The following is a 230,686-nucleotide window of genomic DNA, read 5'->3' as shown; positions in this document are numbered from 1 at the left end:
TCGCCGGTATATGGGTACGTTTGATGCAACGGGATGGCAAACCGGGATATATGCGCCACATGCCGCGCACGATGGAGTATCTTAAAGCCGTATTAAAAAATGATCGGCTTTCCCCCTTGCGGGACTGGTTAATCAAGGCTGATATCGGCATTCTCTAAAGCATCCTACCGAAAACGGTGGAGTGGTCTGCGGATCATCTCATGCTTGAACAAATGACGTCTCAAACCGAACAGGCAACATGACAATTCGCAATGCAATGGTTCTGGCAGCAGGTCTTGGCACCCGGTTGCGTCCTATCACTGACACCACCCCCAAACCACTGGTGGCGATCGGTGGTAAACCGATGATCGATTATGCCCTGGACGCCCTGACACAGGCTGGCATCGATACCATTGCCATCAATGTGCATCACCATGCCGGGCAAATGGAACAGCATCTGGCACACTATGATCGTGCAAATATCCTGATTTCGGATGAACGCGACAGGTTGATGGATTCGGGTGGTGGATTGGCCAAAGGATTGAAATTGTTGCCAGCTGGCCCGGTCATGGTGATGAACGCCGATCTATTCTGGCTCGAACGCCCTGACCTCGAACAGACGGCGCTCGAAAAATTAGCCGGATTCTTTGACAGCAGTCGGATGGATATGGCCATGCTTTGCGTCACGCTGGAGCATACAACGGGCCACAATGGCAAAAAGGACTTTAACCTCAACGACGACGGTCGACTGGCACGTTACCGTGATGGAGATGACAATCCTGTCGTCTACGCGGGCGCCATCGCCATGGATTCGCGGTTGCTTGCCGATGCGCCTGACGAACCCTTTAATCTGAATATCTATTTCGACCGGGCGATCGCAGCAGGCCGCCTGTTTGGCACCATGCTGGACGGTGAATGGATAACGGTTGGTACGCCAGATGCTATTGAAGCTGCAGAAACGACGATCCGCCGTTTTAACCGCGAGGTTGCGGCATGAGCGGTTCCGCTCACCATCAGCGCATCGTTACCATCGCCGCTGGTAGCCCGTTTCTGAAGACGCTTGCGGAAACCCTGTGCAATGGCCAACTGACGCCGGATTACCGTTACGATCCAACCGATCCCCTGTCGCTGGCACGGGTGACGATTTACGTGCCAACCCGCCGTTCGGCCCGTAACCTGCGCTCCGAATTTGTGGATCTTCTCGGCGGTAAATCAGCCATTCTTCCGGTTATTCGCCCACTGGGTGAAACGGATGACGATAGCGGCTTTTTTGATGCCGAAACACCTGCGCTTCTTGATCTTGCTCCACCAATTTCAGGCACGGCAAGACTTCTGGAACTGGCTCGTTTGATCCTAGCCTGGCGAAACAGCCTGCCTGATGCTATCCGCGCCGTGCATTCCGATTCGCCACTTGTCGCACCCGCCAGCCCTGCCGATGCCATTTGGCTTGCCCGGTCACTGGCCGAGGTGATTGATGCCATGGACACCGAGGAACTGGATTGGGAACGGCTGGGCGAACTGGACACCAGCGAACATGCGCAGTGGTGGCAGCTGACAGCCGACTTTCTCAGAATTGCCAGTCAGTTCTGGCCAGCCCGGCTGAACGAGCTAAACCGTTCTTCGTCTGGACGGCACATGAATTCAGTTCTGCGTGCCGAAGCACACCGCCTTTCAAAACTTACCGATAGCGGCCCGGTTATTGTTGCCGGTTCCACAGGCTCTATTCCGGCAGCGGCTGATCTGATCGTGTCCGTGTCCCGACTGCCGCAAGGTGTTGTCGTACTTCCGGGTCTTGACACCACCATGCCCGAAGAGAACTGGCAGGCGATTGCCACCGAACCGGACGATCCTTCCAGCCGTACACATCCACAATATGGATTGTTTGTTCTGTTGCAAAAGCTTGGCGTGCTGCGTCGTGACGTGGAAGCCCTTTCAACGCCAACGCCAGCACTTCAGAAACGGGCTGCCGTGTTTTCTGCCGCCATGGCACCTGCGCAGGTCACCGACGACTGGGGTCGTTGGCGGGATGAAAATCCTCACTCAATTTTCGAAGAGGCGTTTGAAAACGCCTGTCTTATTGAAACGGCAAATGAACGCGAAGAAGCCACGGCAATTGCGATCGCGTTACGTCTCGCGCTGGAAAAACCCGGTCGCCAAGGCGGTCAGTCTCAGGCAGCACTCATTACCCCCGACCGCGCACTTGCCCGTAGGGTGGCAACCGAACTTGCGCGATTTGGCATTGAAGCGGACGATTCCGCCGGTACCCCACTGACAGCGACACCACAATCAACCATCCTGCAGTTGGCACTGGAGGCCATTTTGCGGCCGGGTGATCCTGTCGCGATAGTCTCGCTTCTCAAACATCCACTTGCACGGTTCGGTGCGACGGTTGAAGAACACGATCGGGGCATGACCGGCCTGGAGCTTCTGGCTTTGCGTGGCGGTACCGAGGAAGTCGACATTGCCACAATCAGCGGCCTGCTTGCCGATCAGCTTCTGCAGCACAGCACAGACCGCCATCCGCCGAAATGGCGCAGCGCCTTGCCGGAGGAGATTACGACAGAAGCAGCGCTGCTGGCAGAAAAAATCCTGCCAGCCATAGAACCGCTGACCTCTACCTTCCTGTCCGAAGGCAAAAATGGCAGGCCGCGGACGGATCGTCTGCCCCTGTCACAATGGGCGGAAAGAACGGGCCGCGTGCTGGAAGCGATCTGCGTTGATGATAACGGAGATTTGGCGGCCCTGTGGTCTGGCGAGGCCGGTGACAAACTTGCTAACCTGTTGGGCGAGTTGATGGAAAGCGGCGACATTCTGGATGCTGACGGTCCGCAATGGATTGATATTGTCATGGCGCTGGTGGCGGGAGAATCGACCAAGCCGCGCGCCATGAGCCATCCTCGCGTGTTTATTTTCGGTGCACTGGAAGCCCGTTTGCAGACCATGGATACAATGATCCTTGGCGGCCTGAATGAGGGTGTCTGGCCAGGCCAGACCACCAACAATCCCTTCCTGTCACGCAGTATGAAAACCGCCATTGGGCTGGAACCACCGGAGCGCCGTATTGGTCAGTTAGCGCATGATTTCGACATGGCCAATGGAACACGCGACATATTCTATACCCGCTCGCTGCGGCAAGGCTCGGCACCATCTGTGGCTTCCCGCTGGCTGCAGCGCCTGCTGGCGCTGGGTGGGCCTAATTTCGCAAAACAACTGAAAAAGCGTGGCGAACCCTACCGGCAATGGGCAGCCATGCTGGATAGCGGACTGTCGCAAGATCCGGCCAGACGCCCTTCACCGATTGCGCCGGCCGAACTGCAACCGAAAAGCTATTCTTTCAGTGAAGTGGGCAAACTACGACGTGACCCCTACTCCATTTACGCACGCCGTATTCTGAGACTTGATCCGGTCGATGAGTTTAACCGAGATCCCGGCGCCGCTGATCGCGGAACGTTGTACCACCGCATTATCGAGCGCTATACAGCTGCCGAACATGTTCCTGGCACACCGGCTTCATATGAGGCCATGCACCAGATTCTAAACGCATGTTTTGATGCGGAAAATCTACCTGCACATATTGATGTCGTGTGGCGGCAGCGGTTTGCAGCCGTCGCCAACTCTTTCATCGAATGGGAAAAGGCACGCCATCATGACATCCGGCGTACTTTCACCGAGGTTCCCGCAGGTATGGAAATGCCATTTGCCGGTATTCGCCTAACCGGCATCGCCGACCGGATCGATCTGAAAAAAAATGGTTTGGCCGACATCGTCGACTACAAGACCGGACTGTCGCCTTCCGTACAACAGGCACGCGCCCTGCTTGACCCGCAATTGGCGCTGGAAGCCGCTGCACTGCGAGGCGGTGCGTTTCGCAATGTTGGCAATCAGGAGCCGGAAAACCTCGTTTACGTGCGCCTGAGACCCGGCGAACGTTTCCTTTCCGAACAGGTCAACAACGAACACTCGACCCGCTCTACCAAAAAGCAGCCGAAGTCGGCACTGGAACTTGCCATCGAATCGGTTGAGCAGCTTGAAAAATTCGTAGGACTTCTGCAACGCGGCGAACGTGGTTTCGCCTCACGCCTCATTCCCGAGCAGCAGCAGACCTATGGCGGCGAATACGACCATCTGGCCCGGGTTTCCGAGTGGTCTACCGCAGAGGCGGGAGACGGCGATGGCGAGTGACACCATGCATTACGAGACAGACATCGATAACCCGGCCAATGACGATCCGAAAAGCTGGATCGACTGGACAGTCAGCCAGCAGACACGTGCATCGGATCCCCTCGGTTCGGCGTGGGTGTCTGCAAATGCCGGTTCCGGTAAAACCCACGTTCTGACACAACGTGTTATACGCCTGCTATTGGCTGGCTGCCGCCCATCGGCGATCCTTTGTCTGACTTATACAAAGGCAGCGGCGTCTGAAATGTCGAGCCGTGTGTTTGACCGGCTGGCGGAATGGGCAACGCTGCCGGATGAGGATCTGGCGCGCCGCATCGCGACAATTGAAGGAAAGCAGCCAGATCGGTTGAAGCTTGCCGAGGCAAGACGGTTGTTTGCACGCGCCCTGGAGACACCGGGCGGTCTTAAAATCCAGACCATTCACGCCTTTTGCGAAGCGCTTCTGCACCAATTTCCGCTGGAAGCAAATGTCGCCGGACACTTCTCGGTGCTTGACGATCGTGCCGCCTCTACGCTTCTTGCAGAGGCGCGACGGACATTGTTGACGAGTGTTTCCAGTGATCGCGACAGCGGGCTTTCACAGGCTTTGGCTTACGTTCTGGATATTGGTGATGAGACCGGGCTGGAAAGTCTGTTGAGCGCCATTGTCGCCAGCCGCAACCCTATTCACGCCTTTCTGGCACTGGCCCGCAAAAGCGGTGGCGTCGATACGGCACTGCGACGTGAGTTTGCCATTCCTGACGACATGAGCGAACAGGATGCCGCGAGCGCGTACTGGCCCCTGCCTTATCTCAGTGGTGCATTGCTGGACGCGTATCTGACGCTTGCCGACGAGGTTGGCGGTGCGCGTGCCGAAGTGGTTGCCTATCAGCTGCGGCTGGCGATCAAGGAAAGCGACCCCGTCAAACGAATGGATTTCGTCGAGGCGGCCATTCTGACCGAAAAAGGCACGCCAAAAACCGATGCCTTCTTGTTCAACAAGGCGATGTCGAAAGCAGCACCGGAACTGGGTGACGCTTTTGCCGCGGCAAAGGACCATGTGGCGGCCTGCCGCAATACGTACCGCACCCTGCGCATGCTATCTGCAACCCGCGCTGCACTTGTGTTGGCAGAAAGGCTGATTGCCGAATTTGAGGATCTGAAGAAGCAACGTAGCCAGTTGGACTTTGAAGATCTGATCGAACGTGCTGCAACACTTCTCAACCGCGATACAGCCGGCGCCTGGGTTCACTACAAGCTGGACCAGGGCATTGACCACATTCTGGTCGATGAGGCGCAGGACACCAGCCCGGTGCAGTGGTCCATCATCCAGTCTCTGGCAGCCGATTTTTTCAACGGTCGCACGGCGCGTGAAACACGCCGCACAATGTTTGCGGTGGGCGATGAAAAACAATCGATCTATTCCTTCCAGGGAGCCCGGCCCGAGCGATTTGCGCAGGAGCGCCGCGACACACATCGACGCGTGACCGCGGTGGAGCAGATATTCCATCCGGTGCGCCTACCCCTTTCCTTCCGCTCCACCGAAGACGTGTTGTCGGCTGTCGATCAGGTGTTTTCCAATGAGGAAAATGCCAAAGGCCTGAGCTTTACGGGGGAGCCGGTGGAACATCGCTCCAACCGCATAGGACAGGCTGGTACTGTCGAAGTGTGGGAGATGATTGCCGCCGAGCAAGCCGACACCGAAGACGATTGGACGGCACCGTTCGATTCGCTGCCAGAAAGTGCACCGCCTGCAGTTCTAGCCCGTCGAATTGCCGCGCGGATCGGTGAGATGATTGGCAATCAGACCATCACTGAGAAAGGCGTGACCCGGCCGATTGAAGCGGGTGACATTCTCGTTCTGGTCCGCAAACGCCACGCCTTCGTTAACGCACTGACCCGCGAACTGAAAAAACGACGCGACATTCCTGTTGCCGGTGCCGACCGCCTACGGCTGACCGACCACATTGCCATTCAGGATCTACTGGCGCTGGGGCGTTTTGTGCTTTTGCCGCAGGATGACCTTTCACTGTCTGCACTTCTGAAAAGCCCGCTGTTCAACCTGTCGGAAGACGATATTTTTACCTTAGCAGCCAAGCGTGAGGACAATGAAAGCGTTTGGCAGCACCTGCAGCGGTTATGCAGTGGTGAAAGCCGCTCGCCGTATCAAGCAGCAATGGAACGTCTGCAGGGCTTTATAACGCTTTCCAAAACCGCAACGGTGCATGACTTCTTTGCCGCCATTCTTGCGCTCTATGAAGGACGCAGACTGTTCCTTGCGCGGCTTGGCAATGAGGCAAGTGACGTTCTGGACGAGTTTCTGTCGTTTGCACTCGACCATGAACGGGCCGGCCTTCCGGGTCTGCAATCTTTTATCTCCGTGCTGGAAACCGATTCACCGGAAGTCAAACGTGAGCAGGACAAGGAGCGTAATGAAGTACGCATCATGACCGTGCACGCGTCAAAAGGTCTGGAGGCACCAGTCGTTTTTCTGGTGGATGGCGCATCAAAGGCTTTCAACCACAGTCATCTGCCGAAACTTCGTTTCATCGAAGCCCCTGAAAACTCCTTCCCGGTCTGGCTACCCGGCAAAGGTTTCAGCAATACGCTGACCGAAGCCGACGAAGCGCGGCTGAAAATGTCGGCGGAAGAGGAATATCGTCGCTTGCTGTATGTGGCGATGACCCGCGCTGCCGATCATTTGATTGTCTGCGGATATCGCGGGCCGAAAGAAAATCCGGATTGCTGGCATGCAATGATTTCAGCAAGCCTTGCTTCGGATGAAACACGCTGCCAGTCCGTCACGCTGAAAAGCGGTGCCGAGGAATGGGGTGGTCTTTTATGGCGGGCAACCCTAGTCGGCGCATCTGCTGAAATAAAAGACACGCCAGGGGTTCAACATCATGACAGTCCCGTGCTGCCGGCAGCACTTGGCGAGCCGTTGCCACCACAGATCTATCTGCCGCGACCTCTCAGCCCCTCCGGTGCCGGTACAATCATCGATGATGGTGCGGATGATCTGATCGTTACATCGCGATTGTTTGCGACGGAAAAGACGTCGTCTTCGGGCATAGCACTTCAACGTGGGCGTTTGATCCACCGTATGATGCAGATGCTGCCGGATTTTGCGGAAGAGGAACGCCGTGATGCTGCCTTGCGTTATGTGGAGCGTGCCGCCCGCTTCTGGCCCCAGCGGGAACGCGACAGTCTGATTGAGACCACGCTTTCTGTCTTTGCCAATCCGGAGTTGAAAGCTGCTTTCTCAGCCAATAGCCGGGCGGAAGTCTCTATCATGGGAACGCTCACCCTTGGCAGAACCGACTATGCAGTCTCCGGCCGTATCGACAGGTTGGCGGTGGATGGAGATCACGTTATCCTCATCGACTACAAGACCAACCGTGTTCCGCCAAAGGGCAATTTTGACACGCCTCATTCCCACAAGGCGCAGCTTGCCATTTATAAACGCATTCTTGAGCCGCTCTATCCAGGTAAAACCTTCATCTGCGCGTTGGTTTATACGGAAACGGGAAAGCTTGTTACGCTGGATGAGAAAGAACTCGCACTGGCCCTTGCCGCAATCAAGACAAAGTGAGATACCGGGAAAACCGCACACAGGGCATTGAAATTCCGCCCGCGCCGCATCACATGCTTGCCAACAAGCTTCACTGAAAGGAGAGCCGCGATGGCTACCGTTAAAGTCGATACCGCCAACTTCCAGTCGGAAGTTCTCGAATCCTCTGAACCTGTCGTTGTTGATTTTTGGGCGGAATGGTGCGGCCCGTGCAAAATGATTGCACCAAGCCTTGAAGAGATTTCCAATGAACTGGCTGGCAAGGTCAAGGTTGCCAAGCTGAACATCGATGAAAACCCCGAGCTTGCTGCTCAGTTCGGCGTTCGCTCTATCCCGACACTTGCCGTTTTCAAGGGTGGCGAAGTGGCTGACATCAAGGTAGGCGCTGCCCCCAAGAGCGCGCTCTCTGCGTGGATTGCTGGCGCAGCCTGATTTTTCCATCAGAATACAGATTAAAAGCCCGGTCATGCCGGGCTTTTTTTATCGCTGCTCGCGAGTGAGACTTTGCCATCTATGCCTGCCTGCCACTATGTTGATGACGATTGTAGTAATCATCATGGCACCCGAAAGCAGGAAAACCAGCTGCATGCCCTGCCCTATGGCCTCACCTGTGGCATCTGCTAAATTTTTGGTGCCGACACCGGCGCTGAAAACCGCTCCCATAATCGATGCACCGGTAATCAAACCGATATTGCGTGACAGGGTCAGGACACCAGATGCTGTACCACGCTGTTCTCTCGGCACATCTACCAAAGCTGCAGTGTTATTGGCCGCCTGGAACAATTGATATCCCGGCGTCAGCAGAATGACGGATGCAATATATCCAACCAGCCCAATCGTGTTAGGCAGAAAAGCCAGAAGAAAAGCGCCGACAGCCAACAAGATCAGCCCGAGGGACAACACTCTCCTGCATCCCCAGACATCAACAAGACGACCCGATGGTACACCGCTGATGATCGACAGGAGCGGCCCAATCGCCATGACAAAGCCGATCTGATTGATCTGCAACTCCAGCCTGAGGCCGAGATAAAATGGGCCGACAACCAGTGTCGTCATCATGACGGCGGTGACCAGAAGATTGATGACAAAACTGGCAACCAAGGCAGTGTTGAACACCGATCGCATGCTGGCAGCTGCTGTTTGTTTTCTCGCCGCGTCATCAGGCAGGATCACAACTGCCAGCAGCAAGGCGATTGCGGCGAAAGGGATTTGTAGCCAGAAAATACCCTGCCATCCCGCCACTGGGATTAAAAGGCCACCAAGCGAGGGGCCAAGAGCGGTACCAACAGCGGAAACGGTTCCGAGCAGTCCCATGGCCTGTCCAATACGCGATTGGCTTGCCATTTGGCGCATCATCGCCATAGAGAGCGTCAACAGAAAAGCTGCACCGATACCTTGAAGTGCTCGTGCAGCAATCAGCCACCAGAGATTTTGCGCGACTGCACTGGCAAATGAGGTAAGGCAAAATAAGCCAAGGCCGGTTTGTAACATCGGCTTTAAACCGAACCGGTCACCGAGCCTGCCAGCGATGACGACCGATACTGTCATGGCAGCAAGATATATGACCACGACCGCTTGCACTTCTGCAAACGGTGCCGAAAACGCTTCAGCCAGTGCTGGCAAGGCAATGTTGACAATGCTGGTGGCGAGTGATGCCAGCAACATCGATAATGAGAGGGTAAAAACTACCCCCTTCGTCATTCGCTGTTGTTCACTTACTTTCGTTTGCTGCATGTCTTTGCCTCTTGTTTGAATAACGAACGAGGAGCATGCTGCCACTTCAAGCCAACTTGAGGTCAAGTATGAAGTTTCTGGATATTGGCGAAGTTTCGGCGCGTAGCGGGTTCAAACCGTCGGCACTTCGATATTACGAAGAAGCCGGGTTGATCACCTCGGTGTCACGCAAAGGTTTGCGCCGACAGTTTCCGCCCGAGGTCCTGCTGCAACTCAAATTGATTGCGATGGCCAAGTCAGCAGGCTTCTCGCTGCAAGACATTGCCGGGATGTTTGGCCAGAATGGATTGCCGCAGATATCGCGCGATATTTTCCATCAAAAGGCGGATCAGATCGAAGCACAAATCCGCGAACTGACTGCGTTGCGTGACACATTGCGCCACGTCGCCGAGTGCCCTGCCCCGTCGCATATGCAATGCAAGTCATTTCGGCAGCTTCTTAATGGTGGTCTGACCGCAAAGCCTGCCTGAACGATGTCAGTCTGGAAGTGTGCCGTTGGCAGAAAGCGCGTTGCCAGCCAGATAGAGCGATCCACCAATCAGAATGCGTGGAGCCGGTGCGTCGAGCATCAGCCTGCCGTGAATCTCCTGCAGCGCTTCCTCGATTGACGAGGATGGCTCTGCCGTCAATCCGGCGTCAAAGGCAGCATGGGCCAGAACGACGGGATCAATTGCAGCATCGGTTCCGCCAATCGGCACGGTAAAGACATATTCGGCGATATCGGCAAATGCCTTGAAGTAGCCAACCGGATCCTTTGTGTTGATCATACCGGCGATGATGAACAGCGGGCGCGGTTGCTTTTCCTCGAAACCGGCCATTGCTTCGGCAATGACTTCACCGGCACCGGGATTATGCCCGCCATCGACCCATAATTCAGCACCCTTTGGCGCCAGTTGGAACAGTTTGCCATCCATCAGTCTTTGCAAACGACCCGGCCATTCCACTGACTGCATGGCTTTTTCCATCATGCGTTCACTGACTTCAAAGCCTGCAGCCTTGACGGCGCGAATGGCAGCAGCGGCATTGGCAAGTTGGTGGCGGCCCGGCAGGCGCGGCATCGGAAGATCGGACAGGCCAAATTCGTCCTGGTAGATCATACGGCCAAATTCCTCGTGGGCACCGTAATCCTGTCCGAAGACAGTGGTGGGACAGGACAGCCGCTCGGCCGTACCGACCAGAACCTCGAGAGCCGCATCAAACTGCTGATGGCCGATGACGACAGGAAAGCCCTTTTTCATAATACCGGCCTTTTCGGCCGCAATCAGTTCCACCCTGTCACCGAGATAGGGCTGGTGATCCAGCGAAATCGGCATGATGACGGAGACAGCCGGGCTGTTGATGACATTGGTGGCATCAAACCTGCCGCCAAGTCCCACTTCGATAATCGCAACGTCTGCCGGATGTTCCGAAAACAACAGGAACGTCACCGCCGTCAGAATTTCAAAAACTGTGATTTTTTGTCCGCCATTGGCATCAGCCACGCGGCGCAATGCGTCGGCAAATACGGCATCTTCCACGAAACGACCACGGCCACCGGAAACGCCGAGGCGGTACCGTTCGTGCCAGCGCACCAGATGCGGCGAGGTGTGGACATGAACAGAAAGACCGGCTGCTTCGAGAAGCGCGCGGCTGAACGCCGTGACAGAGCCTTTGCCATTAGTGCCGGCCACATGAATGACAGGCGGCAAGCGGCGATGTGGATTGCCGAGCTTCTCAAGAAGAGCGGTAATACGCTCCAGCGAAAGGTCAAAGCCCTTCGGATGAAGCTGCATCAGCTTTTCAATTTCCAGTTCGGCTTCACTCATGGGCAAGTGCGTCATGTCGTTCATTCGCCCCTCAGGCGTCTAAAGCGTGTGTCTAAAGGACAAAGCCTGTTCCGCACACATCCGGAAAATACAAATGCGCAGCCTGACGAAAATGCAGGCTGCGCATGGATCATGAAAAAGCGCAATCAGGCAGAAACGGCATCAACCACGGTAACCTGCTTTTTTTCAGGCGCCGCGATGTTCGATTTCGTCATGATCTTGAGAAGGTTTGCCAGCGTATCGGGAATCTCATGGCGATCCACCACCATGTCGACCATGCCGTGATCCAGCAGGTATTCCGCCGTCTGGAAGCCTTCCGGCAGCTTTTCACGAATTGTCTGCTCGATAACGCGCTTGCCGGCAAAGCAGATTTCGGCACCTGGCTCGGCAATGTGAACATCGCCCAGCATTGCATAAGACGCGGTCACACCACCCGTGGTCGGGTTAGTGAGCACGACAATATACGGCATGCCTGCTTCTTTGAGCATGTTGACGGCAACAGTGGTGCGCGGCAGCTGCATGAGAGACAGAATGCCCTCCTGCATACGAGCGCCACCGGAAGCCGGGAACATCACGAGCGGGCACCGTTCGGAAATGGCGCGCTCAAATGCCTTGACGATGGCCTCACCGGCCGCAATACCCAGCGAACCGCCCATGAACTGGAATTCATGCACGACGGCCACAATCTTCAGGCCCTTCAGCAAACCAACGCCGGCCAGAATGGTATCTTCCTGGTCGGTCTTGATGCGGCTGTCACGCAGGCGATCGGTGTATTTCTTTGAATCGCGGAACTTCAGCGGATCCTGCGCGACCTTTGGCTGCTGCAGTGCTTCGTAAACGCCGTCATCAAACAGATCAGCAAGTCGGGCCTTGCCCGGCATCTTCATATGATAGCCGGAAGCAGGAATAACCCACTTGTTGTCTTCCAGATCCTTATGGAAAACCATCTCGCCCGTTTCTGGGCACTTGATCCAGAGGTTCTCCGGCACATCGCGGCGACCCAGCATGGAATTGATGCGCGGCCGAACGTAATTGGTGATCCAGTTCACTTGAAAACTCCTGACTTTTTCTGCTGTCCGTACCGAATACTACTCGGCAGCAGCAAGGCGTGATGCTCTGACGCCCGTGGAAAGTCCCTTTACCAGTGTCGTGACGGCATGAACAGTGTCCGCTGACGCCTTACCGTCCTTTGTCAGACTTCCGGCAATCTGCGCGACAATCGCAGTACCGACCACCACACCATCGGCAACTGCGCCTATGGCCTTGGCATGTTCGGCTGTCTTGACACCGAAACCGACACAAACCGGCAGGTTCGTGTGCGCCTTGATACGCCCGACGGCACCGGAGATCAACGATGGATCCGGCAGCGCCGAACCGGTGATACCGTTCATCGAAACGTAGTAAACAAAACCGGACGTGTTGTTGAGAACCGCAGGCAGACGCTTCTCATCCGTGGTCGGTGTTGCGAGACGAATGAAATTGAGACCTTTCTGCAATGCTGGAATGCAGAGTTCGTCATCCATTTCGGGTGGAAGATCAACAATGATCAAGCCGTCGATACCGGAGGCCAAGGCATCATCGATGAACTTTTCGACCCCATAGATGTAGATAGGGTTATAGTAGCCCATCAGGACAATTGGGGTATCGTTATCAACTTTGCGGAATTCACGGGCCAGATCAATCGTGGTTTTCAGCGACTGGCCGTTCTTCAGCGCGCGCTGACCAGCCAACTGAATGGCCGGACCGTCAGCCATTGGATCAGAAAACGGCATGCCGAGTTCGATCACGTCTGAACCGGCTTCCGGCAGTGCCTTCATGATGCCGAGCGATGTTTCGAAGTCAGGATCGCCACCCATGAAATATGTAATGAGCGCCGGGCGATTTTCTGCACGCAGATCCGCGAAACGTTTTTCCATACGAGCAGTCATGATTACGCACCCATTCCCAGAAGTTTCGCCACAGTGAAGATATCCTTGTCGCCGCGACCGGACAGATTCATGAGAATGATTTCGTCCTTGCCCATTGTCGGCGCGCGCTTGATAACTTCGGCCAGAGCATGGCTTGGCTCCAGTGCGGGAATGATGCCTTCAAGACGTGTTAGTGTCTGGAATGCTTCCAGAGCTTCATGGTCCATGATCGGAACGTATTCAACGCGACCAATATCGTTCAGCCAGGAATGCTCAGGCCCGATGCCCGGATAGTCGAGACCCGCAGACACGGAGTGACCTTCCTTGATCTGGCCATCCTCATCCTGAAGCAGATAGGTACGGTTGCCATGCAAAACACCGGGAGAACCGGCCGTGATGGATGCGCAGTGATCATCACCTGACAGACCCTTGCCGCCAGCCTCGACACCGACAATCTTCACACTTTCATCATCCAGGAACGGATGGAAAATACCGATAGCGTTGGAACCGCCGCCAACAGCTGCAATAACCATATCCGGCAGACGGCCTTCGGCCTCCATCATCTGCTGTTTGGCTTCTTCACCAATCACGGCCTGAAAGTCGCGCACCATCTCCGGATACGGATGAGGGCCAGCAGCGGTACCGATCAAGTAGTAGGTGTCGTCGACATTGGTAACCCAGTCGCGCAGCGCCTCATTCATGGCGTCCTTCAATGTGCCGTGGCCAGCCGTGACCGGCTTAACTTCAGCACCGAGGAGTTTCATGCGGAACACGTTTGGAGCCTGACGCTCAACATCTGTTGCACCCATGTAGACAACACAAGGCAGGCCAAACCGTGCGGCCACAGTGGCAGAAGCCACGCCGTGCTGGCCGGCACCGGTTTCAGCGATAATACGGGTCTTGCCCATGCGTTTGGCAAGCAGGATCTGGCCAAGGCAGTTGTTGATCTTGTGCGAACCAGTGTGGTTCAGCTCTTCGCGTTTGAAATAAATCTTAGCACCGCCAAGTTCCTCGGTCAGGCGTTCCGCGAAATAAAGCGGGCTCGGACGGCCGGTATAGTGAGCGCCGAGATGCTTCAATTCCGCCTGGAATTCAGGGTCGTTCTTGGCCTTGTCCCATTCCGCCTGAAGGTCGAGGATCAGAGGCATCAGGGTTTCGGCAACAAAGCGCCCCCCGTAAATGCCGAAGCGCCCATCCTGGTCGGGACCGGCACGAAACGAATTCGGTTTTGGCGTCTCGTTCACTTTCAAACTCCCTGCGGTTTGTTTCCGGCTGTCTCGATGGCATCAAAAAGCGCATCGATCAGTCCGAGATCCTTCACGCCCGGCGCACTTTCCACGCCCGACGATAAATCTATTCCCCTCGCCCCGGTGCGTGACAGCGCCTCTGCGACATTATCTTTATTCAATCCACCGGAAAGCATGTAATCGATATCTGCGTCAAGGCCAGCCAGCAACGACCAGTCAAAGCTTACACCATTGCCACCCGGCAGATCCGAACCCTTTGGAGGCTTGGCATCAAACAGGAAACGATCTGCTATTCCTATATAGGGTTCGACCCTGATAAGATCATCAGCTTCACGGATGGAAAGTGCCTTCATGACAGGCAATCCGTAGATCGCCTTGACATTCAAAACCCGCTCAGGGGTTTCTGTGCCATGAAGCTGCAGAATATCCGGCTTGAGAAGCGCGATGATCTCGTCCAGATCATCATTGTCGGCATTGACGGTAACAGCAACGATTTTTGCCCGTCCCCGCGCCGCATCCGCCAGTTTTCCAGCAATATCAGGCTCAATATTGCGGGGGCTTTTTTCAAAGAAAATGAAGCCAATATGGCTTGCACCACGGGCAACGGCTTTTTCCACCGCTTCCGAGGTCTTCAATCCGCATATCTTGATATCAGGTTTCATAGCCGCGACGTGACATGATTTTATCCAAGAGTCGAGCCAAAACGCGGCACCCCGATGAGAGAATATGTTTCACGTGAATCCAAGTTGTAGTGTTACCTGTTATACGCGCGACAAAATGGGCCAAATGATGGAGAAGATCCCGGCGCTGCGCCGGCATGACTGTCTGCGCAATGGCATCTAACTGAAATCCAATGCATGCAGCTGTGAACCATGTCGCTTCAGCCAGGCCTTAGATTCTTCCATATGTGGGCACAGGGCTTTGCACAGTGCCCAGAATTTTGGTCCGTGGTTCATTTCACGCAAATGCGCCACCTCATGGGCGGCTAGATAATCAATGACACTGTCCGGGGCCATGACGATACGCCATGAAAAACTGAGATTGCCTTCGTAGGAGCACGATCCCCAACGGCTGCGCGTATCTTTCATGGTCAGGGAGCGCACCGGCCGGCCCACGGTTTTTGCATGCATGGCCACCAGCCGCTCAAGATCAGCGCGGGCTTCCTTTTTAAGGTAGGCCGAAATGCGTCGACCCGTATGTTCGGGCAGGCCACTGACCCGCAATATCGCCTCCCCTTCCGGATTACGCAGAACCTGTGTTACCCCGCGCAACGTTCCCGTATGTTCGATACGGTGGGAAATGCCGCGAATGCTGATGGTACCGCCGTGGCGCAGATGTTGCTCCGGGCCAAGTTTTTCGAGCCTGTTTTTCAACCAACCGTGATGCCGATCAAGAAAATCATCAACCTCGCGATGGTGTAGACCATAGGGAATGGTGAGTTTCAGACCCTTTCCGCCTGGTTCGATACGCAGGGTAATACGGGTGGCGCGCAGGTTTTCCTTGATAACCAAAGGCAAGCTTCTGCCGGCCACTGCATGCATACGCTGAAGCGGGGCGTTGGATTTTGCTGGTGTTCGAGATTTTTTCAACAAGGAAAACATGCTGTTTCATAACCGATTCGAGGCCATTCACGCCAAGGAAAACTGCATCCTGTCAATCCTGCGGGTATCTCGCGGACTGTGAAACAAACAAAAGCCCGAAGATACCTTCGGGCTTCTGTGTAACTTCCAGCATGTCGTGCGATAAAAACATCGCAGAACGCACCGTCATTTCAGATCTTAGACGTCAGCGACGAAAGTCTGCTTCTGCGTGCCGAGGCCTTCGATGCCGAGCTCAACAATGTCACCTGCCTTGAGGAAGCGTGGTGGCTTCATGCCAAGGCCAACGCCTGGAGGTGTGCCGGTGGAGATAACATCGCCCGGGTGTAGCGACATGAACTGGCTGAGGTAGGAAACAACATTAGCGACGCCATAAACCATGGTCTTGCTGGAGCCGTTCTGTACAGTTTCGCCGTTGACCTTCAACCACATGCCAAGGTTCTGTGGATCAGTGATCTCTTCCTTCGTAACCAGCCACGGGCCGATCGGGCCGAAGGTGTCGCAGGACTTGCCCTTCGTCCACTGTCCCTGACGCTCCGTCTGGAACGCACGCTCGGATACGTCGTGGCTGACGCAGTAACCGGCAACGTAGTCCAGTGCGTCGGCTTCGGAAACGTATTTCGCTGTCTTGCCGATAACCACACCCAGCTCAACTTCCCAGTCGGTCTTTTCAGAGCCGCGTGGAATAACGACATTGTCGTTAGGACCAACGATAGCGGATGTTGCCTTCATGAAGATAACTGGCTCAGAAGGAACGGCTGCGCCGGTTTCAGCAGCGTGGTCCGAGAAGTTCAGGCCAATGCAGATGAATTTGCCGGTGCCAGCAACGCAGGCGCCAATACGGCTGTCATCGAGAACTGGCAGGCTGGACAGGTCCAGTGCAGCAATCTTTTTCAGGCCTTCAGGCGAAATCGCCTCGCCGCCAATATCCTTTACATGAGCGGAAAGATCACGGACCTTACCGTCGTTGTCAAGAATGGCTGGTTTTTCCTGCCCCGCTGGGCCAACACGCATCAATTTCATAGGGATCCTCCCGGTTGTCAGACAAGATAGATCATATATGAACGATCTATTTATCCTTGTCACCCCTTGACCGCATATGGACCTGAAAAATAGCATGCGGAATGCTGACATCTTTTTACCAATGAAAGGCGCAAAGATGACCAAAGCGAATTCCCGCCAATCTGAATATGCCGTTGATCCGTTGTTTTTGGAACGCTGGTCACCTCGAGCCTTCACCGGTGAGACAATGCCGGCGGATGATCTTCTGACTATTCTGGATGCAGCCCACTGGGCACCATCTGCTTCAAATTTCCAGCCATGGCGTTTCATCTACGCCCATAATGGCAGCGAACAGTGGCAGACACTGTTCGATTTGCTGATGGACGGTAACAAACGTTGGGTCGACAAAGCATCTGTGCTGCTGTTTGTCGTATCTCGCACCTACAATGTTTCACGCGAAGGCGAGAAGAAGCCATCGGCGACCCATTCCTTCGATGCTGGTGCTGCTTGGTTTTCAATGGCCATGCAGTCGCAGTTGCTCGGTTACCATGCCCATGGCATGGGTGGCATTTACCGTGACAAGGCAGTTGAGGCTTTGGATATTCCCGACGGGTATCAGGTTGAGGCAGCAGTTGCGATCGGCAAGATAGCCGACAAGGACACCCTGCCCGATGATCTGAGAGAACGTGAAGTGCCAAGCGGCAGGCTACCACTGGCAGACGTCGCCTTTGAAGGCAAATTTACCGGCAAGATTGATTAAGGGCGTTGAAGTTTTCGGCCGCGTGGCACCAACAGGCTGTCTTGCCGCAAAGACATCTTTAATTGACGCGACAGCACAAAATAAAAATCCCCGAGGTTCAGCTCGGGGATTAAAAGTTTCACGTGAATCCTCAACCATTCACCGTCTGGGACGGTGCCTGATCAGATATCGAGGTTGGCAACGCTCAAGGCGTTTTCCTGGATAAAGTCGCGGCGCGGCTCAACTTCATCGCCCATCAGGCGCGAGAACAAGCCATCCGCATCGGTCGCATCATTGACCTTGACCTGCAGCAGCGAGCGAACATTTGGATCCAGCGTGGTTTCCCAAAGCTGCTCGGCATTCATTTCGCCAAGACCTTTATAACGCTGCATGGACAGACCCTTTCGGCCCGATGCAAAGATCGCATCCAGCAATTCACGCGGGCCGGAAAGGGTGATGTTGCCTTCCTTGCGGGTCAGGACCGGTGGAACACGGTAGATGTCTGCCAAGCGAACGGACAACTGGTCAATGTAACGTGCATCAGCCGAACCGATCAGGTTCATATCGAGCCACGCTACTTCCTTGACGCCACGCACCATACGTTCGAAACGGAAACCGCCCTCGTCTGTCACGTGGCCACTCCAGCCGCGTTCGGTTTCTTCAGCAATCATATCCAGGCGTCGTGCCACTTCGGCGGCGATTTCTTCGCCACGGCTCTTGTCAGCAGCAAGCTCGACATTAAGCAGGCCAGCAATTGCCGCCTGCTCGACAACACCGCGGTTATAACGCGAATGAAGACCATCAATCAGCGAACGCAGCTTGGACGTGTCAACAATTATCTCACGCAAATCCTGGCCGGCGCGTACTTCGCCTGAACCCAATGTCAATGTCGCGTCTTCGAGACCCATGGTCACCAGATAATCTTCCAGCGCCTTTTCGTCCTTCAGATATTGCACAGACTTGCCACGCGTTACCTTATAAAGCGGCGGCTGCGCGATATAGAGATGACCGCGCTCAATCAGTTCCGGCATCTGACGGAAGAAGAATGTCAGCAGCAGTGTACGAATATGGGCCCCGTCCACGTCAGCATCGGTCATGATGATGATCTTGTGGTAGCGCAGTTTATCCGGATTAAACTCGTCCTTACCGATCGACGTACCGAGCGCGGTAATCAACGTACCGATTTCCTGGCTGGACAACATCTTGTCGAAGCGGGCGCGCTCTACGTTGAGGATTTTACCACGCAGCGGCAAAATGGCCTGCGATTCACGCGAACGCCCCTGCTTGGCGGAACCACCAGCCGAGTCACCCTCGACGAGGAAAAGTTCAGACTTGGCAGGGTCACGTTCAGAGCAGTCAGCAAGCTTGCCAGGTAGAGACGCGATATCCAGTGCGCCTTTACGGCGGGTAAGTTCGCGAGCCTTGCGTGCAGCTTCACGGGCAACAGCAGCTTCAACCACCTTGCCAACCAGAACCTTGGCTTCTGTCGGATGTTCTTCCAACCAGGTCGAAAGAGCTTCGTTGACCAAACCTTCAACAACCGGCCGCACTTCCGATGAAACCAGCTTGTCCTTGGTCTGCGACGAGAACTTTGGATCAGGAACCTTAACAGACAGAACTGCAGTCAGACCTTCACGGCAATCGTCACCGGTCAGGCTGACCTTTTCCTTCTTGGTGATACCCGACGTATCCGCATAGGAGGTGATCTGACGTGTCAGCGCACCACGGAAACCGGCCATATGCGTGCCGCCATCGCGCTGTGGAATGTTGTTGGTGAAGCAAAGAACATTTTCATGGTAGCTGTCGTTCCACCACATGGACACTTCAACAGTGATCCCGTCTTTTTCGCTTTTGATAAAGATCGGCTTGTCGACCAGAGATTTCTTGGAACGGTCAAGGTAGCGCACATAGGCTTCCAGACCGCCCTCATAAAGCATCTCTTCCTGCTTGATTTCCGGGCGACGCTTGTCGGTTAGCAGAATGCGCACACCCGAGTTAAGGAATGCGAGCTCCCGCAGACGGTGTTCAAGCGTGCCATAATCAAATTCGATATGGGTGAAGGTTTCGGTGCTTGGCTGGAAGGTAACTTCCGTGCCGGAACGACCTTCATAATCACCAATTACTTTTAGCGGCGCATCAGCCACGCCGTGGGTGAAAGCGATTTCATGCAGCTTACCATTGCGGCGGATACGCAGCTTAAGCCAAACGGACAGCGCGTTCACCACCGACACACCCACGCCGTGCAGACCACCAGATACCTTGTAGGAGTTCTGGTCGAACTTACCACCTGCGTGCAGCTGGGTCATGATAACTTCTGCGGCAGAGACCCCCTCACCGGTGTGAATGTCTGTTGGAATGCCACGGCCGTTGTCGGTCACAGTGACCGAGCCATCAGCATTGAGCGTAACAGTTACGATATCGGCGTGGCCGGCCAGCGCTTCGTCAATTGCGTTATCGACAACTTCGTACACCATGTGGTGCAGGCCGGAGCCATCATCGGTATCACCAATATACATGCCAGGGCGCTTGCGTACTGCATCGAGACCCTTGAGAACCTTGATCGAATCGGCGCCATATTCAGGGGTTGCGCCAACTTCGCCAGACGGTGTTTCGGTCATGAATTGTCTTTCCAAATTTGTCGGTGGCAGAAGGGGTCTCTGCGAATCACCAGATTCCTGACCCGCGACTATAGAAATTTTAGGGCAACATCCAAAGTCCGGGAACTGTTCTAACCCCCATAATTCAGGGGATAGAGGCATTTATCCGGTCGTCCGGCTGCGTTGCAGAACATCTGACAGTTCATTTAGCACGGATGATGGCAAATGGCGAATATCCTTCGCAAGCGCGTTGGCAAAGGCGGTGTATTCCGGTGGCATTCCTGCTGTGTCAATAACCACCCTTGGATCGGATACACCTGCCAGAGAAAACAGCTCCTCGGCCTCGTCCCAGATAATGTTGAAATAACCGGCAACCCGCTGGAGAAAATCGAAGCTGGGTTTGCCACGCTTTCCATGTTCCAGTGCCGAGAGATAGGCCGGCGATACACCGATGGCATAGGCCATCTGCTTTTGCGTCACACCCTTGCGTTCTCTCAAGAGCCGCACAGCTTCGGCAAAGGGTGTCATGATCGATCTCCCCTCGCCCGCGATAACCTGACATAAAGCGCGCCATCACCACCGTGATTACGCGAAGCATCCTCATAAGACGATATCAGGTAACGAAACTCCGGTTTGGAAAACCACATTGGCACTGCTCGTTTCAGGGCACCATCGCTGCCGAGCGACCTGCCTTTGCCGGTGATGACCAATACATGCCGCATACCCCGTTCATGGGCACGGATCAGAAAATCCAGCAGAATGGAATGCGCTTCGCTTTGGACCATGCCGTGCAAATCAATACGGCCTTCAAGTGGCAGATGGCCGCGGGTCAGTTTTCGTTTGACCGGTTTCTCAAGCGGATGGTGAATGCGACCAGCCTTAGCCTTAATACCGGGATCAAGCGGCACTTCCTCAACAATCATTTTCGGGAATTGCGCTTTGGGCTTCTCCGGTTCTGCTGCAACGGGCGCTGCTTCCGTTACATCTTCAAACTCGAGGTCTTCAAGACGACCGGACACAGGCCGGGTCGTTCTGGCGACCTTGCCCCACAAAATGCGTTCGTCCCGGTTCAGCTTTCGACCACCCTTCATGGCCGGTACCTTTGGGCGGCATGGTTGGGTAGCAGAATATAAAAATCAGCGTTGTTGCGGATCGTGCCTGCCTGCTCTCCGGCGAGATAACCGGAGCCCGTGAAAATATCACCGCGTGCCGGACCGATAATCGCCGAACCGGTATCAAGCGCCAGCATCAATCTGGCGAAAGGTTTTCCCTCGTCGAGATGTGTCAGCTCCGCAGCGTGAATAAAAAATGGGTAGCCAAATGTGTGAATGGAGCGATCGACAGCCAGCGAGCGGCCGGCGATCAGTGGAACCTTTGCAGCCGCCACCGGCCCCAGAGTTTCATCCGAAACATCCGCGACCTTGAAAAAGATATAAGAAGGATTGTGCCACAGCACTTCGTCCACCAAGGCAGGATTTTCGCCGAGCCATCTACGAATGGACTGCATGGAGACAGTGGCCGGATCGATGCAGCCACGATCGATCAACAACCGACCGATGCCTGAAAACGGATGACCAGCTTTTGCCGCATAGGTGATGCGGGTCACACTTCCATCGGGAAATTTCAGCCTTGCGGCACCCTGAACATGGGCAAAGAACACATCAACCTTCGATTTGGCCCAGGCAATTTCCAGGTTCCTACCCTGTAGGTAACCCTGATCAATCACTTTGCGTTCCGGATAGAAATCGACACCGTTGTCGCCAGAAAGTCCAAATGCATAGGATGCATCGATATGAGCTGGGCGATTTTGCGCGTCCAGATCAATCAAATCAGTGGGGCGATTGTAGAAGGGATATTTCCAGACATCGTCAGGGACGGCAGATACTTCGACTTCCGGTTCATAAAAACCGGTTACGAAACCTTGCTCTGTTTCCTGAGGAAGAATGGCAAATGGCGAACAGTGTTGTTCAAAAAACTCCCGGGCATCCGCTGCACTGGATGGCTGAAATGTTTCTGCCGCTTCAAGAAGCGGCAGCAAATCATGACTCGACAGTCCAAGGGAACCGGTACGATAGGGTTTTATGGAGCGCAGATGCCGAAGACAGGCCCGCATAGCATCCACCAGCTGGCGTGGGTCATCGCCACGCCAGCCAGGCAGATCCAAAAAATTCAGTTCTCGTAACGAGAAATTCTGGCCTTCGGCGCTCATTGTTCGGATTCTGTAGCAACCAGTTTCCAGTTTGGATCTTTTGACCGCACATCGCGGGCAAAGGTCCAGATATCATTAACCTCGGAAACACCCTCGGCATCGCCGTCTACCAGTTCACCATCCTTATTATAGGTGGCAGAAATCAGCTGGCTGGCTATGCGCACTGTGATCTGTTCTTCTTCATCACGAATGCTGGCCTGAAGAATATCCGCCTTTTCGATACCGACAAAAGTGGACTTCACCACTTCTCCCTGTGCCTCACGTTCCGTAATGGCTGAATTGAAACCATCATAAACTTCTCGTGACAACAGGTTTTTGAGGGTCTTACGATCGCCATCAGCAAAGGCCATGACGATCATTTCGTAGGCCATACGGGCACCGTTGAGGAATTCCTTAGGTCGGAAGGACGGATCACTCTTGAGAAGTTCACGAAGTGATTCGTTCAGTTCTGTGCCCGGTTTTGCAAAAGAATCGATTTCAGCAAAACGCTCATCCTCATCCCTTCCATCGCGCTTGGGCAGGGTAACAACCTTGCCGTCATCGCTACCGGGACCCCTCGCAGCGTCCTTTGCGCTATAGGGATCAAAGGGCGGTTTTTCATTTCCTGTGCGGCGACCAAGGACGCTGCGCAACTGAAGAAAAATCAGTACAGCCGCAACAAGAAAGAATAATGTTATGAAATCGCTTGAACCCATGTTTAGCCAAAACCACCATTTAAATCCACATCATGAAACATCATATAGTCTGAACTGTCACTCATTCAAATAGACAGATGCAATCGCCGGTATGGGCGTCATACCGTTGGCAACGAGATAACTCACACGCAAGGCGAGAATAATGCGTTTTCCACTCCTATCCTTCTTCGTCATACTGATGCCGATCTTGGAAATTGCTGGCTTCATTGTTGTGGGCAAGGCAATAGGTGTTTGGGCAACGCTGGCACTTGTCATTCTCAGCGCTTTCGCAGGTCTGATAATTTTGCGAGCGATAGGACTTGGCATGTTCCGCAAACTTTCGGCCAGCCGTCAAAGCGGCGTAGCGCCTGCCGAAGAGATCGTCCAGGGCGTTATGCTTGGCCTAGCCGGTGTCCTCCTGTTCCTACCCGGTTTCATTACCGATGTGATCGGTCTACTGCTGTTACTGCCTTTTGTCCGCAAAGCGATCTGGTCGAAATTCGCAGCCAATATTGTTGTGGCCAGCAATTTCAGCCAAAGTCGCCAGTGGAGTGGTGGTGCCCGAAGCCAGTCTTCGCGCCCTGATGTTGTTGATCTAGATGACACTGACTTTCACCGGCAAGACCCGAATGAAAACAGTCCTTGGCGAAAAGGACCTGATATCGACCATCTTGATGGACCCGGAAACAACGGTCCCCGTGGCTGAAGGCTTGTAAGCCCTGTTTTGAAATGATAGATGGCCAAACACATTCAATCCGCGAGGAAACAGCATGACCACCGAAAATGGCGCGCAGGGCGGAGCCAGCCCCTCCCTGAATATTCTGACCCAGTACATCAAGGATCTGTCGTTCGAAAATCCCGGCGCTCCCCGTTCCTTGCAGGCGCGTGAGGGTGCTCCCTCGATCAACATCAATGTCAACGTTAATGCGAACCCGATCACCGGTTCTGACTTCGACGTTGTTTTGACGCTGAACGCTGAAGCCAAGGATGGCGACAAGGTTCTGTTTGCTGCGGAACTGGTTTACGGCGGCGTTTTCCGCATCACTGGTTTCCCACAGGAACATATGCTGCCGGTTCTCTTCATCGAGTGCCCACGCCTTCTGTTCCCGTTTGCACGCCAGATCATTGCTGACGTGACGCGCAATGGTGGCTTCCCGCCACTGATGATCGACCCGATCGACTTTGCGCAGATGTTTGCACAGCGCGTTGCTGAAGAGCAGGCCCGCTCCAAGGTTCAGGTTACCAACTGATAGTTGGTTCGCTTGTATGAAACTAAAAAGCCCGCAGCGAATACCCCGCAGCGGGCTTTTTGTTTGTTTAAAGAAAAATCTTTCTCTTTTATCTGAGGTCTCGTCTCGGAGACCACCGACAACTGATTTAGTTGTAACGTCCCCAAATCGCTTTTTCGCCCATTGAGGCAACCAGCTTCGCATGCGCTTCGGCTTCAAGTTGGGACAGTCGTGATGGCAATGCGTGTGGTCGCGACAATGGTGCGTCAACATAGCTGTCATCGCTGACATCTATCTGCTCTGCCACTTTCTGCGCCGAGCCGAAACCAAGCGCTGTCTGGCGTCCGCCAATCATCTCGATATAAACTTCAGCCAGAAGTTCGGAGTCGAGGAGCGCGCCGTGTTTTTCGCGGCGAGAGTTATCTATGCCATAACGGCGGCAAAGAGCATCAAGAGAGTTTGGCCCCATCGGATGTTTGCGGCGGGCCATCGCCAACGTATCCAGCACCATATCAGGTGCCACAGGCTCTATTCCCAGACGCGCAAATTCCGCATTGATGAAACCCATATCGAAAGTCGCGTTGTGGGCAACCCACTTCGCGCCTTCAAAGAACTCCCGTATCTGGTCAACGACCTCCGGAAATTTTGGCTTATCAACCAAAGATTCGTCGGTAATGCCATGCACCGCCAAAGCGTCTGGGTGAACCTTGCGTCCCTGCGGATTGATATACAGATGAATTGTACGACCCGTAGGAAAGTGATTGATAAGCTCGATGCCACCAATTTCAATGATGCGATCATTCTTTGATTCAAGTCCGGTCGTTTCCGTATCGAAAATAATCTCACGCATCTGCATTATCCTTGTTCATCTGCCCACGCAGATTGTGAATGATCTCATCAACCTGTTGTCTGGCCGCATCCATACCGTTTCCGGTATTAATTATAAAATCCGCTTTCGCTCGTTTTACCGCATCCGGTGTCTGGCGTGACAGGATCATTGCAAATTTTTCTGCCGTCATGTCAGGGCGTTTCAAAACCCGTTCTTTCTGAATTTCAGGATCGCAACTGACGACAACTATCTTGTCGACCCTTTTGTCTGCTCCCGTTTCAAACAGCAAAGGTATATCGAGAATGACGATGTCGTGCCCCAAGGCTTTCTGGTTTGCCAGAAAGTCCTTTTCCATTTCGCGCACAAGCGGATGAACAATGCCTTCAAGCTTTTTAAAATTAGCCGGATTCCTCTTGAGTTCTTTCGACAGTTTTTGACGGTCGACTGTTCCATTTGACGTGACGCCAGGAAAGGCATCTTCAATGGTAGCAACTGCCTTGCCTGAATAGAGACTATGCACATTCCGATCAGAGTCATTAACCGGGATTCCAGCATCGGCAAACATGGCAGCTGTCGTCGACTTGCCCATGCCTATCGACCCGGTCAGCCCGATCACAATCATGCATATTTCTCCATGTCGGCGATGATCAGGGACCGCAAGGTTTCATCGACCTTGGGGCGAACCCCAAACCATTTCTCAAAACCAGGTGCTGCCTGATGCAGTAACATGCCAAGACCGTCAACAATCGCAAAACCCTGTCGCTCGGCAATTTTCAGGATCGGTGTTTTGAGCGGCACATACACGATGTCAGTTACCACTGCGTCGGTTGCCAATGGCGAGAAGTCGAAATCTGGTATTTCACTTCCATCCATTCCAAGCGAGGTGGTGTTCACAAAAAGCCCTGCACCCGACATGGTTTCCTGTAAAGCACTTATGGAGTGCGCATGCACTTTCTCACCAAAGCGATCTGAAAGTTCCTGAGCGCGTTCTACCGTTCTGTTGAGAACATGGATTTCGCTCAGGCCGCGATTGCGCAATGCCTGAATGATCGCGCGGCTTGCACCACCTGCTCCCAGAACAACAGCCTTGCCTGCCTTGTCCCAGCCGGGATGACGTTCATCGAGATTGGCGATAAAACCGTGACCGTCAGTATTGGTGGCACACAGTTTTCCGTCCTCCATCCAGATGGTATTGGCGGCGCCCAGCTCTTGTGCCAACTCGTCCGGCTTGTCAGCATGTTGAAATGCACTTTCCTTATGCGGGATTGTGACATTGCCGCCGACAAAGCCGCCCTCCTCGCCACACTTGATCTGCGCAAGAAAATCCTTGAACGCATCTGGATGAACTTCTACGGCATTATAAGATCCTTCGATGCCGAACTGTTTCAGCCAGTATCCATGGATCAATGGCGAGCGAGAGTGCTTGATTGGGTAGCCGGCAACAAAAGCCTTCATGGTTAATGTTTCACGTGAATCACGCATTTATCACCCCAAATTTTCTTAACGCTTCCAAAAGCGGCAGCAGCGGCAAGCCAAGGACGGTAAAATAATCGCCTTCAATTGAAGTGAATAGCTGGATTCCCTCTCCTTCAAGTTGATAGGCTCCGACGCTGGTCAAGGCTTTTTTGCCGACCTTCCGCAGGTGTCCGTCGACGAAAGCGTCACTCAATTCCCGAACAGTCATATCGGCATGGGTTACCGTCTGCCAGAGCACGTCACCGTGACGCACCATGACCGCGGCCGAGTTCAAACGATGTGTCTGCCCCGAGAGCGACATCAGATGCTGATGCGCCTCAGCCATATCTTTCGGTTTGTGGTAGATTCTTGAACCCAGCGACATTGTCTGGTCACAGCCAATAATAATGGCCTGAGGATGAAGGTCGGAGACGGCCAGTGCTTTTGCCTTGGCAAGTTCAAGCGCTGTTTCATCCGGCGTGCTACCGGCCGCCTGCAAGGGCTCTTCAATCAGACGCTCGTCGATATCAGCGGCTTGCGCAGTAAACTCCAGGCCGGCATTTCTCATCAAGGCCTGGCGGGATGAACTGGAAGAAGCCAGAATCAAGGCCGGTTTCATATCTCTCTCCAACACTTATATCAGCGGCGGTTAAGCAGCGTGTCGCGGCTTAGCGTAGCTGTGGACGCATGGCAATGATCGCGGCGGCCGTTTCTTCGATCGATCTGCGCGTCACATCTATCACCGGCCAATTGTTATGGGCACACAGCGAACGCGCATATTTCAGCTCTTCCATAATTGTCGCCCTGTCAGTGTATCCGCCAGGGTCAAAACCGCTTGTTGAACCGAGTTCGCGATTTTCCCGAATTTGGGAAATGCGATCTGATGTGGCGATCAATCCGACGATCAAAGGTTTGCTGGCTGCATAAAGACTTTCCGGCAAGGGAACACCGGGAACAACAGGTATGTTGGCAGCCTTTATACCTCTATTGGCCAGATAGATGCTGGTGGGGGTTTTGGAGGTACGGCTGATGCCGACGATAACCACATCAGCCTCATCATAGTTCTCCGACATCTGGCCATCGTCATGATCCATGGCAAAGGTCAATGCTTCAATGCGGCCAAAATAGTCGGCATTCAGAGCATATTGTGCACCGACCTGCTGTTTTGATTTTTTTCCGAGATAGGTCTGAAAGGTCGTCAGGATCGGTTCGAGCACATTCACGCAAGGAATATCCATGGCCTGGCAACGCTGCGACAGGAACTCGCAAAGGTTCTCGTCCACCATTGTGTAAAGGAGAATGCCGGGTTCGTTATCGATTGCGTCGAGGATCTGGCCAAGCTGCTTCTGGTTTCTGACCATTGGATAGACATGCACAATTGGTGTTGCGGCATGGAACTGCGCGGAGGCAGCACGGCCTGCAGATCTGAGAGTCTCTCCTGTTGAGTCAGAAATCAGATGCAGATGAAAGAAACTTTTCTGGTTCTCCACGTTGTTTTTGCCTGCCTGTTGATAAGTGGGGATGACTTCATCCTAGTGGCGAGCGACCGATCCGGGAACGGGAAAAGTGTCGAGTTTTCCACAAAAAGCACTTCAGGGGACTTCGTTGAGAGGAGCTTGTGGATAGGTGGGAAAAAATGCCGCAGTCCAAATCCATGCACCAGTTATCCACAATTTCAAACCAATTTTTCAGCGTTCAAGTCAATGATTTTTCAATATTTTTTGAATTATTCACAGTACCAAGCTGTTTGGTTGAAACTGTGTCCGCTCAATTGCTGTCTGTCATGTTTTTGTGGGTGAGGCTTGAGGTGTTTTTAATTCCTGATACTCACTGACTCTAAGAATAAGAAGATTCTAAGAATCTCTATTTTTATATTTTGGAAAGGTGTGAATTCATGGCTGTACGCCGTCTGCTGAAAGTGCTTGATGGAGAAACACTCACTCCTCCACCAATCTGGCTTATGAGACAGGCTGGTCGTTACCTTCCCGAATATAGACAAACGCGTCAGCAAGCCGGAAGTTTCCTGGACCTCTGTTATAATCCGCAATTGGCCACCGAAGTTACCTTGCAGCCTATTCGCCGCTTTGGTCTGGATGCTGCAATCCTGTTCTCAGACATTCTGGTTATTCCAGATGCTTTGAAGCGCAATGTTACCTTCAGCGAGGGCAAGGGTCCGGCGATGGACCCGATTGAGGTTTCAGACATTGCATCCTTTTCCAAGGTCGATGTTCTTCCGCATCTCTGTCCCGTGTTTGAAACCGTAAAGCGGTTGCGCGCGGAACTGCCGCAGGAAACCACGCTGATTGGCTTCTGTGGAGCTCCCTGGACAGTTGCGACCTATATGATTGCCGGCCACGGAACACCCGATCAGGCACCCGCACGTCTGTTCGGTTATAATCACCCTCAAGCGATGGAAGAACTGCTGGCTACTCTCGCTGACATATCCGCTGATTATCTTGTGGCGCAGATCGACGCCGGCGCAGATGCCGTTCAAATTTTCGACTCCTGGGCTGGTGTGCTTGGTGAGAGTGAGTTTGAAAATTTTGCGGTGAAGCCGGTTCAGCGCATCATTGCATCCGTTCGTAGCCGTCGCCCCGGTGCCAAGATCATCGCTTTTGCCAAAGGTGCGGGAATACTGTTGAAGGATTACCGTCAAAAGACCGGCGCAGATGCCATTGGGCTCGATTGGTCTGTTCCGCTTTCCTTTGCACAGGAGTTGCAGAAGGACGGCCCCGTACAGGGCAATCTGGACCCTATGCGTATGGTCGCCGGTGGCAAGGCACTGGATGAGGGCATCGATGCCATTCTGCAGGCACTGGGCAACGGTCCACTGATTTTCAATCTTGGCCATGGTATCACGCCACAAGCCGATCCTGAGAATGTGACCAAGCTGGTGAACCGCGTGCGTGGTTTTAAACGATGAGTGGCGAGCTGCAGACTTCGGAATCTGCTGGACGGAAAACCCGGCTGCGCGTTGCTATGGCGCTCTGCGCTTTTGCCTGCTTCGGTGGCCTGCTCTACTGGATAGGTCCTGATCAGGCCTATCTCTGGGTAAAGGCGCTGCATATCATCGCTGTCATTTCGTGGATGGCGGGGCTGCTTTATATGCCGCGGCTGTTCATTTACCACACAGATGCACCGGTTGGTTCCGTGCAATCCGAAACCTTCAAGGTGATGGAACGGCGTCTTCTCAAACTGATCATGAACCCTGCCATGATGATTTCATGGGTGTTGGGGCTCTACCTCGCCTGGAGCGTTTATGGCTTTTCGGGTGGATGGCTCCATACCAAAATTCTCGCAGTGGTGTTTCTAACCGGTGCGCATGTGTATTTCAGCCGTGCAGTTCGGGTTTTTGCGCGTGATGAAAACAAACACAGCGCCCGACACTGGCGGTTGTTAAACGAGGTTCCAACCGTCTTGATGATCATCATCGTCATACTTGTGGTTGTGAAACCGTTTTGATCGGTTCATATTTTTATAAATTTCGCGGAATTGTTGCTTTTCTCTTGCAGGCTTCCAATTCAGTCGCTATTTTCCCGCTACTCATCTTCGCGGCATGTGTCTTGTTCAGTCGTATGCGGGTCATTCACCCAGTACCGAATTTTTCAGCACGCCCCTCCCCTATCATTTCTTAATATCTGAAACGGTCTTCTCTTCATGGCTGAAATGAAGCTTCAAGAACTAAAAAGCAAATCTCCAACCGATTTGCTGACATTTGCGGAATCGCTCGAGGTCGAAAACGCCAGCACCATGCGCAAGCAGGAGCTAATGTTTGCTATCCTCAAGGTTCTCGCCAGCCAGGATATCGAGATTATCGGTGAAGGTGTGGTGGAAGTTCTGCAGGACGGCTTCGGCTTTCTGCGTTCCGCCAATGCCAACTATCTGCCTGGTCCTGATGATATCTACATATCTCCCTCGCAGATCCGCCGCTTCTCGCTGAAGACTGGCGATACGGTTGAAGGACCAATCCGTGGGCCGAAGGAAGGCGAACGGTATTTTGCGCTTCTGAAGGTCAACTCGATCAACTTCGACGACCCTGAAAAGATTCGCCACAAGGTTCACTTCGATAACCTGACACCGCTCTATCCGAATGAGCGTTTCAAAATGGAACTTGATGTTCCAACCTCGAAGGATTTGTCGTCTCGCGTTATCGATCTGGTTGCCCCACTCGGCAAAGGCCAGCGTGGTCTGATCGTTGCACCGCCACGTACCGGTAAAACGGTTCTGCTGCAGAACATCGCACATTCGATCACTGCTAACCATCCGGAATGCTATCTCATCGTTCTGCTGATCGATGAGCGTCCTGAAGAAGTGACGGACATGCAGCGTTCTGTGAAGGGTGAAGTTGTTTCCTCTACCTTCGACGAACCAGCAGTTCGCCACGTTCAGGTCGCTGAAATGGTCATTGAGAAGGCGAAGCGCCTTGTCGAGCATGGTCGTGACGTTGTTATCCTGCTCGATTCGATCACCCGCCTCGGCCGTGCTTACAACACCGTTGTTCCTTCTTCTGGTAAGGTTCTGACCGGTGGTGTCGATGCGAACGCCCTACAGCGTCCTAAGCGCTTCTTCGGTGCTGCCCGTAACATCGAAGAAGGCGGCTCGTTGACAATCATCGCAACGGCGCTGATCGATACAGGTAGCCGTATGGATGAAGTTATCTTTGAAGAATTCAAGGGTACCGGTAACTCGGAAATCGTGCTTGACCGCAAGGTTGCTGACAAGCGCATCTTCCCAGCGCTGGATATTCTCAAGTCCGGTACACGTAAGGAAGACCTGCTCGTGCCACGCCAAGATCTTCAGAAGATATTTGTTCTACGCCGTATCCTTGCTCCGATGGGAACGATGGACGCCATCGAATTCCTTATCGACAAGTTGAAGCAAACCAAGAACAACGGTGATTTCTTCGACTCAATGAACACCTAACGGTTAGCCGGATTCAATAATAAAATGGCCGTGTGGTGTAATGCCAGCACGGCCATTTTTTATTGAAGATAATAATTGTATGTTCGGGCCTAAGTGGGACCAAGTGACAGCGATGACAAAAACCTCAGACACGATTTACGCATTGTCCAGTGGCGCGCTGCCTGCTGGTGTCGCGGTCATCAGACTCAGCGGACCACAGGCATTTCCTATGTTGCAAAGTCTGATCAAAGGTCCTTTGCCGGATTCCAGAAAAGCAAGTTTAAGAACGATTCGTAACCGTAATGGTCTAGCGATTGATCAGGCGCTGGTGCTTCCATTTCCAGCTCCACACTCCTTTACCGGTGAAGATTGCGTGGAATTGCAAGTCCACGGCAGCCGGGCTGTGGTGAACGCTGTATTTGAGGAGTTGGCGGGGCATGAAGGGGGAAGGCCGGCGGAAGCTGGAGAATTTTCCCAACGTGCTTTCGAGAATGGGAAGATGGATCTTGTCGAGGTTGAAGGTCTCGCAGATCTATTACATGCGGAAACGGAGATGCAGCGTCGTCTTGCCGTTGAGCAAAGTTCTGGCAAACTCTCTGCTCTTTATGATGGCTGGGCCGACAGGTTGACGCGAGCGCGTGCGTTCATCGAGGCCGAACTCGATTTTGCCGATGAAGAAGATGTGCCAGATTCTGTTGCCAATCACGTGTGGATACAGATGAAGGCGTTGCTGGATGAGGTTAACAATCATCTGGCCGCCGCATCGTCAGCAGAAATCATCCGAGACGGCCTTAAGATTGCACTGGTTGGCTTACCTAATGTCGGCAAGTCCAGCCTGCTGAACGCTCTCAGCGGTCGTGACGTGGCGATTGTTACCGATATCGCTGGCACGACCAGAGATGTCTTGAACGTTGATCTCAACCTTGGCGGCTATCTGGTCACCGTCTCCGATACCGCAGGCATCAGAGAGACGTCAGATGCCGTAGAGCAGGAAGGCGTGAAAAGAGCGGTTGCCAAGGCCGAAATGGCAGACCTTGTTCTTCATCTTGTTGATACCGATTCGATTCCGGAACAAACTAGCATTACCATCAGTAGTCGTAACCATGTATTGGTTCGCAGCAAAAGTGACCAGCGTGGTCCCTCGCCTTTGCCATCTGCATTTGCGCTGGAACTGTCCGTCGAGAGCGGCCAAGGTCTAGAGAAACTCAAATCATTTATTAGAGATTATATTGAGAACCGCCTTGGTTCTGCATCGATGTTGGCGCCGGTCCGCCAGAGACATCAGAAACGTCTTGAAGAGACCCGAAATTATGTTAGTGATGCGCTGCAATCCGAAGGTCAGGATTTGGCCATAAGATCGGAATATCTTCGTCTCGCTGCAAGTTCTCTTGGTAGAATAACCGGACGAGTAGATGTCGAAGATTTATTGAGTGTGATTTTCTCCGAATTCTGCATTGGCAAATGATTCACGTGAAACATTCGGGCTAGTGAGTGCCCTCTCCGTTTCCGCAGAGTAATACAAGGGCATTGAGATGCGCTACGATGTAATTGTTATCGGTGGTGGACACGCGGGCTGCGAAGCGGCGGCGGCAGCGGCACGTCATGGCGCCAAGACAGCTTTGATTACTCACAAAGCTGATACCATCGGCGTCATGTCCTGTAATCCTGCGATTGGTGGTTTGGGAAAAGGTCACCTTGTTCGCGAGATTGACGCTCTCGATGGTTTGATGGGCCGTGTTGCAGATGCGGGCGGAATTCAGTTCCGTATGCTCAATCGTAAAAAAGGCCCTGCTGTCCGTGGTCCTCGTACTCAGGCTGACCGCAAGCTTTACCGCCTCGCTATGGCTAAGGAAATTGCCTCAATCGATAATCTCACAGTTATCGAAGGTGATGCCTATGATATTGAAATTGAAGATAAAATCGTCAAAAAGGTAATAATGGCGGATGGGCGTATATTTCCTTGCGCATCTGTTGTTCTGACCAGCGGCACCTTTCTCCGTGGCCTCATTCATATCGGGTCCGAAAAGATTCCCGCGGGTCGTGTTGGTGAAAAGCCGTCTGTTGGATTGTCCGATACACTGGCGCGGTTGGGACTGAAACTAGGTCGTTTGAAAACTGGCACACCAGCGCGTTTGAATGGCAAGACGATTGATTGGGATTCGGTCGAGCGCCAGTCCGCAGACGAAGATCCGTTCCCCTTCTCCTTCATGACGGATGCTATTGTTAATCCGCAAATTGATTGTGGTGTGACCCGTACCACCGAATACGGTCATAAGATCATCCGCGACAATATCCATCTCTCCGCGATGTATTCAGGACAGATTGAAGGTGTTGGGCCGCGTTATTGCCCTTCCATCGAAGATAAGATCGTTCGCTTTGGAGACCGTGACGGTCACCAGATATTCCTGGAGCCCGAGGGACTGGATGACGACACGATTTACCCGAACGGTATTTCGACGTCGTTACCTGCATCCGTTCAGGAAGCTTTCATTCATAGTATTCCCGGATTGGAAAAAGTCGAAATTCTCCAACCAGGTTATGCAATTGAATATGACTACGTCGACCCTCGAGAGCTCTACCCTTCTCTGCAGGTCAAGAAGGTGCAAGGTCTGTTTCTTGCGGGACAAATCAATGGCACGACTGGTTACGAAGAAGCGGGTGCTCAAGGCCTGGTTGCCGGTCTTAATGCATCGCTTTATGCCTCCGGTTCTGAGGCGCTGCATTTCAGCCGAACAGAATCCTATATCGGTGTGATGATTGACGATCTGACGTCGAAGGGCGTCAGTGAACCGTATCGCATGTTTACATCACGTGCGGAATATCGGCTTTCTCTACGGGTTGATAATGCCGATTTGCGTCTGACCCCTATTGGTTTGAAAGCGGGAATTATAGGTTCTGCTCGTACTGGGCGCTTTTCTGAATTCACGGATGCGATCGAGAAGGGTCGCGCTCTGCTGCAGTCAATTCAAATCAGCCCCAACGAAGGGGCCAAAATTGGCTTGAAGTTGAATCAGGATGGGCAGCGCCGTTCTGCCTATGAGTTGCTGTCCTATCCTGATATTTCGCTCGATCAGCTCCGTGGACATTGGAACGACTTGAGCGCGATCAACAATAAGGTTGGCGAGGTGCTGGAGATTGAAGCTGGCTATGCTGTTTATATGCAGCGTCAGAGCGCTGATATTATCGAAATTCGTCGTGATGAGGATCGTAAGATACCAGACGATTTTGATTACAGCTTGCTTTCCGGCCTGTCGAATGAGTTGAAACAGAAACTTATTGCTGCAAAACCTCTGAATATCGCACAGGCATCCCGTGTAGACGGCATGACACCGGCCGCTGTATCGCTTATTCTGGCGTTGGTAAAAAAGCACAACGTAGCGATTCAACCGCAGGTACAATCGCACTCATAACGAGTCTTTACATGCAGATAAACGGCCAAAGTGTTTCACGTGAAACACATGAACGACTCACACATTATGTTGACCTGTTTAAAAAGTGGAATAAAACAACAAATCTCGCAGCGCCCTCCACCATATCAGAAATCTGGAGCCGGCACATTGCGGATAGTGCGCAGATCTTTCAGCTAAGCCCACAGCCGCAGACGTGGGTCGATTTGGGCAGTGGCGGTGGACTTCCTGGTGTTGTCACAGCCATTTTCCTGGCTGAACTCAATGATGGTTGGGTTCATCTGGTTGAAAGCAACAATAAGAAAGCAGCTTTCTTGCGTGTTGCTCTGGCTGAAACCGGTGCTCGGGGCAGTATTCACCCCATTCGTATTGAAAAAGCGCCTGAAATCATTCCGCACTGCGATGTGATTTCAGCCCGCGCGCTCGCTGATCTCGATCTTTTGCTCGAATATATGCATCCTTGGGCTAGAGATTCCGAGAAAGTGAAGGCTTTTTTTAATAAAGGCCGGGATTACCAAAGTGAGATCACGAAAGCCCGTGGTCGTTGGCAGTTTGATCTGATAAAACATTCCAGTGTTGTTGAGGCAGATTCCGTTGTTCTGGAAATCAGCCGTCTTACATCTCAATAATGATGTATTCTCTGGGTGTGCGGCATTATGTTTGAAAAAAACCGAATTATCACCATTGCAAATCAGAAAGGCGGCGTTGGTAAAACAACGACAGCCATCAATCTTGCAACGGCACTCGCGGCAATTGGGGAACGTGTTCTTATCGTTGACCTCGATCCGCAGGGTAATGCCAGTACTGGCTTGGGTATCGATCGCCGCGACCGCAAACTTTCGTCTTATGACTTGCTGATTGGTAGCAATACGATTGGTGAGACTGTCGTCCCCACAGCTGTTCCTAATCTTGATATTGTGCCATCCACAATGGACTTGCTGGGCTTCGAAATGGAAGCCGCGAATCTGCCCAACCGTGCTTTTCGATTGAAGGCCGCCCTGTCGAGCGAACAGGCGAAAACCTATTCCTATATTCTGTTGGACTGCCCGCCATCCTTCAATCTACTGACCATGAATGCCATGGCGGCCGCACATTCGGTATTGGTGCCACTTCAGTGCGAGTTCTTTGCGTTGGAAGGGTTGAGCCAGTTGCTCGATACCGTCAATCAGGTTCGGCAGACTGTCAATCCTACTCTCGATATCCAGGGTATCGTGTTGACGATGTTTGATGCCAGAAACAATCTGGCCCAGCAGGTTGTTAACGATGTGCGTACGCACCTTGGGGAAAAAGTCTATCATACGCTTATTCCTCGCAATGTTCGGGTTTCGGAAGCGCCATCTCATGGTAAGCCTGCAATTCTCTACGATCTGAAATGCGCGGGTAGTCAGGCCTATCTCCAGCTTGCGTCGGAAGTTATCCAGCGTGAGCGGTTGCGTAAGGCAGCGTGACGGACAAGTTTATAGTACGGAGTGACATGCATGAGTGACGATATTTCAAAACGTCGGCTTGGCCGCGGTTTGGCAGCCCTGATCGGTGAGATGGATCAGCCCCTGCCCTCGGGAGATACGCAGCGTACGGTCAATCCTGATCGAAATGTTCCCATCGAATTCATAGCCCGCAGCGCGCGTAACCCGCGCCGACATTTCGATGAAAGCGAACTGCAGGATTTGGCTGCTTCTATTCGTCAACATGGCATCGTGCAGCCGGTTGTGGTGCGTACTGTTGAACCCAGCCGTTATGAGATCATCGCTGGTGAACGTCGCTGGCGTGCTGCGCAGCTGGCGGGCTTTACAGAAATCCCAGTTATTATTCGTGACGTGGACGATCGAACAGCGCTTGAATTGGCGATTGTTGAAAACGTCCAGCGCTCAGACCTTAATCCGCTTGAAGAAGCTCTGGGTTACGATCAGCTTATTGCTGAGCACGGTTATACACAAAACGATCTTGGCGAAATTATCGGTAAAAGCCGAAGCCATGTTGCCAACAGCCTGCGCTTGTTGAAACTACCGGATCCCGTTCGAGACATGTTGGCGCAGGGTTCCCTGTCTGCCGGTCACGCACGTGCGCTGGTTTCGACCTCTGATCCATCGGGCCTGGCAAAAACGATCGTGTCAAAGGGTTTGTCCGTTCGTGATGCTGAGCGTTTGGCGCAAAATGACATCAAGGGACAGACTGAACCTCAGCGGCAGTCGGTACCGGAAACCAAGGATTCAGATACTCTGGCTTTGGAGCGTTCACTGACGGATGCACTTGGGTTGGATGTAAAGATCAATCACAAATCGTCCGGTGGCCAGATCCGTATCAGCTATAAAACGTTGGAGCAACTCGAAGCTGTCTGCAAGCTTCTGGAACGCGCCTGATATTGTTTCCAAAATGAAATGATTTTACTGCAAATCCGCATCGACGTTGGTGCGGGTTTATATGGTTACTGACGTCTTAATAAGATATGCTAAGCGGCGACACTCGTTTAAGTCTTTGTTTTCACGGTATTTTGATCAGAGCGAACGCCGAATTAAAAATCAATTGCACGGCCGTTGATTTCATAATCGCCAAATCGCACCGGCTCAGCGCCGCCTCGCCCGCCGGTCTCCGCCGGCAGCTCCAGTTCCTGTTGCGCTTTTCTGCGCTCTTCTGCTTCCTGCAGGGCTCGTTTGGCGGCTGGCGACAATTTACGTGTTGAGAGGTTCTTTTCGTTCTCGTCGAACAAGTTGTCGTTATCTGCATTCTGCATGGTTTCGCGCCTTTGGCAGTCTGATATTGAAAAGCGGATTATCATAACCAAATTACACGAGGAACAATCGAACGGCAAATGGCCGTATCGAACACATCGTAAAATGGAGACAACGGATGAATCTTGCGCGCACTGCCATGCTTCTTGCCTTCATGACAGCCTTGTTCATGGGGGTCGGCTTTCTGATTGGCGGACAGGGCGGCATGATGATCGCACTTGTCATCGCGGCGGGTATGAACCTGTTTTCCTACTGGAACTCGGACAAGATGGTGTTGTCGGCTTATCACGCCCAGGAGGTTGATGAGCGCAACGCGCCAGAGTTTTTTACGATGATCCGCGATCTATCGCAGAATGCCGGCCTGCCAATGCCGAAGGTCTATATCTACGAGAGCGAGCAACCAAACGCCTTTGCTACGGGCCGCAATCCTGAAAACGCAGCTGTGGCCGCCTCTACAGGCCTTCTGCAAAGGTTGAGCCCGCAAGAGGTTGCAGGGGTCATGGCCCACGAGCTTGCCCATATCCAAAACCGTGACACTTTAACCATGACGATTACGGCAACCCTTGCCGGTGCTATTTCCATGCTTGGAAACTTTGCGTTTCTGTTTGGTGGCAATCGCAACAACAACAATCCGCTCGGTTTCATTGGCGTGCTGGTTGCTATGATTGTTGCGCCACTGGCGGCCATGCTTGTTCAGATGGCGATCAGCCGGACGCGCGAATATTCCGCTGACCGTCGTGGTGCCGAGATTTGTGGCAATCCCTTATGGCTGGCCTCAGCGCTTCAGAAAATCTCTGGCGCTGCACAGCGTCTGCACAATGAGGATGCCGAACGCAACCCGGCGACTGCGCATATGTTCATCATCAACCCGCTATCCGGTGAGAGAATGGACAACCTGTTTTCCACGCATCCGAATACAGAAAATCGTGTCGCTGCGCTGCAGACAATGGCAAGCGAATTTTCCCAGCCATCGACGCCAGCAGCCACAAGTGCTAATGCCGAGCGTAAGACACGTTCTGTACCCTCCACCGGCTGGGGACGGGGCGGAAACAATGAACGCAAAGGACCATGGTCTTGACGGCAGAACACGCCAAAAAAACACCTCACCGCAACAAACGGCGTGACAATCCAAGAGCAGGTAGCGATCAGGACGGTGGACAGCAGTTTGACACCAAGCCGGGCCTAGAAACCCGCAATGCTGCTGTCAAAATCCTGTCTGCTGTCATCGATAAGAAGACATCGCTTGATGGCATGCTGGATGCTGAAACAGGCAATCCGGCCTATAGGGCGCTCAATGCTGCTGACCGTGGCCTGGTGCGTGCCATCATCAATACAGCCCTTCGTCACCTGCCGCGTATTGATGCGGCGATATCCATGTTGCTGGATAATCCTTTGCCATCAGGCGCGCGGTCGCTGCATCACGTTCTGGTGGTTGGTGTGACGCAAATGCTTTACCTTGATGTGCCCGACCATTCTGCTGTCGATCTTGCCGTAGAGCAAGCCCATCGCGACCCTCGTAACCGACGTTTCGTAAAACTGGTCAACGCCCTTCTGCGTCGTCTCGGCCGGGAAAAGGAGGAGATCAAGGAACGGATCTCTACTGTGCCGGTGCTGCCTGAATGGTTCTTTGGCCGGTTGGTCTCTGCCTATGGTCGCGACAAAGCCGAGCAGATTGCGCAGGCACAGCTTTGGCCTTCGACCATCGACGTTACGGTGAAATCCAATCCTGAAATCTGGGCAGAGAAATTTGGCGGTCACGTACTGGCTACGGGATCTGTACGTCTTGGCGCCTTTGACGGGCAGATCCCTGATCTTGAGGGCTTCACGCAGGGTGAGTGGTGGGTGCAGGACGCAGCTGCCAGCCTTCCAGTCAGGTTGATGGGAGACATCAAAGGCAAAAGGGTTGTTGACCTGTGCGCGGCTCCTGGTGGCAAGACAGCACAGCTTGTTTTGGCTGGAGCCGACGTGACGGCTCTCGATCAATCGGGCAACCGTTTGAAGCGACTTCGCGGCAATCTGGAGCGTCTCGGCTTTGCAGCCAATACGGTTGAAAGCAACCTGTTGACGTTCACCACAGATGAACCTTTTGATGTGGTGCTGCTTGACGCGCCCTGCTCTTCAACAGGAACCCTGCGTAAACATCCTGATGTTCTATGGACAAAGGGACCGGAAGACATTGAAAAGCTCGCCGGGCTCCAGGAGAGAATGCTGCGCCACGCCATTTCACTGGTGAAGCCAGGTGGCATTCTGGTGTTTTCCAATTGCTCGCTTGACCCTCTTGAGGGTGAGCACATGATTTCCCGCGTGCTGCAAGACAGCACCGATGTGGAACGTGTGCCTGTGGACAAAAAAAATTGGCCAGGTTTGGAAGCTGCGGTCAATGGCGAGGGCGATTTGCGCACAACGCCTGATATGCTTGGCGGAACCGATGGTTTTTTTGCCACCGTGCTGCGTAGAAAATAAGCAAAGCCCGCCGGATTTCCTCCTCTGAAAAATTGACGTCGGATTTTTTTCTTGAAATTCCGTGTCTTAAAAAGATTATGCAATCAATCACGAATCATGTGATTGATTGCTAAATTATTTGTTTCGTGTGCAAATCCTTAAAATCAGGCATGAGACCGTATAGACGGGAAAAACGGTTTGGCAGGGTCTAACTCCAACGGTTACGGAAGTGCAGGGTTTTTTATGAAAACCCTCTACCGTCGTGCGCGTATACGGGTTGCCGGCTTGCGTATGGTCCTGATACCCGGGGTGTCTGCGCCTGATGGGCTGGTTGCAGCACCGACAGATTTACGCGCCGTTGATCCGTTCGTCGCGGAAGAATTGCTGAACGGTCGTATCGTTCTGGCTGGCCGGATCTACGAACTGGATGGCGTCTCGGTTTTTGCGGATGAATTGCCAAGTCAGGCCTTTGCAGAGAGCCTCTATTCCTTTGAATGGTTGCGGCATATTCGTGCTCACCGTACAAATGAATGCTGCGCAAAGGCCCGCCAACTGGTGGCCGAATGGATGGCGCTGCACGGGCGAAAAGCGCGTGGTCTGGCGTGGGAGCCGGACATTGCCGCCAGACGGTTGATTGCGCTCCTGTCGCATTCTCCTGTTGTACTGAATGACGCCGAGAGTGGTTTCTATCGCCGCTTCATGAAGACACTGGGTTTTCACGTGCGTTATCTCGGCATGATCGCCCGCTTTGCGCCCGATGGTGAAACTCGCCTGCGAATACATATTGCACTGGCTATCGCCTCAATCTGTATGTCTGGCAAACAATCCTGGGTGTCGCGTCAGGCCAGAAGATTAAGTCGTGAAATGGAACGTCAGATCCTTCCGGATGGTGGCCATGTTTCACGCAATCCGCGGGTTCTTCTCGATCTGCTGCTGGATCTGCTGCCGCTGCGTCACAGCTATATTAATCTCGGACACACTGTTCCGTCCGGGCTTGTTTCCGCAATTGACCGAATATTTCCGGCACTGCGGTTTTTCAGGCATCAAGATGGTGATCTGGGTCTGTTTAACGGCGCCACGAGCACGCTGGCCAACGAACTGGCGGCTGTACTGCGGTATGACGACACGGCTGGGCTAACGACGCGTGAACTGCCTGACATGGCCTATCAGCGCTTGGTAGCCGGAGACACAACTGTGCTGATTGACACTGGCCGGGCTTTGTCTGTTGAGCTGTCATCAACCGCCCATGCCGGTTGCCTGTCTTTTGAAATGTCTGCAGGGCGTTATCGCTTTATCGTCAATTCGGGTTCTCCGGAAAATGGCAGTGTCGAACTGAAAGAACTGGCACGCTCCACGGCGGCCCATTCAACTGTGACCTTGGCCGATACGTCGTCATGCCGATTTTCCCGCTCAGCATTTCTCGGACCAATCATGGTGCAAGGTACCCGCGAGGTGACGGTCAACCGCACGACTGGGCCTAATAAAAACGACATCGTTTCCGCAACGCATGACGGTTATGTTGCCGATTTTGGTTACCTGCATGAGCGCGAAGTGGACATGAACGAGGCTGGAACACGTATCCGGGGTCGTGACATCGTCTCTGTGGGGGGCAAGAACAACAAACATATTCCTGAAAGCCTGCTGGCTGTTGCGCGCTTCCATGTTCATCCCCTGATCGAACTTAGCCAGTTCAATGATGAAACTGTAGTTCTGACTGCACCTGATGGTACCCGCTGGCAGTTCTCAGTTCCCGGCCGAGCGCTTGCCATTACCGATGATATCTTCATGGCAAATGTGTCCGGCCCACGCCGCTCGCAACAGATTGAAGTAGCTTTCGAGGTTCCCGAAGTACGCGAAATACGCTGGTTTTTAGACCGTAAGGCCTGAATGACTGCCTGATTCGTGTTTATTCCCGTGGGAAGGTGTGCTAACGCGACCCCAACCGCCGGTCTCTGCTTCCGGCTGATTTTCCTGCCTATACGGAGTAAGCCGATGGCTGTTGTTTCCAAGAAAATCCCCGCCCCGGATAAAGTCAAAATTCGCACGGCACTTTTGTCCGTATCCGACAAGACCGGCATCATTGAACTTGCCACCACACTGGCTTCAATGGGTGTGAAACTTCTGTCGACAGGTGGAACCGCGAAGGCTATTGCCGATGCTGGCTTACCGGTTACCGACGTTTCTGACGTCACGAAGTTTCCGGAAATCATGGATGGCCGCGTCAAGACCCTGCACCCGAATGTGCATGGCGGTCTTCTGGCGATCCGTGATGATGCCGATCACGTCGCTGCCATGGCAAATCACGGTATCGAAGGCATCGATCTTTCCGTCATCAATCTCTACCCGTTCGAGGAAGTTCGCGCCAAGGGCGGTGATTACCCGACAACGGTTGAGAATATCGATATTGGTGGCCCGGCCATGATCCGCGCTTCCGCCAAGAACCATGCCTATGTGACAGTTATCACTGATCCGTCCGACTACGACGTTTTGCTGGATGCACTGAAGGCTGATGACGGCCAGACAACCTACGCGCTGCGCCAGAAATTTGCTGCCAAGGCCTATGCTCGCACAGCTGCCTATGACGCGATGATATCCAACTGGTTCGCGGATGCGCTGGGAATTGAAGCACCTGATTACCGCGCAATTGGTGGCGTCCTGAAAGAAAAGATGCGTTATGGTGAAAACCCACATCAGAGCGCGGGCTTCTACCTGACCGGGGAGAAGCGTCCCGGCGTTGCCACAGCAACGCTGTTGCAGGGCAAGCAGCTTTCCTACAACAACATCAATGACACGGATGCTGCCTTCGAGCTGGTGGGTGAGTTTCCGGCCTCCAACGGTCCGGCCTGTGCCATTATCAAGCACGCCAATCCATGTGGCGTTGCAACCGGTGAAACCATGCTTGAGGCCTATAAAAAGGCCCTCGCCTGCGATTCTGTATCGGCATTTGGTGGCGTGATTGCGCTTAACCAGACGCTGGATGTGCAGACGGCCGAAGAAATCGTCAAGCTGTTCACGGAAGTCATCATTGCTCCCGACGTAACGGAAGAAGCAAAGGCCATCGTAGCGCGCAAGCCAAACCTTCGCCTACTGTCGGCCGGTGGTCTGCCAGATCCGCGTTCGCGTGGCCTCGCAGCCAAGACCGTCTCCGGTGGCCTTTTGGTTCAGAGCCGCGATAATGGCATGGTTGAAGACCTCGACCTCAAGGTTGTGACAAAACGTGCGCCGACTGCCCAGGAGTTGGAAGACATGAAGTTTGCGTTCAAGGTCGCAAAACACGTGAAATCCAACGCGGTTATCTACGCCAAGGATGGTCAGACAGCGGGTATTGGCGCAGGCCAGATGAGCCGCGTGGATTCCGCACGTATTGCAGCCCTGAAGGCTGAAGACGCCGCCAAGGCGCTTGGCCTTGCCGAACCACTGACAAAGGGTTCTGCGGTTGCTTCTGAAGCGTTTTATCCGTTTGCAGATGGTTTGCTGGCCGCGATTGCTGCCGGCGCTACAGCCGTCATCCAGCCGGGTGGTTCTATGCGTGACCAGGAAGTGATCGACGCTGCCAACGAACATAACGTTGCGATGGTCTTCACTGGCATGCGCCACTTCCGTCACTAAGCATAGCGCCGCGGCTTCTCCCTGCCTTTATTGGGAGAGGTCCCAGTACAGCAATAATCAAAAGGCCCAGAGAGATCCGGGCCTTTTTCCATTTCGTGGCGATTTCAATGTTTCACGCCTATCACGTCACAGCTCCAACCTGCCACGGTACAAACTCGTTATCACCATAGTCGTAGATTTCGCTGACTGTCTTGTCGCCAGAGGCAACAGCGAGAATCCGCTCGAAAATCCGTTCCCCTGCTTCCTCAATGCTTTCGACACCGGTGACGATTTCACCGCAGTTCAGATCCATGTCTTCCTGCATGTGTTCGAACATTTCAGTGTTGGTCGCGATTTTAATGCAAGGTGAGGGCTTGAAGCCGGATACGGATCCACGTCCTGTAGTGAAACAGATGACGTTGCAGCCGCCGGCAACCTGGCCGGTTACAGCGACGGGGTCATAACCGGGTGTGTCCATAAACACGAAACCTGGTTCGGTAACGGTTTCTGCAAATTCATACACCGCCTTCAACGGCATCGAGCCACCCTTGGCCACGGCACCCAGAGATTTCTCAAGAATGGTGGTCAAGCCGCCGAGCTTGTTGCCGTGCGACGGGTTGTTATTCAGTTCGTCTCCGTTACGGGCGGTATAGTCGCGCCACCAATCAATGCGCTCAAGCAGCTTTTCGGCAACCGCTGGCGTTACGGCACGGCGTGTCAGAAGATGTTCTGCACCATAGATTTCCGGCGTTTCCGAAAGCACCGTGGTGCCACCATTGCGCACGATCAGATCGGATGCGTAACCAAGGGCCGGGTTTGCAGAAATGCCTGAATAACCGTCCGAACCACCACATTCCAGTGCCAGTTTCAGTTTGGACAGTGGCTGCGGGGTGCGCTTGGCCTGATTGACGAGTGGCAGCATGTCCTTGATCTGGGCAATCGCAGCTTCGATAGTCTTGCGGGTGCCGCCATGCTGCTGGATGGTCATGGTACGCAGACGCTCACCCTCCTCCATCCGGTAATGTTCGAGAATGGGGGCAATCTGGTTTGTTTCACAGCCGAGGCCGATCAGCAGAATGCCGCCAAAATTGGGATGACGTGCATAACCCTGAATGGTGCGGATCAGCAGTCGGTACCCTTCCGACTTGGTGTTGAGAGCACACCCCCCACCATGGGTCAGCGCAACGACACCGTCGACGTTGTCAAAACCGTCCAGACCGCCCTGCTTGTTGAAGTAGTCGGCAATGTAGCGGGAGACGGTGGCGGAACAGTTCACGGACGCGATGACGCCGATGTAATTGCGGGTACCAGCGCCACCAAGGCCACGATCGTAGCCCATGAATGTGCGGCGTTCGGCTTCCGGCAGCATGCCGGTTTCCTCGATATCGACGCTGAACTGGTGCGCATGCTCGGAGGGTACCATGGCAAGGTTGTGCAGGTGTACATGACGACCGGGCTCAATGTCCTGGGTGGCAATACCGATCACCTGACCGTATTTACGGACTTCTTCGCCAGACTTGATGGTCTTCAGCGCAACCTTGTGTCCGCGGCCGATCAGGTCGAGTGCGACAAGATCTCCCCTGCCGGTCGGGTTTCCTGCAGGAATGGATCTGCGGGCCACAGCAACGTTATCGTTGATATTCAGCAGGATTGTTGGCTCGGAATTTAATGCTTTATCATGCACTGTCACGGGGATTCTCCTCCTCCCGGTCTATGTCTGCGCAAAAGCGCTACTCAATTCTCGATCCAGCGCTGCTTTGAGCTTTCGAGATGGCTATGCATCGCAGCTTGTGCAAGCAGTGGATCGCGCATTTCAAGGGCTGCCAGAATGGCTTCATGCTCATTTAGGGCACGTGTCCATGTTTCACGGTCCTCAAAGCGGACGCGGAACTGGGCGGAAATAGGACTGTGGCGTTCATCAAAAAGCTCAGCCACCATACGGGCCAACACGCTGTTTTGCGATTGTTCAGCAATGGTAATGTGAAACAGTCTATCCTGATCGAGCGGCTTCTTGCCGAGATCGATTTCCTTTTTCATGCCGTCCAGTAACTGGCGAAGCGTGACAAGTGCTTCCGGCGTAATGCGGCTTGCGGCCAAAACAATTGTTGCACCCTCAATGGCGGCACGCGCCTGCATCAGTTCGGTCGGGCTGTCGCCCATCGACTTGGTTTGCCATGTGGTGGTGGCGGGCTCCGCAGACACATAGACGCCGGACCCCATACGAATTTCAACGCTGCCATCGATTTCAAGTGCAATCAGTGCTTCGCGTAGGGACGGCCGTGAAACACCCAGTTTCTGGGCCAGTTCCCGCTCCGCTGGCAGGCGCGATCCGGGCTGAAATTCACCCTGATCGATCAACTCACGGATCTGATCGGCAATCTGCTGGTAAAGGCGGCGTGTTTCCATCTGTCTGGTCAGGCCAATCATCTCGTTGGGTATAAGCATTTTAAGTTCGCGGAATTTGGCCTTACCGTATCGATAAGTGTGACAATAGGCAAGAATAAGTTTAATATGTTGAATTATATAGATTTATCACGGTTCTGAATTTTCTGCTATCAGGCCGGTTTCGAAGTTTTGAGATAATTGGCTTGACCAATAAAAAAATGCGGCCTAACCATTGCGTCCAATTGAAGGCAACCGGGTGGAGCGTGGTTGCGCATGGAGGATCTCAGATGTCACAAGGCGAACTCAATATCGCAGGCGGAAATATGCCCGGCGATAGCTTTGCCGGTGCTGCCGAAACCCTGCTGCGCCTCGAAAATATCACCAAGGAATTCCCCGGTGTCCGGGCCTTGTCGGGCGTACATTTTGATCTCGTGCGCGGTGAAGTGCATGCGGTCTGTGGTGAAAACGGCGCCGGAAAATCAACATTGATGAAAATTGTCAGCGGCGTTTATCAGCCGACTGAAGGTACAATTATCCACAAGGGTAACAAGGTTCAGTATTCCTCGCCGCTCGAATCCGAAGCGGCCGGCATTGCCATCATCCATCAGGAACTGAACCTCATTCCGCACCTCAGTGTGGCGGAAAACATTTATCTGGCGCGTGAGCCACGCCGTGGTTTCTGGGTTGATCGCAAAAAACTACGCGCCGATGCCAAGCGCTGTCTTGATCGTCTGGGTGTCGATATTGATCCCGACCAGACGGTGCGCGGTCTTTCCGTTGCGCAATGCCAGATGGTGGAAATTGCCAAGGCCCTGTCTCTGGACGCCGAAGTGCTGATCATGGACGAGCCAACTTCGTCGCTGACCGAGCAGGAAACCACCCTGCTGTTCAAGGTCATTCATGACCTGAAACGGGCCGGTGTCGGCATCGTCTATATTTCTCACCGTCTGGATGAGATGGCGCAGATCGTTGATCGTGTCACCATCTTGCGTGACGGCCGGTACATCTCCACCGCCAAATTTGCAGACACGACGGTCGATCAAATTGTTGCCCAAATGGTTGGCCGGTCTTTGGAGGAAAAATTCCCTGAGCGCACATCCGCGCCGACCGACGACGTTATCTTTGCTGTCAAGGGACTGACTCGCAAGGGCGTGTTCGAGGATGTCAGTTTTGAGTTGAAGCGCGGTGAAATTCTCGGCTTTGCTGGACTGATGGGCGCCGGTCGTACCGAAGTCGCGCGTGCGATTTTTGGTGCTGATCCGCTCGATTCCGGCGAGATCACCTTTGAAAGCCGCGTTCTTGATATTCGCTCCCCACAGGATGCTATCCGCGAAGGGATCGCCTATCTCTCCGAAGACCGCAAAAGTGATGGTCTTGCGGTGAAAATGTCGGTGGCAGCCAATACGACGCTTGCCAACATGGAAGCAGTTTCCAGCAAGTTTGGCGTGATTGATTTTGCCAAGCATAATGAGATTGCCCGCAAATATGTCGATCTTCTCAACGTCAAGACGCCGTCGATCGAGCAGACCGTTCGTTTGCTGTCCGGTGGTAACCAGCAGAAAATCATCATCGGTAAATGGTTGTTCCGCGAATCCCGCATCCTGTTCTTTGATGAACCGACCCGCGGTATCGACGTGGGTGCGAAGTTTGCCATTTACAAAATCATGGACGAATTGGCCGCACAGGGCATTGGCGTCATCCTCATCAGTTCCGAATTGCCGGAAGTGCTGGGTCTGACCGATCGTATTGCCGTCTTCCATGAAGGCAGGATCACCGGTGTCTTGAAGACGGCCGAAACGAACCAGGAAGAAATCATGCGATACGCATCCGGCTATGTACCGGCGGCGCAGTGAGGAATGCAATGAGCAGCAATAATCCTGAACAAAAGAACATGTCTTTGAGCGACCGCCAGAAGGATATCATCCAGAAGTTTGCGGCGCTCGGCAGCCTTGTTGCGTTGACCATCGTGTTTTCGCTCACCAGCAGTGCTTTCTTCACCGTTAGCAATGCCATGACCATCGCCTTGCAGGTCACGTCGATCGCTCTTCTCGGTATTGGCGCAACTTGCGTCATCATCACCGGCGGTATCGACCTTTCCGTTGGATCTGTACTGGCGCTCGCCGGCGTTGTTGCCGCACTTGCGGTGAAGGAACTTGGTATTCCCGTGCCGTTCGCGATGCTTCTCGGCATTCTGACTGGTTCAGTCTGTGGGTACATCAATGGCCTTTTGGTCACGCGCTTCAAACTGCCGCCGTTCATTGCAACGCTTGGTATGATGTTGATCGCGCGCGGCGTGGCCCTGCAGATTACCGGTGCCCGTGCAGTGTCCGGCCTCGGTGAATCCTTTGGCGTTCTCGGTAACGGCGCGCTGTTCCGTGTCGTCAACATCGGCGAAGACGGCTTCCCGAATGTTGTATTCCCAGGCATTCCCTACCCGGTCATCCTGATGGTCGTCATCGGTATTGCGGTATCTCTGATGCTCAACCGCTCAGTACTTGGCCGCCACATCTATGCTGTTGGCTCAAACGCGGAAGCTGCGCGCCTGTCCGGCGTCAATGTCAGCCGGGTCACAAACTTTACCTACATTCTTTCAGGTACGCTTGCCGGCCTGACAGGCTGCGTTCTGATGTCCCGTCTTGTTACCGCACAGCCGAATGAAGGCGTGATGTACGAACTGGACGCGATTGCCAGCGCAGTGATCGGCGGTACGTCGCTGATCGGTGGCGTTGGTACAATTTCGGGCACAGGCATTGGTGCCTTTGTCATCGGTATTCTGCGCAATGGTCTTAACATGAACGGTGTTTCGGCCTTCACGCAGCAAATTATCATCGGCCTCGTCATTCTGGTGACCGTGTGGATCGACCAGTTGCGTAACCGCCGCTGAGAAGGGCGCGGACCCTTTCCGTAAACAACAAGGGGGACGAGGAGTTCTCCCGAAAAGGCCAGAGTGCCCATAATTGGAGGAAGAGATGAAGAAACTTTCGATTGCCCTTCTCACATCTGTCATCGCACTGTGGAGTGTTTCCACCGTTCAGGCTGGTGAAATTGCAGTTATCGTCAAGACGGTAAACTCGACATTCTGGCAGAACGTCCAGAAGGGTGCAGATGCTGCGATCAAGGATTTGAACGGTCACACGATCACATTCCAGGGTCCGGCTTCTGAATCTGCGATTGCTGACCAGGTGAACATGGTTGAAAACGCAGTAAACCGTAAGGTTGATGGCATCGTTCTTGCACCGTCGGATCCAGACGCGCTTGTTCCTGCCGTCAAGAAGGCATGGGAAGCCCGTATTCCTGTCGTACTTATCGACTCCCAGCTTGCTGAGGGTTCCGAGCAGTACTACCAGTCTTTCCTTGCTACCGACAACAAGAAGGCCGGCGAGCTTGCAGCCCAGGCGCTAATCGAAAAGGTTGGCACTGAAGGCAAGATCGCCATCATGTCCTACGTTGCCGGTGCCGGTTCGGAAATTGGCCGTGTTGGTGGTTTCACTGAATACGTCAAGGCAAACTCCAAGCTGGAAATCGTTGGTCCGTTCTATTCGCAGTCGCAGATGGCAACGGCTCTGAACCAGACGACTGACGTTCTGGCTGCCAATTCAGACCTCAAGGGCATCTTCGGTGCCAATGAGCCAACAGCAATCGGTGTTGGCCGTGCGCTGGTTCAGTCCGGCAAGGCTGGCAAGGTTGTTGGTATCGGCTTTGACGGTAACCAGGACCTGCAGGAATTCGTCAAGGATGGTACACTGGCCGGTATTGCCGTTCAGGGTTCCTACCAGATGGGTGAACTTGGCGTGCAGACAATCGGCAAAATCCTCAACAAGGAAAAGGTCGAGAAGTTCGTTGATACCGGTGTGGTTGTTGTCACCAAGGACAACATCGAAAAGCCGGAAGCAAAGAACGTTCTTTACTAATCTGCCAGACAGGGCGCGTCGCAACAGGCGGCGCGCCGGTTTCTCCTGCAAACGCCTGATTGAAAGTGCCAGACGATGAAAGTATCCGATACGCGCAAGCTGCCCCGCCGCTCCGTTGACGTTACCCTTATGGGGCTTGGCTGCGCCCAAATGGGCAATCTTTACCGTGTCACACCTTACGAAGAATCGAAGGGTGCTTTCGACAAGGCATGGGAAAGTGGCATTCGTTATTTCGATACAGCACCGTTTTACGGTTACACTCGTTCGGAGCGTCGTCTCGGCACGATGCTGACCGAACATGATCGCAAGGATTACACCGTCAGCACCAAGGTTGGTCGCGTAATGGTTCCTGACGATACGGTCGGTCCGGAGGAGGATGCCTATGTCGCTCCGCTGCCGTTCCGCCCGAACTACGACTATTCTTATGATGGCATTTTGCGTTCGTTTGACGCCAGCCAGCAGCGTCTTGGAATTCTGAGACCTGATATTCTTTACATCCACGACATCGGCTCTGCGACGCATGGTGAAAAGCACCCGCATTACTGGGAGCAGTTGACCTCTGGCGGCGGTTTCAAGGCGCTTGCAAAGCTGCGTGACGAAGGGTCGGTCAAGGCTGTTGGCCTTGGCGTCAACGAGTGGGAAGTCATTCGTGATGCCATGCAGGTTTTCGACGTTGATGTTGCCATGCTGGCCGGTCGCTACACACTACTGGAACAGCAGAGCCTCGCCTTCATGGACAATTGCGCCAAGGCTGGCACCGCGATCGTCATCGCCGGCGCGTTCAACTCCGGCATTTTGGCAGGCAACAAGAAGTTCAACTATGCCGATGCACCGGCTGATATCGTCAAAAGTGTTGAAGCACTGGAAGCGGTTTGCGCTGACACTGGCGTCAAGTTGCAGGCAGCAGCCTTGCAATTTCCTCTTGCCCATCCTGCCTCCGTCACGGTGGTTTCGGGTGCGCGCAACGCAAGCCAGCTGACCTCGAACATCGAGTGGTTCGAGGAAGACGTGCCTGCCGAATTCTGGGCCGAGTTGCGCAAGCGCGGCCTGATTGCCGAGGGCGCACCGGTTCCTGGCGGCAAGGCTTGATCGACATGCGGATCGATGCCCATCAGCATTTCTGGCTTATGAAGGACCGGCAGGGCCAATGGCCTCCGCCGTCCTTGGAGGCTATCTACCGGGATTTCTCCCCTCAGGATCTGAAGCCTTTGCTGGACGCGCAGTCCATTGACGGCACCGTTCTAGTCCAGACGATGGAGAGCGAGGCGGACACCGCCTATATGCTCGATCTGGCGGCCAATAACAGCTTTATCAAAGGTGTGGTTGGCTGGACGGATTTGAAGGCCCCGGGGACTGTAGAGGCCATCAAGGCATTGTCTGCCAATCCGGTGCTTAAGGGTTTTCGGCCCATGTTGCAGGGTTTGGAAGACGACAATTGGATCGATGATCCCGCGCTGGACCCGGCAATCGGTGCGATGATTGCCTGTGGTCTCGTGTTCGACGCGTTGGTTTTGCCTCGACATCTGCCCGCACTTTTCAAATTTGTCTCACGCCATCCTGATCTTCCAGTGGTTATCGACCATGGTGCCAAACCTTGGATAGCGACCGGCCATTACACCGAATGGCGTCAGAACATGGCCTCATTGGCAGGCTTGCCTAATGTAACTTGCAAATTGTCGGGTCTGCTGACCGAGGCCGGTGATCAGAAACCTCAGGCTGTCCGTCCTTACGCGGAAACGATCCTTGAGCTTTTCGGTCCTTCGCGCGTGATCTGGGGCAGTGACTGGCCTGTGCTGCGGCTTGCTGGCGATTATTCCGGCTGGGTGGAGATGTGCCGCGATATCGTGCCGCAACAGCATCACGATGCCGTCTTCGGTGGAAACGCCGTTTCTTTCTACAATCTGACCGCCCGACGGTCGTCTTCTGAAAACAGGTGATGTGATGCTTGCAATAAGCTGCGATTCTCCCGGAACACTGACAGCCGTTGACAAGGACATGCCGTCACGTGGCGATGGCGAAGTGCTGGTGCGTGTACGACGCATTGGTGTGTGCGGTACCGATCTGCACATCTTCACTGGCAATCAGCCTTATCTGTCCTATCCGCGTATCATGGGACATGAGTTGTCCGGGACCATGGAAGAGGCACCGCAGGGAAGCACCCTTGCCAAGGGCGATGTCGTCACGATCATTCCTTATATCTCTTGCGGTCACTGCAGCGCTTGCCTCAAAGGCAAGAGCAATTGCTGCCGCAATATCGGAGTTCTGGGCGTGCATCGCGACGGCGGCATGGCAGAATATCTCAGCGTCCCGCAGCAATTCGTTCTCAAGGCTGAAGGCTTGAGCCTCGATCAGGCGGCAATGACGGAGTTCTTGGCAATTGGCGCACACGCCGTTCGCCGCGCCAAAGTCGAAAAAGGCCAGAATGTTTTGATCGTTGGCGGTGGTCCCATCGGCATGGCCGTTGCTGTCTTTGCAAAGCTTGATGGCGGACGCGTCACTGTCATTGACGGACGCACAGACCGTCTGGATTTCTGCAAGAAACACCTTGGTGTCGATGAGACCGTTCAGCTCGGCGATGGCGACAAGGACAGGCTGTCGGAGATTACCGGTGGCGATTTCTTTGATGCTGTTTTTGATGCAACAGGCAATTCGAAGGCCATGGAGCGTGGTTTTTCCTTCGTCGGTCACGGCGGCACGTACGTGCTGGTCTCGATCGTCAGCAGCGACATTACCTTCAACGACCCTGAGTTCCATAAGCGGGAAACCACACTGCTCGGCAGCCGAAACGCAACCATTGAGGATTTTGAACGGGTCATTGCTGCACAGCGCAGCGGTGGCGTGCCGGATGCCTTGATCACACACCGCATGACACTCACAGAGGTTCCGGAGAAGTTTTCTGGTCTGCTTGATCCGGCAGCTGGCGTTGTGAAAGGCATGGTTGAGGTTCAATGAGCGAAGCCACTCCCATCCTGCAGTTCGGGACAAGTCGTTTTCTCCTGGCGCATGCCGACCTCTTCGTATCGGAAGCACTGGAAGCGGGCAAGGCGCTTGGCAAGATTGCCATTGTCCAGACAACAGGCAACGCACAGAGTGCGACACGTATCGCTGCACTGGGTAAACCCAATGGCTATCCGGTGCGTATCCGTGGTCTGAAAAACGGCGTCGCTGTTGATGAGGAGCGTCGTGGCATGGCTGTGGCGTTTGGCCTGAGTGCGAACCAGGATTGGCAGACCGTTCGCGAGATTGCCTCTGTTGCGAAGGTGATTATCTCAAACACCGGCGACAAGGGTTATGAGCTGGATTCGGACGATACCGTCGAATTGGCTGATGATTTTACCCGGGCTCCAAAAAGCTTTCCGGCCAAGCTGTGCTTGTTGCTGCTGGAGCGCTGGCAACTTCACCCGGAAAGTGAAATCTCGATTTTCCCTTGCGAACTGATCCCGCGTAATGGCGACCGGTTGAAGGATATCGTCCGTGGACTTGCCGACAGTTGGCAACTGCCTGCTGGTTTCACCTTCTACCTGACGGAAAAGTGCCGTTTTGCCAACAGCCTCGTTGACCGGATTGTTTCGGAACCGATTGAGCCGGTTGGTGCGGTTGCAGAACCCTACGCAATCTGGGCTGTTGAAAATCAGGCCGGGCTGACATTGCCCTGTGTGCACCCTCATCTCGTTTTGACCGATGATCTCGATCATTACGAAAACCTGAAGCTCTATCTTCTCAATCTTGGTCACAGCTATCTGGCCGAACGTTGGTTGGTTGATGCGCGTGCCAAGCATGAGACCGTCCGCGAAGCGATGGCAGATTCGGACCTGCGTGCTGATCTTGAAGCCGTCTGGCATGAAGAGGTTCTGCCGCTGTTTGCCGCTGACGGTTTGGGGACTGAGGCAAAGACCTATGTGGACCATGTTCGCGAGCGTTTTCTCAACCCGTACCTCGCCCATCGGCTCGCCGACATTGCCAGCAATCACGACGAGAAAAAACGCCGTCGTATCGCACCGGTTATCGCGTGGGCTGAAAAGCTCGGCCTCAATCTGCCGCAGACGCGTCTTCGCGCTGCAATGGCGACCATAAAGCAGTAACAGGAGTTATCAATGCAGCGCATGGGCATGGTCATTGGCGTCAAGCCGGACATGATTGCGGAGTACAAGCGGCTTCATGCTGCGGTATGGCCGGAAGTTCTGGAACTGATCAGCAAAAGCAATATCCGCAACTACACGATCTTCCTGCGCGAGCCGGAAAACCTGCTTTTCGGATACTGGGAATATCACGGCACGGATTATGAAGCCGATATGGCCCGTATCGCTGCCGACCCCAAAAATCAGGAATGGTGGTCTTTCACCATTCCCTGTCAGCAACCGCTTGAAAGCCGCAAGGATGGAGAGTGGTGGGCTATGATGGAAGAAACATTCCACCACGACTGAGAACCTTTATTTTCCCTGACCGCGAGTAACCGGCCATGACCAAGATTACCGACCTTAAAGTATACGACCTGCGTTTCCCGACCTCCCAGAGCCTTGACGGTTCTGACGCCATGAACCCCGATCCGGATTATTCGGCCGCCTATGTGGTGCTGAAAACCGACACGGATGGTCTGGAAGGCCACGGCCTGACCTTCACCATCGGCCGCGGCAATGACATTTGCTGCATGGCGATCAAGGCGATGAGCCACCTCGTCATCGGTACCGACCTTGCCAAGGTCTTGGAAAATCCGGGTCAATACTGGCGTCACCTGACCAGCGACAGCCAGCTGCGCTGGATCGGTCCGGATAAGGGTGCCATGCATCTGGCCACCGGTGCCGTCGTCAATGCCGTCTGGGATCTCTTGGCCAAGCAGGCTGGCAAGCCGGTCTGGCAGCTGGTCGCCGATATGAGCGCAGAAGAAATAGCAGATATCGTTGACTATCGTTACCTGACCGACGTTTTGTCGCGTGAAGATGCGCTGGCTATTCTCAAGAAGGCGGAAGCCGGTAAAGCGGCCCGTGTTGAGACGCTGAAAAATGAAGGTTATCCCTGCTACACAACCTCTGCCGGATGGCTGGGTTATGACGACGACAAGTTGCGTCGTCTCTGCAAGGAAGCCATTGATGCCGGTTTCAACCACGTCAAGATGAAGGTTGGCCGTGATCTGGAAGACGATATCCGCCGTCTGACGATTGCACGTGAAGTGATTGGTCCGGATCGTTATCTGATGATCGACGCCAACCAGGTCTGGGAAGTTGATCAGGCAATCGCGTGGGTCAACAAGCTGGCCTTCTCCAAGCCGTTCTTCATCGAAGAGCCAACCAGCCCGGATGATATTGCCGGCCACCGCAAGATCCGTCAGGCGATTGGCGATGTGAAGGTTGCGACTGGTGAAATGTGCCAGAACCGTATCATGTTCAAGCAGTTCATCGCTGAAGGTGCGATTGACGTCGTACAGATCGATTCATGCCGTATGGGCGGCCTGAATGAAGTTCTGGCCGTGTTGTTGATTGCTGCGAAATACAATCTTCCGGTTTGGCCACATGCCGGTGGTGTTGGTCTTTGCGAATATGTTCAGCACCTGTCGATGATCGACTATCTGGTGGTTTCCGGCACCAAAGAAGGGCGTGTGATCGAATATGTCGACCACCTGCATGAGCACTTCATCGAGCCCTGCGATATCCGTGAGGCTGCCTATATGCCGCCAAAACTGCCAGGCTTCTCCATTGAAATGAAGCCCGCGTCGATTGCGGAATATACCTTCAAGGGTTGATACTGATTAAGCCAATAAGATCCCCGGTCGAGACCGGGGATTTTTTTATATGCCTTTCAAGGCATCACGAAGCCGCTGCCATTCTTCCTGCCGTCCCGGCAGTCCGAAACGCAAATCTTGCGGTCTCTCTTCAAATGCGCGCACCAGAATGCCATGTTCGCCAAGATAGCTGAAAATCTTGGCGGCATTTTCATGGCGGACCAGCCGGAAGAGATTGGTGCCACCTGATACCGTCAGGCCTGCAGCGTCCAGCACTTCATCCAGTCGTTCTGACTTTTGCCGAAGGTGCAGGCGCATATCCACCTGCCAATGTTTGTCGTTCAGTGCTTCCGTGGCAATGTGGAGCGCGGGACCGGAAATGGCCCAGGGACCGAGACGGCTTTCCAACAGGCCAGCGGTCTGCGGCGTTGTAACTGCAAAGCCAAGTCTTAAACCGGCCATGCCGTAAAACTTGCCGAATGAGCGTAACACAACAATACCCCCCTGATCGACATCACCGCACAAGCTTTCATAACCGTCGCCAGCGTCACCAAATGCTTCATCGACAATCAGCGTGCCATCTTTTTCCTTCAGTGCTGTGGCCAGCGCTAAAAGGTCCGACTTCGAGATGACGCGACCGGTCGGATTGTTTGGATTGACGACGATGGCGAGATCCGCCGTTGAAAGCGTCGCAAAGTCATCCGTCTCGATCACATCAAACCCATTCAATCGTGCAGCGCGGGCATGTTCGGCATAGGTAGGTGATAGAATAACGGCTTTTGGTTTCGCCGATTTTTTTGCCAGCTCAGAAACCAGCGGCAGCAAGATCTGCGTGCCCGGTGCCGCCGCAACGTGGGCAGCAGAGGTTGCCCCATAGGCGCGTGCCGCGCGTTCTCTAAGGACCTCTGCCAATGCCGGTTCTGGCAGACGTGAAAGAGCCTCCGCCGGAATGGGCGAATGTGGATAGGAAATTGGATTGATGCCGGTCGAAAGATCGATCCAGGGGTTTGGCGCCTGTGGAAACAGGCTACGGGCGCGGGCAAGATTTCCACCGTGCAGGATCACAGGCTCAATCTTTTCTGCTATTGGACTGTCCATGTTTTTCGCTCTCGCCTTCCTGTCGCTGCTGATCGAACGGTTCACCGGTTATCCGAACTGGCTTTTTGCCCGTATCGGGCACCCCGTGACATGGGTTGGTTCGTTTATTGCGCTCCTCGATAGAAAATGGAACCGGGAGAGTGACGATTTTGCAAAACGAAAAGTCATGGGTATGACGACGTTGATTGTTTTGCTGGTTGTGACCATTTTTCTGGCATCGCTGGTGCAGTCCGTTTTATTTCTTCTGCCCCTAGGCCTTTTGTTTGTGGCGATCGTTTGCGCTGCATTGCCTGCACAGAAAAGCCTTGAGCAGCATGTCGAGGCGGTTGCCGTCGCACTTGAAACCGAAGGGTTGGAAGGTGGTCGCAAAGCCGTGTCGATGATTGTCGGCCGGGACCCGGATCAGCTTGACGAAGCGGCCGTCTGCCGGGCAGCAATTGAAAGTCTGGCTGAAAATTTTTCCGATGGCATCGTTGCCCCCGCTTTCTGGATCGGCATGTTGGGTTTGCCCGGTGGCGCAGCCTATAAGGCTATCAACACAGCAGACAGCATGATCGGCCACCGCAACAAGCGTTATGAAGCCTTTGGCAAGGCATCAGCCAAGCTAGATGACCTGGTCAATCTGCCAGCCTCGCGTCTGACTGGTTATCTGTTCGTAGTCGCTGCCGTGTTCGTAAAGGATGCGTCTCCCAAGCGTGCGCTGAATGCCATCAAACGTGATGCGCATCATCATCGCTCTCCCAACGCTGGATGGCCGGAAGCGGCACTGGCCGGTGCTTTGGGCTACGCGCTTGCTGGCCCGCGTTCCTATGATGGCCAGATGATTGAGGCACGTTTTATGGGCAGAGGTGGACGTCGTGACTTGACGGCCGCCGACATTCGTCGCGCGTTGAAGCTGACACGGATCGCCGATGGATTGCTGATTGCGCTATTTGGTTGTCTGGTTCTTGTTATCGGGCGATAGCCAAAAGTCCGTCCAGATCGAGGTGGGCTTCCATATGGGCCGCCAATCGATCAAGGACTTCATCAATCTGCTGTTCGTAATTGAGTGTCGAACTGCTGCCACCTAACCGCACCAGCCACACGCCTCTTTGTCGATCATCGGCAAAAAGACCGTGTATGTAGGTGCCGAAAACACGCCCCGCCGGTGAAATCGCCCCTTCAATGTGATCATCGACAGATGAAAACGGTCGGTCGCAGTCTCTACCAGTGGTAACGCCGACGTGCATTTCATAGCCGGAGAATGAAGTGCCGTCGAAACTTGAACCGGCCACCGAGGCGAGGCGCTTATCGCCTGTCAAAACGGTGTCGACATCAAGCAGGCCCAAACCCTTGACCGTGGCTGGCGGTCCTTCAATGCCCTTCGGGTCGGCGATTGTGTTGCCCAGCATCTGATAGCCGCCACACAGGCCCAGCACATAACCGCCTCGTCTGACGTGAGCCTTGATATCGATATCAAGCCCGGACTTTTTCAGCACTTCCAGATCAGCAATTGTCGACTTTGATCCGCACAGGAGAACCAGCGCGCAATCGGCTGGAATGGTCTGTCCGGGTCTTACCCTGACCAGTTCGACAGTCTCTTCCATGTCGAGAGGATCAAGATCATCAAAATTGGAAATATGCGGCAGGATCGGCACTGCAATACGGATTTTTGCGCCGGGCTTTTGTGTGGCGGGCCCACTCAGGCCAAGCGCGTCTTCGGCCGGTAGCTGTTGCGCCTCGGCAAAGTGAGGCAGAAGGCCTATGCTGCGCCATCCGGTTTTGTCGGCAATGATGCGCATTCCATTGTCGAACAGTGTTGGATCGCCACGGAAACGGTTGACGATAAATCCCTCGATCATCGTGGCATCATCCAGGTCCAAAACCGTTTTGGTGCCAACCAGGCTGGCGATAACGCCCCCTCGGTCAATGTCGCCGATCAGAATGACAGGTGCATCGGCAGCACGGGCAAATCCCATATTGGCAATATCATTGGCGCGCAGATTGACCTCGGAAGCACTGCCGGCACCTTCGACCAGCACGAGATCAGCCTGTGATTTGAGACGTTCCAAACTCTCTAACACATGGGGCATCAGGCCTGCCTTCATATGTTGGTAATCGGCAGCCTTGGCATTGCCAATGACCTTTCCCTGCACCACCACCTGCGCACCGGTTTCGCTTTGCGGCTTCAACAGCACCGGGTTCATGTGAACAGATAGAGCAACGCCGGCAGCGCGCGCCTGTAGCGCTTGGGCGCGGCCAATTTCACCGCCGTCAGCGGTCACAGCAGCATTGTTGGACATGTTTTGAGGTTTGAATGGCAGCACCGACAAGCCACGTTTGACAAAGGCGCGGGCAAGGCCTGCGACCATAAGCGATTTGCCGACATCAGAGCCGGTGCCCTGAAACATCAGAACGCGTGCTGCCATGTGGTTTTATCCTAAAACTCGATACCGGCCTGGGCTTTGACGCCAGCCTTGAAGTGGTGCTTCACCAGTGTCATCTCAGTCACCATATCGGCAGCATCGATCAACGGCTGCTTGGCGTTCCGGCCGGTGACGACAACATGCAAATCGGGGCGACGGTTCTGCAATGTCTCGATCACGTCGTTGAGGTCGAGATATTCATAGCGGAGAGCAATGTTCAACTCGTCGAGGACAAGAAGTCCGATCGTTTTGTCTTCCATAAGCGTCTTTGCTTCCGCCCATGCCTTGGCAGCTGCGGCGACATCGCGTTTCAAATCCTGAGTGTCCCACGTGAAACCTTCGCCCATGGTGCGCCATTCGACGCGGTCTCCAAACAGCGTCAAGGCTTGTTGTTCACCGGTGGCCCAGGCGCCCTTTATGAACTGCACGACACCCACTCGGCGTCCATTGCCGAGCATGCGCAATGCCAGTCCGAAAGCGGCCGTGGATTTGCCTTTACCGGGTCCGGTGTTGACGATCAGCAACCCCTTTTCGACTGTTTTGCCCGCGACTTCAGCATCCTGGACGGCTTTGCGATTGACCATTTTTTGACGGTGACGCTCGGCCTCAGTTTCGGTAATCTCGCGGGTCATGGCGGTATCCCTGTCATTGCTATGTCTAAAAAACGCTTATCTGCTATTTGTGAAGCGGCGACTATAGCCAATTTGCCTCACCCGGCAATGCTGGCGGCACGTGGGCTTTGCATTGACCGCGACAGCGGTTGCGCCTAAGTGTAAACCACTGACGGTCTTTTTCCGGCAACGGGAGAAGCTAAGAGGGAACACGGTTCCGCCCCGATTTGACGGGCCAGTCCGTGGCTGCCCCCGCAACTGTAAGCGGTCAGCCCACGCCGAAACGCCACTGGACATATGTTCGGGAAGGCGGCGACACGGGCGCCATAAGCCGCAAGCCAGGAGACCTGCCGTTTCAGGAAAATACGTCTGTCGGGCGGGGTGCTCCGGTCAGTCGAACCGATCGAATATTTGGCTCTCATCGCGATGAATTGCCGTTTTCGATAACCGCACCCCATGATTTTTTTTGAAGGCGCGGAAAGCGAATACGAATTTGGATATTACGGCAACATCGTCCTGCCCTGACGGTAAAACGCAAGACGGCACCGCTGATGGTGTCGTTGTGTTTGTGTGCCGAAACTGTCGCAGCGAGGACGATCCGAATGCCGATCCCCGTCCCGGCGCGCTTTTGTCATCTGCCACTATCGCGAAGGCCCAGGCAGTTGGCATCGAGGTACGTAGCGTCAATTGTCTTGCCAATTGCAAACGTGGTTTGAGCGCCAGTATTCGCAGTGCTGATGGCTGGTCCTATATTTTTGGCGGCCTTGCACAAGACGATGCTGACGACCTGCTGATCGGCGCGCAATTGCTTGCCAGTGCGCCGGACGGTCTTATGCCTTGGCGCGGACGTCCCGACAGTTTGAAACGCGGCATGATTGCCCGTATTCCACCATTTGATTACACAGAGGAAAAATCATGAGCAATTCGCTGGACCGTGTCCCCTGCACCATCGTCACCGGTTTTCTCGGTGCTGGAAAAACCACGCTTTTGCGTGGTCTCCTGGAAAAACTGGAAGGCAAGCGTCTTGCGATTATCGTCAATGAGTTTGGCGATGTTGGCATTGATGGCGAAATCCTCAAGGGCTGCGGTATCGAAAGCTGCCCGGAAGAAAATATCGTTGAACTGGCAAATGGCTGCATTTGCTGCACGGTTGCCGATGATTTCCAGCCAGCGATCGAGCAGATCCTCAGCCGTCAGCCGAAGGTGGAGCATATTTTGATCGAAACCTCCGGCCTTGCCCTGCCGAAGCCTCTGGTGCAGGCGTTCCAGTGGCCGGCAATAAAAAGCCGCGTCACGGTGGATGCTGTTATCGCCGTTGCCGATGGTGCTGCACTTGCAGAAGGCATGGTGTCGCATGATCTGGATGCTCTTGCCGCCCAGCGTGCCAATGACGAGGCGCTTGACCATGACGATCCGGTCGAAGAAGTGTTCGAAGACCAGATTGCCTGCGCTGACCTTATCGTACTGACCAAGGGTGATCTGCTGGATGCTGAAGGTCTGGAACGCGCTAAGGCGCATATTGGCGAACATCTGCCCAAGGCTGCAAAGATCGTTGTTGCGTCCAATGGCGCCATCGATCCCGCTGTCCTGATCGGTCTTGGTCTCGCGGTGGAAGACGACATTGAAAATCGTCATACCCATCACGATGAGGAAGAAGACCACGATCACGACGAGTTCGACAGCTTTGTTGTGGAATTGTCGGCGGTAAGTGACCCGGAAGCTCTGGCGTCCCGTATCGCTGAAACAGCCGCTGCGGAAAACGTGCTGCGCATCAAGGGATTTGTCGAGGTTTCCGCCAAGCCTATGCGCCTACAGGTGCAGGCAGTAGGTTCGCGCGTCAATCATTACTTTGACCGCCCTTGGGCAGCAGGCGAAACCCGCCGCAGCCGTCTGGTGGTTATTGGTGAAAAGGGTATCGATCGCGCAAAAATCGAAAAGATGCTTGCGGCCTGATCCATGCATATTCTCGCCACCACATCTTCGTCTCTCGACGACCTGATCGAGCCGGTTGATCTCAACCAGCCACAGGCGGATGTGGTGGTGTTGTCTTTTTCGAGCAGCGATCTGGCAGGTCTGGAGCGTGGTTGGAAGCAGACATGTACGGACTCCCTCTCGCTCGTCTCTGCCAACCTGTCCGAACTTCGCCATCCCATGTCTGTCGATCTTTGGATTGAGAAGACGGCGGAAAAGGCGAAACTGATCCTTATCCGGATTCTCGGCGGTGCAGATCGCTGGCGTTACGGTGTCGATCAGCTTGGTTTGACGGCGCGCCGCCGAGGCATAAACCTTGTATTGTTGCCCGGTGAATGCAGTGAACGGGACGAAAAGCTGGAAGCGGCGTCCACCGTTGACGCTTCTACTCTTTCGGCAATCCTGTCATTTTTTCGCGAAGGCGGAACTGTCAATATGGTGCGGCTTTCGACCGGTCTAACGGCTCTTGCCAAGGGTCAAGCATGGCCTGAGATCGTACCAGACCCGTTGCCAAGGGGTGGATTCTATCGGCCCGGTGAGGGGTTTGTCGATCTTGAGCGAGCATTGGATGGCTTTGCTGCCGATGCACCTGTCTTGCCAATGTTGTTTTACCGCTCGATGTTGCTGGCGGCGGATGTAGCTCCCGTCGATGCGCTGTTTGCGGCTTTGGAACGACGTGGGTTTGCGCCATTGCCGATTTTCGTCAGCGGCCTGAAGGACGCTGAAGCAATTCGGTTTCTGGAGGAAAAGCTGCCGCTGTTCGAACCCGCAGCAATCATCGCTGCGACTGCTTTTGCAAGCCACACCGACGATGCTGGCAATACGCTGTTCGACCGATTGGGCGTTCCGGTTTTTCAGGTCATCATGGCGACAACACGTCATGATGGTTGGGTCGACAATATGCGCGGTCTCAACCCGTCTGATCTTGCCATGCATGTGGTGCTGCCAGAGTTGGACGGGCGCATTCTGGCTGGGGCCATCTCATTCAAGCAGCTTGATCCGCAGGGTGGGCAAGGGTTGGTAAACGTCGCCGAAGTTGAACGTGTCGAGCAGGTTGCTGCACGCGTAGAAGCTTTTCTTCGGCTCAAGAGTGCCAAACCATCCGATCGACGCCTCCTCATTCTGATGCCGGACTATCCCGGTGCTGCACCGGGCCGAACTGGATATGCTGTTGGTCTGGACGTGCCACAGAGCGTGCTGGAGATGATGCATGACCTGCGTGATGCGGGTTATGGTGTTGAAAACATCCCTGACACCGCACGCGGTTTGCTGGATCGTATTGAAGGCGAAACGGCTGATCTTTCGCGGGCTGATTATGCCGCCTTCTGCGCATCCCTTCCCTCGTCTGCCCGTCAGGCCTTACAAGACACCTGGGGTGACGCGGCACTGGATGATGCCGTTACTGATGGTCATTTCCATTTTAGAGCAGCGCATTTCGGCGCCGTGACGGTTGCACTTGCTCCTGATCGCGGGCGCAACGAAGACCGGCGTGTTGATTATCACGATCCTGCCTTGCCACCGCGTCATGCATTGGTGGCTTTTGGTGCCTGGATGCGTGAAAAGCTTAACGCACATGCTGTGATCCATGTGGGTGCCCATGGCACTCTTGAATGGTTGCCGGGTAAGACCGTTGCGCTGTCGCAAGCCTGTTTTCCTGAAATCGTTACCGGACCGCTGCCGGTCATCTATCCGTTTATCGTTTCCAATCCGGGTGAAGCTGCCGTCGCCAAACGGCGTATTGCTGCCGTAACCATCGGGCATATTCCGCCTGCACTCGTGGATGCCGGACTTTCACCGGATCAGGCGGCGCTGGAGCAGCTTGTTGATGAATATGCACAGGCGGATGGGCTTGACCGCCGCCGCCGCGATAGACTGGCCACACTGATCGTTGAAAAGGCCCGCGATACGGGCCTGGCGGCTGATGCCGGCGTGGACTTGGGTGATGATGCCGATACCGCGCTGTCGCGCATTGATGCTTTTCTCTGCGATCTCAAGGATTTTGCCATCAAGGATGGCCAGCATGTGTTTGGGCGCGCGGTGGATGGCGAACAGGACCCGCTGAGAACTCAAAGTGCAACCGCAGAAAAAGCTGCTTTGTTGGCAGCGCTTGACGGCCAGCACATAGTTCCCGGTCCATCAGGTGCTCCTGCGCGTGGCAGGCTGGATGTGTTGCCGACCGGGCGCAATCTTTACGCTGCCGATCCGCGCACCATGCCCACACCAACAGCGTTTGAACTGGGCCGGATGGCGGGCGAAGAGGTGTTGCGGCACTATCTACAAAGCAACGGTGATTGGCCAAAACATCTGGTTTTCGACCTCTGGGGATCGGCCTCCTTACGCAATGGTGGCGAGGATGTCGGGCAAGCTCTGCATCTGATGGGGGCAAGGCCGATCTATGATCCTGCAACTGGCCGGGTGACTGGCATCGAAGTTTTGCCACCGGCTGCGCTTGGACGTCCCAGAGTGGATGTCACCTTCCGCATTTCCGGCCTGTTCCGCGACATGTTTCCAGCTCTGATTGCGCTGCTGGATGCTGCTGCCAAGGCGATTGCGCAGCGTGAAGAAGCGCCCGGCGATAATCCACTGGCTGAGGAAGCGGTCACTCTGGGTCGTATTCCCTCGCGTATCTTCGGTTCTGCACCCGGTACTTATGGAGCGGGGATTGAAGAGAAGCTGGCAAATGGCCGCTGGGATGAGCGCGATGAATTGGGGCAAATCTATCTGGATGCTGCAAGCCACGCCTTTGGCGGTGCCGACGGATTGCATGTGTCTGCGGATACTGGCTTTGCTGGTCAGGTGCAAAAGGCTGAATTTCTGATCCATACTGGTGATGATCCTGGACGCGATCTTCTCGATGGTTCATCGGATGTCGCCTTTATTGGTGGTTTTGCGGCTGCCAAGGCGGCACTTGGTCAAGCCGCAGATGTCGTGGCACTGGACACCACTGATCCGGCTCGCCCAAGGGCAAGATCCATCGCCCAAGCTTTGACCCGTGTGGTGCGGGCTCGCGCAGTCAATCCACGGTTCATCGCAGGACAAATGCGGCATGGTCCGCGTGGTGCTGCCGAATTTGCCGAAACGGTTGATCGACTGATTGGTTTTGCTGAAACCACTCATGTCGTTCCGTCATCGCTGATCGAGGCGCTTTATGATGCCTATTTTGGCGATGAGGCGGTTCGGGATTTTATTCTGCAAGAAAATCCGCAGGCTGCAGAAGTAATGGCGCAGCGCTTTATCTCTGCCCGCCGCCGAAATCTCTGGCACAGCCGTCGTAACGCCGTGGACGCTGAGCTGGAAATGCTGCTCACATCCCGACAGATGCGGGTTGCGACATGAGTGCATTACCGCTTTCCGACGTCCAGCCATTTTCGCGTCGCGGAGTTTGTCCGGCACTGTCTGCACCGATGCAGACCGGTGACGGGCTGCTGTCTCGGGTGGCCTTTACCGGTTATGTGTCTCCGCAGGATTTTGTCACACTTTGCGCATTGGCCACTCGGCATGGCAATGGTCTCGTTGATATCACCGCACGTGGCGGGCTTCAGTTTCGGGGTCTGACAGCACAAAGTGCGACTGGGTTGGAGCGAGATGTTTTGCAGCTTGGCTTGCCTATTCGCCAAGGCCTGGCTGTTGAAACGTCGCCGCTGGCTGGTATCGACCGAACCGCGATTGCGGACACACGAAACATCGTACGCCGGATTCGTTTATCGGCTGAAAAGCTTGGTCTTCACGACAGGCTGGCGGCAAAGATGTCGGTTATCGTGGACGGTGGTGGCCATGTCAGTCTCAGTGATCTGCTGGCCGACATTCGTCTGCGGGCCGTGACACTGAGTGGCGAGATATTCTGGCAACTAACGCTGGGTGATTCGGAAAATAAGGCTTTGAGGGCCGGTTTGCTGCGCCAGGAACACGCTGCTTCTGTGGTCATTGATCTGCTTTTGCACCTTGCGACAATCGGGCCAGATGCGCGTGGACGGGATTTGGATCTCGCTACCGTACGTATGGTCTGCGGCGAACGGTTGCTGGACCGAGATATTGATGATGCTTCCAGATGCGTCGGAGATTTGCCTTACGGTCTGATGCCGTTGGGTGATGGTTTCTTTGCCGTCGGGCTCGCACCGGCATTCGGGCAAGTCTCGGCCGACGTTCTGGCATCGCTCTTTCAACAGGCAACCATTCTGGGGTTGGCAAATGTCATGCCCGGGCCGTCACATTCACTGATATTTTGTGGCCGCGAAGCGGATTGCCGAGAGTTGCTTGCCTATGCTGCCACGGCTGGTTTTGTGACGATGGCAAGAGATCCCCGATCTGCCATCGCCGTCTGTCCGGGCGCTCCAGCTTGTGGTTCAGCCTTTATGCCGACCCATGCGCTTGCAGACCATGCAGCTGCTGAATGTGGCTCCATACTGGACGGATCATTTACCCTGCATATATCAGGCTGCGCCAAGGGATGTGCACATCCCTCACCAGCGCTTTTGGCTTTTCACGGCCGTGCTGAAGGTCTGGCTTTTGGGTTTTCAGCGCTTGTCGGAGACCCACCAACTGCTGTTCTGCCCATTGGTGCGCAAAAGGCTGCGCTTTCGCGGCTTGCTCAGCTTTACGAAAAAGAACATAAGCCCGGAGAAAACGCGCGTACATTTTTTTCCCGTTTGGGAAGCGAAACCGTCAGCGCGCTGCTCCGACAGGATAATTGATGACCGACTACGATTACATCCGCGATGGTAATGCCATCTACGAACGCTCATTCGCCATTATCCGCGAGGAGGCCGATCTTTCTGCGTTCACAGTTGATGAAGCCGACATTGCGATCCGTATGATCCATGCTTGCGGACAGGTCGAAGCCGCGCAGCACTTCCGTTTCTCCAAAGACTTTGTTGTTGCGGCGCGTGGTGCATTGCAGGCCGGCAAACCTGTTTTGTGTGACGCTGAGATGGTGGCGCGGGGCGTTACCCACGCACGTCTTCCGGCCAATAACGAAGTGATCTGCACCTTGCGTGATCCGCGCACGCCTGAGCTGGCAAAACAGATTGGCAATACCCGGTCGGCAGCAGCGCTTGATCTGTGGGCAGATAAGCTTGATGGCGCGCTTGTGGCCATTGGCAACGCGCCAACCGCGCTGTTCTATCTGCTTGAAATGCTGGAGAAGGGCGGAGTGCGTCCGGCCGCCATTATCGGCATGCCGGTTGGTTTTGTCGGAGCCGCGGAATCGAAAGATGCTTTGGAGGACAGCCCGCTCGGCATTCCCTACGCCATAGTCAAGGGACGCTTGGGTGGCTCGGCCATGACTGCTGCTGCGGTTAATGCCATCGCGAGGGCGGGTCTGTGAGTGCTGCTCTTCTTGAAAATGTCAAAGGCAAGCTGATTGGTGTTGGCACCGGCCCGGGTGATCCTGAGCTTCTGACCTTGAAAGCCGTTCGCGCCATTGAAACCGCCGATGTGCTTGCGTTCTTCTGCAAAAAAGGCAGTACCGGCAATGGTCGCGGTATAGTCGAGGCTTTCATTCGGCCAGGCACCATCGAGATGCCGCTGGTTTACCCGGTAACGGTGGAAAGCGACAAAAACGGCGAGGATTATCGCGGTGCAATAGCCGGATTCTTTGACCAGTCCGCCAAGGATATTGCCGTTCATCTGGATCAGGGACGCAATGTCGCGGTGCTGTCAGAGGGCGACCCGCTGTTTTATGGTTCCTATATGCATCTGCATTTGCGACTTGCGCCATCGTATCAGGCGGAAGTGGTGGCGGGTATCACGGCCATGTCTGGTTGCTGGTCTATGGCCGGTTTGCCGCTGGTGCAGGGCGACGATATCTTGAGTGTTCTTCCAGGTACGCTTTCAGAAGAAATTCTGGCCGAACGACTGTCTGGCACTGACGGTGCTGTTATCATGAAGGTCGGACGTAACCTGCCCAAAATTCGCAAGGCACTGGAAAAGGCTGGCAAGCTGGAAAGCGCGCTTTATGTCGAGCGTGGCACGATGGCTAACAGTGCGGCCATTCCGATGCGCGAGCGGGACAGTTCTCCTGCTCCCTATTTTTCGCTTGTTCTGGTTCCTGGCTGGAAGGACCGTCCATGAGCGGCCGTCTTACCGTTGTTGGACTCGGTCCAGGCAATCTCGAGCAGATAACACCGCAAGCTCTGGCAGCTGTGGAAGCGGCAGACGATTTTTTCGGCTATATTCCCTATCTCGACCGCCTGTCCTTGCGGCCGGATCAGCGTCGCCATGCCTCTGACAATCGCGAGGAAATCTCCCGCGCCGAAGCCGCGCTGACGCTCGCTGCGGCGGGTGGCAATGTCTGCGTGGTATCTGGTGGTGATCCCGGCGTTTTCGCTATGGCTGCGGCGGTCTGTGAGGCCATTGAAAATGGTCCTGACGAATGGCGTGATATTGAATTCTCAGTCGTGCCGGGTGTAACGGCCATGCTGGCGGTTGCGGCTAAGGCTGGTGCCCCTCTTGGGCATGACTTTTGCGCAATATCGCTCTCGGACAATCTAAAGCCGTGGGCGCTGATTGAAAAGCGCCTGATCGCGGCCGCCAGTGCCGGTTTCGTTATTGCGTTTTATAATCCGGTCAGCAAGGCACGCCCGCATCAGTTGGCTACGGCATTTGACGTTCTGCGAGCCCATCTGCCGGGCACGGTGCCGATTATTTTCGGCCGTGCAGCAGGGCGTGTTGACGAACGTATCCGTGTTGTGCCGCTGTCGGAAGCGGCAAGCGATATGGCCGACATGGCAACCTGCATTATCGTCGGTACCGAAGAAACCCGGCTTATCATGCGCGATGGCAAAGAACCGATTGTTTATTCACAACGGTTTTCCAAAAGGGAAAACTGATGCTGAATGGCGGTGAGCGCAGCTTCGATATTAGGCACCGTCGCAGGGCAGGGATGCGGCGGGCGTTCGATCATCACCACCTCAATACCAAGCTGACGCGCCGCTTCGATCTTGCCATATGCCGCCGCTCCACCGGAATTTTTGGACACGATGATGTCGATCCGGTTATCGCGCAGCATGGTAATCTCGTCTTCCAGTACAAAGGGTCCGCGTGCCGTCATGTAACGGGCATGGGGCACCGCAAGCGCTGGTTCAACGGGATCGACACTGCGGATCAGGTAGTTATGTTGGGGCGCGGCCTCAAATGGCAAAAGCTCCTGGCGACCAAGCGCGAGGAAAGCATTCTTGCTACTGGAACCCACTGCGCAGACTGCCTCTTTAACATCGGCAACGGCTTGCCAGTGGTCACCCACCTGCCTTTGCCATACCGCCCGTTCCAGCGCAATCAGCGGCACTTGCGCCTGTTGCGCAGCATGAACGGCATTGGCAGAGATCCGTGCGGCGTAGGGATGCGTCGCATCAACCAGCAGATCAAACGCATTTTCCATGATAAAGGAAGCAAGGCCATCTGCTCCGCCGAAACCGCCACTGCGCACTGGAACCGGCTGTTTGACAGGCTCGCGGGTGCGTCCTGCCATAGAGAGCAATATCCGGTAGCCGGATTCCTCCGCCAGTTTGCCCGAGAGAATACGGGCATCTGCGGTACCGCCAAGAATAAGAATGGAACGTGTCATGGCTTCTGAATATGCCGGAATTGGACAGGCTTCCACCGAAAAGGGACAAACGCCTTGGCTTTCGATCGTCGGTATTGGCGAAGACGGGCTGCACGGCATCAGTCAGAATGCCCGCCTTGCCATTGAGGAAGCAGAATTTGTGTTTGGTGGCAAAAGACATCTTGCGCTTGCTGCCGACGCCGTCAAGGGCGAAGCGAAATCCTGGCCGGTGCCCTTTGATGCGGCAATGGCTGAGGTCTTGGCTTTGCGTGGGCGGAAGGTCTGCGTGTTGGCCTCTGGCGATCCGTTCTTTTACGGGGTCGGCGTCACGCTTTTGCGGCATGTGGCGGCAGAGGAAACCGTCTCTTATCCCGCGCCATCGGCCTTTTCACTTGCCGCATCAAAGCTCGGCTGGGCTCTGCAGGAGGCTGAATGTTTGTCCTTGCATGGTCGTTCGATTGACCTCATCCGTCCGTATTTGCAGCCGGGTGCAAAACTCATAGTTTTGACATCTGATGACAAGGCACCTGCCCTGGTGGCGGAGCTTTTGACGGAGGCTGGTTTCGGCACTTCGGAATTGACAGTGCTCGAAGCCTTGGGTGGTTCACGTGAAACACGAAGGCAAACAAGGGCCTCTGCATTTTCATTCACTGATGTTGATCCCCTGAATGTGCTGGCGGTGGACGTGGTTGCGCATAAAACAGCGCGTGTCTTGCCGTTCGCGAGCGGTCTCGACGACACGTTGTTTGAACATGACGGGCAGATCACCAAACGGGAAATCCGTGCGGTAACTTTGTCATCGCTCGCTCCCCGTTATGGCGAAGTTTTGTGGGATATAGGTGCTGGTTCCGGCTCCATTGGGATTGAATGGATGCTGTCGCACCCGTCTCTCAGGGCCATCGGCATCGAGCAGAATCCGGAGCGGGCAGAACGCGCTGTTCGCAATGCCGAAAACTTTGGTGTGCCCGGGCTGGAAGTGGTCATAGGTACTGCACCTGATGCTTTTGAGGGTTTGCCGGTGCCGGATGCCATCTTTATCGGCGGTGGCGGCAGTGAAGCCGGTGTGCTGGATGGCGCAATTAAAGCGTTGAAGTCAGGTGGTCGATTGGTCGCTAATGCTGTGACGTTGGAAATGGAGGCCGTGTTGCTGGCCGCTCAAGCTCGGCTTGGCGGTTCACTGATCCGGCTGGAAGTGTCGCGTGCTGCACCGGTTGGTGGCATGCAAGGCTGGCGTCCGGCCATGCCGGTCACCCAATGGTCCTGGGTAAAACCGGGAGAAACGGCGTGATTGTTGCGGGCATTGGATGCCGCAAGGGTGTCAGCGTTGAAGCGGTCATGGCGGCGTTGGATGAGGCGGCCAGGCAGCATAAGGTCAATATCGACTTTATCGCCACGGCACCGTTAAAGGCTGATGAGCCGGCTTTGTTGGAGGCCGCAACCATACGCAACATGGCCTTTGTTGTCGTGGCGCAGGCAGATTTTGAACAGGCGGCGAGCCGCACCCTCACCCGCTCGGCAGTGAGCGAAGCGCATTCCGGTTCCCCAAGCCTCAGCGAGGCCTCGGCCCTTGCGGCATTGGGACCAGGTTCAAGACTTATCGCGCCGCGTATGGTGATCAATGAGATTACGGTGGCAATTGCCACGTCAGGAGATCAGGAATGACAGTTCATTTTATTGGCGCCGGTCCGGGCGCTGCAGACCTTATTACAGTGCGCGGGCGTGATCTGATCGCCGCCTGCCCGGTCTGCCTTTATGCGGGATCACTGGTGCCGAAGGCGTTGCTGGATTATTGCCCGCCCGGCGCACGTATTGTTGATACGGCGGCCTTGTCGCTGGATGAAATCGAAGCGGAATATGCTGCGGCTGCCCGTGAAGGCAAGGACGTGGCGCGTCTGCATTCGGGCGACCTTTCAGTCTGGAGTGCAATGGGTGAACAAATCCGCCGGCTTGAACGTCTTGAGCTGGATTATACGGTAACGCCTGGCGTGCCCTCCTTTGCAGCAGCAGCGGCCACCTTAAAGCGGGAACTGACCGTGCCGGAGGTGGCGCAAAGCCTTGTGTTGACCCGTGTGTCGGGTCGCGCCTCCAAAATGCCGGAGACGGAAAACCTTAGGGCGTTTGGTGCGACAGGGGCAACACTTGCCATTCATCTTGCCATTCACGCCATTGCCAAGGTGGTTGAAGAGTTGACACCGCTTTATGGCGGTGATTGCCCAGTTGCCATCGTGGTGCGTGCCTCTTGGCCAGAGGAGCGGATTATTCGTGGAACGCTTGGGGACATCGAGGCAAAACTTGCTGAGGAACCGGTTGAGCGTACCGCATTGATCTTTGTCGGCAAGGGCCTTGCTTCGGAGGATTTCCGTGAAAGCGCGCTTTACAGCACAGATTATGTCCGCAGGTTCCGTTCACCCAAGGGGAATGCGGACGCGTGAACCGAGCAGGCGAAGCCACTTTGGCCCTTGAGTGTGCCAAGGCGGTCAAAAACGAGGATTTCCAGCGACATATCGGGATGCTTCAGCGCCGCCGCAGCGGTGACCCACGCTTTTTTGGCCACCACGGCACCCAGATCAATACCGTTGGTTTCTGCCATTTCAAACGCATGGGCAACCGTATTAGCGGAAATTATCTGGTCGATAAGCACCGCCTCGGCACCGGCCTCGCTGGCCAAAGCCGCAAGCGCTTCAAGGTCGGCAAGGCCACGTTTGGAGTGCACATCCAGCATGCCCTGCGCCAGCTTGGTCATCTTGGCAACGCCGCCGGCAATAGTCACTTTCTCAACGGGATGGCTGCGCAGATATTTCAGCATACCGCCAATAAAATCGCCCATATCGATCAGTGCGATTTCATCCAGCCCGTAAAAAGCCTGTCCGGCTTTTTCAGAACTGTTACCGGTGGCACCGAGGACATGGGTCAGACCGGCCGCTCGCGCCACATCGATGCCGCGCCAGATGGAGTGTATCCATGCCGAGCAGGAAAAGGGAATAACCACACCGGTGGTGCCGAGAATGGAAATGCCGCCCACAATGCCAAGTCTGCCATTCAGGGTTCTCTCGGCAATTTTTGCGCCGTCCTGAACGGAAATCTCGACTTCAAAATCGGCGTTGGCACCGGCGACTTCATGAATCGCGGTTTCCATCATCTTGCGGGGAACCGGGTTTATAGCCGGCTCTCCAACCGGCAACGGCAGACCGGGACGGGTCACGACGCCGACGCCCTGCCCTGCCCTGAAAACAATTCCGCTTCCGGGTTTTCCCCGCCTGACAGTGCTTTCAATCAGCGCCCCATGGGTGACATCAGGATCGTCACCCGCATCCTTGATAACCCCGGCTCGGGCGTAATCTGTGCCCATTTCATGGGTGGCAAGCGAAAAGCCGGGTCTGGCACCGCTTGGAAGTTCCACCTCGACAGGGTATGGAAAATCGCCGGTCAACAGGGCGGCGCAGGCAGCTTTCGTCGCTGCGGTTGCGCAAGTGCCCGTGGTCCAGCCGCGGCGAAGGTTTTTTCCATCCGTTTCCATGCCCATTCCTATAACCGGTGGCGGCTTTTCCGTCATCGTTAAACAGCAAGTAAAGACAATGACGACAGCCGAAATTCTCAACAGCATCATGTCCACTGGTCCGCATCTCCAGCCGGGACATGTCTGGCTGGCCGGTGCCGGTCCCGGCGACCCGCGTTATCTGACGCTGGAAGTGGCTGCGGCTTTGGGACAGGCTGACATTATCGTGCGCGACGCGCTGGTAAGCGACATGGTTCTCAAGCTTGCGCCACAGGCGGAGATTGTTTTTGCAGGCAAGCGTGGGGGAAAACCCTCTGCTGTGCAGGACGATATTACTGCATCGCTAATTGATTTCGCCCGTCAGGGTAAAAGAGTTTTACGTCTGAAGGGTGGCGATCCCTTTGTTTTCGGTCGTGGTGGCGAAGAAGCGGAAGCTCTGGTGGATGCAGGCATTCCGTTTCGGGTGCTTCCTGGTATGACCTCGTCACTGACGGCTTTGGCGTCAGCCTCCATTCCTGTCACCATGCGTGGGATCAGCCGGGCCATCACACTTGCAACCGGGCATGCGGCCGGTACTGACGATGACGTCGACTGGCTAGCATTGGCTAAAACCAATGAGCCTGTTGTGGTTTACATGGGGCTGAAAAACATCGACAAGATCGTTTCCATGCTGATGCAGGGCGGGCGTCCGCCTGAAACGCCGGTTGCGGTCATCATGTCCGCAACCACGCCACAGGAGCGGATTTTCACCAGTCGTCTGCAGACGATTGCTGCAGATGCCGAGCGCGAACAGTTTGAAGCGCCTGCGCTGATTGTGATCGGTGACATCGTCTCGATGCGGTCTCGCCTTGGAGTGAAAGAATGACTGCACGCGCACTCATCATCGGCGCACCCCGTTCCGGGTCTGGCAAGACCAGCGTGACAATTGGCCTGCTCCGCGCTTTCGCACGCCGCGGCGTGAAGGTCCGTGGCGTGAAGACTGGTCCGGATTATATTGATCCCGGCTTTCATGCGGTTGCGACGGGGACGCCGGGTCTTAATCTGGATAGCTGGGCCATGCAGCCGGACCTGTTGCAGCACCTGTTTGCCGAGCAGGCTGACGGTGCGGAGCTGCTGCTGATTGAAAGCGCCATGGGTCTATTTGACGGTATTCCGGTTGCCGAAAATCGCACTGGATGCGCTGCCGATCTGGCGCGGCTTTTCGGCATTCCGGTTCTGCTGGTGCTGGATGTCTCTGGCCAATCGCAAACCGCGGCAGCGGTTGCCTATGGTTTTGCCCATTATGATCCTGACGTCAAAATGTCTGCTGTTGTGCTGAACCGGGCAGGCAGCGAGAGACACCGCACGCTGTGCACCGATGCCATTGAAAAAATCGGCTTGCCTGTCGCTGGGTGCGTGATGCGCGATCCGTCGCTGGTTTTGCCGGAACGACATCTGGGATTGGTACAGGCCAGTGAGCATCCCGAAATTGATGCCCATATCGAGGCCCTGGCCGATGCGATGGAAAAGTCGCTTGATCTCGATGCGCTGATGGCACTCGCAGCACCCGTCAGTCTTGATAGTGGTTCACGTGACACCGCGATTGCGCCGCCGGGCCAACGTATCGCTCTGGCGCAGGATGCTGCTTTTACCTTCCTCTATCCGCATCTCGACAAACATTGGCGGGCGGTAGGTGCCGAAATCATTCCGTTTTCGCCGCTGGCCGATGAGGCGCCGCGGGATGATTGTGACGTCTGCTGGTTGCCGGGTGGATATCCGGAACTGCATGCCGCAACGCTCGGTACTGCTGCAAATTTTAAAGCAGGTCTGTCACGTTTTGCTGAAAGCAAACCGGTTCATGGCGAGTGCGGTGGTTACATGGTTCTGGGAGAGGCGCTGGAAGACGCGCAGGGTATTACCCATGCCATGACGGGCCTGCTGTCGCACGCGACCAGTTTTGCAAAGCGCAAAATGAACCTCGGGTACCGGCAGGCAACCATTGCCGTCGACGGCCCAGTTGGTTCTGCCGGTGACGTCTTGCGCGGGCACGAGTTCCATTATGCGCGGGTGACGGAACCCGGTCATGATGCGCCATTTGCCGAGATTGCTGATGGCCAGGGACGACCGCTTGGTCCTTCCGGCGGACGGCGCGGTCATGTTACCGGTACGTTTTTTCACGCCATTGCCAAAGGCTGAAAGTTTGCGGCCCAAGATTTAATCCTTGCGACTTTTGGCTGAATAGCCTCCCTTATCGGTCTGTCATAAGGTTGATTTGGTGATTGGGGGAGGAGCAATGCCGTCAGTTCTTGAAGAGTTGCAGGAACGCCGTGCCGAGGCGCGTCTTGGTGGCGGGCAGAAGCGTATCGATGCGCAACATGCCAAAGGCAAGCTGACAGCACGCGAGCGCATTGATGTGCTGCTCGATGAGGGCTCTTTCGAAGAATACGACATGTATGTCACCCACCGTGCGGTGGATTTTGGCATGGAAAGCCAGAAGATTGCCGGGGATGGCGTTGTAACCGGATGGGGAACGATCAACGGACGCCAAGTCTATGTGTTTGCGCAGGATTTTACCGTTCTGGGCGGGTCTCTTTCTGAAACTCATGCGCAAAAAATCTGCAAGATCATGGATATGGCGGTGCGCAATGGTGCACCGATCATTGGCCTCAACGATAGTGGCGGGGCGCGTATTCAGGAAGGCGTTGCCTCACTTGGTGGTTATGCGGAAGTCTTCAAGCGCAACGTCATTGCGTCGGGCGTCGTGCCGCAGATCTCGGTCATCATGGGGCCTTGTGCCGGCGGTGCAGTCTATTCGCCTGCCATGACAGATTTCATTTTCATGGTTCGTGACACCTCCTACATGTTCGTGACCGGGCCGGATGTGGTGAAAACCGTCACCAATGAAATTGTCACGGCTGAGGAACTGGGCGGAGCCGGAACCCATACAAAAAAGTCTTCCGTTGCTGATGGAGCCTATGAAAACGACATCGAGACCTTGGAACAGGTGCGGCTGTTGTTCGACTTTCTGCCGGCCAACAATCGCGAGAAAGCGCCGGTAAGACCGTATTTCGATGATCCTGCACGGCTTGAAATGCGGCTTGATACGCTGGTGCCAGACAATTCGGCCAAACCTTACGATATGAAGGAACTGATCCACGCATTGGCAGATGAAGGGGATTTTTTCGAACTTCAGGAAGCCTTTGCCAAAAACATCATCACTGGTTTTATCAGGCTGGAGGGGCAGACTGTGGGGGTCGTTGCCAACCAACCGATGGTGCTGGCGGGCTGCCTTGATATTGATTCCTCGCGTAAGGCTGCACGTTTCGTGCGGTTCTGTGATGCATTTAACATTCCACTGCTGACGCTGGTTGATGTCCCCGGTTTTCTTCCCGGTACGGCCCAGGAATATGGCGGTGTCATCAAGCATGGTGCAAAACTGCTTTATGCCTATTCCGAGGCAACGGTGCCAATGGTGACGCTGATTACCCGCAAGGCCTATGGTGGTGCTTATGACGTGATGGCATCAAAACATATCGGTGCCGATATCAATTACGCCTGGCCAACCGCTGAAATTGCGGTGATGGGCGCCAAGGGGGCCACCGAAATTCTCTATCGCTCTGAATTGGCTGATCCCGAAAAAATTGCAGCGCGAACGAAAGAATATGAAGAGCGTTTCGCCAATCCGTTTGTGGCGGCGGAGCGCGGTTTCATTGACGAGGTTATCATGCCGCATTCCTCTCGCCGTCGCATTGCCCGGGCTTTTGCGTCACTGCGTGGCAAGCAGGTGGACGTACGGTGGAAAAAACACGATACAATTCCGTTATAGGGGAAGAAATGCTTTGGAGGCCTTACTATATTGCTTCCGGGTCATTCCGGTTTTCCGGATGCGCCAATTCAGGAACAAGGACACATTTTGATGACCGAGAGATCTCCCGCGAATAACTTCCCCGCTGGTTATGAAGCCCCGAAAGTCTGGGAATGGGAAACGGGCAATGGTGGCCAGTTTGCCAGTATCAACCGCCCAACCGCAGGCGCGCAGAAACAGAAAGAATTGCCGGTCGGCAAACATCCGTTGCAGCTTTATTCCCTGGCGACACCCAATGGTCAGAAGGTCGGCATCATGCTGGAAGAGTTGCTCGCGGCAGGCCATACCGGTGCTGAATATGATGCTTGGTTGATCAAGATCGGTGAAGGCGAGCAGTTCGGTTCGGGGTTTGTCGAGGTTAATCCAAACTCCAAAATTCCGGCCCTGATGGATCATTCGACACCGGAACCAACCCGCGTTTTCGAATCCGGTTCGATCCTGGTCTACCTTGCTGAAAAGTTTGGCGCCTTCCTGCCAAAGGATCTGAAAGCCCGCACGGAAACCATGAACTGGCTGTTCTGGCAGATGGGTTCTGCACCATTTGTTGGTGGTGGCTTTGGCCATTTTTATGCTTATGCCCCGATCCATATCAAATATGCCATCGACCGTTATGCTATGGAAACCAAGCGCCAGATGGATGTTCTCGATCAGCATCTGGCCAACAACACATTTGTCGCTGGCGATGAGTACACTATCGCGGACATGGCGATCTGGCCGTGGTATGGCAAGCTGGCTCTTGACCAGTCCTATCCCAATGCTGGAACCTTCCTCGACACCGGCATCTACAAAAACGTCAAACGCTGGGCTGACGAGATTGCCGCGCGTCCAGCGGTAAAACGGGGTTGCATGGTCAACAAGACGTCCGGCGACCCATCTGAACAATTGCATGAGCGCCATGATGCCTCTGACTTCGATACGAAGACACAGGACAAAATTGGCCAGAATTCGTCTGCAAAGGCGTAAGGAGACTACCCATGGCAAACCTGCCCGACATGACAAAACACCGAGGTTTCCCATCCGGCATGCCGGGCACTGGCGTTCAATTCACGATACGCCGCGCCAATCCGAAAGGGGTAACGCCAATCAAGGCGTTACCACGTCGGGCTCGTCCCGATACGAAGGAACACCGTATCGATGCGGCCTTCCTGCATGCTCTCTGGCATCACTTTGGCTCAGAGCCATTCGAACGCGGCAATCTTGATGCGGCACGCATCAATTTGCTCTTCGGGCGTGAGGTTATTGCTGGCGAAAAGAATTTTGATCCGTTGTCCTACGAGGCATTGCTGCAGATCAATGAGAAGGTGGCGCGCCTGAGCTTCCCGGAATCCTTCGACGATGTATTTGAGGTTTGAGCCTGCATGCGTTTGCCAGGACGGAATAGACGCTCGATGTCAACAAACACCGGGCATCAATTTTATCAGGCAAACAATGGTGTCTGGCTGATTGAAGTAGTTCCTGCCGCGTATTTTACCTTGATTGATTGAGCGTTATGCCGTTGGGAGGCGGTGATAGATGATATCCAAAATCCTCATTGCCAATCGTGGTGAAATTGCCTGCCGCGTTATTCGCACGGCAAAGAGGATGGGGATTGCCACTGTCGCAGTTTACTCAGATGCAGATGCCAATGCACTGCATGTAAAGCTGGCCGATGAGGCGGTGCATATTGGCCCTGCCCCATCAAACCAGTCTTATATCGTTATCGACAAAATTCTTGAGGCAATTCAAAAAACCGGTGCCGATGCAGTGCATCCCGGTTACGGATTTTTGTCTGAAAATGCTGCTTTTGCCCAGGCTTTGGAAAAAGCGGGCGTGGTTTTCATTGGCCCACCGGTTGGTGCCATTGAGGCGATGGGCGACAAGATCACCTCCAAGAAGCTCGCGGCTAAGGCAGGGGTTTCCACCGTGCCCGGGCATATGGATCTGATCGCCGATGCCGATGAAGCGGTCAGGATTGCTACGCAAATCAGCTATCCTGTGATGATCAAGGCCTCTGCCGGTGGCGGTGGCAAGGGCATGCGTATTGCCTGGAATGATCAGGAGACCCGAGAAGGATTTCAGTCGTCAAAAAACGAGGCGAAATCTTCCTTTGGTGACGACCGCATCTTTATCGAAAAATTCGTGACAGAGCCGCGTCATATTGAAATCCAGGTGCTTGGCGACCAGTATGGCAATCTGATTTATCTTGGCGAGCGCGAATGTTCGATACAGCGCCGCAACCAGAAGGTCATTGAAGAGGCTCCCTCGCCTTTTCTGGATGCGGCAACACGCAAGGCCATGGGTGAACAGGCGGTCGCACTGGCCCAAGCCGTTGGTTATTTCTCTGCCGGAACGGTCGAATTCATCGTTGATGGACAACGAAATTTCTATTTCCTTGAAATGAACACCCGACTGCAGGTTGAACATCCGGTCACCGAGTTGATCACCGGTATTGATCTGGTCGAGCAGATGATCCGCGTCGCGGCGGGCGAAAAACTCACTTTTGGGCAGGATGATGTCGTTCTTAACGGGTGGGCGATTGAAAGCCGACTTTACGCTGAAGACCCCTATCGTAACTTTCTGCCGTCCATCGGCAGGCTTTCCCGCTACCGGCCACCAGCTGAAGGGCAGCAGGAAACCGGTGTGATTGTACGCAACGACACCGGCGTGTTCGAAGGCGGCGAAATATCCATGTATTACGATCCGATGATTGCAAAGCTCTGCACGTGGGCGCCGGATCGTATAAGCGCCATTGATGCGATGGCTGAAGCGCTGGACAGGTTTGAGGTGGACGGCATCGGTCACAATCTGCCGTTCCTGTCAGCGGTCATGCAGAAACCACGTTTTCGCGATGGAAATCTGACGACAGGCTTTATCGTTGAGGAATTTCCTGACGGTTTTGTCGGCGTTGAGCCGGATTCCGAAGGTTTAAACAGGTTGGTGGCGATTGCGGCCATCATTCACAAGCGTTTGCAAAATCGCGCGACAGCAATTTCCGGATCTCTTGGCGGTCATCACAAAGTCCTTCGTCCAGATTGGGTTGTTTCCCTTGCTGGGCAGGAAAGACACATCGTCCTGTCAGCAAACGATGACGGCGATGTCGTACAGATCGACATGCAGCAAAATCTACATGTTACCACCGACTGGTTGCCGGGTAGAACTCTCGGCGCCTTTACCATTGATGGCGACGTTCTTTTTGCCAAGGTGGATATTGCTGGCACAGGCATTCGTTTGCGCTGGCGGGGAATCGATGTGCTTGCGAATGTTCGCTCGCCGCGTATCGCTGAACTTGCCCGGTTGATGCCGGTCAAGGTGCCACCTGACACCTCGAAAATGCTGCTATGCCCAATGCCAGGTATCATTACCTCCGTTCTGGTGGCCGTGGGGGATGATGTGGAGGCCGGACAGGCACTCGCGACCGTTGAAGCCATGAAGATGGAAAATGTGCTGCGGGCTGAAAAACGCGGGCGCATTTCAAGTGTTGCTGCAAAAACCGGTCAAAGCCTGAGTGTTGACGAAATCATACTGGAATTTGAATGAGGACTTCGCGGCTGGAACCCAATCCGGTCAGCGTGGTTACCTATGGATGAATGACGGTAAAGGGAGAGATTGATGCCGGTGGACAAGACAGTGAAGGACTGGGAAGCGCTTGCCGAGAAGGAAGTGAAGGCTCCCGCAGAGACACTCGTCTGGCACACACCCGAAGGCATCGATATCAAGCCGCTTTACACCGCGCAGGACATTGAGGGTATCGATCACCTCGATACCTTGCCTGGATTCAAACCGTTTGTGCGTGGACCTCGTGCGACCATGTATGCCGGTCGTCCCTGGACGATCCGCCAATATGCTGGTTTCTCTACAGCGGAAGAATCCAACGCATTTTACAAGCGTAATCTTGCCGCTGGCCAAAAGGGCCTGTCAGTTGCCTTCGATCTGGCAACCCATCGTGGTTATGACAGCGATCATCCGCGTGTGGAGGGTGATGTCGGCAAGGCCGGTGTTGCTATCGACAGTGTCGAGGACATGAAGATCCTGTTTGACGGCATTCCGCTCAAAGACATGTCGGTTTCCATGACCATGAATGGTGCCGTCATTCCCATTCTCGCCAACTTCATCGTTGCGGGGGAGGAGCAGGGCTGTACGCGCGCCGAACTGTCCGGCACCATCCAGAATGACATTCTCAAAGAATTCATGGTGCGCAACACCTATATCTACCCGCCAGAACCGTCGATGCGCATCATTGCCGATATTATCGAATATACCGCGAAAGAGATGCCGCGCTTCAACTCGATATCGATATCCGGCTACCATATGCAAGAGGCTGGTGCGACGCTGGTGCAGGAACTGGCGTTCACTTTGGCCGATGGCCGACAATATGTACGCGCCGCCATCGCCAAAGGTCTTAATGTGGATGCCTTTGCCGGTCGGCTGTCGTTCTTTTTTGCCATTGGCATGAATTTTTTCATGGAGGCTGCCAAACTGCGCGCTGCGCGTCTTTTGTGGTCTCGCATCATGGAGGAATTCGAGCCGAAGAAGCCGTCTTCCCTCATGCTGCGCACCCATTGCCAAACGTCGGGTGTGTCGCTGCAGGAGCAGGACCCATACAACAATGTCATCCGCACCGCCTATGAAGCGCTGTCGGCAGCGCTCGGCGGTACGCAGTCCTTGCACACCAATGCACTGGATGAAGCAATAGCCCTACCGACCGATTTTTCGGCGCGTATTGCCCGCAATACCCAGCTTATTTTGCAGCATGAAACCGGCGTGACGAAGGTCGTCGACCCACTGGCTGGTTCCTATTACGTGGAAAGTCTGACCCATGAGCTGGCAGAGAAAGCCTGGCAGCTTATCCAGGACGTAGAGGGGTTGGGCGGCATGACCAAGGCCGTGTCGGATGGTCTGCCAAAACGGCTTATCGAAGAGGCGGCGACGCGCCGGCAGGCTGCGGTTGATCGCGGAGAAGAGGTGATTGTCGGGGTCAATCGGTTCCGTCTGGAAAACGAAGAACCTATCGACATTCTGGAAATCGATAATAGTGCAGTCCGAGCAGCGCAGATCAAACGTTTGGAGAAGCTGCGCCAGCAGCGTGATCCGAAAACACTGGAGCAGACACTCGCCCGACTGTCCGACGTGGCAAAGTCGGGACAGGGCAACCTGCTGGAAGCGGCTGTTGAAGCGGCGCGTGCGCGTGCAACGGTTGGTGAAATTTCAGATGCCATGCGTGTGGTATTTGGCGATCACTCCGCCGTGCCAGATGTTGTCGATAATGTCTATGGCGCAGCCTATGGTGACGATCCCGAGTTTTCGACGCTGAAGGGGCGATTGGCCGAACTTGCCGGTGTGTTGAAAGTCCAACCGAAAATCATGGTCGCAAAACTTGGACAGGACGGGCACGACCGCGGTGCCAAGGTCATTGCCTCGGCCTTTGGCGATGTTGGCTTCAAGGTCGTTGCCGGGCCCCTGTTTCAGACGCCTGAGGAGGCGGCGATCCTGGCTGTTGAGAGCAAAGTCCACGTGGTCGGTATGTCGTCGCTTGCGGCGGGTCACAAGACGCTGGCTCCACAGCTGGTTCAGGCGCTGAAGGCCAAGGGTGCAGAAGATGTGATTGTGGTGGTTGGCGGTGTTATTCCGCGTCAGGATTATCAGTATCTGCTTGATAATGGCGTAGCTGCAGTGTTTGGTCCTGGCACCCATGTGCTTGAAGCAGCACGCGCGGTTGTGGACCTGATGCAAGGACGCCTTCGCAACACCTGATGGCTGCTGCCAGTTACGGCCACGGCAAAGTGGAAGCAAAAAAGAAAGTTTCTGGCGTTTGAATGGGCTGAGGTGATATAGGTCAACAATAATGCGGCATTAGGCCGGTATTGAAAGACCATGTTTAAGATCACCTTCCGTCTTGTCATAACCAGCGTGGCTTTGTTCGCTTCCGCGAATGGTGCTCTGTGGTTTTCAACTGCCCATAGTGGCGAGGATTACGCGACGATAGAGAAACTGGGCGAAGCGTTATTCAACGACCCCAATCTTTCCCATAACCGCAGCCAAGCCTGTTCCACCTGCCACATGCAGGGTTTTGGTTTGGTGGATGTGCGGGAGAACGACAGTGCTGGCCAAGCCGTATCGCTTGGCGACAATGGCAGTTCGCTTGGTGATCGCAACGCACCAACCGCGTCTTACGCAAAGCTCTCTCCCCCGTTCAGCAAAAATGAAGCGGGCGAATATGTTGGAGGCCAGTTCTGGGATGGTCGCGCCTCGCGCCTTGAGGATCAGGCCGCAGGTCCGCCCTTAAACCCGGTGGAAATGGGCATGCCCGATAAGGCCACAGTGGTTCGACGTCTCAAGGAAAATCCGGATTATGTTGCAGCCTTCGGCACGCAATTTGGATCCAAAGTATTTGATAATCCTGATGATGCCTATGATGCGATGACAAAGGCATTGGCGGCGTTTGAACGCACCGACGAATTTGCTCCCTTCGATTCCAAATATGATCGGTATCTGCGCGGTGAAGAAAAACTGACGGATCAGGAAGAACTGGGCCGGGTGCTGTTTTTCTCCAAACAGTTCACCAACTGCAATCTCTGCCATGAGGTCAACGGACCGAACGGTATTGAAAAAGGGCTGTTCACCAACCACAAATATTTCAATATCGGCGTGCCCGAGAATACGGCGGTGCGCAAAGCCAATGGCTCAAAAGTGGGTACAGTCGACACGGGTCTGGCGCAGAACCCGGCGGTGACCGATGCCGATGCTCAGCGCGGCAAGTTCAAGGTACCGACACTGCGCAACGTCGCCGTGACCGGGCCCTACATGCACAATGGCGTGTTCAAGGATTTGCGCACCGTTGTGCTGTTTTACGTGAAGTACAATAGCAAGAAAAAAAGCCGTCAGATCAATCCGGAAACCCGTGACGTCTGGGCTGCACCGGAAGTCCCTGAAAATATCGCCATGACCGAGCTGACGGCAGGGCCAGCGCTTGATGACAAGCGCGTCGATGCTTTGGTGGCGTTCATGAAAACGCTGACCGACAAGCAGTATGAGCATCTTCTGCCGAAAGATGCGGGCACTCAATAACAAACGGGCAGAGAAACAACGCTCCTCTGCCCCTCTTCTTTAAAGTTTTTGGGTTTGATCAGGCAGAGAGTGCCTTGAACTCGGCCAGAACCGCGTCACCCATTTCAGATGTGCCAACCTGACGGCAACCTTCATCCATGATGTCGGAGGTACGAATGCCCTTTTCCAGCACGTTGGCAATTGCTGTTTCCAGTCGGGTTGCCTCGTCGACCATGTTGAACGAATAACGCAGGCACATGGCGAAGGAGGCGATCATGGCGATCGGGTTGGCAATGCCTTGACCGGCGATATCCGGTGCCGAACCGTGAACCGGCTCATACATGGCCTTGCGTTTGCCTGTCTTGGCATCCGGTGCGCCGAGCGAAGCGGATGGCAGCATACCCAGCGAACCGGTCAGCATGGCCGCGACGTCGGACAGCATGTCGCCGAACAGGTTGTCGGTAACGATAACGTCAAACTGTTTTGGTTTACGCACCAGCTGCATGCCGCCGGCATCTGCCAGCATGTGCTCCAGCTGTACGTCCTTGTACTTTGCAGCGTGGGTTTCCGTCACAACCTGGTTCCACAACACGCCCGATTTCATGACGTTGCGCTTTTCCATCGAGCAAACGCGATTGCCACGGGTGCGGGCCAGTTCGAAGGCAACGCTGGCGATACGTTCAATCTCGAATGTGTCGTAGATCTGTGTGTCGATACCGCGCTTCTGGCCGTTACCCAAGTCGATGATCTGCTTCGGCTCGCCAAAGTAGACGCCACCGGTCAGTTCTCGAACGATGAGAATGTCGAGACCTTCAACCAGTTCCTGCTTCAGCGATGAAGCGGCAGCAAGTGCCGGGTAGCAGATGGCCGGACGCAGGTTGGCGAAAAGCTCGAGATCCTTGCGAAGGCGCAACAGGCCTGCTTCCGGACGCTGCTCGTACGGCACGCCATCCCACTTCGGACCACCAACGGCACCAAACAGAATAGCGTCTGCTGCCAGCGCCTTTTCCATGTCTGCATCGGAAATCGCCACACCATGGGCGTCATAGGCAGAACCGCCAACAAGACCTTCTTCGATCTTGAAGCCGGTGTTTAGGGCGCTGTTCATGTGGTCGATCAGCTTGCGGACTTCAGCCATGGCCTCAGGGCCGATGCCGTCGCCGGGCAGCAGAAACAGGGTGCGAACTGTCATGGGAACCTCTCCTTGGCGCATACCGGAAAACCGTAACCGGTTTTGCGATAACGGCATGCACAACGTGAAAACCTCAATCCCGCGTTACCGTGTTTCACGTGAGACGTGACGCGGTATGCGGGGGTCCAGGTTTCATATCCTTGGGATGAGGGCATTTCAAGGAAAGCAAAAGCCGATTTGGTACGGATTCTCGTTCCAAATCGGCTCTAAATAGTCAGGTAAAGCTGTTTACGCCCAGGGACGGACGGATGCGTTGGTTTTTTCAAACGTATCGATAGCTGAAGAATGTTCCAACGTCAGGCCAATGTCATCGAGACCGTTCAGCATACAATGGCGCTTGAAGGCATCGATTTCGAAGCTGATCGTGCCGCCGTCAGGACCACTGATCTGCTGGTTTTCGAGATCGACGCTGAGAACGGCGTTGGAGCCGCGCGATGCGTCGTCCAGCAGTTTTTCCAGATTTTCCGGGCTGACGATGATCGGCAGAATGCCGTTCTTGAAACAGTTGTTGTAGAAGATATCGGCAAAGCTGGTCGAGATGACACAACGGATGCCAAAGTCCAGAAGCGCCCATGGCGCATGCTCACGCGAAGAACCGCAACCGAAATTGTCGCCAGCCACAAGGATCTGTGCATTCTGGTAGGCTGGCTTGTTCAGCACGAAATCCGGGTTTGGTGAACCGTCTTCAAGGTAACGGGATTCCGCAAAAAGACCCTTGCCCAGACCGGTACGTTTGATGGTCTTGAGGTAATCCTTCGGAATAATCATGTCCGTATCGATATTAACGACCGGCATGGGGGCGGCAACACCCGTCAGCTTGGTGAACTTGTCCATCTATCGCTCCAGCTTGGCTGTATTCGCAAAGCAAAATCGGGCTTTGCGCATGATGATGTCGCCAATAAAGCAATTCCCGCAAGATTTGAAGGGAAAACAGCTCAACGGGCATATGCCACTTCAAAGCAGCGAGCGCCGCTGCTTTTCCACTGCGCTTTCATATCATCAAAGGTCGATGATTGTGCCCTTGCCGTCGTTCCAGACGCGCATGTCACGCTGGCTCTGATTGCGGGTCTTGACCGGAATAGGTGCCGGTTTCAGTCGGGCAGTTACTGCGCGAGTAAGGCTAATGAGCGCGAGCACGCCAACAAATGCCACAGTAAGAGAAGCCGTGAAAACGGCGGCCAGCGCCAAAATTGCGATGCTGGAAGCCGCTATGATTAAAGTGCGGATGCCTTGCATAATTCAAAACCTTTCGTTCATCAGCAATGTGGGCGTTGTTTGCCTTGCTTGCAAGAGGATTCGACGCGAAGTGTGCTTGCGGATGCCATAAAACCTTGACACAAGTGCGGCATGACCAAATTTGAGCCTGAAAATATTGCTCGTCCGCGCCGTTCGGTACTTTGTGTGCCTGCCATCAATGAACGTGCGCTACAAAAACTACCTGATCTCGACTGTGATGCGGTGATTTTCGATCTGGAAGATTCTGTGGCTGTTGATGCCAAGCAGCAAGGGCGCGAAGCATTGGAGCGTTTTTTTGACAAGACACCACTTGTCGGGCGCGAAACAATCATCCGTATCAATGCCTTTGACAGTACGTTCGGCCGTGCAGATCTTGAAACGGTTTTGCGTTGCGCGCCCGATGCGGTCTTGTTGCCCAAGGTCGACCAGCCGTCCGACGTTCATGACATCTCTGATATTCTGACCGAAAGAGATGGCGCGGAGAACATGCGCATCTGGGCCATGATTGAAACACCGCGTGGTGTTCTGAATGCCGCTGCCATCTCCGAGGCCGCACACACCCCAGACTCGCGTCTTTCGGCCTTTGTTGTCGGGCTCAACGATCTGCGCAAGGAAACCGGTGTGCCCAATCTGCCCGGCCGTGCCTATCTGGTTCCCTGGCTGATGCAGATCGTGTTGGCTGCAAGAGCCTACGGCCTTGATGTCATCGATAGTGTGTCGAATGATTTCCGTGATCTCGACGGTTATGCAACCGAGTGTGAACAGGGCCGTGCCATGGGGTTTGATGGCAAGATGCTGATTCATCCGGCGCAGATTGCTGCTGCAAACAGGCATTTTGCGCCGTCGGAAGACGCTTTGGAGGAAGCACGCAGTATCGTTGCTGCTTTTGCTGCGCCCGAGGCGGCTGGTCTGAACATTATCAACGCGAATGGTCGCATGATCGAGCGCCTGCATGTAACGGGTGCTGAAAAACTATTGCAGATGGCCAGTGCCATAGACGTAAGAAAGGCAGACAGACTATGAAACTCTACCGTTTTATCACCGGTCCCGATGATGCAAAGTTTTGCCATCGCGTCACCGATGCACTCAACAAGGGTTGGGAACTTGCGGGATCACCGACCTATGCTTTCAACGCGGCAGCTGGCGTCATGCATTGCGGCCAGCCGGTCACAAAAACCGTTGAGGGTAAGGACTATCACCCGGACATGAAGCTCGGCGAGCAATAATCGCGGCTATCTTTTTCAGTACGTGCTGGAACGGGGTGCCCGCATTCAATATGCGGGTATCTGTCTGTTAGCGTTCGGAAGCAGCGGCTTCAGCGCTTTCTTCGATACGCTCCATGTCGTCATCGGACAGGCCGAAATGGTGGCCGATTTCGTGGATGAGGACGTGGGTGATGATGTCGCCCAATGTCTCTTCGTTTTCGGCCCAATAATCCAGGATAGGACGGCGATAGAGCGTGATACGGTTCGGCATTTCACCCGTTTCCATGGTGAAACGTTCGGTAATGCCCCTGCCCTCAAACAATCCCAAGAGGTCGAACGGGGTTTCGAGCGCCATGTCCTCGAAAACTTCATCCGTCGGGAAATCAGAAATTTCGATAATGAGATTGTTGGTTAGTCCGCGGAATTCTTCCGGCAAGTGGCCGTACGCCTCGATAGCCAAGGACTCAAAACTGGAAATTGTTGGTGCATGGCGGTCCCGCCAATCGTCGGTCTGGTCAATGCGGGCCATTTTTACTCCTTGCTATGGCCATCATATAAACAGTTGAAGCAGAAATTTCGAGAGCCGTTTGCAAGAACATGAAAAATCATCGCAAATGGCATGGCTGACAAGGGATTTTGCGTGGTTTGTGCCTTGACAGATCAAGGGCGCTCAAGTATCCCGGCACGCGAATTGAAGGGGCGTAGTGCGTCTTCTGTTTTGTTCTGCCTTTTCGGGCAGGTTTCACCGGTGAAGATTTTGACGTCATTTGGCTCAGGGTTTTCACTACTCCGACTGATAAAAAGACGGCCGGACACTTGGTTTCAAGTGATCAGAGCCGGAACGAACATGAAAGGATAAAAAATGTTCGCAGTCATCAAGACCGGCGGTAAGCAGTACCGCGTGGCCGCCAACGACGTACTTACCATCGAAAAGCTGGAAGTCGAAGCTGGTGACACTGTAGAATTCACCGAAGTTCTCGTTATCGGCGAAGGCGCCGACGCAAAGTTCGGTGCACCCTTCGTAAAGGGCGCGACCGTCAAGGCTGAAGTTGTTGAACACAACCGCGGCAAGAAGGTTCTGTCCTTCAAGAAGCGTCGTCGTCAGAACTCGAAGCGTATTCGCGGTCATCGTCAGCATCACACTGTTGTTCGTATTACGGACATCGTTGCTGCCTAATCGGCGCGTCACGGGAAACTAGGTTTTAAAGGAGCACTCCAATGGCACACAAAAAAGCTGGCGGTTCATCGCGTAACGGTCGCGATTCGAATTCCAAGCGCCTTGGCGTAAAGAAGTTCGGCGGCGAAGCCGTCATTCCAGGCAACATTATTCTGCGCCAGCGCGGCACGCAGTGGCATCCGGGCGCCAACGTTGGCCTCGGCAAGGACCACACGATTTTTGCGCTGACCGCCGGTAACGTATCCTTCCGTACGAAGGCTAACGGCCGCGTATACGTGTCTGTGGCACCGAAAGTGGAAGCCGCAGAATAAGCCGGTAAGCGTTATATGCAGCCGGTGTCTCATCGACCCGGCTGCCGCTTTAGGTTCAGTCAGAAAACAGGGGAGATGGGGCACCACCCATCTCCCCTTTTTCTTTATCCCAACAGGAGGACTGAACCATGCAGGATGAATTGATCAGGGCTGACCAAGAGCGGTCGCCCCAGGAACGGCTGAGGCCGCAACGGTCAAGGACCGATTGCCCTGTCTTATTATCGCAACGGCTCGTTTTGCGCGCGCCACACGAAGAAGACATTGACGCCCTTGCCCATCTCGCCAACAACGCCAATATTGCGACCATGGTGTCGCGTATGCCGCTCCCATATACGGCCAAAGATGCCGCTGATTTTGTGCGACGTACGAAAGCTGGCGAGATTGGCAAGTGCGTCTATGCGATTACCCGCATGGACAATGGCGAGTTTATGGGGTGCTGCGGTCTGGAGCCTGACCCTGATGATCCCGGTACGGTTGAGCTTGGCTATTGGCTAGGCGAACCCTACTGGAATAATGGTTATACGACAGAAGCTGCACATGCCCTGATCGACATGGCGTTCCGCACTCGTGACATCGACTTCATCGATGCACGTTGCCGGGTCACCAATGTCGCATCGCGCCGCGTTATCCAGAAGTGCGGTTTCCAGTTCCAGAGCTCCGGCATGGTGGGTTCGCTGGCTTTGGGCGGCATGGTGCCTGTTGAATGGTTCCGGCTGGATCGCAAGACCTGGGTTTCTCTCAGAAGCTGGGGGGATATGCGATGACCAATGCTGAATTGTTGCGTAGCAGGCAGGTTGATACCCTGCCACCTCCCGGTCCCTGCCCGACCATTGAAACACGTCGTCTGGTGCTCAGGCCGCAACGACTTGCCGATGCCGGTAGCATTGCAGAATCCTTGAGTGATTTTGCAGTAACGCGCATGCTGGCCAGAGTTCCTGCCCCTTACTATCGCCAAGACGCATTGGAATGGCTTATCCTGCGGACATCAGGCACGTTACCGGATTGGGATTTTGCCATCACCCGCGATGATGACACGCTGATCGGTGTCGTTTCCGTCGAGTTTCGCCATGGCGAATGGCATCTTGGTTACTGGCTCAACCGCTTCTATTGGGGCAAGGGCTACATGACCGAGGCCGTTAGCGGTGTTGTTGAACGGTTCTTCCGCCGCATGCCGACTGCGACCATGCATTCTGGTGTGTTTGCGGATAACCCCGGTTCGCTGCGGGTTCAGGAGAAGCTGGGTTTCCGGATTACCGGCTGCCATGAGACCTATGCGGTCTCGCGCGCGGCAATGGTTGCGCATCTGGATACCGTCTTGGCGGCAGAGGATTTTGTGCCTTCACGACCGCGATAACCATACACGAGGCCGGTTTCTTGCGAAGCCGGCCTTGTTTTACATGGCGCTGCCCGTCACGATAATCTTTGACGTCCGGGCAAAGCGCCTATATTCCAAGCGACAAAAGCAATGTTGCGTAAACGGCTGACAGAACGGCACTACAATGAAATTTCTCGATGAAGCAAAAGTCTATATCAAGTCCGGTGATGGCGGCGCAGGCGCTGTATCCTTCCGGCGTGAAAAGTTCATCGAGTTCGGCGGACCCGATGGCGGTGACGGCGGACGTGGTGGCGATGTCTGGGTGGAAGTGGTCAACGGCCTTAACACGCTGATCGATTTCCGCTTTCAGCAGCACTTCAAGGCGTCGATTGGCCAGCACGGCATGGGCAAGACCCGTACCGGCGCCAAGGGTTCTGACGTGACGCTGAAAGTGCCGGTTGGTACGCAGATTTTTGAAGAAGACAATGAAACGCTGATTGCCGACCTGACCAAGGAAGGCCAGCGGTTCCGTCTGGCCGCCGGTGGTAACGGTGGTTTTGGCAATGCCTATTTCAAATCCTCGACCAACCAGGCACCGACCTGGGCAAATCCTGGTCTGGCCGGTGAAGAAAAGACCGTTTGGCTGCGCCTCAAGCTGATTGCCGATGCCGGTCTGGTCGGTTTGCCGAATGCAGGAAAGTCCACCTTCCTCGCCACGGTTACCCGCGCGCGCCCGAAGATTGCCAACTACCCGTTTACCACGCTGCATCCCAACCTTGGCGTTGCGACCATCGATGGCCGCGAATTCGTGCTGGCTGACATTCCGGGCCTGATCGAAGGTGCGCATGAAGGCGTTGGTATCGGCGACCGTTTTCTCGGTCACGTCGAGCGGACGCGCGTATTGCTGCATCTGGTGTCGGCGCAGGAAGAAAAGGTCGGCCAGGCTTACAAGACGGTCAAGGCCGAGCTTGAGGCCTATGGCGGTGGTCTGACCGACAAGGCGGAAATTGTCGCCCTTTCACAGATCGACGTTCTCGACGAAAAAGAACTGAAGAAAAAAGCCAAGGAGTTGGAAAAGGCGTGTGGACGTCCGCCACTTCTGATTTCGGCGGCGACCCATGCCGGCATGACGGAAGTGTTGCGTGCACTGCGTGACATTATTGTTTCTGCAGCAGGCGGTGAAACTGCGCTGCCAGACCGTTCCATGCCGATCGAGGACAGAAGCGGTGAGGATGACGGAGACGACCGGTTATGAGCGCAAAGCGCAAACCTGTTTCCAGCCACCACCGCATCGTTATCAAGATCGGTTCGGCTCTGCTTGTTGACCGTAAGAGCGGTCTGAAAAAAGACTGGCTGGACGCGATTTGCGAAGACATCGCCGCTTTGAAGGCAAAGGGTGCTGATGTTCAGGTGGTCTCCTCGGGTGCGATTGCGCTCGGGCGTACCGTCCTGGGTCTACCATCCGGCGCATTGAAGCTGGAAGAAAGCCAGGCAGCAGCAGCAGTTGGTCAGATTGCTCTGGCCCGCGCCTGGTCTGAGAGCCTTTCACGGCATGACATTATTGCCGGACAAATCCTGTTGACGCTGTCCGATACGGAGGAGCGCCGGCGTTATCTCAACGCCCGCGCGACCATCAACCAGCTTCTGAAGATCGGCTCCATTCCGATCATCAATGAAAACGATACGGTTGCGACAACCGAAATCCGTTATGGCGACAATGATCGTCTTGCAGCCCGTGTTGCGACGATGACCGGAGCCGACCTTCTGGTGCTGTTATCAGATATTGACGGGCTTTATACAGCGCCCCCGCATCTTGATCCCGACGCCAAGTTTCTCGACAGTATTGCAACGATCACGCCTGAAATTGAGGCGATGGCAGGTGGTGCTGCGTCGGAACTATCGCGTGGCGGCATGCGCACCAAGATTGATGCCGGCAAGATCGCGACGGCTGCCGGTTGCGGCATGATTATCGCATCGGGCAAGACCCTCAATCCGCTCCGTGCCATTGACGAGGGTGCACGGTCCTCGTGGTTTGCGCCGTCTGGCACGCCTGTCACCGCACGCAAAACCTGGATTGCCGGACAATTGCAGCCTGCCGGTGAAGTGCATGTCGATGCCGGTGCGCAGACCGCACTTTATGCCGGCAAAAGCCTTTTGCCCGCCGGCGTGCGGCGGGTGAGCGGCAATTTCGGGCGCGGCGATGCCGTGGCCATTATCGGCGTGGACGGGCGTGAAATCGCGCGTGGCCTTGCCGGATACGATGCCGAAGAAGCCCGCCAGATTACTGGACACAAGTCCTCGGAAATTGAAGCTATTCTGGGTTATGTCGGACGTTCCGCCATGATCCACCGCGACGATCTCGTTATGACCGGCGCAAGTGTGACCGTATCAGCCGTTAAGAAGGATGAAATCCATGCCTGAGCAGGCCGTGAGCCGTAGCCCTGATATTGACGGACTGATGAATACGATCGGTCTTCAGGCGAAAGCTGCTGCGCGACCTCTTTCAGTGGCATCGACGGATCAAAAGAACCGTGCGTTGCTGGCTATGGCGTCTGCGATCGAGGCATCGAAAGACAAGATTCTTCAGGCCAATGCGAAAGACCTGGAGGCTGGTAAAAAGGTGGGCCTTGCTGCCTCCTTTATTGACCGCCTGACCCTTGATGAAGCCCGTATTGCTTCGGTCGCAGAAGGCATTCGCGCCATTGCGGCACTTGCTGACCCGGTCGGTCAGGTCATTGCCGCATGGGATCGCCCCAATGGCTTACAGATCGAACGAGTGCGGACGCCACTTGGTGTCATCGGTGTGATCTACGAAAGCCGACCCAATGTGACGGCGGACGCTGGCGCGCTTTGCCTCAAGGCGGGCAACGCGGTCATCTTGCGCGGGGGTTCGGACTCCTTGCATTCGTCGCAAGCCATTCATGCCTGCCTCGTTGAAGGTCTGAAAATCGCTGGCTTGCCGGAACATGCCATTCAACTGGTCCCCGTTGCCGATCGCGCAGCGGTCGGTGCCTTGCTTGGCGGCCTGAATGGCACCGTGGACGTCATTGTCCCGCGCGGCGGCAAAAGTCTTGTCTCGCGTGTGCAGACAGAAGCCCGTGTGCCGGTTTTTGCGCATCTCGAAGGCATCTGCCACATTTACGTGGACAAATCCGCTGACCTCGCAATGGCCGAAAAGATTGTTCTCAACGCCAAGATGCGCCGGACCGGCATCTGCGGTGCCGCTGAAACCCTGCTTATCGATGAGGCTGTTGCTTCCACGCATCTGCAGCCGCTGGTCAAGGTTCTTCTGGATGCGGGTTGTGAAGTTCGCGGTTCCGAAGCCGTTGAAAAGGCCATTTCCGGTGTGGAGGCCGCGACAGAGGACGACTGGCGCACCGAATATCTCGATGCGATCATTTCGGTCCGTCTGGTGGACGGAATTTCCGGCGCGATCGAGCATATCAGCACCTATTCCTCCAACCATACGGAAGCGGTCATTGCCGAAGATGGTGCGGTTGTTGAACGCTTCTTCAACGAGATCGACTCAGCCATTCTGCTGCACAATGCCTCAACGCAATTTGCGGATGGCGGAGAATTCGGCATGGGTGCGGAAATCGGTATCGCGACCGGCAAGATGCATGCGCGTGGTCCGGTTGGGGTGGAGCAGTTGACGTCATTCAAATATCGCGTGCATGGCACCGGCCAGATACGGACCTGACGTTTTGATGGCAGACCCTGTCAACCGGCGTTACCTGACCATGCCGCATGTGGAGCGCGGCATGGTGGTCGGGCTGTTTGGTGGGTCGTTCAATCCACCACATGGTGGGCATGCGCTGGTCGCAGAAATCGCGTTGCGCCGTTTGGGGCTGGATCAACTGTGGTGGATGGTGACGCCGGGGAATCCACTTAAAAACCACAAGGAACTTGCCCCGCTTTCCGCGCGCATACAGGCGTGTGAACATCTGGTTCATGATCCACGTATCAAGATCACGGCCTTTGAGAAGTCATTCGGGGTCAGTTATACCGCCAATACGCTCAAGAAGATCAAGGCTAGAAACCCGGGCGTCCGGTTCATCTGGATCATGGGGGCAGACAATTTAAAGAGCTTCCACCGCTGGCAGAAATGGCGGGAAATCGCCGAGACATTTCCAATTGCAGTTATCGATAGACCGGGAGCGACCCTGTCCTATTTATCATCCACGATGGCTCAGGCTTACAGTCATGCGCGGGTCGATGAAGATGACGCCGGCGTGTTGTGGACCAAAAACGCCCCAGCCTGGACCTTTGTCCATGGTCCCCGCTCGACCTTAAGTTCGACGGCTCTGCGCAATTCAGTGAAGAGATAAAAGGTGATTTAAGCGATCCCTTGAAAACCGGTGGCTTTGATGCCACCTTCATGTAACGGATCGAAAAAAGAATCGGTTCGTTTTGTGCTTGTTTTGTCAAATATGAAAGGACAACCTCTGACAACAGTACACGCTAAGGGAAGAGCATCCGTTGCTATCCCGAAGGGTCATGACAGTGGCGCCGATGCCGCCAGACGTGCCCTCGAAACCGTCATCGCCAGCCTCGATGACTCCAAGGCAGAAGATATCGTTACCTTGAATATTGCCGGGAAATCGGCGCTCGCGGACTACATGGTTGTAGTTTCCGGGCGATCGAGCAGGCATGTCTCGGCTATCTGTGAGCACCTTATTTCAGACCTCAAGGATGATGGTTTCCGTAACTCCCGCGTAGAAGGGCTGGAAACCGGTGATTGGGTTCTGATCGACACGGGGGACATTATCGTGCATGTGTTCCGTCCGGAAATTCGTGTGTTTTACAACATCGAAAAGATGTGGGCGACGCCGGATATCGAGGAAGAAACACTGCACTGAACGAAAGCTCCCTCTGAACTGGATTTCAGACTTGGAGCATTCTTGAGTGTCGTCAAGCGCAGCCGGACGATGGGCGTCTGGCCGGAAAAATTCCGCGGTCATGTCATTGTTCAGAGTTCTGACCCTTGCTACTGTTGATCACCAACCAATGTGGAGCAGGAATGCGGGTTGCGATTTTTGCGGTGGGGCGGCTCAAATCCGGTCCTGAGAAGGATCTTGCGTCGCGTTATCTAGACCGCTTTGCCAAAAGTGGTCCGGCCATCGGTCTCGAGTTTTCACGGGTGATCGAGGTTGCTGAAAGCCGTGCATCGAATGCCGAGACCAGAAAACGCGAAGAAGCGGCACTGCTTGAGAAACATTTGACCGACGGGGCAGCGCTTATCTTGCTGGATGAGCGCGGCAAGGCACTTGATAGCCCGGCCTTTGCAGATGCCATTGGCAATCTGCGTGATGGTGGCAAACGTGATCTTGTCATTGCAATCGGCGGCGCAGATGGTCTCGACCCTGCCCTTTATGAAAAAGCCTCCGCTGTTTTATGTCTCGGGAAACTGACCTGGCCACACCAGCTTGTTCGAATCCTGATTGCCGAGCAGCTTTATCGCGCCGTTACCATTCTTTCGGGGCATCCATACCACAGGGTATAAGGAAACACGCCATTGTGTTGCCTGAATAAAAGGATGTTGTTGGCTGGCGATTGCGAAGCAGAGTATGTTAATCGCTTGATTTTGATTTTCCAGAAAGCGGCATGAACCGGAAAAGCGCCCACACCAGATGCGTGACCTCTGCGGGAGCAGCCTTGGCTGTCGCCCTTTTTGTGCTTGCGCAGGGTACGTACGCGCAGGAGCCAGTGGCTGCGCCCTTTCCGACCCAGGCTGCACCGATCGAACAGAATGGGCAGACCGAGCAGCCAGACGCCCTGAACGACCTTGAAACGCGGCGTGATCGCAATCGCGAGGACTTGCAGGAACTGGTCGATAGTATCGGCCTTTCCGAAGACAAGGCGCGACAGCTGGAAGAAAGCATTGCCTCTCTCAATCAGGACAGCAGTCGAATCCGCCAGGAATTGATCGATTCTGCGTCGCGTAGAAAAGACCTTGAACGCAAGATTGCCGATGGTGAGGACCGGCTGGCCAAACTTGGTGTGCAAGAAGACGGTGTGAAGGCGTCGCTTCGTGAGCGTCGGGGTGTCCTGGCTGAAGTGTTGGCTGCTCTGCAACGTATGGGGCGTAATCCGCCGCCTGCCCTGCTTGTTTCGCCTGAAGACGCTCTCGCATCCGTGCGTAGCGCCATTTTACTTGGAGCTGTGGTTCCCGGTGTGCGGCATGAGACAGACAAGCTAGTCGCGGACCTCAAGGCATTGACCGATGTGCGCAAGGCCATCGCCAGTGAGAAGATTGACCTGACCGCGATGATGACGGCAAGGCTCGAGGAAGAAAAGCGCCTCGACCTGCTGCTTGCTGAAAATGACAGGCAGGGAACGCGTACGGCTGCGGACCTTGAAGGGGAACGCAAACGCTCTGAAGAACTTGCCTCCAAGGCAACCAGTCTTGAAAGCCTCGTTGCCTCATTGGAAAACGAGATATTCTCCGTCCGTGAAGCGCAGGAAAAGATGCGCGCCGAAGAGGAACGAGTTCGTCGTTTGTCAGAAGATGAGCGCGAGCGTGAAACGGCAAATGCTGACGCAGGCATGCCCGATAAAAACCGCATTGCGCCCGCATATCCGTTTGCAAGTCTGAAGGCCAAACTGGATATGCCGGTAACGGGCGATGTGCTGAGAAAGTTCGGCGATGCCGATGGAACTGGCCATACCTCTCGCGGTGTTGTGATCGCAACCGGTCCCGGCGCACTGGTAACAGCCCCCGCAGACGGGTATGTTGTTTTTGCTGGAGAATTCCGCAGCTATGGCCGAATGATTATTCTCAATGCAGGTGACGGGTACCATCTGGTACTGACCGGAATGGATGCGATAAGAACCCGCCAGGGTATGTTCGTGTTTTCCGGTGAACCTATTGCTTCCATGGGAGCAAAAAGAGTGGCCAGTGCAGCAGCATTGGCGCTGGAAACTGATAGGCCAACGCTTTACATAGAATTCAGAAAAGACGGTGTGCCGGTTGATTCCCAACCATGGTGGACCGCAAAAAATACCGGAAGGGCGCACAATGATTCGTAAGGTTTCGCTTCTGCTCATCGGTGGACTCATGGGTGCCACGGCGATGAGTGTCATTTATTCTGCGAGCATCCCGGCGCAGGCCGCTGGGCCGTCTACCTATAAGGAATTGTCGATTTTCGGCGACGTATTCGAGCGCGTGCGTGCACAATATGTAACGCCACCGGATGACAAGAAGCTGGTTGAGAACGCCATCAATGGCATGCTCAGCTCTCTTGATCCGCATTCAAGCTTCCTCAATGCGCAGGATGCTACCGATATGCGTAGCCAGACCAAGGGTGAGTTTGGTGGCCTCGGTATCGAAGTGACCATGGAAAATGAACTGGTCAAGGTTATCACGCCAATCGATGATACGCCTGCCTCCAAGGCTGGCATTTTGGCTGGCGACTTCATTTCGGAAATCGATGGTCAGCCGGTTCGCGGTCTCAAGCTCGAGCAGGCCGTTGAAAAGATGCGCGGTGAGGTCAAGACACCGATCAAGCTGACGATCATTCGTCAGGGCGCCGACAAGCCGCTTGATATCACCGTTATGCGCGACATCATTGCCGTACGTGCCGTCAAGTCGCGTGTTGAAGGTGACAATGTTGGTTATCTGCGGGTGATCTCATTCACGGAGAAGACCTATGACGATCTCGAAGCCGCGATCAAGAAAATCAAGGCCGAGGTACCTGGTGACAAGTTGAAGGGTTATGTTCTCGACCTTCGCCTCAACCCGGGTGGCCTGCTTGATCAGGCGATCAACGTATCGGATGCCTTCCTTGAAAGAGGTGAAGTGGTTTCGACCCGCGGCCGTAACCCGGAAGAAACCCGTCGCTTCAACGCAACGGCAGGCGATCTGACGGATGGCAAGCCGGTTATCGTTCTGGTGAACGGTGGTTCGGCGTCCGCTTCGGAAATCGTTGCTGGTGCTCTGCAGGATTTGCGTCGTGCCACCGTTGTCGGCACTCGCTCGTTCGGCAAGGGCTCTGTCCAGACGATCATCCCACTGGGTGAAACCGGTGCGCTTCGTCTGACCACGGCGCTCTATTACACGCCATCGGGCAAGTCCATTCAGGGCACAGGTATAGAACCTGATATCAAGGTCGACCAGCCGCTGCCGCCAGAGCTTCAGGGCCGAATTCGCTCCGAAGGTGAATCCAGCCTGCCGGGTCACATCCAGGGCCAGAGCGAAACGGACGAAGGTTCAGGTTCTGCTGCCTATGTGCCACCGGAAGCCAAGGACGACATTCAGCTGAACTATGCGCTCGATCTGCTGCGCGGCGACAAGACCGACCCGTCTTTCCCGCCAAACCCTGAAAAAGCTGTCGTCACCAAGCAGTAATAAGGGGCGCCGGTTGTCCGGCGCTTTCCCTACCCCTGCATACAACAATCGGGATAGGCCGCGTTTTGGTATCTGAACTGCGCAAACCCTTGGGGCAAGATCGTAAGGAAAGCGCCGGCAAAAGCCGGCGTTTTTCTGTTGCTGCTCTTGCCGGTGCCGTTGCGCTTTGCGCGGTTCTGGGCTTGTCTGTTTACACGGTGATTGCTCCTGACAACCTGGCAAAACCCGGCCGCGATCCGCAATCATCGCCTGACGTTGCGGAGGCGGAAAAAACTCCGTCGACTCAAACCACAACGGAAAAAGAAACGGCAGGACTTCCCGTCAGCAGTGGCCGGTCGGGCGCAAATGTGCGCCAGGAAACCACGGAGGACGGCAATGTCGTATCTGTGTTTTCGCCCCGCCCCCGGGACGGTGACGGTCCGGTTTTGATGACCGGTCAGACCTATGGTCAGAACCCGCGTATGGCCACCATGCCGAATGAAGATCTGCTGGAGGATTCGGCTTTTGGCAAATTGCCGAAAACCGGAGCTGATGGTCTGCGTTCGCTGGAACAATATGCCCGTCCATGGTCTGGCGCGCGTGGTACACGTATTGCCATCGTGATTGGCGGACTTGGCCTCAGCCAGACCGGCACCCAGAACGCTATCAGAACATTGCCACCGGAAATCACGCTTGCCTTTGCAGCCAGCGGCAACAGCCTGCAGCGCTGGATGCAGGAGGCGCGGCGTGAGGGGCATGAAATTCTGCTGCAAGTACCTTTTGAACCGTTCGGTTATCCCGGTAACAATCCCGGTCCTGATACCTTGCTGGTTGGCGACAGCCAGAAGATCAATATGGAGCGCCTACACCGCTCCATGGCCAAAATCACAAACTATACCGGTGTGATGAATTACCTTGGCGGCCGCTACATGGCCGATGCCAAGATGCTGGAACCTGTTCTGCGTGACGTCAGCGAACGCGGGCTGCTGTTCCTTGATGATGGTTCTTCGGCGCAATCCCAGACCGGCGCGGTTGCCAAAGCCTTGGCAATGCCGCACGCGTTTGGCGATATACAGATCGACGAACAGGTGAACCGTTCATCCATCATGACGCGGCTTGATGATCTTGAACGTCTGGCGCGTCGCAACGGCTCGGCGATTGGTGTTGCCTCGGCCTTTGATGAGAGCATTACCGCGGTGTCCGACTGGGTCTCCGAAGCGACATCGCGTGGCATTGAGATCGTTGCGGTTTCGGCGCTTGTTTCTGACAGGCCGGGACAGTAAAGATCGCTGCTGCGGCTATCGGATGCCGTTTTCCGTGAGGACTGTCATGACAATCAAGCCTGAAGATTTGCCTTACCGTCCCTGCGCCGGGATTATGGTGTTGAATGCGCAAGGGCTGGTTTGGGCCGGACGACGTATCCCTGAAAAGAACTCGGAATATGATGGCTCCGGACAGCTGTGGCAAATGCCTCAGGGCGGCATCGATGATGGTGAAAAGCCGTTGAATGCTGCCATTCGCGAACTTTATGAAGAAACCGGCATGCGTAGCATCACACTGCTCGCCGAAGCGCGCGACTGGATACATTACGACCTGCCACCGCATCTTCTTGGCATTGGCCTTAAAGGAAAATTCCGTGGGCAGGCGCAGCGCTGGTTTGCTTTCCGTTTTGACGGCGGCGAAAGCGAGATCGAGATCAACCCGCCACCAACCGGCAATCATCCGGAATTCGATGCCTGGGGCTGGAAGCCGATGGAAAGCCTGCCGGACCTTATCGTGCCGTTCAAACGTGGTGTATACGATCAGGTTGTCGCCGAATTCCGTCACCTGTCACCGCAGTCCTGATTTAACCGGATCGTTTTAAAAGCCGCATGTTTCAAGCCAATTTGTTTCTTGTCTTTGCGGCTTGAAATGTGACATTTTCACCGCTCCCGCCACAGGAGAAAGACATGTTTTTCAGACGTACGCTGCTTGCCGGCATCATGGCCGCAATTGTTGCCCCTTTCACGGGTTTTGCTGCCGATCTTCCCGACCTTAAAGGGCGTACTGTGGTGGTGGTCACGGAAAATGCCTACCCGCCGCTGCAGTTTGTCGATCCTAAGTCTGGCAAGGCCATCGGTTGGGAATATGATGCGGTTGCCGAGCTTGCCAAGCGTTTGAACTTCAAGGTCGAATATCAGAACATCTCTTGGGACGCGATGATCCAGGCTGTTTCGGATGGCCAATATGATATCGGCATGACCGGTATCAGCATCAAGGATGACCGCAAGGAAAAGGTCGACTTCTCCGACCCCTACATGCGCTCGGAAATGTTCATGCTGGTGCGGGCTGATGAAAACCGCTTCACCGATGCCAAGAGCTTTGCTGGCTTCGACAAAGGTCTTGTTGGCGCACAGGCTGGAACAACCCCATTTTACACTGCCGTTTATGATGTTCTCGACGGCAACGAGCAGAACCCGCGCATCAAGCTGCTGGAAACCTTCGGTGCAAGCGTACAGGCGCTCAAGACCGGCGACGTTGATCTGGTCCTGACCGATGGAGTTGCCGGCAATGGGTACGTAGCCGCGTCCAACGGCACCTTGAAGCTGATTGGTGCGCCTTTGGGTGGAGATGATTTCGGCTTCATATTCAAAAAGGGCTCGGACCTCGTCGCACCGATCAATGCGGGTATCGCGGCCCTCAAGGCAGACGGCACCATTGCCGCGCTCGATAAGAAGTGGTTCCTCGACTACAAGCTTGGCGAATGAGTGAAATCATCGCCTGCATGCTGATTTCCGTTTATCGGAAATTGTCACGATGAGTTTTATCAAACACAGCACCACGGAGAAGGACTTTCCGTGGTGGCTTGTTGCATTGGTCGTGATCGGTGCCGGACTGGCGGTAACAATCATTGCCACCGACCTTTACGCGCAGGTTTTTTCCACCGTCGTCAAAGGCATCGGTATCACCATTTTCGTGACGCTCGCAGCTTTTTTTCTTGCTGTCGTGTTTGGTCTCGGCATTGCGCTGCTCGGTCTGTCTGACAATGTGGTGCTGCGGCAGATTGCGCGCTTTTACATTGAAGTTATCCGCGGCATCCCCATCTTGGTCTTGCTGTTCTATATTGCCTTTGTCGGGGCGCCGGGGCTTGTCAGTCTCTACAACTGGGTGACTACGCCGCTTGTGTCGGCAGGCTGGTTGGAGCCGGTTCTGGTGCGTGACTTCTCGCTGGTCTGGCGGGCGATTATCGCGCTTACGATTGGTTACGCATCGTTTCTCGCGGAAATTTTTCGCGCTGGCATTCAGTCCGTTGACGAAGGACAGATTGAGGCCGCAAAGGCCCTTGGGCTTAATCGTTATCAACGGTTCCGGCTGATCATTCTGCCGCAGGCGGTCAGAACGGTTTTCCCGCCGCTTTCCAATGACTTTGTGTCGATGGTCAAGGACAGTTCGTTGGTGTCGGTGCTGGGCGTTACCGACATAACCCAGATGGCCAAGGTCTATGCGGCAGGCTCGTTTCGTTTCTTCGAAACCTACTCGATCGTCGCCTATATCTACCTGATCCTCACGGTTGGTTTGTCGCTTGTTCTCAGGCGTATTGAAAAGGCCATGCGGCGGGCTCCGGCCGGATAAGGCGAGCTCCCGTGTTCCTGCGTGTCATTGATATTGAAGCGCAGGCAGCAATCTGCTAATGAAATGGTCATGGGATCGAAATTCGGATGTCTCGCGCAAAATATTTTCGTGCTGCAGGATCATAAACGTCTGCCGGCACGTTTCTTCGCGCGCTTGTCCGGGGCGCTCAACAGCCGACTTACGCTCGCCTGATAGCCCTTCAAGGCTGTCAGCCTTTTTGCGAAGCCCATTTCCCTTTTTCAATATCCGATGGATAAAGCCATGAGCGCACCCCGCACCCTTTATGATAAAATCTGGGATGATCACGTCGTTAATAGTGATCCGAACGGAACCTGTCTTCTCTACATCGACCGTCACCTCGTTCACGAGGTGACGTCGCCGCAGGCCTTTGAAGGTCTGCGTATGGCGGGTCGTCCCGTTCATTCGCCAACCCGTACACTGGCCGTGGTCGACCACAATGTTCCAACCACTGCTGACCGTCTTGAAGGCATCAAGAACGAAGAAAGCCGTATTCAGGTTGAAGCGTTGGCACAAAATGCCAAGGAATTCGGTGTTGAATATTATTCCGAGCGCGACAAACGTCAGGGTATTGTTCACATCGTCGGTCCTGAACAGGGCTTTACCCTGCCCGGCATGACGATTGTGTGCGGTGACAGCCACACATCGACGCATGGCGCGTTTGGCGCCTTGGCGCACGGTATTGGTACTTCGGAAGTGGAACACGTTCTGGCGACCCAGACGCTGATCCAGAAGAAGGCCAAGAACATGCTGGTGCGTGTCGATGGCAAGGTGCCGGAAGGCGTCACCGCCAAGGATATCATCCTCGCCATCATCGGTGAAATCGGCACAGCCGGTGGTACCGGTCATGTTATTGAATTTGCGGGCGAAGCCATTCAGTCGCTGTCAATGGAAGGCCGTATGACGGTCTGCAACATGACAATCGAAGGCGGCGCACGTGCGGGCCTGATTGCTCCGGACGAAACGACCTTCGAGTATATCAAAGGCAAGCCACGTGCACCGCAGGGCGAAACGCTGGAACAGGCCATTTCCTATTGGAAGACTCTGAAGTCTGACGAAGGTGCACATTACGACAAGATCGTTGTTCTGGATGGCGCCAATCTGCCGCCGATCGTTTCCTGGGGTTCGTCACCGGAAGACGTTGTTTCGGTTCAGGGCACCGTTCCAAACCCTGATGATATCGCTGACGAAAACAAGCGTAACTCCAAGTGGCGTGCGCTCGAATATATGGGCCTGCAGCCGGGCACCAAAATGACTGACGTTGCCATTGACCGGGTGTTCATCGGTTCGTGCACAAATGGACGTATCGAAGATCTACGGGCTGCTGCCGTGATGGTCGATGGTCGCAAGGTTGCACCAACCGTCTCGGCTATGATTGTTCCGGGCTCCGGTCTGGTAAAGGAACAGGCGGAAGCCGAAGGTCTCGACAAGATCTTCCTCGACGCCGGTTTTGAATGGCGCGAACCTGGCTGTTCGATGTGTCTGGCGATGAATGATGATCGCCTGCAGCCGGGTGAGCGTTGTGCGTCGACCTCGAATCGTAACTTCGAGGGACGTCAGGGTTACAAGAGCCGTACGCACCTTGTGTCGCCTGCCATGGCCGCTGCTGCCGCCATCGCTGGCCACTTCGTTGACGTGCGCGAGTGGAAATAAGATTTAAGACTGCCGAGTAAGACAAAGCCCTCCGGAAATGAAATTTCCTGAGGGCTTATTTGTTCGTATAGGAGGAGTATTCGCCGGTTATTCCGCGATGATCTTCACGCGCTGCCCGGGCTGCAACACTGCACCAGCGCCCATCGCATTGATCATCTTGAACAGATCCAGTTTGCGGTCGGTGCCCATCATGCGCGCCGCCATGGTGGCTATGGTTTCGCCTGGTTTTGCCGTGACCACGCGAACGCGCAATGGCTTGAGTGAGGCGATTTCTGCGCTGGTCATCTGCCGGAAGCTGGTACGCAAGACGTTTGCGACCGTATCAAGCTGTGGATTGCCCTTCGGCACAGCCGTCAGGAAGCGGAAAATCTGCTGACCCTGCCTGATGACAGTGACGTCGAAATCCCATTTTTCAGCTGTGGCGCGGGCAGTTGCCGCCTCTAGACCGTTGACCTGCGTTTTGCGCACGGTATTCGGCAAAAGCCCAGCCACCCAACCGCTGGTCAGGTAATTGGCAAGATCCGTCTGCTTGGCATCTGCCACACCATCAAAACGGATGGCCATTTCGCCGGGGCCGGTTGCAAGAACGGCTTCAACCTTGTTGTCGATTTGGAAACCTTCCGGCACATCGAAACGAATGCCAAGGCTGCCATGCAGGAATGTCTGGCCACGTACATAACCTTCTTGCGGGCTGTCGCCATAAAGCAGGCCGTCAATGCCGTTCAGATACCATTCGCGGCCACGATCTCCCACGCTGCCTTCCTGCCCAAAGGCGCGGGCATGGCGACGTGCCAGCTCAACGCGCTGTGGCGCATTGGGGTGGCTGGAAAGGAAGTCCAGGCTCTGGTCGCTATCCGGCTCAACGGATGTGTAGCGGGCATAAGCGGCCATGGAATCGAGGAAGCGCGCTGCGGCATAGGGGTCGTAACCCGCCTCACCCAGCATGCGTACACCAATGACGTCGGCCTGCAACTCCTGCTGGCGAGAAAATGCTGCTAATCGCAGTTTACCGCGCGCCAATGCCTGTTTTCCAGCCAGATCACTGGACAGCACTTCCGCCACAACACGGCTGGCAATAACCTCAGCCTCTTCGCGGCGCTGGCGTTCAATGCCGTGGTTGGCAGTGACGTGGGCCATTTCATGCGACAGAACGGCCGCAACTTCCGACGCGTCGTTGGCGAGCGCCAACAGTCCGCGTGTGACATAAAGATAGCCACCGGGCAACGCGAATGCGTTGATCGCCGGGGAATTGAGAATGGTGATGCGGTAGGATTGCTGCGGATTTTCCGAAACGGCCGTCAGTGCACCGGTAATGCGGGCAACCAGGCGTTCGGTTTTTTCATCGCGATATTCACCGCCATAACTTGCAACAATACGCGGGTGTTCGCGTGCTCCCATCTGGGCACGCGGGTCATTTTTCTGAACTTCTTCAACGGTCTGCGGGTTGTCCGACGGGCGGACACTTGCCTGATAGGACTGGCTGAACAGCGACTGGCACGCACTGAGCGTCATCGCAGCAACTGTCAGGCCGGCAATAGAGCGCACAAGTTTGCCATAACGCTGCGCGCGCGGATGAGATGTCCTTGCCTGCCTTGCTATTATGGAAATCGTCATCTTGTCAGTCAGTTCCTGTGCCCCTGATGTTACGCACTGCTAGTTTATTGTGCGAATACTGTCCATCAATGGACACAAATTGTCACGCCTTGTGGTGTGCTATTATCGATGACGAATCTTTTCAATATTCTTGACCATCTTGCATGGCTCATCAGGCAACCAAAGTAAATTAGCAAATAGACGATCAAATACACTCAATCCCCTGTTGAAGCCGTACTAAGCCGATTGCCACTTGCCCGCGTCGAAATTGTGGCGAACGGCGTGTGCCGCAGCTATCCCTTCAGGAACGTACGAATTTGGGGGATGTTCCCGTTCTCGGAAAAAATCTCCGGTGTGCCCTGGAACAGGATTTTCCCCTTATCCATGAACACGACATGTTTGGCCAACTGTTGTACTTCCTCGGGTTTGTGGGTGACCAGCAATACAGTGTTGCCGGTTTCCTGATGCAAACTGGACAGCAATTCAGCCATCCCGGCGCGCAAACCGGGATCAAGAGCGGCAAAGGGCTCATCCAGCAACAGTACCGAGCGGTGGCGCACCAGAGCCCGTGCCATGGCAACACGTTGCCGTTCTCCACCCGACAGATTTGGCGGCAGACGCTTTTCAAAGCCCGCAAGACCGACACGCTGCAGGGCATTTGAAACGGACTGCCGCTGTTGCGCGGAAAGTTTTAGCGAAGGATTGATGCCGAGCGCTATATTGGTGAACACATCAAGGTGCGAAAACAGGTTGTTGTCCTGAAAGATCACCGAGACCGGTCGGTCGGCCGGGGCTAGGTGCGTGACGACCTGCCCGTCAATCATGATGGTGCCGGTATCTGGTGTTTCAAAACCAGCGACCAGATTCAACAGGGTTGATTTCCCTGAACCAGATGGGCCGGTAATTGCAGTGATCGTGCCCTGCGGCAACTGGCAATCAAAGGAAAACTCCTGCGATCCAAGTTTCAGCGCCACATCATTAAAACGAATGCCGGAAGGAGCGGTTTCAGTCATTGGTTTTGCGCCTTGCGGGTTTGTGACGTGCCTGCGCCACCCATGGCCAATATCAGGCAGATCACACCCAGGATCAGCGCATAACCATCGGCGTCATTGGTACGATAGCTGCCCATATTGCTATAAACCAGCCAAGGCAGGGTGATAAAGTTCTGCGAACCGAACAGGGCGATTGCGCCGAGATCGCCAAGTGACAGGGCCATTGCAAAGCTGAAGGCCGTTGCCAGAGGTTTACGTAGGATTGGCCAATGGATGTAACGCAATCTGGCAAAACAACCCATGCCGAGACTGGCTGACAGTCTTCCAGTTCGCGCCTGGTGAGTCTGGAATGCCGGTTCAAGAACCCGCATAACGAAGGGAAGCGCCATCAGCATGTTGATGCACGCAACCAACGCCGGTGCAAACAGCGTGATATCGCCGAGCGGCCGTAACAGCAGGAACCAGCCACTCCCCAGCACCACTGGTGGCACCAGCAGCACCATGGACGCGCCACCGGACATCGCGGAGGCGATAAGACGTAGTAGCAGGTTTGCCTTGCGGTTGCCGCGGATCGTCGAGCGCGCATTGATGAGGGCAACGGAAATGCCAATGGCAATACTGGCCGAAACCAGCGCAATGGACAGGCTGGTTCCGGCTGCCCGCCAGAACACATCGGCCGCCAACAGGCGCGATAAGTTGGCGGTCGAGCCGGATATGGCGATACTAAGCAAGGGTGCCACCATAAAAACCACAGCGGCGATGATTAGAATACCGTCGCGCAGCCGTGCCTGAAGCCTTTTTCCATCATAGCGCTGGATGGTCCGGCCGTGGCTCAAACCCTCATCGTCAGGTCTGGGCAGCCAGCTTAATAAGGCGAGCAACAACCCGGTCATGACGATTTGCAGAGTAGCAAGAGCAATGGCACGTGGAGGATCGAAATCAAAGCGCAGCGATTGATAGATCGCCACCTCAAGCGTCGTCGCCGCAGGCCCGCCGCCCAACATCAGCACAAGGGTGAAACTGGTGGCGCAGAGCATAAAAATCAGCCCGGCGACACCGGGAACCAGTTTTATCAGCGCCGGCCATTCAATGAACCGGAAAATGGACCAGGAGGGCATGCCAAGGCTTGCCGCCATACGCCAATATTCACCGGGAATACGCTCCAGCCCGGCCAGCAGCAAGCGGGTGGCAAGCGGCAGGTTAAAGAAGACATGTGCCAGCAGAATTCCTGACAGGCCATAAATGCTGAAAGGTTGTTCAACACCGAGTGATGTCAGCGTGGTGTTCAAGAAGCCCTGTCTTCCCCAGATGGCAATAAGGCCAAGCGCACCCACGATAACCGGTAGCCCCATGGGAACGGCCATAAGGCGGATAATCCAGATACGACCGGGAAACACAGTTTGCCTTGCCAAAGCCAGTGCGACAGGCAGCGCAAAAAGGATTGATAGTCCGGTCGACAACGTTGCCTGATAGAGGGTAAAGCGCAGGATACGCCAGGTGTAGGTACCGAACAGTTCATCGCTTGCAGCACCTGCATCAAAAGACAGAAGGGCAAATGTGCCAAGGCCAATGAATGCGAGAACAGCGGCAAAAGCCGCCATTCCCGTGCCTATCGATTGCCGTTGTTCAGCCGTTGAAATCATGGCGCTGGCCTGAATTTCCGATCTGGAAAACGTTAGTTGATGCTCATGGCTGCCAGCCACTCATCAATCCATGCCTTGCGGTTCTTGGCCACTTCCTCAGGTGACATCAGAAATGTCTTGGTGGGAACAACAAGTTTGGAAAACGCCTCTGGCAGCGGTGCGCTGGTTGCCGCAGCCGGCATCATCCAGTTGTTTTCCGGTATGGCGTCCTGGAAGCCCGGTGTCAGCATGAAGGAGAGGAATGACTTGGCAAGGTTTTTCTGCGGGGCATTTTTCAACAGGCCAGCCACCTCGATCTGAATGTAATGGCCTTCCGAGAAACTGGCTGCCTGATAGCGGTCGGTGTTTTCTGCGACCATGTGGTAGGCAGGTGAGGTCGTGTAGGACAGCACCATTGGCACTTCTCCTTTGGTGAACAGGCCATAGGCTTCAGACCAGCCCGGCGTGACCGTCAGAATACGGTTTTTGAGCTTTGCCCAGGCTTCCGGTGCCTGATCACCATAAACGGACTTCACCCACAGGAGCAGGCCAAGGCCGGGGGTAGAGGTACGCGGGTCCTGAATGGCGATCTTCTGGGAAGGATCACCTTCGACCAGATCCTTCAGGCTCTGTGGAGGGTTCTTGATGGTCTGGGTGTCATAGTTGATGGCGAAGTGACCGTAGTCGTAGGGAACAAAGATATCATCCTTGTAGTCGCCTGGAACCTTGGCAGCTGACGTATCGATGCCATTTGTCTCGAACAGGCCGGTTTCCTTGGCTTCAGTAACGAGGTTGGTGTCGAGCCCCAGAACGACATCGGCCTTGGATGTTTCACCTTCCATCTTGAGGCGTGTCAAAAGCGCAACGCCATCGGCAACACCGACAAAATTGACCGTGCACTGGCAATTTTTCTCAAATGCTTCCTTGACCTTGGGGCCAGGACCCCACTCGGACACGAAGCTTTCATAGGTGTAGACCGTCAGTGTCCTGTCGGCTGCAAATGCTGCGCCGGGCACGGCAAATGCCGCAAGCACCAGTGCCTTGGCGATTAGGGAATTGTTCAAAATGCTGCGCATCCGCGCCTCCTCTTTCATATGTTGAACGGGAATAGGGCGCTGATAATGAGCCGTCTAATCCCTCCGCCGGTGTTAACCGGATCAGGTTCTTCGGGTTGGCGGAAGCCTCTCAGCCTTGTCGGTAAAGACAAAGCACCCCGTTAGAGCAAGGCAAGGTGTAATCTTACTGTCATCAATTGGCAAGATAGCCAGTCATGGCAACAGTCGGGTGCCAAATCCGATGGTTTCAGGACTGCCCGGTCATATGGACCAGTTCCCAGACATGGCCGTCGGGATCCTGAAAACTTCCGGCATACATGAAGCCATGATCCTGAATCGGTTTCCATTCGCGGCCGCCGGAGGACAATGCTGTGGCAATCATCCTGTCGATGTCTTCGCGGCTTTCTGCCGTCAGGCAGGTCAGCACTTCGGTCGTGCGGGTGGCGTCGGCAATATCGCCGTTGATGAAATCACGGAAACGTTCTTCCTGAAGCAACATGACGAAGATGTTCTGCTCCACGATCATGCACAGCGTTCTCTCGTCCGAATATTCGGGATTGAAGCTGAAGCCGAGTGCGGTGAAGAAAGCTTTTGTCGTTTCGATATTGCGAACAGGCAGATTGACGAAAATCATACGCATTTTCTGAACTCCTCCATCTTTGCCAAGGAAAACGTAAAATCGCTTCCCTGTCAAAGATGGATGAAGAGCGGAGGTTCCGGTGTGGTGAAAGGAATTTTAGCCTTCCAGTTCCTCGCGCAGCATTTCAAGCTCTAGCCACTCTTCTTCCATGGCGACCAGCTTGTGTCGCAGCTTTTCCATTTCGTCGGCAAGCTTGCCAAAAGCTGTGGGGTCTTTGGTGAAGAGGTTGGGGTCGGCCATCTTTTCTTCGCGCTTGGCGATTTCGATTTGGGCCTTTTCCATTTCCTTGGGCAGGTTCTCCAGAGCGAACTTCTGCTTGAAGGACAATTTACCCTTGGCCTTTGGTGCATCTTCCGACGCAGCTGAAGAGGAGGTGCTTTTTGCCTTTTCCTGCTTTTCCGCCTTGCGCTTTTCTTCGGCTGCGCCCTTGCGCTGCGCCATCATGTCGGAATAACCGCCGGCATATTCGATCCAACGGCCATCTGGCGCATCGGGATTGGCCGGCGCAATGGTCGAGGTCACTGTTCTGTCGAGGAAGTCACGGTCGTGGCTGACGAGAATGACGGTGCCGACAAATCCGGCGACCACTTCCTGCAACAGATCAAGCGTCTCGATGTCGAGGTCGTTGGTCGGTTCGTCGAGAATGAGGAGGTTGGTCGGGCGGGCGAGAATACGTGCCAGCATCAAACGGGCACGTTCACCACCGGAGAGATTCCTGATCGGTGTGCGGGCCTGTTCCGGCTGGAACAGGAAATCCTTCATGTAGCCGGTCACGTGCTTCAGTTCGCCATTGACCAGCAGGTTTTCACCACGTCCGTCGGTCAGATAGTGCGCCAGCGTGTCATTCGGGTTCAGTTCTTCACGCTTCTGATCGAGCGTGGCTATATCGAGATTGGTGCCGAGTTTGACAGTGCCGCTATCTGGTTGCAGCTGTCCGGTCAGCATTTTCAAAAGCGTGGTCTTGCCTGCTCCGTTTGGCCCCACCAGACCAATACAGTCGCCACGATGCACGCGCAGTGAGAAGGGTGCCACGATGGTGCGATCACCATAGGACTTGGTAATGCTGTCGGCCTCGATCACCAGTTTGCCGGATTCACGAGCATCAACAGCTGTGGTCTGTACGGAACCTTGCGGTCCCTTGTGGCCACGATGTTGGGCGCGCATCGCCTGAAGTTCGCCGACGCGGCGCATATTGCGTTTGCGACGGGCGGTTACGCCATAGCGCATCCAGTGTTCTTCGCGCTCAATCGCCTTGCCGAGTTTGTGCTGCTCGAGTTCTTCCTCTTCCAGCACCTTGTCGCGCCATTCCTCGAAATGGGCAAAGCCGCGGCTGAGACGACGCGAGGTACCGCGATCGAGCCACACAGTGGAGTTGGAAACTTTTTCAAGGAACCGACGGTCGTGCGAAATGAGGACCAGTGCGCTGCGGCTTTTCTGCAGTTCGTCTTCCAGCCATTCGATTGTCGGCAGATCCAGATGGTTGGTGGGCTCGTCCAGCATCAAGATGTCGGGTTCAGGTGCCATCACGCGAGCAAGCGCCGCACGGCGAGCTTCACCACCGGACAGGCTTTTGGGGTCTTCCTGTCCCGTCAGGCCAAGGTGGTTAAGCAGATATGTAACCCGATAGGGATCATCGCCCGGTCCAAGCCCTTCTTCCGCATAGGCCTGTACAGTGTCGTAACCATTGAAATCCGGTGCCTGCTCCAGGTAACGAATCGTCGAGGATGGGTGTCTGAACACCTCGCCGGATTGCGCTTCGACCAGACCGGCGGCAATTTTCATCAGCGTGGACTTGCCGGAACCATTGCGACCAACGAGGCAGATACGGTCACCCGGTTCCACTTGCAGGTTGGCACCGTTCAGCAGTGGCGTAACGCCAAAGGTCAGCGTGATATCGTCAAGTTTCAAAATGGGAGGCGCCAAGGCTCAGGCTCCAGTCATGTCATAAGGGCGGGCAAGGATGATGGCTCTACCGCTTTTCAGGGAGAAGCGCACCGGACCTTCCGCAACGTTGGAAATTGTGCGGGATGTGCCGAAGGTCAGCGAATAGTCATTCAACGGATAACGGGCGTTCTCGATGTCTAGGCCGTCAAGATCGCTGAAACCGAGAACGGAAAACAGCGAACCACCGGGCAGGTCGAGTGCCTTCTCGCCACCGGATACCAAGGGGTAGGCCTCTTCTTCACCCGAAAGAAGGGTGACATCGTAACCTTTTTCCTTAAGGCTGATGGCATTCAGCATGTGCTGAAAGGCATGATCGGTTCGGTCGCCACCCAGTGCGCCAATCAGAACGAGGCTTTGTGCACCACGCTCAATCGCCTGCGAGACAGCGATCTCGCCGTCTGTTGCGGCTTTGCTTGCGGGAAAGGTGTGACGCTCCACATCCGGCCATTCGGTGAGAAGAGCGGTGTCGGTGGAATCAAAATCTCCCACCCACAATTCCGGTGTCAGCGACAGCGGCTGCGCATGGCGCATGCCATTATCGGCTGCGATGACGCGTGTTCCGTCTGCGGCTTCGCGCACGCGCTCAGTTACCGACAGGTTGCCGCCCAGCAGAATTGTAAAGCCCGTTTTTTCCATGCCCCGCCAATAGCCCAAATGTTCGCAGAAGGGAACGGCCAGCGCCCGCAAATGCGGCTATATTGATTTTCGTGGCATGCGGGATTATGTAATCTCCTAGTGGTGATTTGCCGACCGGCTTGCAGCCACTTTAAAGAAGTCGCTAAAGGGTCGAGGAAACGTGGATTTTCCAAGAACCGGTTGCGATTTCGTTGCCGGTTTTTTTGTTTTGTGCGGTTTGTCCGGGCTGTCTGCCTTGGTTACCCGCCGGATGAGAGTGTTCCAATATGCCCATCAAAATACCCGATACGCTGCCTGCTTTTGAAACCCTCATCAATGAGGGTGTGCGGGTGATGACCGAAACGGCGGCTGTTCGTCAGGATATCCGCCCGTTGCAGATCGGGCTTTTGAACCTCATGCCGAACAAGATCAAAACCGAAGTCCAAATGGCGCGGCTAGTCGGCGCATCCCCTTTGCAGGTCGAGTTTTCACTGGTGCGTATTGGCGGGCACCGCGCCAAGAACACCTCTGAAGAGCATCTCTTGTCGTTCTATGAGACCTGGGAAGAGGTCAAACACCGCAAGTTTGACGGTTTCATCATCACCGGCGCACCGGTGGAGACCATCGCTTACGAGGATGTGACCTACTGGGACGAGATGCAGAAGATTTTTGAGTGGACGCAGACCAATGTCCATTCAACCCTGAACGTCTGCTGGGGTGCGATGGCTGCCATCTACCATTTCCATGGCGTGCCAAAACATCCGCTCAAGGAAAAGGCGTTTGGGGTCTATCGTCACCGCAATCTTTGCCCGTCTTCCATTTATCTGAACGGTTTTTCAGACGATTTCCAGGTGCCGGTTTCACGCTGGACCGAGGTCCGTCGCGAGGACATTGAAAAGCACCCCGAGCTTGAAATCCTGATGGAGTCAGAGGAGATGGGAGTGTGCCTGGTGCATGAAAAGAAGGGCAACCGTCTCTACATGTTTAACCATGTGGAATATGATTCCACATCGCTTTCCGACGAGTATTTTCGGGATGTGAATGCTGGTATCCCGATCAAGGTGCCGCATAACTACTTCCCGCACAATGATCCTGATATCACCCCGCAGAACCGTTGGCGCAGCCATGCCCATCTGTTTTTCGGCAACTGGATCAATGAAATCTATCAGACGACCTATTACGATCTGAACGAAATCGGAAAGTGAAATTTGCCGATTGCGAAGCGACGGGAAATGACGCAACGTCTGGCCCGTAATTCTTGCAAACGGAGGTCGATATAATGACGAATGGTGCCGCACGGGAAAACTTCGGCGTAACGCCCACAGGCGAAAAAGTGGAGCGCGTCACTATTTCGGCAGGCGGTTTGACCGCCAATATCATCACCTGGGGCGCAGTCATTCAGGATCTGCGCCTCGATGGCCATCAGCCACCGTTGGTTCTCGGTTTTGATAAATTTGAGGACTATCCGCAATATTCCTCTTATTTCGGTGCAACGCCGGGCCGTAACGCGAACCGTATCGATAGCGGACGTTTCTCGATTGACGGCAAAGAATACCAGCTTGAACTGAACGAAAAAGGCATCACCCATATCCATGGCGGCAGTGATGGTATCGGTAAAAGCAACTGGCTGATCATGGAACATGGCACAAGCCACGTCGTGCTGCAGATCATTGATCCGGATGGCCGTGCCGGTTATCCCGGCAATTGCACGGTAAACGTGACCTACACAATCCGTGAAGGTGGCGTGCTTTCGGTTCTCTATGAGACAACCACTGACCAGCCAACCATCGCCAATATCTGCCAGCACTCCTATTTCAATCTGGATGGTGCAGACACTGCACTCGATCACGAGATCATGATTGCGGCTCACCACTATCTGCCGACCGATGAACGGCAGATCCCGACCGGTGAAATTCGTGCTGTTGAAGGCACTGCATTTGACCTGCGCTCATCCACGCCGATGAAACGTGAGGAAAATGGCGAGCAGGTTCTGTACGATCATAATTTCTGCCTGTCGCCTGAGCGCCGCGAAAAGCGCAAGGTGGCACGGGTGTTTGCACCTGCGTCCGGCGTTGCACTTGAGGTGCACACCACGGAGCCGGGCGTGCAGTTCTATTCCGGCTTCAAGCTCAACACAGCCGTTCCCGGTCTCGATGGCCGTCATTACGGTGCCTTTGCGGGCTTCTGCCTTGAAACACAGATTTGGCCGGATGCCGTGAATCATCCCGATTTTCCGAACGGCATCTTGCGCCCAGGCGAGATTCTGCGTCAGGAAACCGATTATATCTTCACGCGCGGCTGATCAGCCAGTCAATCGAGAACACATCCGACGTAGCCGCCGGATGCACGGGCGCGGCGCTCATTGAGCGTCGCCAGCCGCTGAGTGCCACGTCCCGGCTTGGAGGCGACGCGTTCGATCGGGTTTGGCAGGCTGACGGCCAGAAGTGCTGCCTGTCTGGTGCTGAGCTTGGAGGCTGATGTCTTGAAGTGATAACGGGCCGCCGCTTCGATGCCGTAGATACCCGGTCCCCATTCGGCGACGTTCAGATATATTTCTATCATCCGCTTTTTCGACCAGACGAAGTCAGCGGTCATGGCCAATGGAATTTCCAGAATTTTACGAACGAAGAAACGGCCATTCCACAAAAACAGGTTCTTTGCGGTCTGCATGGGAATGGTGCTGGCACCACGTGTGGTATCACCCTGCAATGTGCCCTCGATCACACCACTCATCTGTTTCCAGTCAACACCGCCATGGAAACAGAACTGGCCGTCCTCCGACATCATGACGGACCGAACGACATTTGGTGAAATGTCATCGATCGAGACCCATTGCCGGTCATAGCCCTGTAACGTCACCAGATCGGCAAGCATCAGCGTAGAGACCGGCCGCATGAATGGCAGTGCGTAAACCAGAATGAGAAAATAGGGCAGGGCAAGGAAGATTAAGATCGCCATGACCAGACGCTGCCAGAGACTGCGTCCCCTCAGCATGGACGTATCCTGCGCATCGTCATCCTGCGACAGTACAACGTCATCATTCTGGTTTTCAGGTGCGACTGCCAATCTTTCAAACCTGTGCCTTTTTGTTTGCCGAACCGTTTCACATTGGCAAGATGCGATCAAGCCTTGCAGATGCTGCAAAAAGCCTGATTTTCATTGCCTGTGTTAACTTCTCATGGCAAAGAGCGGCCATGAAGCCAGAAACAACCTTATTCGAACGCGCATTGCGTGAAAACGCGCAGCAGGTGGAAAATCTGCTGGATAACGTTCTTTCCCCAGCCCATCGCAGCGATGAAATCACCAGACCGGATAACCTGCTGGAAGCGATGCGTTATGGCGTACTGAATGGCGGCAAACGTTTGCGGCCGTTTCTGGTGATCGAGAGCAGCAAAATGCTGGGCGGCAACGCGCTGGCGGCCTTGCGTGTCGGCTCGGCGCTGGAGTGCCTGCATTGTTATTCTCTTGTCCATGACGACCTTCCGGCGATGGACGATGATGATCTGCGCCGCGGCCAACCCACCGTGCATCGCAAGTTTGACGAGGCGACCGCTATTCTGGCCGGTGACAGCCTGCTGACAATCGCATTCGACATTATTGCAGCACCAGAAACTCCGCTGCCGGACGCTTCCAAAACGGCTCTTATCCTGGCGCTTGCACGGGCAGCCGGTATAGGCGGCATGGCTGGTGGGCAGGCGTTTGATCTTGCGGCTGAAAAACAGGCGCCGGACGAGCAGGGTATCATCACCCTGCAGGCCATGAAAACCGGAGCGCTGTTGCGTTTTGCCTGTGAGGCCGGTGCGATCATTGCTGGTGCCGATTTAGAGACGCGTCAACGGCTCAGAACCTTCGGCGAGCGCGTTGGACTTGCGTTCCAGTTGGCGGACGATCTTCTCGACCTGACGGCCGATGCCGCTACCATGGGCAAGGCGACGGGCAAGGACGCGGCACGTGGCAAGGGCACTCTTGTTGCCTTGCGTGGGCAAGCGTGGGCTGAACAGCGTCTGGGTGAACTGGTTGATGAGGCCTCGCAGCTTCTGGAGCCTTACGGCGAACGTGCCGATATTCTAACCGCCGCTGCGCGGTTTATTGCGGAAAGAAAGAGTTGAGATGAGCAAATTCTGGTCTCCTATTGTTGCATCGCTTCATCCGTATGTGGCGGGAGAGCAGCCAGTCATCGCCAATCTTGTCAAACTCAACACCAATGAAAACCCGTGGGGGCCTTCTCCCAAGGTTTTGGAAGCCGTTCGTGACAATGCCACGGAGGATTTGCGGCTTTATCCCGATCCTTCTGCCAAAAAGCTGAGAGAGACGATTGCTGCCTATCATGGGGTCTCGCCGGATGAGGTTTTTGTTGGGAATGGTTCGGATGAGGTTCTGGCATTTATCTTTGCCGGCCTTCTGAAACACGAAAAACCGCTGCTTTATCCAGATATCACCTACAGCTTTTATCCGACATATAGCCGGTTTTTCGACGTTAAAACCACGACCGTACCGCTGGACGACAACTTTCAGATCCGCCTGGAGGATTACGAAGGGGAATGTGGTGCGATCATTCTGCCAAATCCCAATGCGCCAACCGGCATTGGGTTGCCGCTTGCCGATATCAAAAAACTGGTCAACTCCCATGCCGATCAGGTGGTGGCGATTGACGAAGCCTACATTGATTTTGGCGGTGAAACGGCCGTTCCGCTTGTCTGCGATCATGACAATCTGATTGTCATCAGGACGTTTTCCAAGTCCCGTTCGCTGGCTGGCATGCGTGTCGGTTATGCGGTCGCACAACGCCCGCTCATCGACGCACTGGAACGGCTGAAGGACAGTTTCAACTCCTATCCGCTCGACCGGCTGGCACAGGCCGCAGCTGTTGCATCGATTGAGGATGACATCTGGTTCACGGATCACCGCCAGAAGCTGATCGACAATCGCCAGAGGCTGGAACAGGCGTTGCGCGAACGTGGCTTCGATATTTTGCCATCGCAGGCCAATTTCATCTTTGCCCGCAAGGATGGATGGGCGGGCAAGGCACTTGCTCTTGCTTTGCGTGAACGTGCCGTTTTGGTGCGCCATTTCGACAAACCGCGTATTTCGGATTTCCTGCGCATTTCCATTGGGACTGAAGAGCAGTGCCAGGCACTGATCACGGCGCTGGATCAGGTTTTTGCATCTGCCTGACATAAAAAACGCCGCATAAAGCGGCGTTTTTCAATTGGTGTGTATGTAAATTCTATCAGCTCTGGGTCAGCGGAGAGATCAACACTTCGACGCGGCGGTTCTGCGCGCGGCCATCTGGTGTTGCGTTGGAGGCAACTGGCTGCGACGGGCCGTAACCCAGTGTCGAAATGCGGCGCTGGTCTACGCCACGCGCGCCGATGTAGTTGGCAACGGACGCGGCACGGCGCTCAGACAGACCCTGGTTGTGGGCAAGGCTGCCGGTGGAATCGGTATGGCCATTGATATCGATCAGCGTGCGGTTGAACTTGTTCAGAACAATGGCGACCGAGTTCAGTGTGTCGTAGAACGGTGGGATCACCTGATCCTGATCGGTTGCGAAAGTGATGTTGGATGGCATGTTGAGAACAATGCTGTCACCACGACGGGTCACCGAAACGCCGGTGCCCTGAAGCTGCTGACGCAGTTCTGCCTCTTGGTTGTCCATGTAGTTGCCGACCATGCCGCCAGCCAGCGCGCCAATACCTGCGCCCAGCAGGATGGCATTACGACCGGACTTGCCGGAGCCGCCGCCCACAGCCAGACCGCCAAGCGCACCTGCAACAGCACCGATACCGGCGCCGCCTGCCATGTTGGACATCTTCTGTTCGCCAGTATAGGGGTCCGTAGTGGTGCAGGCTGAAAGGAATGTTGCGGCAAGCGCGAGGATTGCAAACTTCTTGATCATCGAATCATGGCTCCTTGATTGATGGACCTGAAATAACACGAATCCGGCAAAATCTCGGCGGCTGTTGATTATTCTGCTGCGTGTTTGTGTCCAAACCGCTTTTCAATGTAGTCGATGACCAGCGCTTCGAAATCTGCTGCAATATCTGGACCACGCAAGGTCAGGGCTTTCTGACCATCGATGAAGACCGGAGCGGCGGGAGTTTCTCCGGTGCCAGGCAGGGAAATTCCGATATCAGCATGTTTGCTTTCGCCCGGGCCGTTGACGATGCAGCCCATGACCGCAACGTTGAGACCCTCGACGCCTGGATATTTTTCCTTCCAGATCGGCATGTTTTTGCGGATGTCGTTCTGGATGTTCTGCGCCAGTTCCTGGAACACCGTCGAGGTCGTGCGACCACAGCCGGGACACGCCGCAACAACAGGAATGAACTGACGGAAGCCCATGACCTGCAGGAGTTCCTGCGCAACCTGCACTTCGCGGGTACGGTCGCCATTGGGTTCCGGCGTCAGAGATACGCGGATCGTGTCACCAATACCGTGTTGCAGTACATAACCCATGGCCGCAGAAGACGCGACAATGCCCTTGGAGCCCATGCCCGCTTCGGTCAGGCCAAGATGCAGGGCGTGGTCAGAACGTTCTGACAGCATGGAATAGACGGCAATCAGATCCTGCACCTGACTGACCTTGGCCGACAGGATGATGCGATTGCGTGGTAGGCCGATATCTTCGGCCAGCTCGGCCGAAATCAGTGCTGATTGCACGATGGCTTCGCGGGTGACCTGACGGGCAGACAGAGGAAAACCTTCAGCCTGGTTCTTGTCCATCAATGTGGTCAGCAGTTCCTGATCGAGAGACCCCCAGTTGACGCCGATTCGAACCGGCTTGTCATAACGGATCGCCATTTCGACGATATCGCCGAACTGCTTGTCCTTTTTGTCTTTGAAGCCGACATTGCCGGGATTGATGCGATATTTTGCCAGCGCTTCCGCACAGGCGGGATGATCCGCCAGCAGTTTGTGGCCAATGTAATGGAAGTCGCCCACCAGCGGGACATCAAGACCAAGGCGCAACAGCCGGTCGCGTACTTTCGGTACAGCGGCAGCGCTTTCATCACGGTCAACGGTGATGCGAACGATTTCAGAGCCAGCGCGATAAAGCGCGGCAACCTGCGCAACAGTTGCGTCAATGTCGGCCGTGTCGGTGTTGGTCATGGACTGCACAACAACAGGCGCTCCGCCACCGACGATGACGCCCCCCACATCGACGGCAACCGAGGCACGGCGTGGCTTGGGATCAAAATCAGTGGGTGATGACATCGTTATCTCTACGCTTGCGACAAATGCGCCTATTCAGGTGGATCAAGGCGCGTGCCTTGTCAATATTATACCTATCACGTTTTGCTTTGAGTGGCACTACATGCCGCCAGGAAGTACTGATTTGTCGCCTATTTCAGGCGCTTTGATGATCATTGTCAGGAATTATCATCAATCACAAAAAATGAAATACATAAAGGCTGCAGATTTTCCTGCGATGCAATCTTTGATTGAGATCATGATTACAAAGGCGTCTTAAACGGTGTCGATATGTCCGCCAGTTGATGTGGCGGACATTTTTCTGCGGTTGAAACCGGTCAGTGGCCGCTGGCACCATCTGCGTGGCGGGCCAGCCTCGAGAGAAGCAGTACGATAACGTGCAGTACCGGCAGGCCGATGAATACTGTTCCAAGCCCGATATGCTCGGCAATGAAGCCGATCGCAGATGGGGCAACCAGAATACCGGAATACCCCATGGTTGTTACAACCGAGAGGCCAATGCCCGGTGCGAGGCCCGGCATGTTGCCAGCCGCCGAGAAGGCAATTGGCACCATGTTGGAAATACCGATACCGGCGATAGCAAAGCCGGCGATAGCGACAACCGGGTTGGTGGCGATGCCGGCAATCAACAGGCCGATAATCGAGATCACCGAGCAGACACGCAAGGTGTTTACGGCACCGAACCGGTCACGCACCAGATCGCCGGCGAAACGCATGATGGCCATTGTCATAGAGAATGCGGCAAAGGCAAAACCCGAGGCGGTGACCGAAGCGCCAAGTTCATTGCGCAGATAAAGGGCACCCCAATCAAGGATCGCACCTTCCGGCACCATGGAAAACAGCGCCATGATACCAATGATCCAAGGTAGTGGTGTCATCGGCAGGCGAAGCTTTTCGTGGTGTTGTTCAGGATGCGGAGGATCGGCAAGAACACGTGGCCATGCGATTGTCAGCAGGATTGCGGCGACCACCGTCAGGGTTATAGCATGGCCATAAACGCCGATCTGTTTGATGAGCAAGCCGCCAAGACCAGCACCGAGCAAGCCGCCAAGGCTCCAGAAGGCATGGCAAGACGACATGATCGAGCGGCGCATGCTACGCTCTGTTGCGACTGCGTTGGCATTCATCGCCACGTCCATGGCGCCCGTAAGACCACCGAACAACACCACTGCGGCCACACCGCTCCAGATGTTGTTGGTGAGAGTGATCAGCAGAAGGGTCGGCAGAAACGCAACGGCGGCTGTCAGTGACACTTTTCTGGAGCCGTAACGGGCGATTTTTGCGCCTGCCACTGGCATCATCAGCAATGATCCGACGCCGAACATCAAGATGACAAGACCGAGCTGGCTTTCACTCAAGGAAAGCCGGTGGGCAAATTCCGGGATCATTGGTGCCCAGGAACCCATCATGAAACCGTTCATCAGGAACAGCAGAGAAATGGCCAGTCGTGTTCTCGTCATATAGGGCGTGCGGACGGGCAAGGTGGTGTTCATGGCAGAGCCAGACATCGGAGTTATCCTCAGGAATTGGGGATTACGGGTTGTAATGAAGCGGATGCGGCCATGTGAATTTTAATGCCGCGAGCGATCAAGGCATTGGTGAAGACCTGATCTGCCTGATGTTCGAGAATGAGCGACAGCGGATCACTGAGATCACACACATTGAAGGCTGCCTTATGGCCAAGTTTTTCACGGGTAATGGCAGCCAATATTTTCGCACTTGCCTGGCATGCCAAGCGCTTGAAAACCGCATCCTCGTAAATGTCTGCAGCAAGGCCATGTTCCAGAGTCATGCCGCAGGCGCCGAGAATACACAGATCAGGACGTACCTGTTCCAGCTGTCGCAGCGCCGTGGCGTCAATGGATGCGCCGACATTGGCGTCGACCTTGCCGCCAATCACAATCAAATCAACACCAGATTTACCGGCAAGTTCTGCGGCAATGATGGGTGTGTTGGTAATCGCCGTCAGACGCAAATCCTGCGGTATCTGGCGGGCGACCGCGAGATTTGTTGAGCCGGCATCGATAAAGACAACCATTCCCTCGCTGAGCAGCGAGACGACCGCTTGTGCGAGAAGCGCTTTGCGATCGGTTTTTTCGGTCAGGCGCGTCTGCAGTGGCGTGGTGATGCCTGTTGTCTTTAACGCACCGCCGTAAACACGTTCGCATTCACCGCGGGCGGCCATCTCACGCAGGTCACGGCGGATGGTGTCCTCCGAGGTGCTGAAGGTCTGGGCGAGTTCCTGCGCAATGACACGACCTTTCGTCTCGAGTTCCGAGAGAATGAAGGCCTGTCTTTCGCTTACAAAATGCTCTGTTTTGGACATTGACTATCAATCGTGAATAAACGTGCAAAAACACGCATAAATCGATTGAGTTAAAACAGCAAGAACAAAAATGCCCGCCTTTCAGCGGGCATGATGTTGAAGCGCCATGAGTGGCGATTCTGTTACTCGCCGTAGATGACCAGCAGGTCCTTGGCGTCGATCTGATCGCCTGCGCGCACCAGAACTTCAGCGATTGTGCCGTCCTTTTCTGCGTGCAGTGCTGTTTCCATCTTCATGGCTTCGATCGACAGCAATACATCACCGGCCTTGATCGTCTGGCCCTGGTTGACGAAGACGCGAGAGATGACGCCTGGCATTGGTGCGCCCAGATGTGCGCCGTTGGCTGGCTCGGCCTTGCGACGGACAGCTGAGCCGGATGCGCCATGGGCACGATCTGGCACCTTGATGCGGCGTGGCTGACCGTTGATTTCGAAGAACACGGTGACCATGCCCTTGTCGTCGGTGCCGCTCATCGCCTGATTGACGATAACCAGTGTCTTGCCGCGTTCGATATCGGCAAACAGTTCCTCGCCATCTGCCATGCCGTAGAAATAGGCGTGGGTGGGAAGAACTGACACAGGCCCATATTGCTCGGATGCCAAAGCAAAGTCCGTAAACACCTTCGGATACATCAGATAGGATGCGAATTCGAAGTCATTGACGGTGCGACCGATCTTCGCGTCGATGGTTTTGCGTTCTGCATCCAGATCAGCATCTTCCAGCAGTGAACCGGGACGTACCGTGTAGGGCTTGTCGCCCTTCAGAGCCTTTTTCTGCAGGCCTTCCGGCCAGCCGCCTGGTGATTGTCCAAGATCGCCCTTCAGCATTGAGACAACAGATTCAGGGAACGCGATATCCTTGTCAGGGTTTTCGACATCCGAAACCGTTAGATCCTGGCTGACCATCATCAAGGCCATATCACCGACAACCTTGGACGAAGGCGTTACCTTGACGATGTCACCGAACATGCGGTTGGCGTCAGCATAAGCCTGCGCCACTTCGTGCCAGCGGCTCTCAAGGCCAAGCGAACGGGCCTGTTCCTTGAGGTTTGTGAACTGTCCACCGGGCATTTCGTGCAGGTAGACTTCCGAGGCTGGTCCCTTGAGGTCGCTTTCAAAGGCTGCGTACTGGCCGCGTACCGCTTCCCAATAGAAGGAAATACGTCTGATCCATTCCGGATCAAGGCCGGTATCACGCTCGGTGCCGGAGAGGGCTTCGACAATCGAACCAAGACAAGGCTGGGATGTGTTGCCGGAAAGCGCATCCATGGCTGCATCCACCGCGTCCACGCCTGCATCGACAGCGGCAAGAACGGTCGCAGCCGAAATGCCTGACGTGTCATGGGTGTGGAAGTGAATTGGAAGGGATGTCGCTTCACGCAGCGCCGTAAACAGAACTTTTGCGGCTGCTGGCTTCAGCAGGCCGGCCATGTCCTTGACGGCGATAATATGGGCGCCAGCCTTTTCAAGTTCGCCTGCAAGGTTGGTATAATATTTCAGGTCATATTTCGGGCGCGCCGAATTCAGGATGTCGCCCGTGTAGCAGATGGTTGCTTCACACAGCTTGTTTTCTTCGGCTATGGCATCCATCGAGACGCGCATGTTCTCAACCCAGTTGAGGCAGTCGAACACACGGAACAGGTCTACGCCACCCTTGGCAGCCTGACGCACGAAATATTTGACGACATTGTCCGGGTAATTCTTGTAACCTACGCCATTGGCACCGCGCAGCAGCATTTGCAGCAAGAGGTTCGGTGCGCCCTCCCGGATCAGCGACAGACGTTCCCAAGGATCTTCCGTCAGGAAGCGCATCGATACGTCAAATGTCGCGCCGCCCCAGCATTCCAGTGACAGCAGTTGCGGCAGTGCCTTGGCGTAAACATTGGCTACGCCGGCAATGTCATGGGTGCGCATACGGGTGGCCAGCAGCGACTGGTGGCCATCGCGCATGGTGGTGTCGGTGACGAGAACGCGCTTTTCATTGCGCATCCACTCGGCAAAACCTTTCGGCCCGAACTTGTCCAGCAGTTGCTTCGTGCCGTCGGGAATGGCCTTGTCGATGTAAGGTACAATCGGCTTGGCAGCTTTGTCCGATGGTGTGGCGCGACCCTTGGTTTCCGGGTGGCCGTTGACGGTCACATCAGCCAGATAGGTCAACAGTTTGGTGGCACGGTCCTGGCGTTTGACCTGCTGGAACAGTTCTGGAGTCGAGTCGATGAAACGTGTCGTGTAGGTGTTGTTGCGGAACTTTTCATGGCCGATGATGGCTTCAAGGAAGGTCAGGTTGGTTGCAACGCCGCGAATACGGAACTCGCGCAGCGCGCGGTCCATGCGGCTGATGGCTTCCTGTGGTGTTCCGCCTGATGCTGTTACCTTGACCAGCAGCGGGTCGTAGTAACGGGTGATGATAGCGCCGGTGTAAGCCGTGCCGCCATCCAGACGAATGCCGAAGCCGGCTGCCGAACGGTAGGCGGTGATACGGCCGTAGTCAGGAATGAAGTTGTGTTCCGGATCTTCGGTGGTGATACGGCACTGCAGTGCGTGACCATTGAGACGAATGTCAGCCTGCTTTGGTACGCCGGATTCGGGCGTGCCGATCGCTTCACCTTCGAGAATATGAATCTGCGCCTTGACGATATCGATACCGGTCACAACTTCGGTAACCGTGTGTTCCACCTGAATGCGCGGGTTAACTTCTATGAAGTAGAATTTTCCGGTGTCGGAATCCATCAGGTACTCGACGGTGCCCGCGCCGATGTAATTGGTGGCAGCGGCAATTTTCAGCGAGTAATTGGCCAGTTCCTGACGTTGTTCTTCCGAAAGGTAAGGGGCAGGCGCGCGTTCGACCACCTTTTGGTTACGGCGTTGAATGGAACAATCACGCTCAAATAGATGCACGACATTGCCGTGTGTATCGCCAAGCACCTGGCTTTCAACGTGGCGTGCACGCTCGACCAGCTTTTCCAGGTAAACTTCGTCCTTGCCGAAAGCAGCCTTGGCTTCGCGCTTGGCTTCCATAACCTCACGCGCCAGATCTTCCTTTTTGCGTATGGCGCGCATGCCGCGTCCGCCCCCGCCCCAGGAGGCTTTCAGCATTACCGGATAACCGATCTGTTCGGCCATACGCTCGACCTCGGCCATGTCTTCAGGCAGCGGGTCGGTTGCCGGTACGACGGGTACGCCAACCGAAATTGCCAGATTACGGGCTGCTACCTTGTTGCCAAGCTGGCGCATCGTGTCGGCGGTAGGACCGATAAAAATGATACCTGCAACGTTACAGGCCTCTACAAACTCCGGACTCTCGGACAAGAGACCATAACCTGGATGGATGGCATCGGCGCCGGAGAGTTTGGCAACGCGAATAATTTCCTCAATCGACAGGTAGCTTTCGATTGGTCCCATGTCCTTGGCCAGATGCGGGCCGCGACCAACCTGATAGCTTTCATCCGCCTTGAACCTGTGCAGCGAAAGTTTGTCTTCCTCAGCCCAGATCGCCACCGTTTTTATTCCCAGCTCGTTGGCTGCACGGAATACACGAATCGCTATCTCGGATCGGTTCGCTACAAGAATTTTTGATATCTTCAAGACGGTCTCCCAAAATCGTCGCGGATGCATATATGTTGCAGCGCGAAATTAAGCAGCAAAACCCTGTCTTGGGAAGGGCTATTCAGCGCCAAAGCGTTCGCTTGACGGAAGACCAATCGGTTGAGATCAGGAAATAAGTCCGTAGCGGAATGCCAGAGCGATGGCATGTTGGCGATTGCGGGCATGGAGCTTGCGCTGAATGCCGTTGATATACCAGTCGACGGTATGGCTGGAGATCGACAACTCTTTGCCCATTTCTGGGGACGTCATGCCCTTTGACAGCAAAATCAGAATATCCATCTCTCTCTGGGTGAGACGAATTTCCGGTGGCAGCGGCATGTCCAGCGGTGCAGCATCGTCCTGTGAGAGTTCCAGAAGGCGCCAGAAGGTGGCGCGGGCAGCGGCATCAAAAAGTGCCAATTCCGAAGGCGCCATGTCGCCCGGTTCGCCTGCAATCCAGACGCTGCCCAACAAGCCGCCACGGCCGTGGATCGGGAAGACATATCCGTCGGTCATGCCGTAACGGGCACTATCTTGAAACAATCTGGCAATACGCTTGCGATATGCGGTTGGCTTGAACGGGCCAACGCTATTTTGCCATCTGAACGGACGATGGGAAGAGGCCAGCATTTTGCGTGTCGGATCGATCAGCGGGTATTTGCGGCTGTAATAATAATCGCGCCAGCCCTCCGGCAGTTTTTCGCCGAGAGGAGTGCCAAGATCGTCCACATCGTCCTGCGAACGCTTGAAAAATATGAAAAACTTGAAGTTATACTGTTCCAGAAGGCGTCCGAAACCAGTCAGAAGTTCTTCTCTCGTGTCGGCTTCCGAGCAGATGAAAAGAAACTCATTTATATGACGCATGACGATGCACGTCCCGAAATTGGCATAAATCCTACATAACTATGGACCCGAACCGTTTTTTGGTGACGTCATGTTACGCAGGTTAGACCGCGGTCAGGTTTCACCCCATTTGGTTATCAATACCTAAAACACAACGGCTAAATCTTGCCATGCTCTCCAGGAAATACAAACCATTGAACCATCAAATGCTATGAGTTGTGCGGTTTATTTGATAGTTCAGCACAGGGACTTTTTTTGAACTTCGCGTGCGATTTGCGCGTGCACTCGAAGGCGAAAAATGAATACCGGAGTTTTTAAGCCGGCATCATGAGGATTGGATACGAAATTGACACTGTTTCAGGTTTACGCAAGAGCCCTTCGTTATCTCGCAGAAAACCGTTTGCGCGTCGGGATCGTTGTGATCGCCAACGTCATCCTGGCGGCAATCAGCATTGCCGAGCCTATTCTGTTCGGTCGCATTATTGATGCGATTTCGAGCGGCAGTGATGCAACCGGCATCCTGATGATCTGGGCGGCCTTTGGTGTTTTCAACACCATTGCCTATGTGCTGGTGGCGCGTGAGGCCGATCGGCTGGCGCACGGACGGCGCGCTACACTGCTGACAGAAGCCTTCGGGCGCATCATTTCCATGCCGCTGTCCTGGCACCAGCAACGTGGTACTTCCAATGCGCTGCACACACTTCTGCGCGCCAGTGAAACCCTGTTTGGCCTATGGCTGGAATTTATGCGCACACACCTGGCAACGGCCGTTGCCCTGCTGCTGCTTATTCCAACAGCCATTTCCATGGATCTGCGTCTCAGCTTCGTGCTGATTGCGCTGGGTGTGGTTTACTGGATCATCGGCAGAATGGTCATGCAGCGGACCAAGAATGGTCAGGCTGCTGTGGAAAAACACTACCACACGGTTTTTTCGCATGTCAGCGATTCGATCAGCAACGTCTCCGTGCTGCACAGCTATAACCGGATTGAAGCAGAGACAAAGGCACTGAAGGGCTTTACCGAGCGCCTGTTGAGCGCACAGTATCCTGTTCTAGACTGGTGGGCGCTGGCCAGTGCGTTGAATCGCACGGCATCCACCGTATCGATGATGATCATTCTGATTATCGGCACACTTCTGGTTCGCAGCGGCGAACTGCGCGTTGGCGATGTCATTGCCTTTATCGGTTTTGCCAACCTGCTGATTGGTCGTCTTGATCAAATGCGTGCCTTTGCGACACAGATTTTCGAAGCCCGCTCCAAGCTCGAAGACTTCTTCACGCTGGAAGACAGCGTGAAGGACCGTGAAGAACCACTGGATGCCAAGGATCTTGGCCATGCGGCAGGCACGGTGGAATTCCGCGATGTGTCCTTTGATTTTGTCAATACCACACAGGGCGTTCGCAACGTCTCATTTATTGCGCAAGCGGGGCAGACAATTGCCATTGTCGGGCCAACCGGCGCCGGTAAAACCACGCTCATCAACCTGTTGCAGCGTGTATATGATCCCGGTCAGGGCAAAATCCTCATCGATAATATCGACATCTCGACGGTGACGCGCAAATCCTTGCGCAACAACATTGCCACTGTGTTCCAGGATGCCGGTCTTCTCAACCGCAGTATCCGTGACAATATTGGTCTTGGCCGCATGGATGCGACGGATGCCGAGATTGCTGAAGCGGCGACAGCGGCGGCGGCGACCGATTTTATCGTTGGTCGTTCGGAAGGGTATGACACCCATGTTGGTGAGCGCGGTAACCGTCTGTCGGGTGGTGAACGCCAACGTGTTGCGATCGCACGTGCCATTTTGAAGAATGCGCCTATCCTGGTTCTCGACGAGGCGACCAGTGCGCTTGACGTTGAAACGGAAGCTCGCGTCAAGGCGGCCGTCGATACGCTGCGCAAGAACCGCACCACCTTCATTATTGCTCACCGTCTTTCGACCGTGCGGGACGCTGACCTCGTGCTGTTCCTGGATCACGGACGCATCATTGAAATGGGTACGTTTGATGAGCTGAGTGCCCGTGACGGCCGCTTTGCATCGCTTCTGCGCACCAGTGGCATCCTGGCGGAAGAGGGCAATCGCCAAACGGCTCCTGCCTTGACCTGATGGGTTTAAACTCAGCCATCTGTCGATTGTCATTAATCTGAAAACCTCCGTTTGCGAACGGAGGTTTTTTTGTGCCGTCCATCACAGGCTGTCTGGTCGGCCAGAACCTCCGCATTGCTGGCTGGTATTGAGCGCCCCTCATTTGAAATACGCAGGCTGCAGACAAAAAAGAACCGCCACCCTTGCAGGTGGCGGTTATCGTCTGAGATTCGTCCTCATCCCGAACTGGTTTCGGTTCGGGCAAGAGACTTAGCCGAGCTTGATTGTACGCTTTGCGGCGTCCAGTGGCTTGCCATCCACCGAGACAGTCACAGTATCGCCGGAGCGGTTAACCGTGATTTTGCGGACCTTGCCATCAACGTTGATGTCGGCAGAGAAGCCATCCCATTCCTGCGGAATAGCAGGATTGATGTGAAGCTCACCATTTTCACGTCTCAGGCCAAGAATGCTTTCGACGGCTGCGCGGTAGAGCCAACCGGCAGACCCCGTGTACCAGCTCCAGCCGCCACGACCGGCAAGAGCGCCTTCGCCGTAGACGTCAGCCGCCACGACATAAGGCTCGACGCGGTAATGTTCTGCCGACGTGGCATTGGTCGCATGGTTGACCGGGTTCAGCATCGAGAAGCATTTCCATGCATCCTGCGTGCGACCAAGTTTGGCCAGCGCCATCACAACCCAAGTGGCTGCGTGGGTGTATTGACCACCATTCTCACGCACACCTGCCGGATAGGCCTTGATATAACCGGGATCCTGATCGGTCTTGGATAGGGGTGGTGTGAACAGGCGAATGATGCCTTTTTCACTATCCACCAGCTGCTCAAGCACGGCATTCATGGCTTGCTGCGAACGGGCATCTTCACCTTCACCAGACAGGACGCTCCAGCTCTGTCCAAGAGAATCGATACGGCATTCGTCGCTTTCAGATGAACCGAGTGGCGTACCGTCGTCGTAATATCCACGACGGTAGTAGCTACCGTCCCAACCGGCTGTTTCGAGTGCTGTACGCAGTTGATCGCGATGGGTTTTCCATGCTTTGGCGCGTTTATGGTCGCCGCGCTGTTCGGCAATACCGATGAAGTCACGCAACGTGCCAGCCAGGAACCAGCCAAGCCACACGCTGGTGCCGCGTCCGCTGGTGCCGACACGATTCATGCCATCGTTCCAGTCGCCGCCCAGAATGAGTGGCAGACCGTTTTCGCCGGTACGAGCAATTGCCAGATCAAGCGCCAGCGCCGCGTGTTCATAGAGACTTACGGTTTCGCTCGAAACTTCAGGCTCAAAGAATGCGTCGTGCTGACCTGGCAGAAGCTGCTGGCCTTTCAGGAACGGGATCTGTTCCTCAAGGATAGCGGTGTCGCCCGTTGCCGACAGATACTGGTTGATGGCGAAGCCAAGCCAGACAACGTCGTCCGAGATCAGTGTCCGCACACCCGCGCCGCTGTTTGGCAGCCACCAGTGTTGAACGTCGCCTTCTGCGAACTGGCGGCCAGCTGCGCGAATGATCTGGCCCTTGGCCAGCTCCGGCTGCTGAATGAGGAAGGCAAGTGTATCCTGCAGCTGGTCACGGAAACCAAATGCGCCGCTCGACTGGTAAAAGGCGGTGCGTGCCATCAGACGGCAAGACAGGGCCTGATAGGGCAGCCAGCGATTGACCATGTGGTTAAACGCCTTGTCTGGCGTTTCAACCTGCAGGCGGCCGGTAAAGTCATTCCAGAAATCGCGGTTTGCTTTGACGGTTGCGTCAAAATCCGTCGCGCGAATATCCTTGACCAGTGCCTTGGCAGCGTCCGCATTGTCGGCGTCGCCAAGATAGAACAGGACACTCTTTTCTTCGCCCGGCGCCAGTGTCAGATCCTGGCTCAGTGCTGCGCACGGATCCCCATCCTGCTCAATGCTGCCGGAAAGGTTTGCACCTGTTGCCGCACTCTTTGGTTTGACAACACTACCATGGCGACCGATGAACTCGCGTCTGCTGGTCGAGTAGCCGGCTTTGCTGCTGTCTGACGCAAAGACGGCGAAGTTGCCGCTATAGTCAATGCTGTAAGCATTGGTTGCCAGCAGTGCACCGGTTTCTTCGTCATGCGAACTCAGGATGAAGGGTGCGGTTTTCTGGCGATTATTGCCAAGCACCCATTCAACATAACCATAGGTCCGCAGGCGGCGGGTTTCGCCGCCGGTGTTCTTGATGGTCAAGCGTGACAACTTGACCGGATGATTGCGGTCTACCGTCTGCGTCAGGCCAAGCTTCAGACCATTGTCTTCAACCGTGAAGCTTGAAACGCCAAAGCCGTGGCGGGCTTCAAAGACAAGCTCCGGATTGCGTGACAGCGTGGCGAGCGGGCTGTGCAGTTTGCCACTGTCCAGATCAGTCACATAAAATGCTTCGCCCGGACGGTTGCTGACCGGATCATTCGACCATGGTGTCAGCTGATAGTCGCGCGAATTGCGACTCCAGCTAAATCCTGCGCCTTCTGCTGAAATGTGAAAACCAAAGTTTTCATTGGAGATCACATTGATCCACGGTTGCGGCGTCGACTGACCGCCGCGCAGACGCACGATGTATTCGTCACCAACCTTGTTGAAGCCGCCAAAGCCGTTCCAGAAATCCAGATCGCCCTTGTCGTCCACGGCTTGGGCTGCCGGGAACTGCTCGGCGGGCAGTGGAACAATGCTGTCGCTGCCATCTGGTGTGCGGTGCGCGGCGAACAGCGACACTGCACGGTTGACCTGATCGACGATCTTGCCATTGCGGGCGTGGAGGACAACGCGTGACGCAGCCAGCAAGGCTGCCCATGTTTCCTCATCCGTCAAATCTTTGCGGACGGAGAAGACATGCGGTTTGCCGCCATCTGCCGGGTTGATACGGCGCTGTCCTTCGGAAATGACATCCAGCGCGTGCTGCATGTCTTGCGCGTAGGAGGTGGCGCGTTCATTCACGATTACCAGATCGAACAGCACACCGCGCGAACGTAGATATTCATGGGCACTGAGCGCCTCACGCGCAATTTCCATGTCCATGTCATCATTGATGCGCAGGCTGAAAATCGGATAATCGCCCGAAATAGACAATGGCCAGAGCTTGCGTTGCGAAGCGAGCGTGTTTTGCACAGTCGCCGCATCAATGCGCATGTGCATGTCGGGATAGACCAAATAACGTCCGAGATGCTGGAAGGCGGCAGCCTGCTGCGAGGTAACGCCAACGTGGCGCATCTGCACCTGGGTTCTGGTCCAGGCATGAACCAGCTCGTGGGCGAAGGCATCCGGGTGACGGTAACGGTCAATCGCCTTGTCGACTTCTTCGCGGCTTGGTCCAGCAATCGTCCAGAAGATGATGCTGACTTTCTTGCCGGCCGGAACGCGGACAATACGGCGCAGAGACAGGATTGGATCGAGCGTAACGCCGTCCGAACCTGAAAGGCTTGCGCCGGAATCAAAGGCTGCAGCCTCCCCAAGCGTTCGGCCACGGCCGATAAAGCGTCTGCGATCTGTTTCGAATTCTGTCGGACGCGATGTACCGGTGGTGTCGGCTGTCAGGTGCGCAATAACGGTGCCCGGTTCATTCGGGGTGCGTTTATTGCGCCATGCCCGAATGACGTCGCCACGACGGCCGATTTCGGTTTGCAGGAACATGCGTGAGAAGACAGGGTGTGCGTTGTCATCGTCTTCTGCACCAATGACCGGCTCCATATAGGACGTCACTTCGATGTAACGGTCTTCCGAACCAACGTTCAGCAATGTTACACGGCGCCCTTCGGCATCATGCTCGGTGGCGACAATGCACTCGACGGTGCTGGTCAGGTCGCCTGTGGTCTTGTGGAACTCGGCCTTGTCATCGCTGAACACGACCTTTGTCTTTTCTCCCTCTGCTACTCTTGGTTCCGTGGTGGCGCTCCACCATTCGCCCGTCGTCGTGTCGCGTAGGAAGATGAAGGTGCCCCAACGGTCTTCAGTCGGATCGGCTTTCCAGCGGGATATGCCAAGGCCGTTCCAGCGGGAGTAACCCGAACCGGTGGCGGTTAGCATGGTCGAATAGTGACCGTTGGACAGGAACACAACTTCGCGGTCCTTGATGGCTGGATCTGTCACGGTGCGCACTTCCGAGCGCAGGAGATCTGCCTGTTCCTTGCCGGGTGTTTCCGGCTCGTATTTGGCGCTCATGACAGGGATTTCGCGCGGTGCCTTTTCCTGCAACAGCAGTTCCGCGGCTTCGATAACCGGATCGGAATGGAAAAGTTCACGCAGACGGCCGTCAAACACCACGTTGGCAATGGCTGCAATCGACATGCCGTGGTGGTGGGCATAGTAGTTGTAAACCACGGCGCAGGTCTTGCCATCTGGCACGCGGGTTGGCGTAAAGTCCACGGCGTCGTGGAAACCATATTGGCCAAGTGCGCCGAGTTTACGCAGCTTCTCGAGGTTTTCGAGCGCTGCTTCCGGATTGTACTGGCTCGCGAGGATCGACGCATAAGGTGCGATCACCGCGTTCTGGCCAAGACCACGTTTGAGACCGAGGCTCGGCACACCAAAGTTGGTGTACTGGTAGTTCATCTGGTGGTCGCGGGCGTTAAAGGCCGCTTCAGAAATGCCCCATGGCGTGCCGAGGCGGCGACCGTGGTTCATCTGTTCAACAACCACCAGATTGTTGGTCTGGTTGAGAATGCCACCCTGACGCTCCTGCATGACCAGTGGCGGCATCAGGTATTCGAACATGGAACCCGACCACGATACCAGCGCGCCCTGCGCACCAACCGGCACGACCTGACGGCCAAGACGGTACCAGTGTTCGGTTGGCAGGTCGCCCTTGGCAATGGCGAACAGGCTGGTCAGGCGGCATTCGGACGCCAGAAGGTCGTAGCAGGCTTCGTCCAATTCCTTGCTATCTGCGCGGTAACCAATCGAAAGAAGACGACGATCCTTGCGATAAAGGAAGGTAAAGTCCATCGAGAAGGCGAGGGAGCGCGCGCGGTCACGCAGAGCGGCCAGTCGCTGACGCACCGGTTCAATATTGGTCAGGTCGAAGGCGCTGTCGGAGATATGTGCTTCACAGACATTGACCAGAAGTGCCGCCCAATGGGTGACTTCGGCGCTCTGTGTGGAATCGACCTCGTGATCAAGGTTGAAAGCGAGTTTCTGGATGTCACGTGCCAGCACAGCAAGATTGATGACGCGGATCGATGCAAACTCGTGTTCGCGCTTGACCGATGCCAGAGCATTGGCAAAGCCGGTGATGCGCTCTTCGAGACGGCGGTGCAGCGGTCGCAAGTTCTTGCGATCGTCTGGCAGGGACTTGAGGCATTCCTGAAGGATACCAGCGACGTCGCCAATACCATCAAGGTTGCCCTGAAGGTGAGCGGATGGCGCTTCGCACCATTCACGGCACGCAGACGACACTGCAATCAGATGGCCCGCAAGGTTGCCGCTGTCCACCGCCGAAATATAGTGCGGGCCAAGAGGCGCCAGCGTATCGGTGTGGTACCAGTTAAGCAGGTGGCCGCGGTATTTCTCCATGCTTTCGACCGTGGTGATGGTTTTTTCCATCCGGTCGATGGTGTCTGCAAAGCTGATCCAACCGAAATGACGGGCCGAAATCACCGACAGCAGATAAACGCCGATATTGGTCGGAGACGTCCTCTCGGCAATCAACGGCTGCGGAGTTTCCTGAAAGTTGTCCGGCGGCAGGTGGTTTTGTTCAGGGGTGACAAACTCTTCGTAATAACGCCATGTCCGACGCGCGATCTTGCGCAGTTCGTCAGAGACGTGATCGGCCACAAATAGACGGTCTTCGGTTTCAGCCGACTGGCTGACATACCAGGCGACGACTGGAGACAATACCCACAGCACAGCAAATGGAATGCCGACGAGGAAAGCGTTGTCGCCCGGCAGGGCTGCAAACAACAGACCCAAAAGCGCGATAACCGGTGCATGCCACATGGTGCGGTAATAGTCGGCAATACTGCCCTGCGCGCTGGATTGCACGCTTGCCGCCGTTTTCCATTCCAGCATCAGCTTGTGGCTGACAAACAGGCGGTAAAGCGAGCGACCAATCGCGTCGGTCATCATGCAGGCGGAATCAGCAATAAAAACGATACGCAGCGCAACCTGCGCGTTGGTGGCGCGGATTTCAGACCAAAGCGTATGGAAATGCGCGCGCGGAATGATGTCGGTGCTTGGCGGAACAATGCCCGAAAGAATGGACAGGGTCGGAGCCACAAACAGCGAGAAGATCAGCAAGATCTGCCAGATCAGCGCGCCGAGCGGGTCCATGAAGTACCAGCCGAGAACAGATGCGAAGAACCATGCGATCGGCGTCAGCGAGCGACGCAGGTTGTCGATCATCTTCCAGCGGCCAATGGCTGTCACACCACGCTTGGCTTCGAGAATGTAAGGCAGCAGCTGCCAGTCGCCACGTGCCCAGCGATGCTGGCGCGATACTTCCACTTCGTAACGGGTCGGGAAATCTTCAACCAGCTCAACGTCGGTAATCAGGGCGCAGCGCGCAAACGAACCTTCGAGAAGGTCGTGGCTGAGAACGGCGTTTTCGTCCACCTGACCCTTAAGGGCGGTTTCAAACGCGTCAATGTCGTAAAGGCCCTTGCCGGTAAACGTGCCTTCGGCGGTCAAGTCCTGATAGACGTCCGACACGGTAAAGACGTAAGGGTCGATACCACGGTTGATCGAATAGACGCGCTGGAACACCGAAGCGTCTTTGCCGGTGGTCAGGGATGGCGTCACACGCGGCTGCAGAAGGCCGTAACCGTAGATGACACGTCCGGTTTCTGGATCGTGAACCGGGCGGTTGATCGGGTGGTGCATCTTGCCGACAAGCTTGGTAACTGCTTCACGCATCAGGCGTGTGTCGGCATCAAGCGTCATGACGTAACGAACATCGAGCGGTACATTTTCGAGACCTGCGATAAAGCTGGTGTCCTTGTCGCCGCGCAGAAGCAGGTTCAGTTCGTGCAGTTTGCCGCGCTTGCGCTCCCAGCCCATCCACACGCCTTCGGACGGATTGTAGAGACGACGGCGGTGGAAAATGTGGAAACGCTGGCCGTCACTGTATGGGTAACGCGTATTGAGACGCGCTATTTCCTTGCGGGCATAATCCAGAACTTCCTGGTCGCCGGCCATTTCCTCGGTCTTGGCGTCACGCCAGTCGCTGATCAGCGCAAAGGAAATCGCGCCATGCGGGTTGGCGAGGTAATGGACTTCGAGGTTACGCACGAGTTCATCGACGCTATCGCGGTTGGTAATCAGACAGGGAACCGCAACAAGCGTGCGGGCATCCTGCGGAATGCCTTCCTTGAACTCGTATCCGACAAGTCGGAACGGCTTGACGAACAGCGTGACCAACGTGTTGAACAGGCCCGTTGCACCTTCGGATGCTGGCAGAGAAAACATCAGCAGGAAGGCAAGAATGACGTACCATTCCATGCCGGCGCGACCCAGCAGCCATCCGGCCACGGTCATGGCAAGCACTGTCAGCAGAACAACTGGAACCGCAACTGCCATCCAATGGAATTTGCGCACCGAACGCACGACATGCTGGGCAATCAGCGGGCGATAGCCAATGGCTTCCTCCAACTCCTTGCGGCGGCGTCCAACCAGGAATGTGCCGACGTTAGGAACATGCGGATGGTGTTCATTGGCCTGTTCCGCTGCGGTGACCATGTCGACCGCCAGCTGCGCCACTTCTACCTCTGTCTTGCCGGAGCGGCGCGCCAGTAGCTCGATCGTGTTGCGGTAGGTGTTGCGCGAACCGAAATCCAGAACGCTGTAATCCGTGTGCTCACGCAGCACCTTGTCGATATGGCTGACCTCTTCAAACCATACAGACCATTCGGTATCGTCGATTTCACGCAGGCTCTTGACGATGTTGCCCATCGTCACGTTGCCAGAGGCGAGGCGGTTATGCTCCGCCATCATCACTTCTTCGGCGTCTGTACCGGCGCTGATCAGGCGCTCTTCCAGCCAGGAAACGGCGAAACCTGAGCTCTGCGAACCGTTGCGCAGGCGATACAGGAACTGGGTCGCGAAGGTGCGATCTTCAGCGAAACTGTCGATGCGTTTGAGAACCTCGACGGACGCTTCTGGGTCATTCAGGCGAATGATCTCGTCGGCAACCTCATTGGCCTTCTGGCGCATGCGACGCGAGCGGTCGACGCGAAACGCGATGCGGCGCAGGTTCTCGATAAGCACAAAACGCAGGATGGACGGAAGCGCCCACAGCTCGCCGATCTGCAGGGTATTTGTGGTCTGGTAACCTTCAACCAGTGCCGTCAGGCTTTCACGGGAAACCGTGCTGTGCGTGTGGGCAACATAAAGCCATGCCAGCGCCATGACGCGTGGAATAGTGACATCACCGATCTGCATAGTTGGAAGCTGGCGATAGAAGCGTCGCGGGAAATCGCGCCGAACTTCCTGAATGGCTTCCTCGATGACGTAGTGATTGTCCAACAGCCATTCGGCGGCTGGCGTGATCGTTGCGCCATTTTCCACATCGGCCGCTGTTGCGCGATAGACACGTAAAATCTCCTTTTCATTCTCCCGGTGGCGGGCGAAGAAATCGAAGCTCATGAACCCAGGGAGGTCACTTGCACCGTCCCGCGACAGAGAGGCGCCATATGCATTCAGCTCCTCCATAGCAAGATAGTCAGAGCGGATCGAATCGTTGTGATCGATCTGCTTGCTCTCGGCTTCACGGGCGGCGGCTTTCGGCGTGATATGGAAGGACATCGGCTCGTAATTCTGTGTGATGAAAGATTTAATTGTTTACCCGCTTCGCAACACCAAAAAGGACTTTCGGCGTTGCTTGGGCAGGCCAGTCTACAGTCTGAACGAAAATATGGATTATTTGTTCAGCCAGTCATTAATTCAGTACAACTCTGCTTTCCCATGATAGTGGCATTTTTGGGTCGCAGTGTCGGAAATCGTTGAATATCAGTCGTTTGAGGCAAGCGCATTCTTCAGGACAAACTGCCCCAGCAATCGCGTGCGATCTGGCGAACTCCCCCCAAGCCAACATGGTTTTCCGGTTTTACCTTCGTGATCATCATTTCACTCGTAAGGGCGTTTATCCGCCTGTAGCAAAAGACCAAACCGGACCATTTACAGTTCCATGCCACCTGTTGCGTTTGGATGCAAGAGTTGAATCATTTCAATGGCCTTGGCCCCTTTGCATGACAAAACATAGTCGGGGCCGCAAAGTCATTTTTGCCCCGCTGCTTTGGTGATATTCACGGACCATGTAGAGGCCTTACAAGCCTGTCCGGATGCTGCTAAAGCTTCATCCTTCAGTGTGTCGGATCTCGATTGTCCATGCACATGTTCGTAAGACTGAATAAATCGGAAGCAGATCATGACGCGCCAATTCTTCGTTTCGCAAAAATTTGCAAACCACATGCCCGACGTGGTTGCCACGCGACAGCATTTGCACCGGTTTCCTGAAATCGGGCTTTCGGAATTCAAGACCTCGGATTTTGTCGCGGAACAGCTGGTGGCTCTGGGCTATGAGGTAACGCGCGGTCTGGCCGGTACAGGTGTTGTCGCCACTCTTCGCAATGGCAGTTCCACGCGTTCTGTCGGTATCCGGGCGGATATTGACGCGCTGCCGATTCATGAGGAAACCGGTGCCGAGTATAAGAGCGAGCATCCCGGTGTGATGCATGCCTGCGGACACGATGGTCATACGGCAATGTTGTTGGGCGCGGCCAAGATCATTGCCGAGCGCCGCAATTTCGACGGAGTCGTGCACCTGATTTTCCAGCCCGCCGAGGAAAATTTCGGTGGGGCCCGTATCATGATTGAGGACGGCCTGTTCGAAAAATTCCCCTGTGATGCGGTATTTGGCCTGCACAATGATCCCGGCCAACCTTTTGGCAAGTTTATCCTGCGTGAAGGACCGCTGCTGGCGGCCGTCGATGAATGCACCATCACCGTAAAGGGTTATGGAGGGCATGGAGCCGAGCCCCAGGATGCTTCAGATCCGATCGTGGCGGGTGCAAGCATCATCATGGCGTTGCAGACCATCGTGTCGCGCAACATTCATCCGCAGCTGCCGGCCGTCGTGACGGTTGGGGCGTTCCATGCCGGTGTTGCCAGCAACGTCATTCCCGAGACATCGCAGATGTCGCTGACCATTCGTTCCTTCGATCCTGCTGTACGTGATGAGTTGGAAAAGCGCATTCGACTGATCGCAGAAGGACAGGCCGCAAGCTACGGCATGAGTGTCGATATCGACTATCTGCGTGGTTATAACGCCACCATCAATCACAAGGTTGAAACGGATTATATTTTTGATCTGGCTCGACGTTTTGCCGGCGAGGACAATGTAGCCGAGATGCCGCGCCCCTCCATGGGGGCTGAGGATTTTGCCTATATGCTGGAAAAGCGACCGGGTGCGTATTTCTTCCTGGGCAGTGCACGCACTGAAAACGATCCGCCGCTTCACCACCCGAAATATGACTTCAATGATGACATCCTGCCAATTGGCACCGCGTTCTGGGCAGAACTTGTCGAGGATTACCTCAAGGCGTAAAGTGATCTTGCGGACAATAAAAAGGCCAGTTTAACAACCGGCCTTTTTTAATGGGAGGATTTTTTAAAAAAACTATTAGGCGAACAGTCCGCAGACCACAGCTGCAACAAACAGGAAGCTTGCGCCGACAAGTGCACTGTTGAGCGTGGTGCTCCAAGTGCTACGGGGTGTAGACGATGTCGAAAAAGTTTTGACTTTCTCTGCCTTCATATAGGTCATCGCGGTTTCCTCCATTGTGGCTTTGCCGACTGTTAACAAAGATTAATCTTATCTCTACCAATTGTGTAGAGATAAATTTTCAAGCATGCGGCCCCTTCGGAAAAATACTGATGTTTTTGGCCCTGATCGAGCAAAGCCTGTCCTCATCTCCGTCTAAAGAACGCCGCTTGGCCTAGTCGGTTCCGTCGCTGGCTCATTTGGCATAAAGATTAAGGCTGCCCGATCCATCAGGCGTACCGGGAGAGTGCGTCGCGCATGACGTCCGGCTCGACATTGCCGCCCGACGCGACAACAATAACTTCGTCACCAGAAAGTGCATTGCCGCGAAAAAGTGCGGCGGCAAGTGCCACGGAACCACCGGGCTCCAGCACGATTTTGAGACGTGTGAATGCCAAGACCATGGCTTGCAAAGCTGCTTCTTCAGTAACCACGATTCCCTCACCACACAGGGCTTTCATGATCGGAAAGGTGATGTTGCCCGGTTGCGGTGTGATGATGGCGTCGCAGAGTGAACCGGCCAATCTGCCATTTCTTTCGATCTGACCGCTTTTCAGAGAGCGGGTCGTGTCATCGAAGTCTTCGGGTTCGCAGGGGCGGGCGGTCAGGCCCGGTGCCTTGGCCTCCAATGCAAGTGCAATGCCGGAGGTCAGACCACCGCCACCGCAAGGGATCAGGACGTCAGCTTTTTGAATGCCCAGTTCTGCCGCCTGTTCTGCGATTTCCAGACCAACGGTACCTTGGCCCGCAATGACCTGAGGTTCATCGAAGGGTTTGATCAACGTCAGTTGACGCTCGCTGGCCAGACGGGCGCCAAGCGCATCACGATCATCCTTGGCACGATCAAACAGTACCACTTCTGCGCCAAATGCTCTGGTATTGTCTCTTTTTATCTTCGGAGCATCTGCCGGCATGATGATGACGGAGGGTACACCATGCAGCGCTGCGGCATGAGCAACACCCTGCGCGTGATTACCAGAGGAAAAGGCAATAACGCCGCGGCTTCGAACATCCGGATCCAATGCTGAAACGGCGGACCATCCTCCGCGGAATTTGAAAGAGCCGGTTCGCTGCAAACATTCCGCCTTCACAAGGATTTTTCGCCCGGCAATCTCATCCAGAAAGGGTGAGGAGAGCAATGGTGTGCGGCGCGCCTGATCTCCAATACGCTGACGTGCGGCTTCAATCATTGCAATACTGGTCATGCGGGAGATCCTTTCAGGCGGGGATGGGGCACGGGGTAGGTCGGCAAACCATAAGACGGTTTTTCGGCCAGTCAAACCGCAAAAGGATGACGCTTTTCAGCTTGCCAAACGAAAATCCCCGGCGCTTGGCCGGGGATGGTCTTGTCTCATAATTCGTAGGCGGATCAGGCCAGAGTGTAAGCGGTCTTCACAGTGGTGAAGAATTCCGAAGCGTACTTGCCCTGTTCGCGAGGACCAAAGGACGATGCCTTGCGTCCACCGAACGGAACGTGGAAGTCCACGCCTGCGGTTGGCAGGTTGACCATGACCATGCCAGCTTCAGCATTGCGCTTGAAGTGGGTGGCGTGCTTCAGGCTGGTGGTGGCGATACCGGATGCCAGACCAAACGGCGTGTCGTTGGCAACAGCCAGCGCTTCGTCGTAGTTCTTGACGCGGATAACAGCAGCAACCGGTCCGAAGATTTCTTCCTGCGAAATACGCATGTCGTTGGTGGCTTCGGTAAACAGCGCAGGCTGCAGGAAGAAGCCGGGGGTGTCGCGCTTGAGCACTTCGCCACCGAAGGCCAGCTTTGCGCCTTCCTTCTTGCCGATTTCAATGTAATCGGTGTCCTGCTTGAGCTGCTTTTCATCAACAACCGGACCAACATGGGTGTCCTTGTCGAGCGCGTTGCCAACGTTGATCTTGGCAAGACGTTCGGTCAGGGCGGCCACGAACTTGTCGTGGATGCCTTCGGTTACGATGATGCGCGAAGATGCCGTGCAACGCTGGCCGGTGGAGTAGAAGCCGGAGTTTGCAGCAGCTTCAACGGCAACGCCGAGATCAGCGTCGTCGAGAACGACGAAGGGGTTCTTGCCACCCATTTCAAGCTGGAATTTACGGTTGAACGGCAGTGAAGACGCTGCAACGCGCTGGCCAGTGCCTGTCGAACCGGTGAAGGTGATGCCAGCAAGGTCCTTGCTGTCGAGCATGGCCTGACCAACAACCGAGCCACGGCCCATAACGAGGTTCAGAACGCCCTTCGGCAGACCTGCACGATGCAGGATGTCGACGATGGCCCACGCGCAACCTGGAACCAGGTCGGCAGGCTTGAAGACGATGGTGTTGCCGTAGCACAGTGCAGGCGCAATCTTCCAGGCCGGAATGGCGATCGGGAAGTTCCACGGTGTGATGATGCCGATAACGCCGAGCGGTTCGCGTGTGATTTCAACACCAATGTTCGGACGTGCGGACGGAAGAACCTCGCCGGCCAGACGCAGTGCTTCGCCAGCAAAGAAATCAAAAATCTGCGCAGCGCGGATGGTTTCGCCGATACCTTCAGCCAAAACCTTGCCTTCTTCGCGAGCCAAAAGCGCGCCAAGTTCTTCCTTGCGAGCAAGGATTTCGTCCGCAGTCTTCTTCAGAATGCTGTGACGCTCCAGAATGCCGGAACGCGACCATGCAGGGAATGCTGCCTTTGCCGCTGCGATAGCAGACTGGGCATCTTCAGAAGAAGCCTGCGCGTAAAGGCCAACAACTTCGTTGGTGTCAGATGGATTGATGTTCTGCGAACTGTTGGTTCCAGTCCACTCACCGGCAATAAGATTTTGATAGATGGTCATTTAAAAACATGCTCCCTGTTCATGCTCGGACCTTGCGGTCAATGATTGTGCCGCGGCATTTTCTCGGCGATCCGACGAAAATCTGCTGCACCTTCCAGAATTGCACCATCCGAAAGCTGGGTAACCGACTTTCGATAGATGCGCTGCCACGGCGTGGCATCTGCCGGAACCGGAGGGATACCATCAGCCTTGCGGCGGGCAATCTCCTCGTCCGGGACGAGCATATTGCATTCTCCGTGGTTAAAGTCGATGCGGATAATGTCTCCAGAACGCAACCAAGCCAATCCGCCACCCGCCGCACTTTCAGGTGATGCGTTGAGAATGGAAGGGCTGTCGGCGGTGCCGGACTGACGTCCGTCGCCAATGGTCGGCAGGCTGGTGATACCCCGCTTCAACAGTGCATCCGGTGGCTGCATGTTGACCACTTCGGCAGAGCCCGGCCAACCGAGCGGACCAGCGCCCCGAATAACCAAGATTGTGCGTTCATCGATATCCAGCGAAGGATCGTTGATGCGGGCGTGATAGTCTTCAGAGCCGTCGAATACCACGCATTTTCCTTGGAAAACCCCTTCATTGCCCGGCTCGCTCAGATAACGCTGGCGGAACTCGTCGGAGATAACGCTGGTTTTCATGATGGCGAAATTGAACAGATTGCCCTTCAGAACAAGGAAACCTGCACGCTCTTTCAACGGTGCATCATAAGGCAGGATAACGTCACGGTCGGTTGCTTCGCGGCCTGACAGGTTTTGCGCCATCGTCTTGCCGGTAACGGTGCGACAGTTGCCATCCAGTTTTCCGGCTTGCAGCAGTTCCCACATGATCGCCGGCGTGCCGCCTGCGCGGTGGTATTTCTCACCCAGCCATTTGCCTGCCGGCTGTACATTGGCCAGCAATGGAATGTCGTAACCGTGAACTTGCCAGTCCTCTTCCTTCAACTCGACACCGGCATGCTGCGCCATGGCAGCAAGGTGCGGCTGGGCATTGGTGGAACCACCAATGGCGGAGTTGACGCGAACGGCATTGAGGAAGGATTCGCGGGTCAGGATGTCCGATGGCTTGATGTCTTCGATGACCAGTTCAACGGCGCGTCTGCCTGTACGGTAAGCCATCTGGCCCCGCTCGCGGTAGGCGGCAGGAATGGCGCCGCAGCCGGTCAACGACATGCCGAGCGCTTCAGCCATGGCGTTCATGGTTGATGCTGTGCCCATGGTGTTGCAGTGGCCGACCGACGGTGCCGATTCCAGCGCGGCCTCGAGGAACTCTTCGCGGGTGATTTCACCTGCACCGTATTTGCGGCGCATACGCCAAATCACCGTGCCGGAACCAACCAGATCACCGTCATGATATCCGTCGAGCATTGGGCCACCGGACAGCACGATGGCCGGAATGTCGACCGTGCTGGCTGCCATTAGCGCAGATGGCGTAGTCTTGTCGCAGCCGGTGGTCAGAACGACGCCATCCAGCGGGTAACCGTAGAGAATTTCGACCAGACCAAGATAGGCAAGGTTACGGTCGAGGGCCGCTGTCGGGCGTTTGCAGTTTTCGAAGATCGGATGGGTGGGGAATTCGATTGGAATGCCACCAGCATCCCGAATGCCGTCGCGCACGCGCTTGACCAACTCAACATGGACGCGGTTGCATGGGGTCAGGTCGCTGCCGCTCTGGGCAATGCCGATGACCGGCTTGCCGGAACGCAGTTCTTCCGGCGTCACGCCGTAGTTCATGAAGCGCTCGAGATAGAGCGCTGCCATGTCGATGTGATCGGGGTTGTCAAACCAGTCCTGCGAACGCAAGCGGCGTTTTCCGGTAATCTCTTGGGCCATGGCGCAGCTCAGTCCTTCTGACGGTTGTTCAGTTTTTCAAGGTGGATCAGCAGACCGCTATGATCGATATCGGCGCCGCCGTCATTAACGAAGTCGGCAAATTCCTGCCTAACCTGTGCCGTCAGCGGCAACTCAAGCGACAGTTGTTCCGCCATGGCCATGACGCCATTGAGGTCCTTGAGCTGGAATTTGGAAGGACCGCCGGGCACGAAATTACGCTTCACCATGCGCTCGCCATGCAGTTCCAGAATGCGGCTTTCGGCAAAACCGCCACGGATAGCATTGCGGAAACCTTCGCGGGATGCGCCACCGGCTTCCACCAGCATCATTGCTTCCGCCACAGCTCCAATCGTTACGGCAACAATCTGCTGGTTGGCGAGTTTGCAAAGTTGGCCTGCACCGGACGGACCAACATAAGTCACGCGGCCCATGGCAGCAAAAACATCTGCCAGGCTGGCAACGATTTTCTCGTCGCCGCCGGCCATGATGGCCAGCGTTCCAGCGGTCGCGCCGGGAACGCCACCGGATACTGGAGCATCGATGTGAGCTAAGCCGATCTCCGCGAGTTTGCCGGCATGTTCGCGGGCAATCGGTGGAGCAATCGAGCTGCTGTCGATAATGACCGCGCCTTTTTTCAGAGCGTTGGCAACGCCCTTCTCAAACAGCACTTCACCAACGGCCTGGCCGTCGCTCAGCATAGTGATGACAATGTCCGCGCCCGTGGCAGCCTCTGCCGGGGAGGGAGCCAATACTGCACCGTGAGTGACAAGTGCCTCAGCCTTTTCAACGCTGCGGTTCCAGACACGCACGGTAAACCCGTTCTTCAACAGGTTGTGAGCCATCGGCCCGCCCATAAGGCCGGTGCCGATAAACGCGATTGTTGCTTTCCCTCCCGCGTTGCTCATCAGATGTTTCCACCCAGTTCGTCGTCGATATGGGCGCGAATGATCTCTTCGAAGGAGTTTTCAGCGGTGAAGCCGAGTTCGCGTGCGCGCTTTGCTTCAAAGCCGGGTGCCCAGCCATCGCACATGCGCATGATCATTTCGTTCGGTTCGCGACGGATGAGGCCAACAGCCTTTTCACCGGCAACCTTGCGCAGTGCTTCGATCTGTTCGCCAACGGTGGCGCTGAGGCCCGGCATGGAGATGTTGCGGCGTGGACCAACCTTTGCAACGTCGATAGTCGCGCCATGGATGAGGAAGCCGACGGCAGAGCGCGGCGAAGCGTGCCAGTGGCGAACGCTTTCTGGAACCGGCAAGACTGCTTCCTGACCAACCAGTGGCTCGCGCAGGATGTTGGAGAAGAAACCGGATGCTGCGGCGTTTGGCTTGCCGGGGCGAATGCAGATGGTTGGCAGACGAATGCCGATACCTTCAAAGAAACCGCGACGGCTGTAATCGGACAGCAGAAGTTCGCAAATTGCCTTTTGGGTGCCGTAGCTTGTCAGCGGTGTGGTGTGGAACTCGTCGGGGATCGGATAAGGCAGTGGTGCGCCAAATACCGCAATCGAAGAGGTGAAGACGACGCGTGGCTTGTAGCCATCTTTGCCGTTGGCAATGCGAATGGCATCAAAGAGATAACGAGTCCCATCAAGGTTGATGCGGTAACCCTTGTCGAAGTCCAGCTCTGCTTCGCCCGATACGATGGCAGCGAGGTGGAAAATCACATCAGGACGGCTTTCAACCAGCTTTTCAGCTTCGCCTGACGCCGAGAGATCGGCGGCGCGGGTCTCGACTGCGCCGTTGAAACCGGCTGGCTTTTCAGGCTGAATGACGTCGAGCAGAGTGAACTTTTCGATGGTCTTGCCATCCAGAGCGCCATCACGAACCAGGCGTTCAGTGAGTTTGCGGCCAACCATGCCTGCCGCGCCGATAATTGCAATATGCATTAATGCCTCCCTTTGCGTGTTCCAGCCTTAACCGAATCCCTGGCTTGAAACACTTTGATTGATGTATCGTGAGAAAATATCTTGTAGGGTTGTCTGATAACCTTATATGGTCGGTTTGAAAATAGTATTTTTCACGCATCGCCAAAAACGACACGGCGATCGCCGCATCTGATGCGTGGGGCAGGACAGTCATTATAGAGGGTATAACATGGCCGATGCGGTTAGCGGGACTGAAAGCCTGCGCGAGAAGCTCAAGGCGGTGCTGGGCGAAGGTTTGCTTTTGACGGCGCAGGAAGACATGCAGCGTTATTGCAGCGATTGGCATGGCGACGTGAAAAGCTCTGCGGTTGCCGTGATCCGGCCCCGTTCGACGGAAGATGTATCGGCAGCCGTCCGCGCTTGTGCCGAGCTTGGTCTGGCAATCATCCCGCAGGGCGGTAACACAGGTCTGGTTCTCGGTGGCACGCCTGATGATCCTGCCCGCCAGGTCGTTATGAGCCTTGAACGTATGAATGCCATTCGCGCCATTGATGCGGATGATTTTTCGGCTGTCGTTGAAGCCGGCTGCATTCTGTCTGAATTCAAGGATGCCGTTGCCGAACAAGGCATGTTCTTCCCGCTGTCGCTTGGTGCGCAGGGCAGCTGCCGTATGGGCGGCAATGTCTCCACCAATGCCGGCGGTATCAACGTCCTGCGTTATGGTATGACACGTGAGTTGGTGCTTGGTCTTGAGGTTGTGCTGCCGGACGGAACGATCTGGAACGGCCTTTCGACCCTGCGCAAGGACAACCGTGGTGTTGACCTCAAGCAACTGTTCATCGGTGCAGAAGGTACGCTTGGCATTATCACTGCGGTTTCGGTCAAGCTTTATCCGAACCCGGAACACGTCGAGACAGCTCTTCTTGGCCTCAGCTCGCTGGATGATGCCATCAAGCTTTACCGTCGTGCGCGCCGCGAATGTTGTGACCTGATGTCTGCCTTCGAATTCATGCCACCTGTCGCCTTCACACTGGCAATCGAAGCTATTCCGGATCTCAAGATGCCGATCGCGGGCGACTATCCAGCCTACGTGCTGATGGAAATTTCCGGTTCCGGTCTGGTGGATACGGCTGACCTGATGGGCCGTTTCCTTGAAGGTGTGATGGAAGATGGTCTGGTGTTGGACGGCGTTATCGCGTCTTCGCGTGCACAGGCGCAGTCGCTATGGCTGTTCCGCGAAGGCATGAATGAAGGTCAAGCGCTGCGCGGTGCGCATATGCGTACTGATATCTCGGTGCCGCTTTCCAAGCTCGCTGAATTTGTCGCTGAGGCAGAAGCCGAACTGCACGCAAAGCTGCCTGAATGCCTTTCCGTATCCTACGGCCATGTCGGTGACGGCAACGTTCACCTCAACGTTCTGCCGCCGGATGGCTCTAGCCGCGAAGAGCGTGATGCTTACATCTACAAGTCGAAGGTGCTGGTGAATGAGGTTCTCGACCGTTACGTCGGCAGCATCAGTGCCGAGCATGGCATCGGTCGCTTGAAGCGCAGCGATTTCGAGGCACGTCTGCCTGAAGTTCAGCGGACTATGATCATGAACTTGAAAAAGGCGTTCGATCCGGAGTTTCGAATGAATCCCGGTTGCCAGATTACCCTGCAAGCGGATAGCTAATGCTCGGAGGAATTCGAGAGCGGCTCTTACGGGCCGCTCTCGAGCAAATATGACGGCAGGCTCGGCTTGCCTTTCCGTTCAATCGTCGCCCCCGCAAAGGGTGCGAAGCTTTAAGGGCTGGGAGGCCGCATGTCGCTCGAATTCAACCAGATTCATCGCAATGAACATTTGCCCGGCAGAATCGCCGCCGAAATCACGCGCGAGATTACCGAATCAAAATTGGGGCCGGGCGACAGATTGCCGACTGAGCACATTCTGGCGAAGACATTTGGTGTCAGCCGTTCTGTGATCCGCGAAGCAATTGCCCAGCTGCGTAATGAAGGTTTTGTCGAGACCCGTCAGGGTGTCGGTGCCTTCGTTACCGATCCACGGCAAAGGCTTTCGGTGCGCATTGAGCAATCTGCGCTTAATGATCCGGAAAACTTCCGTGATCTGATGCAGCTTCGCATGTCGCTAGAAATCGATGCGGCCGGACTTGCAGCCCTTCATCATAAGCCCGAACATCTGGAAAAATTCGACAAGGCTATCTACGGCATGCGCAATGCTATAGAGTGGTCGAAGGACGGCGTTGAAGCCGATCTCGACTTCCACCGCGCCATGGCCGAGGCGACGGGGAATGAATATTTCCTGATTTTTCTGGGCTTTATCGCCCAGCGTATCAGCCTGGCGATCAACACCGCATTTTCACGCGCCGTGTATGGAGAAATCCTTGAGGTCACCATCAATGAGCATGTGATTTTGCGTGAAGCTATTGCATCGCGAAATGTCGTGATGGCACGTGACGCGATGCGTAAACATATCATGGGTGCTGCCAAGCGGCTAAACATCGATCTTGACGTGTTCTGACAGTTGAATTTTTTCAATATCTTGTCAGACCGGTTTGACTTTGGGGCGTGATAATCGTCAGAAACTGTCGACAGCTTTTGTTGCAAGTGCAATAACGCGACGCACAATAAAAATTAAGGCTTACGACATTTTCTGGGCGATGCGCTGGACTCGGCTCAAAAGTCATACTATGAAGATCGTTAAAGCTTGTCAGACATCCAGACAATACGACTGCTTGGAGTGCAGCCGCTGGAATTGCCTGGGTGGGAGGAGAACAATATGACTGACCGTTTGTCGATCACGACAGATATGATTTTGCCTGAAGATGCTGCAACTGCCGTACTGGTTGGTCGCGTCTGGTCCAAGGCTGCCAATGGCCCTTGCCCTGTCGTTCTGAAAGACGGCACCCTTTACGATATTACCAAAATCGCACCTGTCATGTCCGAGATTCTCGAAAAGAAGAATCTTGTCGAATTGCTGGCGGATGTCTCCGCCTTCCCGGCGTTGGGCGATTTACAATATTTCCTGGATGGCGTTTCCGGTGAGCTTCTTGCTCCAAACGACCTTCAGGCCGTCAAGGCAGCTGGCGTTACTTTCGCCGACAGCATGCTGGAACGTGTCATTGAAGAGCAGGCCAAGGGTGATCCGCTGCGTGCGCAGGAAATCCGTGGCCGTCTGGCACCTGTGCTGGGTGACAATCTCAAGGGTCTCGAAGCTGGTTCTCCCAAGGCCGCCGAGGTGAAGGCCCTTCTTCAGGATATGGGTCTGTGGTCGCAGTATCTCGAGGTCGGTATCGGCCCGGATGCTGAAATCTTCTCCAAGGCTCAGCCCATGTCCTCCGTTGGCTGTGGTGCGCTGATCGGTGTGCATCCGAAATCGCAGTGGAATAACCCCGAGCCGGAAGTGGTTCTGGCGGTAACGTCCGACGGTCGTATCGTCGGTGTTGCTTTGGGTAATGACGTCAACTTGCGCGACTTTGAAGGCCGTTCAGCCCTTCTGCTCAGCAAGGCGAAAGACAACAACGCGTCCTGCTCGATTGGTCCGTTTATCCGACTGTTCGACGGCAAGTTTACGCTTGAAGATGTCAAGAAGTCGCAGATTTCTCTGGTTGTTGAAGGTGAAGACGGCTTCACCATGACGGGCGTCAGCCCAATGGAAGCCATCAGCCGCACACCGGAAAATCTGGTATCGCAGCTTCTCAATCGTGATCATCAGTATCCTGATGGTGCGGTATTCTTTCTCGGCACCATGTTTGCTCCGGTCAAGGATCGTCATGGCCCAGGCCTTGGTTTCACCCATGCAAAGGGTGACCGAGTAGAAATCTCCAGCCCGAAGCTTGGCAGGCTCATCAACCGGGTTGCCTCGACATCCGATTGCCCGGAATGGACATTCGGCACCGTGGCGTTGATGCGCAATCTGGCCGGGCGTGGCCTTCTTTAAGGACTTCGGGTGTTCCAGCGAACACCCGTTTTTCTCATTCTCAGTTTAGTAGCAGTGCGTTTTTGAAAGCATCCTGGATCTTTCGACGTCTGCTCATGTTTTCTCAGGGAGGGAAAATGCAAAAGGCGATCAACCTTTTTTACCGGCTTCTCGAGATCATTCTGATTGCTCTGCTTGCTGGCATGGCGATCATGGTTTTCGTGAATGTCGTCATGCGTTACACCATGAACTCCGGTCTCAATGTATCGGAAGAAATGTCGCGCTACTTCTTCGTCTGGATCACCTTCATCGGTGCCGTTTTGACCTTCCGTGAAAATAGTCACATGGGTATCGAAACGTTGGTCATGTTCCTTTCGCGCGGCAAGCGCATTTTCTGTATGATCCTGTCCAACATCATCATCATTGCCTGTTCGGCCATCTTCTTCTGGGGAACCTGGAAGCAGTCGGGCATCAACGCCAGTATGCATGCGCCGGTCACCGGCCTGTCGATGATCTGGGTTTATGGCATTGGCATGTTTACAGGTGCTCTGATGTTTATCATTGCTCTTGAGCGATTGTTCCGGTTGCTGACCGGTCGGGTAACCGAAGAAGAAATCGCTGTTTTTGCCGGCGAAAATCTGACAATCGAACAGCTTTCGGAGCGCTGATACATGACACTTCTCGTTTTTGTTGGCTCCCTGCTCGGAGCCATGGCGATCGGGGTTCCGGTTGCATTCTCTTTGATGTTCTGCGGTGTCGTGCTCATGGCCTATATGGGCATGTTCAACACGCAGATCATTGCCCAGAACATGATTGCAGGCGCTGACACATTCACGCTGCTTGCCATTCCGTTCTTCATTCTCGCTGGTGAGTTGATGAACTCGGGCGGTCTGTCTCGCCGTATCATCGACTTTGCTATTGCCTGCGTCGGTCACATCCGTGGCGGTCTTGGCATCGTGGCGATTTTCGCTGCTATCATTATGGCGAGTATCTCGGGTTCGGCCGCAGCTGACACGGCAGCTCTGGCTGCTATCCTCATTCCGATGATGGCGAAGGCTGGCTACAATATCCCGCGGTCCGGTGGCCTGATTGCCGCTGGTGGTATCATTGCGCCGGTTATCCCGCCATCCATGGCATTTATCGTCTTTGGTGTTGCTGCCAACGTTTCGATCACCCAGCTCTTCCTGGCCGGTATCGTGCCCGGTATCTTGATGGGTATCTCTCTGATCATTGCCTGGCTGATCGTTGTTCGCAAAGATGACGTCAAGCCGCTGCCAAAAACCTCTGCCAAAGAACGTTTGCTGGCAACAGGACGTGCCGGTTGGGCTCTCGGTATGCCAGTCATCATTCTCGGCGGTATCAAGGCCGGCGTTGTAACGCCAACCGAAGCTGCGGTTATCGCTGCTGCCTACGCCTTGTTCGTTGGCATGTTTATCTATCGCGAGCTTAAACCTGCCGATTTGATGCATGTTCTTCTGCGTGCCGCAAAGAGCACGTCGATCATCATGTTCCTGGTTTGCGCCGCTCTGGTTTCCGCATGGCTGATCACAGCTGCAAACATTCCAAATGAAGTTGCTGGCTACATCGAACCTCTGATTGACCGTCCGATGTTGCTGATGGCTGTCATCATGGTTTTGGTGTTCATCGTCGGAACGGCGCTTGACCTGACGCCGACCATTCTGATCCTTACGCCTGTTCTAATGCCAATAGTCAAGCAGGCAGGTATCGACCCGGTTTATTTCGGTGTTCTGTTCATCATTAATAATGCAATTGGCCTTATCACACCACCTGTAGGTGTAGTTCTGAACGTGGTCAGTGGCGTCGGTCGTATTCCGCTGGGCAAGGTGACGGTTGGTGTATGGCCATTCCTTGTTGCTGAAACCATCGTTCTGGCTCTGTTGGTGCTCTTCCCGGACATCGTCCTGGTACCACTGGCTTACCTCAAGTAATCGTTAATCTGTTTTCTCGCTAACAGTCCAAGGGAGGATATTATGAGAAAATTTTTTCTGACCACCACCGCTATTGCTTTCGCTATGGGTGCCGCTGCACCTGCCATGGCAGAATTCAATGATCGCACCATCCGCGTTTCGAACGGCATCAACCAGGATCATCCGGTTGGTAACGGTATCGAAGCCATGCAGGCTTGCCTTAATGATAAGACTGGCAGCAAGCTGAAGTTGACCGCATTCTGGGGTGGCGCTCTCGGCGGCGACTTGCAAGCTACGCAAGCACTGCGTTCCGGCGTTCAGGAAGCAGTTGTAACGTCTTCGTCTCCACTTGTTGGCCTTATCCCGGCTCTCGGCGTATTCGACCTGCCATTCCTCGTTGGCAATGCGAAGGAAGCTGACGCCCTGATGGATGGCGAATTCGGCGACATGATGAACAAGAAGCTGGAAGAGCAGGGCCTCGTAAACCTTGCTTATTGGGAAAACGGTTTCCGTAACCTTTCCAACTCCAAGCATGCTGTGAACAAGTGGGAAGACTTCTCGGGCATGAAAGTGCGCGTGATGCAGAACAACATCTTCCTTGACACGTTCCAGAACCTCGGCGCCAACGCAACGCCAATGGCTTTTGGTGAAGTGTTCTCCGCTCTGGAAACCAACGCTATCGACGCGCAGGAAAACCCCTACGTGACTATCGATACGTCGAAGTTCTACGAAGTTCAGAAGTTTGTTACAGAAACGAACCACGCTTACACGCCGTTCCTGTTCCTCTTCTCCAAGCCAATCTTCGACAGCTACACAGCTGAAGAACAGGCAGCTCTTCGTGAGTGCGCCATCGTTGGCCGTGACGTAGAACGTAAGGTTATCCGCGAACTGAACCAGAAATCTCTGGAGAAGATCAAGGAAGCAGGCCTGCAGGTCAACACGCTTTCGTCAGAAGAGCAGGCCCGTATTCGTGAGAAGTCGGCTGTTGTTTATGAAAAGCACAAGGCAGCAATCGGTGCAGACGTTGTCGACGCAGCTTTGGCCGAACTGAAGAAAATTCGCGGCGAATAAACCCGTCATTTTCGACTAAAAAACCCGGCTGCCTTGCGGTAGCCGGGTTTTTTGTTGCTCTGTTTTTTGATTACGCCGCCACTGCCTTGTTCTGACGGTTGGCGATGAGATCTTCAACGACAGCCGGATCGGCAAGGGTCGATGTGTCGCCCAGAGACCCGAAGTCATCCTCGGCAATCTTGCGCAGAATGCGGCGCATGATCTTGCCGGAACGGGTTTTCGGCAGGCCTGGAGAAAACTGGATCTTGTCCGGGGTGGCAACCGGGCCGATTTCATTACGGACATGCTTGACCAGTTCGGCGCGCAATGCGTCGTCGCCGACTTGCCCTGCCATCAGCGTCACATAGCAATAGATGCCCTGCCCTTTGATGGAATGCGGATAACCTACCACCGCTGCTTCCGACACTTGATGGTGCGAGACCAGCGCAGATTCGACTTCCGCGGTGCCGAGACGGTGGCCAGAGACGTTCAACACGTCATCGACACGTCCGGTTATCCAGTAATAACCATCTTCGTCACGGCGGCAGCCATCGCCGGTGAAATACTTGCCTTTGTAGGTGGAGAAGTAGGTTTCCACGAAACGGTTATGGTCGCCATAAACCGTGCGCGCCTGCCCAGGCCAGCTGTCTGTGATGCACAGATTGCCGTCGGCCGGCCCTTCCAGCACATTGCCTTCCGCATCCACCAACTGTGGCTGGACACCGAAGAACGGACGGGTTGCCGATCCGGGCTTGAGATCCGTCGCACCCGGCAGTGGTGAAATCAGAATGCCGCCGGTTTCAGTCTGCCACCATGTGTCGACAATCGGGCTCTGGTCCTCACCAACCACGTGGTAATACCATTCCCATGCCTCTGGGTTGATCGGTTCCCCGACCGAGCCGAGCAGCCGCAGGCTAGAGCGGGAGGAACGTTTGACGAAGTGATCGCCAGCGCCCATCAATGAACGAAGTGCGGTTGGTGCGGTGTAGAAAATGTTGACTTTGTGTTTGTCGATGACTTCCCAGAAACGACCCTGATCTGGGAAGTTCGGAACGCCTTCAAACATTAGCGTAGTCGCGCAATTGGCGAGTGGTCCGTAGACAATATAGGAGTGGCCTGTCACCCAGCCGACGTCGGCCGTACACCAGTAGATATCGCCGTCCTTGTAATCGAACACATATTCATGCGTCATCGATGTGTAGACGAGATAACCGCCCGTGGTGTGTAGCACGCCCTTCGGCTTGCCGGTGGAGCCGGAAGTGTAAAGAATAAACAGCGGGTCTTCCGCACGCATCTTGACCGGTTCACAATGCGGCTTCACGCTCGCAATTTCCTGATGGTACCAGAAGTCGCGACCAGGTGCCCAACCGGTTTTGCCGCCGGTACGGCGCACAACCAGCACCTTATTGACCATGACATATTGCTTGGCGGCAATGTCGATCGCGGTGTCGGTGTTTTCCTTCAGTGGAATAGGTTTGCCGCCACGAACACCTTCATCGCAAGTGATAACAAAAGTCGATTCGCAGTCAACGATACGGCCTGCAAGTGCTTCGGGAGAAAAGCCGCCAAACACCACCGAGTGAATTGCGCCGATACGCGCGCAGGCGAGCATGGCGTATGCCGCTTCCGGGATCATCGGCATGTAGATGGTAACGCGGTCACCCTTTTTTACACCATGCTTCTTTAGAACGTTGGCCAGACGGCACACCTGCTCGTACAGCTGGTTATAGGTGATCTTCTTGTCGATATAAGGGTTGTCACCTTCCCAGATGATGGCGGTGCGTTCGCCATGCGTCTTCAGGTGACGGTCAATACAGTTATAGGAAACGTTGGTCAGACCGTCCTCGTACCATTTGATAGGTACCTTGCCTTTAAATGAGGTGTTTTTGACTTTGGTATATGGCTTGAACCAGTCGATGCGGCGACCGTGTTTGTCCCAGAACTTTTCAGGATCTTCGACGCTTTCCTGATACCACTTCTGGTAACGGTCATTATCAATCAGTGTCCGGGTTTTCGCCGTTTTCAACACTGGATAGACTTTGGCTGACATGAACTCCTCCTAAAAGCATTACGTCAATTTCGGTTCGGAGACTCCCACCTCCGATATGTGTTCAATTCATAACACTTCGCGCTCGCACGGCAATTAGACAAAGGTCATTTGTGTCCCAAAGAATTGCAATTTCGATACAATACGTTTATAGAGCAGACATATCCCGGAAATTGGTGGTTAATATCCACGGACCGCGACACCGGAGCGGACGGACAGAAGGACTGTATCTATGGCTCAAACACTGCTTATGCCAAAGGCAACCGCCGTATGGCTGGTTGACAACACTGCACTGTCGTTCGATCAGATCGCGACATTCTGCAAGTTGCATCCGCTTGAGGTTAAAGCGATTGCCGACGGCGAAGCGGCACAAGGCATCAAGGGCCTCGACCCTATTGCTACAGGTCAGTTGTCGCGTGATGAAATTGTTCGTGGTGAAGGCAACCCGAACCATAAGCTGAAGCTGTCCGAGCCTAAGGTTCGTGTACCGGAATCCAAGCGTCGTGGCCCACGTTACACGCCAGTTTCCAAGCGTCAGGACCGCCCGAACGCTATTCTGTGGCTGGTGCGTAACCACGCAGAACTGAAAGACGCGCAGATTTCGCGTCTCGTCGGTACAACCAAGTCGACGATTGAGCAGATTCGTGATCGTACGCACTGGAACTCTGCGAACCTCACACCAATGGACCCGGTGACGCTCGGCCTCTGCAGCCAGATCGATCTGGACCTGGAAGTAGAACGCGCATCGCGCGGTCGTCCGCTGCCGACAGCTGAAGAGCTGGATGCAACGCTGCAGCCGGCTGCTCAGACGGAAGGTCTGGACTTCAACTACCAGCGCGAAGAAGAAAAAGAAATCGACGCTGATGCCGTATTTGCGAAACTGGCATCACTCAAGTCTTCCAAGAACGACGATGATGAAGAGGATGATCGTTTCTGATCATCTGCCGTTACAAAGCGGAATTGTTAAAACCCCGGTGATGAGCCGGGGTTTTTCTTGGCCATGTGTGCGGTGCAAATCTCGGCATAAAAAAACCGCCCCGGAGGGCGGTTTGAAAGTTTCGAGATGCGAGGCCGTAACCTCGCACCGGCCTATGTATCTTAGTTGTGGTAAGCAGCTTCGCCGTGCGATGCGAGATCAAGACCTTCGCGTTCTGCTTCAACCGGTACACGCAGACCAACAATGAGATCAACGAGCTTGTAGAGGACGAAGGAGCCGATACCGCACCATACGATGGTGAGGATAACAGACTTGATCTGTACCCACACCTGAGCGCCCATCGTCACGCCTTCTGCGTAGCCTACGCCACCCAGAGAAGTGCTTGCGAAGATGCCGGTGCCGATAGCGCCTACGATACCACCAACGCCGTGTACGCCGAATACGTCAGCCGTATCGTCGTAACCGAACTTGTTCTTCACCACAGACACGAAGAAGTAGCAGAATGCTGAGGCAATTGCGCCGAGGAAGATCGCGCCGATCGGGCCAACCGCACCAGCGGCCGGAGTAACGGCAACGAGGCCGGCGATAACGCCAGAGGCCGCGCCGAGCATCGAAGCTTTGCCACGAGCGAAGCTTTCAATCACGCACCATGCAACGATTGCACCTGCTGTTGCAGTGAGCGTGTTGATCATGGCGAGACCTGCAACGCCGTTGGCAGCAGCGGCGGAACCGGCGTTAAAGCCGAACCAGCCAACCCACAGCATCGACGCGCCGACCATGGTCAGGGTCATCGAGTGAGGAGCCATCATGTCCTTGCCGAAGCCAGTACGCTTGCCGACCAGGATTGCGCCGATAAGACCAGCAACACCAGCATTGATGTGAACAACCGTGCCACCTGCGAAGTCAAGTGCACCCCAGTCCCACATCAAGGCGCCGTCGCCCGACCAGACCATGTGAGCAACCGGGAAGTACACGAAGGTAACCCAGAGAATGCAGAACAGGATCACAGCAGAGAACTTGATGCGCTCTGCAAATGCACCAACGATCAGCGCTGGCGTGATGCAAGCGAAGGTCAGCTGGAACGAGATGAAGACGTATTCCGGAATGGAGCCGCTGACGCTTTCAGAGGTAACGCCGGACAGGAAGAGCTTTTCGAAACCGCCGATGAAGGTGTTGAGGCCGCCACCGTTGGAGAAGGCAAGGCTGTAACCGTAGAATACCCAGACGATCATGATTGCTGCGGAAACCACGAGGCACTGCATGAGCACCGACAACATGTTCTTAGAGCGGACGAGACCGCCGTAGAACAGGGCGAGGCCCGGTAGGATCATGAAAAGAACGAGAACGGTCGACGTCAGCATCCATGCGGTGTCGCCGGAGTCGATTGTCGGTGCAGCGGCGGCTGCTTCAGCGGCAGGAGCGGCTGCTTCCTGCGCGAAAGCGAAGGCAGGGGCCAAAAGGGCCGCCGTGCCGGCGCCCAGCCGACCGAGAGAGGTAGAAATTCTTGAAAACGACATTGTATAAAACTCCCTGATCAGCCGATTACAACGCTTCAGTGTTGGTTTCGCCGGTGCGGATGCGAACTGCCTGCTCAATCGAGTAGACAAAAATCTTGCCGTCACCGATCTGGCCGGTCTTGGCGGCGGATGCGATAGCCTCGACAGCCTTTTCAACCACGTCCGAAGGAACGGCGATTTCAATTTTCAGCTTCGGAAGGAAGCTCACGGCGTATTCCGTGCCACGGTAGATTTCCGTGTGTCCCTTCTGGCGACCGTAACCTTTGACCTCGGTTACGGTCAGGCCCTGGATACCGACAGCGGTGAGTGCTTCGCGCACTTCGTCCAGCTTGAACGGCTTGATAATGGCCATCACAATTTTCATCAGGTTTCCCATCCTTTGTTTTTCCTCGGCACGGAGCCGACTCTCCTTGCCGCTGGCGGCGCACTGAACAGCGACTGCAGCTTTACATTCAAGGCGCGTGCCAGTTTTGAGGATGGGTAATAAGTTATTGAAAAGTAAAAGCTATATTCTTGCAGTCTGTTTTGGAGGCATTTGTTTGCACAATAATCGCGCAATAATTATGCAGTTTGAAAATTAAGCGCAAAATTTAATCATTTGCTCTTTTCCGAATCAAACCTTCCTGTGTAACCGATGCAATCAGCACGCCATCTCGCGTCATGATACTGCCGCGGGTAAGACCTCTCGCTCCGGATGCACTGGGGCTGTCCTGCGAATAAAGCAGCCAATCATCCAGCTTGCATGGACGGTGGAACCACATGGCATGATCAAGGCTGGCAACCTGGATACTGGGATCAAAAATCGTTGTGCCATGCGCATAAAGCGAGGTGTCGAGCAGCGTCATATCCGAGAGGTAGGCGAGAATTGCCGCCTGAAAACAGCGGTCATCAGGCACTTCGCCAACGGCGCGCACCCAGACATCTTGATTGGGCGCCAACTTCTCGTTGGAAATGTAATGGGCCAGCGATACCGGCTTTATCTCGATCGGCCGTTTGTTCTGCCAGTATTTGCGGATCATCGGCGGCGCTTTTGCCAAAAAGGCTTCCTGCAATTGGGTTTCGCTGAGAAGCGATTCCGGTGCTGGAACCTTTGGTGCTGGCATTTGATGGTCGTAACCTTCTTCCTCGATCTGGAACGAAGCCGACATCGAGAAAATCGGCTCGCCGTGCTGGATCGCGACGACACGGCGGGTATTGAAGCTGGAGCCGTTCCGGATGCGTTCAACCTGATAGATGATCGGCACCGAGGGGTCACCGGGTCGCATGAAATAGGCATGCAGTGAATGGATGAACCGATCTGCATCGACGGTGCGATGTGCCGCCACCAGAGCCTGAGCGATGACCTGTCCGCCGAAAACCCGTTGCCACCCTATTTGCGGGCTCGTGCCACGAAACAGGTTCTCCTCAAGCTTTTCCAGATCGAGTGTTTCAACCAGTTTGTGCATGGCGGATTTTTCCGTCGGATCGGAATCAATCGTCATTCAGCTTTGCTCCTGCTGTAGGAAGATGGATTTCCATGGTCTATAGTGCCGGGGCAATATTCTCAAGAATGCAGGAGTTTGATTATGCTGGATGTGGTGATTGCCGGGGGCGGATATGTCGGACTTGCCGTTGCTGTCGCCATCAAGCAAGCGGCTCCGCATATGCAGGTTGAGATCGTTGAGGCAGCACCTCAGGACGTCTGGAAAAAAGACATGCGCGCTTCGGCAATTATCTCTGCTGCAACCCGTATGCTCGACGTGTTCGGCATCTGGCACGAGATCGAACCGGAGGCTGAGCCTATCCGCAAGATGATCGTGACGGACTCCAAGACGACAGACCCGGTGCGCCCGGTATTCCTGACTTTTGATGGTGAAGTGGAAGACGGACGTCCCTTTGCGCATATGATCCCCAATGTCGCGATCGTCGGTGCGCTGAGAGGCCTTTGTGATCGTCTCGGCATTTCCATTCGCCACGGTCTCACGGTGTCCGGTTTTGTTACCGGTGCCCAGAGCACCAGCATCAGCCTGTCCGATGGTAATGCTCTCGAGGCCAGACTGTTGATCGCCTGTGACGGCGTTCGATCCTCTCTGCGCGATATGGCCGGTATCAAGACGGTTCGCTGGGACTATGATCAATCCGGCATTGTCACGACGGTAGAACATGAGCGCCCACATAATGGTGTGGCTGAAGAGCATTTCCTGCCATCCGGACCATTTGCTGTACTGCCGCTCAAAGGCAATCGTTCATCGCTTGTGTGGACCGAGCGTCGCGCCGACGCCGACAAACTGGTCGCATCCGATGACTTCCTGTTTGATGAAGAACTTGAACGCCGCTTTGGGCACAAGCTTGGTTCTGTCCGTGCTGTTGGTCCTCGTCGGGCGTTTCCTCTTGGTCTCACGCTTGCCAGAGCTTTCGTTGCGCCGCGCTTCGCGCTCGCGGGCGATGCGGCGCATGGTATTCATCCAATCTCAGGCCAGGGCCTGAACCTTGGTTATAAGGATGTAGCGGCACTGGCCGAATCGATCGTTGAAGCAGATCGGCTGGGCCTCGACATCGGCTCGCTGAATGTTCTGGAGCGTTATCAGGCATGGCGCCGGTTCGATACGCTTCGCATGGGCATAACCACCGATGTGCTCAACCGCCTGTTCTCGAATGACAGCACGCCAATCCGCGTTGTGCGTGATCTGGGACTGGGGCTCGTCGACCGACTGCCAGCTTTGAAGTCTTATTTCATCGATCAGGCAGCGGGTCTGGCGGGTGAAAGCAGCCCGAAACTTCTGGCAGGACAGCCGCTTTAAGGGGTTTCCTTCGCACAAAAAGTGATGATGTTTGATGTCAAAGACGGCTCAGTTGAGCCGTCTTTTTGCATTTGGACATCACTCGGGTGTCGTCTCGAAAACCCCTTTCGGTTTTACCACTGCCCGCTACCCTTCAAATGTTAACGCTGCGATGAAATTGCGCGTCAGCAGTTTGCGTTATCCACATAATCGTATGGTTAGCAAACCGTTATTCCACAATATGTGGTGGAGAACAAACCGGGAAAGTATCGATGTCTGTGATTCGTCAGCGATTCGTTCTCCATTTACTCCAAAGGTTAATGCGTCGATATCGTGTTTCAGAAAAATTTGAAAATTATTATTATTTTTCAGACATTTATATGTTATCCATTCAAATTTTAACAATCTGTTTACGAAGGTAAATGAAAGCCCGCTCAAATGCGTCGCGTGTTCTTAACCGGATTCAGCATGTCGTGTAGGTCGTCGATTTGGAAACCATATGTTGCGGTGAACAAACCCTGAATCTCATTGAGTCAGCGATTCGTCGCTGATTCGTTCGCACGCTGTTCCAAATGTTAATTCCGGCATTGTTTTCCCGGATTCGAAACGGTTGCGGACATGGAAAAATGCGCTTTACTGCAAACATTCCTTGCCTTTGTCGCTGCTCATCGCCATGTGTTGAGTCCATGCTTCTGGCGGATTGTCGTCCGGTGAAGCGACAGGCATGACCATCGCACGGACAGTACGTTGAATTTTCAACCAATGATCTTGAGCGGGCGCGGCGTAACCGCCGTACTCGGACCCACCAATACCGGCAAAACGCACTATGCGATTGAGCGCATGGTTGCGCATGGCAGCGGTATCATTGGTCTGCCTTTGCGTCTGCTCGCACGTGAGGTTTACACACGTCTGGTCGAGAAGGTCGGCGTGGCCAATGTCGCGCTGGTGACAGGCGAAGAGAAAATTTCGCCGCCCAAGGCGCGTTTTTCGGTTTGTACCGTGGAAGCAATGCCACGAGAAACCAACGCGTCTTTTGTCGCCATCGACGAAGTCCAGCTGGCTGGCGATCTGGAGCGCGGGCATATTTTTACCGACCGCCTTCTGCATCTGCGCGGACGGCAGGAAACACTTTTCCTCGGTGCCGGTACCATGCGGCCTATTCTGCAAAAACTGCTTCCCGGTATCACCATCGTTGAGCGTCCACGCCTGTCACAGCTTTTTTATGCCGGGCAGAAAAAAATCACCCGTCTGCCGCAACGCTCGGCGATTGTCGCATTCTCTGCGGATGAAGTTTATGCGATTGCCGAGCTGATAAAACGTCAGCGTGGTGGTGCTGCCGTGGTTATGGGCGCTCTGTCTCCCCGCACACGTAATGCGCAGGTCGGTTTATACCAGGCGGGTGATGTGGAGTATCTTGTTGCGACCGATGCCATTGGCATGGGCCTCAACCTGGACGTTGACCACGTTGCTTTTGCCCAGGACCGCAAGTTCGACGGTTATCAGTTCCGTAATCTGAACCCCGGAGAACTGGGGCAGATCGCCGGTCGTGCTGGCCGTCATTTGCGTGATGGCACTTTTGGTGTCACCGGTCGCGTCGAACCTTTCGATGAAGAGTTGGTGGAACGCATCGAAGCGCATGAATTCGATGCGGTGAAGGTTTTGCAGTGGCGCAGCAAGGCGCTTGACTATTCCTCGATTGGAAATCTGCGCTCAAGCCTCGAAGTGGCGCCTGCTCTTCAAGGCTTGTCGCGTGCTTTGCCTGCTGTGGACCAGCAGGCGCTTGATTATCTTGCCCGTTATCCGGAAATCATTGATCTCACCACTACCCCGGAGAGAGTGGAACGGCTATGGGAAGCATGTGCACTGCCTGACTACCGGCGAATCACACCTGCCCAGCATGCCGATCTGATTTCGACACTCTATTTCGATCTCGTTCGTCGCGGCACGGTGAATGAAGATTTCATGGCCGAGCAGGTGCGCAGGGCTGACCGAACCGATGGCGAAATAGATACGCTGTCGGCACGGATTGCGCAGATACGAACATGGACGTATGTATCCAACCGTCCCGGATGGCTTGCCGATCCGACACACTGGCAAGAAAAGACGCGGGAAATCGAGGATCGATTGTCCGATGCGCTACATGAAAGGTTGACGAAACGCTTTGTAGATCGCAGGACATCTGTGCTCATGAAGCGCCTGAGAGAGAATGCGATGCTTGAAGCTGAAATCAGTGTGAATGGTGATGTCTTCGTTGAAGGACATCACGTCGGTCAATTGGCGGGATTCCGGTTTACGCCAATAAGCGGAACCGAAGGTCCAGATGCCAAGGCCGTGCAGTCGGCTGCGCAGAAGGCGCTTGCCCTCGAATATGAGGCGCGTGCTGCCCGTCTGCATGCCAGTGGCAATAATGATCTGGCGCTTGGCTCGGATGGTGCGGTGCGTTGGCTCGGTGAGCCTGTTGCCCGACTTGCTGCCGGCGACAATATCATGAAGCCACGTGTCATTATGCTGGCTGATGAACAGTTGAACGGAAATGCGCGTGAACACGCCGTTGCCCGTATCGAACGTTTCGTCAATCACCAGATTGCGACGATCCTCAAGCCGCTGGATGATATTTCCCGCGCTGAAGATTTGCAGGGACTGGCGAAGGGGCTGGCTTTCCAGCTGGTCGAAAACCTTGGTGTGCTGTTCCGTCGCGACGTGGCCGAAGAGGTCAAGTCGCTCGATCAGGACGCGCGCGCATCCATGCGCCGTTACGGCGTGCGTTTTGGCGCCTATCACATTTTCCTGCCGGCGCTTTTGAAGCCAGCACCAGCCGAACTTGTGACCCTGCTTTGGGCGCTCAAGAACGATGGTCTCGGCAATGCCGGTTATGGCGATCTTATCCCGGTTCTGGCTGCTGGTCGTACGTCTGTAGTCACTGACCCGAGCTTCGACCGCATGTTCTACAAGCTGGCCGGTTTCCGTTTCCTGGGAAAGCGCGCGGTTCGTATCGACATTCTGGAGCGTTTGGCGGATATCATCCGTCCGTTGCTGCAGTGGAAGCCCGGCGCACAGCCTCGTCCTGAGGGCGCTTATGATGGCCGTCGTTTCACCACGACTACGGGTATGCTTTCCATTCTCGGCGCTACGCTGGATGACATGGAAGAAATCCTCAAGGGTCTTGGTTATCGTGCAGATCAGGTAAGCGCTGAAGATGCTGCGACCTTCCTGGCAGGCCAGAGTGGTCAGACTTCTGCTTCCGCTGAAGCGCCAGTTGGCGAAGACGCTGGTGACGAGCATGACGCTGACGCGGTTGAACACGAGGTTTCTGCCGAAGAAACCAAGGCTGTAGCGGAAGAGGCGGTGGCATCTGCCGAAGCGCCCCAGTCGTCTGAAGCGTCTGTTGAAGCAGCCGAACCAAAGCCGGTTTTGTTGTGGCGTCCAGGTGGCCGTAATGAAAACCAGCGTAACGACAACCGCCGTCAAGGTCACGGGCAGTCCCGTGGTCAGGGTGAACGTCGCAACGAAGGTGGCGAAGGTCGTGACCGCAATCGTGCCGCTGCCGGCCGTGATGGCAATCGCGAAAACAATCGTGATGGTGAACGCAAGCGTGATGGTGGTCAAAGACCAGATCGTGGCAACCGCAACGACCGTGGCGAGCGCAAGGACAAGAACGATCGCAATGACCGTGGCGGAAAGCCGCAGTCGCAGCGTTTCGAATCCAAGCCACCGCGCAAGGAGAAGCCGCTGGATCCGGATTCACCTTTCGCGAAGCTCGCTGCGCTCAAGGAACAAATGAAGAAATAAGCTCATGGACGAAGAACAGTCAGGTCAGCACGCGCGCCAGCGCATCGACAAATGGCTGTTCTTCGCTCGCATGGCGAAATCCCGTTCAATCGCGCAAAACCATGTCCAGTCCGGCCATGTGCGTGTCAACGGAACAGTCATCCGGCAGGCAAGCCATATGGTGAAGCCGGGTGACAAGCTGGAAATCAGCTTCGACCGAATGGATCGTATTCTTGTCGTGAAGTCCGCTGGTGACAGACGCGGACCTTATGAGGAAGCCAAACTCCTCTATGATGACCTGACGCCACCCCGTGAAAAGACGACGCGGTTGACCCCGCTTGAGCAGGCGGTACGGGAGCCGGGAGCAGGGCGGCCGACCAAAAAAGAGCGTCGTGAACTGGATAAGTTCATCAATACTGCCAACGACGTTCCCGACTAGAATATATGACTAATTCACACATGTTTTGTGAAATAATTATTCTTGCCTTCACTGTGTAAAGGCATTACGTCACTGGCAAAAATACCAATACCGCAAGTCCGGGCTGCGGATTTTTGCCAAAACCTTCATTCCCGGAACGTGTATTCTGGAGTTCTTCATGACATATGTCGTGACCGACAATTGCATTCGCTGCAAATATACTGACTGCGTCGAAGTCTGCCCTGTGGACTGCTTCTACGAGGGTGAAAACTTCCTCGCCATCAATCCCGATGAATGCATCGACTGTGGCGTATGCGAACCGGAATGTCCCGCCGAAGCCATCAAGCCGGACACCGAGCCGGGTCTTGATGAGTGGCTGAAGCTGAACGCTGAATATTCGCAGATTTGGCCAAACATCACCATCAAACGTGACGCGATGCCTGAAGCCAAGGAAATGGATGGCGTTTCGGGTAAGTTGGCGCTGTATTTCTCGGCTGAACCCGGTAGTGGCGACTGATAGGCTTTTGATAAGCTTGGAAATGGAAAGCCCTTGTTGCCTGCCGCACAAGGGCTTTTGTGTATCTGTTATCCGCTACGGCCGGATTGCAGTGTAGTAGACAACAGCGTTAGAAGTGCCACGCTGTCCTCCAGGCTTTGACGCTGGCGGCTTTGCAGGATCGCGGCCTGCAACCGGTTCATCTCACGGGCAATCGCCGCTGGCTGCCATGTACGCAGCGCACGCTCGATGACCGGCTTGCGGCGGAAATGGATATGCCGGCCAAGTGTCTGCATGACCTGGCCAGCCTGCAGTTTTTTTTCGTCCATTTCCGCGCGCATCTGGTCCAGAAGCTGGAACTGACGAAGGCACCCTTGCAACACCAGAAAGATTGGCGTTTTGGACGATACGATTTTTTGCGTTGCATGGAAAAATGCGTTGCGGTCACCTTTCAGGATCGCGTCAACCGCATCGTCTGCGGATATGGCGCTGGCGTCACCAATAATGGCCAGTACGTCCTCTTCCTCGATAACGCTGTTTCCACGGCAGTAGAGGCCCAGCTTGCGGATTTCGTTACGCGAGGCAATGCGATCACCTCCCAGAGATTCGATCAGCCTCTGGCGGGCTGCAGGCGCTATTCTCAACTCATCCTGAGCCAATTCATGATCAATCAGGGCGTTGAGCGCTCGGGCATCGTCGGCATAGCAGGGAATGATGGCGATATCTCTGGACGCCTCAGCGATCTTGCGAAGGCCGGTCCCTTTTTTGAGATCTCCGGCTTCGATGATCAGGAATGCAGATTGCGGGGGGGTCTCGTTGAGAACCTGCAATGCATCGACCAAAGCTTTTTCGTTTGCCGCACCCTTGACCCATACCAGCTTTTCGCCACCGAACAGACCGATGGCGTTGACTTCATCCAGCAAGCGGCCAGGATCGCCCTGCAAATCGCCGACGTTCAGTTTGAGTGAGGAGAAAGCGTCGTTGGCATCAACACCTGTCTTGGACGCGATTAGCGATGCACGCTCCGATACGAGGCCGCGATCGGGACCGTAAACGACAAACATGCGAAACCGCTCCACCGGTTTTTCGGCGAAGCGGTCAAATTCATGGGACTTTATTTCCGCCATACCGGCGTCTCAACGGCTCAGTGCAGAGGCGATGTCCGTACGGATCACTTCCGCGACTTCACGCACGGCGCGATCCTGTGCATCACGGATCGCACGCATATTGGCGAACTGCTGCTGCGGAAGGTCAACCATCGAGGTGACCGTCCGTGTGGCGGAGCGAATGACCTTCTGGTCTGAAATGCGTACCAGAACATATTGCGCGGACACGTCTACACGGCCGGGATAGTGGCCTTCAAACGTGTTGTCAGGCAGGTTCAGATAGAGGTCATTGTCGTTTACCTCTGTCGAGGTCGACGATGACGATACAACGAGCTTCACCTCATATTCCGGCTTCACAGGTTCGCCTGCGCCACCAGCGGACTTGAAGATCAGTTCGTTGCGCAGAGCCTGCGCAATGCGGCCAGTCACCGGTGCGTACTGCACCGATGCCAGCTTTTCAGTGGTGCCTGATTCCTTGGAATATAGCGGGCGCACCTGACAGCCGGCGAGAGCACCGGACAAAATAATTGCGCAAACCACGAACGCGATGCGACTCCATCCGGAAGAGACGTTAGACGACAATGTTCACAATCCTTTGAGGAACCACAATGATCTTTTTCGGCGCGTTACCTGCCAATGCCGTGACAACGGCATCGAGCGCAAGCACGGCAGCTTTGATGGCATCTTGATCCGCATCGCGCGCGATTGTCAATTCTGCACGTTTCTTGCCGTTGATCTGTACTGGCATAACGACTTCATTTTCCTCAACCAGCTTTGCAATGAATGCTGGCCAAGGGGTCTGAGCAACGAGTCCGTCATTGCCAATTACAGTCCAGCACTCTTCCGCCAGATGCGGCGTCATCGGCGCGATCATACGAATAAGGATTTCAGCGGCATCGCGTGCTGCTGCCTTGTCCGCATTGGATTTGCCACCGGCTGCGATATCGGCAAACGGGCTGGCAATGGTGTTGACCAATTCGTAAATGCGGGCAATTGCCTTGTTGAATGCCAGCTTGTCCAGGTCTTCCTGCACTGCCTTCAGCGTCTTGTGCGCGGCCTTGGACACAGCAAGAAGCGGGCCTTCGGTTGCAGGAGCCGCCTTGACAGTCTTCAGTTCGTCTGCAGCCTCGCCAATGATGCGCCAGACGCGCTGCACGAAGCGGTGTGCGCCTTCAACACCAGATTCTGACCAGATTACGTCACGATCCGGTGGGGAATCGGACAGGACGAAGAAACGCGCCGTGTCGGCACCGTAGGACGCGATGATATCGTCGGGATCAACAACGTTTTTCTTCGACTTCGACATCTTTTCGATGGAGCCGATTTTGACCTCTTCGCCGTTCGACAGCAGGAAAGCGCGACGTGTGCCGTCGGCTTCGTCAATCCGCAGGTCCGCTGGCGGCACCCATTCGCGGCTCATACCTTCGCCACGGCTGTAGGTTTCGTGCACGACCATGCCCTGTGTGAACAGACCCTTGAAGGGCTCCTTCACATCCACATGTCCTGTTTCCCGCATGGCGCGCGTAAAGAAGCGCGAATAGAGCAGGTGAAGGATCGCGTGTTCGATACCACCAATATACTGATCGACTGGCAGCCAGTGGTTGGCGACCTTCGGATCTGTTGGTTTGTCTTCCCATGGCGCCGTAAAGCGGGTGAAGTACCAGCTGGAATCGACGAATGTATCCATCGTGTCTGTTTCACGACGAGCATCCTTGCCGCATTGCGGGCAGGACACGTGGCGCCATGTCGGATGGCGGTCCAGCGGGTTGCCAGGAACGTCAAAAGTTACATCGTCAGGCAGCTTGACCGGCAGGTCCTTCTTCGGAACCGGCACGACGCCGCAGACTTCGCAGTGAATGACCGGGATCGGGCAGCCCCAATAACGCTGGCGTGAAATACCCCAGTCACGCAGGCGGAAGTTCACCTTGCGCTCGGCCTGTGGCTCATTGCCCAGCGTCTGTGCCGACAGCTTGGAAACAACGGCTTCAAAGGCGTCGGTGGTTGTCATGCCGTCGAGGAAACGTGAGTTGATCATCACGCCGTCATCGACATAGGCCGTGTCGCCGACTGCGAATGTCTGCGCATTTTCGCCTTCCGGCATAACGACTGCGACAACTGGCAGATCGTATTTGCGTGCGAAATCAAGGTCACGCTGGTCGCCCGATGGGCAACCGAAAATCGCACCCGTGCCGTAATCCATCAACACGAAGTTGGCGATGTAAACGGGCAGTTCCCAGGATGCGTCCAGGGGGTGAACGACCTTGACGCCGGTATCCATACCCTTCTTTTCAGCGGTTTCCAGTGCTGCCAGCGATGTGCCCTGACGGCGGCATTCTTCGCAGAATGCAGCAATCTCAGGGTTGTTGGCAGACAATGCGCGGGCCAGCGGATGGTCGGCAGAAATGGCCAGGAACGATGCGCCAAACAGCGTGTCTGGACGGGTGGTGTAGACAGTAACGTCAGAGAATCCCTGTGGCGCTGTTGCAGCCACGGTTTCCCAACGCAGCGACAGGCCTTCCGACTTGCCGATCCAGTTCTTCTGCATCAGACGTACTTTTTCTGGCCACTGGTCGAGCGTGTCAAGCGCTTCCAGAAGATCTTCCGCAAAGTCGGTGATCTTGAAGAACCACTGAGTCAGCTCGCGCTGTTCAACAAGAGCGCCGGAGCGCCAGCCACGACCGTCGATAACCTGCTCATTGGCAAGAACGGTGTGGTCGACCGGGTCCCAGTTGACCTTTGACTGCTTGCGATGAACGAGGCCCTTCTGCATGAAGTCGATAAAGAGTGCCTGCTGGCGATGGTAATATTCCACGTCGCATGTCGCGAACTCACGGCTCCAGTCCAGGGACAGACCCATGGACTTCAGCTGGTTACGCATGGTTGCGATGTTCTGATAGGTCCAGTCCTTCGGGTGAACCTTGTTCTGCATGGCGGCGTTTTCAGCAGGCATGCCGAATGCGTCCCAACCCATTGGATGCAAAACATTATAACCGCGGGCACGCTTGTAGCGCGCGACGACATCACCCATGGCGTAGTTGCGTACGTGGCCCATGTGGATGCGGCCCGACGGATAGGGAAACATCTCAAGAACGTAGTACTTCTCGCGCGGGTCGGCGTTATCGGTTTCGAAGACCTTGTCTTCGTTCCACTTCTGCTGCCAGCGTGGCTCGGCATCGCGAGGATTGTAACGTTCGGTGGCCATTCTCAAAATCCGGTATCCATGGGAAAATTGCGCTGACCTTCACCATGAAACAGCCGGTGCGTCAAGTTTGGCGGCATCACAGGGCGTTCAAACTTTGCAATTGGCACACAAAGGGCACAAACCGGCTTGGCTTTCGATAGTGTGGCGTCTAGGTAATTGCTGGTATTATCAGGAATGAAAGCGGCATCATGGAAATCGAAGCACGCCTCGCAGAGGTCAATAACCGCATAACAACAACGGCCAAGAAATCCGGTCGCAAGACTGGCGATGTCGCACTTGTTGCGGTGTCGAAAACATTCGATGCCGATGATATCAGGCCGGTGATTGCGTGCGGGCAGCGGATTTTCGGTGAAAACCGCGTCCAGGAAGCGCAGGGCAAGTGGCCTGATCTAAAGCAGGAAACCGCTGATATTGAACTGCGGCTGATCGGACCTCTTCAATCGAACAAGGCGGCCGATGCCGTGGCGCTATTTGACGTGATCGAAAGCGTTGACCGGGAAAAGATTGCCCGGGCACTGGCGGACGAATGCCAGAAGCAGGGCCGTACACTTCGCTTCTATGTGCAGGTCAATACCGGGCTGGAGCCGCAGAAGGCGGGTATTGATCCGCGGGAAACTGTTGCATTTGTGGCTTTGTGCCGCGATGAGCTGAAGCTGCCCGTCGAAGGGCTGATGTGTATTCCGCCTGCCGATGAGAACCCAGGTCCACATTTTGCGCTGCTGGCCAAAATTGCCAAGGAGTGTAGCTTAAACAAGCTCTCCATGGGCATGTCAGGCGATTTTGAAACGGCGATCGAATTCGGCGCAACCAGTGTGCGGGTCGGGTCGGCCATCTTCGGAGCGCGCTGAATATCGTTTTAAAGACCCGTAAAATGAAAAGCCCCGGCAAAACCGGGGCTTTCGTTTGTGAGGCACAAGCCTTGCGTATCCCTGTCGCTTATTCAGCGGCGTCGGCGGAATCAGCATTGAGCTGACCGTATTTTTCTTCGCCAATCTTTCCGAGAAGCTCAAGCTGGGTTTCGAGGAAGTCGATGTGACCTTCTTCATCGATCAGCAGCTCTTCGAACAGCTTCATCGATACGTAGTCACCGACCTCATAACAGATGTCACGCGACTTTTTGTAGGATGTGCGTGCGTCGTATTCGCCAGCCAGATCAGCTTCCAGCACTTCCTTGACGTTCTGGCCAATGCGCAGCGGTGCAACGGTCTGCAGGTTCGGATGACCTTCAAGGAAGATGATGCGGTTGATGATCTTGTCGGCGTGCTGCATCTCTTCGATGGATTCAGCGCGTTCCTTCTTTGCGAGCTTGGTGTAGCCCCAGTCGTCAAGAAGGCGATAGTGCAGCCAGTACTGGTTTACAGCACCGAGTTCGAGGAACAGTGCCTCGTTAAGCCGCTCGATGACTTTTTTGTCGCCTTTCAATGTCCGCTCTCCTGTTTTCATCATGGAACTGTCTCAGGCGGGACATGAAATCAAAAACTTCGGCTTCCGTCGAGTGGTGACGGGCGTGGTATTCTTCGGTTGTCTTGATGATAAGGTCTACGACGGTCGGAAAACAGCCGCAGCAGCGACCCCGTTTTTCCATCGCGTGGTACACTTTTGCAGGAACGATAAGCTGCCAACAGTCTTCGTCCAGGAGCTCGTTAATGACGTCCCGGATGTCGTGGTCAGTGATATAATTGCAGCTACAAACCAGCATGGTGAAGTTAGACCGTACTACGCAACATATTGTTTTTGCACTTAAAGCAAAACAGGATGCTTATTGTCAAGAAAAAGCATCGCTAAATTGTTTTCCGAGTAAATTAGATTCATTCTAAACTTGATAAAATTTATCGTATTTTCATTTACTTAGTGAATTCCGAGAGCGTGAAAATTTTAGTATTCTTATTTTCAGTTCTCTAATAACTGCGACAAAATGCCGCAGTTATTAATGCGCGATATTTGTAATTCCACAGGCGATGAAACGACAGGTTGTGGCCGTTTAAACTGGTTTTACTCACATAGCCTCAATACACATGGCGATACCCATACCGCCGCCAATACAAAGGGTCGCCATTCCCTTGCGGACGTTACGGCGCTTCATCTCAAACAGCAGCGTATTGAGAACACGGGCACCGGAAGCACCGATTGGGTGGCCAATCGCAATAGCGCCGCCGTTGACATTGACGATGGCCGGATCGAGTTCCAGATCCCTGACGACTGCGCAAGATTGAGCGGCAAATGCTTCATTCGCTTCTACCAGGCCCAAGTCCGACGTCGACCATCCCGCCTTTGCAAGCGCCTTGCGAGAGGCCGGGATCGGCCCTGTTCCCATGATGCTCGGATCGACACCGGCGGTTGCCCATGAAACAATACGTGCCAGGGGACGGATATCACGTTGCTGAGCTGCATTTTCCGTCATCAGCAGAACGGCCGCTGCGCCATCGTTGAGCCCGGAGGCGTTCCCGGCGGTGACAGTACCGTCCTTGTCGAAGGCTGGTTTCAGTTTTTCGAGCAGTTCGATGGTGGAGCCCGCCCTGATATATTCGTCCTTGTCGACGATGATCTCAGCCTTGCGGCTCTGGATGGTGAAGGGCACGATCTCGTCGTCAAAACGGCCGGCGGCTTGAGCGGCCTCTGCTTTATTCTGCGATGCTACAGCAAAACTGTCTTGAACCTCGCGCGACAAATGCCACTGGCGGGCAATATTTTCAGCGGTGATGCCCATGTGGTAACCGTGGAAGGCATCGATCAGGCCGTCCTTCAGCATGGTATCAACCATCTTGAAGTCACCCATTTTTACGCCACCGCGCAAATGCGCGCAATGTGGCGCCCTCGACATCGATTCCTGACCACCAGCCACGATGATCTGAGCGTCACCGGCAACAATCTGCTGCATGCCAAGTGCGACCGCACGCAGGCCGGAGCCACACAGCTGGTTGATGCCAAAGGCGGTCGCCTCCTGAGGGATACCCGCGCTCATGGCGGCCTGACGTGCAGGGTTCTGTCCGGCGCCGGCGGTGAGTATCTGGCCAAGAATGACTTCGTCGACCTCGGATGCTTCGACATTTGCCCGTTGTAGAACGGCCTTTATGACCGCTGCGCCCAGTTCATGGGCTGGTGTGTTGGCAAAACTGCCATTGAATGAGCCAACCGCAGTGCGCGCAGCGCTGGCGATGACGATGGACGGGGAAGTCATGCTCTGTCTCCTCTTGAGAGGGCGGCAGACTGGCAAAGCATATCAGCCAAGTCAAATGTTGTTCACGCAGGCTTTGAGAAGCAATCGGCATGACTGCACTGCACATTATGCTATTGCGACGCACAATTCTGTTGTCATAGCGTCACATTTGCGCTTACACTTGCCGCCGGGAGAGCATGAAACACCATAGATTCATAATTTGCTATATCGTGAGGAGGCGAGAATGGCGAAGCGCATCAGTGATGAGATAATCATCAAGAAATACGCCAATCGGCGTTTATACAATACCGGCACAAGCACCTATGTAACGCTTGACGATCTGGCCCAGATGGTCCGGCGGGAAGAGCAGTTCAAGGTTCTTGATGCTCGGACATCTCAAGACATTACCCACACCGTTCTGACGCAGATCATTTTCGAGCAGGAAGCGAAAACTGAAAATTCGCTGCTGCCCGTATCGTTCCTGCGCAAGCTGATTTCCTATTACGGCGATCAAATGCAGACGCTCGTTCCGGCATTCCTTGACCAGTCACTCCGGTCTTTTTCGGAACAGCAGGTACAGATTCGCGATCAGGTGAACCGCACTTTCGGTAACACACCGCTTGCCAAGGATATTCCGGTTCCGGCCGTGGATGAACAGGTGCGTCGCAATACAGAAAATTTTCGGCAGAACCTTCAGGCTTTTTCACCATTTCTGGCAACCAAACCAGCCAGCGATCGTGAACCAAGACTTGGTGCATCGGAAATCGATGATCTGAAAGCACAGTTGAAAGTTATCCAGCACCGTCTGGATCGCTTAGACCACTGAATAAGCGGCAATATGAGGCATTGGGAGGTGCCTCATATTCCTCATCCGCAGTTTCGTTTTAGTGGGCTGTTTTGATTGTGTCGGGAACGCGCAACATCAGTAGTAGCCCGGCTACCAAAAAGATCAGCAACGTCGCCATGCCAAGGTGCGCAGAGCCCGTGGCATAGGTTACGATTGAGAAAAGCAGGGTGGCCATGAAACTGGTGGCACGACCTGTAAGAGCATAGATGCCGAAATATCGGCCAGCTTCCGACAGCGCGACATTCCTTGCCAGATAGGAACGTGACGAGGCCTGTACCGGACCAAAGGCAAAACCAATCAGAATGCCGAACAGCAGATATGCCTTCTCGGCCCCCGTGGCGAAAATCCCGCCATTGTCGTCCTGCGACAATTGCAGCAGTCCAAACAGGGTCGAACCCCTTTCCGTTGAAACGATGCCCAGCGTTGCCACAAGCAGCAATATGAGGCTGATCAGGATGGTTGTTCGGGAGCCGATACGGCTATCGAGAGAGCTGGCAATCATGCATCCAAAAATCGCTACGACATTGAGGATGATGCCGTAAATGCCGATTTCCATGGTTGCCCAGCCGAACATGCCGGCGGCGAAAACCCCACCCAAGATCAGCAGTCCGTTTACGCCGTCCTGATAGATCATCCGTGCAATCAGAAAGCGGGTCAGGGAAGGTCTGTTGCGCAGTTCCTGCAAGGTGCCACGCAATTCGTAAATGCCTTCGCGGATCGCTGTTTTAAATGCCAGACCTTTGGGAGCATCTGGCGTAAACAGAAACATGGGTATGACAAAAATTAGATACCAGACGGCCGAGATGGGACCTGTTATCCGGGCGTCTTCGCCTTGTTGCGGATCGAGCCCGAATAGTGGCTGCACACCAATGATCGTGGTGCCTTTTTGTGGGTCGGCGGCCAGCAACGCCACCACGCCGATCAGAACAACCATGCCACCGAGATAACCCAGCCCCCAGGCGATATTCGAAAGCCTGCCGATTTCGCGTGAGGGTACCAGCCTCGGCATCATTGAATCGTTGAAGACGATTGAAAACTCTGCGGCAATCGAGGCGAGAATCATAAACAGCACTGGCCACAGGATGGGCGATCCGGGGGCAGCAAACCACAGCATGAACAGGCTGGCGATCTTGATTGTCGCAAAAAAGGCGATCCATGGTTTTCGCGCGCCGGACTGGTCGGCAATAGAACCGAGAACCGGCGACAGGATGGCAATAATGATCGACGAGATGGTCGCCGTATTGCTCCACATGGCCTGCGCGGAAACCGGGTCGCTTGTCAGGCGCGATACGAAATAGGGTCCGAAGATAAAGGTGGTGACAACCGTAAAAAAGGGCTGGGCTGCCCAGTCAAACATAATCCATCCGCGAATGCCGCGTTTGCTGACGGCTGTCTCAATCGAAGTCTCGGTCAAAGGCAGCCCCGTTTTAGCAAGGGATCAGATAACTGTACGTCTCTTCAGTACTGAAAGATGCCCGGCTCCGCCATGGCGTCGGAGCCGGGCATGGTTGTTTTTTAGACCTTGTCCTGCGCGATATCGGACAGCAGGCTGGCTGCCACCGTCAACCGTGCCAGATTAAGTTCACTGGTATCCGTCAGGCTGGAAAGTTCCGAGGCAATACGGTTCACGCGTACGCGGTCAGCCGCGTACCATGCCTGCACCGGATCTTTTTCCTTGGGATATGCAGTCAGCGCCGAGATGACGATGCGGCGGCGTGACGAGGCAATCAGGTCCTGTCCACGTGACAGGGCGAGGCTTTCGTAGTGGTCGCCGGTGATGATACGGCTGCTTGCTTCCAGCAGTCTTGTCACACGGAAGGTCGTCGACACGGAAGCATAGCTTTCTGCCGCACGCGTCAGCGTGGTGCCGGCACGTTCCGTGATCTGCATGATTTCCGGTGTGAAGACCAGATGTGCGAGGACGGAGAGTTCTTTCTCCAGTTCTGTCGGCACGCCGTTTTCTTCCAGAACATCCGCCGATGGCAAACGCTTGACGAGCAGCGGCTGCAGGCTCTTGATCGCATCCTTGAGACGGGCAATGTCATCGCCCATCGAGCGGTCATCCATTGTTTGGGTCTGCAGGAACAGCCGTGTCGCATCCAGGAAAATCTGCGAGACACGAGCATAGAGACCGTTCTGGATGTCGCCCGGCAGAGCATTGTCGAGCTTGTCGATTGCGTTCCACAACCGGTCAAGACCAAAACCGTCCTGCACGATGATTGCGGCTTTCACCACATCAGCGGCAAGCAAACCGCTGGCATCGCATAGTTTCTGCACAAAGCCCGGGCCGCCACGATTGACAACATCGTTGGCGAGTACCGTTGCGATGATTTCACGGCGCAGACGATGGGCTTCGATGTCGCCAGCGTAGTTCTTCTGCATTTTTGCCGGGAAGTAGGAAACCAGCAGATGCTGCAGATAGGTGTCGTCAGGCAGATTGCTGGCCACCAGCGTATCGAACAGTGTCAACTTGGCATAGGACAGCAGGACGCCGATTTCCGGACGGGTCAGCAGTTTTCCGGCGGTGTAACGCTCGGTGAACTCCGCGTCATTCGGCAGGGTTTCCACCTTGCGGTTCAGTTTGCCGGCCGCTTCCAGTGCGCTCATCAGGCGCCCCAGTTCTTCGCGGTTTTCCAGCCCCTTGCGTTCGGCAAGCGAGATGGCCAGCGATTGCAGGTAGTTGTTGCGCAGGACCAACGAGGCCACTTCACTGGTCATCGAAGACAGCAGTTGGTTGCGCTTGTTGATGGGCAGTCTGCCGTCCTTGACCGCCGGTGAAAGGGCGATCTTGATGTTCACCTCAACGTCAGAGGAGTTAACGCCGGCCGAGTTGTCGATGGCGTCAGAGTTGCATCGGCCACCGGTCAATGCATAGGCGATACGGCCCTTCTGGGTGACACCGAGGTTGGCGCCTTCACCGATTACCTTGGCAAGAACCTCGCCAGCATTGATGCGAATGGCATCATTGCTGCGGTCACCGACTTCAGTATTGGTTTCCGCGGCTGCCTTGATGTAGGTGCCGATACCGCCAAACCACATCAGGTCCACAGGCGATTTCAAGATCGCGGTCATGATTTCAGCCGGTGTTGCCACGGCCTTGTCGATGCCGATTGCCGCGACGGCTTCCGGTGTCAGCGTCACAGATTTTTCCGCACGCGAAATAATCATCGCACCTTTGGACAACGTGGCGCGATTGTAATCCTGCCAGCTGGAGCGCGGCAGATCGAACAGGCGCTTTCTTTCGGCGAAGGAAACATCGGTGTCCGGATTCGGATCGATAATGATGTCACGATGGTCGAATGCCGCGATCAAGCGGATTTTCTCCGACAGCAGCATGCCGTTGCCGAACACGTCACCGGACATGTCACCCACACCGGCAACGGTGAACGGTGTCGTCTGGATATCGATATTCATTTCACGGAAGTGGCGTTTCACCGTTTCCCATGCGCCGCGCGCGGTAATGCCCATCTTCTTATGGTCGTAACCGGCGGAACCACCCGAGGCAAAGGCGTCATCCAGCCAGAAACCGGCGTCCTGGGCCAGACCGTTTGCCGTATCGGAGAAGGTGGCCGTGCCCTTGTCGGCTGCCACCACAAAATACGGATCGTCACCATCAAGCCGCAGCGTATCGGCCGGTGCTATAATGTCGTCGCCTACAATATTGTCGGTGATGGACAGAAGCGTGCGGATATAGGTCTTGTAGGCTTCACGACCGGCGTTGAAGATTTCATCACGGCTGCCACCAACTGGCAGGGTCTTCGGGAAGAAGCCGCCCTTGGCACCAACCGGAACGATCACGGCGTTCTTGACCTGCTGTGCCTTGACCAGACCGAGAACTTCGGTGCGGTAATCCTGGCCGCGATCCGACCAGCGCAGACCACCGCGTGCGACTTTACCGAAGCGCAGGTGAACACCCTCGACTTCCGTGCCGTACACGAAGATTTCGCGGAACGGACGCGGGTCCGGCAGACCATCCAGCAATTGCGGATCGAACTTGAAGGCCAGCATTGCCTTTGGCGTGCCGTCTTCATTCTTCTGGAAATAGTTGGTGCGCAGTGTGGAATCGATGGCATTGACGTAGCGGCGCAATGTGCGGTCTTCATCAATGCTTGGCACCTGCGCCAAGCCGGTTTCGATGGCCTTGTGCAGTTCAGACAGTTTGCGCGGGCGGTTCTTTTCCGACAGCTTCGGATCGAAGCCGTGGCGGAACAGTTCAAAGATATCGCGGGCGATATGAGGATATTTGAACAGCGTCTCAGAAATGTGCTCCTGAGCGTAGACAATGCCGGTTTGGCGTAGGTAACGCGCATAGGCACGCAGAACGGAGACTTCGCGCACTGTCAGGCCGGTTGCCAGCACAAGGCGGTTGAAGTTGTCGTTGTCGACCTGGCCGCTGAAAGCAGCGAGAAATGCGTCTTCAAGTTGCTGGCCGTGCTTGTCGAGGTCAATCGTCATGCCGTTCTGAATGGAAAGCTCCATGTCATGCAGCACGATATGGCGGTTTTCGTCATCCTTGACGACACCGATGTCGAATGTGCGTTCGCTGATGACGCTGAAGCCAAGGTTTTCCAGCAAAGGCACGCGGCGTGACAGCGGCAGGTGGCCGTCGCGATGGAAGATCTTCAGGGACAGACGTTCCTGCCCTTCGCCGGCTGCACGATAGAACTCGATACGAATCGCATCACCTGCCGCGCAGGCGATGATATCGGTCATATCTCCAAAGGCTTCCTCCGGTGTGAAGGCTTCCTTATAGGCCTGATCGACATCCAGTGTCGGTGCACCGGCTTCACCCAGCGCGTCGAAATGGTCGATCCAGCGGGCTGCGATATCGCTGACGGCCTCTTCCAGCTTGTCCTGGGCAATGCGTGGGGTCTTGCCGTCGGTCCGGCCAATAATAAAGTGAACGCGTGCCACCGCACCTTCCGGGAAGGCCGGATAATAAGCGGAAACGTGGCCTTCATAGACCTGGCTGAGATAGGCACCGATCTTTTCGCGAACCAGCGAATTGTATTCCTCACGTGGTACGAACACGATGACCGATACAAAACGGTCAAAACGGTCAATACGCGGCAGGACACGCACGCGCGGTCTGTCGATGAGATCCATGATCTGTTCGCTGAAACGAACCATCACATCGTTTTCGATCTGGAACAGATCGTCACGTGGGTAAGATTCCAGCGTGTTCTGCAGAATGCGGCCCGAGTGGCTGTTCTGATCGAAACCGAAATGCCGTTCGACCGCTGCCGCTTTGGCGCGCAGAAGCGGAATGTGTTTGACCTGGCGGGTGTAGGCGGTTGCGGTAAACAGGCCGACGATGCGCAGTTCACCAATGACATTGCCGTCAGCATCGAAACGCTTCACGCCGATATAGTCCATATAGGCGCGGCGGTGCACAACGGATTTTACGTTGGCCTTGGTGATGATCAGGAAATCCGGGCCATCAAGGAACGCCAGAATTTCTGGCGTCGTTGTTACGGCATCTTTGCCGAGGCGCAGCACACGCACGTCGGGATTGGTCAGAATGCCGAGGCCGGTTTCATCGCCGCGTTCAACCTTGGCATGTTTGCCCTTGCCGGAATAGGTATAGTCGCGCATGCCAAGGAAAGTGAAGTTGTTGTCACGCAGCCATTCAAGGAAAGCGACAGCCTCTGTGCGCTCGGCCTTGCGGCGGTCCGAACCTCGCTCTGCCAACTCGTTGATGGCCGTGTCGAGTTTGGCCAGCATCGGCTTCCAGTCGTTGGAAGCGGAATGAACCTGTTCAAGGATGGTTTGCAGCCGTTCAATGAGATTGGCTGCTGCATGAGCGGCAATCGGTGCGATATGCAGTTGGATTAGACTGATACTGTCTGCAGGGTCGCTATCGCCTGCCGCCAGATGATAATTGTCGCTGGCCTTCTTGTCAGCCACGAGAATAGGGTGAACCGCCAGATAGAGATCGCGGTGGTTGCTGGTGACTTCCCCCATGATGGAATCATAAAGGAACGGCATGTTGCGATCGATGACCGTCAGAATGCAGACAGGAACGCCCTTTGGCGAAACGCCATCAATCTGGCTGATGTCGACATGCGGTTTCTTGCCGTTCCATTTGGCTAACTCATTATGGGTATGGGCTGCGGTTGCTGCCAACATGGCGGCAGAATAGTTTTCAAGGTCGTCTGCACTTGCACGCCCATAAAGAAGAGCGGTGTCGAGGAATGGCTTCTTCAGTGATTTCGCAACCTCACTGGCCTGAGAGAGCTGTTTTTCTTTCTTGGGATTGTTCCTGTAGACCATGTGTTCCCCCGTGCGGACGACGAATCCAATACAGTTTTGCGATTTTTTGGGCCTCTTGCCCTTCGAATCGCGATCATGGACGCTAAATATGAATAGTTTTGAGGCGGAATCTCGCAAAAATGTCCAAAAACTGAAAATTTGTTTGTAAGGGCGTCCGAATCTCTTTAGGCCGGAAAAATCATCACTGTGGACAGTGTGAAATTAACGGCCAAGCCACCTTATTGCCACCAAAAGCGTGGCCGCTTCGCCACGATTGAAGCAAATTATTGATTTCCACGTATTTTTGTGATACACCAAAAGAACTGATCCACTTAGTGGCATTTTGCGTGCCCGAAACCGCCACGAAAGCAAATATCATTTTGCACGTTGTCTCCGTGACATAGTCTAGTTTTATGTTATCGAATCTACGATTGCGATGGTGTTTTTTTATGCGTGCTGGATTGGATCAGTATGGAGTCACCTGACGGTTTCCCCCGTCTCATACGGGCCTGACCGACCCGAACCCGGAGAAAACTCCGGGTGTGTAACAGGGAGTTTTTAGAACGAATGACGACCCAGCAGAAGAAATCTCCGGCGCGCCACGGATTCAAGACCGGCGAAGCGATTGTATATCCCGCTCATGGAGTCGGCACCATTTCCGCTATTGAAGAGCAGGAAGTGGCTGGCATGAAGCTTGAGCTTTTTGTCATCGACTTCGAAAAGGATAAGATGCGCCTTAAGGTTCCTGTTGCCAAAGCTGTAAGCATTGGCATGCGCAAACTTTCCGAGACTGATTTCGTTGAGCGTGCGCTGAAGGTTGTTCAAGGCAAGGCGAAGGTAAAGCGGACCATGTGGTCCCGCCGTGCCCAGGAATACGATGCCAAGATCAACTCAGGCGATCTGATCGCTATCGCAGAAGTGGTTCGCGACCTGTACCGCGCTGAAAATCAGCCGGAACAGTCCTATTCCGAGCGCCAGCTTTATGAAGCCGCACTTGACCGCATGGCACGCGAAATCGCTGCCGTTAACAAGATGTCGGAAACAGAAGCTGTCCGTCTGGTTGAAACCAACCTCAACAAGGGACCAAAGCGCGGCAAAGTCGTTGAAGAAGACGAAAGCGACGCAGACGATTCCCAGGAAGAAGCTGCATAATCCCAGCTTTTTCAGTCTTTAAAAAAGCCCGTCAGTGATGGCGGGTTTTTTTTACGTCTGTATCCCGGCCCTAGATAACCTTGAGCGTCATGCCTTTGCGCAGATGTGGCAGTAACCGTTGCATGTCACGCAGGCTAAGCCCGATGCAGCCAGCCGTTGGCTGATATCCGGGCCGGATGAGGTGGAAAAATATAGCCGATCCGCGATTGCGACTGCGTGTCGAAATATTCCAGTCCAAAACGATGCAGATATCGTAGAGACCATCCTGCCGCATCAATTCTTCATGGCTGGCCTTGAAGGGCGCAGAGACCGGCCGGTTATAAGAGGCATGGTCGGGTGCGTCACACCACAGCATGGTTTTGTGGACCCGTTTCAGGTTCAAAGGCGAGCGGACATTTTTAAGACGGTCGCCGCGGATGAAGCCGTGCAGAATGCGCATGCTGGCAATGGGTGTTTTGCCGTCGCCTTCTTTTTTCAGGACGGTGCGACCGTTGCGGCCGATAGCGGCCGGGAATGTCAGACCACCATATTGTAAAAGTGCCCGGCTTTTTTGGCCGGGAGCTGGTCGCACGACAAGACAGTTGGAGTAGTTGTGCATTTCGCCGCGTGGTTTTGCCATCGATTTCCTGATTTACCCCACTTCCAGAGATCGCTGTCATATCAAATATTCCATGGTTAATGCGGCGTTAACCCTCCATCAGATATTTTGACCTGTCATCTGGAATTGTGTCTATGGGCGTCCTTGCCTGTGGGACTGCGAATTTACGGGTTCAGGACATGGGAAAAATGAATTCTCCGGCTTGGGACGACGGTCCGCATCGCTTTGCGCTAAGCGCATTTCTGATGCGTCAGATCATTGCGCTTGCTGGTTTCACTGTTTTTATCGCGCTTGCGCTGGCTGTTGCCGCTCTGGCGACGTGGAACGTTTCTGATCCGAGCTTGTCATACGCAACATCGAATCAACCGACCAACATTCTCGGTTATAGCGGTGCGGCCTTTGCCGATCTTCTGATGCAGTTCTTCGGCCTGTCGGCAATCGTCAGTTTGCTGCCGATACTGGCGTGGTCATTCTGCATGATCTCGGGTCGACGGCTGCGGCGTATTTCGGCGCGGGTTGCCGCCTGGCTTGGTGGTGCATTCGTGTCTGCCGCTGCGATTGGCTGTTTTACCGCACCCGCCACCTGGCCGCTGCCGAATGGCATTGGCGGGGTGATCGGTGACATGATCCTGCGTTTTCCAGCCCTGTTCATCGGTGCGTACCCTACCGGTACCTTCGCCATGATCATCGGTTGCATTTTTGCTGTACCGGCGACGTGGATGCTGTTGTTTGCCTCAGGCATCATTACCGGTGCGCAGGCCGATGAAGATGAAGAAGACGAAAAGCCTGCCGTAGTCTCGGCCAGCAAGGCGCGCAGCTTGCGTGACATGGAAGAAGACGATGAGGATGATGGCGAAAGTTTCCTCTACCGTATTCTGCCAATCGGCGCTGCTGCCCACTACTGGTACATTACGCAGGCGCGGGCACGCCGCATTTTCGGCATCAAACCACGTGCGTCTTTCCGCAATGATTTCGAGCAGCCTTATGACTTCAACGACGAAGACGATGATCTTGTCGCGGATGAAGCACCCGCCCGTCATATCCCGGCGCAACCAGCCCGCATAACGCAGCGCACCGAACCTTCGTTCGAGCAGCGTGCAGAAGCGCGTGCACAGTCCGAACGTCGCGTCGTTGCGCCGCCGCCAATCTCGATTGGTGATGAAGAGGATGACGAGCCACCATTTGATGTCGATGAACGCCGTCTTCCTGCAGGTATCCTGTCTGCGGATGACGATGATGATGATCTCGACATGCAGGCAGAAAACTTCGTGGCAGGTACACCACGCCCGGCCAATGGTCAGAAAAACCCGTTGCGTGTAACGCCGCAGGTTACGCGTCCGCAGCCAAGTGCGCGGGTCATGCGTGAGGCACAGGCATCTTTTATCGATCCTGATGGCTTCCAGCTTCCCTCGGTTCATCTTCTGGCAGAGCCAAAGGGTGTGGTGCGTGACCATACGCTCAGCGAAGAAATGCTCGAGCAGAATGCCCGCATGCTGGAAGGTGTTTTGGAAGACTTTGGCGTTAAGGGTGAAATCATCCATGTCCGCCCGGGTCCTGTTGTTACGCTTTATGAACTGGAGCCTGCGCCAGGTATCAAATCGTCGCGTGTTATCGGCCTTGCCGACGATATTGCCCGCTCAATGAGTGCGATCGCAGCGCGTGTCGCCGTGGTCCCCGGCCGGAATGCCATCGGTATCGAATTGCCGAACCACAGCCGTGAAACGGTTTATCTGCGCGAACTGATCGGCAGCCGTGATTTCGAGGGCAGCAAGGCAAAGCTCGCCATGTCGCTCGGCAAGACCATTGGCGGTGAACCTGTTATCGCCGACCTTGCCAAGATGCCTCACCTGCTGGTGGCTGGTACGACCGGTTCGGGTAAGTCTGTTGCCATCAACACCATGATCCTGTCCTTGCTCTACCGTTTGTCCCCAGAGCAGTGCCGTCTGATCATGATTGACCCGAAGATGTTGGAATTGTCTGTCTACGACGGTATTCCGCACCTGCTGTCGCCGGTGGTGACCGATCCTAAGAAAGCCGTTGTCGCGCTCAAGTGGACCGTGCGCGAGATGGAAGAACGTTACAAGAAGATGTCGAAGATCGGTGTGCGTAACATCGATGGCTTCAACTCGCGTGTTCAGCAGGCGCTGGACAAGGGTGAAGTGTTGACACGTACAGTTCAGACGGGCTTTGACCGCCAGACCGGCGAAGCGATCTATGAAACGGAAGAGTTCGATCTCAAGCCGATCCCCTATATCGTTGTGATCATCGACGAAATGGCCGACCTGATGATGGTCGCTGGCAAGGACATTGAAGGCGCCGTACAGCGTCTGGCACAGATGGCCCGTGCTGCTGGTATCCACGTTATCATGGCAACACAGCGCCCATCTGTTGACGTTATTACCGGTACGATCAAGGCCAACTTCCCTACCCGTATCTCCTTCCAGGTCACGTCGAAAATCGACAGTCGCACGATCCTTGGAGAGCAGGGCGCCGAGCAACTTCTTGGCATGGGTGACATGCTTTACATGGCGGGCGGCGGACGTATCCAGCGTGTTCACGGTCCTTTCGTATCGGACAATGAAGTCGAGGAAATCGTTGCCTATCTGAAGACACAGGGTGCACCGGAATATCTCGAAGCCATCACCATCGATGAAGATGAAGACGGTGGTGCCGGTGGTGGACCTGCCGGAACCAGCAACCTTGCGGATTCGGAAGATCCTTACGATCAGGCCGTTGCCGTGGTTCTGCGGGATGGCAAGGCATCGACGTCCTACATCCAGCGTCGTCTTGGTATCGGTTATAACCGCGCTGCTTCACTGATCGAACGTATGGAAAAGGAAGGCGTCATCGGTCCGGCGAACCATGCCGGCAAGCGCGAAATTCTCGTGCCGACGGAAGCCGACATCATCGAGCGATAAATCTGCGCAACCCCTTGGGCAGCATGAACGTTTGTTAACCTGAAACGTCATGAAGCTGCCGCCTTTTCAAGGCATTTGGGTGAGCGATGAAGGAGAATAGTATGAACGAAATCACACCGGTCCGTGACACGAATGAAGGCCTGGAACAATCGGGCGTTACACGTCGTGGATTGTTGTCAGCCGTTTCCATGGCGGGTGTGTTTGCCGCAGTCGGGCTTTCGCCGGTTGCTGCTTTGGCGCAGGCCCCGGCCAACGCAACCGCCCAGAAGATTGCCAATCACTTTTCCTCCGTCAAAACCATGATGGGTGAATTTGTGCAGTTTGGTCCGCGTGGCGAACAGACCGGTGGCAAGTTTTACATCGAGCGGCCTGGCAAATTGCGCTTCAATTATGAAGACCCATCGCCAATGCGTGTTATCTCTGATGGCAACAATGTCGTCATCGGCAATATGAAGCTGAAGACCTGGGATATTTACCCGCTGTCCAAGACACCACTCAGCCTGCTTTTGTCCAACAAGATCGACCTGTCCAACGACAAGGTCAAGAACGTCAAGGAAGAGCCAGACCTCACCACCATCGTGCTTGGTGACAAGAGCATTTTTGGTGAAGCAACAATTACATTGATGTTTGACCCGAAAACCTTCGATCTGCGCCAATGGACGACCACTGACACCCAGAACAAGGACACCACGGTGATGATCTTTAATGTTCAGACCGGTGTCGACTTCGACAAGCGTGTGTTCAACATCAATTACGATGAAGTGCGTCGCCGCGGCAAATAAGCTGCTGGCGGTTTTGCACTGTTGCACGGAAAGGCGGCTTTAGGCCGCCTTTTTTGTTCAGGTTTCCGGTTCGATAGTGTAAGCCTGCCGCAAGGGTTACTGGCATTGCCAGTGCATGGGAACGCGGAGCAATTCATGACATTTTCGATAACCACCTGGAACATCAATTCCGTGCGGTTGCGCATGCCGATCGTTGAACAGTTTCTTGTCCGTTACCAGCCCGATGTTCTATGCCTTCAGGAAACGAAATGTCCCAATGGTGAGTTTCCTCTGAAGCCGCTCAAGGCGCTTGGATATGAACATGTGATGATCCACGGCCAAAAGGGCTACCACGGCGTGGCGATTGCCTCCAAGCTGCCGCTGAGCGAAGATCACCGTCAAGACTATTGTGGCGTGGGTGATGCCCGTCATGTCTCAGCAATCGTTGAAGCCGGTTCACGTCGGATTCGCGTTCATAATTTTTATGTGCCGGCTGGTGGCGATGAGCCGGATCGCAGCATCAACCCGAAATTCGGTCACAAGCTGGATTTTATCGAGGAGATGAAGGTGCTGAAGTCCAATTCCGGTCCGGGACTTTCGTCCATTCTGGTCGGTGATCTGAACATCGCGCCACTGGAGAATGACGTCTGGTCACACAAGCAGCTTTTGAAGATCGTCAGCCACACACCTGTCGAAACCGAAGGGTTGCTGGATGTGATGAAGAAAGGCGACTGGCTGGACCTGATGCGCCTTAACGTACCGGACAGCGAAAAGATCTACACGTGGTGGAGTTACCGTGCCAAGGAATGGGATGTGGCCAACCGTGGCCGTCGTCTGGACCATATCTGGTCATCTCCGGATCTTGGCCCATCGCTGAACAAGATCGAGATCCTGCGCGAAGCACGCGGCTGGAACCGGCCGTCCGACCACGTTCCGGTGACGGCCCATTTCAAGTTTTGAGCATAGTGTCGGCTGACTGAGCGGTTTTGTCAGTTAAAACGGTGCTGCATGGCCGCCGCACCTGATGCCAGCGATGCGAGGTTATCGCGAATACGTGCGATAACCATGTCGGCCACATCAGGATATTCTTCGACCAGACGGTGGAAGAGGGTGCGGGTTATCCTGATAACCTCTGAATCTTCTGCTGCTACGGCCGTAAATTTACGTTCACACAGCGTAAACAGTGCGAGTTCCGACAGAAGCGTGCCTTCACCCGACCGTGTTGCCAGAACAGGCTTTCCGCCACGCCCCATGTTGGACAGTTCAAACAATCCCTTGATCACCAGAAAAGCGCATTCGGCCGGTGAGTTTTCGCGAAACAGCAACTGACCCGTCGACACCCGTCGACGCTCGGCACCAAAGGCGATCAGCCGCAACTGATCTTCGCTGAGGCCCGCAAACAGTGGGACCTGCGAAAGCAGCCGAATGTCTTCCATCAATGCCATAACCTGCTCCGCAATGCGTTGCGTTTTTTAAAGAAATATTGCTCGCATCAAAACACCAAAACGCAGTGCATTTCCAGCCCGAGAAAGGTATGGAAACGCACTGTCATATCGTTTTCCTGCGCTTGTAGTGCGATCTGATGTGTCGGTCGCACTTCCGAACGCAAAGTTCAGGGAACGATCTTGTAGCCGCCGTTTTCGGTAATGAGGATTTCGGCGTTGGAAGGATCGCGTTCAATCTTCTGGCGCAGGCGGTAGACGTGTGTTTCCAAAGTATGAGTGGTCACACCGGAGTTATAGCCCCAGACCTCTTCTAGCAGAACGTCGCGGGTAACAACCGCATTTCCGGCTCTGTAAAGATAACGGATGATCGCCGCTTCTTTTTCTGTCAGGCGGATCTTCTTGTTGTCTTCCGTCGTCAGAAGCTTCTGGCTGGGCTTGAATTGGTAAGGACCAACGGTAAAGACGGCGTCTTCACTCTGCTCGTACTGGCGCAATTGTGCGCGGATGCGCGCCAGCAGCACCGCAAAGCGGAACGGTTTGGTGACGTAGTCGTTGGCGCCAGCCTCGAGACCGAGGATTGTATCGGAATCGGTGTCATGGCCTGTCAGCATGATGATTGGCGCCTTGAAGCCGCCCTTGCGCATCAATTTGACCGCTTCACGCCCATCCATGTCAGGCAGGCCGACATCCATGATCAGCAAGTCAACCTGCGCGTCTTTGACCGTCTGGATGGCCTTGGCAGCGTTTGCGCCCGTCAGCAGCGAGAACTCCTCATAGGGCGACAACTGCTCGCTCAGCGTCTCACGCAGGTCATCATCGTCGTCAACAAGAAGGATTGTTCGAGCCGTCATGCGTTGCTTGCCTTTTGTTTCAATAACTTGTTTGCGGTTCGAACTCATATTTAGTGCTCAGAACGCAGGATAAAAGGCAAAAAAGCGTGATAATAGGCGATTAGTGCCTCCCGTCATGATTTTCGGGGTATTTTCGTGCTCAAAGCACCTCGTTAGCGCAAATAAAAAAGGCCGCCCCGTTTCCGGTGCGGCCTTCCGATATCCAGAACGAGGCCGAGGCCTCATTCGAAATCTTATTCAGCAGCTGCTTCTGCTGCCTTTGCTGCTTCTTCCGCAGCCTTTGCTTCAGCGGCGTCTGCTGCTGCCTTTTCGGCGGCCAGAGCCTGTGCTGCTGCAACCTTTTCAGCTTCCAGACGTGCCTTTTCTTCGGCAATTGCCTGACGCTCAGCGTCGTTCAGCTTGCGAGCGCGTGTACCAGTGTTTTCAATGATACGTGCAGACTTACCGCGACGGTCGCGCAGGTAGTACAGCTTCGCGCGACGAACCTTACCGCGACGAACAACTTCAACGCCTTCAACCAGCGGAGAGTACATCGGGAATACGCGCTCAACGCCTTCGCCGTAGGAGATCTTGCGAACTGTGAAGCTCTCATTGATGCCACCGCCGGAACGGGCGATAACGACGCCTTCGTAAGCCTGTACGCGTGTACGGGTACCTTCCGTAACGCGTACATTAACGCGAACGGTGTCACCTGGGGAGAACTCAGGCAGGGTGCGCTTGGCAGCAATCTTGGCGGCCTGTTCGGCTTCCAGCTGTTCGATAATGTTAGTCATATTAACCTCTGATTTCTTCTGAAACAGCCAGAGCGCTCAACGTAGTCCTCTTGGATCAAAGCCTTGAGGGTTTGCCTTGCGGCAGGAGCGAATTCACCATTCTTTGCTTGCGGTTAAGGGATATTTCCCATTTCCACGGGCGCACATACAGCAAAGTGGCGCATTTGTCATCCCATTAAACGCAATATTTATCACCAAAGGCCGGTTCAGCATGGATTGCGAGGCCCAAAAGCACGCTATATGGCATGCCCATTCCCGGGAGAGGTTCCATGTCGATCTTTATGGCAGTTCTTTTATTTGCGACAGGGCTTTTTGCCGGCATAGCCAATGCCATTGCCGGTGGTGGCACGTTTTTGACATTTGGTGCCATGACACTGGCTGGCATCACGCCTATCTCGGCCAATGCTACATCCGCGATCGTCCAGTTTCCAGGCTATGTCACCTCGGCCATCGCCTACCTCCCGGAAATCAGGCGTCATTGGCGCGAGGCCGTTGTGTTGTGCATCGTCTCAGTGATTGGCGCATTGATGGGTGCGCTTCTCTTGCTGTCGCTGGACAACAGTTCCTTCCGGCAACTGGTGCCCTGGCTGTTGCTTGCTGCAACCGTGCTTTTTGCCGCTGGTCCGTGGCTGAGACCCAAATCCAGCACGGAGCGTTCGGCGGGTAACCTGTCCAGTGTGCTGTGTCAGGGATTGGTGTCCATCTACGGCGGCTTTTTCAGCGCCGGTCTTGGCATCATGATGTTGGCCGTCCTCGGCCTGACGACGGGTGGCAGCTATCACTACATGAACGCGTTGAAAAACCTGCTGTCGGTCGTCGTTGCCTTTATCGCAATTGTTGTTTTTGTCAGCGGAGGCGTTGTCTCATGGATGGCGGCGCTGGTGATGATCCCGGGTGCTGCGATCGGCGGATATGTCGGCGTTCATATCGCAAGACGTGTGCCGCAATGGCTGGTGCGCCTGCTTGTCGTTGCCGTCGGAACCATGCTGATAGGGTATTATTTCTTCACGCTTTGAGTGTCTTAGGCAGAAGATCAGGCCGACGTTCGCGTGTCAGGGCGAGTGCCTGTTCGCGTCGCCATTTTTCAATGACAGCGTGGTTTCCGGAGGTCAGAACAGCGGGAATATCGCGCTCTTCCCAAACCTGAGGACGGGTATAGTGCGGGTGTTCCAACAGGCCGCCCTCGAAACTCTCATGCACGCCAGAGAGGTCGTTGCCCATCACGCCTGGCAGGATACGCACCACCGCATCCAGAAGCGTTAGCGCTGCCGGTTCACCGCCGGACAGGATGTAATCGCCAATGCAGACCTCTTCGAGATTGCGGGCATCGATGACGCGCTGGTCGATGCCTTCAAAGCGACCGCAAACGATAATGGCGCCTTCTGCCTCGGCCAGTTGGCGCACGCGCTCCTGTGTTAGAGGTTTGCCGCGTGGGCTCATCAACAGACGTGGTCTGTTATCATCCTGCGAGACGTGATCAATGGCCCGTGCCAGAACGTCCGGCTTCAACACCATTCCGGCACCACCGCCTGCGGGCGTGTCATCCACGCTGCGATGTTTGTCTGTTGCAAATTCGCGGATCTGCACCGTTTCCAACGACCACTGTTCACGCTCAAGCGCCTTGCCAGCGAGTGAGTAGCCCAAATGTCCCGGAAACATTTCCGGGTAGAGTGTCAGGACGGTGGCCTTGAAAGTCATGTTATTTCTTCTTGCCGAAAACCGGATGGTCAGGATCGTCCTTGCCATCATCGGGGTTATCGATCAGTCCGGCGGCCATCGGGTCAATGAGGATCTTGCCAGCTTCGAGATCGATTTCCAGAACCGCCGCTTCCGAGAAAGGAATAAGGGCAGGGCGTCTTCCCGCACCTTTCAACTCCAAAAGGTCGCCAGCGCCAAAGTCATGAACGGCGGTGACCGAACCATAGCTCTTGCCATCGGCGTCAACGGCTTCAAGCCCTTCCAGATCGGTGTAGAAAAACTCGTCATCATCAAGTTCGTCGTCAGGCAGATTTTCCCGATCGATGAAAAGCTCAAGACCGTTCAGGGCTTCTGCCGCATTGCGGTCGTTGATGCCACGGAACCTGACGATTACCACCGTCTTGTTCTCGCGCATTTCGAGAATTTCGAAAACACGTCCGTCAGCCGCTACGAGGTTGCCGTAATCGCCGAGCGCCATAGCGTCGTCTGTATAGGAGCTGACGCGCACTTCACCGCGCAGGCCTTGCGCCGCGCCGATCTTGGCCATCAGAATCGGGTTTTCCAGCTTTGCCATGGGCTCGTCCGTTGGAGAATGTTGATGAAGATGCTTGTAAAAGCATGCATTCCAAATTGAAACAAAAAATGCCTGAAACCCGGCCGGTTGCGCTTTTAAAACGTCGATGGCTCAAGTTTTTCAAAACAAAAACGGGCAGCATGAACCATGCCACCCGCTTTTTGATGCATAAATGCCGGACTTATTCGGCAGCAGAAGCTTCTGCAGCAGCAGCAGCGGCGTCTTCAGCCTTCTGCTTCTTCTCAGCAATACGCTCCAGAGCCTTCTTGCCTGGCTTTGCCTTGTCTGGGTTGCTGCGTGTTGCACGCTCAGCAATGCCAGCTTCGTTCAGGAAGCGCAGAACGCGGTCGGTTGGCTGTGCGCCCTTTTCGAGCCAGGTCTTCACCAGGTCAGCGTTCAGTTCGATGCGCAGTGGGTTGTCCTTGGCCAGCATTGGGTTCCAGGAACCAACCTTTTCGAGGAAACGGCCGTCGCGTGGCGAACGAGCGTCAGCAACTACGATCTGGTAGTAAGGGCGCTTCTTGGAACCACCGCGTGCGAGACGAATTTTAAGTGTCATGTCATTTACTCCTTGAGATGTCGTGTCCGCCTATCAGGCGGTCTTTTCGTTGCTGCCATGTTCGGCAGCGATTGCTTCATGATGCCGGATGACTTCCTTGATGATGAAGTTCAAGAACTTCTCGGCGAAATCCGGATCCAGATTGGCATCCTTTGCCAGACGGCGAAGGCGTTCGATCTGGTATTCTTCGCGCGCCGGATCTGCCGGCGGCAATTCGTACTTGGCTTTCAGGACACCGACTGCCTTGGTGCAGCGGAACCGTTCAGCCAGAACATGGACCAGTGCCGCATCGATGTTGTCGATGGACTGGCGGTATTCTGCGAGCTGGGCTTTCACTTCAGAATTGGTCATGATCGCACTCACTTCTTCTTCGGAAAGCCGGGTAGGCCGGGAATTCCACCAAGGCCGGGCAATCCACCGCCGCCCAGACCGGGAAGTCCGCCTGGCAGGCCACCGAGGCCTGGCATTGCACCTGGTTTGGTCAGTCCTGCGGCTTCGGCCTGCTTCTGCAAGGCTTCAAGCTGCTTGGGGTCCATGTTGGCGAGATCAGGCATGCCGCCCATTCCACCCATGCCGCCAAGGCCCATCTTACCTGCAAGGCCGCCCATCATCTGCTTCATGATGCCGCCCTTGCCTTTACCGCCCATGGCTTTCATCATATCGGCCATGCCGCGATGCATCTTGAGCAGCTTGTTTATTTCGGCGGCATCCGTGCCGGAACCGGCAGCGATACGCTTTTTGCGGCTATGCTTGAGCATATCAGGATTGGCACGCTCAGCCTTGGTCATCGAGGAGATAATGGCGATCTGGCGGTCGAACATCTTGTCGTTCAGACCGGCCGAAGCCATCTTGTCCTTCATGCCTGCCATGCCGGGCATCAGACCCATTATGCCGCCCATGCCGCCCATCTTTTTCATCTGGGCAAGCTGGTCAGCAAGGTCGTTAAGGTCGAATTTGCCCTTGGCCATTTTTTCGGCCATGGCGCGGGCTTTTTCGGCGTCGATGTTCTCAGCGGCTTTTTCAACCAGCGAAACAATGTCGCCCATGCCGAGAATACGGTCTGCGATACGGCGTGGATGGAATTCATCCAGTTCGCCCATACGCTCGCCCGTACCAATCAGCTTGATCGGCTTGCCGGTAACAGCGCGCATCGAAAGGGCTGCACCGCCGCGGCCATCACCGTCCATACGGGTCAGGACAAGGCCGGTGATGCCAACGCGCTCATCGAAATTGCGGGCAAGATTGACGGCGTCCTGACCGGTCAAGCTGTCGGCAACCAACAGGATTTCATGCGGATTGGACTTCTTCTTGATATCGGCCATTTCCAACATCAACGGTTCGTCGATGTGGGTACGGCCAGCCGTATCGAGGATGACGACGTCATGGCCGCCAAGTTTCGCAGCCTGAACGGCGCGTGCGGCGATATCTGTCGGGGACTGTCCGGCGATGACAGGCAGGGTGTCGATGCCGGTCTGTACGCCAAGCTGGCGCAGCTGTTCCTGGGCGGCCGGACGACGCGTGTCGAGAGATGCCATCAGCACCTTCTTCTTCTCACGATCGGTCAGGCGCTTGGCGATCTTACCGGTGGTGGTTGTCTTACCAGAACCCTGCAGACCCACCATCATGATAACAACAGGGGCCGGAGCATGAAGGTCGATTGAAACACCTTCGGAACCCAGCATTTCAACCAGTTCGTCGTGAACGATCTTCACAACCATCTGGCCGGGCTTGATGGACTTCAGAACGGAAGCGCCAACTGCCTTTTCACGCACCTTGTCCGTGAAGGAACGTACGACTTCCAGCGCCACGTCGGCTTCCAAAAGCGCGCGGCGAACCTCGCGCAGGGCAGCCGATACATCGGCTTCCGACAGCGCGCCACGGCCGGTCAGTCCATTCAGAATGGAACCAAGGCGGTCCTGGAGGTTTTCAAACATCGTTTCTTCCTTCTTCGTTCCGGGGTTTCCGAAACGTCGGTGCTTTTGCTGTCAAAAACAAGACGCAAAGCCAAAAAGCACCCGAGGGCGCGACGCGCTGTCGGGTGTTGACCTCCGGGATCTCTTTATACCTTTTCGGGTCCCGGTCGGTGGCTTGGAGTCTTGAAACTGCCAGCTAATCGGTGCGGATAAACAGGAAAGTAATGGGAAAGTCAAGGCTCTCAGCTGTTTTAGAGGCCTTTGGCAATAACTCCCGGCAATGTGATGGCAAAGCGAGGTCTCGTCACATTGAATACAGCCGGTGCCGTGGCTATATCATCGCGATGAAACGTCGCAACCTTTTTCGATTGTCAGCTCTGGCCGCGCTTGCTGCGGGTGGTGTTTTTGCCGCCACCAAGTCGAAGGCGGCTGGTTATTATCACGGTCCGGTTTCCGATCACTTTGACGGAACACGTTTTTTCAACCCCGGTGGTGAACCTCCGGGGAATTTTTTTGATCTTTTGAAATGGCGCACCAACGGTGCAAAGGCCACTTGGCCGGAGGATTATCCCAGCCCTTACCCGACCGCAAAACCGGACCAGCGGGTCAATGGCGCCGATTTGCGCATTACCTTTGTCGGTCACGCGTCTTTCCTGATCCAGACGGCCGGCCTGAACATCCTGGCTGATCCGGTGTGGTCGCAGCGGACGAGCCCTTTTTCCTTCGCCGGCCCGAAGCGGGTCAATCCGCCGGGTATCGTGTTCGAGGATCTTCCGCCAATCGACATCGTTCTTGTGACACATAATCATTACGACCATCTCGATATCGAGACCTTGAAGCGATTGCAGGCTGCCCATAAACCAACCTTCATTACGCCACTGGGCAATGACAGCATTATCCTGCCCGATGTGCCTGATGCGAAGATAGAGGTTGGTGATTGGGGCGATGTGATCACCGCTGGTAACGGCGTTAAAATTCACGTGGAGCCATGCCATCATTGGTCTGCGCGTGGCTTGAATGATCGGCGCATGGCGCTCTGGGCGGCGTTTGTCATCGAGACACCGGGCGGTAAAATATATCACATTGGCGATACTGGTTCCTTTCAGGGCAACAACTATCGGGCTGTGAAGGAAAAACATGGCGCGTTTCGCCTGGCAAACCTGCCGTTTGGTGCCTACGAACCACGCTGGTTCATGAAGGGGCAACACCAGAACCCGGCAGAGGCGGTGGAGGGCATGGTGCTGTGTGATGCGCGGCATGTCTGCGGTCATCACTGGGGTACCGTTCAGCTGACTGATGAGGCGATTGATGCACCGGTGTTTGCGCTTCAACTGGCGCTCAATGAAAAAGGGCTGGAGCACAGCCGTTTCCGACCGATGCGTCCCGGTGAGGTTTTTGACGTTCCTGTGTGAGTGGCCTTTTCAGGATTAGGGCCAACCACTGTTCGCAGCCATGGTCATACGCGGCTGACGCATGCCATGCATGTTGGCTCAAGGCTGGTAATTTGCTGCACTTTCCGCCATATAGGGCAAAATAAGCCTGATCTCTGTGACGGGCATTTTCTCTATCAGGTACACGAGCTATGGCGCACACGGTCGAATTTGCGAAGATGAATGGACTTGGAAACAAGATCCTGGTTGTCGATATGCGCGGCCGTACTGACAATGTCACGCCGGAAGCTGCGATTGCGCTGAATGCGGATACAGCCACGCAGTTCGATCAGATCATGGCGATCCATGACCCCAAACTTGCCGGTACCGACGCTTATATCGATATTCTCAACTGTGATGGCACCAAGGCGCAGGCATGTGGCAATGGTACGCGCTGTGTGGTGCAGGCGCTGTCGTCCGAAACAGGTAAAAAGACCTTCACCTTCCAGACTGTTGCCGGCATCCTGAATGCCGTCGAACACGAGGATGGCATGATTTCCGTCGACATGGGCAAGCCCCGGTTTGGCTGGCAGGAAATTCCTCTGTCTGAGGAGTTTCATGATACCAGCCGCATCGAATTGCAGATCGGGCCGATCGACAATCCCATCCTGCATTCGCCGGCTGTGATGTCGATGGGCAATCCACATGCTATCTTCTGGGTTGATCGTGATCCGATGGATTTTGATCTGGAACGTTTCGGTCCACTGCTTGAGAACCATCCGATGTTTCCGGAAAAGGCCAATATAACGTTGGCGCAGGTCACGTCAGACGCATCACTGCGCACCCGCACATGGGAGCGTGGTGCAGGCTTGACGCTTGCCTGCGGTTCTGCCGCCTGTGCAGCCGGCGTCAGCGCGGCACGCACGGGAAGAACCGGGCGTACCGTGACCATCGATGTTGCCTCAAGCCCGATCCGTGTGCCGCTGACCATCGAATGGCGCGATGATGACCATGTCATCATGACTGGTCCTGCCGAATGGGAATGGTCCGGTGCCGTTGATCCGCAGAATGGCACTTGGCGGCGCGATGAAGCCAGTGAGACATCGTCCAGTGAGGCTTCAGTAAAATGAGCGGCGTCGAGGTCATTACCTTCGGCTGTCGTCTCAATACCTATGAATCGGAAGTGATGAAGGCCGAGGCGGAAAAAGCCGGGCTCAACAATGCCGTTTTGGTCAATACCTGTGCCGTGACGGGCGAGGCTGTGCGTCAGGCGCGCCAGGCCATTCGGCGCGTGCGCCGCGACAATCCGCACGCCCGCATCATTGTCACAGGTTGTGCTGCACAGACCGAGAAGCTGACCTTTGCTGACATGCCGGAGGTGGATGCCGTGCTCGGTAATGAGGAAAAGCTGAAAAGCGCTTCCTACCGCGCCCTTCCGGATTTTGGTGTGTCTGCGGAAGAAAAACTGCGCGTCAACGATATCATGAGCATCAAGGCGACAGCGCCGCAGATGGTCAAACATATTGACGGGCACGTTCGCGCGTTTATTCAGGTACAGAATGGCTGTGATCATCGCTGCACCTTTTGTATCATTCCCTATGGTCGCGGTAATTCTCGCTCGGTGCCGATGGGTGCTGTGGTGGAGCAGGCTCGCAAACTGACCGAAAGCGGTTACTGCGAAATCGTGCTGACCGGGGTGGATGCCACAAGTTATGGTGCCGATCTGCCGGGTGAACCTTCGCTTGGTTATCTCGCCAAGACCTTGCTGAAACAGGTGCCGGATATCTTGCGCTTGCGGCTGTCTTCTATCGACAGCATAGAAGCAGACAAACATTTGATGGATCTGATCGCCGATGAGCCACGGTTCATGCCGCATCTGCATCTCTCGCTGCAGCATGGCGACGACATGATCCTGAAACGTATGAAGCGCCGTCATCTGCGCGCTGATGCCATTCGTTTCTGCAACGAGGTAAGGGCTCTTCGGCCTGATATTGCGTTTGGCGCTGACATGATCGCCGGTTTCCCCACGGAAACCGAAGATATGTTCGAAAATGCTGCCACACTTGCGGAAGAGTGCGGCATTTCCAATCTGCATATTTTTCCCTACAGTCCGCGTGCCGGAACACCCGCAGCGCGCATGCCGCAGCTTGACCGTGGTCTGGTGAAAGAGCGTGCGGCAAGACTGCGTGAGCGGGGTGAGGCGCTAAAACTTCGTCATCTGCAAAATATGGTTGGCAGCGCGCAGACTATTCTGGTTGAAAACAACGGTTTTGCGCATACCGATAATTTTACGCTGGTTGCAGCCCCATCGCTTGAGCCGCGCACTCTTGCGCGTGTTACGATTACCGGTCACAACGGCAAGCACCTTACAATGGAACTTCTGGCTGCAAACGCGGCCTGAGAAAAAGATACGGAACTGTCATGGCCCTTGGCTTCATCAAAAAGGTCTTTTCATTCGGCAAGGACAAAGCCGAAGACGATAAGGCTGAACCAAATGGCCCACAGGAGCAGTCTTCCGAAGCTGCCTTCGAACAGGCTTTGGCCGAAGCGCAGCAACATTCTCCCGTCGATGACCCGGTGCTTGAAGTCGAGGTCGAAACCGCTGGTGGCCCTGCTCCCGATGAAGTGATGCAGTCTGACGAGGTCGAACCGCAGACGGAACCGGATGATGCGCCACTGCTTCCTGCTGCATTGGAAGCGAGCGATATTGGTGTCGTACCTCTTTCGCTGCTCGAGGTTGAAGCGGAAGCCGAAGCGGCAGAGGATGAAACGTCGTTTGCCATCGATAATGAACCGGTCGTTGAAGACGAGCCGGTAGCAACGGCTGATAAGACCGAGGCCGTTGTCGAGGCCGAAGAACAAGTTATTTCATCTGCGATTGCGGAAACGGCTGCGACTGTGCTGCCGAAAGGATTTTCGACAGCCAGCGAGCTTGTTGTGCCGGTTGAAGAAACACCACAGCAGAAGCTGACATGGTTTCAACGTCTTCGTGCCGGATTGGCGCGGACTTCTTCGCAACTGACCAGCCAGATCTCGGCGTTGTTCACCAAGCGCAAGCTGGACGAAGACACGCTGGACGAGCTGGAAGATTTGCTGATCCAGTCAGACCTTGGCGTCGAAACTGCGATGCGCATCACCGGTGCATTGTCGTCCGAGCGTTATGGCAAGGATGTCAGCGGCGAGGATGTGGCGCGCATTATGGCCGGTGAAATCACCAAGGTTTTGACCCCGGTCGCCAAGCCGCTGCAGCTTGATCTCAATCACAAACCACATGTCATTCTGGTGGTGGGTGTCAATGGTACCGGCAAAACCACGACCATTGGCAAGCTTGCGGCCAAACTGTCCGGTTCCGGGCTCAAGGTTATGCTGGCAGCAGGCGATACGTTCCGTGCCGCGGCGATTGAACAGTTAAAAATCTGGGCGGATCGTACCGGTTCTGAGTTCATCGGGACGAAGCTGGGCGCTGATGCTGCTGGCCTTGCCTATGACGCCTATGAGCAGGCGCGGGCCAAAAAAAGCGACGTTCTGATTATCGATACGGCCGGCCGTTTGCAGAACAAGACAGAGTTGATGGCCGAGCTTGAAAAGATCGTGCGTGTGCTTGGCAAGCTTGATCCAGACGCGCCGCACACTGTCTTGCAAACACTTGATGCAACGACAGGCCAGAACGCCATGAACCAGGTGGAGATTTTCCGCAACGTGGCGGGTGTGAATGGCCTGATTATGACAAAATTGGATGGCACGGCTCGCGGCGGTATCCTCGTTGCCATTGCTGCTAAGCACAAGCTGCCGGTTTATTTCATCGGCGTTGGCGAAGGCGTGGACGATCTGGAACCGTTTGAGGCAGAAGATTTCGCGAAGGCGATTGCGGGAGTTTGATGATGGACGTGGAAAGCAATCAGCGCGAAAGCGAAAATATGGTCAAGGAGACCAGTCCTCTGTTGAAGATGGTGCTGGAACTTGGCCCTTTGATGGTTTTCTTCTTTGCCAATTCGCGTGGTGACTGGCTGGCTGAAAAGTTTCCGGTGCTGACCGAATTCGGTGGCCCGATCTTCATCGCTACTGGCCTCTTCATGATTGCCACCGCCGCTTCGCTGATCGTGTCATGGATCATGACCCGCAAGCTGCCGATGATGCCACTGATCTCCGGCATCGTGGTGTTTGTGTTTGGCGCGCTGACATTGTGGCTGCAGAACGACACTTTCATCAAGATGAAGCCAACTATCGTCAACACACTGTTTGGCGTTATTTTGCTCGGCGGTCTGTTGTTCGGGCAGTCGTTGCTGGGGTACGTCTTCAATTCCGCTTTCAAACTGACTGACGAAGGCTGGCGCAAGCTAACCCTGCGCTGGGGCATTTTCTTCCTGTTTCTCGCGGTGTTGAATGAAGTCGTTTGGCGGAACTCCTCGACCGATTTCTGGGTCGCTTTCAAGGTCTGGGGCACCATGCCGGTCACCGTTTTGTTCACCATGGCACAGATGCCGCTGATCATGCGTCACTCAGTTGAACCGCTGGTGAAAGACGAAAAATGACCGTTGCGGATCTCTCTGTCAGCCGTAACTCATCGCTGAAATGGTTTGGCGTCGCCGCAGCACTTCTGCTGCTGCAGATAGTCATTCTTTATCTCATGGGCCGTATTCCGATCTGTGAGTGCGGTTACGTCAAGCTGTTCGAACCTGGCGTCAACACGCCGGGCAACTCGCAGCATCTTTCCGACTGGTACACGCCGTCGCATATCATTCACGGCTTCCTGTTCTTCGGTCTTGCATGGCTGCTGTTTCGCAAACAACCGATTGCTATGCGCCTGTCATTTGCGGTGCTGATCGAGGCAGCCTGGGAACTGCTTGAAAATTCCCCGCTGATTATCGACCGCTACCGCAGCGCCACCATGGCGCTCGGTTACTCCGGTGACAGTATTCTCAATTCGGCCATGGACACTGTTTTCATGGCGCTTGGTTTCTTCTTCGCCGCGCGCATGCCTGTATGGGTGACGGTGGCGGTGGCTGTTGTCTTTGAGCTGTTCACCGGGTGGCTGATCCGAGATAATCTGACGCTCAATGTCATCATGCTGCTGTGGCCGATCGATGCCATCAAGGAATGGCAGAACGCGATTTCCTAATCCGTGTAATAGTCGGCAATCGTTATGAAACAATACATAACTGATGTCACATCGTGCTGACTTCACATGGTTTCTTAACGGAAAGCATCTAGATTTCCATGCTCGCTGGACATCACGTATTGAACCGGATGCACGGCCATGCCGTGACGCCAGTGGCACCACGCATCGCATTTAACAAAAACTGTTTCTGATCAAGGCTTCGTCATCGTGCAGGATAATTTCGCCTATCTGCTTCCGTTTATCATGCTTACATTTGGCCTGGTATTTCTCGGCTTGCAGACCATGGGTTTCAAGCCTGCACGTTTCTGGGGCATTGGTTACATCTGTACGGCTCTGGGCTTTTCAAGCCCGATGTTTTTTGCCGATGATGCCTTTCTGGTGCATGCCCTGATTTCCAACATCCTGTTCTTTTCCGCGTTCTTTTTTTACGGCCATGCGTTGCTGGTGCAATTTGAGGCCAAGACGCTGCTTGGTTGGCGGATCGGATTTCTGGCAGCAGCCTATGCGGTTGTGGCGTATTTTATTGTCTTCCAGATCGATTTGCGCGCTGAACTTGCGATGAGTGATTTGATGTGCGCTGCCCTGCTTGCGCCGTGCATCCTGCTGGTCGCAAACAAAACCCGGCATGTAATGGACAAGGTGCTACTGGCGGCGACCTCGGCCGTGGTATTGGAAACTATTATCCGCGTGAGCGTGCTTCTGGTGACGACACCGGGCGGTTCGCCTCGTGACATTGATGCCTTTATGGCGTCGGACTATGCATTCCTGATGCAGATGACCGCCAGTATCTTCGGTTTCCTGATGGCGCTTGCCGTGCTGGCCAGTGTGGTTGCCAATGTTCTTTTGCAGCATCGCCATGCCGCTGATCATGATCCGCTGACCGGCCTGTTGAACCGACGTGGTTTTGATGACCGTTCTCCGGATTTCCGTGGGCAGGAGCAGCCGGAAGGCACCGTTTTGATGTGCGATATCGACCACTTCAAACATGTCAACGACCAGTTCGGACACGCGGCCGGTGATCGTGTCATCATCGGTTTTGCCGAATTGTTGAAGGAACGCCTGCCGCCACAAGCGCGTATCGCTCGCTTTGGTGGCGAGGAATTCGTGGTCTATCTGCCAGACACAACGGCGACGGAAATTGCTGTGCTTGCCAATATGTTGCGCGTCAGTTTTGCGACCCGCGAATGGACAGCTGTCGGTATTGATCGGCAGATTAGCGCAAGTTTCGGCATTTCATCAATTGCCAGAGGCGACCACTCCATTCACGACGCGATCGCCAGAGCCGACAGCTTTCTTTACAAAGCGAAATCGAATGGCCGCAATCAGGTGGTTCAGGAAGGCATGTCCGTGCTGACGACGCAGTCTGCGCCGCCGCTAAAGATCATTTCTATTCTTTGATTGGGCCTACGACGGTCAAACCGTGCTCAGCTTCCGGATACAGCCTTTTCAATGGCTGGCAGCAGACCCTTTTCCAGCGTTGCAGGATCGATAGGGCCAACCTTCTTGTAAACAATCGTGCCATTCTTATCGACAAGGTAGGTTTCCGGAATTCCGTAAACGCCCCAATCGATGGCCGCTTTGCCGTTGGGATCGACGCCGATTGCCTTGTAGGGATTACCCAGCTCGCCCAGGAAACGCAGCGCGTTGTCGTTCTTGTCCTTGTAGTTGATGCCAACCACATTGATGCGGCTATCTTTCGATAGTTCTTTCAGCATCGGATGTTCCTGGCGACAGGGCACACACCAAGACGCAAACACATTGACCAAGGTCAGCTGGCCGGAAATGGCGGCAGTGGTCAGGGCCGGGGTGGCTGATCCTTCAAGTGGCGGCATGGCAAGCGATGGAGCTTGCGTGCCGATGAGGGCCGATGGAATGGCACTGACATCAAGTCCGTTGACGTCCTGTTCGTAAAGCATCTTGGCTGCAATGGCTGCGAAACCTGCAAAAGCAACCAGTGGCAGCAAGGCAAAGAGGTAACGTGCCTTGCTTTTAGAGGCCTGTTTCGGGGCGCTGATGTCGTCGCTCATGCGGTTTCCCCGGTTTTTGGTTTGGCTGAGGCGCGGCGGCGAATGCCAGAGGCTTCCAGCTCTTTCAATTCCCGATTTCGTGCGCGGCCGTCCAGCATTACCCAGCCGATCAATGCGATCACGATCAAGCCGGTCAGGCCATAGGACAGGCCGATGTAAAAGGCGTGGCTCATGTTTTACGCCTCTCTGTTGGCCATACGCGCGGCAAGGCGGCGCTGGGCAGCAATACGTCGGCGCAGGATTTCATTGCGCATGGCGGCGATATGCAACGTGAAAAACAGCATGCTGAAACCTAATGCCATGATCAGTAGTGGCCAGAGGAACTCAGGGTCGATGGCCGGACCATCCATACGGATAACGCTGGCCGGTTGATGCAGCGTGTTCCACCATTCCACCGAGAACTTGATGATCGGAATGTTGACGAAACCGACCAGAATGAGCACCGCGCTGACGCGAGCGGCGCGCGAGGGATCATCCACGGCCTTGTTGAAAGCAATCAGGCCAAGATACATCAGAAACAGGATGAAAACCGAGGTCAGTCGTGCGTCCCACACCCACCATGTTCCCCACATGGGTTTGCCCCACAACGAACCGGTAATCAGCGCTATCAGCGTAAAGGCGGCACCGAGCGGTGCAGCTGCCTTGTGACTGACATCTGCCAGTGGATGGCGCCAGACCAGCGTGCCGATCGCTGAAGCTGCCATGACAGTATAACACATCATCGCCAGCCAGGCGGCAGGCACATGCACATACATGATGCGCACAGTATTGCCCTGCTGATAATCGCCATCCGTCGTGAAGGATAGGTAGAGGCCAACCGCGATGAGCAGAGCAGTGATAACGCTCATCCATGGCAGCAGGCGCGAGGCCAACGCCAGAAACCGGGTTGGGTTGGCGAGGTCGCTGAATTTGGTAATCGCAAGGCTCGTGTCGTTCATGCCGTCTTTCTACCTTGTGTCATGGCCACCTGCAATTGATCCCTGTCAATCGCTGCTGTTGCGCAGCGCCAAAGCCGCAAAGAAAGGCCCGATAACCGATGAAAATAGCGTGATCGCCATCAGGATCAGGAGCGGAGGCAGAAAAGGTGCGGGGTCCTGAACGGCTGCATAGGAGGCGCTGACGCCGAAAATCAGTACGGGGATGGCAAGCGGCAGCACGAGAATGGAGACTAGCAGTCCGCCGCGCGGCAGTGCCACAGCGACCGCTGCACCAACAGCACCGATGAAAGTCAAGGCCGGGGAGCCGACCAGCAGTGTTAGCATGACGGCACCAATGGCCACCTCGCTCATGTTCATGAAAAGGCCAAGCAGCGGCGAGGCGATGACGAGCGGCAGGCCGGTGGCCGTCCAGTGTGCCAGACACTTTACGAACACCGTCAGTACCAGCGGGTTTTCGTTCATCAGGATAAGATCGAGTGCACCGTCGTCTCTTTCGGCTTGAAACAACCGGTCGAGACCCAGTAGTGCCGCGAGCAGCGCACCAATCCAGACGATAGCAGGCCCGATGCGCGACAGAAGATTGAGATCAGGTCCCACGCCAAAAGGAATGACGGCAACCACAGTCATGAAAAACAGCACGCCGATCAGTGCGCCGCCACCTGCGCGAATGGACAGTTTCAGGTCACGGAAAAACAGCGCGATCATGGCTGAGCACTTTTCTCGAGCGTGGCGAAGGAAAAATCTGACGTCACCAAACGGTCTCCACGCCTGCAAAACCCGTCATCTGCAATTCCTTCGCGTTCTTTAGCCCCAATGGCTGATGTGTAGCGGCAATTACGATGCCACCCTTTTGCAGATGCGCCTCAACCAGGCCGGTGAACATTTTATCGGCATTGGCATCAAGAGCGGCTGTTGGTTCATCCAGTATCCAGATTGGGCGCCATGCGACAAGCAGTTTGGCCATGGCGAATCGTCGCTGTTGGCCAGCGGACAGATAACCGAATGGTAGGTGCGTGATACCTGAAAGACCGACAGCGTCTGCGGCGTCTTCCACGCTGATGGAGCAGCCGCCAGTAAAGTCGCCGAGAAACTCTTTCCAGAATTGCAGATTTTCCGAAACAGTGAGTTCGGTTTTCATGGCGTTGCGGTGGCCGAGATAATGGCTGGCTTCGGCGGCGCGTGTGCCCGGCTCCACTCCTTCGCCGGCTATCTTTACGGTGCCGGTTTCCGGGTGCAGAAGGCCCGCAAGAACACGGAGCAAGGTGGATTTTCCCGACCCGTTGCGGCCAGTCAGAAGCAATGCTTCGCCATCAGTTAACATGAGGGAAACATTCATGAATATGAAATCTTCGCCTCTTTTGACCGATAGGTGCTCCGCCGTCAGCAACATTGCTTCGCCTCATGTAAGATTTTGATCATTTCGAAAAAAAAATCGATTTGAATCGTCTTCTGATCTGGAACCTGTCTTAGAAATTATCTATATGAGTTTCAACCACGCCAGCGGTCGGCGTGATCATCATCTTCCGCCGGACCTGAGAATTGCAATTGCAAATTTCACGTGCGGACAGCGGAAATGGCCGTACCCGCATCCTGATGTGCATGGTTAAGTGCATAGGTGTCTGCACGCGTGTGTTGGCTATCAGAGAGCGGGGTTTATCCGTGACAAAATCTCTTGACAGTTTCCAATGTCGTTCCGTTCTTACCGTCGATGGTAAGGACTATATTTATTACAGCCTGCCCAAAGCTGAAGCCAATGGCTTGAAGGGCGTTTCCAAGCTGCCTTATTCCATGAAGGTTCTTCTGGAGAATCTGCTGCGTTTCGAAGATGGTCGCTCGGTCACCAAGGCCGATATCGAAGCCGTGGCTGCATGGCTCGACAATAAGGGCGTCAAGGAAGCAGAAATTGCTTACCGCCCGGCACGCGTGCTGATGCAGGACTTTACCGGTGTTCCAGCCGTGGTTGACCTTGCTGCAATGCGCGATGGTTTGAAGGCTCTGGGTGGTGATCCTGAAAAGATCAACCCGCTGGTTCCTGTCGACCTGGTTATAGATCACTCTGTTATTGTTGATGAATTCGGTACGCCGCAGGCTTTCGCCCGCAACGTGGATCTGGAATACCAACGTAACGGTGAGCGTTACCGCTTCCTCAAGTGGGGCCAGCAGGCGTTCAAGAACTTCCGTGTTGTTCCTCCGGGCACCGGCATCTGTCACCAGGTGAACCTTGAATATCTCGGTCAGACAGTCTGGACGAAGGAAGAAGACGGCGAGACCATTGCCTATCCTGATACCTGCGTTGGTACCGACAGCCACACGACCATGATTAATGGTCTGGGTGTTCTGGGTTGGGGCGTCGGTGGCATTGAAGCTGAAGCTGCAATGCTCGGTCAGCCAGTATCCATGCTCTTGCCTGAAGTTATCGGCTTCAAGCTGACCGGCAAGGTAAAGGAAGGTGTGACAGCCACCGACCTCGTGCTGACCGTTGTGCAGATGCTGCGCAAAAAGGGTGTTGTTTCCAAGTTCGTTGAGTTCTTCGGCCCCGGCCTTGACTCGATGACACTGGCAGACCGTGCGACGATTGGTAACATGGGTCCCGAGTATGGCGCGACCTGTGGTTTCTTCCCGGTCGACTCCGAAACGGTCAACTATCTCAACATGTCCGGTCGTACCAAGGATCGTATTGCACTGGTTGAAGCCTATTCCAAGGTGCAGGGCATGTGGCGTGACAATAACGGTTCGCAGCTTGTCTTCACCGACACACTGGAACTGGACCTTGGCGACGTTGTGCCATCGATGGCCGGTCCGAAGCGCCCGGAAGGTCGTCTGCCACTAGAAACCATTGCGCCGAACTTCGCGACGGCTCTGGAAAACGACTACAAGAAATCCGGCCAGATCGACACCCGTTATGCGGTTGAAGGCACGGATTTCGATCTGGGTCATGGTGATGTGGCCATCGCCGCCATCACATCCTGCACCAACACATCCAACCCCTCGGTCCTGATCGCTGCCGGCCTTCTGGCTCGCAACGCCGTTGCCAAGGGCCTGAAGTCCAAGCCATGGGTCAAGACATCCCTGGCACCGGGATCGCAGGTGGTGGGTGAATATCTCGCCAAGTCCGGCTTGCAGAAGGAACTGGATGCGCTCGGCTTCAACCTGGTTGGTTTTGGTTGCACGACCTGCATCGGTAACTCCGGCCCGTTGCCAGCGCCGATTTCCAAGACCATCAACGACAAGGGTCTGATTACCGCTGGCGTTCTCTCGGGCAACCGTAACTTCGAAGGCCGTATTTCTCCTGACGTGCAGGCCAACTACCTGGCTTCGCCGCCACTGGTTGTCGCTTACGCGCTGGCCGGCACGGTTCAGAAGGACCTGACCAAGGAGCCACTTGGCGAAGATCAGGACGGTAAGCCGGTTTACCTCAAAGATATCTGGCCAACCTCGGCAGAGGTGCAGCAGTTCATCCATAAATATGTGACCAGAGAACTGTACGAAACCAAATATGCTGACGTGTTCAAGGGTGACGAAAACTGGCAGTCGGTTCAGGTTCCTGAAGGTCAAACCTACGCCTGGGACGACAAGTCCACCTATGTTCAGAACCCGCCATATTTCGTTGGCATGGGGAAAAAGGGCACGGGTGTCAAAAACATCAAGGGCGCTCGCGTTCTTGGTCTCTTCGGCGACAAGATCACTACCGACCATATTTCTCCAGCCGGTTCGATCAAGGCCGCTTCGCCAGCCGGCGCTTACCTGACTGAAAATGGCGTCGGTGTTGCCGACTTCAACCAGTACGGCACGCGCCGTGGCAACCATGAAGTGATGATGCGCGGTACGTTTGCCAACATCCGTATTCGCAACCACATGCTCGGACCGAACGGCAAGGAAGGTGGTTACACCATCCACTATCCATCCAAGGAAGAGATGTCGATTTACGATGCGGCCATGATGTACAAGGATGAAGGCGTTCCGCTGGTTATCTTTGCAGGCGTCGAATACGGCAACGGTTCGTCCCGTGACTGGGCCGCCAAGGGTACCAACCTTCTTGGTGTCAAGGCTGTGATTGCGCAGTCGTTCGAGCGTATTCACCGCTCCAATCTGGTTGGAATGGGCGTTGTTCCATTCACCTTCCAGGAAGGCACCACATGGGCAAGCCTTGGCCTCAAGGGCGATGAAATCGTCGAGATCGATGGTCTCGAAGGCGATATCAAGCCACGTGAAACCAAGATCGCCAAGATCACTTACGGCGACGGCACGGTGAAGGAAATTCCTCTTCTTTGCCGCATCGATACGCTGGATGAAGTCACTTACATGGACAATGGTGGCATTCTCCAGACCGTTCTTCGCGATCTGGCTGCCTGATAATACTCAGTGCAACAAGAAACGCCGGGAGAAATCCCGGCGTTTTGCGTATTGGGCAATTGTCAAATGTGGTTTGCTCACTTACAAATTTTGACAAGCATGAAATGTGATCGACCCTCACCCCTTCGTGACTTCCCTTTGAACGTGTTTCGCGCTTATTTTCCAGCAACGCCCGATAGGTTTTATAGCAGATGAACATCCGGACGTTTGTGCGGATGAAAGGCCCAAGATCGCAATGCTTCTGAAATATGGTTTCCCCCTTCTTCTTATCAGTGTCGCAACCGCCAGTCCTGTTCTTGCACAAACATCGCCAGACCAGCCGAAGGGTGTGGTAGAACTATTTACCTCGCAAGGTTGCGCTTCCTGTCCGCCAGCTGATGCGGCGTTGCAGAAGATGATCGAGAAGGGTGACGTCATCGGCCTGTCATTCCACGTCGATTACTGGAACTATCTCGGCTGGAATGATTCCCTCAGCTCCAAAGAAAATACCGAACGTCAGTATGGTTATGCCCGTGCGCTTGGCCGTAACGGCGTTTATACGCCACAAGCCGTTCTGAACGGTCGCGACCATGCAAAGGGTGCCGATAGCAAGGCGATTTACAGCAAGCTTGAGGAATTTTCCTCGAGCGGCAAGGGACTGGTTGTTCCTGTCCAGTCCAGTCTGGTCAATGACGAGATCGAGATTAATATCGGCGCCGGCCAAGGCAAAGCGGATATCGTCGTCGCTTATTTTAACCAGCAGCAAATGGTTGATGTGACGCGCGGAGAAAACAAGGGCCGTAAGATTTCCTACTGGCACAGTGTTTATGACGTGCAGACAGTTGGGATGTGGAACGGCGAGGCAATGAAGGTCAATCTGCCTGCCAGCGTTCTTGGAAAAGCCAAGAAGGGCGGCTGTGCCGTGCTGCTGCAAACTGCCAATGAAACGGGTGATCCCTCAGCGATTATCGGTGCCAGCATTCTGATGAACGAGGCGAAATAGTCTTATCCGGTCCGGGCATTGGGGGCTGGGGGTAAAGGGTCAATGCACCGAACCGGGTCATTTGGTGCCTAGACATCAATTGACAGGCTTTACACTGACACCCAATTTAGGCAGTGATTTGACCGAAATGCGGCGATTCTAATTTCACTGTTTCACGTCGTAACACGCGCTTTTGTGTCGTTTTACTTGCAATTTTCTCAGGCTGGGGCAACACTGTCACCAACCTGTTATGATTTGCAGTGAGGCGCGCATGACCGATCAGCCGGATTTGTCGCAGGGCGGTAATTCGACGCGAGACGGTTCGACCGTCGTTGATCTTCGTGAATATCAAAGAAACAAGGATCCCTTGCCGGTGACCTTTCACCGTCGGGAACTCGACGCCATTTTGTGGATTTATGGCCGCATGGTGGGCGAGGGCGAATGGCGTGACTACGCTATCGACCACTTGAAGGACCGAGCGGTGTTTTCGGTTTTTAAACGATCAGGTGAGATGCCGCTTTACCGCATTGAAAAGAACCCCAAGCTGGCGGCCAAGCAGGGTGCTTACAGCGTTATCAACGTTAATGGCACGATCTTGAAGCGTGGACATGAGTTGCGGCAAGTGCTGAAGGTTTTCGACAAGACCCTGAAGCTGGTCGAATAGCTGACTGCAACCCAATCGTACGTTAGCCACAGGCTTTGTCCGTGGCTTTTGCTTTCGTGTTTCCTGATCTGCCGTTTTGTCGGATTGTCGCTGCGAGAGCGCTGCTACGTTGAGTGTCGGCACTCGCTGTTCCTGCGTGCTATAAATCTCATGCAACAAAAAAGGCGGCTCGAAAGCCGCCTTCTTCATGTGGGTTTCAACCCTTCTTAGTCGTTGCGGTTACCGAGGAACTGCAACAGGAAGGTGAAGAGGTTGATGAAGTCGAGATAGAGGGTCAGCGCACCCATGATGGCCTTGCGACCAGCAACGGCAACGTCATCACCATCGAAATACATTTCCTTGATCTTCTGGGTGTCATAGGCGGTCAAACCAGCAAAGATCAGAACACCGATGGCCGAGATAGCAAAGCCCATAGCCGAAGACTGTAGGAAGATGTTGACGATCGACGCGATGATCAGACCGAACAGACCCATGATAAGGAAAGAGCCCATACCGGACAGGCTCTTTTTCGTGGTGTAACCGTACAGCGACAGCGCACCGAACGAAGCGGCGGTGACGAAGAACGTCTGAACAATGCTCTGGCCAGTGTAGACCACGAAGATCGACGACAGGGACAGACCCATCATTGCAGCATATACCCAGAAGGTGGTCTGCGCAGCGGCGACGCTCATCTTATGAACGCGGAAGCTGAGGAAGAACACCATGCCGAGCGGAGCAAGCATCACAACCCAACGCAGCGGCGAACCGTAAAGAGCCGCGCCAAGAGCCGTCAACAGTGTTCCGTTGCCAAGCTCTGCAACAGCAGCTGATGGATCTGTTGTAGTTGCCATCGAAAATGTGAAGTAAGCAGCGATACCGGTGATCGCGAGGCCCACGGCCATAAGGTTATAAACCTTAACCATGTAGCTACGCAGACCTTCATCGATCATCGCATCCGTCTGGCCGCGGGTCTGCGCCATTCGGTTTTGGTAATTGTTGAAATCAGCCATTTGTTCCTCTTTCAAGCTCCGGAATTATTCACGGTGTCGGGATAAATCCCAGGCGCCGCTGCGGAGCTTCAGCAAGCCTGTCCAAAATATGATGGGAGAATGTGTTTGATACAAGACCTTTTGTATCCAAAAACACCAAATACGGGAAAATCGCGATCAATTTATCGAAGATTACCAAGAATTAATCGTTAAAGTTATGGCCCCAGAACGGGTAAGCGCAACCGATGCGGTAATGGCCTTTGCTGCAGCGCACTGAGCACTTGCTGTTCCATCACGCGCACGGCCCGTTTTTGCTACTTATTCTCCAATCTGCCGCAGCACCGGCGCTGCCTTTTGACCAAGGATGCGCCAAGTGCCGAGCAACCCGATACCCACCGTCATGACCAGCGCCACAACAACGGTTCCAACCGCCACATCGGTGAGAAATGCCGATGGCAATTTCATGATGCGGGCAATGACGAACCATGCGGACACGCCGCCGGCTGCCAGTGCAAAGACCGCTGTTGCCAGGCCGAGGATCATATACTCATAGGAGAACGCTTTGATGAGCGTGATGCGTGTTGCGCCAAGGGTTTTCAGAATGACTGCGTCATGAGTGCGAGCACGGTTTCCGGCCGCCAGCGCGCCTGCCAGTACCAAAACAGACGCGATCAGGGCTACGGCTGCTGCCGCGCGGATGGCGGTTGCCAGTTGGCCGACCAGCCTGTCGACCACTTCCAGCGCGTCCTTTACCCGGACGCTTGTAATGGTCGGATAGGCATTTGTGACCGCACGCAGGATTTGTCCTTCATCGGCAGGTGTCGCTTCGGGATCGGCAAGAGTGGCAAGCCAGGCATGGGGCGCGCCCCGGAATGTATTGGGGGAAAATACCATCACGAAGTTGATCGACAGCGATTCCCACTCGACATTGCGCAGGTTTGCAATCTTTGCAGTGATGCTGCGGCCGAGCACGTTGACGGTAACAGTGTCACCAATCTTCAGGCCGAGTTCGCCAGCCTCCTCTGCGGCAAAGGAAACCAGCGGTTCGCCAGTATAATCGGCGGCCCACCAGCTGCCCTCTGTGAGCTTGGTATTTTCGGGCATGTCGCCAGCGTAGGTTATGCCACGATCTCCGCGCAGCACCCAGCGCCCGGATGGTGGAACGTCAATCTTGGTAACATCCTGGCCGTTCAGCGCAAGAATGCGACCGCGCAACATTGGCACTTCATTGATGGTGCCATTTGGTGCATTCTGCTTGACGACATTGCGGAAACCTTCCAGGTCGCTGCCCTGAATATCCACGAAGAAGAAATTCGGGGCACGTTCCGGCAGGGTAGACGTCAGTTCGCGACGCAGATTGCCATCAATCAGCGACAGGGTAACCAGCAAAGTCAGACCAAGGCCAAGTGACAGAACCACGGATGGTGTCAATGCGCCTGGGCGATGGATGTTGCCGATCGCAAGCCGCATCGCAGTCGAGTTGACGTGTGGGCTTTTGCGAGCAATCAGCCGTACAAGGCTGGCAACCAGGCGCAACACGACGAAGGCAAAAGCGACAGCGGCGAGAAAGACCGAAGCGATGAAACGGTCTTCGGCGGTCAATACGGCAAGCCCTGCCAACAACGCCAGCAACAGGCCGGTCGCCAACAGATACGGCCATGACGGCCAGCGGCCTTCATCGAAGCCCTGTTCGCGGAACAGTGCAGTGGCGGGAACCTCTTTCGCTCGACCAAGCGGCAGGATGGTAAAGGCAAGTGTTGTGATCAGACCAAAAACCGCAGCGATTAGAAGGGCCGATGGATAAAGGGTGATTTCTTTCGGTACCGGCAACACACCTGCCAGGAACTGCATGGCAATCAGCGGTACGATGGCGCCGACCACAAGTCCGATCAGTATGCCAATCAGCGCGATAAACAATATCTGGAACAGATAGGTCATTGTCACGATGATGGCCGGTGCACCCAGGCATTTGAACGAGGCAATAGTGGTGCGTTTGGCATCCAGAAATGCCCGCACGGCATTTGCAACGCCAACACCGCCGACGATAAGCGCGGTCAGACCGACAAGTGTCAGGAACTGCGAGAAACGATTGACATTTTCAGTCAGGGACGGTGCGGCGCGGTCACTGGTGCGGATCGACCAGCCAGCATCGGGATAGGCCTTGTTGGTGTCAGCGGTGATCGATGCGCGTTTGAGCGGATCTGCGAGCCTGATCTTGTAGGCATGTTCAACTAGGCTGCCTGTCTGGATCAGCCCGGATGCTACCAGAGCGTCACGACTGACCAGTAGACGTGGTGCAAAACCAAAACCATCCGAGAGCGCATCGGGTTCATTGACGATCGAGCCGGTAAGCTTCAGCCGCGCGGAACCGAGCAATATCTCATCGCCGAGTTTTACACCCAGTCGTTCAAACAAAAGCGGTGCGGCCAACGCACCGTAGCTGTTCTGATCCTTTGCGAGCAGCTCATCCAGTGGGCGGTTCGGTTCCGCTTCAAAGGTGCCGTAAAGCGGGTAAGCGCCATCAACGGCCTTTACTTCGGCCAGTGTCTGCTCGGAGCCTGAGGGCGCGCGTGCCATGGACCGCAGGCCAGTCGACACGGCAATATCACCCAGCCCTTCAAGATAACTGCGTTCTTCAGGGGTTGCTTCGCGGTTGCGCAGTTCAAAACGCACATCGCCTGCGAGAATAGCCTGGCCTTCAGACGCTATAGAACTGGTGACGGCCCGCGACACCGAATTGACGGCGGCAATGGTGGCTGTTCCGAGCGCTATACAGGCGAGAAAAATATAAAAACCGCGAAAGCCGCCGCGAATTTCGCGTCTGGCCAAACGAAATGCGGTGCGGATTTGAAAGGACGACGGCATCATGCGGATGCTGCCTCCTTTATCTCGGTCGTGCTGGCCGAATCTTCGACAATCTCGCCGGACCGTACCCTGATCTGGCGTGAGCAGCGGGCCGCCAGAGCGGGATCATGGGTCACAAGGATCATCGTCATGCGACGCTCGGCCTGTTTGGAAAACAGCAGGTCGGCAATTTGTCGCCCGGTTTCGGTGTCCAGATTACCAGTCGGCTCATCGGCGATCAGCACGGCGGGTGACGGTGCAAGCGCACGGGCAATTGCAACACGCTGCTGTTCACCGCCGGAAAGCTGGCCGGGATAATGGGAAAGACGCTCACCCAGACCAACTGCCTGCAATTCCTTTCGGGCAATATCAAACGCGTTTTTCACATTGGCGAGTTCCAGCGGCACAGCCACATTTTCAAGCGCCGTCATGTTGGCGATCAGGTGAAACGATTGGAAGACGATACCGATATTCTTGCCGCGAAAATCGGCGAGCGCGTCCTCGTTCAAATTGTGCAGCGCCTTGTCAGCGATGTGAATTTCGCCGCTATCCAGCCTTTCGAGACCTGCCAGCACCATCAGCAATGTCGATTTGCCGGAGCCGGAGGGACCAACGATGCCGACCGCCTCACCTTCACCAATTTTAAGGTCAATTTTTTTCAGGACGTGAACGGAAGCAGCGGCGTTTCCAAGTGTCAGGTCAGCCTTGTTCAGCTCGATAATGGTTTTCGTCACAGAATAGGTTCCTATATAACAGGAGATAAGGCGATTTTTCGCGATGTTCTGAAACAACTTAGGAGAGGTACGATGGGATTTAAAGCCGCCGCGTTTCACTTCATCGTCATTTGTGCAGTCTCGATTTTCGCCTCTGGCGCGAATGCGCAGGACCGGACCTTGCAGTTGGTCGGGCTGGGTGACAGCCTGATGGCCGGTTATCAACTACCACCGACCGACAGTTTTACTGCCAAACTGGAAGAGGCTTTGAAGGCGAAAGGTGTCAACGTCATCGTAACCAATGCCGGTGTCTCCGGCGACACCAGTGCTGGCGGTCTGGCACGTGCCGAATGGTCTGTTCCTGATGGCACTGACGGTGTGATTGTCGAACTTGGTGCCAATGACGCACTGCGGGGTATCTCGCCGGACGAGACCGAAAAAAACCTCGACGCCATCATCTCAGGTTTCAAGAAACGCAACATTCCGGTTCTGCTGGTCGGTATCATGGCGCCACCCAACATGGGTGACGACTATGCAGCGCGGTTCAACCCGATTTACAAGCGTCTGGCCGATAAATACGACCTGGTCCTGTATCCGTTTTTCCTGGAAGGTGTGGTGCTGGATGCATCCCTGAAACTGGAGGATGGCATGCACCCCAATACGGAGGGTGTGGACGTGATGGTCAAAAACGCCCTGCCTGTGGTGGAAGAGTTCATCAAGACAATTGGTGGGCAATAAAAATAAGCGCTTGCGTGCGAAGGCATTGCATGATTCGCTGCTGATATCTGCAAGAGATTCGGGGAGCTCGCCATGCCGAGACTATTTACCGCTCTCGAAATTCCACGCAACGCGGCGTTAAGCCTTTCTTTGTTGCGTGGTGGTCTGCCGGGTGCCCGGTGGATTGATGTGGAGAATTATCACATAACCCTGCGCTTTATCGGCGATATAGACGGACGTACTGCCGATGAGGTGGTTGATCGTCTCGACCGGATAAATCGGCCGGAATTTCAGCTCAATCTGAGCGGTATAGGCTCCTTTGGTTCAAAGAAGCCACATTCACTATGGGCCGGTGTTTCACCCTCGCCCGAGATGAGTGCGCTTCAGGGGGAAATTGAACGCATCTGCCAGCGGATCGGCCTGCCGCCTGATCCGCGCAAATTCATGCCACATGTAACTTTGGCACGGTTGCGCAATTCCCGGCTGGACGATGTAGTGCATTATCTTTCGGGGCGGGGCGATTTCAGAACGGTTGACTTCACGGTCGGGCGCTTCGTGCTGATGTCGTCAAAGGAATCGGTCGGCGGCGGTCCTTACATCGTTGAGGAAGCGTTCCCGCTCTACGAGACGTCACCCTCGGCGTCGATCTTCTCCAGTAGGGACCTGCAGCCGGCAAAGAGCATGTTGTAGACGCTCAGAAAACCGTCTTCGCCGCCATAATAGGGGTCCGGCACGTTATCATTTGTGCCACTCACATATTGGCTGAACAGATGTACCCTGTGCCGCAAGCTTTGCGGACAGGATTGTAGAACACGGCTGAGGTTGTCGTCATCCATACACAGGATGAGATCGAAGTGCTCAAAGTCATCCCTTTTTATGTGCCGGGCACGCTGGCCGGAAATATCAATGCCGTGCTGGGCCGCAATCGCCACCGAACGTGGATCGGGCGCGTTTCCCGCGTGCCAGCCACCGGTGCCGGCGGAATCCACATGGAACCGCTCTTGCTGTTGCGCTGTTTCAGTGATGTGTGTGAAAATGCCTTCAGCCAGTGGCGAACGGCATATATTGCCCATGCAGACGAACAGTATCGAGACTGGTTTCATGCTGTGATCCATAAACTGAGCAACTTCAATTTGGGAGGTCTATGCCATGAAATACGACAGGCTGGAGACGGCTGCAATTGAGCAGGAACTGAAAAAACTGGGCGGTGGCTGGGTGATGCGTCCAGATGGTCTGGCAATAACAAGAACATTCAAGTTCGCGAACTTCTCGGAAGCATTTGGCTTTATGGCGCAAATCGCCCTATCGGCGGAAAAGCTCAACCATCACCCCGAATTGCGCAATGTCTATTCCCGGGTGGAGGTGGTGTTGACGACTCATGATTCACAGGGTGTCAGCGAAAGGGATTTCCAGCTTGCTGCTTGCATCAATAAGGCAGCGGCGGGACGAGGCAATTGAACAGCGCTGAAAAACCACCATATTGGCTGGTAGACGGAGGTTGCTGAGACAATGGACGATATCAAGATCGGTGAAATCTTGTTGCCGGGCGATCCTGATACCCAGGAGAAACGCGAGAAAGAGGTTCGGTCGAAGTTCTGGCCGAAGATGCGTCGTGCCATAAAACGCGTGCCTTTTGCCCGTGATGCCGCGGCCGCTTATTACTGTGCGATGGATCCGACGACGCCGATGCGTGCCAAGGGTATTCTCCTTGCAGCGCTCGGATATTTCATCATGCCGGTCGACGTGATACCGGACATGTTTGCGGTGATTGGATTTACCGACGATATTGCTGTTTTGACAGCGGCGCTGGCGATGATCCGCGCCAATATCAAAATGGAACATTATGATGCTGCCGATGCCATGTTAGAGCGTCAGGAAGAAGAATGAGAACTTAACTTGCTCGCTGCCTTGCTGCGCGGGAAAAGAACAAATTCTCGCCTTAAACTTTGTGTCAATGCTGTAGGCAGAGACAGCATCCGACACCAAATTTCCCCTTATGGCTCACGATGTCTCCCAAAAGTGGGAACCGGTTTTGGGACAGAGACATGCGTGAATACGGCGCGTAAAACGTGTTGCATCACTGTGAAGAAGCAAGGTGCCTCAACGTCGCGGAATTGTAACAGGGCGATACATTTTCGTTATTTTATCGTTCTTGTTGACGGTTTGGTAACCCATGTTAAGCCAAACTAAAAATGAGAATAACTTCATGCGCCCGGCAGAGCCGTTCCGGGCATTTGGTGACAGTAAACCCGGCAGGAAATCAATGTTTGTAAGAAGTGTAGCAACCGCAGTGGCAATCCTGATGACAGGCGCTAGCCTGGCCTATGCACAGTCGCCCACGCGCATCCAGCAGTTCAACGCATGGGGTGCTTATTCGTACAAATCCGGTAACAGTACCGTGTGTTATGTGTTGTCCATTCCGACAACCAAAGAGCCAGCAAATGTAGACCACGGTGATATCTTCTTCATCGTATCGCAGCGTCCGGGCCAGAACATCTCCTATGAGCCGCAGGCCATGGTTGGCTATGCGTTGCGCGAAGGTTCCAAGGTCAATGTAACGATCGACAACAAGAACTTCGTGATGTTCACAAAGGACAAGGCTGCTTGGGTTGAAAATGCAGCTGAAGAGCCAGCACTGGTTGCCGCGATGAAGGGTGGCAAGAGCATGACCGTAAAGGCTACATCTGGCCGCGGAACTGCAACGTCCTACTCCTACTCACTATCGGGCATTTCTGCTGCCCTTAAGCAGATCGAAACCTGCAAGTAAGTCTTTTGCAGTGTATGTTTTTGAATGGCCGGTCACTGACCGGCCATTTGCGTTGAGGCGGGAATAATGCTAAAGGCGCGGCAACAAACCGCAAGCGGGCGCATTTTTGCTGCCTGCCGCTGATTTTCATGACATGCAGACGATGTTCCGGCCTTTTGAAGCGGCCGCTTTCGATGCTGTATTCGATGATGGGATATTGCGATGTCCGTAATGGAAACCGCTGGCCTGGCTATTAAGAAGCCTATTGTTGCCAATAACGATCTGATGTCTGGCAAGCCCAGCCTGATCGGGCTTACCCGTGAAGACATGGCCGAAGCGCTGGTCGATGCCGGCGTGCCGCAAAAGCAGGTCAAGATGCGCGTCAGCCAGTTGTGGAACTGGCTTTATGTGCGCGGTGTCTCTGATTTTGACAACATGACCAATGTTGCCAAGGATCTGCGTGAGACGCTAAAGGCCAAATTCACCATCGCCCGCCCGGAGATCGTTGAAGAGCAGATTTCCAATGATGGTACGCGCAAGTGGCTGATGCGTTTTCCGCCACGCGGTGCAGGCCGTCCGGTCGAGATCGAAACCGTTTATATTCCCGAAGAGGGACGCGGCACGCTGTGCATTTCCAGCCAGGTTGGCTGCTCGCTGACCTGTTCGTTCTGTCACACCGGTACGCAGCGTCTGGTGCGTAACCTGACGGCGGAAGAAATTCTCTCGCAATTGTTATTGGCGCGTGACCGGCTTGGTGACTTCCCAGATGGCTCGACGCCGGTTGGCGCCTATGTGCCAAGCGAAGGTCGCAAGGTGTCCAACATCGTGATGATGGGCATGGGCGAGCCGCTATATAATTTCGAACATGTGAAGACAGCACTGCTGATCGCGACCGATGGAGACGGCCTGTCGCTTTCCAAGCGTCGTGTTACGTTGTCGACTTCAGGCGTTGTGCCGGAGATTTTCCGCACTGGTGATGAAATTGGCGTGATGTTGGCGATCTCGCTTCATGCGGTACGCGACGAATTGCGCGACATGCTGGTGCCGATCAACAAGAAGTATCCGCTGAAAGAATTGATCGAGGCCTGCCGAAAATATCCCGGCCTGTCCAATGCGCGCCGCATCACTTTTGAATATGTGATGCTGAAGGACGTCAACGACAGTCTGGAAGACGCAAAGATGCTGGTCCAGCTTCTCAAGGGCGTTCCAGCCAAGATCAACCTCATTCCGTTCAACCCGTGGCCGGGCACCAACTACCAATGTTCGGATTGGGCGCAGATCGAGAAATTTGCCGATTTCATCAATCAGGCAGGTTATGCATCGCCGATCCGTACACCACGCGGTCGTGACATTCTTGCTGCCTGTGGGCAGCTGAAGTCGGAGTCTGAGCGCATGCGCAAGACCGAGCGTCTGGCTTTTGAAGCCATGATGATTGCCAACCACGGAGCAGACGATTGATCGTTTGATACGCCGTCTCTCATGTCTTGAGACGGCGTCCCTCTGTTTTATGCCGTCGTCTAGTCCCAACCCGCAGTGCCTTTCAGTGTGGCCGTCGTGAAGTCAATATAGCCATAGGAATAAGCCTTTTCTGGCCGTTCTCTGATTGATTTCAAATCATCGCTTTCCTAAGAAGATATCCGAAACAAAAAACTCGGAGGATCATCCATGCGTTCACTCATTCTGGCACTTGCGGCAGCAACCGCACTTGTCCTGCCTGCCAAGGCTGAAACCGTTACCGTCGCCGTTACTGCAATTGTTGAGCATCCTGCTCTCGATGCAGCCCGTGATGGTGTTAAGGAAGCGCTGGCCGAGGCTGGTTACAAGGAGGGCGAAAACCTCAAATTTGTCTATGAGTCCGCGCAGGGTAACCCGGCAACTGCCGCACAGATCGCCCGCCAGTTCGTAGGCGACGCGCCAAACGTCATCGTTCCGATCTCCACACCATCCGCACAGGCTGTTGTTGCTGCCACCCGCGATATTCCAGTTGTTTTCACTGCGGTTTCCGATCCGGTTGGCGCGCAGCTAATCAAGGAAATGGAAAAGCCAGGTCGTAACGTTACAGGCCTTTCCGATGCGCTTCCGGTCAACGAACATCTGGCGCTGATCAAGGAAATCTCTCCTGAGGCCAAGACTGTCGGCTACATATACAATTCCGCAGAAGCCAACTCGGTTTCCACGCTGGAGTTGCTGAAGGCTGAAGCTGAAAAGGCTGGTTTAAAGGTCGTTGAATCCGTCGCAACCAAGTCTGCTGAAGTGCAGGGCGCTGCCCGCTCGCTGGTTGGCAAGGCTGACGTGATCTACGTTCCAACCGACAACACAATTGTATCGGCCTTCGAAGCTGCTGCTGGTGTTGCCGCTGAAGCGAAAATCCCACTGTTTGCTGCTGATACAGATTCCGTTGCCCGTGGTGCAGTTGCGGCACTCGGCTTCAACTATTTCGACGTTGGCAAACAGACCGGTGCTGTTGTCGTGCGTATCCTCAAAGGTGAAAAGCCTGGTGATATCGCTGCAACTGTTGCTGTTGGTACCGATCTCGTGATCAACAAGACCGTTGCGGAAAAGGTTGGTGTGACGTTCCCGGAAAGCGTTGTGAAGCGCGCCACCAAGGTTATCGAATAAGCAGGATAGGGCTGCCTTAGGGCATCCTCGTTTTGTCTTGAGAAAACTGCCGCACGATCTTCGTCATGCCCGGGCGTGTCCCGGGCATCGTCAAAGGTAGATGTGATCCAATCCTCTAGGCAGGATTGCGACGACGGGATCAGCGAGCAGCTTTCATGGCAGTTTAGGAACTGCAGTAAATGCGCCCAGTGTGAGCATTGGGCGATAAACCAAGGATTTTTCTTGTGAGTCAAATCGCCTTCTGGGGTGCTGTAGAAATGGGGCTGGTTTTCGCCTTTGTTGCTATTGGCGTTTACCTCGCATTCCGTGTGCTGGATTTCCCGGATCTGACCGTAGACGGTTCTTTTCCGCTTGGTGCAGCCGTTGCTGCGGTTCTGATCATCGCAGGTCTGAACCCTTGGCTCGCTTCCGCCTGTGCGATGGCGGCCGGTGCCGTTGCCGGTGTTGTGACCGCAACGCTGAATGTCCGCTTCAAGATCCTCAATCTACTCGCGTCAATTCTGACGATGATTGCGCTGTTTTCTGTGAACCTGCGTGTCATGGGCAAACCGAATGTGGCGCTGCTCAATCAGGAAACGATGATCGAACCATTTTATGGTCTTGGTCTGTCTGAATATCTGGTGCGTCCGTTGTTCGTTGGAGCCTTGGTGCTAATCGCTGTGATCGTAGTTTGGCGTTTCCTTGAGAGCGATGCTGGCCTTGCCATGCGTGCAACCGGTGCCAACGCCCGCATGGCGCGTGCGCAGGGTGTGAAGACCGGCAACCAGATTTATCTCGGTATGGCAATTTCCAACGCACTTGTGGCGCTTGGTGGCGCATTGTTTGCCCAGACCAATGGTTTTGCCGATGTGACCTCCGGTGTCGGCACCATTGTTGTGGGACTTGCTGCCGTTATCATCGGTGAAACGCTGTTTGGGGCTCGTGGTATCCTGATTGCGCTGATCGGCTGCGTGTTCGGTTCGATTGCCTATCGCCTTGCCATCCAGCTGGCGCTGTCCAGTGACAGTCTGGGATTGAAGGCATCCGACCTTAACTTCGTTACGGCGGTCCTGGTGGCGATTGCTCTCATCCTTCCTAGACTGCGTCGCGGAGGAGCATCATCATGATCGCGCTCGATGGCATTCAGGTTATCTTCGGTCGAGGCACGCCGCTGCAAAAGCAGGCGCTGTCGAAGGTCGATCTTAAAATTGAAGACGGGTCTTTTGTTACCGTTATCGGCTCCAACGGTGCCGGCAAGTCGACGCTGCTCGGCGTTCTGGCGGGTGACGTTCTGCCGACTGCTGGCAAGGTCACCATTGGCGGCAGTGATGTAACACGCAAACCAACGGCCAGCCGTGCTGGTAAGGTCGCCCGCGTGTTTCAGGATCCACTGGCTGGCAGCTGCGGTGCGCTCAGCATCGAAGAAAACCTGGCGCTTGCGGCATCACGTGGCAAGTTCCGTGGCCTTCTGCCTGCCTTGGGTGGTGGTCGTCGTGACTTCTTCCGCGAACGCATTGCCTCGCTTAATCTGGGGCTTGAGAGCCGCCTGAAAGACCGCATGGATCTTTTGTCGGGCGGTCAGCGCCAGGCTGTATCGCTGGTTATGGCAACGCTTGCCGATTCCGATGTGTTGCTGCTCGACGAACACACGGCAGCACTTGATCCTGGCATGGCGGAATTTGTCATGGAATTGACCCGTAAGGTCGTTGAAGAGCGCAAGCTCACCACTTTGATGGTGACTCATTCCATGCGGCAGGCGCTGGATTATGGTGACCGCACGATCATGCTGCATGGTGGCGAGATCGTTCTCGATGTGTCCGGTGAAAGCCGCAAGGGCCTTCAGGTCGAAGACCTTATCGAGATGTTCCGCAAGATACGCGGTCAGGCACTTGATGATGACGAGTTGCTAATCGGTTGATCTTATTTTGGCCATCCCGGTTGATCTGTCATTATGGGCAATTGTTGCCCAGCAGCCGGCAAAAAGAGAGGCGCCGATATAAGGCGCCTCGAAATCTCAGGTGAGATTTTTTTCTTCATCCGAAGCCCCAGTGAATGCGCTCCGGTTCCTGCGCCGATATCAATTACATTTTCGGCAGCAAGACCTTGTCGATGACGTGAATGACGCCATTCGATTGTTTGACGTCGGCAATGGTGACGTGGGCTTCATTGCCGGCTTCATCGGTTAGTGTGATCTTGCCCATGCTTTCCTTGGCTTTCAGGATGCAGCCGCCAACGGTTTTGACGTCATGGGTGCCGCCATCGTCCTTGATCATCTTTTCAATCGCGGTCGACATGGCATCTGCAGCAACGACATGGCAGGTCAAAATCTTGGTAAGCTGAGCCTTGTTTTCAGGCTTTAGCAGGGTATCCACGGTTCCTTTTGGCAAGGCGGCGAAAGCTTCATTGGTCGGGGCAAAAACCGTAAATGGTCCCTTTCCCTGCAGCGTTTCGACCAGTCCGGCAGCCTTGACAGCGGCGACCAGTGTGGTGTGATCCTTGGAGTTCATGGCGTTTTCGACGATGTTCTTGTTCTCATACATCTCGGCGCCGCCAACCATCGGGTTTTTGGCCTGAGCTGCGAATGCAACCGTTGAAACTGCTGCGGCAAGCGCAACCATGCGTAGGGTGGATTTTATCATGGCGTATTCTCCTCTGGTTCCGCCAATCGCCACCAGCGTTGTTGCAAGCGGCATATCCGGGACATGAAGAGATACGGGTGATGTTCACACGAAGTTTCAGGACGGAGACATTTTTATTAAATGAAGGAAAAGCAAACCTACAACTGGCGCGTTGTTCCACTGGCGAGAACTGGGCCTGTTGGTTTGCCAGTTGGGGACCCACCATAGGGCTCGAGGCTGACAGCCAGGGTCATTCCATCATGTAGCGCATCTCGCATGTCGACCGGCACGATCATTTCCGCATCGCTATGCGGGTCAATCACGCCAAGCGACCGAGGGCTTCCGTCAGCATTTACCAACCAAAGTTCGAGAGATTTTTGCTCCTTGTCCCCCGCCGCCATCGGAGTCAGAACCATTTTTCCCGTCTCTGCGTCATAAGCCACCATGACGGCCATTGGTGTGTCGGGAGATGATAGTTCGGCCATGTATGACATACGTGTTGATGGCTGGGATGATGGTGACATAACCATTATGACCACGGCGATGGCCGCAGCAGCGGAGGTCAACGCCGTCATACTTCGCCAGAAAGCGAGCGAACTCCAAATTCGGGACGGGGACTCGATTTGGTGCTGAGAGACCCCAAATAGGCGGTCCTCGACCCTGGCAAGCGTCGCCGCATTCGGTGCGATAGGTTCATAGGCATTGTTGAGGCTAGAAAATTGCTCTTCCCAGTTTTTGACAATGTCGGCGAAGGTTTCGTCGGTGAGAAGACGTTGTTCAACGTTTTTCCGGTCAGCAAACGACAAAACGCCCAGAACATACTCTGCGGCGATGATGTCATCTCGGGGATTGCTCCCTCCAGTTTGCTTCGGGCCTGTCATCTCTCCATGCACTCTTTGAGTTTGATGAGACTGCGTCTCAACCATGTCCGCATTGTATTCAATGGTACAGCGTACCGATCTGCAAGTTCCTGATAGGTCATTCCGTCCAGATAAGCGCGTTTTACGGCCTCCGCACGGGTTTCGTCCAGCTCATCGAGACACAAATCTATTGTGCGACCTGTGTCCCTTTGCAATGTCGCCTGCTCCGGGTTTGGGGCCTGATCACTCAGATCAAAAACCTCATCCAACTCGCTGGCTATCGGTTTACGCATACGAATCATATCAATTGACTGATTGCGTGCAATTGTTGCCAGCCAGCTTTCCGGAGTACCGGATATGGCCGAAAACAAATGAGAACGTTGCCAAACCTTGACGTAAACTTCCTGCAGCGCCTCGTCGGCATCTGTCCGATCTTTTAATATACGCAGGCAAATGGAGAAAAGTTTCGAGCTTGTCTGGTTGTAAAGCACAACAAAGGCCTTGCGATCTGATAGCGCAATATTGCTTATCAAGCGGGCAAGGTCTTCGTTCGGCATTTCTCCATCCCGATGTCACAAAGAACAAAACGCTCTTGCGTTCTCTAAGGGTCGACGTTTGAACGTATAGCTCGTGGCAAGTCGCAACAAACTCTCCTGCCGAAGGCCTGCGCGCTTTGCTTTTATTTGGTTTGGGTGAGGAAAATCTTCACTGCAAATAGCGAGAAGACCCCGGCGATCGTATAATCCAGCCCGCGCAAAATCTTGCGATTACGCTGCAGCCACGAAGACAAGGCATCTGCGGCAATCACAATGCCGATACCGATTGGCAGCGCGACGATAATCGACCAGATACCAAGGAAGATCAGCTTTCCGGTAACGTGCGGATCCGACGCGCTGACGAATTGCGGCAAGAAGGTCATGAAGAAGATGATGACCTTCGGGTTCAGCAGATTGACCCACAGTCCGTTCACAAGCGCGGAAACCCACGACCCTTGCGTCTTTTCCTCTGCAGGTTTCGCCATCACGAAATCGGAACCTTTGCGAATGGCCTGAATGGCAAGCCAGACGAGGTAGGCAGCGCCACCGGTCTTCAAGATCAAAAAGGCGGTCGGTGAGGCAACGATGAGGGCGGCAACACCAAATGCCACCAGCATGGTGTGAACGGTAATGCCAAGATTGGTACCGACCAGGGTCATGAAGCCCGCAGCACGCCCCTCACGCAGGGAGCGGCTGATCCACAGCGTCATGTCCGGACCGGGCGTGACAGCCAAAAGCAGAATAGCGATGGTGAATGCAATGAGAGTTGGCAGGGTTGGCACGAAATCCATGAGAATGGCACCCGGTTAATGTGTCCTTTGGCCAAGCTGTAGCGGTATTTTATAATTCTGCCAATCGTTGCTTATATTAGGCTTGCGGAAAATGATCGTGGTGGTGCCGTGCTGTTCCGCAAAACCAGCTTCACATCCAAAATTTGACTGCTTGCCAGTTCCTCGTCATTCAGGATGGCACTTACTGCCTTGGCAGCAATGTCTTCGAATGGCTGCTGCATCGTGGTTAGGGCTGGCGTGCTCAAGGCCGCTTCGGGAACACCGTCAAATCCAATGATCGAGACATCGTTGGGAACAGATATGCCACGTTCAGTTAGCCACTGTATGGCGTAAAGCGCGATGCGATCTGACATGGCAAGCAGTGCTGTTGGTGGTTCAGGTGCCGAAAACAGCGCTTCCAATGCGTTAACGACGCTCTTTTTGTCGTTGAGCGTGGCGTGGATCGCAACGTCCTGCGGATTGATGTCGAAGTCCCGCAGGGCATCAAAATAACCTTCGATGCGCAGTCTAGCGCTGGATGACATTGCGGAGGCTACCGCCTCTGGTTTCACCGTTCCCGGAACTGCCGAGCGGTGGGTGATCGCCAAGACGGCAAAGTTCTTATGGCCAAGTTCTGCCAGGTGCCGGGCAGCGGCTTCTGCGCCCTTGCGATTATCAATTTCGATGATCGGAAAGCCGTCTTCGGCGTTTTCCAGCGCCAGCGCAACGCAGGGAACCTGTCGTTGTCGGCTGAGATCGACCAGCCTGCCACCTTCTTTGACACAGAGAAGAATAAAACCATCAACCAGAGCGCTGTTGATGTTCCAGGCCAGTTTTTGCTGATTGCGGGCAGAAACGAGTGCAATGCCAGTGCCGGTTTCATCGCAAACATCACTGACAGCCTTCATCATGGCGCGTGCCCATGGGTCATCAAAGAAATAGGATAGCGGCTCCAATGATGCGACGCCGATGGCGTTGAACTTGCCGGCACGCAGCAGTCGGCCTTTCACGTCAGGTCCTTTGTAGCCAAGATCCCGCGCGATACCGAGCACACGTTCGCGGACTTCTTCGCGGACGATTTCCGGCCGACTGAAAACATTCGATGCAGTCCCTTGGGAAACCCCTGCCGCCTTGGCGATATCTGCCAGTCTTATCGGGCCTTTTGTCAAAACCACTCCTTTATGTCGTCATAAAGGTAGCAGTTTTTTGTATCGGTTCAAGAAACGTTTGACAGAGCGAATTTTTGCGTAATATTGAATCGGTTCAATTTGATTTCCGTATCGTTTTTGAATCGATTCAATTTTGAGGTGGCGAAATGCATCCCTTGTACGAGGATATGTTCCACGAAAGGTGGGGCAGCCTGTCTTATTGCGACAAGAAAATTAGTGCGTGTGATCTGAAACCGGCGCAGAACCAATGCGGTGATCATGGCGGTCACAACGCGAGCAACAATTTTGGACCGAAACGGCAGACGAAAAAAAAGACCATGCTGTCGAAAGCCTGGTCTTTCTGTTTGCCGATCGATGAACGGTATCGGTGAACGCGGATATCGCGACGCCAGCTATTTACTGCTGCGCCTTGAGAAAGGAATCAAAAGCGCCGGTGTAATCTCCATGCCAACGTGAAAGCGGCGGGCGGTTTTCAACAATGTCACCGGCGGCCCAAAGAATACGCTTTTCGTCTGTCTTTCTGTCCACTTCGCCGTCCGGGCACAGTATATAGAAATCACCGTGACCAATGCTTTCCAGCATGAACTCAATGGTTTGTTCCGGTGTCCATGCCCCCTCAGGTTTTTCCGTGCGACCATTGGCGGTGAGGTTGGTAAAGACAAAACCGGGGATCAGCATATGGGCGGTGATCGCGCAATCGGCAACGTTGCGCAGTTCATGTTGCAGTGCCTCGGTAAAGGCTTTGACACCGGCTTTTGAAACATTATAGGCCGGATCGCCAGGAGGGGTGGTGATGCCTTGTTTGGAGCCGGTATTAATGATCAGGCCCGGCTCGCCATGGCCAATCATGCCCGGTCCAAACACTCGGCTGCCATTGATGACGCCGAGCAGGTTGACGCCAAACACATTTTCCCAATTGGTCTGCGGGCCAAAGATCGAGCTGCCCGGCTGAATGCCAGCATTGTTCATCAGCACATGCACCCGGCCGAAACGCTGGATAACGGCGCGTTCCAGTGCGCCGAGGTCATCGGGTTTTGAAACATCAGACGCAATCGACACGACCTGCGCTTCACCTTCCTCTGCCTCTGCCAACACATCGGCGTAAGCATTGGCCAAGTTGTCGCCTTCCAGATCAGCCAGCACGACACTCATACCGAGACTTGCGAATTTTTTTGCTGCCGCCAGCCCTATCCCCGAAGCTGCCCCTGTGATGACCGCGACATTGCCTTGCGCGAATGCTGGATGCGGATTGCTCATCGGTCTCTCCTCAAATCTTCCCTTCAGAGCGAAGATGCCCGGATGGCTTAATTCACGTGGACGGATTTTGTTCCCAATGGAATTTCACTTGCTCTGACACTGCCTTTCACCGGTTTTCCTTGCGTGCGCCAATAAACTCGCTAAAAGTGCCGCATTCCCAAGGAAATGGCGAACTCATCGCTCGCCGGTACGCAGATGGACATCACTCATGGCACTTCCGAAAGACGTTAAAAAAGTCGTTCTCGCCTATTCTGGCGGTCTCGATACCTCGATCATCCTGAAATGGCTCCAGACCGAACTCGGTGCGGAAGTCGTAACCTTCACAGCTGACCTTGGTCAGGGCGAAGAGCTGGAACCAGCGCGCAAGAAGGCCGAGATGCTGGGCATCAAGGAAATCTTCGTTGAGGACGTTCGCGAAGAATTCGTGCGTGATTTCGTGTTCCCAATGTTCCGTGCCAACGCCGTTTATGAAGGCGTCTATCTGTTGGGCACGTCCATTGCGCGTCCGCTGATTTCCAAGCATCTCATCGATATCGCCAAGAAGACCGGCGCAGACGCGATTGCGCACGGCGCAACCGGCAAGGGCAACGACCAGGTTCGCTTCGAACTTTCGGCCTATGCGCTGAACCCTGATATCAAGATCATCGCACCATGGCGCGACTGGGCCTTCAAAAGCCGTACTGACCTGCTGAAGTTCGCCGAAGAAAACCAGATCCCGGTTGCCAAAGACAAGAAGGGCGAGGCGCCATTCTCCGTCGACGCCAATCTCCTGCATTCCTCTTCCGAGGGCAAGGTTCTGGAAGACCCGGCTGTCGAGGCTCCGGAATATGTGCACATGCGCACGATCTCTCCAGAAGCTGCACCGGATCAGGCAACAACCATCAAGATTGGTTTCCGTAAGGGCGATGCCTGCTCGATTAACGGTGTTGAAATGTCGCCGGCAACCTTGCTTGCTGCGCTGAACAACTACGGTCGTGACAATGGTATCGGTCGTCTCGACCTCGTTGAGAACCGTTTTGTTGGCATGAAGTCGCGTGGCGTTTACGAAACACCTGGCGGTACAATCCTGTTGGCAGCTCACCGCGCTATCGAATCCATCACGCTTGACCGTGGTGCAGCCCATCTCAAGGATGAGCTGATGCCACGTTACGCCGAGCTGATCTATTACGGCTTCTGGTTCTCGCCAGAGCGCGAAATGCTGCAGGCATTGATCGACAAGAGCCAGGAGCATGTTGAAGGCGAAGTCACGCTGAAGCTCTACAAGGGCAATGTGATGGTGACTGGCCGCGAAAGCGACAAGTCGCTCTACTCCGACAAGCTGGTGACGTTTGAAGACGACCAGGGTGCCTACGACCAGAAGGATGCAGCTGGCTTCATCAAGCTCAACGCACTTCGTCTGCGCACCCTCGCAAAGCGTAATCAGGGCAAGTAATCAACAGAGCCTGTGATTTTAAAGAACCGCGGTGGCGACGCCGCGGTTTTTTCATGCCGTTTTGCGGGTGAAGCTGGCAAAACCGATGTAGCCAGCGATGGCCATAAATTCCATAAAAGGAATAACGGTGCCGAAGGCGAGCAGTGGTGAGCCAATTAGCGAGGCCACAACACCGGCGATAAAACCGGAGCTCATCTGTATAAAACCCATCATTGCCGATGCCGAGCCAGCCATATGCGGAAAGGGCGCCATCGCAGCCGTCACGATGTAAGGCGTGATCAATGCGATGCCGAAGGTGGCAACAGCCACCGGCCCCATGATGGTTATGAACGATGGCTCTAGAAGGAAAACCGACAGGATCATCAATGTTCCACCGATGCCCGAACAGCATAGTCCGAGCATTGCGGAGTGGCGGTCACCTAAGATTTTGACCAGAAACCGCAGCGCAACCGAACCGGAGAAGTAAGCGCCTGACTGCATCAGCATGCTCAGCCCGAATCCTGTCGGCGTGAGGCCGACCTCATTGATGAGGATAAAGGACAGCATGGTGGCCTGGGCATAAAGGGCGCCAACCGAACCGGCCATAATGAGCGCGGCAAAGAGGAAACGTTTGTTTCTCAGCAATTCGGCATAGGCCCTTACGAGGTTGCCCGGTCTGATCAGCTTTCTGTCCGGCACGGTTGTCTCACGCAGGAAAAATACGACTGCGACAACCGAGATGACGCCAAAACCAACCATCAGCCAAAAAACCGAATGCCAGCCAAAGGCGGCAAGTGACAGTCCGCCCATTGTCGGGCCAATAGCAGGGCCGATTGCCAGCATGATGCCGATCAGGTTGAGGATACTGGATGCTTCAGATCCAATGAACTGGTCGCGGACAATGGCGCGCGCCACCGTCATGCCGACGGATACGCCGATACCCTGGATAAGTCGGGCGGCCAGAAGAAACTCGACCGATGGAGCAAACACCGCAATCAGTCCGCCTGCCAGATAGATCGAGAGAAAAAAAAGGCTGGCCGACTTACGGCCAAAAGCATCCGATGCCGGGCCGGAGACAAGCTGCGCCAGCGCGAAACCTGCAAAATAAAGGGCAAGGCTGATCTTGATTGCCGATTCCGTTGTGCCGAATGCTTTGACCAGTTCCGGCATAGCTGGCGTGTAGATTGCCATGGAAATTGGTCCGATCGCCATCAACAGGGCGCCAAGAATGGCGGTCCGCCGCGTGGTCATGATCGGAGTGGGCGCTGGTAGAGGAGGCGGCATTCGTTCTGATATTCCGATTATCGCCGTTTAAGGCTGATCCTGCAGGTTTTGCAGGTTGCTGTTCAGGAGGGTGAGTGACCTATGCATGGTATCAACCTCTGTCTTGGTCAGGCCTTTGGTCGCCTGCGTGATCAGGGCATCGATCTCAATGCGAATTTCCTTGAGCATGACGGTCGAGGCTGGAGCGAGAAACACGCGCTTGGAGCGGCGATCTTTCTGGTCTTGCTGGCGCTCGACAAGGCTCAAGCCCTCCAGCCGGTCAAGATAGGCGCAGAGTGTCATTGGCTCCACGCCGATACGGGCGGCAATTTCAGTTTGCCTGCTGCCATTGATAGCGGCGATTGTCAGCAAGGTTCGGGCTTCACCCGGCGTCAATTCCAGACCGGCGATGGAGACACGTTTTTCAAATGCGCTGTTGAACAGGCGCGCACCGGAAATGACCAGAAATGCAATCGATTGTGTTTCCTGATGCTGTGTCATGACCTGCCTTCCATAAGGCAGACTTACTAGTTTTACCGTGGAAATCAAATCAACTTGCGAAGTATCGTGCCGCAAGGCCACAAATCAACCCGCTTTGGCTTCAAACGCTGTCGATAAACGACACAACATCTTCAAGAACTTCCGCCTTGGCGGGATCACCGATGGATTGGGCAATGGTCAGTTGGTCCCGGAAATAGGAGCCAAAATCGAAATAGGTATCGTCGGTGACGTGGGTAAGATCGACCACTTCGCCCATTGCATTCAAGGCATGCGTGGGAAGTTCAGAAGATAGCTCGCTATATATCGTCTGCTGTATTTGCCCGGCCTGATAATATTCAGTTGCCATGTCGCGCAATTCACGCGGGCTTATGCTGGAGAAATTAACACGCTCATTTTGCTCTTGCGGGGCCGCAAAGGTTTCGCTGTTTGATTGTTCTTCGATACGAGGAATTTCAATTTCTGGCGTCGGATTTTTCTTGGCGCTATTGTTAAAAATGAAATTCGCGGATGTCCGTAAAGAATAGATCTCCATAATTTATATCTCCATCATGGGATATTATTGGAAAAATACATCACACGTTCAGGGTGTTGGTCAATATTTTGCACGCCTCAAAGGGCAGCGTGTTGGCTTTATGCACCGGATATTGTCGTGAGGCGTCAAAACGCCTGCAATCCGTGCCTTCTTCTCTATCCTTATCCCCCTTTCTGACACCAAATCGGGTAACATTTGCGCCTTAATGGTGGGCGCAAAAACCTCAATTTAAACCTGCGAAGCTGATTGGATTTTGACCAATGTCTGTACTATATGCGGTTTAAGGTAACAGTTCAGAGGTGAAGGCATATGACATCGCATTCCGTAGCAAATCAGGCGCTTTTTCAGTGGACCGGACCGAACGGATTGCCGCAGTTCGACGCGGTGAAAGACAGTGATTTCGCGCCAGCCTTTGATGTTGCATTGGCAAATCACGAAGCGGAAATCGAAGCGATTGCAGGCAATGCCGAGGCCGCAACCTTTGCAAACACCATCGTTGCGCTGGAAATTGTCGGCGACGAACTTTCACGTGTTTCGTCGATCTTCTGGAACAAGGCAGGCTCCAACACCAACGAGACCATTCAGGCGCTGGAGCGTGAAATCGCGCCGAAAATGTCGCGTCATTATTCGAAGATTGGCATGAATGCGCACCTCTTTGCCCGCATCGATGCTCTCTGGGAGCAGCGTGAGACGCTGAGCCTGACGACTGAGGAAAAGCGGGTTCTGGAACGACATTGGAAGGGTTTTGTCCGCTCCGGCGCCAAGCTTGCCAAGGACCGCCAAGAACGGCTTGCTGCAATTAACGAGCAACTGGCTGGCCTTGGTGCCAAGTTTGGCCAAAACGTTCTGGCCGATGAAAAAAACTGGTCGCTGGCGTTGTCCAGTGACGAGGAGCTTGCCGGTATCCCTGCATTTTTGCGTGATGCAATGGCCTCAGCTGCCAAGGAAAAAGGTCTGGACGCGGCCTATGCTGTAACCCTGTCGCGTTCGATTATCGAACCGTTCCTGACATTTTCCGAACGTCGTGACCTGCGTGAGCAGGCGTTCAAGGCCTGGGTGGCGCGCGGTGCGAATGGCGGAGAAACCGACAATATCGACATTGTCAAACAGACGCTGGCGCTGCGTGAGGAAAAGGCCGGTCTGCTCGGTTACGAAAGCTTTGCTGCATACAAGCTGGATGACACCATGGCCAAAACGCCACAGGCGGTGAATGGCCTGTTGACCACGGTATGGGAAAAGGCTGTTGCCCGGGCCCGTGAGGAAGAAGCCGAGCTTGCCGACCTCATCCGGGAAGAAGGCCGTAATCACGAGGTTTGCCCATGGGATTGGCGTCATTACGCCGAAAAGCTGCGTGCACAGAAGTTCAATTTTTCTGAAGCCGAACTGAAGCCATATCTGCAGCTCGAAAAGATTATCGATGCCTGCTTCGACGTGGCGAAGCGGCTGTTTGGCGTTCACGCCACCGAGATGAAAGGCGTGACAGG

The 230,686-nt window shown here is 54.8% G+C and carries 204 protein-coding genes and 3 riboswitches (2 of these 207 cut by a window edge); of the genes, 114 read left to right on the top strand and 90 right to left on the bottom strand.

The window, feature by feature from the left end:
- The 5 genes from tsaE to trxA all read left to right on the top strand — a co-directional run.
- Positions 1 to 158, top strand: the end of a protein-coding gene (gene tsaE, locus IB237_RS20750) for a tRNA (adenosine(37)-N6)-threonylcarbamoyltransferase complex ATPase subunit type 1 TsaE (protein WP_192490661.1). It extends 1,336 nt beyond the left edge of the window; the window shows 158 of its 1,494 coding nt (coding positions 1,337-1,494); its start codon lies beyond the left edge, outside the window; it ends in the stop codon at positions 156 to 158.
- A gap of 80 nt (positions 159 to 238) precedes the next feature.
- On the top strand, positions 239 to 976 hold the full coding sequence (locus tag IB237_RS20745) for a nucleotidyltransferase family protein (RefSeq protein WP_192490616.1): 738 nt from the start codon (positions 239 to 241) through the stop codon (positions 974 to 976).
- Entirely contained in the window at positions 973 to 4,161 is a 3,189-nt protein-coding gene (gene addB, locus IB237_RS20740) for a double-strand break repair protein AddB (RefSeq protein ID WP_192490615.1), read from the top strand. Before IB237_RS20745 ends, addB begins: the two co-directional genes overlap by 4 nt.
- The gene (gene addA, locus IB237_RS20735; protein WP_246788143.1) at positions 4,151 to 7,729 is read left to right on the top strand and encodes a double-strand break repair helicase AddA; all 3,579 of its coding nucleotides are present in this window, start codon (positions 4,151 to 4,153) and stop codon (positions 7,727 to 7,729) included. The genes addB and addA overlap by 11 nt, the downstream gene beginning before the upstream one ends.
- Positions 7,730 to 7,819: 90 nt before the next feature.
- Complete coding sequence (gene trxA / locus IB237_RS20730) at positions 7,820 to 8,140, top strand: thioredoxin (RefSeq protein ID WP_192490614.1); 321 nt, start codon at positions 7,820 to 7,822, stop codon at positions 8,138 to 8,140.
- Positions 8,141 to 8,188: 48 nt separating this feature from the next.
- On the opposite strand, the gene IB237_RS20725 is transcribed toward trxA, so the two are convergent.
- Positions 8,189 to 9,409, bottom strand: a complete 1,221-nt coding sequence (locus IB237_RS20725; RefSeq protein WP_246788141.1) for an MFS transporter — start codon at positions 9,407 to 9,409, stop codon at positions 8,189 to 8,191.
- Between the two features lie 101 nt (positions 9,410 to 9,510).
- Here IB237_RS20725 and IB237_RS20720 point away from each other — a divergent pair, with 101 nt between their 5' ends.
- Positions 9,511 to 9,912 carry a helix-turn-helix domain-containing protein gene (locus IB237_RS20720; protein ID WP_192490612.1) on the top strand — a complete coding sequence of 134 codons (402 nt, stop codon included), beginning with the start codon at positions 9,511 to 9,513 and terminating at the stop codon, positions 9,910 to 9,912.
- A gap of 6 nt (positions 9,913 to 9,918) precedes the next feature.
- On the opposite strand, the gene IB237_RS20715 is transcribed toward IB237_RS20720, so the two are convergent.
- The 7 genes from IB237_RS20715 to IB237_RS20685 form a co-directional block, all read right to left on the bottom strand.
- A complete protein-coding gene (locus tag IB237_RS20715) occupies positions 9,919 to 11,271 on the bottom strand; it encodes a folylpolyglutamate synthase/dihydrofolate synthase family protein (protein ID WP_192490611.1) in 1,353 nt (450 codons plus the stop codon).
- Positions 11,272 to 11,393: 122 nt separating this feature from the next.
- A complete protein-coding gene (gene accD / locus IB237_RS20710; protein ID WP_192490610.1) occupies positions 11,394 to 12,296 on the bottom strand; it encodes an acetyl-CoA carboxylase, carboxyltransferase subunit beta in 903 nt (300 codons plus the stop codon).
- Positions 12,297 to 12,335: 39 nt separating this feature from the next.
- On the bottom strand, positions 12,336 to 13,175 hold the full coding sequence (trpA, locus tag IB237_RS20705) for a tryptophan synthase subunit alpha (protein ID WP_192490609.1): 840 nt from the start codon (positions 13,173 to 13,175) through the stop codon (positions 12,336 to 12,338).
- Positions 13,176 to 13,177: 2 nt separating this feature from the next.
- Positions 13,178 to 14,398: a tryptophan synthase subunit beta gene (gene trpB, locus IB237_RS20700; protein WP_192490608.1), complete on the bottom strand. Its 1,221-nt coding sequence runs from the start codon at positions 14,396 to 14,398 to the stop codon at positions 13,178 to 13,180.
- Between the two features lie 2 nt (positions 14,399 to 14,400).
- A complete protein-coding gene (locus IB237_RS20695; RefSeq protein ID WP_192490607.1) occupies positions 14,401 to 15,063 on the bottom strand; it encodes a phosphoribosylanthranilate isomerase in 663 nt (220 codons plus the stop codon).
- A 177-nt stretch (positions 15,064 to 15,240) separates the two neighbouring features.
- Positions 15,241 to 16,002: a M48 family metallopeptidase gene (locus IB237_RS20690; protein WP_192490606.1), complete on the bottom strand. Its 762-nt coding sequence runs from the start codon at positions 16,000 to 16,002 to the stop codon at positions 15,241 to 15,243.
- Between the two features lie 177 nt (positions 16,003 to 16,179).
- Positions 16,180 to 17,022 carry a fumarylacetoacetate hydrolase family protein gene (locus IB237_RS20685; protein ID WP_192490605.1) on the bottom strand — a complete coding sequence of 281 codons (843 nt, stop codon included), beginning with the start codon at positions 17,020 to 17,022 and terminating at the stop codon, positions 16,180 to 16,182.
- Between the two features lie 136 nt (positions 17,023 to 17,158).
- Between IB237_RS20685 and IB237_RS20680 the strand changes: the two genes are divergently transcribed.
- Positions 17,159 to 17,761 carry a nitroreductase family protein gene (locus IB237_RS20680; protein WP_192490604.1) on the top strand — a complete coding sequence of 201 codons (603 nt, stop codon included), beginning with the start codon at positions 17,159 to 17,161 and terminating at the stop codon, positions 17,759 to 17,761.
- A 161-nt stretch (positions 17,762 to 17,922) separates the two neighbouring features.
- Here IB237_RS20680 and gyrB read toward each other — a convergent pair whose 3' ends face one another.
- The 5 genes from gyrB to IB237_RS20655 form a co-directional block, all read right to left on the bottom strand.
- Positions 17,923 to 20,358 carry a DNA topoisomerase (ATP-hydrolyzing) subunit B gene (gyrB, locus tag IB237_RS20675; RefSeq protein ID WP_192490603.1) on the bottom strand — a complete coding sequence of 812 codons (2,436 nt, stop codon included), beginning with the start codon at positions 20,356 to 20,358 and terminating at the stop codon, positions 17,923 to 17,925.
- Positions 20,359 to 20,499: 141 nt separating this feature from the next.
- Positions 20,500 to 20,865 carry a helix-turn-helix domain-containing protein gene (locus IB237_RS20670; RefSeq protein ID WP_192490602.1) on the bottom strand — a complete coding sequence of 122 codons (366 nt, stop codon included), beginning with the start codon at positions 20,863 to 20,865 and terminating at the stop codon, positions 20,500 to 20,502.
- Positions 20,862 to 21,428, bottom strand: coding sequence for a Smr/MutS family protein (locus IB237_RS20665; protein ID WP_192490601.1), 567 nt, complete (start codon positions 21,426 to 21,428; stop codon positions 20,862 to 20,864). Before IB237_RS20665 ends, IB237_RS20670 begins: the two co-directional genes overlap by 4 nt.
- Entirely contained in the window at positions 21,425 to 22,546 is a 1,122-nt protein-coding gene (locus IB237_RS20660; protein WP_192490600.1) for a murein transglycosylase A, read from the bottom strand. The genes IB237_RS20665 and IB237_RS20660 overlap by 4 nt, the downstream gene beginning before the upstream one ends.
- Positions 22,543 to 23,241 carry a Tim44/TimA family putative adaptor protein gene (locus IB237_RS20655; protein WP_192490599.1) on the bottom strand — a complete coding sequence of 233 codons (699 nt, stop codon included), beginning with the start codon at positions 23,239 to 23,241 and terminating at the stop codon, positions 22,543 to 22,545. Before IB237_RS20655 ends, IB237_RS20660 begins: the two co-directional genes overlap by 4 nt.
- Positions 23,242 to 23,383: 142 nt before the next feature.
- Between IB237_RS20655 and IB237_RS20650 the strand changes: the two genes are divergently transcribed.
- Positions 23,384 to 23,926, top strand: a complete 543-nt coding sequence (locus tag IB237_RS20650) for an FxsA family protein (RefSeq protein WP_192490598.1) — start codon at positions 23,384 to 23,386, stop codon at positions 23,924 to 23,926.
- A 64-nt stretch (positions 23,927 to 23,990) separates the two neighbouring features.
- Positions 23,991 to 24,470 (top strand): protein-export chaperone SecB, encoded by a 480-nt coding sequence (gene secB, locus IB237_RS20645; protein WP_192490597.1) that lies wholly within the window; start codon positions 23,991 to 23,993, stop codon positions 24,468 to 24,470.
- Between the two features lie 127 nt (positions 24,471 to 24,597).
- Here the strand turns inward: secB and dnaQ are convergent, their stop codons facing one another.
- From dnaQ to IB237_RS20620, 5 genes are read right to left on the bottom strand one after another with little or no spacing between them, the layout of a single operon-like run.
- Positions 24,598 to 25,299, bottom strand: a complete 702-nt coding sequence (dnaQ, locus tag IB237_RS20640; RefSeq protein ID WP_192490596.1) for a DNA polymerase III subunit epsilon — start codon at positions 25,297 to 25,299, stop codon at positions 24,598 to 24,600.
- Positions 25,292 to 25,900: a dephospho-CoA kinase gene (coaE, locus tag IB237_RS20635; protein ID WP_192490595.1), complete on the bottom strand. Its 609-nt coding sequence runs from the start codon at positions 25,898 to 25,900 to the stop codon at positions 25,292 to 25,294. Before coaE ends, dnaQ begins: the two co-directional genes overlap by 8 nt.
- On the bottom strand, positions 25,897 to 26,760 hold the full coding sequence (locus IB237_RS20630; RefSeq protein WP_192490594.1) for a shikimate dehydrogenase: 864 nt from the start codon (positions 26,758 to 26,760) through the stop codon (positions 25,897 to 25,899). Before IB237_RS20630 ends, coaE begins: the two co-directional genes overlap by 4 nt.
- The gene (locus IB237_RS20625; protein WP_192490593.1) at positions 26,753 to 27,352 is read right to left on the bottom strand and encodes a Maf-like protein; all 600 of its coding nucleotides are present in this window, start codon (positions 27,350 to 27,352) and stop codon (positions 26,753 to 26,755) included. The genes IB237_RS20630 and IB237_RS20625 overlap by 8 nt, the downstream gene beginning before the upstream one ends.
- Positions 27,353 to 27,401: 49 nt before the next feature.
- A complete protein-coding gene (locus IB237_RS20620) occupies positions 27,402 to 28,223 on the bottom strand; it encodes a pyruvate, water dikinase regulatory protein (RefSeq protein ID WP_192490592.1) in 822 nt (273 codons plus the stop codon).
- Positions 28,224 to 28,627: 404 nt separating this feature from the next.
- On the opposite strand from IB237_RS20620, the gene hemE reads away from it, so the two are divergent.
- The 8 genes from hemE (at position 28,628) to IB237_RS20580 (ending at position 37,402) form a co-directional block, all read left to right on the top strand.
- The gene (hemE, locus tag IB237_RS20615; RefSeq protein WP_192490591.1) at positions 28,628 to 29,656 is read left to right on the top strand and encodes a uroporphyrinogen decarboxylase; all 1,029 of its coding nucleotides are present in this window, start codon (positions 28,628 to 28,630) and stop codon (positions 29,654 to 29,656) included.
- A complete protein-coding gene (gene hemJ, locus IB237_RS20610) occupies positions 29,653 to 30,195 on the top strand; it encodes a protoporphyrinogen oxidase HemJ (RefSeq protein ID WP_192490590.1) in 543 nt (180 codons plus the stop codon). Before hemE ends, hemJ begins: the two co-directional genes overlap by 4 nt.
- A gap of 195 nt (positions 30,196 to 30,390) precedes the next feature.
- A complete protein-coding gene (gene rho / locus IB237_RS20605; protein ID WP_192490589.1) occupies positions 30,391 to 31,656 on the top strand; it encodes a transcription termination factor Rho in 1,266 nt (421 codons plus the stop codon).
- 112 nt (positions 31,657 to 31,768) lie between these two features.
- Positions 31,769 to 33,100: a tRNA uridine-5-carboxymethylaminomethyl(34) synthesis GTPase MnmE gene (gene mnmE / locus IB237_RS20600; protein WP_192490588.1), complete on the top strand. Its 1,332-nt coding sequence runs from the start codon at positions 31,769 to 31,771 to the stop codon at positions 33,098 to 33,100.
- A 67-nt stretch (positions 33,101 to 33,167) separates the two neighbouring features.
- A complete protein-coding gene (gene mnmG, locus IB237_RS20595; protein ID WP_210324035.1) occupies positions 33,168 to 35,045 on the top strand; it encodes a tRNA uridine-5-carboxymethylaminomethyl(34) synthesis enzyme MnmG in 1,878 nt (625 codons plus the stop codon).
- 11 nt (positions 35,046 to 35,056) lie between these two features.
- The gene (rsmG, locus tag IB237_RS20590; protein WP_192490587.1) at positions 35,057 to 35,671 is read left to right on the top strand and encodes a 16S rRNA (guanine(527)-N(7))-methyltransferase RsmG; all 615 of its coding nucleotides are present in this window, start codon (positions 35,057 to 35,059) and stop codon (positions 35,669 to 35,671) included.
- Positions 35,672 to 35,695: 24 nt separating this feature from the next.
- Positions 35,696 to 36,490: a ParA family protein gene (locus IB237_RS20585; protein WP_275643473.1), complete on the top strand. Its 795-nt coding sequence runs from the start codon at positions 35,696 to 35,698 to the stop codon at positions 36,488 to 36,490.
- A 30-nt stretch (positions 36,491 to 36,520) separates the two neighbouring features.
- Entirely contained in the window at positions 36,521 to 37,402 is an 882-nt protein-coding gene (locus IB237_RS20580; protein WP_192490585.1) for a ParB/RepB/Spo0J family partition protein, read from the top strand.
- A 152-nt stretch (positions 37,403 to 37,554) separates the two neighbouring features.
- Here IB237_RS20580 and IB237_RS20575 read toward each other — a convergent pair whose 3' ends face one another.
- Positions 37,555 to 37,773 (bottom strand): DUF1674 domain-containing protein, encoded by a 219-nt coding sequence (locus tag IB237_RS20575; RefSeq protein WP_192490584.1) that lies wholly within the window; start codon positions 37,771 to 37,773, stop codon positions 37,555 to 37,557.
- Between the two features lie 116 nt (positions 37,774 to 37,889).
- Between IB237_RS20575 and htpX the strand changes: the two genes are divergently transcribed.
- The 4 genes from htpX to purH all read left to right on the top strand — a co-directional run bounded on the left by htpX (position 37,890) and on the right by purH (position 43,822).
- The gene (gene htpX, locus IB237_RS20570; protein ID WP_192490583.1) at positions 37,890 to 38,849 is read left to right on the top strand and encodes a zinc metalloprotease HtpX; all 960 of its coding nucleotides are present in this window, start codon (positions 37,890 to 37,892) and stop codon (positions 38,847 to 38,849) included.
- Positions 38,840 to 40,234 carry an RsmB/NOP family class I SAM-dependent RNA methyltransferase gene (locus tag IB237_RS20565; RefSeq protein WP_192490582.1) on the top strand — a complete coding sequence of 465 codons (1,395 nt, stop codon included), beginning with the start codon at positions 38,840 to 38,842 and terminating at the stop codon, positions 40,232 to 40,234. The genes htpX and IB237_RS20565 overlap by 10 nt, the downstream gene beginning before the upstream one ends.
- Before the next feature lie 222 nt (positions 40,235 to 40,456).
- Positions 40,457 to 42,100, top strand: coding sequence for a heparinase II/III family protein (locus tag IB237_RS20560; protein ID WP_192490581.1), 1,644 nt, complete (start codon positions 40,457 to 40,459; stop codon positions 42,098 to 42,100).
- Positions 42,101 to 42,205: 105 nt separating this feature from the next.
- The gene (gene purH / locus IB237_RS20555) at positions 42,206 to 43,822 is read left to right on the top strand and encodes a bifunctional phosphoribosylaminoimidazolecarboxamide formyltransferase/IMP cyclohydrolase (protein ID WP_192490580.1); all 1,617 of its coding nucleotides are present in this window, start codon (positions 42,206 to 42,208) and stop codon (positions 43,820 to 43,822) included.
- Between the two features lie 121 nt (positions 43,823 to 43,943).
- Here the strand turns inward: purH and IB237_RS20550 are convergent, their stop codons facing one another.
- Both IB237_RS20550 and IB237_RS20545 read right to left on the bottom strand, forming a co-directional pair.
- Positions 43,944 to 45,485, bottom strand: a complete 1,542-nt coding sequence (locus IB237_RS20550; protein WP_192490658.1) for an altronate dehydratase family protein — start codon at positions 45,483 to 45,485, stop codon at positions 43,944 to 43,946.
- Between the two features lie 50 nt (positions 45,486 to 45,535).
- Positions 45,536 to 46,228: a FadR/GntR family transcriptional regulator gene (locus IB237_RS20545; protein WP_192490657.1), complete on the bottom strand. Its 693-nt coding sequence runs from the start codon at positions 46,226 to 46,228 to the stop codon at positions 45,536 to 45,538.
- Between the two features lie 245 nt (positions 46,229 to 46,473).
- Between IB237_RS20545 and IB237_RS20540 the strand changes: the two genes are divergently transcribed.
- The 9 genes from IB237_RS20540 to IB237_RS20500 all read left to right on the top strand — a co-directional run bounded on the left by IB237_RS20540 (position 46,474) and on the right by IB237_RS20500 (position 55,834).
- Complete coding sequence (locus IB237_RS20540; RefSeq protein ID WP_192490579.1) at positions 46,474 to 48,039, top strand: sugar ABC transporter ATP-binding protein; 1,566 nt, start codon at positions 46,474 to 46,476, stop codon at positions 48,037 to 48,039.
- 8 nt (positions 48,040 to 48,047) lie between these two features.
- Positions 48,048 to 49,070 (top strand): ABC transporter permease, encoded by a 1,023-nt coding sequence (locus IB237_RS20535; protein WP_192490578.1) that lies wholly within the window; start codon positions 48,048 to 48,050, stop codon positions 49,068 to 49,070.
- Positions 49,071 to 49,155: 85 nt separating this feature from the next.
- The gene (locus tag IB237_RS20530) at positions 49,156 to 50,097 is read left to right on the top strand and encodes an ABC transporter substrate-binding protein (protein ID WP_192490577.1); all 942 of its coding nucleotides are present in this window, start codon (positions 49,156 to 49,158) and stop codon (positions 50,095 to 50,097) included.
- 75 nt (positions 50,098 to 50,172) lie between these two features.
- The gene (locus IB237_RS20525) at positions 50,173 to 51,186 is read left to right on the top strand and encodes an aldo/keto reductase (RefSeq protein ID WP_192490576.1); all 1,014 of its coding nucleotides are present in this window, start codon (positions 50,173 to 50,175) and stop codon (positions 51,184 to 51,186) included.
- A gap of 5 nt (positions 51,187 to 51,191) precedes the next feature.
- A complete protein-coding gene (locus IB237_RS20520) occupies positions 51,192 to 52,034 on the top strand; it encodes an amidohydrolase (RefSeq protein ID WP_192490656.1) in 843 nt (280 codons plus the stop codon).
- A 4-nt stretch (positions 52,035 to 52,038) separates the two neighbouring features.
- Positions 52,039 to 53,049: a zinc-binding alcohol dehydrogenase family protein gene (locus tag IB237_RS20515; RefSeq protein ID WP_192490575.1), complete on the top strand. Its 1,011-nt coding sequence runs from the start codon at positions 52,039 to 52,041 to the stop codon at positions 53,047 to 53,049.
- On the top strand, positions 53,046 to 54,179 hold the full coding sequence (locus tag IB237_RS20510; RefSeq protein ID WP_192490574.1) for a mannitol dehydrogenase family protein: 1,134 nt from the start codon (positions 53,046 to 53,048) through the stop codon (positions 54,177 to 54,179). Before IB237_RS20515 ends, IB237_RS20510 begins: the two co-directional genes overlap by 4 nt.
- Before the next feature lie 12 nt (positions 54,180 to 54,191).
- Positions 54,192 to 54,521: an L-rhamnose mutarotase gene (locus tag IB237_RS20505; RefSeq protein WP_192490573.1), complete on the top strand. Its 330-nt coding sequence runs from the start codon at positions 54,192 to 54,194 to the stop codon at positions 54,519 to 54,521.
- 35 nt (positions 54,522 to 54,556) lie between these two features.
- Positions 54,557 to 55,834, top strand: a complete 1,278-nt coding sequence (locus tag IB237_RS20500) for an L-fuconate dehydratase (RefSeq protein ID WP_192490572.1) — start codon at positions 54,557 to 54,559, stop codon at positions 55,832 to 55,834.
- A 45-nt stretch (positions 55,835 to 55,879) separates the two neighbouring features.
- On the opposite strand, the gene cobD is transcribed toward IB237_RS20500, so the two are convergent.
- Positions 55,880 to 56,911 (bottom strand): threonine-phosphate decarboxylase CobD, encoded by a 1,032-nt coding sequence (cobD, locus tag IB237_RS20495; RefSeq protein ID WP_192490571.1) that lies wholly within the window; start codon positions 56,909 to 56,911, stop codon positions 55,880 to 55,882.
- On the opposite strand from cobD, the gene cbiB reads away from it, so the two are divergent.
- Entirely contained in the window at positions 56,910 to 57,875 is a 966-nt protein-coding gene (cbiB, locus tag IB237_RS20490) for an adenosylcobinamide-phosphate synthase CbiB (protein WP_192490570.1), read from the top strand. The genes cobD and cbiB overlap by 2 nt on opposite strands.
- Here cbiB and IB237_RS20485 read toward each other — a convergent pair.
- The gene (locus tag IB237_RS20485; protein WP_192490569.1) at positions 57,862 to 59,319 is read right to left on the bottom strand and encodes a cobyric acid synthase; all 1,458 of its coding nucleotides are present in this window, start codon (positions 59,317 to 59,319) and stop codon (positions 57,862 to 57,864) included. The two genes, cbiB and IB237_RS20485, sit on opposite strands and share 14 nt — an antisense overlap.
- 11 nt (positions 59,320 to 59,330) lie before the next feature.
- Positions 59,331 to 59,948 (bottom strand): cob(I)yrinic acid a,c-diamide adenosyltransferase, encoded by a 618-nt coding sequence (cobO, locus tag IB237_RS20480; RefSeq protein ID WP_192490568.1) that lies wholly within the window; start codon positions 59,946 to 59,948, stop codon positions 59,331 to 59,333.
- A gap of 135 nt (positions 59,949 to 60,083) precedes the next feature.
- Positions 60,084 to 60,297, top strand: a riboswitch (cobalamin riboswitch).
- Between the two features lie 123 nt (positions 60,298 to 60,420).
- Here cobO and IB237_RS20475 point away from each other — a divergent pair.
- The 7 genes from IB237_RS20475 to IB237_RS20445 are packed head-to-tail and all read left to right on the top strand — an operon-like array spanning position 60,421 to position 68,725.
- On the top strand, positions 60,421 to 60,846 hold the full coding sequence (locus IB237_RS20475) for a DUF1636 family protein (protein ID WP_192490567.1): 426 nt from the start codon (positions 60,421 to 60,423) through the stop codon (positions 60,844 to 60,846).
- Positions 60,843 to 61,880 carry a cobalamin biosynthesis protein CobW gene (gene cobW, locus IB237_RS20470; RefSeq protein WP_192490566.1) on the top strand — a complete coding sequence of 346 codons (1,038 nt, stop codon included), beginning with the start codon at positions 60,843 to 60,845 and terminating at the stop codon, positions 61,878 to 61,880. The genes IB237_RS20475 and cobW overlap by 4 nt, the downstream gene beginning before the upstream one ends.
- 3 nt (positions 61,881 to 61,883) lie before the next feature.
- A complete protein-coding gene (gene cobN, locus IB237_RS20465; RefSeq protein WP_192490565.1) occupies positions 61,884 to 65,234 on the top strand; it encodes a cobaltochelatase subunit CobN in 3,351 nt (1,116 codons plus the stop codon).
- Complete coding sequence (cobG, locus tag IB237_RS20460; RefSeq protein ID WP_192490564.1) at positions 65,231 to 66,589, top strand: precorrin-3B synthase; 1,359 nt, start codon at positions 65,231 to 65,233, stop codon at positions 66,587 to 66,589. Before cobN ends, cobG begins: the two co-directional genes overlap by 4 nt.
- A complete protein-coding gene (locus IB237_RS20455; RefSeq protein WP_192490563.1) occupies positions 66,589 to 67,221 on the top strand; it encodes a precorrin-8X methylmutase in 633 nt (210 codons plus the stop codon). Before cobG ends, IB237_RS20455 begins: the two co-directional genes overlap by 1 nt.
- Entirely contained in the window at positions 67,218 to 67,967 is a 750-nt protein-coding gene (locus tag IB237_RS20450) for a precorrin-2 C(20)-methyltransferase (RefSeq protein WP_192490562.1), read from the top strand. The genes IB237_RS20455 and IB237_RS20450 overlap by 4 nt, the downstream gene beginning before the upstream one ends.
- Complete coding sequence (locus IB237_RS20445) at positions 67,964 to 68,725, top strand: precorrin-3B C(17)-methyltransferase (RefSeq protein ID WP_192490561.1); 762 nt, start codon at positions 67,964 to 67,966, stop codon at positions 68,723 to 68,725. Before IB237_RS20450 ends, IB237_RS20445 begins: the two co-directional genes overlap by 4 nt.
- Here IB237_RS20445 and IB237_RS20440 read toward each other — a convergent pair.
- Positions 68,692 to 69,459 (bottom strand): cobalt-precorrin-6A reductase, encoded by a 768-nt coding sequence (locus IB237_RS20440; RefSeq protein WP_192490560.1) that lies wholly within the window; start codon positions 69,457 to 69,459, stop codon positions 68,692 to 68,694. The two genes, IB237_RS20445 and IB237_RS20440, sit on opposite strands and share 34 nt — an antisense overlap.
- On the opposite strand from IB237_RS20440, the gene cbiE reads away from it, so the two are divergent.
- From cbiE to cobM, 3 genes are read left to right on the top strand one after another with little or no spacing between them, the layout of a single operon-like run.
- Positions 69,458 to 70,726 (top strand): precorrin-6y C5,15-methyltransferase (decarboxylating) subunit CbiE, encoded by a 1,269-nt coding sequence (gene cbiE / locus IB237_RS20435; protein ID WP_192490559.1) that lies wholly within the window; start codon positions 69,458 to 69,460, stop codon positions 70,724 to 70,726. The genes IB237_RS20440 and cbiE overlap by 2 nt on opposite strands.
- Positions 70,723 to 71,100 (top strand): cobalamin biosynthesis protein, encoded by a 378-nt coding sequence (locus IB237_RS20430; protein ID WP_371815369.1) that lies wholly within the window; start codon positions 70,723 to 70,725, stop codon positions 71,098 to 71,100. The genes cbiE and IB237_RS20430 overlap by 4 nt, the downstream gene beginning before the upstream one ends.
- On the top strand, positions 71,097 to 71,870 hold the full coding sequence (cobM, locus tag IB237_RS20425; RefSeq protein WP_192490557.1) for a precorrin-4 C(11)-methyltransferase: 774 nt from the start codon (positions 71,097 to 71,099) through the stop codon (positions 71,868 to 71,870). Before IB237_RS20430 ends, cobM begins: the two co-directional genes overlap by 4 nt.
- On the opposite strand, the gene IB237_RS20420 is transcribed toward cobM, so the two are convergent.
- The gene (locus tag IB237_RS20420; protein WP_192490556.1) at positions 71,825 to 72,955 is read right to left on the bottom strand and encodes a cobalt-precorrin-5B (C(1))-methyltransferase; all 1,131 of its coding nucleotides are present in this window, start codon (positions 72,953 to 72,955) and stop codon (positions 71,825 to 71,827) included. The genes cobM and IB237_RS20420 overlap by 46 nt on opposite strands.
- 58 nt (positions 72,956 to 73,013) lie before the next feature.
- Here IB237_RS20420 and cobA point away from each other — a divergent pair, with 58 nt between their 5' ends.
- From cobA to IB237_RS20380, 8 genes are all read left to right on the top strand, one after another.
- Positions 73,014 to 73,799, top strand: a complete 786-nt coding sequence (gene cobA / locus IB237_RS20415; protein WP_192490555.1) for a uroporphyrinogen-III C-methyltransferase — start codon at positions 73,014 to 73,016, stop codon at positions 73,797 to 73,799.
- On the top strand, positions 73,796 to 75,109 hold the full coding sequence (locus IB237_RS20410) for a cobyrinate a,c-diamide synthase (protein WP_192490554.1): 1,314 nt from the start codon (positions 73,796 to 73,798) through the stop codon (positions 75,107 to 75,109). The genes cobA and IB237_RS20410 overlap by 4 nt, the downstream gene beginning before the upstream one ends.
- A gap of 97 nt (positions 75,110 to 75,206) precedes the next feature.
- Positions 75,207 to 76,739: an acyl-CoA carboxylase subunit beta gene (locus tag IB237_RS20405; protein ID WP_192490553.1), complete on the top strand. Its 1,533-nt coding sequence runs from the start codon at positions 75,207 to 75,209 to the stop codon at positions 76,737 to 76,739.
- 90 nt (positions 76,740 to 76,829) lie between these two features.
- Complete coding sequence (gene yghU, locus IB237_RS20400; RefSeq protein WP_192490552.1) at positions 76,830 to 77,741, top strand: glutathione-dependent disulfide-bond oxidoreductase; 912 nt, start codon at positions 76,830 to 76,832, stop codon at positions 77,739 to 77,741.
- 11 nt (positions 77,742 to 77,752) lie between these two features.
- Entirely contained in the window at positions 77,753 to 78,130 is a 378-nt protein-coding gene (locus IB237_RS20395; RefSeq protein ID WP_192490551.1) for a hypothetical protein, read from the top strand.
- Between the two features lie 160 nt (positions 78,131 to 78,290).
- Entirely contained in the window at positions 78,291 to 80,294 is a 2,004-nt protein-coding gene (locus IB237_RS20390; RefSeq protein WP_192490550.1) for an acetyl/propionyl/methylcrotonyl-CoA carboxylase subunit alpha, read from the top strand.
- Positions 80,295 to 80,366: 72 nt separating this feature from the next.
- A complete protein-coding gene (scpA, locus tag IB237_RS20385; protein ID WP_192490549.1) occupies positions 80,367 to 82,508 on the top strand; it encodes a methylmalonyl-CoA mutase in 2,142 nt (713 codons plus the stop codon).
- A gap of 120 nt (positions 82,509 to 82,628) precedes the next feature.
- Complete coding sequence (locus IB237_RS20380) at positions 82,629 to 83,822, top strand: cytochrome-c peroxidase (RefSeq protein WP_192490548.1); 1,194 nt, start codon at positions 82,629 to 82,631, stop codon at positions 83,820 to 83,822.
- Positions 83,823 to 83,880: 58 nt separating this feature from the next.
- Here the strand turns inward: IB237_RS20380 and leuB are convergent, their stop codons facing one another.
- The 3 genes from leuB to IB237_RS20365 all read right to left on the bottom strand — a co-directional run bounded on the left by leuB (position 83,881) and on the right by IB237_RS20365 (position 86,229).
- A complete protein-coding gene (leuB, locus tag IB237_RS20375) occupies positions 83,881 to 84,993 on the bottom strand; it encodes a 3-isopropylmalate dehydrogenase (RefSeq protein WP_192490547.1) in 1,113 nt (370 codons plus the stop codon).
- Positions 84,994 to 85,221: 228 nt separating this feature from the next.
- Positions 85,222 to 85,827, bottom strand: coding sequence for a 3-isopropylmalate dehydratase small subunit (gene leuD, locus IB237_RS20370; protein WP_192490546.1), 606 nt, complete (start codon positions 85,825 to 85,827; stop codon positions 85,222 to 85,224).
- A gap of 165 nt (positions 85,828 to 85,992) precedes the next feature.
- A complete protein-coding gene (locus tag IB237_RS20365) occupies positions 85,993 to 86,229 on the bottom strand; it encodes a hypothetical protein (protein ID WP_192490545.1) in 237 nt (78 codons plus the stop codon).
- Between the two features lie 111 nt (positions 86,230 to 86,340).
- On the opposite strand from IB237_RS20365, the gene IB237_RS20360 reads away from it, so the two are divergent.
- Complete coding sequence (locus IB237_RS20360) at positions 86,341 to 87,252, top strand: CoA ester lyase (protein WP_192490544.1); 912 nt, start codon at positions 86,341 to 86,343, stop codon at positions 87,250 to 87,252.
- Positions 87,249 to 87,455: a DUF1737 domain-containing protein gene (locus IB237_RS20355; protein ID WP_192490543.1), complete on the top strand. Its 207-nt coding sequence runs from the start codon at positions 87,249 to 87,251 to the stop codon at positions 87,453 to 87,455. The genes IB237_RS20360 and IB237_RS20355 overlap by 4 nt, the downstream gene beginning before the upstream one ends.
- Positions 87,456 to 87,522: 67 nt before the next feature.
- Here IB237_RS20355 and IB237_RS20350 read toward each other — a convergent pair whose 3' ends face one another.
- The gene (locus tag IB237_RS20350; protein ID WP_192490542.1) at positions 87,523 to 87,963 is read right to left on the bottom strand and encodes a metallopeptidase family protein; all 441 of its coding nucleotides are present in this window, start codon (positions 87,961 to 87,963) and stop codon (positions 87,523 to 87,525) included.
- A gap of 333 nt (positions 87,964 to 88,296) precedes the next feature.
- Here IB237_RS20350 and rplU point away from each other — a divergent pair, with 333 nt between their 5' ends.
- The 17 genes from rplU to leuC all read left to right on the top strand — a co-directional run bounded on the left by rplU (position 88,297) and on the right by leuC (position 103,846).
- On the top strand, positions 88,297 to 88,611 hold the full coding sequence (rplU, locus tag IB237_RS20345; protein ID WP_192490541.1) for a 50S ribosomal protein L21: 315 nt from the start codon (positions 88,297 to 88,299) through the stop codon (positions 88,609 to 88,611).
- 41 nt (positions 88,612 to 88,652) lie between these two features.
- Entirely contained in the window at positions 88,653 to 88,922 is a 270-nt protein-coding gene (gene rpmA, locus IB237_RS20340; protein WP_192490540.1) for a 50S ribosomal protein L27, read from the top strand.
- 128 nt (positions 88,923 to 89,050) lie between these two features.
- Positions 89,051 to 89,686 (top strand): GNAT family N-acetyltransferase, encoded by a 636-nt coding sequence (locus tag IB237_RS20335; protein ID WP_192490539.1) that lies wholly within the window; start codon positions 89,051 to 89,053, stop codon positions 89,684 to 89,686.
- On the top strand, positions 89,683 to 90,276 hold the full coding sequence (locus IB237_RS20330) for a GNAT family N-acetyltransferase (protein ID WP_246788136.1): 594 nt from the start codon (positions 89,683 to 89,685) through the stop codon (positions 90,274 to 90,276). The genes IB237_RS20335 and IB237_RS20330 overlap by 4 nt, the downstream gene beginning before the upstream one ends.
- 145 nt (positions 90,277 to 90,421) lie before the next feature.
- A complete protein-coding gene (gene obgE / locus IB237_RS20325) occupies positions 90,422 to 91,492 on the top strand; it encodes a GTPase ObgE (protein ID WP_192490537.1) in 1,071 nt (356 codons plus the stop codon).
- Entirely contained in the window at positions 91,489 to 92,658 is a 1,170-nt protein-coding gene (gene proB / locus IB237_RS20320) for a glutamate 5-kinase (RefSeq protein ID WP_192490536.1), read from the top strand. Before obgE ends, proB begins: the two co-directional genes overlap by 4 nt.
- Positions 92,651 to 93,937, top strand: coding sequence for a glutamate-5-semialdehyde dehydrogenase (locus IB237_RS20315; protein ID WP_192490535.1), 1,287 nt, complete (start codon positions 92,651 to 92,653; stop codon positions 93,935 to 93,937). Before proB ends, IB237_RS20315 begins: the two co-directional genes overlap by 8 nt.
- On the top strand, positions 93,912 to 94,565 hold the full coding sequence (locus IB237_RS20310; RefSeq protein ID WP_192490534.1) for a nicotinate-nucleotide adenylyltransferase: 654 nt from the start codon (positions 93,912 to 93,914) through the stop codon (positions 94,563 to 94,565). Before IB237_RS20315 ends, IB237_RS20310 begins: the two co-directional genes overlap by 26 nt.
- A 102-nt stretch (positions 94,566 to 94,667) precedes the next feature.
- Positions 94,668 to 95,096 carry a ribosome silencing factor gene (gene rsfS, locus IB237_RS20305; RefSeq protein ID WP_246788134.1) on the top strand — a complete coding sequence of 143 codons (429 nt, stop codon included), beginning with the start codon at positions 94,668 to 94,670 and terminating at the stop codon, positions 95,094 to 95,096.
- A 161-nt stretch (positions 95,097 to 95,257) separates the two neighbouring features.
- The gene (gene rlmH, locus IB237_RS20300) at positions 95,258 to 95,740 is read left to right on the top strand and encodes a 23S rRNA (pseudouridine(1915)-N(3))-methyltransferase RlmH (protein WP_192490532.1); all 483 of its coding nucleotides are present in this window, start codon (positions 95,258 to 95,260) and stop codon (positions 95,738 to 95,740) included.
- A gap of 101 nt (positions 95,741 to 95,841) precedes the next feature.
- Entirely contained in the window at positions 95,842 to 97,266 is a 1,425-nt protein-coding gene (locus IB237_RS20295; RefSeq protein ID WP_192490531.1) for a murein hydrolase activator EnvC, read from the top strand.
- Positions 97,256 to 98,584, top strand: coding sequence for a S41 family peptidase (locus IB237_RS20290; RefSeq protein ID WP_192490530.1), 1,329 nt, complete (start codon positions 97,256 to 97,258; stop codon positions 98,582 to 98,584). Before IB237_RS20295 ends, IB237_RS20290 begins: the two co-directional genes overlap by 11 nt.
- A gap of 65 nt (positions 98,585 to 98,649) precedes the next feature.
- The gene (locus IB237_RS20285; RefSeq protein WP_192490529.1) at positions 98,650 to 99,846 is read left to right on the top strand and encodes a divergent polysaccharide deacetylase family protein; all 1,197 of its coding nucleotides are present in this window, start codon (positions 98,650 to 98,652) and stop codon (positions 99,844 to 99,846) included.
- A gap of 46 nt (positions 99,847 to 99,892) precedes the next feature.
- A complete protein-coding gene (locus IB237_RS20280) occupies positions 99,893 to 100,408 on the top strand; it encodes an RNA pyrophosphohydrolase (RefSeq protein WP_192490528.1) in 516 nt (171 codons plus the stop codon).
- 104 nt (positions 100,409 to 100,512) lie between these two features.
- Entirely contained in the window at positions 100,513 to 101,310 is a 798-nt protein-coding gene (locus tag IB237_RS20275; protein ID WP_192490527.1) for a transporter substrate-binding domain-containing protein, read from the top strand.
- Positions 101,311 to 101,359: 49 nt separating this feature from the next.
- The gene (locus IB237_RS20270; RefSeq protein WP_192490526.1) at positions 101,360 to 102,175 is read left to right on the top strand and encodes an amino acid ABC transporter permease; all 816 of its coding nucleotides are present in this window, start codon (positions 101,360 to 101,362) and stop codon (positions 102,173 to 102,175) included.
- Between the two features lie 261 nt (positions 102,176 to 102,436).
- The gene (leuC, locus tag IB237_RS20265; protein ID WP_192490525.1) at positions 102,437 to 103,846 is read left to right on the top strand and encodes a 3-isopropylmalate dehydratase large subunit; all 1,410 of its coding nucleotides are present in this window, start codon (positions 102,437 to 102,439) and stop codon (positions 103,844 to 103,846) included.
- Positions 103,847 to 103,933: 87 nt separating this feature from the next.
- On the opposite strand, the gene IB237_RS20260 is transcribed toward leuC, so the two are convergent.
- The 7 genes from IB237_RS20260 to IB237_RS20230 form a co-directional block, all read right to left on the bottom strand.
- A complete protein-coding gene (locus tag IB237_RS20260; RefSeq protein ID WP_246788154.1) occupies positions 103,934 to 105,358 on the bottom strand; it encodes a M48 family metalloprotease in 1,425 nt (474 codons plus the stop codon).
- 374 nt (positions 105,359 to 105,732) lie between these two features.
- Complete coding sequence (thiQ, locus tag IB237_RS20255) at positions 105,733 to 106,452, bottom strand: thiamine ABC transporter ATP-binding protein (protein WP_192490523.1); 720 nt, start codon at positions 106,450 to 106,452, stop codon at positions 105,733 to 105,735.
- Positions 106,449 to 108,074 (bottom strand): thiamine/thiamine pyrophosphate ABC transporter permease ThiP, encoded by a 1,626-nt coding sequence (gene thiP, locus IB237_RS20250; protein WP_192490522.1) that lies wholly within the window; start codon positions 108,072 to 108,074, stop codon positions 106,449 to 106,451. Before thiP ends, thiQ begins: the two co-directional genes overlap by 4 nt.
- Positions 108,075 to 108,106: 32 nt before the next feature.
- A complete protein-coding gene (thiB, locus tag IB237_RS20245; RefSeq protein WP_192490521.1) occupies positions 108,107 to 109,129 on the bottom strand; it encodes a thiamine ABC transporter substrate binding subunit in 1,023 nt (340 codons plus the stop codon).
- A gap of 41 nt (positions 109,130 to 109,170) precedes the next feature.
- Positions 109,171 to 109,279, bottom strand: a riboswitch (TPP riboswitch).
- A gap of 76 nt (positions 109,280 to 109,355) precedes the next feature.
- Positions 109,356 to 109,748, bottom strand: coding sequence for a VOC family protein (locus IB237_RS20240; protein ID WP_192490520.1), 393 nt, complete (start codon positions 109,746 to 109,748; stop codon positions 109,356 to 109,358).
- Positions 109,749 to 109,844: 96 nt separating this feature from the next.
- The gene (locus IB237_RS20235) at positions 109,845 to 111,671 is read right to left on the bottom strand and encodes an ABC-F family ATP-binding cassette domain-containing protein (RefSeq protein WP_192490519.1); all 1,827 of its coding nucleotides are present in this window, start codon (positions 111,669 to 111,671) and stop codon (positions 109,845 to 109,847) included.
- A 3-nt stretch (positions 111,672 to 111,674) separates the two neighbouring features.
- The gene (locus IB237_RS20230; RefSeq protein ID WP_192490518.1) at positions 111,675 to 112,328 is read right to left on the bottom strand and encodes a thiamine diphosphokinase; all 654 of its coding nucleotides are present in this window, start codon (positions 112,326 to 112,328) and stop codon (positions 111,675 to 111,677) included.
- An 89-nt stretch (positions 112,329 to 112,417) separates the two neighbouring features.
- Positions 112,418 to 112,494: riboswitch (SAM riboswitch) on the top strand.
- Positions 112,495 to 112,594: 100 nt separating this feature from the next.
- Here IB237_RS20230 and metA point away from each other — a divergent pair.
- Positions 112,595 to 113,512 (top strand): homoserine O-succinyltransferase, encoded by a 918-nt coding sequence (metA, locus tag IB237_RS20225; RefSeq protein WP_192490517.1) that lies wholly within the window; start codon positions 112,595 to 112,597, stop codon positions 113,510 to 113,512.
- 74 nt (positions 113,513 to 113,586) lie between these two features.
- Positions 113,587 to 114,609: an aldose epimerase family protein gene (locus tag IB237_RS20220; RefSeq protein ID WP_192490516.1), complete on the top strand. Its 1,023-nt coding sequence runs from the start codon at positions 113,587 to 113,589 to the stop codon at positions 114,607 to 114,609.
- Positions 114,610 to 114,617: 8 nt separating this feature from the next.
- Here the strand turns inward: IB237_RS20220 and mtgA are convergent, their stop codons facing one another.
- The gene (gene mtgA / locus IB237_RS20215; RefSeq protein ID WP_192490655.1) at positions 114,618 to 115,301 is read right to left on the bottom strand and encodes a monofunctional biosynthetic peptidoglycan transglycosylase; all 684 of its coding nucleotides are present in this window, start codon (positions 115,299 to 115,301) and stop codon (positions 114,618 to 114,620) included.
- Between the two features lie 200 nt (positions 115,302 to 115,501).
- Here mtgA and IB237_RS20210 point away from each other — a divergent pair, with 200 nt between their 5' ends.
- A complete protein-coding gene (locus tag IB237_RS20210) occupies positions 115,502 to 116,416 on the top strand; it encodes a polyprenyl synthetase family protein (RefSeq protein ID WP_192490515.1) in 915 nt (304 codons plus the stop codon).
- A gap of 1 nt (position 116,417) precedes the next feature.
- Entirely contained in the window at positions 116,418 to 117,482 is a 1,065-nt protein-coding gene (gene hisC / locus IB237_RS20205; RefSeq protein WP_192490514.1) for a histidinol-phosphate transaminase, read from the top strand.
- A gap of 55 nt (positions 117,483 to 117,537) precedes the next feature.
- Here hisC and IB237_RS20200 read toward each other — a convergent pair whose 3' ends face one another.
- Both IB237_RS20200 and ispG read right to left on the bottom strand, forming a co-directional pair.
- Positions 117,538 to 118,206 carry an OmpA family protein gene (locus tag IB237_RS20200; RefSeq protein ID WP_192490513.1) on the bottom strand — a complete coding sequence of 223 codons (669 nt, stop codon included), beginning with the start codon at positions 118,204 to 118,206 and terminating at the stop codon, positions 117,538 to 117,540.
- 68 nt (positions 118,207 to 118,274) lie between these two features.
- Complete coding sequence (gene ispG / locus IB237_RS20195) at positions 118,275 to 119,525, bottom strand: flavodoxin-dependent (E)-4-hydroxy-3-methylbut-2-enyl-diphosphate synthase (RefSeq protein WP_192490512.1); 1,251 nt, start codon at positions 119,523 to 119,525, stop codon at positions 118,275 to 118,277.
- On the opposite strand from ispG, the gene IB237_RS20190 reads away from it, so the two are divergent.
- Positions 119,512 to 119,781: a hypothetical protein gene (locus IB237_RS20190; RefSeq protein WP_192490511.1), complete on the top strand. Its 270-nt coding sequence runs from the start codon at positions 119,512 to 119,514 to the stop codon at positions 119,779 to 119,781. The genes ispG and IB237_RS20190 overlap by 14 nt on opposite strands.
- A gap of 58 nt (positions 119,782 to 119,839) precedes the next feature.
- Here IB237_RS20190 and IB237_RS20185 read toward each other — a convergent pair whose 3' ends face one another.
- From IB237_RS20185 to IB237_RS20170, 4 genes are all read right to left on the bottom strand, one after another.
- On the bottom strand, positions 119,840 to 121,030 hold the full coding sequence (locus IB237_RS20185) for an MFS transporter (protein ID WP_246788132.1): 1,191 nt from the start codon (positions 121,028 to 121,030) through the stop codon (positions 119,840 to 119,842).
- A gap of 11 nt (positions 121,031 to 121,041) precedes the next feature.
- Positions 121,042 to 121,848: a DeoR/GlpR family DNA-binding transcription regulator gene (locus tag IB237_RS20180; protein ID WP_192490510.1), complete on the bottom strand. Its 807-nt coding sequence runs from the start codon at positions 121,846 to 121,848 to the stop codon at positions 121,042 to 121,044.
- A 122-nt stretch (positions 121,849 to 121,970) separates the two neighbouring features.
- Positions 121,971 to 125,432 carry a pyruvate carboxylase gene (pyc, locus tag IB237_RS20175; protein ID WP_192490509.1) on the bottom strand — a complete coding sequence of 1,154 codons (3,462 nt, stop codon included), beginning with the start codon at positions 125,430 to 125,432 and terminating at the stop codon, positions 121,971 to 121,973.
- 126 nt (positions 125,433 to 125,558) lie between these two features.
- Positions 125,559 to 126,296, bottom strand: coding sequence for a LuxR family transcriptional regulator (locus tag IB237_RS20170; protein WP_192490508.1), 738 nt, complete (start codon positions 126,294 to 126,296; stop codon positions 125,559 to 125,561).
- A 325-nt stretch (positions 126,297 to 126,621) separates the two neighbouring features.
- Between IB237_RS20170 and IB237_RS20165 the strand changes: the two genes are divergently transcribed.
- Positions 126,622 to 128,382, top strand: a complete 1,761-nt coding sequence (locus IB237_RS20165; RefSeq protein WP_192490507.1) for a glucan ABC transporter ATP-binding protein/ permease — start codon at positions 126,622 to 126,624, stop codon at positions 128,380 to 128,382.
- 249 nt (positions 128,383 to 128,631) lie between these two features.
- Here the strand turns inward: IB237_RS20165 and IB237_RS20160 are convergent, their stop codons facing one another.
- Entirely contained in the window at positions 128,632 to 137,115 is an 8,484-nt protein-coding gene (locus IB237_RS20160) for a GH36-type glycosyl hydrolase domain-containing protein (protein ID WP_192490506.1), read from the bottom strand.
- A gap of 622 nt (positions 137,116 to 137,737) precedes the next feature.
- Between IB237_RS20160 and IB237_RS20155 the strand changes: the two genes are divergently transcribed.
- Complete coding sequence (locus IB237_RS20155; protein WP_246788131.1) at positions 137,738 to 138,916, top strand: M20 aminoacylase family protein; 1,179 nt, start codon at positions 137,738 to 137,740, stop codon at positions 138,914 to 138,916.
- 75 nt (positions 138,917 to 138,991) lie between these two features.
- Here the strand turns inward: IB237_RS20155 and IB237_RS20150 are convergent, their stop codons facing one another.
- The 6 genes from IB237_RS20150 to denD all read right to left on the bottom strand — a co-directional run bounded on the left by IB237_RS20150 (position 138,992) and on the right by denD (position 145,646).
- The gene (locus tag IB237_RS20150; RefSeq protein WP_192490505.1) at positions 138,992 to 139,135 is read right to left on the bottom strand and encodes a hypothetical protein; all 144 of its coding nucleotides are present in this window, start codon (positions 139,133 to 139,135) and stop codon (positions 138,992 to 138,994) included.
- A gap of 227 nt (positions 139,136 to 139,362) precedes the next feature.
- A complete protein-coding gene (locus IB237_RS20145) occupies positions 139,363 to 140,337 on the bottom strand; it encodes a threonine/serine dehydratase (protein ID WP_192490504.1) in 975 nt (324 codons plus the stop codon).
- A 164-nt stretch (positions 140,338 to 140,501) separates the two neighbouring features.
- The gene (locus IB237_RS20140; protein WP_192490503.1) at positions 140,502 to 141,935 is read right to left on the bottom strand and encodes an aldehyde dehydrogenase family protein; all 1,434 of its coding nucleotides are present in this window, start codon (positions 141,933 to 141,935) and stop codon (positions 140,502 to 140,504) included.
- A 38-nt stretch (positions 141,936 to 141,973) separates the two neighbouring features.
- Complete coding sequence (locus tag IB237_RS20135; RefSeq protein WP_192490502.1) at positions 141,974 to 143,758, bottom strand: IlvD/Edd family dehydratase; 1,785 nt, start codon at positions 143,756 to 143,758, stop codon at positions 141,974 to 141,976.
- 8 nt (positions 143,759 to 143,766) lie between these two features.
- Positions 143,767 to 144,663 carry an NAD(P)-dependent oxidoreductase gene (locus tag IB237_RS20130; protein WP_192490501.1) on the bottom strand — a complete coding sequence of 299 codons (897 nt, stop codon included), beginning with the start codon at positions 144,661 to 144,663 and terminating at the stop codon, positions 143,767 to 143,769.
- Entirely contained in the window at positions 144,663 to 145,646 is a 984-nt protein-coding gene (denD, locus tag IB237_RS20125) for a D-erythronate dehydrogenase (RefSeq protein ID WP_192490500.1), read from the bottom strand. The genes IB237_RS20130 and denD overlap by 1 nt, the downstream gene beginning before the upstream one ends.
- A 208-nt stretch (positions 145,647 to 145,854) precedes the next feature.
- Here denD and IB237_RS20120 point away from each other — a divergent pair, with 208 nt between their 5' ends.
- The 6 genes from IB237_RS20120 (at position 145,855) to IB237_RS20095 (ending at position 152,540) form a co-directional block, all read left to right on the top strand.
- A complete protein-coding gene (locus IB237_RS20120) occupies positions 145,855 to 147,297 on the top strand; it encodes an FAD-binding oxidoreductase (RefSeq protein ID WP_192490499.1) in 1,443 nt (480 codons plus the stop codon).
- A 129-nt stretch (positions 147,298 to 147,426) separates the two neighbouring features.
- Positions 147,427 to 148,143, top strand: coding sequence for a FadR/GntR family transcriptional regulator (locus IB237_RS20115; RefSeq protein WP_192490498.1), 717 nt, complete (start codon positions 147,427 to 147,429; stop codon positions 148,141 to 148,143).
- 258 nt (positions 148,144 to 148,401) lie between these two features.
- Positions 148,402 to 149,562, top strand: a complete 1,161-nt coding sequence (locus tag IB237_RS20110) for a fumarylacetoacetate hydrolase family protein (protein WP_192490497.1) — start codon at positions 148,402 to 148,404, stop codon at positions 149,560 to 149,562.
- Positions 149,563 to 149,678: 116 nt separating this feature from the next.
- A complete protein-coding gene (locus IB237_RS20105) occupies positions 149,679 to 150,209 on the top strand; it encodes a TRAP transporter small permease (protein WP_192490496.1) in 531 nt (176 codons plus the stop codon).
- 3 nt (positions 150,210 to 150,212) lie between these two features.
- Entirely contained in the window at positions 150,213 to 151,490 is a 1,278-nt protein-coding gene (locus tag IB237_RS20100) for a TRAP transporter large permease (RefSeq protein WP_192490495.1), read from the top strand.
- A 42-nt stretch (positions 151,491 to 151,532) separates the two neighbouring features.
- Entirely contained in the window at positions 151,533 to 152,540 is a 1,008-nt protein-coding gene (locus tag IB237_RS20095; RefSeq protein WP_192490494.1) for a TRAP transporter substrate-binding protein, read from the top strand.
- A 70-nt stretch (positions 152,541 to 152,610) separates the two neighbouring features.
- On the opposite strand, the gene acs is transcribed toward IB237_RS20095, so the two are convergent.
- Positions 152,611 to 154,569, bottom strand: coding sequence for an acetate--CoA ligase (gene acs / locus IB237_RS20090; RefSeq protein WP_192490493.1), 1,959 nt, complete (start codon positions 154,567 to 154,569; stop codon positions 152,611 to 152,613).
- Positions 154,570 to 154,798: 229 nt separating this feature from the next.
- Between acs and IB237_RS20085 the strand changes: the two genes are divergently transcribed.
- Positions 154,799 to 155,503, top strand: a complete 705-nt coding sequence (locus IB237_RS20085) for a DUF1013 domain-containing protein (RefSeq protein WP_192490492.1) — start codon at positions 154,799 to 154,801, stop codon at positions 155,501 to 155,503.
- A gap of 161 nt (positions 155,504 to 155,664) precedes the next feature.
- On the opposite strand, the gene IB237_RS20080 is transcribed toward IB237_RS20085, so the two are convergent.
- The 3 genes from IB237_RS20080 to tesB all read right to left on the bottom strand — a co-directional run bounded on the left by IB237_RS20080 (position 155,665) and on the right by tesB (position 158,501).
- A complete protein-coding gene (locus tag IB237_RS20080; RefSeq protein ID WP_192490491.1) occupies positions 155,665 to 157,020 on the bottom strand; it encodes an ammonium transporter in 1,356 nt (451 codons plus the stop codon).
- Positions 157,021 to 157,045: 25 nt separating this feature from the next.
- The gene (locus tag IB237_RS20075; protein ID WP_192490490.1) at positions 157,046 to 157,396 is read right to left on the bottom strand and encodes a P-II family nitrogen regulator; all 351 of its coding nucleotides are present in this window, start codon (positions 157,394 to 157,396) and stop codon (positions 157,046 to 157,048) included.
- 214 nt (positions 157,397 to 157,610) lie between these two features.
- On the bottom strand, positions 157,611 to 158,501 hold the full coding sequence (tesB, locus tag IB237_RS20070) for an acyl-CoA thioesterase II (RefSeq protein ID WP_246788127.1): 891 nt from the start codon (positions 158,499 to 158,501) through the stop codon (positions 157,611 to 157,613).
- 84 nt (positions 158,502 to 158,585) lie between these two features.
- On the opposite strand from tesB, the gene IB237_RS20065 reads away from it, so the two are divergent.
- From IB237_RS20065 to fdxA, 4 genes are all read left to right on the top strand, one after another.
- Positions 158,586 to 159,800: a ubiquinone biosynthesis hydroxylase gene (locus IB237_RS20065; RefSeq protein ID WP_192490489.1), complete on the top strand. Its 1,215-nt coding sequence runs from the start codon at positions 158,586 to 158,588 to the stop codon at positions 159,798 to 159,800.
- A 741-nt stretch (positions 159,801 to 160,541) separates the two neighbouring features.
- Positions 160,542 to 163,568: a helicase-related protein gene (locus IB237_RS20060; RefSeq protein ID WP_192490651.1), complete on the top strand. Its 3,027-nt coding sequence runs from the start codon at positions 160,542 to 160,544 to the stop codon at positions 163,566 to 163,568.
- Between the two features lie 4 nt (positions 163,569 to 163,572).
- Positions 163,573 to 163,986 (top strand): RNA-binding S4 domain-containing protein, encoded by a 414-nt coding sequence (locus tag IB237_RS20055; protein WP_192490488.1) that lies wholly within the window; start codon positions 163,573 to 163,575, stop codon positions 163,984 to 163,986.
- A 157-nt stretch (positions 163,987 to 164,143) separates the two neighbouring features.
- Positions 164,144 to 164,482, top strand: coding sequence for a ferredoxin FdxA (fdxA, locus tag IB237_RS20050; protein WP_192490487.1), 339 nt, complete (start codon positions 164,144 to 164,146; stop codon positions 164,480 to 164,482).
- Between the two features lie 68 nt (positions 164,483 to 164,550).
- Here fdxA and holA read toward each other — a convergent pair whose 3' ends face one another.
- Genes holA through leuS form a run of 3 tightly spaced genes read right to left on the bottom strand, consistent with a single transcriptional unit; the run spans position 164,551 to position 168,769 of the window.
- Entirely contained in the window at positions 164,551 to 165,588 is a 1,038-nt protein-coding gene (gene holA / locus IB237_RS20045) for a DNA polymerase III subunit delta (protein ID WP_192490486.1), read from the bottom strand.
- A 9-nt stretch (positions 165,589 to 165,597) separates the two neighbouring features.
- A complete protein-coding gene (locus IB237_RS20040) occupies positions 165,598 to 166,107 on the bottom strand; it encodes a hypothetical protein (RefSeq protein ID WP_371815368.1) in 510 nt (169 codons plus the stop codon).
- A 31-nt stretch (positions 166,108 to 166,138) separates the two neighbouring features.
- Positions 166,139 to 168,769, bottom strand: a complete 2,631-nt coding sequence (gene leuS / locus IB237_RS20035) for a leucine--tRNA ligase (RefSeq protein WP_192490484.1) — start codon at positions 168,767 to 168,769, stop codon at positions 166,139 to 166,141.
- A 188-nt stretch (positions 168,770 to 168,957) separates the two neighbouring features.
- Here leuS and IB237_RS20030 point away from each other — a divergent pair, with 188 nt between their 5' ends.
- Positions 168,958 to 169,617, top strand: a complete 660-nt coding sequence (locus IB237_RS20030; protein WP_192490483.1) for a YggS family pyridoxal phosphate-dependent enzyme — start codon at positions 168,958 to 168,960, stop codon at positions 169,615 to 169,617.
- Between the two features lie 88 nt (positions 169,618 to 169,705).
- On the opposite strand, the gene bfr is transcribed toward IB237_RS20030, so the two are convergent.
- The 3 genes from bfr to IB237_RS20015 all read right to left on the bottom strand — a co-directional run bounded on the left by bfr (position 169,706) and on the right by IB237_RS20015 (position 171,947).
- Complete coding sequence (gene bfr / locus IB237_RS20025; RefSeq protein WP_192490482.1) at positions 169,706 to 170,191, bottom strand: bacterioferritin; 486 nt, start codon at positions 170,189 to 170,191, stop codon at positions 169,706 to 169,708.
- Positions 170,157 to 170,468, bottom strand: coding sequence for a bacterioferritin-associated ferredoxin (locus IB237_RS20020; RefSeq protein ID WP_192490481.1), 312 nt, complete (start codon positions 170,466 to 170,468; stop codon positions 170,157 to 170,159). Before IB237_RS20020 ends, bfr begins: the two co-directional genes overlap by 35 nt.
- 297 nt (positions 170,469 to 170,765) lie before the next feature.
- Positions 170,766 to 171,947, bottom strand: a complete 1,182-nt coding sequence (locus IB237_RS20015; protein ID WP_192490480.1) for an acetyl-CoA C-acetyltransferase — start codon at positions 171,945 to 171,947, stop codon at positions 170,766 to 170,768.
- Between the two features lie 223 nt (positions 171,948 to 172,170).
- Between IB237_RS20015 and phaR the strand changes: the two genes are divergently transcribed.
- Positions 172,171 to 172,752, top strand: a complete 582-nt coding sequence (gene phaR, locus IB237_RS20010) for a polyhydroxyalkanoate synthesis repressor PhaR (protein ID WP_192490479.1) — start codon at positions 172,171 to 172,173, stop codon at positions 172,750 to 172,752.
- Between the two features lie 58 nt (positions 172,753 to 172,810).
- Here the strand turns inward: phaR and IB237_RS20005 are convergent, their stop codons facing one another.
- Positions 172,811 to 174,130 (bottom strand): MFS transporter, encoded by a 1,320-nt coding sequence (locus tag IB237_RS20005; RefSeq protein WP_192490650.1) that lies wholly within the window; start codon positions 174,128 to 174,130, stop codon positions 172,811 to 172,813.
- Between the two features lie 158 nt (positions 174,131 to 174,288).
- Entirely contained in the window at positions 174,289 to 179,046 is a 4,758-nt protein-coding gene (locus IB237_RS20000; protein ID WP_192490478.1) for an NAD-glutamate dehydrogenase, read from the bottom strand.
- Between the two features lie 546 nt (positions 179,047 to 179,592).
- Here IB237_RS20000 and IB237_RS19995 point away from each other — a divergent pair.
- Positions 179,593 to 180,177: a CarD family transcriptional regulator gene (locus IB237_RS19995; RefSeq protein ID WP_192490477.1), complete on the top strand. Its 585-nt coding sequence runs from the start codon at positions 179,593 to 179,595 to the stop codon at positions 180,175 to 180,177.
- Positions 180,178 to 180,247: 70 nt separating this feature from the next.
- Here the strand turns inward: IB237_RS19995 and IB237_RS19990 are convergent, their stop codons facing one another.
- Positions 180,248 to 180,796 (bottom strand): L,D-transpeptidase, encoded by a 549-nt coding sequence (locus IB237_RS19990; protein ID WP_246788125.1) that lies wholly within the window; start codon positions 180,794 to 180,796, stop codon positions 180,248 to 180,250.
- A 167-nt stretch (positions 180,797 to 180,963) separates the two neighbouring features.
- Between IB237_RS19990 and IB237_RS19985 the strand changes: the two genes are divergently transcribed.
- The 3 genes from IB237_RS19985 (at position 180,964) to IB237_RS19975 (ending at position 185,414) form a co-directional block, all read left to right on the top strand.
- Positions 180,964 to 183,693, top strand: a complete 2,730-nt coding sequence (locus IB237_RS19985; RefSeq protein WP_192490476.1) for a DNA translocase FtsK — start codon at positions 180,964 to 180,966, stop codon at positions 183,691 to 183,693.
- 101 nt (positions 183,694 to 183,794) lie between these two features.
- Positions 183,795 to 184,475, top strand: a complete 681-nt coding sequence (locus tag IB237_RS19980) for an outer membrane lipoprotein carrier protein LolA (protein WP_246788124.1) — start codon at positions 183,795 to 183,797, stop codon at positions 184,473 to 184,475.
- 135 nt (positions 184,476 to 184,610) lie between these two features.
- Positions 184,611 to 185,414: an exodeoxyribonuclease III gene (locus tag IB237_RS19975; RefSeq protein ID WP_192490474.1), complete on the top strand. Its 804-nt coding sequence runs from the start codon at positions 184,611 to 184,613 to the stop codon at positions 185,412 to 185,414.
- A 29-nt stretch (positions 185,415 to 185,443) separates the two neighbouring features.
- Here the strand turns inward: IB237_RS19975 and IB237_RS19970 are convergent, their stop codons facing one another.
- From IB237_RS19970 to rplS, 3 genes are all read right to left on the bottom strand, one after another.
- A complete protein-coding gene (locus IB237_RS19970) occupies positions 185,444 to 185,899 on the bottom strand; it encodes a cyclic nucleotide-binding domain-containing protein (RefSeq protein ID WP_192490473.1) in 456 nt (151 codons plus the stop codon).
- A gap of 167 nt (positions 185,900 to 186,066) precedes the next feature.
- Complete coding sequence (locus IB237_RS19965) at positions 186,067 to 186,750, bottom strand: response regulator transcription factor (RefSeq protein WP_192490472.1); 684 nt, start codon at positions 186,748 to 186,750, stop codon at positions 186,067 to 186,069.
- Positions 186,751 to 186,983: 233 nt separating this feature from the next.
- Positions 186,984 to 187,523, bottom strand: coding sequence for a 50S ribosomal protein L19 (gene rplS, locus IB237_RS19960; protein WP_192490471.1), 540 nt, complete (start codon positions 187,521 to 187,523; stop codon positions 186,984 to 186,986).
- 269 nt (positions 187,524 to 187,792) lie between these two features.
- On the opposite strand from rplS, the gene IB237_RS19955 reads away from it, so the two are divergent.
- The gene (locus tag IB237_RS19955; protein WP_192490470.1) at positions 187,793 to 188,539 is read left to right on the top strand and encodes a sulfite exporter TauE/SafE family protein; all 747 of its coding nucleotides are present in this window, start codon (positions 187,793 to 187,795) and stop codon (positions 188,537 to 188,539) included.
- Here IB237_RS19955 and trmD read toward each other — a convergent pair.
- The 5 genes from trmD to ffh form a co-directional block, all read right to left on the bottom strand.
- Positions 188,529 to 189,221, bottom strand: coding sequence for a tRNA (guanosine(37)-N1)-methyltransferase TrmD (trmD, locus tag IB237_RS19950; protein ID WP_192490469.1), 693 nt, complete (start codon positions 189,219 to 189,221; stop codon positions 188,529 to 188,531). The genes IB237_RS19955 and trmD overlap by 11 nt on opposite strands.
- 1 nt (position 189,222) lies before the next feature.
- The gene (gene rimM, locus IB237_RS19945; RefSeq protein ID WP_192490468.1) at positions 189,223 to 189,795 is read right to left on the bottom strand and encodes a ribosome maturation factor RimM; all 573 of its coding nucleotides are present in this window, start codon (positions 189,793 to 189,795) and stop codon (positions 189,223 to 189,225) included.
- 181 nt (positions 189,796 to 189,976) lie between these two features.
- A complete protein-coding gene (gene rpsP / locus IB237_RS19940; RefSeq protein ID WP_192490467.1) occupies positions 189,977 to 190,354 on the bottom strand; it encodes a 30S ribosomal protein S16 in 378 nt (125 codons plus the stop codon).
- Positions 190,355 to 190,387: 33 nt separating this feature from the next.
- The gene (locus IB237_RS19935) at positions 190,388 to 190,705 is read right to left on the bottom strand and encodes a chorismate mutase (RefSeq protein ID WP_192490466.1); all 318 of its coding nucleotides are present in this window, start codon (positions 190,703 to 190,705) and stop codon (positions 190,388 to 190,390) included.
- Between the two features lie 8 nt (positions 190,706 to 190,713).
- Positions 190,714 to 192,288, bottom strand: coding sequence for a signal recognition particle protein (ffh, locus tag IB237_RS19930; RefSeq protein ID WP_192490465.1), 1,575 nt, complete (start codon positions 192,286 to 192,288; stop codon positions 190,714 to 190,716).
- A 323-nt stretch (positions 192,289 to 192,611) separates the two neighbouring features.
- Here ffh and IB237_RS19925 point away from each other — a divergent pair, with 323 nt between their 5' ends.
- From IB237_RS19925 to IB237_RS19895, 7 genes are all read left to right on the top strand, one after another.
- Positions 192,612 to 193,679 carry an MBL fold metallo-hydrolase gene (locus tag IB237_RS19925; protein WP_192490464.1) on the top strand — a complete coding sequence of 356 codons (1,068 nt, stop codon included), beginning with the start codon at positions 192,612 to 192,614 and terminating at the stop codon, positions 193,677 to 193,679.
- A gap of 170 nt (positions 193,680 to 193,849) precedes the next feature.
- Complete coding sequence (dapF, locus tag IB237_RS19920) at positions 193,850 to 194,767, top strand: diaminopimelate epimerase (protein WP_192490463.1); 918 nt, start codon at positions 193,850 to 193,852, stop codon at positions 194,765 to 194,767.
- Positions 194,764 to 196,038 carry a tRNA (N(6)-L-threonylcarbamoyladenosine(37)-C(2))-methylthiotransferase MtaB gene (gene mtaB / locus IB237_RS19915; protein WP_192490462.1) on the top strand — a complete coding sequence of 425 codons (1,275 nt, stop codon included), beginning with the start codon at positions 194,764 to 194,766 and terminating at the stop codon, positions 196,036 to 196,038. Before dapF ends, mtaB begins: the two co-directional genes overlap by 4 nt.
- A 20-nt stretch (positions 196,039 to 196,058) precedes the next feature.
- Positions 196,059 to 197,516 carry a signal recognition particle-docking protein FtsY gene (ftsY, locus tag IB237_RS19910; RefSeq protein ID WP_192490461.1) on the top strand — a complete coding sequence of 486 codons (1,458 nt, stop codon included), beginning with the start codon at positions 196,059 to 196,061 and terminating at the stop codon, positions 197,514 to 197,516.
- Between the two features lie 2 nt (positions 197,517 to 197,518).
- Positions 197,519 to 198,169, top strand: a complete 651-nt coding sequence (locus IB237_RS19905) for a septation protein A (protein WP_192490648.1) — start codon at positions 197,519 to 197,521, stop codon at positions 198,167 to 198,169.
- A complete protein-coding gene (locus IB237_RS19900) occupies positions 198,166 to 198,756 on the top strand; it encodes a DUF2585 domain-containing protein (protein ID WP_192490460.1) in 591 nt (196 codons plus the stop codon). Before IB237_RS19905 ends, IB237_RS19900 begins: the two co-directional genes overlap by 4 nt.
- A 207-nt stretch (positions 198,757 to 198,963) precedes the next feature.
- Positions 198,964 to 200,154, top strand: coding sequence for a GGDEF domain-containing protein (locus IB237_RS19895; RefSeq protein ID WP_192490459.1), 1,191 nt, complete (start codon positions 198,964 to 198,966; stop codon positions 200,152 to 200,154).
- A gap of 26 nt (positions 200,155 to 200,180) precedes the next feature.
- On the opposite strand, the gene IB237_RS19890 is transcribed toward IB237_RS19895, so the two are convergent.
- The 5 genes from IB237_RS19890 to ccmA are packed head-to-tail and all read right to left on the bottom strand — an operon-like array spanning position 200,181 to position 203,111.
- A complete protein-coding gene (locus IB237_RS19890) occupies positions 200,181 to 200,783 on the bottom strand; it encodes a DsbE family thiol:disulfide interchange protein (RefSeq protein ID WP_192490458.1) in 603 nt (200 codons plus the stop codon).
- Positions 200,780 to 200,956 (bottom strand): heme exporter protein CcmD, encoded by a 177-nt coding sequence (gene ccmD / locus IB237_RS19885; protein ID WP_192490457.1) that lies wholly within the window; start codon positions 200,954 to 200,956, stop codon positions 200,780 to 200,782. The genes IB237_RS19890 and ccmD overlap by 4 nt, the downstream gene beginning before the upstream one ends.
- A gap of 3 nt (positions 200,957 to 200,959) precedes the next feature.
- Positions 200,960 to 201,721 carry a heme ABC transporter permease gene (locus tag IB237_RS19880; protein WP_192490456.1) on the bottom strand — a complete coding sequence of 254 codons (762 nt, stop codon included), beginning with the start codon at positions 201,719 to 201,721 and terminating at the stop codon, positions 200,960 to 200,962.
- A 45-nt stretch (positions 201,722 to 201,766) separates the two neighbouring features.
- On the bottom strand, positions 201,767 to 202,426 hold the full coding sequence (gene ccmB / locus IB237_RS19875; protein ID WP_192490455.1) for a heme exporter protein CcmB: 660 nt from the start codon (positions 202,424 to 202,426) through the stop codon (positions 201,767 to 201,769).
- 43 nt (positions 202,427 to 202,469) lie between these two features.
- Entirely contained in the window at positions 202,470 to 203,111 is a 642-nt protein-coding gene (gene ccmA, locus IB237_RS19870) for a heme ABC exporter ATP-binding protein CcmA (protein WP_192490454.1), read from the bottom strand.
- A gap of 269 nt (positions 203,112 to 203,380) precedes the next feature.
- On the opposite strand from ccmA, the gene acnA reads away from it, so the two are divergent.
- The 3 genes from acnA (at position 203,381) to IB237_RS19855 (ending at position 207,699) form a co-directional block, all read left to right on the top strand.
- Entirely contained in the window at positions 203,381 to 206,074 is a 2,694-nt protein-coding gene (gene acnA, locus IB237_RS19865; protein ID WP_192490453.1) for an aconitate hydratase AcnA, read from the top strand.
- Between the two features lie 235 nt (positions 206,075 to 206,309).
- Positions 206,310 to 207,056 carry a thioredoxin family protein gene (locus tag IB237_RS19860; RefSeq protein ID WP_192490452.1) on the top strand — a complete coding sequence of 249 codons (747 nt, stop codon included), beginning with the start codon at positions 206,310 to 206,312 and terminating at the stop codon, positions 207,054 to 207,056.
- A 250-nt stretch (positions 207,057 to 207,306) separates the two neighbouring features.
- Complete coding sequence (locus IB237_RS19855) at positions 207,307 to 207,699, top strand: DUF2794 domain-containing protein (protein WP_192490451.1); 393 nt, start codon at positions 207,307 to 207,309, stop codon at positions 207,697 to 207,699.
- A gap of 206 nt (positions 207,700 to 207,905) precedes the next feature.
- Here IB237_RS19855 and IB237_RS19850 read toward each other — a convergent pair whose 3' ends face one another.
- The 3 genes from IB237_RS19850 to IB237_RS19840 form a co-directional block, all read right to left on the bottom strand.
- Positions 207,906 to 208,688, bottom strand: coding sequence for a Bax inhibitor-1/YccA family protein (locus IB237_RS19850; RefSeq protein WP_192490450.1), 783 nt, complete (start codon positions 208,686 to 208,688; stop codon positions 207,906 to 207,908).
- A 297-nt stretch (positions 208,689 to 208,985) separates the two neighbouring features.
- Positions 208,986 to 211,535 carry an ABC transporter permease gene (locus tag IB237_RS19845; protein ID WP_192490449.1) on the bottom strand — a complete coding sequence of 850 codons (2,550 nt, stop codon included), beginning with the start codon at positions 211,533 to 211,535 and terminating at the stop codon, positions 208,986 to 208,988.
- Positions 211,532 to 212,245 carry an ABC transporter ATP-binding protein gene (locus tag IB237_RS19840; protein WP_192490448.1) on the bottom strand — a complete coding sequence of 238 codons (714 nt, stop codon included), beginning with the start codon at positions 212,243 to 212,245 and terminating at the stop codon, positions 211,532 to 211,534. The genes IB237_RS19845 and IB237_RS19840 overlap by 4 nt, the downstream gene beginning before the upstream one ends.
- Before the next feature lie 72 nt (positions 212,246 to 212,317).
- Here IB237_RS19840 and IB237_RS19835 point away from each other — a divergent pair, with 72 nt between their 5' ends.
- Together IB237_RS19835 and thpR are read left to right on the top strand one after the other, a co-directional pair.
- Positions 212,318 to 212,962, top strand: a complete 645-nt coding sequence (locus IB237_RS19835; RefSeq protein WP_192490447.1) for an arylesterase — start codon at positions 212,318 to 212,320, stop codon at positions 212,960 to 212,962.
- 72 nt (positions 212,963 to 213,034) lie between these two features.
- The gene (gene thpR, locus IB237_RS19830; RefSeq protein ID WP_192490446.1) at positions 213,035 to 213,631 is read left to right on the top strand and encodes an RNA 2',3'-cyclic phosphodiesterase; all 597 of its coding nucleotides are present in this window, start codon (positions 213,035 to 213,037) and stop codon (positions 213,629 to 213,631) included.
- Here thpR and IB237_RS19825 read toward each other — a convergent pair.
- On the bottom strand, positions 213,562 to 214,044 hold the full coding sequence (locus IB237_RS19825; RefSeq protein ID WP_192490445.1) for a low molecular weight protein-tyrosine-phosphatase: 483 nt from the start codon (positions 214,042 to 214,044) through the stop codon (positions 213,562 to 213,564). The two genes, thpR and IB237_RS19825, sit on opposite strands and share 70 nt — an antisense overlap.
- A 46-nt stretch (positions 214,045 to 214,090) precedes the next feature.
- Between IB237_RS19825 and IB237_RS19820 the strand changes: the two genes are divergently transcribed.
- The 7 genes from IB237_RS19820 (at position 214,091) to IB237_RS19790 (ending at position 220,203) form a co-directional block, all read left to right on the top strand.
- Positions 214,091 to 214,399, top strand: coding sequence for a 4a-hydroxytetrahydrobiopterin dehydratase (locus IB237_RS19820; RefSeq protein WP_192490444.1), 309 nt, complete (start codon positions 214,091 to 214,093; stop codon positions 214,397 to 214,399).
- 51 nt (positions 214,400 to 214,450) lie between these two features.
- On the top strand, positions 214,451 to 214,828 hold the full coding sequence (locus IB237_RS19815; RefSeq protein ID WP_192490443.1) for a YkvA family protein: 378 nt from the start codon (positions 214,451 to 214,453) through the stop codon (positions 214,826 to 214,828).
- A 376-nt stretch (positions 214,829 to 215,204) separates the two neighbouring features.
- The gene (locus tag IB237_RS19810; RefSeq protein ID WP_192490442.1) at positions 215,205 to 215,708 is read left to right on the top strand and encodes an invasion associated locus B family protein; all 504 of its coding nucleotides are present in this window, start codon (positions 215,205 to 215,207) and stop codon (positions 215,706 to 215,708) included.
- Positions 215,709 to 215,909: 201 nt separating this feature from the next.
- Positions 215,910 to 217,145 carry a 23S rRNA (adenine(2503)-C(2))-methyltransferase RlmN gene (gene rlmN, locus IB237_RS19805; RefSeq protein ID WP_192490441.1) on the top strand — a complete coding sequence of 412 codons (1,236 nt, stop codon included), beginning with the start codon at positions 215,910 to 215,912 and terminating at the stop codon, positions 217,143 to 217,145.
- A 207-nt stretch (positions 217,146 to 217,352) separates the two neighbouring features.
- Positions 217,353 to 218,306 carry an ABC transporter substrate-binding protein gene (locus IB237_RS19800; protein ID WP_192490440.1) on the top strand — a complete coding sequence of 318 codons (954 nt, stop codon included), beginning with the start codon at positions 217,353 to 217,355 and terminating at the stop codon, positions 218,304 to 218,306.
- Positions 218,307 to 218,530: 224 nt separating this feature from the next.
- Positions 218,531 to 219,412, top strand: a complete 882-nt coding sequence (locus IB237_RS19795) for an ABC transporter permease (protein WP_192490439.1) — start codon at positions 218,531 to 218,533, stop codon at positions 219,410 to 219,412.
- Positions 219,409 to 220,203, top strand: coding sequence for an ABC transporter ATP-binding protein (locus IB237_RS19790; protein WP_192490438.1), 795 nt, complete (start codon positions 219,409 to 219,411; stop codon positions 220,201 to 220,203). Before IB237_RS19795 ends, IB237_RS19790 begins: the two co-directional genes overlap by 4 nt.
- Before the next feature lie 163 nt (positions 220,204 to 220,366).
- On the opposite strand, the gene IB237_RS19785 is transcribed toward IB237_RS19790, so the two are convergent.
- The 6 genes from IB237_RS19785 to IB237_RS19760 form a co-directional block, all read right to left on the bottom strand.
- A complete protein-coding gene (locus IB237_RS19785; RefSeq protein ID WP_192490437.1) occupies positions 220,367 to 220,924 on the bottom strand; it encodes a fasciclin domain-containing protein in 558 nt (185 codons plus the stop codon).
- A gap of 137 nt (positions 220,925 to 221,061) precedes the next feature.
- Positions 221,062 to 221,784 (bottom strand): anti-sigma factor domain-containing protein, encoded by a 723-nt coding sequence (locus IB237_RS19780; RefSeq protein WP_192490436.1) that lies wholly within the window; start codon positions 221,782 to 221,784, stop codon positions 221,062 to 221,064.
- A complete protein-coding gene (locus IB237_RS19775; protein ID WP_192490435.1) occupies positions 221,781 to 222,320 on the bottom strand; it encodes a sigma-70 family RNA polymerase sigma factor in 540 nt (179 codons plus the stop codon). The genes IB237_RS19780 and IB237_RS19775 overlap by 4 nt, the downstream gene beginning before the upstream one ends.
- 122 nt (positions 222,321 to 222,442) lie before the next feature.
- The gene (locus IB237_RS19770; protein WP_192490434.1) at positions 222,443 to 223,090 is read right to left on the bottom strand and encodes a LysE family translocator; all 648 of its coding nucleotides are present in this window, start codon (positions 223,088 to 223,090) and stop codon (positions 222,443 to 222,445) included.
- Positions 223,091 to 223,161: 71 nt separating this feature from the next.
- The gene (locus IB237_RS19765) at positions 223,162 to 224,238 is read right to left on the bottom strand and encodes a LacI family DNA-binding transcriptional regulator (RefSeq protein WP_192490433.1); all 1,077 of its coding nucleotides are present in this window, start codon (positions 224,236 to 224,238) and stop codon (positions 223,162 to 223,164) included.
- Between the two features lie 396 nt (positions 224,239 to 224,634).
- Positions 224,635 to 225,495, bottom strand: a complete 861-nt coding sequence (locus IB237_RS19760) for an SDR family NAD(P)-dependent oxidoreductase (RefSeq protein WP_192490432.1) — start codon at positions 225,493 to 225,495, stop codon at positions 224,635 to 224,637.
- 208 nt (positions 225,496 to 225,703) lie between these two features.
- Here IB237_RS19760 and IB237_RS19755 point away from each other — a divergent pair, with 208 nt between their 5' ends.
- A complete protein-coding gene (locus IB237_RS19755) occupies positions 225,704 to 226,927 on the top strand; it encodes an argininosuccinate synthase (RefSeq protein WP_192490431.1) in 1,224 nt (407 codons plus the stop codon).
- 51 nt (positions 226,928 to 226,978) lie between these two features.
- Here the strand turns inward: IB237_RS19755 and IB237_RS19750 are convergent, their stop codons facing one another.
- The 3 genes from IB237_RS19750 to IB237_RS19740 all read right to left on the bottom strand — a co-directional run bounded on the left by IB237_RS19750 (position 226,979) and on the right by IB237_RS19740 (position 229,202).
- A complete protein-coding gene (locus IB237_RS19750; RefSeq protein WP_192490647.1) occupies positions 226,979 to 228,157 on the bottom strand; it encodes a multidrug effflux MFS transporter in 1,179 nt (392 codons plus the stop codon).
- A gap of 60 nt (positions 228,158 to 228,217) precedes the next feature.
- Positions 228,218 to 228,670: a MarR family winged helix-turn-helix transcriptional regulator gene (locus tag IB237_RS19745; protein WP_192490430.1), complete on the bottom strand. Its 453-nt coding sequence runs from the start codon at positions 228,668 to 228,670 to the stop codon at positions 228,218 to 228,220.
- A gap of 100 nt (positions 228,671 to 228,770) precedes the next feature.
- Complete coding sequence (locus tag IB237_RS19740; protein WP_192490429.1) at positions 228,771 to 229,202, bottom strand: hypothetical protein; 432 nt, start codon at positions 229,200 to 229,202, stop codon at positions 228,771 to 228,773.
- A 309-nt stretch (positions 229,203 to 229,511) separates the two neighbouring features.
- Here IB237_RS19740 and IB237_RS19735 point away from each other — a divergent pair, with 309 nt between their 5' ends.
- On the top strand, positions 229,512 to 230,686 hold the 5' portion of the coding sequence (locus IB237_RS19735; protein ID WP_192490428.1) for a M3 family metallopeptidase. The gene runs 886 nt beyond the window's last position; only the first 1,175 of its 2,061 coding nucleotides appear in the window; the start codon lies at positions 229,512 to 229,514; its stop codon lies off the right edge, out of view.

The organism is Agrobacterium sp. AGB01, assembly GCF_014851585.1.
Classification (GTDB): domain Bacteria; phylum Pseudomonadota; class Alphaproteobacteria; order Rhizobiales; family Rhizobiaceae; genus Agrobacterium.
The sequence above is the reverse complement of the archived record's forward strand: the minus strand, read 5'-3'. Positions and strand labels throughout refer to the sequence as shown.

What these genes read in the sequence shown, in the direction of transcription:
- purH (WP_192490580.1), top strand. Translation starts at nt 42,206, where the DNA reads ATGGCTGTTGTTTCCAAGAAAATCCCCGCCCCGGATAAAGTCAAAATT.
- ccmD (WP_192490457.1), bottom strand. Translation starts at nt 200,956, where the DNA reads ATGAGCCACGCCTTTTACATCGGCCTGTCCTATGGCCTGACCGGCTTG.
- IB237_RS20405 (WP_192490553.1), top strand. Translation starts at nt 75,207, where the DNA reads ATGCCGTCAGTTCTTGAAGAGTTGCAGGAACGCCGTGCCGAGGCGCGT.
- IB237_RS20395 (WP_192490551.1), top strand. Translation starts at nt 77,753, where the DNA reads ATGGCAAACCTGCCCGACATGACAAAACACCGAGGTTTCCCATCCGGC.
- yghU (WP_192490552.1), top strand. Translation starts at nt 76,830, where the DNA reads ATGACCGAGAGATCTCCCGCGAATAACTTCCCCGCTGGTTATGAAGCC.
- rplU (WP_192490541.1), top strand. Translation starts at nt 88,297, where the DNA reads ATGTTCGCAGTCATCAAGACCGGCGGTAAGCAGTACCGCGTGGCCGCC.
- IB237_RS19810 (WP_192490442.1), top strand. Translation starts at nt 215,205, where the DNA reads ATGTTTGTAAGAAGTGTAGCAACCGCAGTGGCAATCCTGATGACAGGC.
- IB237_RS20275 (WP_192490527.1), top strand. Translation starts at nt 100,513, where the DNA reads ATGTTTTTCAGACGTACGCTGCTTGCCGGCATCATGGCCGCAATTGTT.
- IB237_RS20085 (WP_192490492.1), top strand. Translation starts at nt 154,799, where the DNA reads ATGGCTCAAACACTGCTTATGCCAAAGGCAACCGCCGTATGGCTGGTT.
- phaR (WP_192490479.1), top strand. Translation starts at nt 172,171, where the DNA reads ATGGCGAAGCGCATCAGTGATGAGATAATCATCAAGAAATACGCCAAT.
- IB237_RS20000 (WP_192490478.1), bottom strand. Translation starts at nt 179,046, where the DNA reads ATGGTCTACAGGAACAATCCCAAGAAAGAAAAACAGCTCTCTCAGGCC.
- IB237_RS20155 (WP_246788131.1), top strand. Translation starts at nt 137,738, where the DNA reads ATGACGCGCCAATTCTTCGTTTCGCAAAAATTTGCAAACCACATGCCC.
- IB237_RS20685 (WP_192490605.1), bottom strand. Translation starts at nt 17,022, where the DNA reads ATGAAATTGATGCGTGTTGGCCCAGCGGGGCAGGAAAAACCAGCCATT.
- metA (WP_192490517.1), top strand. Translation starts at nt 112,595, where the DNA reads ATGCCCATCAAAATACCCGATACGCTGCCTGCTTTTGAAACCCTCATC.
- IB237_RS20075 (WP_192490490.1), bottom strand. Translation starts at nt 157,396, where the DNA reads ATGGGAAACCTGATGAAAATTGTGATGGCCATTATCAAGCCGTTCAAG.
- IB237_RS20200 (WP_192490513.1), bottom strand. Translation starts at nt 118,206, where the DNA reads ATGATCAAGAAGTTTGCAATCCTCGCGCTTGCCGCAACATTCCTTTCA.
- trxA (WP_192490614.1), top strand. Translation starts at nt 7,820, where the DNA reads ATGGCTACCGTTAAAGTCGATACCGCCAACTTCCAGTCGGAAGTTCTC.
- rlmN (WP_192490441.1), top strand. Translation starts at nt 215,910, where the DNA reads ATGTCCGTAATGGAAACCGCTGGCCTGGCTATTAAGAAGCCTATTGTT.
- IB237_RS20445 (WP_192490561.1), top strand. Translation starts at nt 67,964, where the DNA reads ATGAGCGGCCGTCTTACCGTTGTTGGACTCGGTCCAGGCAATCTCGAG.
- IB237_RS19790 (WP_192490438.1), top strand. Translation starts at nt 219,409, where the DNA reads ATGATCGCGCTCGATGGCATTCAGGTTATCTTCGGTCGAGGCACGCCG.
- trmD (WP_192490469.1), bottom strand. Translation starts at nt 189,221, where the DNA reads ATGACTTTCAAGGCCACCGTCCTGACACTCTACCCGGAAATGTTTCCG.
- IB237_RS20660 (WP_192490600.1), bottom strand. Translation starts at nt 22,546, where the DNA reads ATGAGCGCCGAAGGCCAGAATTTCTCGTTACGAGAACTGAATTTTTTG.
- obgE (WP_192490537.1), top strand. Translation starts at nt 90,422, where the DNA reads ATGAAATTTCTCGATGAAGCAAAAGTCTATATCAAGTCCGGTGATGGC.
- rpmA (WP_192490540.1), top strand. Translation starts at nt 88,653, where the DNA reads ATGGCACACAAAAAAGCTGGCGGTTCATCGCGTAACGGTCGCGATTCG.
- IB237_RS20625 (WP_192490593.1), bottom strand. Translation starts at nt 27,352, where the DNA reads ATGAAACCGGCCTTGATTCTGGCTTCTTCCAGTTCATCCCGCCAGGCC.
- IB237_RS20220 (WP_192490516.1), top strand. Translation starts at nt 113,587, where the DNA reads ATGACGAATGGTGCCGCACGGGAAAACTTCGGCGTAACGCCCACAGGC.
- IB237_RS20100 (WP_192490495.1), top strand. Translation starts at nt 150,213, where the DNA reads ATGACACTTCTCGTTTTTGTTGGCTCCCTGCTCGGAGCCATGGCGATC.
- cbiB (WP_192490570.1), top strand. Translation starts at nt 56,910, where the DNA reads ATGTTTTTCGCTCTCGCCTTCCTGTCGCTGCTGATCGAACGGTTCACC.
- IB237_RS20065 (WP_192490489.1), top strand. Translation starts at nt 158,586, where the DNA reads ATGCTGGATGTGGTGATTGCCGGGGGCGGATATGTCGGACTTGCCGTT.
- ftsY (WP_192490461.1), top strand. Translation starts at nt 196,059, where the DNA reads ATGGCCCTTGGCTTCATCAAAAAGGTCTTTTCATTCGGCAAGGACAAA.
- IB237_RS20485 (WP_192490569.1), bottom strand. Translation starts at nt 59,319, where the DNA reads ATGGCAGCACGCGTTCTGATGTTTCAGGGCACCGGCTCTGATGTCGGC.
- IB237_RS20185 (WP_246788132.1), bottom strand. Translation starts at nt 121,030, where the DNA reads ATGTCTGGCTCTGCCATGAACACCACCTTGCCCGTCCGCACGCCCTAT.
- IB237_RS20500 (WP_192490572.1), top strand. Translation starts at nt 54,557, where the DNA reads ATGACCAAGATTACCGACCTTAAAGTATACGACCTGCGTTTCCCGACC.
- IB237_RS20440 (WP_192490560.1), bottom strand. Translation starts at nt 69,459, where the DNA reads ATGACACGTTCCATTCTTATTCTTGGCGGTACCGCAGATGCCCGTATT.
- rpsP (WP_192490467.1), bottom strand. Translation starts at nt 190,354, where the DNA reads ATGACACTTAAAATTCGTCTCGCACGCGGTGGTTCCAAGAAGCGCCCT.
- IB237_RS20525 (WP_192490576.1), top strand. Translation starts at nt 50,173, where the DNA reads ATGAAAGTATCCGATACGCGCAAGCTGCCCCGCCGCTCCGTTGACGTT.
- cobD (WP_192490571.1), bottom strand. Translation starts at nt 56,911, where the DNA reads ATGGACAGTCCAATAGCAGAAAAGATTGAGCCTGTGATCCTGCACGGT.
- IB237_RS20060 (WP_192490651.1), top strand. Translation starts at nt 160,542, where the DNA reads ATGATCTTGAGCGGGCGCGGCGTAACCGCCGTACTCGGACCCACCAAT.
- hisC (WP_192490514.1), top strand. Translation starts at nt 116,418, where the DNA reads ATGAGCAAATTCTGGTCTCCTATTGTTGCATCGCTTCATCCGTATGTG.
- IB237_RS20540 (WP_192490579.1), top strand. Translation starts at nt 46,474, where the DNA reads ATGTCACAAGGCGAACTCAATATCGCAGGCGGAAATATGCCCGGCGAT.
- IB237_RS20565 (WP_192490582.1), top strand. Translation starts at nt 38,840, where the DNA reads ATGGTCTTGACGGCAGAACACGCCAAAAAAACACCTCACCGCAACAAA.
- IB237_RS20145 (WP_192490504.1), bottom strand. Translation starts at nt 140,337, where the DNA reads ATGACCAGTATTGCAATGATTGAAGCCGCACGTCAGCGTATTGGAGAT.
- IB237_RS20015 (WP_192490480.1), bottom strand. Translation starts at nt 171,947, where the DNA reads ATGACTTCCCCGTCCATCGTCATCGCCAGCGCTGCGCGCACTGCGGTT.
- IB237_RS20510 (WP_192490574.1), top strand. Translation starts at nt 53,046, where the DNA reads ATGAGCGAAGCCACTCCCATCCTGCAGTTCGGGACAAGTCGTTTTCTC.
- IB237_RS20130 (WP_192490501.1), bottom strand. Translation starts at nt 144,663, where the DNA reads ATGAGCAACGCGGGAGGGAAAGCAACAATCGCGTTTATCGGCACCGGC.
- addB (WP_192490615.1), top strand. Translation starts at nt 973, where the DNA reads ATGAGCGGTTCCGCTCACCATCAGCGCATCGTTACCATCGCCGCTGGT.
- IB237_RS20725 (WP_246788141.1), bottom strand. Translation starts at nt 9,409, where the DNA reads ATGACGAAGGGGGTAGTTTTTACCCTCTCATTATCGATGTTGCTGGCA.
- IB237_RS20575 (WP_192490584.1), bottom strand. Translation starts at nt 37,773, where the DNA reads ATGCAGAATGCAGATAACGACAACTTGTTCGACGAGAACGAAAAGAAC.
- IB237_RS20150 (WP_192490505.1), bottom strand. Translation starts at nt 139,135, where the DNA reads ATGACCTATATGAAGGCAGAGAAAGTCAAAACTTTTTCGACATCGTCT.
- IB237_RS19980 (WP_246788124.1), top strand. Translation starts at nt 183,795, where the DNA reads ATGAACGAAATCACACCGGTCCGTGACACGAATGAAGGCCTGGAACAA.
- IB237_RS20095 (WP_192490494.1), top strand. Translation starts at nt 151,533, where the DNA reads ATGAGAAAATTTTTTCTGACCACCACCGCTATTGCTTTCGCTATGGGT.
- IB237_RS19850 (WP_192490450.1), bottom strand. Translation starts at nt 208,688, where the DNA reads ATGGCTGATTTCAACAATTACCAAAACCGAATGGCGCAGACCCGCGGC.
- IB237_RS20260 (WP_246788154.1), bottom strand. Translation starts at nt 105,358, where the DNA reads ATGACGCTCAGTGCGTGCCAGTCGCTGTTCAGCCAGTCCTATCAGGCA.
- IB237_RS20720 (WP_192490612.1), top strand. Translation starts at nt 9,511, where the DNA reads ATGAAGTTTCTGGATATTGGCGAAGTTTCGGCGCGTAGCGGGTTCAAA.
- IB237_RS19890 (WP_192490458.1), bottom strand. Translation starts at nt 200,783, where the DNA reads ATGAGCGACGACATCAGCGCCCCGAAACAGGCCTCTAAAAGCAAGGCA.
- addA (WP_246788143.1), top strand. Translation starts at nt 4,151, where the DNA reads ATGGCGAGTGACACCATGCATTACGAGACAGACATCGATAACCCGGCC.
- IB237_RS20670 (WP_192490602.1), bottom strand. Translation starts at nt 20,865, where the DNA reads ATGACACCCTTTGCCGAAGCTGTGCGGCTCTTGAGAGAACGCAAGGGT.
- IB237_RS20330 (WP_246788136.1), top strand. Translation starts at nt 89,683, where the DNA reads ATGACCAATGCTGAATTGTTGCGTAGCAGGCAGGTTGATACCCTGCCA.
- IB237_RS20515 (WP_192490575.1), top strand. Translation starts at nt 52,039, where the DNA reads ATGCTTGCAATAAGCTGCGATTCTCCCGGAACACTGACAGCCGTTGAC.
- IB237_RS19825 (WP_192490445.1), bottom strand. Translation starts at nt 214,044, where the DNA reads ATGAAACCAGTCTCGATACTGTTCGTCTGCATGGGCAATATATGCCGT.
- IB237_RS20335 (WP_192490539.1), top strand. Translation starts at nt 89,051, where the DNA reads ATGCAGGATGAATTGATCAGGGCTGACCAAGAGCGGTCGCCCCAGGAA.
- IB237_RS19905 (WP_192490648.1), top strand. Translation starts at nt 197,519, where the DNA reads ATGGACGTGGAAAGCAATCAGCGCGAAAGCGAAAATATGGTCAAGGAG.
- IB237_RS20380 (WP_192490548.1), top strand. Translation starts at nt 82,629, where the DNA reads ATGTTTAAGATCACCTTCCGTCTTGTCATAACCAGCGTGGCTTTGTTC.
- rimM (WP_192490468.1), bottom strand. Translation starts at nt 189,795, where the DNA reads ATGGCAAAGCTGGAAAACCCGATTCTGATGGCCAAGATCGGCGCGGCG.
- IB237_RS20115 (WP_192490498.1), top strand. Translation starts at nt 147,427, where the DNA reads ATGTCGCTCGAATTCAACCAGATTCATCGCAATGAACATTTGCCCGGC.
- IB237_RS20315 (WP_192490535.1), top strand. Translation starts at nt 92,651, where the DNA reads ATGCCTGAGCAGGCCGTGAGCCGTAGCCCTGATATTGACGGACTGATG.
- IB237_RS20280 (WP_192490528.1), top strand. Translation starts at nt 99,893, where the DNA reads ATGACAATCAAGCCTGAAGATTTGCCTTACCGTCCCTGCGCCGGGATT.
- IB237_RS20170 (WP_192490508.1), bottom strand. Translation starts at nt 126,296, where the DNA reads ATGCGTCATATAAATGAGTTTCTTTTCATCTGCTCGGAAGCCGACACG.
- IB237_RS19975 (WP_192490474.1), top strand. Translation starts at nt 184,611, where the DNA reads ATGACATTTTCGATAACCACCTGGAACATCAATTCCGTGCGGTTGCGC.
- IB237_RS20080 (WP_192490491.1), bottom strand. Translation starts at nt 157,020, where the DNA reads ATGTCGTTTTCAAGAATTTCTACCTCTCTCGGTCGGCTGGGCGCCGGC.
- IB237_RS19860 (WP_192490452.1), top strand. Translation starts at nt 206,310, where the DNA reads ATGCTTCTGAAATATGGTTTCCCCCTTCTTCTTATCAGTGTCGCAACC.
- dapF (WP_192490463.1), top strand. Translation starts at nt 193,850, where the DNA reads ATGGCGCACACGGTCGAATTTGCGAAGATGAATGGACTTGGAAACAAG.
- IB237_RS20390 (WP_192490550.1), top strand. Translation starts at nt 78,291, where the DNA reads ATGATATCCAAAATCCTCATTGCCAATCGTGGTGAAATTGCCTGCCGC.
- ccmB (WP_192490455.1), bottom strand. Translation starts at nt 202,426, where the DNA reads ATGATCGCGCTGTTTTTCCGTGACCTGAAACTGTCCATTCGCGCAGGT.
- hemJ (WP_192490590.1), top strand. Translation starts at nt 29,653, where the DNA reads ATGAGTGGCGAGCTGCAGACTTCGGAATCTGCTGGACGGAAAACCCGG.
- secB (WP_192490597.1), top strand. Translation starts at nt 23,991, where the DNA reads ATGACCACCGAAAATGGCGCGCAGGGCGGAGCCAGCCCCTCCCTGAAT.
- IB237_RS19985 (WP_192490476.1), top strand. Translation starts at nt 180,964, where the DNA reads ATGAATTCTCCGGCTTGGGACGACGGTCCGCATCGCTTTGCGCTAAGC.
- IB237_RS19990 (WP_246788125.1), bottom strand. Translation starts at nt 180,796, where the DNA reads ATGGCAAAACCACGCGGCGAAATGCACAACTACTCCAACTGTCTTGTC.
- IB237_RS20505 (WP_192490573.1), top strand. Translation starts at nt 54,192, where the DNA reads ATGCAGCGCATGGGCATGGTCATTGGCGTCAAGCCGGACATGATTGCG.
- IB237_RS20135 (WP_192490502.1), bottom strand. Translation starts at nt 143,758, where the DNA reads ATGGCCCAAGAGATTACCGGAAAACGCCGCTTGCGTTCGCAGGACTGG.
- IB237_RS20160 (WP_192490506.1), bottom strand. Translation starts at nt 137,115, where the DNA reads ATGTCCTTCCATATCACGCCGAAAGCCGCCGCCCGTGAAGCCGAGAGC.
- IB237_RS19750 (WP_192490647.1), bottom strand. Translation starts at nt 228,157, where the DNA reads ATGACCACGCGGCGGACCGCCATTCTTGGCGCCCTGTTGATGGCGATC.
- IB237_RS20630 (WP_192490594.1), bottom strand. Translation starts at nt 26,760, where the DNA reads ATGCGTGATTCACGTGAAACATTAACCATGAAGGCTTTTGTTGCCGGC.
- gyrB (WP_192490603.1), bottom strand. Translation starts at nt 20,358, where the DNA reads ATGACCGAAACACCGTCTGGCGAAGTTGGCGCAACCCCTGAATATGGC.
- IB237_RS20655 (WP_192490599.1), bottom strand. Translation starts at nt 23,241, where the DNA reads ATGGGTTCAAGCGATTTCATAACATTATTCTTTCTTGTTGCGGCTGTA.
- IB237_RS19780 (WP_192490436.1), bottom strand. Translation starts at nt 221,784, where the DNA reads ATGACAGGCCCGAAGCAAACTGGAGGGAGCAATCCCCGAGATGACATC.
- IB237_RS20680 (WP_192490604.1), top strand. Translation starts at nt 17,159, where the DNA reads ATGACCAAAGCGAATTCCCGCCAATCTGAATATGCCGTTGATCCGTTG.
- IB237_RS19965 (WP_192490472.1), bottom strand. Translation starts at nt 186,750, where the DNA reads ATGACGGCTCGAACAATCCTTCTTGTTGACGACGATGATGACCTGCGT.
- mnmG (WP_210324035.1), top strand. Translation starts at nt 33,168, where the DNA reads ATGCGCTACGATGTAATTGTTATCGGTGGTGGACACGCGGGCTGCGAA.
- scpA (WP_192490549.1), top strand. Translation starts at nt 80,367, where the DNA reads ATGCCGGTGGACAAGACAGTGAAGGACTGGGAAGCGCTTGCCGAGAAG.
- IB237_RS20650 (WP_192490598.1), top strand. Translation starts at nt 23,384, where the DNA reads ATGCGTTTTCCACTCCTATCCTTCTTCGTCATACTGATGCCGATCTTG.
- tesB (WP_246788127.1), bottom strand. Translation starts at nt 158,501, where the DNA reads ATGACGATTGATTCCGATCCGACGGAAAAATCCGCCATGCACAAACTG.
- coaE (WP_192490595.1), bottom strand. Translation starts at nt 25,900, where the DNA reads ATGATTGTGATCGGGCTGACCGGGTCGATAGGCATGGGCAAGTCGACG.
- IB237_RS20410 (WP_192490554.1), top strand. Translation starts at nt 73,796, where the DNA reads ATGACTGCACGCGCACTCATCATCGGCGCACCCCGTTCCGGGTCTGGC.
- IB237_RS19900 (WP_192490460.1), top strand. Translation starts at nt 198,166, where the DNA reads ATGACCGTTGCGGATCTCTCTGTCAGCCGTAACTCATCGCTGAAATGG.
- IB237_RS19845 (WP_192490449.1), bottom strand. Translation starts at nt 211,535, where the DNA reads ATGATGCCGTCGTCCTTTCAAATCCGCACCGCATTTCGTTTGGCCAGA.
- IB237_RS20665 (WP_192490601.1), bottom strand. Translation starts at nt 21,428, where the DNA reads ATGAAGGGTGGTCGAAAGCTGAACCGGGACGAACGCATTTTGTGGGGC.
- dnaQ (WP_192490596.1), bottom strand. Translation starts at nt 25,299, where the DNA reads ATGCGTGAGATTATTTTCGATACGGAAACGACCGGACTTGAATCAAAG.
- fdxA (WP_192490487.1), top strand. Translation starts at nt 164,144, where the DNA reads ATGACATATGTCGTGACCGACAATTGCATTCGCTGCAAATATACTGAC.
- cobA (WP_192490555.1), top strand. Translation starts at nt 73,014, where the DNA reads ATGACGACAGCCGAAATTCTCAACAGCATCATGTCCACTGGTCCGCAT.
- IB237_RS19970 (WP_192490473.1), bottom strand. Translation starts at nt 185,899, where the DNA reads ATGGCATTGATGGAAGACATTCGGCTGCTTTCGCAGGTCCCACTGTTT.
- mnmE (WP_192490588.1), top strand. Translation starts at nt 31,769, where the DNA reads ATGACAAAAACCTCAGACACGATTTACGCATTGTCCAGTGGCGCGCTG.
- rlmH (WP_192490532.1), top strand. Translation starts at nt 95,258, where the DNA reads ATGCGGGTTGCGATTTTTGCGGTGGGGCGGCTCAAATCCGGTCCTGAG.
- cobM (WP_192490557.1), top strand. Translation starts at nt 71,097, where the DNA reads ATGACAGTTCATTTTATTGGCGCCGGTCCGGGCGCTGCAGACCTTATT.
- leuB (WP_192490547.1), bottom strand. Translation starts at nt 84,993, where the DNA reads ATGACAGTTCGCACCCTGTTTCTGCTGCCCGGCGACGGCATCGGCCCT.
- IB237_RS20105 (WP_192490496.1), top strand. Translation starts at nt 149,679, where the DNA reads ATGCAAAAGGCGATCAACCTTTTTTACCGGCTTCTCGAGATCATTCTG.
- mtgA (WP_192490655.1), bottom strand. Translation starts at nt 115,301, where the DNA reads ATGCTGAGGGGACGCAGTCTCTGGCAGCGTCTGGTCATGGCGATCTTA.
- ispG (WP_192490512.1), bottom strand. Translation starts at nt 119,525, where the DNA reads ATGTCATCACCCACTGATTTTGATCCCAAGCCACGCCGTGCCTCGGTT.
- cobO (WP_192490568.1), bottom strand. Translation starts at nt 59,948, where the DNA reads ATGACCCGCGAGATTACCGAAACTGAGGCCGAGCGTCACCGTCAAAAA.
- IB237_RS20180 (WP_192490510.1), bottom strand. Translation starts at nt 121,848, where the DNA reads ATGTCCAAAACAGAGCATTTTGTAAGCGAAAGACAGGCCTTCATTCTC.
- IB237_RS19880 (WP_192490456.1), bottom strand. Translation starts at nt 201,721, where the DNA reads ATGAACGACACGAGCCTTGCGATTACCAAATTCAGCGACCTCGCCAAC.
- IB237_RS20360 (WP_192490544.1), top strand. Translation starts at nt 86,341, where the DNA reads ATGACCAAATTTGAGCCTGAAAATATTGCTCGTCCGCGCCGTTCGGTA.
- IB237_RS19760 (WP_192490432.1), bottom strand. Translation starts at nt 225,495, where the DNA reads ATGAGCAATCCGCATCCAGCATTCGCGCAAGGCAATGTCGCGGTCATC.
- ffh (WP_192490465.1), bottom strand. Translation starts at nt 192,288, where the DNA reads ATGTTTGAAAACCTCCAGGACCGCCTTGGTTCCATTCTGAATGGACTG.
- IB237_RS19955 (WP_192490470.1), top strand. Translation starts at nt 187,793, where the DNA reads ATGTCGATCTTTATGGCAGTTCTTTTATTTGCGACAGGGCTTTTTGCC.
- IB237_RS20055 (WP_192490488.1), top strand. Translation starts at nt 163,573, where the DNA reads ATGGACGAAGAACAGTCAGGTCAGCACGCGCGCCAGCGCATCGACAAA.
- IB237_RS20350 (WP_192490542.1), bottom strand. Translation starts at nt 87,963, where the DNA reads ATGGCCCGCATTGACCAGACCGACGATTGGCGGGACCGCCATGCACCA.
- IB237_RS19815 (WP_192490443.1), top strand. Translation starts at nt 214,451, where the DNA reads ATGGACGATATCAAGATCGGTGAAATCTTGTTGCCGGGCGATCCTGAT.
- IB237_RS20455 (WP_192490563.1), top strand. Translation starts at nt 66,589, where the DNA reads ATGACCGACTACGATTACATCCGCGATGGTAATGCCATCTACGAACGC.
- cobN (WP_192490565.1), top strand. Translation starts at nt 61,884, where the DNA reads ATGCATATTCTCGCCACCACATCTTCGTCTCTCGACGACCTGATCGAG.
- IB237_RS20560 (WP_192490581.1), top strand. Translation starts at nt 40,457, where the DNA reads ATGAAAACCCTCTACCGTCGTGCGCGTATACGGGTTGCCGGCTTGCGT.
- IB237_RS20535 (WP_192490578.1), top strand. Translation starts at nt 48,048, where the DNA reads ATGAGCAGCAATAATCCTGAACAAAAGAACATGTCTTTGAGCGACCGC.
- rsfS (WP_246788134.1), top strand. Translation starts at nt 94,668, where the DNA reads ATGAAAGGACAACCTCTGACAACAGTACACGCTAAGGGAAGAGCATCC.
- IB237_RS20715 (WP_192490611.1), bottom strand. Translation starts at nt 11,271, where the DNA reads ATGAACGACATGACGCACTTGCCCATGAGTGAAGCCGAACTGGAAATT.
- IB237_RS20290 (WP_192490530.1), top strand. Translation starts at nt 97,256, where the DNA reads ATGATTCGTAAGGTTTCGCTTCTGCTCATCGGTGGACTCATGGGTGCC.
- IB237_RS20005 (WP_192490650.1), bottom strand. Translation starts at nt 174,130, where the DNA reads ATGTTTGACTGGGCAGCCCAGCCCTTTTTTACGGTTGTCACCACCTTT.
- denD (WP_192490500.1), bottom strand. Translation starts at nt 145,646, where the DNA reads ATGCATATTGCAATTATCGGCGCGGCAGGCATGGTTGGCCGCAAACTC.
- trpA (WP_192490609.1), bottom strand. Translation starts at nt 13,175, where the DNA reads ATGACTGCTCGTATGGAAAAACGTTTCGCGGATCTGCGTGCAGAAAAT.
- IB237_RS20745 (WP_192490616.1), top strand. Translation starts at nt 239, where the DNA reads ATGACAATTCGCAATGCAATGGTTCTGGCAGCAGGTCTTGGCACCCGG.
- proB (WP_192490536.1), top strand. Translation starts at nt 91,489, where the DNA reads ATGAGCGCAAAGCGCAAACCTGTTTCCAGCCACCACCGCATCGTTATC.
- IB237_RS20020 (WP_192490481.1), bottom strand. Translation starts at nt 170,468, where the DNA reads ATGCTGGTTTGTAGCTGCAATTATATCACTGACCACGACATCCGGGAC.
- cbiE (WP_192490559.1), top strand. Translation starts at nt 69,458, where the DNA reads ATGGCTTCTGAATATGCCGGAATTGGACAGGCTTCCACCGAAAAGGGA.
- IB237_RS20545 (WP_192490657.1), bottom strand. Translation starts at nt 46,228, where the DNA reads ATGATTGGCCTGACCAGACAGATGGAAACACGCCGCCTTTACCAGCAG.
- thiB (WP_192490521.1), bottom strand. Translation starts at nt 109,129, where the DNA reads ATGCGCAGCATTTTGAACAATTCCCTAATCGCCAAGGCACTGGTGCTT.
- rsmG (WP_192490587.1), top strand. Translation starts at nt 35,057, where the DNA reads ATGCAGATAAACGGCCAAAGTGTTTCACGTGAAACACATGAACGACTC.
- htpX (WP_192490583.1), top strand. Translation starts at nt 37,890, where the DNA reads ATGAATCTTGCGCGCACTGCCATGCTTCTTGCCTTCATGACAGCCTTG.
- hemE (WP_192490591.1), top strand. Translation starts at nt 28,628, where the DNA reads ATGGCTGTACGCCGTCTGCTGAAAGTGCTTGATGGAGAAACACTCACT.
- ccmA (WP_192490454.1), bottom strand. Translation starts at nt 203,111, where the DNA reads ATGTTGCTGACGGCGGAGCACCTATCGGTCAAAAGAGGCGAAGATTTC.
- IB237_RS19800 (WP_192490440.1), top strand. Translation starts at nt 217,353, where the DNA reads ATGCGTTCACTCATTCTGGCACTTGCGGCAGCAACCGCACTTGTCCTG.
- IB237_RS20295 (WP_192490531.1), top strand. Translation starts at nt 95,842, where the DNA reads ATGAACCGGAAAAGCGCCCACACCAGATGCGTGACCTCTGCGGGAGCA.
- cobW (WP_192490566.1), top strand. Translation starts at nt 60,843, where the DNA reads ATGAGCAATTCGCTGGACCGTGTCCCCTGCACCATCGTCACCGGTTTT.
- IB237_RS20030 (WP_192490483.1), top strand. Translation starts at nt 168,958, where the DNA reads ATGGAAATCGAAGCACGCCTCGCAGAGGTCAATAACCGCATAACAACA.
- IB237_RS20690 (WP_192490606.1), bottom strand. Translation starts at nt 16,002, where the DNA reads ATGTTTTCCTTGTTGAAAAAATCTCGAACACCAGCAAAATCCAACGCC.
- IB237_RS19820 (WP_192490444.1), top strand. Translation starts at nt 214,091, where the DNA reads ATGAAATACGACAGGCTGGAGACGGCTGCAATTGAGCAGGAACTGAAA.
- IB237_RS20240 (WP_192490520.1), bottom strand. Translation starts at nt 109,748, where the DNA reads ATGCGTATGATTTTCGTCAATCTGCCTGTTCGCAATATCGAAACGACA.
- mtaB (WP_192490462.1), top strand. Translation starts at nt 194,764, where the DNA reads ATGAGCGGCGTCGAGGTCATTACCTTCGGCTGTCGTCTCAATACCTAT.
- IB237_RS19835 (WP_192490447.1), top strand. Translation starts at nt 212,318, where the DNA reads ATGGGATTTAAAGCCGCCGCGTTTCACTTCATCGTCATTTGTGCAGTC.
- cobG (WP_192490564.1), top strand. Translation starts at nt 65,231, where the DNA reads ATGAGTGCATTACCGCTTTCCGACGTCCAGCCATTTTCGCGTCGCGGA.
- IB237_RS20310 (WP_192490534.1), top strand. Translation starts at nt 93,912, where the DNA reads ATGGCACCGGCCAGATACGGACCTGACGTTTTGATGGCAGACCCTGTC.
- IB237_RS19785 (WP_192490437.1), bottom strand. Translation starts at nt 220,924, where the DNA reads ATGATAAAATCCACCCTACGCATGGTTGCGCTTGCCGCAGCAGTTTCA.
- IB237_RS20140 (WP_192490503.1), bottom strand. Translation starts at nt 141,935, where the DNA reads ATGACCATCTATCAAAATCTTATTGCCGGTGAGTGGACTGGAACCAAC.
- IB237_RS19995 (WP_192490477.1), top strand. Translation starts at nt 179,593, where the DNA reads ATGACGACCCAGCAGAAGAAATCTCCGGCGCGCCACGGATTCAAGACC.
- IB237_RS20530 (WP_192490577.1), top strand. Translation starts at nt 49,156, where the DNA reads ATGAAGAAACTTTCGATTGCCCTTCTCACATCTGTCATCGCACTGTGG.
- thiQ (WP_192490523.1), bottom strand. Translation starts at nt 106,452, where the DNA reads ATGACTGAAACCGCTCCTTCCGGCATTCGTTTTAATGATGTGGCGCTG.
- IB237_RS19935 (WP_192490466.1), bottom strand. Translation starts at nt 190,705, where the DNA reads ATGACCAATTCTGAAGTGAAAGCCCAGCTCGCAGAATACCGCCAGTCC.
- IB237_RS20120 (WP_192490499.1), top strand. Translation starts at nt 145,855, where the DNA reads ATGGCCGATGCGGTTAGCGGGACTGAAAGCCTGCGCGAGAAGCTCAAG.
- IB237_RS20230 (WP_192490518.1), bottom strand. Translation starts at nt 112,328, where the DNA reads ATGGAAAAAACGGGCTTTACAATTCTGCTGGGCGGCAACCTGTCGGTA.
- IB237_RS20695 (WP_192490607.1), bottom strand. Translation starts at nt 15,063, where the DNA reads ATGAAACCTGATATCAAGATATGCGGATTGAAGACCTCGGAAGCGGTG.
- IB237_RS19740 (WP_192490429.1), bottom strand. Translation starts at nt 229,202, where the DNA reads ATGGAGATCTATTCTTTACGGACATCCGCGAATTTCATTTTTAACAAT.
- acs (WP_192490493.1), bottom strand. Translation starts at nt 154,569, where the DNA reads ATGTCAGCCAAAGTCTATCCAGTGTTGAAAACGGCGAAAACCCGGACA.
- IB237_RS19770 (WP_192490434.1), bottom strand. Translation starts at nt 223,090, where the DNA reads ATGGATTTCGTGCCAACCCTGCCAACTCTCATTGCATTCACCATCGCT.
- IB237_RS19925 (WP_192490464.1), top strand. Translation starts at nt 192,612, where the DNA reads ATGAAACGTCGCAACCTTTTTCGATTGTCAGCTCTGGCCGCGCTTGCT.
- thiP (WP_192490522.1), bottom strand. Translation starts at nt 108,074, where the DNA reads ATGATTTCAACGGCTGAACAACGGCAATCGATAGGCACGGGAATGGCG.
- IB237_RS20580 (WP_192490585.1), top strand. Translation starts at nt 36,521, where the DNA reads ATGAGTGACGATATTTCAAAACGTCGGCTTGGCCGCGGTTTGGCAGCC.
- IB237_RS19775 (WP_192490435.1), bottom strand. Translation starts at nt 222,320, where the DNA reads ATGCCGAACGAAGACCTTGCCCGCTTGATAAGCAATATTGCGCTATCA.
- IB237_RS19755 (WP_192490431.1), top strand. Translation starts at nt 225,704, where the DNA reads ATGGCACTTCCGAAAGACGTTAAAAAAGTCGTTCTCGCCTATTCTGGC.
- IB237_RS20110 (WP_192490497.1), top strand. Translation starts at nt 148,402, where the DNA reads ATGACTGACCGTTTGTCGATCACGACAGATATGATTTTGCCTGAAGAT.
- IB237_RS20355 (WP_192490543.1), top strand. Translation starts at nt 87,249, where the DNA reads ATGAAACTCTACCGTTTTATCACCGGTCCCGATGATGCAAAGTTTTGC.
- IB237_RS19855 (WP_192490451.1), top strand. Translation starts at nt 207,307, where the DNA reads ATGACCGATCAGCCGGATTTGTCGCAGGGCGGTAATTCGACGCGAGAC.
- IB237_RS20210 (WP_192490515.1), top strand. Translation starts at nt 115,502, where the DNA reads ATGAAGCCAGAAACAACCTTATTCGAACGCGCATTGCGTGAAAACGCG.
- holA (WP_192490486.1), bottom strand. Translation starts at nt 165,588, where the DNA reads ATGGCGGAAATAAAGTCCCATGAATTTGACCGCTTCGCCGAAAAACCG.
- IB237_RS20520 (WP_192490656.1), top strand. Translation starts at nt 51,192, where the DNA reads ATGCGGATCGATGCCCATCAGCATTTCTGGCTTATGAAGGACCGGCAG.
- leuS (WP_192490484.1), bottom strand. Translation starts at nt 168,769, where the DNA reads ATGGCCACCGAACGTTACAATCCTCGCGATGCCGAGCCACGCTGGCAG.
- rho (WP_192490589.1), top strand. Translation starts at nt 30,391, where the DNA reads ATGGCTGAAATGAAGCTTCAAGAACTAAAAAGCAAATCTCCAACCGAT.
- IB237_RS19745 (WP_192490430.1), bottom strand. Translation starts at nt 228,670, where the DNA reads ATGACACAGCATCAGGAAACACAATCGATTGCATTTCTGGTCATTTCC.
- leuD (WP_192490546.1), bottom strand. Translation starts at nt 85,827, where the DNA reads ATGGACAAGTTCACCAAGCTGACGGGTGTTGCCGCCCCCATGCCGGTC.
- rplS (WP_192490471.1), bottom strand. Translation starts at nt 187,523, where the DNA reads ATGACTAACATTATCGAACAGCTGGAAGCCGAACAGGCCGCCAAGATT.
- IB237_RS20365 (WP_192490545.1), bottom strand. Translation starts at nt 86,229, where the DNA reads ATGCAAGGCATCCGCACTTTAATCATAGCGGCTTCCAGCATCGCAATT.
- IB237_RS20420 (WP_192490556.1), bottom strand. Translation starts at nt 72,955, where the DNA reads ATGGAAACGGATGGAAAAAACCTTCGCCGCGGCTGGACCACGGGCACT.
- thpR (WP_192490446.1), top strand. Translation starts at nt 213,035, where the DNA reads ATGCCGAGACTATTTACCGCTCTCGAAATTCCACGCAACGCGGCGTTA.
- leuC (WP_192490525.1), top strand. Translation starts at nt 102,437, where the DNA reads ATGAGCGCACCCCGCACCCTTTATGATAAAATCTGGGATGATCACGTC.
- IB237_RS20270 (WP_192490526.1), top strand. Translation starts at nt 101,360, where the DNA reads ATGAGTTTTATCAAACACAGCACCACGGAGAAGGACTTTCCGTGGTGG.